Here is a 224,505-nt window from a genome sequence, read left to right on the forward strand (position 1 = left end):
CGGTGGGATCAGATCCGCCAGGGACGGGATCAGCACTGGCAAGCCCTTGGCGGCTGTTGCGACAGCCCGGGAATATTTATCGCCACTGGTGTGATAAGCATGCAGACCGATCTGCTTGGAGCAGGTGGTGACGCCGATTAACGGCAGGCGAGACATGAAGCACCCCGGTATTATTGCTGTTATGGGTTTTAATCGAGCTTAGCCTTGTTCATTTTTTTACACAACACCCCCGTAAAAAATACAACACGGCCCGCTCAAGCCTGCGGGCGCCAAGCCCGCGAAAGGGGAAAAAACGCCCTAAATTGCCTCAAAAAAGCCCTGCAGGTGCTTTTTTAGGGCAAAAAAGGCCCTGCTTGACTTCGGCATGCCGTTCGGGTTGACTGGCTTTCGAAGAGATCAATGATTGATATTTTTAACAACAAAGGTGTTGCATCATGTCGGTACCCCCGCGTGCCGTTCAGCTTAACGAAGCGAACGCGTTCCTTAAGGAACATCCTGAGGTTCTGTACGTTGACCTTCTAATTGCGGATATGAATGGTGTGGTGCGCGGCAAGCGCATCGAACGCACCAGCCTCCACAAGGTTTACGAGAAAGGCATCAACCTGCCGGCCTCTCTATTTGCTCTGGATATCAATGGTTCGACGGTGGAAAGCACCGGCCTGGGCCTGGACATCGGCGACGCTGACCGAATCTGTTATCCAATCCCTGACACCCTGTGCAATGAACCTTGGCAGAAGCGCCCCACTGCGCAACTGTTGATGACCATGCACGAACTTGAAGGTGAACCTTTCTTCGCCGACCCTCGCGAAGTCCTGCGCCAAGTCGTGACCAAGTTCGATGAACTCGGCCTGACCATCTGCGCCGCATTCGAGCTTGAGTTCTACCTGATCGACCAGGAGAACGTGAATGGACGCCCACAACCGCCCCGCTCGCCGATCTCCGGCAAACGCCCGCACTCGACACAGGTCTACCTGATCGACGACCTCGACGAATATGTCGATTGCCTCCAGGACATTCTGGAAGGGGCCAAAGAGCAAGGCATTCCCGCCGACGCCATCGTCAAGGAAAGTGCCCCGGCGCAGTTCGAAGTGAACCTGCACCACGTGGCCGACCCGATCAAGGCCTGCGACTACGCGGTACTGCTCAAGCGTCTGATCAAGAACATCGCCTACGACCATGAAATGGACACGACCTTCATGGCCAAGCCCTATCCGGGCCAGGCGGGCAACGGTCTGCACGTTCATATTTCGATTCTGGACAAGGATGGCAAGAATATTTTTGCCAGCGAGGATCCCGAGCAGAACGCCGCACTGCGTCACGCGATCGGCGGTGTGCTCGAGACCCTACCGGCGCAGATGGCTTTCCTCTGCCCGAACGTCAACTCCTACCGTCGTTTCGGTGCTCAGTTCTACGTGCCGAACTCGCCGACCTGGGGCTTGGACAACCGCACCGTGGCCCTGCGCGTACCCACCGGCTCCGCCGATGCCGTGCGCCTGGAACACCGCGTCGCGGGCGCCGACGCCAACCCGTATCTGTTGATGGCGGCCGTGCTGGCAGGCGTGCACCATGGCCTGACCAACAAGATCGAGCCCGGTGCGCCGGTGGAAGGCAACAGTTACGAGCAGAACGAGCAAAGCCTGCCGAACAACTTGCGCGATGCCCTGCGCGAATTGGACGACAGCGAAGTCATGGCCAAGTACATCGATCCGAAATACATCGATATCTTCGTGGCCTGCAAGGAAAGCGAGCTGGAGGAGTTCGAACACTCCATCTCCGACCTTGAGTACAACTGGTACCTGCATACCGTGTAAGCGGTTGCTGTAAAGAAAAACGCCGCGACCCTTCTTAAGGGCCGCGGCGTTTTTTATGGCTGCTCACAACACTCTGTGGCGAGGGAGCTTGCTCCCGCTGGGCTGCGCAGCAGCCCCAAAAAAGCTAAACCGGTCAACCTGAAGCACCGCAGTGACTGACTTCGGGGCTGCTTCGCAGCCCAGCGGGAGCAAGCTCCCTCGCCACAGGGATTTCTTTCCTCACAAGCACCGCTATGGACCCACCGCCCGCTCTGCGTACAATGCCCGCCAGCCCCGCAGGAGACCGCCATGACGCGCATCGCCACCCCTCGCAAACCCCGCGCACGCAGCCAGGCCCGGATCGACTCGATTCTCGACGCCGCCCGTACGCTGCTTGCTGCCGAAGGCGTGGCCAGCCTGTCGATCTACAGCGTCGCCGAACGCGCCGAGATCCCGCCCTCCTCCGTGTATCACTTCTTCGCCAGCGTTCCGGCCCTGCTCGAAGCCCTGACCGCCGACGTGCACGCGGCCTTTCGTGCCTGTCTGCAGGCCCCGATCGATCACGACGCACTGAACCACTGGCACGACCTGTCACGGTTAGTGGAGCAACGCATGCTCACCATCTACAGCCAGGACGCCGCCGCCCGCCAACTGATCCTGGCCCAGCACGGCCTGACCGAAGTCACCCAGGCCGACCGTCAGCATGACCTCGAGTTGAGCGACCTGATGCATAAACTGTTCGACCGCCATTTCAAGTTGCCGACCTTGCCCTCCGATGTCGATGTGTTCGCCCTGGCCATGGAACTGGGTGACCGCGTCTACGCCCGCTCGGTGCACCAACACAACCAGATCACCCCGCGCATGGCCGAGGAAGGCATGCGGGTGTTCGATGCCTACCTGGGGTTGTACCTGCCGCCGTATTTGCCCAAGCGTGAAGCCGTCTGATGAGCTGATCAGTTCCTCATGCGAGAGGCACCCATGGCGGCAACGGCTAACTCCAACTCGACGCCTCCCAGCAGTCTCGCGTAATGCTCGACGAGCTCAGCCTCCCAACTGATCACTTCATCCAAAGCGTCGGCCGCCTGCTCAAGCGTCAAGGCGAAGTGTGCGCAGTGACTCAACAGGTTCTCTCGCGTGATCATTCGCCCATGCCTGCCGACCGCCATTGAGAGATTAGGCGGTGACGACCCGTCGAGGCCCGGCACTACGTCGTACATCGGCGCCAGTTGCCAACGACCTTTGAGCCAGAGGATGGCGTGATTTTTGGGATGATCATCGTCATTACCCACCAAGGCGTTAAAACACATGCGCTTGAACAGCTCATGCAGGTCTTCGTCCGGAACCCCGCGTCGTTTCATTTCGTTGGCGAACCCGGCATAAACCCACGCGCTGTGATCGTTGGATCGCCAATCGGCATCCAGTAAGGTCAGGGCGCTCAGCATCGGTATGCGACGAGCGGCCTCGGCCAACGGAAACCGGTCGAAGCGTTTGACCAGCAGTGTTGACGGTGTGTCGACATATAGCGCTGTTTTCGCAACGCTCAGCCCTTTGAGCGCTGCAAATGTCATGCATGCATGCTCCAACGCCGGAATATCGCAACTGTCATAGCGGTCACGCGGCTTGGCGAGAATCAACGCGCCTTCATCCTGCAACGTCCGCTTGGGCCTGGCCCCACCAAGGGAGGACCGTTGCCTGCGCAACTTGAGGGTTCTGATCGCCTCATCATCGAGTTGGTTATCGAAAATGGCTTCAGTGGCTTCAATAAATGCAGCCAGACCTTTCAGGGACGGCAATGCTTCCTGGCCGATGCCTGGGGGCGGATGCCGGGTCGCTCCCGCCATCAGGTTACCAGCGCGATCATTGTTAGGTGATTTGAGCAAATAATCGACAGCGCTCAGATCCGTACGATGAAGATCTTGCAGAACCCGCTCGCCCCAACCATCGGGCATTGCGTCGTGGATGAAGCCCGGCACCCCACGATTAGTGGTGATACCCGTAAAGGGTTGCACACGCAGTGGATAGCGGATGGGGTCAGGTACCCATTTGCGGTTGGCAACATAGTCGGGATCGTAGACAAACTCACCTCGACCGTTGTCGATACTTAATCGGCCTAATGTGAGTATCTCCGTACTTTCGGGATCTTCCATATAGATGTAGGCGCGAGACATCAGAAGTCCCCTTTGGCGTTGACCAATCGCACACGAGCGTTGCGTGATACTTGAGCCGAAGCGAGGGACGACGCTTCAATCTGCTGGCGGCTCTGGAAAACTTCTTGGGTCAGCCCTAATTGCCATAGAACCAGCATGAACGAACGCAGTTCCACGGAAGGATCTCCAGCCTCGATCTTGCGCACGGTTCTTTCGGAAATGGCCAACGAGGCCGCCAGATCCTTTTGTCGTTGCCGATTTTGCAGGCGCCGGCTTTTGACGAGAGAGCCAATCGTCAGGAGGTTGTCGGAACAGTCGATAGGAAAAAAATCGTTCATAAGAGGCGCCCTGAGGCTGCTAAGACTTAGATAAGACGCACTATAGCACCCCTTAATATGATAATCCGGCTAAAAACATCGAACATAAAGAGCTTTATAGAGCACTTTAAATCAAATAAAGCGCATTTAAATGCCGCTTAAAATACAAAGAGCCCCGAAAGACTCACGCCATCCGGGGCTGCAGGTGATGAAGCATCGCTCACAACTTGGCGATAGACACCTCGGTGGATTTGACGAAAGCAATCACTTCGCTGCCAATCACCAGTTCCAACTCCTTGACCGAGCGGGTGGTGATGACCGAGGTGACGATGCCGGAGGCGGTTTGCACGTCGATTTCCGACAGCACGTCGCCTTCGACGATTTCCTTGATGGTGCCTTTGAACTGGTTGCGTACGTTGATGGCTTTGATAGTCATGGTGTCGATTCCTGTCTGGATGAATTATTGAGCCCAACGCAATTGCGTGGGCAAGGGTGAAACGGGTTCGGGTTCCGGCGGTTGGCCAGGTAAGGACAGCACGCGGTTGAGGACTTCGGCTTCCAAAGTTGCCAGACGGTGAGAGCCGCGAATCCTTGGACGTGGCAGGTCAATGAGCAAATCGAGGCCGATCTGGCCGTCCTCGATCAGGATCACCCTATCGGCGATTGCCACGGCTTCACTGACGTCATGGGTCACCAGCAGCACGGTAAATCCGTGTTGCTGCCACAAGCGCTCGATCAGTTGCTGCATCTCGATGCGGGTCAGGGCGTCCAACGCGCCCAAGGGTTCGTCGAGCAACAGCAGGCGCGGTTGATGAATCAGCGCGCGGGCCAGGGCCACCCGTTGCTTCTGTCCGCCGGACAGCGCCGCCGGCCACTCATGGGTGCGATCAGCCAGGCCCACCGCGTCCAGTGCCTGCAACGCTTGCGGCCGCCAGTTGCCTTTGAGGCCGAGGCCGACGTTATCGATGTTTTTTTTCCAGGGCAGCAAACGTGCCTCCTGGAACATCAGTCGGGTGTCTTCCCGTGCGTCACTTAAAGACGCCGAGCCGGCCAACAGCTCGCCGCCCGTGGGCTGATCGAGGCCAGCCAACAAGCGCAGCAAGGTACTTTTGCCGCAACCGCTGCGACCCACCACGGCGACGAACTGCCCGGCAGGGATATGCAGATCGATCTCCCGCAGCACCTGGCGCGAGCCGAAGGTTTTTTGCAGCTTGCGCACCGCCAGCGGGATGCCTCGCAGCAGGCGCGGAGGTTGTTGGGCGGTCATGCGACACCTCCCTTGTTCACTTGATACGCCGGATGCCAGCGCAGCCAGACCCGCTCAAGCCCACGGGCTGCAAGGTCGGCCAATTTGCCGAGTACGGCGTAGAGAAGAATCGACAGCACCACCACATCGGTCTGCAAAAATTCCCGGGCATTCATTGCCAGGTAACCAATGCCGGAGCTGGCGGAAATGGTTTCCGCCACGATCAGCGTCAGCCACATGAAGCCCAACGCAAACCGCACACCCACCAGGATCGAAGGCAAGGCCCCCGGCAGGATCACTTGGCGAAACAGGCTGAAACCGGACAAGCCATAGCTGCGGGACATTTCCACCAGTGCCGGATCGACGTTGCGGATCCCGTGGTAGGTGTTGAGGTAGATCGGAAACAGCGTGCCCAGGGCCACCAGGAAAATCTTCGCCGACTCGTCGATGCCGAACCACAGGATCACCAGCGGAATCAGCGCCAGGTGCGGGATGTTCCGGACCATTTGCACCGAACTGTCCAGCAGACGCTCACCCCATTTCGACAGGCCAGTGATGAAACCCAGGGCCAGGCCGATGCCGCCACCGATCAAGAAGCCGACCGCTGCCCGCCAACTGCTGATGGCCAGATGTGTCCAGATCTCGCCGCTGCGTACCAGGCTCACCCCGGCTTCGATCACAGCCACGGGTGCCGGCAGGATCCGTGTGGATAACCAGCCCGCCGACACCGACAGTTGCCAGACCGCCAGCAGCAACAGCGGCACCGCCCACGGGGCCAGGTTGTGGATAACTTTTTTCATGGCCGCCTCAGCTCTGGGACGCGGCTTTAGGAAGGATGTCGTTGGCGACCATTTCACCGAAGGGGCTCACATAACCCTGGCTTTTCGGCAGTTCCGGACGCTCCACGTCCAGGTGCGGAAACAGCAGCTCCGCCACACGGTAAGACTCTTCCAGGTGTGGATAACCGGAGAAGATGAACGTGTCGATCCCCAGCTCAGCGTATTCCTTGACCCGCGCCGCCACGGTCGGGCCATCGCCCACCAGCGCCGTACCGGCACCGCCGCGAACCAGGCCGACACCGGCCCAGAGGTTGGGGCTGACTTCCAGCTTGTCGCGGCTGCCACCGTGCAAGGCGGCCATGCGTTGCTGGCCCACCGAATCGAATCGCGCCAGGGAGGCCTGGGCCCGGGTGATGGTTTCGTCGTCCAGGTGGGAAATCAGCCGGTTGGCCGCTTGCCAAGCTTCGGCATTGGTTTCCCGCACGATCACATGCAGGCGGATACCGAAACGTACGGTACGCCCGAGCTTCGCCGCCTTGGCGCGCACCTGGGCGATTTTTTCCGCAACGGCTGCGGGCGGCTCGCCCCAAGTCAGCACCATTTCCACTTGCTCAGCCGCCAAGTCCTGGGCAGCTTCCGACGAGCCTCCGAAATACAGCGGCGGACGCGGTTGCTGGATCGGCGGATAGAGCAGTTTGGCGCCCTTCACACTGATGTGTTCGCCGTCGTAATCCACAGTCTCGCCTTCCAACACCCGGCGCCAGATGCGGGTGAATTCCACCGACGCCTGATAGCGCTGCTCATGGTCCAGGAACAGGCCGTCGCCGGCCAGTTCGTCGGGGTCGCCACCGGTCACCAGATTGAACAGCGCACGCCCACCGGACAACCGGTCCAGGGTCGCCGCCTGACGCGCCGCCACCGTCGGGGAAATGATCCCGGGGCGCAGGGCAACAAGAAACTTCAGGCGCTGGGTCACCGGAATCAGCGAAGCAGCCACCAGCCAGGAGTCCTCGCAGGAACGCCCGGTGGGAATCAGCACGCCCCCAAAACCCAGTCGATCCGCCGCCTGGGCGATCTGTTGCAAGTAGCCGTGATCGACGGCGCGGGCGCCTTCGGCGGTGCCAAGGTAATGGCCGTCACCATGGGTAGGCAGGAACCAGAAAATATTGAGGCTCATGGAGTGGTCTCCTAAGGAATCGAATTATTGCGCGGTCGCAACGGCTGCCGGCGGCGTCCAGATCACGTCCTTGATGCTCAAGGGCTTGGGAATCAATTTGAGCTGGTAGAAGCTGTCGGCGATTTTCTGCTGCGCCGCCACCACTTCCGGCGTGAGGAACAACGCCCCGTAGCCTTGGCGCTTCACCGACGTGAGGGTGATGTCGGCAGGCAGGCCGAGCAGCGGCGATACCTGTTTGGTCACGTCTTCAGGGTTGGCCCTGGACCACTCGCCCACCGCGCGTACTTCTTCCACCAAGGCGGTGATGACCTGGGGATTTTTTTGCGCATAAGGTTGGGTGGCGAGGTAGAACTGATGGTTGTCGACGATGCCCTTGCCATCACGCAGGGTGCGCGCCTGCAGCTGTTGTTCGGCAGCAGCCTGGTACGGATCCCAGATCACCCAGGCGTCGACGCTGCCACGCTCGAACGCGGCGCGGGCGTCGGCCGGCGGCAGGAAAACGGTCTGGATATCGGAATACTTGAGGCCGGCATCTTCCAGCGCCCGCACCAGCAGATAGTGAACGTTGGAGCCCTTGTTCAGCACAACTTTCTTGCCCTTGAGGTCTTGCACCGACTGGATAGGAGACCCCTTGGGCACCAGGATGGCCTCGCTGGCGGGCGCTGGCGGCTCGTAGGCGACGTAGAGCAGATCGGCGCCCGCCGCCTGGGCGAACACCGGCGGAGTTTCACCGGTCACGCCGAAGTCGATGGAGCCGACGTTCAAGCCTTCAAGCAGTTGCGGACCGCCGGGGAATTCGGTCCATTGCACGTCTACGCCTTGGGCGGCGAGGCGTTTCTCCAAAGAACCCTTGGCCTTGAGCAGCACCAGGGTGCCGTATTTCTGATAACCGATCCGCAAAGTCTCGGCTTGAGCCTGGGTAACGACGCCGAAGGACACAGCCGCAGCAAACAGAGCGACCAGCCCGCGACGCAAAATGACAGTGCGCATGGCGCCTCTCCTTTTTGCTGTGGGGTTTTGGCTGCACCTGCTGGGCCGTTGACGGCTGAGTAAGGTGAGTTGAATCAGGGATTACAGGGTTCAGATGCTCCAGCGAGCACTCAACAAACGTTCGTTCAACACGCCGGGGTCCAATGGCCTTGGGCGACGGGCCATGGCGCTGAAAAACTGCTCAAGGGCTTCGTCCAGGCGTTGTTGCAGGGCCGGCGCCAATTGCGCCTGGGCGCTGCCTTCGCCATAAGCGATCTGGCTGTCTTCGGCAAAAATCCCATGGAGCATTTCCTGGGCCTTGAGCGCCGACAGCACCGGCTTGAGGGCGTAATCCACCGCCAGCATGTGGGCGATGCTGCCGCCGGTGGCCATGGGCAACACCACCTTATGGGCCAGGGCCCGTTCGGGCAGAAGGTCCAGCACGGTCTTCAGCGCACCGGAAAAAGACGCCTTGTAGACCGGCGTAGCGATCAGCAGGCCGTCGGCATTTTCAATCTGCTGGAGCAGGTCGACCACCTTCGGGCTGTCGAAGCGGGCATGAAGCAGGTCTTCGGCCGGGAAATCGCGCACCTGATAGCTGACGACCTCCACACCTTGTTGCTGCAACCAGCGCTGCGAACGCTCCAGTAGCACTCCGGAACGGGAGCGTTGACTGGGACTGCCACCGAGTGAGACGACCAACATGCCGAGCATTCCTTAATGTCACGTGCGATTCGCGGCGGGCGATCTCGCTGTATGGGCAAACCATAACAGGGGATTTATATATCTTTAAATCATATTTATTCATTTACTTATACGATATAGAGATATGCGATTGGCGTTTTTCAAGGCAAAAAAAAGGCCGTCGAAACGGCCAAAACCCTTGGTGCACAGAGCCCCCCCCTGTGGGAGCGAGCTTGCTCGCGATAGCGTCGGATCTGCCAGCGTCGATGGCGACTGATACACCGCTATCGCGAGCAAGCTCGCTCCCACAGGTTCAGGTTCAGGTTTTGCCTCAGCGGTTGGGCTGCGGGGTGAGGCGCAGGTAGGGCTTCACGGCGCGATAACCTTTGGGGAAGCGCTGTTTGAGCTCCTCTTCATCCTTGAGCGACGGCACGATCACCACTTCATCACCGTCCTGCCAGTTGGCCGGGGTGGCGACTTTGTAGTTGTCGGTCAGTTGCAAGGAATCGATCACCCGCAGGATTTCGTTGAAATTGCGCCCAGTGCTGGCCGGATAGGTAATGGTCAGGCGAACCTTCTTGTTCGGGTCAATCACGAACAACGAGCGCACGGTCAAGGTATCGCTGGCGTTAGGGTGGATCAGGTCGTACAGGTCAGAAACCTTGCGGTCGGCGTCGGCCAGGATCGGGAAATTGACGACGGTGCCCTGGGTTTCGTTGATGTCCTCGATCCATTTCTGGTGCGAATCCACCGGGTCCACCGAAAGAGCAATGGCCTTGACCCCGCGCTTGGCGAACTCATCCTTGAGCTTGGCGGTGAAACCCAGCTCGGTGGTGCACACCGGCGTGAAGTCCGCCGGGTGGGAAAACAGCACGCCCCAACTGTCACCGAGCCATTCATGGAAGCGGATCTTGCCAGCGCTGGAATCCTGTTCGAAGTCGGGGGCGATGTCGCCGAGTCTGAGGCTCATGGTGCGGCTCCTGGGATGAGGTGATTGTGAGCCCAACTTTGCACCGGTTTCGATTGCTTTAAAAAGAATGAATACCCATTTATTTATATCTTTACGGAATATAAAAAACTGTTCACTGGCGCCATTTCGCATACCGCCCCAAGATCTTCAGCGAGGTTCGAGATGGCCTCGAGTTGCTGAAAAGAGGAGAAGGTTCGGGAAAGGCTACAGGGGTGGGCCTGACCCGAAAACGCAAAAGCCCCGCCCGGCGTGTTGCCGGGCGGGGCTTTTTTTTGTTTTGTACCCACACTACGGAAATTGTTGACGCGATTTCAGGACGAGCGGCTAGGATAGGCAACATGAACGCTCAAGCCTTGTTGACTCATCTGCAAAACCATCTCCCCGGTCTGCTTGCGGTTTACCTGTTCGGTAGCCATGCACAGGGCACCGCCGGGCCTGACAGTGATGTCGATTTGGCTGTGCTCTTGTCCGGCGAGGTTGACCCTGTGTCGTTATGGCAGCTTTCAGGGGATTTGGCGGATATCGCTGGCAGTCCGGTGGATCTGATTGACCTACGTGCGGCGACCACCGTCATGCAATATCAGGTCGTGACCCGAGGCCAGAGACTCTGGGCCAGAGACGTACAGGCGGGGTTGTTCGAGTGTTTTATTCTCAGCGAAAAGACCGCTCTCGACGAGGCTCGGGCAGGCCTGCTCAAGGATATTCAGGAAGAAGGCAGCGTGTATGGCCGATGACGTACTGATCAATAAAGCAGCGAGTATCGAGCGTTGCGTCGCCCGGGTGCGGGAGGAATACGAGAAGGATCCCACTACCTTCGCCACTGATTTCACTCGCCAGGATTCGGCTGTTCTGAATATCCAGCGTGCATGTGAAGCGGCGCTGGATATGGGGCAGCATTTGATTCGACGTGAGCGATTGGGTGTCCCGCAAAGCTCCCGGGATGTGTTCGAGTTGCTTTTCCAAAGTGGCTGGGTGGAAGAAGGTTTGGTGAAAATTCTGAAGAACATGGTGGGCTTCAGGAACATCGCCGTGCATGACTATCAAGCTCTGCAACTGCCGATCATGGTTGCGATCATTACCCAGCACTTGGGGGATTTCCTGGCGTTCAGCGCGTTCATCCTGCGTAAGGACGCGTCGGAGTCCGCGCGATAACGGTGGGAGCACGGAGCGGAACCTGCTACGTGCCCAAAAACGCAAAAGCCCCGCCCGGCGTGCTGCCGGGCGGGGCTTTTTTTGCTTCGCTACGTCTTACATGAAGTTGTAAGTGTAGTTGAAGATCAGGCGGGTCTGATCACGGTCGGCGCCGGAACCGCTACCGGTACCGCGATAAGAGCCGTGACGCAGGGTGGTACCAAAACCTTTCAGAGCACCTTGCTGGACGACGTAATCCAAGCGCATGTCGCGTTCCCACTCGGACGAATCGCTACCACCAGCGGTCGTGGCCTTGATGCTTTCACCATGCAAGTAGGCCACGGCGGCTTTCAGGCCAGGAACGCCCAGACCGGTGAAGTCATAGGAGTATTGACCGAAGGTAGTGTTTTCACCGGCACGGACGAATGCGTTGATCATGCTATCGGTGAACAGGTAGAAGCTCGAACCACCGGCACCTTCATTTCGGCCGTTGCCGTCAAGCACGCTGCCCTGGTTCAGGTAAACGAAACCACCGTCATCACCGACTTGCTGATGACCCAACATGAAGGCACTGCCACCCAGGGTGTAGGTGAACATGGCGCTCCAGGTTTTGTTATCGACCTCCCCTGGGTTCTTGGCATAGCCACCGTTGTTATCGAACCTATAGCCCGCATCGCCGTTGCGGCCATCCGAACTGCTGTCGAAGTAACGCAGGTCGGTCTTGAACGACTGGCCTTCAGTGATTGGGAAAACATGTACAGCACCCAGGAAGTGCTGCTTGTAGTAGTCCTGCAGGTTGGCATAGTAGTACTGCAGGGTCAGGTCTTTGGTGACCTTCCAGTCAGCACCAGCGTAGCGGAACTGATTGCTTTCCTCGCTACCACCAGATACCGCCAAACCGGTCCTGTTGCTAGACGCACGGCCAACAGCATGTTCCAACTGACCGGCGTTGATAGTCACATTGTCGATTTCTTTGGAGGTGATGGTGCCGCCATCAAAGGTTTGCGGCAGCAGACGACCATCACTGGCAACCAGAATCGGCAGGTTTGGCGCCAAGGCGCCACCCAGATGGGCTTCGGTCTTGGAGAAAAGCGCCTTTACGTTACCCGACAGACGACTCCAGTTATGTACAGCCGAACCGTCTGTGTCACTCGGAACGAAGGTGTTGCTATTCGGATGCTGGCCTTTACCACCATCGAGATGGATACCAACTAAGGCCTGGGCATCGATACCAAAACCAACAACGCCTTGAGTAAAGCCGGACTTGTAGTCGAACTTCAGGCCAGTAGCCGTCTCACGCTGGTCTGCAGCGCCTTCACGGTTATCGTTATCAAAGTACAGGGTGCGGGAACTGACAGACGCCTTGCTGTCTTCAATAAAACCAGCGGCGCTTGCCTGCTGGGCCAAAACCCCAACGGCCACGGCCAGTGCCAAGGTGGACTTGTTCATGCTTCGCTCCTCTCGTTTTCTAATTCTTGTGTATCTGTGGCTCCGGATCGAACGCCCGGAATCCGCGGATGCGCGATTAGCGCCAGACCGTGACTTGCAAGTCAATCGTAACCATTTGTGACTACGACTATGGTCTAACCCTGCTACACCGGCCCGCAGGATAATGGATTCTTTATAATTCCAAAAAGAATTGTTTCAGTAGTTTTCAGCTCATTTCGACATATGGGTGCCATCACAGCACCATCAGGCCGTGACATGACTTATCGGCAACGCAGGGAATTTACTGAACGATGATTCGTCGGGAATTTACGAGGCCCGCGAATACTTGGCGACGAGATAGGTTACCGCGCCTCCTGCGCCTTCGATCCTGTCACGACAGCTCCCGCATGCCGCGATCTTGACGTGTTCCAGACTAGCTGCTCATTGTCTGAAATCAAGAAGATCGCGGCTGCGCAAGTTTTCTTAAGGCCGCCTACAAGGTTTTTTCGAAGATCTTCGAGTTGCGCTGATAGTTGTAGAGCGACGCCCGCGCGGCCGGTAACCGGTCGACGCTGCTCGGCTCGAAGCCCCGCTCACGGAACCAGTGGGCGGTGCGGGTGGTGAGCACGAACAGGGTCTTGAGCCCCTTGGCACGAGCCCGGGTTTCGATCCGTTCCAGCAGTTCATCACCCCGTCCACCGTGGCGGTACTCCGGATTCACCGCCAGGCAGGCCAGCTCCCCGGCGTCCGAATCGGCGATCTGGTACAGCGCCGCGCAGGCGATGATCATGCCTTCGCGCTCGACCACGCTGAACTGTTCGATCTCGCGTTCCAGCACTTCGCGGGAGCGACGCACCAGAATCCCCTGCTCTTCCAGCGGGCTGATCAGGTCCAGCAAACCGCCGACATCTTCGATGGCCGCTTCGCGCACCACCTCGAATTGTTCCTGGGCCACCAGCGTACCGCTGCCATCGCGGGTGAACAGCTCGGCCAGCAGTGCACCGTTTTCGACGTAACTGACAATATGGCTGCGGGCCACACCGCCACGGCAGGCCTGGGCCGCGGCATCCAGTAGCTCCGCCTGGTAGTCGCTGCCCAGGCGCTGTATATGGCCCGCCACCTGCTGCGGACGCAACTCGCGCACTAACCTGCCGTCTTCGCCGATCAACCCCTGCTCGCTGCCGAACAACAGCAATTTGTCGGCCGCCAGGTCAATGGCTGCCCGGGTCGCGACGTCTTCACAGGCGAGGTTGAAAATTTCCCCGGTGGGCGAATAGCCCAACGGTGACAGCAGCACGATGGAGCGCTCGTCCAGCAGCCGGTTGATGCCCTTGCGATCAACCCGGCGCACTTCGCCGGTGTGGTGATAATCCACGCCCTCCAGCACGCCAATGGGCCGCGCGGTGACCAGGTTGCCACTGGCGACGCGCAGCCGCGAACCCTGCATCGGAGAGGACGCCATGTCCATGGACAGGCGGGCCTCGATGGCGATGCGCAACTGGCCGACGGCATCGATCACGCATTCCAGGGTCGCGGCATCAGTGATGCGCATGCCGTGATGATAGTGGGGCGTCAGGCCCCGCGCCGCGAGGCGGGTTTCGATCTGCGGACGCGAGCCATGGACCAGCACCAGGCGCACGCCAAGGCTGTGCAGCAACACCAGGTCATGGACGATGTTGCCGAAATTAGGGTGTTCCACCCCATCGCCGGGCAGCATGACGATGAAGGTGCAATCGCGGTGGGCGTTGATGTAGGGCGAAGCGTGACGAAGCCAATTGACGTATTCGGGCATGAACCTGGACCTGTAATAAATAACAGCCGAAATAAAGACGACACAGAACGCACAGCAGGCTGGTGGTTATCGTCGGAACAGGCTTGGCGACACGCGCGCTCTCCTCATCAATACGGGCCCGGACGGGGGCAATTTAATCGGCCGTGGCCGGCGTCAGGCAATAATGTCCGATCAACTGCCGCAGCAATTGCACGGTAGGTTGTAAACGTGACATTTCAAGGTACTCGCCCGGTTGGTGGGCGCAGGCGATATCGCCAGGGCCAAGTACCAGGGTTTCGCAGCCAAGGCGCTGAAGATAAGGCGCTTCGGTGCCGAACGCCACTGCTTCGGCACGATAGCCGGTGAGTCGTTCGGCCACGCGCACCAGTTCGCAATCCTCGGCCTGCTCGAACGGCGGCACCTCGGGGAACAGCGGCGCATAGTCGATCTTGACCTGGTGCCGCTCGGCGATGGGGTTGAGCTTCTGCTGGATCGCCGCCCGCAGCACTTGCGGGTCCATGCCCGGCAAGGGCCGCAGGTCGAATTCCATGGAGCACTGGCCGCAGATCCGGTTGGGATTGTCGCCACCGTGGATACAGCCGAAGTTCAGGGTCGGCTGCGGCACCGTAAACTGCGGGTTCCGGTATTCACGCTGCCATTGCAGACGCAAGCCGCGCAGTTCGCCCATGGCATCGTGCATGGCTTCGAGGGCGCTGTGGCCCAGGCTCGGATCGGAAGAGTGGCCGCTGCGCCCGAGAATATCGATGCGTTCCATCATCACGCCTTTGTGCAGGCGAATCGGCCTGAGGCCGGTCGGCTCGCCAATGACGGCGGCGCGCCCCAATGGACGCCCGGCATCGGCCAAGGCCCGGGCGCCGGCCATGGAGCTCTCTTCGTCACAGGTGGCGAGGATCAGCAGCGGCTGTTTAAACGGTTGGTCCAGCAAGGGCTTGACCGCTTCGATGGCCAAGGCGAAAAAACCTTTCATGTCGCAGCTGCCCAAGCCCACCCAGCGGCCATCGACCTCGGTGAGTTTCAGCGGATCGGTCTGCCACAACGCGCCGTCGAACGGCACCGTGTCGCTGTGCCCGGCCAAAACCAGGCCACCGGGGCCGCTGCCGAAACTGGCCAGCAGGTTGAATTTTCCGGGGCTGACCTGTTGGATATCGCAGGAGAATCCAAGGTCGCCGAGCCAACCCGCCAACAGTTCGATCACGGCACTGTTGGACTGGTCCAGCCCAGGCTGGGTACAGCTGACCGATGGCGCGGCGATCAGGGCAGCGAACTGATCTTTCATGGACGGCAAAGGCATCGCTGACTCCGGGCTTACAAATTGACGTCCATCATAGAACCATCCGGCGCAAGGAAGAAACCGCCGCGGGGCGCAGGATGAACGAGTCCTGTACACTGCACGGCCTTGGCAGCCACACCTTCCCCCGGCTGCACACCCGATCCCTGGATTTTCCGGCCATGCAGAAAGAAACCGAAATCAAACTCCGCGTCAGCCGCGAGACCCTGGCAGCCCTGCGTGAGCACCCGCTGCTGAAAAAACGCAACAAAAGTGGCTGGGAACGCCATGAGCTGATGAACCAGTATTTCGACACGCCGGAGCGTGACCTGGCCCGGGCCAAGGTCGCCCTGCGCCTGCGCCGCGACGGCGAGGAAGTGATCCAGACCCTCAAGACCCGCGGCCAGAGCATCGCCGGCCTGTCCGAGCGCAACGAGTACGACTGGCACCTGCCCAAAGCCAAGCTTGACCTGAAAAAACTCGACGGCGAATGCTGGCCCGAGGCGTTGGTCGAACTGGACAAGAAAACCCTCAAGGCCATCTTCACCACCGATTTTGTCCGCGAACGCGCCGAAATCGCCTGGGGCCGCGGCAAAAGCAAAGTAGTGATCGAAGCCGCGCTGGACCTGGGTTATGTCGTGGTCGGCAAACAGAAGGAAGAGATCTGCGAGCTGGAGCTGGAGCTGCGCGAAGGCGAGCCCGCCGCCCTGCTGGAGTTGGCCGCCGAGCTGGCCGCCACCCTGCCCTTGATGCCTTGCGACATCAGCAAGGCCGAGCGCGGCTATCGCCTGCACGACGCGAACAGCTACGCCCTGAGCCTGCCGGCCCCGCAACTGACCGCCGAAATGCCGCTGGACGACGCCTTCGCCGCGCTGAGCTGGCACTTGCTGGGCAGCAGCCAGCGCCTGGCCGAACAATATCGCTTCAACGGTCACTGGCGCCTGTTGCAGGACTGGGTGGAAAACCTTGCCGAACTGCGCGCCCTGCTCAGTAGCCTCGGCCAGGCCGCACCGCGCCAATCGACCCACGACTTGCGCGTTGCCCTGGACGCATTGCTGGAAGACTGGCGCCCGCTGGTCCAGGCTGGCCTGGACGACGAAGACGTCCGCAAGGCTGCGCCGGAGCAATTCCTTGAGGAGCTGCAAGACCCACGCTGGGGCCTGTTCTCCCTCAACACTTCGCGCTGGCTGCTGGCCCGCAGCTGGACCGCCGAGCGCAACACCCGTGGCAACCGCCAAGGGGCGGCGCAACTGGGCAGCTGGCTGCCGCGTCTGCTGGGCGAGGAGTCCACGTCCCTGCAATTGCAGCGCTATCAGCAACAGCCGGAAGACCTGGCCGAGCAACTGCCGCGCATCGAACGCATCCAGGCCTGGCTGCACCATGCCCGCCATGTGCTGGAGATCCCGGAAATGGATCGTCTCTATGGCGAGCTGAACAAACTGGCGCACCTGGCGAACGCACCGATCACCGACGAAACACTGGATGCGCGCAAGCAGCAGGCGATTGCGGTGTATCAAAATCGGGCCTGGAAGACGCTGTTGCGGCTGTAACCTGGGCCTGTCATATCGCCATCGCGAGCAAGCTCGCTCCCACATCGGATCTTCGCCGTACACGCATGTGCGTTCGCTGAAGATCCCTGTGGGAGCGAGCTTGCTCGCGAAGGGGCCAGCACATCCTCCACAGAACTCAGCGCACCACCGACAAATTCGTTGTAGACCGGCTGAGCTGGCACCGTACCCAGGCCATCGCTGAAAAATTGCGTAACCTGATCAGCGTGCGTTCGGTGGACCTGCAAGACCCTGATATTGCGCGGATTGAGCCGGTCCAGGCGGCGGGCTGAGCGCCGCAAGGCAAGAATTCGAAACGCATTGGTCGGGTAGTGGCCCAACGATCCATGTGGTCGGGACTATTCTTTTGCAGACCGAGCCAGGACGCCCAAGCGTCTGTATCGCGGCTTTGCTGCAATTGTCCAATAGGAAACCCGCATGTCCACCAAACACGCCACTCAGGACCGCTGGCTGGACCTCAACGATCTGCTGCGCCAACTGGTTGCCCAGGGCTTCATCAGCCAGGACTGCGCCGAAACCGCGCTCAACGCCCGCCGGCGCCACAGCGCCCATGCCCAGCTGCATCCATTGGAGTTCATCGCCAACCAGCATCTGGACGATCTCAGCCGCCCCGGCAAACGCCTGGACCTGGAAAGCCTGACCCTGTGGCTGTCCCAACAGGCCGGCCAGCCGTACATGCGCATCGACCCGCTGAAAATCAACGTCGCGGCCATCACGCCACTGATGTCCTATGCCTTTGCACAGCGGCACAAGATTCTCGCGGTGGCCGTCGACCGCGACGCCGTCACCGTCGCCAGCGCCCAACCCTATGTCAGCAGTTGGGAAGCGGACCTGACCCACGTGCTCAAGCTGCCCATCCAGCGGGTGGTCGCCAACCCGGTGGATATCCAGCGCCTGAGCGTGGAGTTCTATCGCCTGGCCAAATCGGTCAGCGGCGCCACCACGGCCGACCAGCAACCCAGCAACCTGAGCAATTTCGAACAGTTGCTCAACCTGGGCGCCAGTGACCAGGAGCCGGACGCCAACGATGCGCATATCGTCAATATCGTCGACTGGTTGTTCCAGTACGCCTTCCAGCAGCGCGCCAGCGATATCCACATCGAACCGCGCCGCGAACAGGGCACGGTTCGGTTTCGCATCGACGGGGTGCTGCACACCGTTTACCAGTTCCCACCCCAGGTGACGATGGCGATCATCAGCCGCCTCAAGAGCCTGGGGCGGATGAACGTTGCGGAAAAACGCAAACCCCAGGACGGCAGGGTCAAGACCAAGACCCCGGACGGCGGCGAAGTGGAATTGCGCTTGTCGACCTTGCCCACGGCGTTCGGCGAAAAAATGGTCATGCGGATCTTCGACCCGGAAGTGCTGCTCAAGGACTTCGACCAGCTCGGTTTCTCCGCCGACGACCTGCGCCGCTGGCAGGACATGACCCGCCAGCCCAACGGCATCATCCTGGTGACCGGGCCGACCGGTTCCGGCAAGACCACCACGCTCTATACCACCCTCAAGAAACTGGCGACGCCGGAGGTGAACCTCTGCACCATCGAAGACCCGATTGAAATGGTCGAAAGCTCCTTCAACCAGATGCAGGTCCAGCACAACATCGACCTGACCTTCGCCGCTGGCGTACGCGCGCTGATGCGACAAGACCCGGACATCATCATGATCGGTGAGATCCGCGACCTGGAAACCGCCGAAATGGCGATCCAGGCAGCCCTCACCGGACACCTTGTGCTCTCGACCCTGCACACCAACGACGCGCCGAGCGCCATCAGTCGCCTGCTGGAACTCGGCGTGCCCCATTACCTGATCAAGGCCACGGTGCTCGGGGTCATGGCCCAGCGTCTGGTGCGCACGCTGTGCCCGCATTGCAAGGCGCCCCTGACCCTGGACGAAGACGACTGGCAAACCCTGACCCGGCCCTGGCAGGCCCCGTTGCCAGGCAATGCCCAACAGGCCGTCGGCTGCCTGGAGTGCCGCGACACCGGCTATCGCGGCCGTGCCGGGGTCTACGAAATCATGCAATTGACCGACAGCGTCAAGGCATTGATCCATCCCGACACCGACCTGCTGGCGGTGCGCCGCCAGGCGTTCAAGGAAGGCATGCGCAGCCTGCGGCTTTCGGGGGCACAAAAGGTGGCGGCAGGGTTGACCACCGTTGAGGAAGTCCTGCGCGTGACACCGCAGAGCGAACAGAAGTAGTTGTGGCGAGGGTATTTATCCTCGCTGGGCTGCGAAGCACCCCAAGCAAACAATGAGATAAACCCTGACACAATTAGATGCCAAATAGGGGCTGCTTCGCAGCCCAACGGGGATAAATCCCCTCGCCACAAGGACCATAGAGAAGATAATGGCCGCTTGCCCTACACTCTGGGCTCGCCAGTCACTTCAATTCGAACAGGGAACAGTCATGCAGATCGGTAGCGTACTTTTACTTTTTGTCGGCCTCGTGGTCGCCATTCTGTTCATGGGTTTCAAGGTCGTGCCCCAGGGCTACCAGTGGACCGTCGAACGGTTCGGCCGCTACACCAACACGCTCAAGCCCGGGCTGAACATCATCATCCCGGTGATGGATCGTATCGGTCGCAAGATCAATGTCATGGAAAGCGTGCTGGACATCCCGCCCCAGGAAGTCATCACCGCCGACAACGCCACGGTGCAAATCGACGCCGTGTGCTTCTTCCAAGTGGTCAATACGGCCCAGGCGGCCTACGAGGTCAACAACCTCGAACACGCCATCCGCAACCTGCTGCAAACCAACATCCGCACCGTACTGGGGTCCATGGAGCTGGATGCGATGCTGAGCCAGCGCGATGGTATCAATGAAAAACTGCTGCGCACGGTCGATGAAGCCACAGCGCCGTGGGGCATCAAGATCACCCGGATCGAGATCAAGGACATCAGCCCACCGGCCGACCTGATGGCTGCCATGTCGGGACAGATGAAAGCCGAACGTATCAAGCGCGCCCAGATCCTGGAAGCCGAGGGCCTGCGAGCGTCGGCGATTCTCACCGCCGAAGGCAAGAAACAGGCGCAAATCCTTGAGGCCGAGGGCAGCCGCCAGGCCGCATTCCTCGAGTCCGAGGCCCGTGAGCGCCAAGCCGAGGCCGAAGCGCTGGCCACCAAGGTGGTGTCCCAGGCGATTGCCGACGGTAACGTCCAGGCGGTGAACTACTTCGTCGCGCAAAAATACATCGACGCCCTGGGCCGCCTGGCCTCGGCCAACAACAGCAAGGTGATCCTGATGCCGCTGGAAGCCAGCCAGGTGATCGGTGCCGTCGGCGGCATCGGAGAAATCGTCAAGGCCACTTTCGACAGCAAGAAAGCCTGAGGCGCATGTATGTGGGTGTTCCTGCAACAAATGTCGTACTGGGACTGGCTGGCGTTGGGGGTCATCCTGCTGATCCTGGAAGTCTTCGGCGCTGGCGGGTACTTGCTGTGGATCGGCATGGCCGCCGCAGCGGTGGGTGTCCTGACCTTCATCCTGCCGCAACTGTCGTGGGAGATGCAGTTCCTGCTGTTCGGTCTGTTCGCCATCGCAACAGCGCTGTACTGGTGGCGACGCCAGCGCAGCGCTGTGCGTGAAAGCGATCAGCCACACCTGAACCTGCGTGGGCAGGAGCTGATCGGCAAGGTATTCCAGGTTCATGAAGCGATTGTCGATGGACGGGGCAAGATCAAGGTGGCCGACAGTGTCTGGCTGGCCAAAGGCCCCGAGTCGGCCGTTGGCACGCGGGTCAGGGTGGTGGCGCAGGAAGGCGCGGTGCTGCAGGTGGAGCGGGCTGACTGAGAAGTCATGGAACTGAATCGAGGCGCAGGGAATCCAACGTCATAGTTAACCCAGTGGAGTCACCTATCATGCGTCTCAAACTTGCTGTCGCTACCCTAGCCTTGCTGTCTCTTCCTGTTGGCTCGGCAATGGCCGACACGTTTTGGCGTAACGTCATCTCGTCCGGTGCGACCACCGGTTCCACCTACCTGACCTTCAAGGATCACAAACTGATCGTCGCCGCCCAGGACGATGCCGGCAGCTTTGTTGCCAGTGACGGCGGTATCCGTGGCCCCTACCTGGAAGCAGCGATGCAGAAAGTCCGCGCCGACAATCCAGGCCTGCAGGCCAGCGACATGGAACTGGCCAACGCGATCCTGGCGAAAAACGCCGTCGCCCAGGACTGATTCCAGCCCCATGAAAAATGCCGCTCGATTGAGCGGCATTTTTTTGCCCGGTGAAAAACCCAAGGCTGTCCCAACCCCCTGTGGGAGCGAGCTTGCTCGCGATAGCGGAGTGTCAGCCCACATCAATGCCGCTGATCCACCGCTATCGCGAGCAAGCTCGCTCCCACAGGTGCAGTCGTCCTTATTCGCCGATAGCAGCCTTGTAGCCTGCCGCATCGAGCAGTTTGTCCAGCTCGGACTTGTCGCTTGGCTTGAGCTTGAAGATCCAGGCACCGTAAGGATCGGTATTGAGCAGCTCGGGCGAGCCGCCAAGGTCTTCGTTGACCGCGATCACTTCACCCGCAATCGGGGAGTAGATGTCGGAAGCGGCCTTGACCGACTCCACCACACCGGCTTGGTCACCTGCGGCAAAACGCTTACCGACCTCAGTCAGTTCGACAAACACCACATCACCCAAAGCTTCCTGAGCGTGGTCACTGATGCCCACGGTAACGGTACCGTCGGCTTCCAGACGCGCCCACTCATGGCTTTCGGCAAAACGCAGTTCGGCAGGGATATCACTCATATTCTGTGTCCTCAAGAGAAAGTGTCAGCGGCCAGCGGCCCGCCGCGAAGGGTTAGATCAGGGTTTTGCCATGGCGGACGAAGGTCGGCTTGACCACCCGTACCGGGTACCACTTGCCACGAATCTCTACCTCGGCGCGGTCCGCAGTCGCCATCGGAACACGTGCCAAGGCAATCGACTTGCTAAGCGTAGGAGAAAAACTACCACTGGTGATCTCACCTTCGCCAACATCAGCGATGCGAACCACCTGATGGGCACGCAAGACGCCGCGCTCCTCGAGCACCAGGCCGACCAGTTTATGCTGTACACCACCCGCGAGCTCGGCTTCCAGCGCACTGCGGCCGATGAACTGGCGGTTCGCCGGCTCCCAGGCGATGCTCCAGGCCATGTTCGAGGCCAGCGGGGAAACGTCCTGGTGGATGTCCTGGCCATAAAGGTTCATGCCGGCCTCCAGGCGCAAGGTATCGCGGGCGCCGAGACCGATGGGAGAAATGCCGGCCCCCACCAGGTCGTTGAAAAAACTCGGGGCTTCGTGGGCGGGCAGGACAATTTCCAGCCCGTCTTCACCGGTGTAGCCGGTACGGGCGATGAACCAGTCACCGTCGGCACGACCTTCAAAGGGTTTGAGTTGCTGAATCAATTGGCCACGCGCTTGCGTGACCAGCTCGGCAATCTTGTGCCGGGCCTGGGGGCCCTGGATCGCCAGCATCGCCAGTTCGGGACGCTCATGCAGTTGCACATCGTACTCACCGAGCTGCGCCTGCATCCAGGCCAGGTCCTGATCGCGGGTCGAGGCGTTGAAGACCAGCCGATAACCGTCCTCGACACGGTAGATGATCATGTCGTCGACGATGCCGCCGCGCTCGTTGAGCATGGTGCTGTACAAGGCACTTCCTGTGTCCTGCAAGCGGTCGACGTCATTGGCCAGCAAGCGCTGCAGCCAAGCCTTGGCCTGCGGGCCGGCGACATCGATCACGGTCATGTGGGATACATCGAAGACTCCGCAGTCGCGACGCACCTGATGGTGCTCCTCGACCTGCGAGCCGTAATGCAAAGGCATATCCCAACCGCCAAAATCGACCATCTTCGCGCCAAGGGCGAGATGAAGGTCATACAAAGGCGTGCGCTGTCCCATGGGTTTCTCCTTCCGGGCTTGGCGGAGGTGCGGGCGGGCACTGCACAGCGCGAACACCAGGAAAAGGCATTGCCAGCCGCTCTCAGTTACCCGGTCCGACAGACGGACCGCACCGAATGCCGCGCATTGTAGCCGCATGACGTAGGACTGACACCTAGCTGTTTCGATGGGCCGAACGTCGTATCAATCCGATGACCGGCAGTAGCCCCACCAGCACCAGGGTCAGCGCCGGCAAGGCAGCCCGGGCCCACTCCCCTTCACTGGTCATTTCGAAAATCCGAACCGCCAGCGTGTCCCAGCCGAACGGGCGCATCAGCAGGGTCGCGGGCATTTCCTTGAGCACATCGACGAACACCAGCAACGCCGCACTCAAAGTGCCGGGCAACAGCAGCGGCAGATACACTTTGAAAAACAGTCGTGGCCCACTGACACCAAGACTGCGGGCGGCTTCCGGCAACGACGGGCGAATTCGCGCCAGGCTGCTCTCCAGCGGGCCGTAGGCCACGGCCAGGAATCGCACCAGATACGCCAGCAACAACGCCGCCAGACTGCCCAGCAATAGTGGTTTACCCGCACCACCGAGCAAGGTCGACAGCGGAATGACCAGCTCGCGGTCCAGATAACTGAAAGCAAGCATGATCGACACCGCCAGCACCGAACCGGGCAAGGCATAACCCAGGTTCGCCAGGCCGACACCGGCGCGAATCGGACGAGTCGGTGCCAGGCGCCGGGCAAACGCCAGCAGCAAAGCGACGCAAACGGTGATCAGCGCTGCCAGCCCGCCCAAGTAGAGGGTGTGGACAATCAGCCCGGCGTACCGCTCGTCCAGATCGAAACGCCCACGCTGCCAGAACCATACCAGCAACTGCAGCATCGGGATGACAAACGCACAGGCAAATACCAAAAGGCACCAGCCGCTGGCTGCCACCGCCTTGAAGCCGCGTAGCGTGTACAACGCCTTGACCCGGGGCCGCTCATTGCCGGTCCGCTGGGCGCCCCGGGCGCGCCGTTCGCCGTAAAGCACTACCATCACCGCCAGCAAGAGCAGGCTGGCCAGTTGAGCCGCACTGGAGAGGCTGAAGAAGCCGTACCAAGTCTTGTAGATGGCCGTGGTGAACGTGTCGAAGTTGAACACCGACACCGCGCCGAAATCCGCCAGGGTTTCCATCAACGCCAGCGCCACGCCCGCACCGATGGCTGGCCGGGCCATCGGCAGCGCCACTCGCCAGAATGCCTGCCACGGCGATTGCCCGAGCACCCGGGCCGCCTCCATCAAGCCCTTGCCCTGGGCCAGGAAAGCACTTCGCGCCAGCAGATAAACGTAAGGGTAAAAGACCAGGACCAGCACCAGGATTACCCCACCGGTGGAACGGACCCGGGGCAGGCGCAGGCCGCTGCCGAACCATTCGCGCATCAACGTTTGCACCGGGCCAGCGAAATCCAGCAGGCCAACGAAGACAAACGCCAATACGTAAGCGGGGATCGCAAATGGCAGCATCAACGCCCAATCGAGCCAACGTCGACCGGGGAACTCACAAAGACTGGTGAGCCAAGCCAGGCTGACCCCCAGCAACGTCACACCCACCCCCACACCGAGGATCAGCGTCAGGGTGTTACCCAACAGGCGCGGCATTTGGGTGTCCCACAGGTGGGACCATATCTGTAGGTCGATGCTCTGCCAGGACAACAGCAGGACACTCAAGGGTAACAAGACCAGCGCTGCGACGGCGAAGACCACGGGGTACCAGCGGCGTTGGACGGGGTGGGTCAAGGAGAACGCTCGTTCAAGTGATGATGCCCACGCTACATGTGCACAGATGTCATCGCTGACAAATTACCCATGTGGCGAGGGAGCTTGCTCCCGCTGGGCTACGAAGTAGCCCCAGATTCTGGATCATGGCCTTTCAGGTAGATCCTCGGGGGGAGGGCTTCGCCCTCCAGCGGGAGCAAGCTCCCTCGCCACAAAAGCCTTGGCCAACGCTTAGTTCCAGCCAGCCCGATCCATCAACCGAATCGCTTCAGCCTGGCGTTTACCCGCCACTTCCACCGGCAAGGTGTCAGCCTTGAACTTGCCCCATGCAGCCACTTCCTTGGAAGGTTCCACTTTCGGGTTGGCCGGGAACTCCTGGTTCACGTCAGCGAAAATGTTCTGGGCCTCGGGCGTGGTCATCCACTCCACCAGCTTCTTCGCAGCTTCCGGATGCGGCGCGTGCTTGGTCAGGCCGATGCCCGAGAGATTGATGTGCACACCACGGTCGGCCTGGTTCGGCCAGAACAGTTTGACCTTCAGGTCCGGCTTCTGCTGGTGCAGGCGGCCGTAGTAGTAAGTGTTGACGATGCCAACGTCGCATTGCCCGGCGTTGATCGCCTCAATCAGCGCGGTGTCGTCGGAGAACACATCAGTGGACAGGTTCTTGACCCAGCCCTTGATGATTTGCTCGGTTTTTTCCGCACCGTGGGTTTCGATCAGGGTGGCAGTCAGGGACTGGTTGTAGACCTTTTTCGAGGTGCGCAGGCACAGACGGCCTTCCCATTCCTTGCCGGCCAGGGCTTCGTAAGTCGTCAGCTCTGTCGGCTTGACTCGGTCGGTGGAGTAGACAATGGTCCGCGCCCGCAGGCTCAGGCCGGTCCAGGCGTGGGAAGAGGCGCGGTATTGAGCCGGGATGTTGGCGTCGATCACCGGGGAGGTGAATGGCTGGAGAATGCCCATCTGCTCAGCCTGCCAGAGGTTGCCGGCGTCGACGGTAAGCAGCAGGTCGGCGGTGGCGTTTTCGCCTTCGGCCTTGATCCGCTGCATCAGCGGCGCTTCCTTGTCGGTGATGAACTTCACCGATACCCCGGTTTTCTTCGTGTAGGCATCGAAGACCGGTTTGATCAACTCATCGATGCGTGAAGAGTAGACCACCACCTCATCGGCGGCCTGGGCGGCAGTGGTGCCGATCAGGGTCAAGGCAAGGGCGGACAGCAAGCGCTTGGAAGCCAACATGGGAGCGGTCTCTCAATGGTGAACGAGCGCAAATGATAAGGACTCACATTTGCCTTCTCAATCGAACAGTTGCCCGACACGTTTCCAAATGTTGCACAAATAGAAACCAGACAACTGCTCCTGACTCATCGCCCGGCCATTAAATCTCAGGCCTTGGCCAACGCCGGCAAATCTCCAATCAACCCCAGCGCCTCGCGCACGAACAGCGCCTTGACCTCGGGCAGGCTGTCCACCAGTTTCAGCCCGGTGTTACGCAACCAGCGCACCGGCAATGGATCGGCCTGGAACAACCGCTCGAAACCTTCCATCGCCGCCATCAACGCCAGGTTGTGGGGCATGCGTCGCCGCTCATAGCGGCTCAACACCTTCACGTCCGCCAGGCGCTCGCCGCGCCCGACCGCCTGCAATAGCACCTCGGCCAGCACGGCGGCGTCGAGGAAACCCAGGTTGACCCCCTGCCCGGCCAACGGATGAATGGTATGGGCCGCATCGCCGATCAGCGCCAGCCCTTCAGCCACATAGCGCTTGGCGTGACGTTGGCGCAGCGGTACGCACAGGCGTGGATCGACGCTGAGCACCGTACCCAGTTGGCCTTCGAATGCCCGTTCCAATTCGCTGCAGAATTCACTGTCATCGAGGGCCATCAAGCGCTGCGCCTCGCCCGGGGTGGTGGACCAGACGATCGAGCACCAGTCGTGCTGACCGTCGCGTTCCAGCGGCAGGAACGCCAGCGGACCGTTGTCGGTGAAGCGCTGCCATGCCGTCATTCGGTGCGGCCGGGCACTGCGCACGCTGGTGACGATGGCATGGTGCAGGTAATCCCACTCTCGCGTGGCGACGCCCGTCAGGCGACGCACGGCGGAATTCGCGCCATCGGCGGCGATGACCAAAGGCGCCCGCAACGTGCGGCCGTCGGCCAGGGTCAGCAGCCAGTCATCGCCGGAGCGGCGCATCTGCTCCAATCGCGAGTTGGCCAGCAAACCGAGGTCGCAGTCATGCAGTCGGTCCAGCAAAGCGTCCTGCACGACGCGGTTCTCGACGATGTGCCCGAGCACCTCGGCATGCAGGCTGGCGGCCGAGAAATGGATCTGCCCGGTGCCGCTGCCGTCCCAGACGTGCATGTCGGCATAAGGGCTGGCGCGCCGGGCGGTGATGCCGTCCCAGACACCCAGGCGATCGAGGATCCGCTGGCTGGCCGTCGACAAGGCACTGACCCGCGGCTCGAACGCGGCCTGGGGATCGAAGGGTTTGACGCTCATCGGGCTGCCGTCGAGCAACAGCACTTGCAGGCCACTGCCCTGTAAAGCCAGGGCCAGGGCACTGCCGACCATACCGGCACCGACAATCAGCAGATCTGCACGCAATTCCATGCTTCAAGCCTGTTTTGCTGGCGACGTGAGCCGCCCATGAAAAGAATGATCAACTTCACACCGCCGGCATCACACATCTGGACGCGTCCCCAGACCCATTGCCTGGCGGGCGAACCAGCGCTTGGCCGGCGGCAGCAAGTCGAGACCCAGCAGGCCAAGGTTGCGGCCCAGGGATACCAGTGGCAGGCTGCTGCCGAACAGGCGCGTGACTTGGTCGGAGAAGCCCACGGTCAAGGCCTGGTCCATTCGCTGGTGCTCACGATAGGCCTGCAATACGGCAAAGTCGCCAGGCTCGCTGTCACTGTCAAGCAAGGCGTCGGCCAGGGCCTGGGCATCACGCAGAGAGAGGTTGAACCCTTGCCCGGCAATCGGATGCAGGCTGTGGGCGGCATTGCCAAGGATCGCCAGATGGGGACGAACCTGTTCTTCGGCCTCCACCAGCGCCAACGGATACAGATGCCGCGCACCCACCTGCTTCAGCGTGCCCAGGCGGTAACCGAATACGCCCTGCAACTCGCTGAGGAAGCTGCGCTCGTCAAGGGCTGCCAACCGTTGTGCATCCATGCCCGGGCGGGTCCAGACAAGCGCGCAACGATTATCCGGCAACGGCAACAATGCCATCGGACCGTCATCGGTGAAACGTTCGAAGGCCACGCCATTGTGGGCTTCGCTGGGTGTGATATTGGCGATCAACGCGCTCTGGTCATAGGGCCGATTGCGCACGCCGACGCCCAACTGCTCGCGCAGGCCGGAACGACCGCCGTCAGCCAGCACGGCAAGATCGCATTCCAGGGTGGTTTCATCGTCAAGGGTCAGGCGATAGCCGCCCACCAGTGGCTCCATGCGGGTGACCTGCGCCGGGCAGCGCCAGCTGACCACTTCCCTGTCCAGGCCTTGCCACAGGCAATGGCCAAGCCAGGCGTTCTCCACCACGTAGCCCAGGGCCGGCACGCCTTCTTCCATGGCCGACAAGCGCGCCGTGGAAAACCGCCCGCGATCAGACACGTGGATCTGCTTGATCGGCTCGGCACGACGGGAAATTTCCTGCCAGACACCCAGGCGCTGGTAAATCTGCCGGGCACCGTAGGACAACGCCGAGGATCGCGCATCGTAGCTTGGCTGCCAGGCGTCGCCGGGGGCGAAGGGCTCGATCAGCATGATCGTCCAGCCCCGGGCCTTGGCGCCAGCCTGCAAGGCCAGGGCCAGGCTTGCACCGACCAGGCCGCCGCCGATGATCGCCAGGTTGACCCGGCTCATGCCGCGTGAGTCCGTGCGGCGGCCATCAGGGCCTCGATGTCGGCGACCGTTTTCGGCACGCCGTGGCTCAGGATTTCACAACCGGTTTTGGTCACTACCACGTCATCCTCGATGCGCACGCCAATGCCGCGCCATTTTTTCGCTACGCTGCGGTTATTCGGACTGACGTAGATGCCCGGCTCCACGGTCAGCGTCATGCCAACCTCCAGGACCCGCCATTCGCCGCCGACCCGGTATTCGCCCACGTCATGCACGTCCATGCCCAGCCAGTGGCCGGCGCGGTGCATGTAAAAGGCCCGGTAGGCTTCGCTGGCGATCAGCTCGTCCACCTCGCCTTGCAGCAAGCCCAAGCGTACCAGGCCCTCGGTAATGACCCGGACCGTCGCTTCATGAGCCTGGTTCCAATGTTTGTCCGGCGCAATCTCGGCAAAAGCAGCTTCCTGGGCCGCCAGGACCACTTCGTAGATCGCCTTCTGTTCTGGCGAATACTTGCCGCTGACCGGCCAGGTACGGGTGATGTCACTGGCGTAGCAGTCGATTTCACAACCGGCGTCGATCAATACCAGGTCGCCATCCTTGAGCAGTGCGTCGTTCTGCTGGTAGTGCAGGATGCAGCTGTTGCGCCCCGCCGCGACGATTGAACCATACGCCGGCATTTTCGCTCCGCCCTTGCGGAACTCATAATCGAGCTCGGCTTCCAGGCTGTACTCATACAACCCCGGGCGCGCCGCCTGCATCGCCCGGATATGGGCCTGGGCGGAAATTCGTGCCGCTTCGCGCATCACTTTCACCTCTGCCGCCGATTTATACAGGCGCATGTCGTGCAGCAAATGATCCAGGGCAACGAATTCGTTCGGCGGCTGGGCGCCGAGGTGGGCCTTGGAGCGAATCACGTTGATCCACTCCATCAGGTGCCGATCGAACTCAGGGTTGCTGCCCATGGCCGAATACACTCGGTCACGGCCCTCGATCAGGCCCGGCAGGATGTCGTCGATGTCGGTGATGGGAAACGCGTCGTCGGCGCCGTAGTCACGGATCGCCCCTTCCTGGCCGGCCCGCAGGCCGTCCCACAATTCGCGCTCGGCGTTGCGCTCGCGACAGAACAGGATGTACTCGCCGTGGGCCCGGCCGGGCATCAGCACCAGCACCGCCTGCGGCTCGGGGAAGCCGCTGAGGTATTGGAAGTCGCTGTCTTGACGGTACACATGCTCGACGTCGCGGTTGCGGATCGCAACGGCGGCGGCGGGCAGGATTGCGATGCTGTTGGGTTCCATCTGCGCCATCAGGGCCTTGCGGCGACGGCTGTATTCCGATTTCGGGATATGAATCATGGGCAGACGGTGTTCCCTCTAAAAATTAATGCAAGGATGGCTTGGCGGCCGCTGCATCGGTTTTCTTGGTCTCGGTGAACAGCAGCAATGGTGCGACCCGCAGGTACTCCATCACTTCCATGTAGTCGCTTTCGCCGTCATCGGACTCTTCCAGGGCATCCTGGACCTGAGAGATCGCAGCCAAGTCTTGCAACACTTCCTTGGCCTCGTCGCTCAACGCGTATTCGCGACGGGTCAGACCGAAGCCGGCAAGGAAACCCTGGCACCACTGGCCCAGCGCAGCGGCGCGGTCGGCCAACGGTGCGTCATCCGTGGGCAACAGCAGAACGACGGTCATGTCGTCGCTGGTCAACTCGCCCTTGACCATTTCCTGCAGCCCGATCAGGGCATTGCGAACGTTGTCCGCCGGCTCGCCTTCAAGCAGCTCGGCGGCGTCGGCCAACCAGCCGTCGGCCTCGAAACCGGCACCGGCGCAACTGCGGCCGAGCAACAGGCCATGGAGTTCGGCAGGCGAGACGGGATGGCCACTGGTGCTCAGCAGGGTGGAGAAAGCTTGATACGGGGAATTCTGAATGGGCATGGGCAGCTAGGCGCCAGACGGCGCTATGTCTAGAATGGAGGCCTTGTATCCTACATCGACAGACTCGCCAAGACTATCAGAGGCTGTGCGACCTACATCCCCCATCAGACACAATCTTCAGTGGACACAATGGAAGACAACGACCTGCAAGCGCTGATGGCCAGACTCGAGTTGCTAATTGACCGGGTCGAGCAACTTAAGAGCCAAAACGGACTCCTATTAGCTCAGGAAAAGACCTGGCGCGAGGAACGCGCGCACCTCATTGAAAAAAACGAAATCGCCCGGCGTAAGGTCGAATCGATGATTTCGCGCCTCAAGGCCCTGGAGCAAGACTCATGAGTTCAAGCAATAGCGTTACCGTGCAGATCCTCGATAAAGAATATTCGATCATCTGTCCCCAGGAAGAGCGTAGCAATCTGGTGAGCGCCGCCCGCTACCTGGACGGCAAGATGCGCGAGATCCGCAGCAGCGGCAAAGTCATCGGCGCCGACCGCATCGCCGTGATGGCTGCCTTGAACATTACCCACGACCTGCTTCATCGCCAGGATACGCCGGACCTGCAGGTCAGCGGCTCGACTCGTGAACAGGTGCGCGACCTGCTCGACCGGGTGGATCTGGTGCTGGCCACCGATCCGGACGTCAGCAAGGGCTGATTCGCGAGGCTGCCTGGGGTATACTCGCGTCACTCCCTGGGGTGCTTGCCAGTTGGTGATGTCCCTGAGCCGATACGCACAACCATGGAGGTTGCACGTTGGGCCGGTGTGCATGTCCGCTTGACGGAAAGCCTTAACGCCCCCTGCAACTTCCACCTTGAACTTTCGGGTTCAAGGGCTAAGCCGACAGCGGTTCATCCGGGGAGCCTGATTTAAAACAATGCCAGTCCAGGTGGACTGGCATTGTTATTTGCGCCGCCGGCATTTCTGAGCGTCCGGTTTTGCGGTTACGCTGTGCTGCCATCGCCACTGCGTGAAGCCTGGACATGACCGAACCCGCGCTGCTGCCCCGCCCGCAACTTCGACGCCTGCTGCGCCAGGCCCGTCGCGCCCTGACGCCCGCCCAGCAACGGCAAGCCGCCCGCGGGCTCTACAAGCAATTGGCCCAGCACCCGCTGTTTCGCCGCGCCCGACACATCGCCCTGTACCTGCCCAACGATGGCGAGATTGACCCGCGCCTGCTGCTGCGCGCCGCCCAGCGTCGAGGCAAGGTCACTTATCTGCCGGTGCTCAGTCCGTGGCCGCAAACCAAGATGGTTTTTCAACGCATTCACCCAGGCGAAAAAATGCAGCCCAACCGTTTTCGCATCCCTGAGCCACGCAAGAACATCGCCCGTCAACGCAAGGTCTGGACATTGGATCTGGTGTTGTTGCCGCTGGTGGGGTTCGATGATGCCGGAGGCCGGCTGGGCATGGGCGGCGGCTTCTATGACCGCAGCCTGGCGTACCTTGGACGACGCAAGCAGTGGCGCAAGCCAACGCTGCTGGGGCTGGCCCATGAATGTCAGAAGGTCGAACGATTGGCACAGGCAAGCTGGGACGTGCCGCTGCAGGGAACGGTCAGCGACAGGCGTTGGTATCTGGCACAGTAGACGCCGCGAGAATCAGCGGCGCCTGGAAGACAGGTTCAGCGTTTGAGCGATGGCGCGGGCTGGATGACATCCACCGGCGCGTCGGTCTTGTTGGCCCACAAGCTTTGGGCGTAACCCGTGGTCACGACGCCGAGGCCGAACAGAATGACTAAGATCCACAACAAATCCGGTTTGCGTTTCATCGATTGCCCCCCTCAAGGCATATCACACACGATGACAGCAGCGGTTTTCTTATTGGCCGTGCAGCAGCGTCAAGCTTGGAAGGCCGGCATTTTGCGGCAACCTGCTCCGACACGCAAACGCTGGCGTCAACCGACTGTCGGTTTGTCATAAAATCGCTGAACTTTTTTATCGATATCGCCCAGGAGTAGAAGTCATGGCCTATTGGCTGATGAAATCCGAGCCCGACGAATTGTCCATCCAAGGCCTGGAAAAGCTCGGCCAAGCGCGCTGGGACGGGGTTCGCAACTACCAGGCGCGCAATTTCCTGCGGGCCATGGCGGTGGGCGACGGGTTCTTTTTCTACCATTCCAGTTGCCCGGAGCCAGGCATTGCCGGAATCGGCAAAATCATCAAGGCCGCTTACCCCGATCCAACGGCGCTGGAGCCTGGCAGCCATTACTTCGATGCCAAGGCCAGCCCGGATAAAAACCCCTGGACTGCAATCGATGTGGCCCATGTCGAAACCTTTCCCCGAGTGCTGAAGCTTGACTATCTCAAGCAACAGGCCGCCCTGGCCGACATGCCGCTGGTGCAGAAAGGCTCGCGACTGTCGGTGATGCCAGTGACGGCCGAGCAATGGGCGGCGGTGATTGCCTTGCGCTGATCATCCATGTGTTGATGGATATCAAACTGGGGTGCTCGTGGGGCCGGCAAACTGCAATGCTATAGCCGCAGGATGCCGGACATGTCGACCAACCCTCGTACCTCTCGTTTTTTTGTCTTCGCCTTGATGGCTGTGTTGCTCGCCGCCGGTGGGTTCGGCTATTGGAAGTCGCGGCATGATCGCCTGCCAGAAGGCCTGAGCATGGGCAACGGTCGCCTTGAAGCCACCGAAGTCCAGATCGCCAGCAAGACACCCGGACGCCTGGCCGAGGTGCATGTCGATGAAGGCGACAACGTCCTCAAGGGTCAATTGCTGGCGCGCATGGACACCCGCACCCTGGAGGCCCAGCGCAACCAGGCCGAGGCCGAGGTGGTGCGCGCCCGGGAAAATCTCGCCGCCACCGAGGCCAATGTGCAGTTGCGCCAGAGCGAGCAATTACTCGCCCACCAGGAACTCAAACGGACCCAGGAACTGTTCAAGCGCGGTTACGCCAGCGCCCAGGTCATCGACCAGCAGCAGGCCCGCGTCGACACCGCCAACGCCGCCGTCACCGCTGCCCGGGCCCAGGTGTCGGCGGCGACTGCGGCCATCGGCGCGACCCAGGCCCAGGTGGCCCAGCTGACTAGCGAAATAGACGACAGCAGCTTGCGTGCACCCATCGACGGCGTGATCCAGCTACGCCTGGCCGAGCCGGGCGAAGTGCTGGGCGCTGGTGGACGGGTGCTGTTGATGATCGATCCGAACGACCAGTACATGAACCTCTATCTATCGGCTTCCGTGGCCGGGAAACTGGCGGTGGGCGATGAAGCGCGACTGCTGCTCGACGCCCTGCCCGAGCGACCGTTGCCGGCAAAAGTCAGCTTCGTCGCGGCCAAATCCCAATTCACCCCCAAGGAGGTCGAAACCCGTGATGAGCGCCAGAAGCTGGTGTTCCGCGTCAAACTGCGCCTGACTTCACCCGGGGAAGTCCCCCAGGCCAAACCCGGCATGCCCGGCGCCGGTTACGTGCGCACCAACCCCATCGACTGGCCGGCCAACTTGCAATGAGCGCCAGCGTCGACCCACCGGCACTGCATGCCTCGGGCCTTGAGCACCGCTACGGCCAGCATGTCGCCCTGAGCGATATCGCCTTCAGCTTGCCGGTCGGCACCCGCTGCGGCCTGATCGGCCCGGACGGTGCTGGCAAGTCGAGCCTGCTGGGGCTGATTGCCGGGGTCAAGAAGCTCCAGCACGGCCAACTGGAGGTACTGGGCGCCTCGATCGAGGATCGACGCCATCGCAACACCCTCTATCGACGTATTGCCTTCATGCCTCAAGGACTGGGAGGCAACCTTTATCCTGACTTGTCGATACGCGAGAACATCCGGTTTTTCGGCACGCTGTTCGGGTTATCGCGCTCAGAATGTGAACAACGCATGGGCCAATTGCTGCTGGCGACCGATCTGCAGCGTTTTGCCGAGCGTCCGGCAGGCAAATTGTCCGGTGGCATGAAACAAAAGCTCGGCCTGTGTTGCGCGCTGATCCACGAGCCGGACCTGCTGATTCTCGACGAACCCACCACCGGCGTAGACCCGTTGTCCCGGCGACGCTTTTGGGAGTTGATAGCGGACGTACGCCGACAACGGCCGCAACTGACCCTGCTGGTTGCCACGGCTTATATGGAAGAGGCCGAACAATTCGAGCATTGCCTGATGCTCGATAACGGTCGCTTGATCGCCCAAGGTTTAAGCGCTGAACTGGCCGCAGCCACGCCCGACGGCAAGCTCGACGCGGCGTTCACCCATTTCCAGGGTGACAGCGGCCGCAACACCGAGCCACTGAAGATCCCGCCCAGGACCGACGACACCACCGACATCGCCATCGAAGCTCACGACCTGACCCTGCGCTTTGGTGACTTCACCGCCGTCGACAAGGTCAGCTTTGCCATTGGTCGCGGTGAGATCTTCGGTTTCCTGGGTTCCAACGGTTGCGGCAAGACCACCACGATGAAAGTGCTGACCGGACTGATGCCCGCCAGCGAAGGCAGCGCCCGACTGCTGGGCAATCCAGTCAACGCCAAGGACCTCGCCACCCGCAAACGCGTAGGGTTCATGTCCCAGAGCTTTTCACTGTATGGCGAATTGAGCGTGCGCCAGAACCTGGCCCTGCACGCGAAACTGTTCGACCTGCCAAAGTCCGAAAGCAGCAGCCGTATCGAAGAACTGATCCAGCGCTTCAACCTCCAGGACCTCGCCGACCAACCTTGCGGCGCATTACCCCTGGGCCTGCGCCAGCGCTTGTCCCTCGCGGTGGCGGTGCTGCATCGCCCGGAAGTGCTGATTCTCGATGAACCGACTTCAGGGGTTGATCCGGCAGCGCGGGATGACTTCTGGCGGTTGCTGATCGAGCTGTCTCGCGAACAAGGCGTGACGATTTTTCTCTCCACCCACTTCATGAACGAAGCCCAACGTTGCGACCGCATTTCACTGATGCATGCCGGCAAGGTCCTGGCCTGCGACACTCCTGCGGCGTTGCAGAAGCAGTTCAACGGCCCGACTCTGGAAGCAGCCTTCGTCACCTGCCTGGAACACGCCCAAGGCGAGGCGCAGCAGGACAGCGCCCCCGTGACCCTCGACCACGCCGACGTCCCGCAGGACCGCCACGGCCTCAGCCTCGGCCGCCTGTTGGCTGTTGCCAGTCGGGAAGGCAAGGAACTGCTGCGCGACAAGGTGCGCATGGCCTTCGCCCTGCTCGGCGCCCTGTTCATGATGGTGATTTTCGGCTACGGCATCTCCCTGGATGTGGAAAAACTCGCGTTCGCCGTGTTTGACCAGGATCAGAGCCCGCAAAGTCGCGCTTACCTGGAAGCTTTCCGCAGCTCGCGCTATTTCGACGAACAGCCGGTTATCCAAAATGCGAACGAGCTGCATCGGCGCCTGCAGCACTCGGACATCAAGCTGGCCCTGGAAATACCACCCGGCTTCGGTCGTGACCTGTACGCCGGTCGACAGCCCACCGTCGGCGCCTGGCTGGACGGCGGCATGCCGTTCCGCGCCGAGACCAGTCGCAACTACGTCCAGGCCGTGCATCAGGCCAATCTCGAGCAATGGGTCGAACAGAGCAGTCCGGCGCGAATCCCGCAAACCGCGGTCAAGTTGGAAACCCGGTTTCGCTACAACCAGGACGTGGTCAGCGTGAACGCCATCGGCCCGGGGGTGATGGCGCTGATCCTGGCGTTCATTCCGGCGATGTTGACCGCCCTGGGCATCGTGCGGGAAAAGGAACTGGGTTCGATCACCAATTTCTACGCCACGCCGTTGACCCGCCTGGAGTTCCTGCTGGGTAAACAAGTGCCCTACCTGGCCGTCAGCCTGATCAACCTGGCCCTGCTGACGGCGATGAACCGCTGGCTGTTCGGCGTGCCGTTCAAGGGCAGCGGCCTGACGCTGGCACTGGGCGGCCTGCTCTACGTGCTGGCGACCACCAGCATGGGCCTGCTGATCTCGGCGTTCACCCGCACCCAGATCGCGGCGATCCTCGGCACCATGATCATTACCAGCCTACCGACTATCCAGTTCTCGGGGCTGATCGTGCCACGTTCCTCCCTGGAAGGCGCCGCATCGGTGATGGGCCAGCTGTTTCCCGCCGGTTATTTCCTGGACATCGCCGTCGGCACTTTCACCAAGGCCCTGGACCTGCGCCAGTTATGGCCGCAATGCCTGGCGCTGTTCGGGTTCTTCCTGGGGTTCACCGGGCTCAGCCTGGTCATGCTGAAGAAGCAGGAGGCCTGATGCATACGCTTTCACATATCTGGCGTCTTGGGCTCAAGGAGCTGACCAGCCTGCGGTACGACTCCGTCCTGCTGCTGTTTCTGGGCTACGCCTTCACCGTGGCGATCTATATGCCGGCGGCGGGTTCGGTGATCGGCGTCCACAACGCCAGCGTAGCGATCGTGGATGAAGACCAGAGCCACCTCTCACGCGAGCTGGCCCAGGTCCTGCGACCGCCGGAATTTCAAACCCCGGTAGCACTGCCCTATGCCGAACTGGACAAAGTCATGGACAGTGGCCGCTACACCTTTGTCATCAACGTGCCCGCCAACTTCCAGGCCGACCTGCTCGCCGGACGCGAACCGGCGCTGCAACTAAACGTCGATGCCACAGCAATGAGCCAGGCGTTCATGGGCGCCGGTTACATCGGGCGGATTTTCCAGCAGGAACTGCTGACCTACAGCGGCCAGACGCAAACGAGCGAACAAACGCCCGTGAGGCTGACCACCCGCGCACTGTTCAACACCAACCTTGAGGGCGGATGGTTTCTGGCGGTGATCCAGATCGTCAACAACATTACGATCCTGGCCATCATCCTGACGGGGACCGCATTGCTGCGCGAGCGTGAGCACGGCACCCTCGATCACTTGTTGGTGCTACCGCTGACAGCGCTGGAAATCATGCTGGCAAAGATCTGGAGCAACATGCTGGTGGTGGTGGTGTGCACCTGGGCATCGCTGGAAATCATCGTCAAGTTCGCATTGGGAGTCCCGCTTGCCGGCTCCATGTTGCTGTTCCTGCTGGTGACCGCGCTCTACCTGTTCGCCAGTACCGCCCTGGGTATCTTCCTTGCCACCCTGGCCCGTTCGACGCCGCAGTTCGGTTTACTGTCGATCCCGGTCATCATCCCGATGCTGCTGTTGTCGGGCGGCAGCACGCCGCTGGACAGCATGCCGCAATGGCTGCAATGGGTGATGCAGGGCTCGCCATCGACCCATTTCGTCAGCCTCAGCGCGGCGATTCTGTTCCGTGACGCAGGGGTTGAGGTGGTCTGGCCGGACATGCTGGCGCTGGCGGTCATCGGGCTTTTGTTCTTTGCCATCGCCCTGGGGCGGTTTCGCAAAAGCCTGGCGTCTTGATGAAAAAACGCCGCCTTCAGCAACGCCTGCGCAATCGTGGCATTGAACAAAGGCGGCGTTCCTGACGGCTTATTGAATGATCAGGTTGTTGAACAACAGATCATCCACCATCGGCTTGCCGGTTTCGTCGTTCATGACCTGCTGGGTCTGCTTCAACGCTTCCTGGCGCAGCTTTTCCTTGGCCTCCAGATTATTCATGCCCTCAGTGGTCTGCTGGGCGAACAGCGCCACCAACTGGTTACGAATCAGCGGCTCGTTGGCCTTCACCGCTGCGGCGGCGGCATCGCCGGTCACGCGCAGGGCCACGTCGGCCTTGTAGACCTTCAGCTTCGCTGTACCGTCCAAGCCATAATTGCCCACGAACGGAGGGCTGAGGGTGATGTAACTGACCTTCGGTGCCTCGCCTTCCTTCGCTTCCTTGGCCTCTTCGGCCATCGCTACCACAGGCAACGACAGGGCCAGCATCAACATGATCCGCGCTTTCACAATTGACTCCTCATCCGGTTTGCGGCCCAGCATACCGCCCCGCCGTTCAAGCACAAGCTTATAGCCGGCTATCAGGACAGGGCATGCTCGTTGACCCATTGACTCTCACACCTACACTATCGGCCATCACTCCCAAAGGAATAGCCCTGATGAAAGCCGTGCTGTGCAAAGAATTCGGCCCCGCCGAATCGCTGGTGCTGGAAGACGTCGCCAGCCCTGTCGCAAAGAAGAACGAAGTGCTGCTGGATGTGCACGCCGCCGGGGTGAATTTCCCTGACACGCTGATCATCGAGGGCAAGTATCAATTCAAACCACCTTTCCCGTTTTCCCCCGGTGGCGAAGCAGCGGGCGTTGTCAGCGCGGTGGGCGAAAAAGTCAGCCACCTGAAGGTCGGTGACCGGGTCATGGCATTGACCGGCTGGGGCAGCTTTGCCGAACAGGTGGCAGTACCGGGCTACAACGTGCTGCCGATCCCGGCGTCCATGGACTTCAACACCGCTGCTGCCTTCAGCATGACCTACGGCACCTCGATGCATGCCCTCAAGCAACGGGCCAATCTGCAACCTGGCGAAACCCTGCTGGTGCTCGGCGCATCTGGCGGGGTCGGCCTCGCGGCGGTGGAAATCGGCAAGGCCATGGGCGCCCGGGTGATCGCGGCCGCCAGCAGCGCGGAAAAGCTCGCCGTGGCCAAGGCGGCGGGCGCCGATGAATTGATCAACTACAGCGAAACCAGCCTCAAGGACGAAATCAAGCGCCTCACCGATGGCCAAGGCGCCGATGTGATCTACGACCCAGTGGGCGGCGACCTGTTCGACCAAGCCATCCGCGCCATCGCCTGGAATGGCCGGCTGTTGGTAGTCGGCTTCGCCAGCGGGCGCATACCCGAACTGCCGGTGAACCTGGCCCTGCTCAAGGGTGCCGCCGTAGTGGGCGTGTTCTGGGGCTCCTTCGCCCAGCGCCAGCCCCAGGACAATGCCGCCAACTTCCAGCAATTGTTCGGTTGGTTCGCCGAGGGCAAGCTCAAGCCTTTGGTTTCGCAGCTGTACCCACTGAGCAACGCGGCCCAAGCGATCAATGACCTGGGGCAGCGCAAGGCCGTGGGGAAGGTGGTTGTGCAGGTGCGTTGACGTTGTCACAGCGGTCCAGGCGCCAGAGGCTCCGGACCGCTCCAGGCAAGCACTAAAGCAACTCACGCACCTCCTTTGGCAACATTCGCACATACCGCGACGCCGGGTAGCTCCCGCAACGCTGTACGATCCAGGGCACGTGCCGATTGAATTTGGCGATCAGGGCCAACCGTTCGGCATCCGGAAGCTGTTTCACAAAAAACACATTGGACAGGTAACGACGCGTGTAATCGAAAGGCAGCAGGTCCAGCAGAAACAGCTGGTCCCTGGCATGCGCATTGATCTCCGAACATCGCCAGGTCTTGATCCATTTATTAGCGTCAAGGGGCACGTCATCCAGGCGGAACTCCATCGGCGCCACGGCTTGCGCCTGCGCAGGATGGTCGTTGTCCACTGTCCAGGGCTTGAAGCGCCACTGGTCCACGGCCTTTCGTGCGGCGTCGGCAAAGTCGGGATGATCGCTCTGCAGAATCGCAATCTCATCGACATGGCCGTCGGCATGCACCGTGAAGCCAACCCTCACCCCCCCCATGACGCCTGTTCGGGCGAGGGCCGTCGGGTAGACCGGCTTGGGATTGTTCTCGGGCACCAACAGCACATCAGCCGCCCAACTCGCACCGCACAAACACAGCAACAGCATCACAACACACCCTCGCATCCCCATTCCCTCCCCTGAATGCCAAGACCTGGCAAGAACGTAAAGGGTAAAGGGCGAGGCTTATGGGCTAAATGGCGAGACTTCCCATTGGGTTGAAGGATGTTTCCCACTGTCTTGTCCCGCATCCAACGATGTGACGCATGAAAGAGCATCGGGCGACATTTCCCACAACGCCACCTACTTATTCCTGAGCGACATGTTCACTTAAGAACATTCGATAAGGAAAATTTCCCCTGTTTAACCGATAAGAAGCAATGCTATTTTCGGTAACGAAACTGTAACATTCGCATCCGCAGTCATAACAAGAACCTGGAGCCCTTGAATGTTTGCTTTCTTTCGTCCTGCCGCTCATCAGGCGTCCCTGCCTGAAGAAGAAATAGACAGCACCTACCGACGCCTTCGCTGGCAGATCTTCGCCGGCATTTTCATTGGCTACGCAGGGTATTACCTGCTGCGCAAGAACTTTTCCCTGGCCATGCCGTACCTGATCGATGAGGGTTATACCCGGGGTCAGTTGGGCCTGGCCATGTCGGCCATCGCCATCGCCTATGGGCTTTCGAAGTTTCTGATGGGCCTGGTGTCCGACCGCTCCAATCCGCGCTACTTCCTGCCGTTCGGCTTGCTGGTCTCGGCAGGGGTGATGTTCGTGTTCGGTTTCGCGCCTTGGGCGACGTCCAGCGTGACCATGATGTTCATCCTGCTGTTCATCAACGGCTGGGCCCAAGGCATGGGCTGGCCGCCAAGTGGGCGAACCATGGTGCACTGGTGGTCACAGAAAGAACGCGGCGGCGTGGTCTCGGTGTGGAACGTGGCGCACAACGTCGGCGGCGGCCTGATTGGCCCGCTGTTCCTGCTGGGGATGGGCTGGTTCAATGACTGGCACGCGGCATTCTATGTGCCCGCTACCGTAGCGCTGGCCGTGGCCGTATTTGCCTTCATGACCATGCGCGATACCCCGCAATCGGTGGGGCTGCCGCCGATCGAGAAATACAAGAACGACTATCCGGAAGGCTACGACGCCAGTCACGAGGACGAATTCAGCGCCAAAGAAATCTTCGTCAAGTATGTGCTGCGCAATAAAATGCTCTGGTACATCGCCATGGCCAACGTGTTTGTTTATCTGCTGCGCTACGGCGTGCTCGACTGGGCGCCGACCTACCTCAAGGAAGCGAAAGGCTTCACGGTGGATAAAAGCTCCTGGGCCTACTTCTTCTACGAGTGGGCAGGCATTCCCGGCACGCTGCTGTGCGGCTGGATGTCGGACAAGATCTTCCGCGGCAACCGTGGCCTGACGGGCATGGTGTTCATGGCACTGGTGACCGTGGCAACGCTGGTGTACTGGCTCAACCCGGCCGGTAACCCGACCGTCGACATGATCGCCCTGGTTTCCATCGGCTTCCTGATCTACGGCCCGGTGATGTTGATCGGTCTGCAAGCATTGGAACTGGCACCGAAGAAAGCCGCCGGTACTGCTGCGGGCTTCACGGGTCTGTTTGGATACCTGGGGGGCTCGGTCGCGGCCAGCGCCGCCATGGGCTACACCGTGGACCATTTCGGCTGGGACGGTGGTTTTGTGCTGTTGATCGGTGCCTGTCTGCTGGCGATGGTGTTCCTCGCGCCAACCCTATGGCACAAGCAAATCGCCAGTCAGAGCCGCGAAGCGGTCGCCTGATCCAGGGCTGACTTGCAGCGCTTGAGCCGCGCCTCCAGATTCCGGTCTGGCATGGCGTGGCTGCGCAGGGCGTGGATGGTCTGCTCGACATAATCGCGGGTGGTGCCGTAGCGCCCACAGGCGCTTTCGAACACCTGGCTCAGTACATGGTCCGGCAAGTTGCCGGCGTAGCTGGGCAGGTGTCGCTCCAGGACAAATCCCAAGGCTTGTACCCGACTGCCATCCTCAAGACGGCAACTGAGCCAATGTGGCCGATAGGACGGGAACGGCATCTCGCGTTGCCACAAGGCAAACAGCGAGTCCTCGAGATTCTCTTGCGGCAAGCGATAAGCGAAACCGCTGCAAGAGCCGCCGCGATCCAGCCCGAATACCAATCCCGGCAACTCCGGGGTGCCACGGTGTTCATGGGACCACAAATACAACCCGCGATGATAACCATGGACCCGGCCGCGCATTCGCTCCACCGCCGTGCATTCCGGCCGCCAGATCAAAGAGCCGTAAGCGAACAGCCAGACCGGACCGCCCAAGTGAAGGCCCATGGTCGATTGCATCGAGGCGAGCAATTGTTCACGGGTCAGCTGTGGCCCCAAGTCGAGTCGTGGCGGGTACGGTGCACAGGTGATGGCGGATTCGATAACGGTCATGGCCGGTAGCGTTTGGCTCCTCGCGGTTCAGAAAGTGGGATAGCGCGCCGTCATGGCGCTGACGCTTGGCAAAACCAAAGGCAAATTGGATGCCATGAAGGCTGGGGGGCGCTGGCATATACCTTAACGGCATCTAGCTTAGAGACTAAATACCGAATCGGTATATTGGCTGATATATGCCCTGTGGCGAGGGAGCTTGCTCCCGCTCGGTTGCGCAGCGACCGCAAGTTTTTGGGGCCGCTTCGCAGCCCAGCGGGAGCAAGCTCCCTCGCCACAAAAGCCTATGAACCCAGATTTCAGGTCAGCCGCTAAGCCCGCGGCGCATACGCAAACACATCGGCGCGCATTTGGTGAGCGTCCATTCCGGCTTCGACCAGTGCATCGAGCGTGGCATAGATCATGGCCGGCGAACCGCTGGCGTAGACATGCACACCGGAAAGATCGTCGATGTCCTGGCACACCGCTTCGTGGAGCATCCCGCAGCGTCCTTCCCAGCCACACACGTCACTGACGACTTTGTGCAGGTACAGATTCGGCAGCTTTTTCCACTCGTCCCAATGCTCGATTTCATAGAAATCTTCCGGACGGCGCACGCCCCAATACAGATGTACCGGGTGCTTGAACCCCGCAGCGCGACAATGCTCGATCAGGCTGTGCATCTGGGCCATGCCGGTTCCGGCGGCGATTAGCACCAATGGGCCGTCCGGCAGCTCGGACAGGTGGGTGTCGCCGAAAGGCATTTCGACGCGCACGCTGGGGTTGCGCTGCAGTTGCTCCAGCAGCGCCTGCGCACTGCTTTCGCGCACTAACACGTGCAATTGCAGGTCGCGCCCCGAATGTGGCGCGGAAGCCAGGGAGAACGCCGATTTTTCGCCATTCTCCCGCTCGATCATCAGGTACTGCCCCGCGTGATAGCGCGGCGGCTTGCCCGCCGGCGCACGCAGGCGCACTCGCCAGACGTCCCCGCCCACGTCGGCGCAGTCGACGACTTGGCAGGCCAGGCTACGGACCGGCAACTCACCCGGCGACAGCACGCCATCCCACAGCACCACGCAGTCCTCCAGGGGTTCGGCGATGCAGGTGAAAATCTCACCGTGATCGCGCACTTCGCCAGCCTGCTCGACACGGCCTTCCACCAACAACGCACCACACACATGGCAGTTGCCGTTGCGGCAGCTTTGCGGGCATTCATAGCCCAGGCGCCGCGCACCATCGAGAATCCGCTCGGCGGGCCGGATCTCCAGCACCGCCCCGGAAGGCTGCAAGGTTACACGCATCAATCTATTCCTAACTGATTCCAGATGGCATCGATCCGTTGGGTAACGGCCTCATCCTTGACGATAACCCGGCCCCACTCACGCGTGGTTTCACCGGGCCATTTATGCGTGGCATCGAGTCCCATCTTCGACCCCAGGCCGGACACCGGCGAGGCGAAGTCGAGGTAGTCGATCGGCGTATTCTCGATCATCACCGTGTCGCGCTTGGGGTCCATGCGCGTGGTGATGGCCCAGATCACGTCGTTCCAGTCCCGTGCGTTGATATCGTCATCAGTGACGATAACGAACTTGGTGTACATGAACTGTCGCAAAAACGACCAGACCCCAAGCATGACCCGCTTGGCGTGCCCCGGATACGACTTCTTCATGGTCACCACGGCCATTCGATACGAACAGCCTTCCGGCGGCAGGTAGAAGTCGGTGATTTCCGGAAACTGCTTCTGCAGGATCGGCACGAACACTTCGTTCAGCGCCACCCCGAGAATGGCTGGCTCGTCCGGTGGCCGGCCGGTGTAGGTGCTGTGGTAGATCGGCTTGATCCGATGGGTAATGCGCTCGACGGTGAACACCGGGAAGCTGTCGACTTCGTTGTAGTAACCCGTGTGGTCGCCATATGGCCCTTCATCGGCCATTTCACCGGGATGGATCACGCCTTCAAGGATGATCTCGGCGGTGGCCGGCACTTGCAGGTCATTGCCACGGCATTTCACCAGCTCGGTACGGTTGCCACGCAACAGGCCGGCGAAGGCATATTCGGAAAGGCTGTCGGGCACGGGCGTAACCGCACCGAGGATGGTCGCCGGGTCTGCGCCCAGGGCAACCGACACCGGGAACGGTTGACCGGGGTGTTTTTCACACCACTCGCGGTAGTCCAGCGCCCCGCCTCGGTGACTTAGCCAGCGCATGATCACCTTGTTGCGGCCAATCACCTGCTGACGATAGATGCCGAGGTTCTGGCGATCCTTGTTCGGGCCTTTGGTGACGGTCAGGCCCCAGGTAATCAGCGGCCCCACGTCGCCCGGCCAGCAGGTTTGCACGGGCAGCATCGCCAGGTCGACGTCGTCACCCTCGATCACCACTTCCTGGCAAATAGCGTCCTTGACGACTTTCGGCGCCATGGAAATGATCTTGCGGAAAATCGGCAGCTTGGACCACGCGTCCTTCAGACCTTTCGGCGGCTCGGGCTCCTTGAGAAACGCCAACAGCTTGCCGATCTCGCGCAGTTCGCTAACCGCTTCGGCGCCCATGCCCAGGGCCACGCGCTCAGGCGTGCCGAACAGGTTCCCCAAGACTGGAATGTCGTAGCCCGTGGGATTCTCGAACAATAACGCCGGGCCTTTGGCCCGAAGCGTGCGGTCGCAGACTTCCGTCATCTCCAGCACCGGAGAGATGGGAATCTGGATACGTTTCAACTCGCCGCGCTGCTCAAGTTGCTGCACGAAATCCCGAAGATCCTTGAATTTCATTGAGATGCCACCCCGAAAATAGGCGTACATCCTACCTGCTCTAACGCCCAAACAGCAGCCCGTACGTTCGCGGCAGCGATCAATTGTCGGTTGTACCCAACAGCACCGGAGCAAACAACGGACTTAGCCGGGCGCTGCCAATGTCAGACAGATGATCTTCGTCTTTGTACTGCGAATGACCATTGACCTCTATGCTGCAGACCTGGCCCGCACACATCAGCGGGGTCGGGTCGATGATATGCACGCCGGGGTCGGCGGCGCTCATCGAGTCGAACAATCCACTCAGGAAACGCTGGCGGGCCAAGTGCTCCTGGAGCGGGCGACCCAATCCCTCGGCCGAACGCCCGACCCGGGCCAGGCTCACCAATCGGTTGATAGCACCCTTGCGCTGCAGTGGCACCTCCTTGAACAACCAGACTTGCGCGCCCGTTGCCCTTATCGCCGCCACCTGTGTCTTGAGCGCCGCGGCCATACGTGCCTCGGCCTCGGCGGTATTGTCGCGGGGGTTGAGTAACAACTTCTTATCGCCGTCCTCACGACCGTAGACGTAAAGGCTCCAGTTAGACGCCAGCACCACGTCCCTGATCTGCAGGTGGCGAACCTGCTCCATGGTCCGTTCGTTAAAGTCCCTGCACCGCTGGCGAGGTCCGTCGCTCAGGGTCGACGGGCAACCGCTCATACTGTAAAGCCATACCGGACGCCCCTCGCGGGAGGCCCCCTCTTCAATCGCCGGCAACAATGCGGCGGCATGACTGTCGCCCCAAACCAGTCGAGTCGCCGGCGCCTCTTTGTTCCTGCCAATCAGGCAGGCCTTGTCCAGATTCTTATCCGAAGGCACCAACAGGCATTTCATCTGCCCTGCCCGCCACTCTCGCGCCTGAGCATACTCCAGAGCCTTGCCCGTAATGCGCTGGGGGAAACCATCGGCCGAGCGCACCACTGACCCCGTCACCGCCAGGGCAACCATGGCCAGTAAACCTGCGGCCAGCACCGGCTTGCGTGCGGCCAGCAAGCGCTTTTCACGAAACGGAAGCTCGACGAAACGCCAGCTCAACCAGGCAAGGCCCAGCGCCAGCAGAATCCAGCCCACAGCTTCCCAAGCCTGGATACCGTCGATCGAGATGACATTGGCATAGACGTAGACCGGCCAATGCCACAGATAAAAGGAATAGGACAGCAGGCCGATCCAGACGAGTGCCTTGGCACTCAGCACCTGAGCAACCCAGGTCGAACTCTGGGCACCGGACCAGATCAGCGCAGTGGTGCCAAGCACCGGCAGCAAGGCGGCCCACCCCGGAAAGCGCGAGGACTCGTCAAAAGTGAAAACCGCCACCAGGACAGCAGCCAACCCGACCGCGCCGGCGAGCTGATAGAGCCATGGCCTCACAACCTGTTTCGACGCGGGCAACACCGCGAGCATTGCACCGCATAACAGTTCCCAGGCGCGTGTCGGCAGCGAAAAGAAGACGAAGTCAGGCTTGCGGTCGATGTAAGCGACATTCAGTCCAAAAGAAACCAACAGCACGGCAAACAACATCCAGCGCCAATGGCGAACATAGCGCATCAATACCACCATCAGCAGTGGAAAGAAGATGTAGTACTGCTCTTCAACCGCCAAGGACCAGGTATGAAGCAACGGCTTCATGTCCGACGCGGGCTCGAAATAGCCGTCTTCACGCATGAACAAGATGTTAGAAATGAACAGTGCCTGATAACGAACCGTCCTGCCCAGCTCCGAAAAATCCTTGGCTGTCAGCAGTAACCAGCCAAGGGCCAGCGCGGCCACCAATACCACGCTCAAGGCTGGAATGATGCGCCGCGCACGGCGCGCCCAGAAATCGACGAAGCTGAAGCGCTGCGCACCGATCTCGCGGAACAGGATGCTGGTTATCAAAAAACCGGAGATGACGAAAAAAACATCAACACCGACAAAGCCACCGCTGAACGCGCTGAAGCCGAAGTGGAACAACACAACTGGAATAACGGCCAGCGCCCTCAAACCGTCGATGTCACGGCGATTGCCAAACGTATGCATAACTGTCCTTGTCGACCTTGATACAAATGCGATCAAACAAGGACATCAGCGATTAGCGAAAATCACCCCGGATCTGAAAAATGCACGAAAAAAAAGAGCGCCCTGTGGGGCGCCCTTTGCTTGGTACTGACTTCGTATTACTTGCGTTTCATCGACAAGAAGAACTCATCGTTGGTCTTGGTCTGTTTCAGTTTGTCGATCAGGAACTCGATGGCAGCGACTTCGTCCATTGGATGCAGCAGCTTGCGCAGGATCCACATGCGCTGCAACTCGTCGTCGGCGGTCAGCAACTCTTCGCGGCGGGTGCCGGAACGGTTGATGTTGATGGCCGGGAAGACGCGTTTTTCGGCGATCTTGCGATCCAGAGGCAGCTCCATGTTGCCGGTGCCTTTGAATTCCTCGTAGATCACTTCATCCATCTTCGAACCGGTTTCAACCAGCGCGGTGGCGATGATGGTCAGCGAGCCGCCTTCTTCGATGTTGCGCGCGGCACCGAAGAAACGCTTCGGTTTCTCCAGGGCGTGGGCATCGACACCACCGGTCAGCACCTTGCCGGAGCTTGGGATCACGGTGTTGTAGGCACGGGCCAGACGGGTGATGGAGTCCAGCAGGATCACTACGTCTTTCTTGTGCTCGACCAGGCGCTTGGCCTTCTCGATCACCATTTCGGCAACCTGCACGTGACGGGTCGGCGGCTCGTCGAATGTCGAGGCGACCACTTCGCCGCGCACGGTGCGCTGCATCTCGGTCACTTCTTCCGGACGCTCGTCGATCAGCAGCACGATCAGATGAACTTCAGGATTGTTACGGGCGATGTTGGCCGCGATGTTCTGCAGCATGATCGTCTTGCCCGCCTTCGGCGGCGCCACGATCAGACCGCGCTGGCCTTTGCCGATGGGTGCGCACAGGTCGATGACACGACCGGTGAGGTCTTCGGTGGAACCGTTGCCGGCTTCCATCTTCATGCGCACGGTCGGGAACAGCGGGGTCAGGTTCTCGAAGAGAATCTTGTTTTTCGCGTTTTCCGGACGGTCGAAGTTGATGGTGTCGACCTTGAGCAGCGCGAAGTAACGCTCGCCTTCCTTCGGAGGACGGATCTTGCCAACGATGGTGTCACCGGTGCGCAAGTTGAAGCGACGGATCTGGCTCGGCGAGACGTAGATATCGTCTGGGCCGGCGAGATAGGAAGCGTCTGCGGAGCGAAGAAAGCCGAAGCCGTCCTGGAGAATCTCCAACACGCCATCACCGGAGATTTCCTCGCCGCTTTTCGCGTGCTTTTTGAGCAGGGAGAAAATCACGTCCTGCTTGCGCGAACGGGCCATATTTTCTATGCCCATCTGTTCGGCCAATTCGAGCAGTTCGGTAATCGGCTTTTGCTTGAGTTCAGTCAGATTCATATAGGAATGACGTAATCATTTATGGAGGGGGGGAAATTAAGCTTTTGGCTTAATGAGGCCGCGCCGCGGAGAAGGCGACAGGATCGCGTACTTATTCGAAAGGAGAGCGTCGGCGACGGCTTGCAGGGGGCAATGGAGAAACCAGTGCGGGGCCGAATGTAACACCTGAATTTGCAAGCGTCTAGCCCCGAATAACGAAAAAGCCCCGCGATTTGCGGGGCTTTTCCAATGGCATTCGGCGCTTAGATGTTGGCGTCGAGGAAAGCCGCCAGCTGCGACTTCGAGAGCGCTCCCACCTTGGTGGCTTCGACGTTGCCGTTCTTGAACAGCATCAGGGTCGGGATACCACGCACCCCGTGCTTGGCCGGAGTCTCCTGGTTTTCGTCGATGTTCAGCTTGGCAATGGTCAGCTTGCCCTTGTAGGTCTCGGCAATTTCGTCCAGGACTGGCGCGATCATTTTGCACGGACCGCACCACTCAGCCCAATAGTCGACCAGTACCGCGCCTTCGGCCTTGAGTACGTCAGCCTCGAAGCTAGCGTCGCTAACGTGTTTGATCAGATCGCTGCTCATGGAAATCTCCGGGGTTGTCAGCAAAAAAACGTGGCCCATCATAGCGGCCCTTCCCGGGTTCAGGAAGCCGCAGTTGATTGAGTCTCCCTATGACGCAAGACGTATTTGGGTATAGCCCAACTTACGAAGCGGCGGGGGCGACAAAGGAAATCCCGGTACGCAACGCTGCGTTACGTACATGTTCCTGCATGGCTTTTTGCGCAGCCCCCGAAGCGCGGCGAGCCAAGGCGCGAAGGATCTTGCGATGTTCCTGCCACGTTTCCATCGCCCGTTCCGCCCTGATGAACGGTAGTTTCTGGCTTTCCAGGAAGATGTCGGCGCTGGCGGTGAGGATGCTCAGCATGGCCTGGTTACCGCTGGCCAGCAGGATGCGCCGATGGAATTCGAAATCCAGCCGCGCCGCGGCGTCGAAATCCCCGAGCTTCAACTCCCGGCGCATGGCCTCGACGTTGTCTTGCAATGTGTCCAGTTCATCGGCGCTCAGCGTCACCGCCGCCAACCCGGCGGCGAAGCCTTCCAGGGCATAACGCAATTGGAAGATATCCACCGGCGAGGCCTGGGCCGCGAACGGCCAGCGCGGGGGTGACTCGTGGTGTAGAACCTCCACCGCGGATTGCACGAACACCCCTTTGCCGGGCTGCACGCTGATCATCCCCAACGCGCTCAACGATGAAAGCGCCTCGCGCAACGACGCCCGGCTCACCCCCAGTTGCAGCGCCAGGTCCCGTTGCGACGGCAGCGCATCGCCGGGACCGAAGCCTTCATCGGCGATCAGTTTGCGGATGGCTTGCAGGGCCACTTCGGGAACGGCGCGAGCGATGGAATTCATGATTTTTCAGACGAACCGGGCCAGTGAGCGGCTAGTTGTAAAGCTATTTACCGCGCCCGGCAAGTCGTGCCCCAGCAGGGTTCGGCGACAAATGCCGACGCCCGATAACAGTGCGAAATGACGCACAACTGTTCAGACCAGTAAGACCACGCCACACCAGTAAAACCGTGGGCTTGGCAGATGAAAACCCGCCTTGGCATGGCCTGTGCTCTGTCCGAACGCAGAAATCACATCACCGACTGCGGAGATTCGCCATGATTCAGCGTTGCAGCGCCCTGCTCACTGCCCTGTTTGCCAGCCTGATGCTCTGTCAGCTGCCCGCCCACGCCGATGGCCTGGATGACGTGGTCAAGCGTGGCACGCTCAAGGTCGCAGTGCCCCAGGACTTCCCGCCGTTCGGTTCGGTAGGCCCGGACATGAAGCCCCGTGGCCTGGACATCGATACCGCGAAACTGCTGGCCGACCAGCTCAAGGTCAAACTTGAACTGACGCCGGTCAACAGCACCAACCGCATCCCATTCCTGACCACCGGCAAGGTCGACCTGGTGATTTCCAGCCTGGGCAAAAACCCGGAGCGGGAAAAAGTCATCGACTTCTCCAGTGCCTACGCGCCGTTCTACCTGGCGGTGTTCGGCCCGCCTGACGCTGCCATCAATAGCCTGGACGACCTCAAGGGCAAGACCATCAGCGTCACCCGTGGCGCCATTGAAGACATCGAGTTGACCAAGGTTGCGCCCGAAGGCGTCACCATCAAGCGCTTCGAAGACAACAATTCGACCATCGCCGCCTATCTGGCCGGCCAGGTGGACCTGATCGCCAGCGGCAACGTGGTGATGGTCGCCATCAGTGAGCGCAACCCCAAGCGCGTCCCGGCCCTGAAAGTAAAACTCAAGGATTCGCCGGTGTACGTGGGTGTGAACAAGAACGAGCCAGCGTTGCTGGAGAAGGTCAACCAGATCCTGGCGACCGCCAAGACCGATGGCAGCCTGGAGAAAAACTCCCAGACCTGGCTCAAGCAGCCGCTGCCGGCCGACCTCTGACCGTCGCTTGAGAGGCTGAGCATGGCTTATCAGTTCGATTTTCTGCCGGTGGTGCAAAACACCGAGCTGCTGTTGCGCGGCGCCTTGTTCACCTTGGAACTCACCGCCATCGGCGCGTTGCTCGGGGTCAGCCTGGGCATCGTCGGGGCCGTGGTGCGGGCGTGGAACATTCGCCCGTTCGCGGCGATCTTCGGTGTGTACGTGGAGCTGATCCGCAACACGCCGTTCCTGGTGCAGCTGTTTTTCATCTTCTTCGGCCTGCCGTCCCTGGGCCTGCAGATTTCCGAATGGCAGGCGGCGGTGCTGGCGGTGGTGATCAACCTCGGTGCCTATTCCACCGAGATCATTCGCGCAGGCATCCAGGCCATCCCGCGCGGGCAACTGGAGGCGGCCGCAGCCCTGGCGATGAGCCGCTTCGAAGCCTTCCGCCACGTGGTGCTGCTGCCGGCGCTGGGCAAGGTCTGGCCGGCCCTGAGCAGCCAGATCATCATCGTGATGCTCGGTTCGGCGGTCTGTTCGCAGATCGCCACCGAGGAGTTGAGCTTCGCCGCCAACTTCATTCAGTCGCGCAACTTCCGCGCCTTTGAAACCTACGCGCTGACCACGCTGATCTATTTGTGCATGGCGCTGTTGATCCGTCAGTTCTTGAACTGGGTGGGTCGCCGCTACATCGCCAGGAGCAGCCAATGAGCGATTTCACTTTCTGGGACGTGGTGCGCAACTTGCTCACGGGCTTGCAATGGACCCTGGCGTTGTCGCTGGTGGCGTTTATCGGTGGCGGCGTGATCGGCTTGCTGGTCATGGTGTTGCGCATTTCCAAAAACGCCCTGCCCCGCAACGTCGCCCGCACCTACATTGAGCTGTTCCAAGGCACGCCGCTGTTGATGCAGCTGTTCCTGGTGTTCTTCGGCGTGGCCCTGGCCGGGGTGGAGATTTCGCCGTGGATGGCGGCGGCAATTGCCCTGACGTTGTTTACCAGTGCCTATCTGGCGGAGATCTGGCGCGGTTGCGTCGAGGCGATTCCCAACGGCCAGTGGGAAGCCTCTTCGAGCCTGGCCCTCAACCCGCTGGAACAGTTGCGCTACGTGATCCTGCCCCAAGCCCTGCGCATCGCCGTGGCACCCACCGTGGGCTTTTCCGTGCAGGTGGTCAAAGGCACGGCGGTGACCTCGATCATTGGTTTTACTGAACTGACCAAGACCGGCGGCATGCTCGCCAACGCCACATTCGAGCCGTTCATGGTGTATGGCCTGGTGGCCCTCGGTTACTTCCTGCTCTGCTACCCCTTGTCCCTCAGTGCGCGCTACCTGGAAAGGAGACTGCATGCCTCTGCTTAGAATTTCCGCCCTGCATAAATACTACGGCGATCACCACGTGCTCAAAGGCATCGACCTGACTGTCGAGGAGGGCCAGGTGGTGGCGATCATCGGCCGCAGCGGCTCGGGCAAATCCACGTTGCTGCGCACCCTCAATGGCCTGGAGTCGATCAACGACGGCGTGATCGAAGTGGATGGCGAATACCTCGACGCCGCCCGCGCCGACCTGCGCAGCCTGCGGCAGAAAGTCGGGATGGTGTTCCAGCAGTTCAACCTGTTCCCGCACCTGACCGTCGGCGAGAACGTAATGCTCGCGCCGCAGGTTGTACAGAAAGTGCCCAAGGCCAAGGCGGCCGAGCTGGCGCGGCAGATGCTGGAACGGGTCGGCCTCGGCGAAAAGTTCGATGCGTTTCCCGACCGTTTGTCCGGTGGCCAGCAACAACGGGTCGCCATCGCCCGGGCCTTGGCGATGTCGCCGAAAGTGTTGCTGTGCGATGAAATCACCTCGGCCCTGGACCCGGAACTGGTCAATGAAGTGCTCAGCGTGGTGCGGCAACTGGCCAAGGAAGGCATGACCCTGATCATGGTCACCCACGAAATGCGCTTCGCCCGGGAAGTCGGGGACAAACTGGTGTTCATGCATCAGGGCAAAGTGCATGAGGTCGGCGATCCCAAGATATTGTTTGCCAATCCGCAGACGGCGGAGCTGGCAAACTTTATCGGGACCGTCGAGCCCGCCTGATCCTCGCTGCCAAAGAGGTTCCTGTGGCGAGGGAGCTTGCTCCCGCTGGGCTGCGCAGCAGCCCCATGAGCATTCGACCCGGTCCATCAGGAAAACTCGGTGGCCGGTTTACGACTGCTGCGCAGCCGAGCGGGAGCAAGCTCCCTCGCCACAGTGAACTGCTCTGGCTCAAGGGTTTGGATCAGGTGCGTTGGCGTAAACGATTGATCGTGGCAGGATGTCGAGGTTATCGACCGAGACTTTTTGACCATGCCGCCATCCCAAGCCAAGAATCTGTCCCTGATCGCCGCCATAGACCTGGGCTCCAACAGCTTCCACATGGTGGTCGCCAAGGCCCAGAACGGGGAAATCCGCATTCTTGAGCGGCTCGGGGAGAAGGTCCAACTGGCCGCCGGGATCGACGAAGAGCGCAAGCTCAGCGAAGAGTCCATCCAACGCGGGCTCGATTGCCTCAAGCGCTTTGCCCAACTGATCAACGGCATGCCCCTGGGCGCGGTGCGGATCGTGGGCACCAACGCCCTGCGCGAGGCGCGTAACCGTGGTGAATTCATCCGCCGCGCCGAGGAGATCCTCGGCCATCCCGTGGAAGTCATCTCCGGCCGTGAAGAAGCCCGCCTGATCTACCTCGGCGTCTCCCACACCCTGGCCGACACGCCGGGCAAGCGCCTGGTGGCGGACATCGGCGGCGGCAGTACCGAATTCATCATTGGCCAGCGTTTTGAGCCGCTGCTGCGCGAAAGCCTGCAGATGGGTTGCGTCAGCTACACCCAGCGCTATTTCCGCGACGGCAAGATTACCCCGGCCCGCTACGCCCAGGCCTATACGGCGGCGCGCCTGGAAATCATGAGCATCGAACACGCCTTGCATCGCCTGACCTGGGATGAAGCCATCGGCTCCTCGGGCACCATTCGCGCCATTGGCCTGGCACTCAAGGCTGGCGGGCATGGCACCGGCGAAGTCAACGCCGAGGGCCTGGCCTGGCTCAAGCGCCGGGTGTTCAAGCTCGGCGACGCCGACAAACTCGATTTCGAAGGCATCAAGCCCGACCGCCGGGCGATTTTCCCGGCGGGCCTGGCGATTCTGGAAGCCATTTTCGACGCCCTTGAATTGCAGCGCATGGACCACTGTGAGGGCGCCCTGCGCGAAGGCGTGCTGTATGACCTACTGGGGCGTCATCACCACGAAGACGTCCGTGAACGCACCCTGGGCTCGCTCATGGAGCGTTACCACGTCGATCAGGAACAGGCCGCACGGGTCGAGCGCAAGGCGCTGCACGCCTTCGACCAGGTAGCCGATGACTGGGACCTGAACGACGGCGTCTGGCGTGAACTGCTGGGTTGGGCGGCCAAGGTGCATGAGGTGGGCTTGGACATCGCCCACTATCATTACCACAAGCACGGCGCCTACCTGATCGAGCACTCGGACCTGGCGGGTTTCTCCCGGGAGGACCAGCAGATGCTCGCACTGCTGGTGCGCGGCCACCGCCGCAACATTCCCAAGGATAAATTTGCCGAGTTCGGCGATGACGGCATCAAGCTGATTCGCCTGTGCGTGCTGCTGCGCTTTGCGATTCTGTTCCACCACATCCGCGGTACCCAGGAAATGCCCCAGGTAGTCCTACGCGCCGATGGCGATCATCTGGATGTGCTGTTTCCTGAAAATTGGCTGGACGAGAACCAATTGACCCAGGCCGACTTCGCCCAGGAAGCCGACTGGCTGACCCGGGTCGGGATTGTGCTGAACATTCACTGAGCCCTCCCACAACACAATCTCTGTGGCGAGGGAGCTTGCTCCCGCTGGAGGGCGAAGCCCTCCCAAGAGTGGCTGCGATGATCTGACTGACAGATCACGACCTCAGATTTGGGGGCTGCTTCGCAGCCCAGCGGGAGCAAGCTCCCTCGCCACAAAAGCTAAGCCTGCCTCCCCCACCGATTTTTTAACGAACCGCCAACACCGGACTGCTCAAGCGCTCCAGCAACGTCGCCTGGGCACTACGCGGGTTCTGGTTGCCGGTCGGCGTATTCCGGATGTAACGGCCATCCGGTTGCAGGCTCCAGCTGTGGGTGTTGTCGGTGAGGTAGCTTTCCAGCTCTTTCTTGACCCGCAGAATCAACTTCTTGCCTTCCACCGGGAAGCAAGTCTCGACCCGTTTGTCGAGGTTGCGCTCCATCCAGTCGGCACTGGACAGGAACATCTGCTCCTCGCCGCCATTGAGGAAGTAGAACACCCGGGTATGTTCCAGGAAGCGTCCGATGATCGAGCGCACGTGGATGTTGTGGGAAACCCCCGGAATGCCCGGCCGCAGGCAGCACATGCCGCGTACCACCAGGTCGATGCGCACGCCCGACTGGCTGGCCTTGTACAACGCGCGGATGACTTTCGGATCGGTCAGCGAGTTGAATTTGGCGATGATGTGCGCCGGCTTGCCTTCCAGGGCGAACTGGGTTTCCCGGGCGATCATGTCGAGCATGCCCTTTTTCAGGGTGAAAGGCGCATGCAGCAGTTTTTTCATGCGCAGGGTCTTGCCCATGCCGATCAACTGGCTGAACAACTTGCCGACGTCCTCGCACAAGGCATCGTCAGAGGTCAGCAGGCTGTAGTCGGTGTAGAGACGGGCGTTCGCAGCGTGATAGTTGCCCGTGCCCAAGTGAGCGTAACGCACAATCTCACCGGCTTCGCGCCGCAGGATGAGCATCATCTTGGCGTGGGTCTTGAAGCCGACCACGCCGTAGATCACCACCGCACCGGCCGCTTGCAGACGGCTGGCCAGTTGCAGGTTGGACTCCTCATCGAAGCGCGCGCGCAATTCGATCACCACAGTGACTTCCTTGCCGTTTCGCGCCGCGTCCACCAGGGCGTCGACGATTTCCGAGTTGGCGCCGCTGCGATACAGGGTCTGGCGCACCGCCAATACGTGGGGATCCTTCGCCGCTTGGCGCAGCAGGTCGACCACGGGGGTGAACGACTCGAACGGGTGCAACAGCAGGATGTCTTGCTTACTGACCACGCTGAAAATGTTCTCACTGTTCTGCAGCAGTTTCGGGATCTGCGGCGTGAACGGCAAATATTGCAGTTCCGGGTGACTGTCCAGGCCAGTGATGCTGAACAACCGGGTCAAGTTGACCGGTCCGTTGACCTGATACAGCTCGGTCTCATGCAGGTTGAACTGCTTGAGCAGGTAATCGGACAAGTGTTTCGGGCAGGTGTCGGCCACTTCCAGACGCACCGCATCGCCGTAACGACGGGAGAACAGCTCGCCGCGCAGGGCGCGGGCCAGGTCTTCGACATCTTCGGTGTCTACCGACAGGTCGGCGTTACGCGTCAGACGGAACTGGTAGCAGCCCTTGACCTTCATGCCCTGGAACAGGTCATCGGCGTGGGCGTGGATCATCGACGACAGGAACACATAGTTGTCGCCAGCGCCGCCGACATCTTCCGGCACGCGGATGATGCGCGGCAGCAGGCGCGGTGCGGGGATGATCGCCAGGCCGGAATCGCGACCGAAGGCGTCGATGCCTTCCAGTTCGACGATGAAGTTCAAGCTTTTGTTGACCAGCAGTGGGAACGGGTGTGTCGGGTCGAGGCCGATCGGAGTAATGATCGGTGCGATCTCGTCGCGGAAATAGCGGCGCACCCAGGTCTTGATCTTGGTGTTCCAGTTGCGACGACGGATGAAGCGGACCTGATGTTTTTCCAGTTCCGGCAGCAGGATGTCGTTGAGGATCGCGTACTGGCGGTCAACGTGACCGTGGACCAGCTCGCTGATGCGCGCCAGGGCCTGGTGCGGTTGCAGGCCGTCGGCACCGGCCTGTTCACGGGCGAAGGTGATCTGTTTCTTTAGCCCGGCGACGCGGATTTCGAAAAACTCATCCAGGTTGCTGGAAAAGATCAGCAGGAACTTCAAGCGCTCGAGCAACGGATAGGACTCGTCCAGCGCCTGCTCCAGCACGCGGATGTTGAACTGCAGTTGCGACAGCTCCCGATGGATGTACAGGCTGCTGTCATCCAGGTTGGGAACGGCAATCGCCGGGGCCGGGGCAGGCTCGATGACAGCCGGGGGAGCGGGCTCCACCTCCGGCGGCGTTTCGGCGACTTGCTCGACCACGGGTTGAGCATCTTTTACGGCAACTTCAGAGAGTCCTTCGGTATTCATCGCAAGTTCCTGGGAGGCTATTTCTGCTCTCGTAACAATTGGGCAGCGCGCACGGCAAAGTAAGTCAGGATGCCATCGGCTCCTGCACGTTTAAAAGCGGTCAAGGACTCGAGGATCACTGCTTCGCTCAACCAGCCGTTCTGGATCGCCGCCATGTGCATGGCGTACTCGCCGCTGACCTGATAAACAAAGGTCGGCACTTTGAATTCTTCTTTGACCCGACAAAGAATGTCGAGGTAAGGCATGCCCGGCTTGACCATGACCATGTCTGCCCCTTCTGACAAGTCAGCCGCCACTTCGTGCAAGGCTTCATGGCTATTGGCCGGGTCCATCTGATAAGAGGCCTTGTTGGCCTTGCCCAGGTTCAGGGCCGAGCCGACTGCGTCGCGGAACGGGCCGTAATAGGCGCTGGCATACTTGGCCGAGTAGGCCATGATCCGCACGTTGACGTGGCCGGCCACTTCGAGGGCTTCGCGGATCGCCTGGATGCGCCCGTCCATCATGTCCGACGGTGCCACCACCTGGGCGCCGGCCTCGGCGTGGGACAGGGCCTGCCTCACCAGCGCATCGACAGTAATGTCGTTCTGCACATAGCCTTCTTCATCAAGAATGCCGTCCTGGCCATGGGTGGTAAACGGGTCCAGCGCCACGTCGGTGATCACACCCAATTCCGGGAAGCGCTCGCGCAGGGCACGAGTCGCACGCTGGGCGATGCCTTCCGGGTTCCAGGCTTCGGCGGCGTCCAGGGACTTGAGGGACGGCGGCGTGACCGGGAACAGCGCCAGCGCCGGAATGCCCAGCTCGACCCATTGGGCGGCTTCTTCAAGCAAAAGATCGATGGTCAGGCGTTCCACACCAGGCATCGACGCCACCGCTTCGCGACGGTTCTCACCGTCCAGCACGAACACCGGCAGGATCAGGTCGTTGGTGGTCAGTACGTTTTCACGCACCAGCCGACGCGAGAACTCATCACGGCGATTGCGACGCAGGCGGGTAGCAGGGAACAGACGATTGGCGGGGGTAAAGCTCACGGCAGACTCCTGAGCCCGTGCTGACGGGCGAGCGTGACAGTTATAAGCGGCCATTATGACCAAAGCATTACAGTTATGTGCACCCCGTGACCTGTCGTCGCAGTTATTGTCATTGTAGGAATTGTTCACGTCGAGACACATTTCGATACTTTCATGAATGTGCTCGAAGGGTTAGGCTGCGCGTTCATTTCGCCAGCACCCAGACAATGCTCCAACAATTTCTGCATGACTTCGGCTACTTGGCCCTGTTTATCGGCACGTTCTTCGAAGGCGAAACCATCCTCGTGCTCGCAGGCTTCCTGGCGTTCCGTGGCTATATGGATATCAATCTCGTAGTGGTCGTGGCCTTCTGCGGCAGCTATGCGGGCGATCAGCTGTGGTATTTCCTGGGACGCAAGCACGGACGCAAGCTGCTGGCGCGCAAGCCCCGCTGGCAATTGATGGGGGATCGCGCGCTGGAGCATATCCGCAGGCATCCGGACATCTGGGTCCTGAGCTTTCGCTTCGTCTATGGCCTGCGTACCGTGATGCCGGTGGCTATCGGCCTGTCAGGCTACCCGCCGGGCCGCTACCTGTTGCTCAACGGCATCGGTGCAGCTATCTGGGCCACGGCACTGGCCGCCGCCGCCTACCACTTCGGCGCGGTGCTCGAAGGCATGTTGGGCAGCATCAAGAAATACGAGTTGTGGGTACTCGGCGCCCTGTTGGTGCTGGGCCTGTGCCTATGGCTGCGTCGGCGTCTCAAGAACGCGCGGCTGGCCAGGAAAATCCTCGAAACCGAGCGCCTGGAACAAGCCAAGGCCGGCGAACCTACGACGCCAACCGAGTAAACCGGTTACGGCAGCAATACAGACCGATTCCACTGAGCAAGCTGTAGCTGAGCAACCCGGCCCAAGCCACTGGGCTGGCCGGCCACAGGCCGACCAGCGGCGCCAGCCACACCAGCGGCAGGTTGGTGGCCAGCCGCAACAATTCCAGCCTCAGCGCCCACGGGCGATTCTCCAGGGCCACGCCCAGCACGAACAAACCCAATGCCACCGCCCCCCACCCGAGTACCAGGGCGGCGACCGGCAGGCTGTTCTCCAGGTTCATCAAGTAGCTGCCCAGCGCAATGTAGGCGCAGAACTGCAGCGCCACATACCCCTGCTGGCGCCCCTCCAACGGCACCTCGAACTTGCGGAACTGACTCAACTGCGGCTTGTTCAGCGGATACCTGGCAGCAACGTCCGCCGGCCGCCAACCGGTGGGCATGAACCAGATCCGCAGCTTGTCCCGCCAGCGCTCGGCCCGACGGGCATCCCCCCACAGTTGTGCATAGAACTGCAGATTGGCCCACAACGGATTCCAGCTGGCCAGTGGCGTGGTCACACCAAAAATCACCGGTTCGTTGTCGTCTTCTTCCTGGAAGGTGCCAAACAGACGGTCCCAAATAATGAACACTCCGCCGTAGTTGCGATCCATGTAGAGAGGGTTCTGTGCATGGTGGGCACGATGATTGGACGGCGTAACGAAGCACCACTCCAGCCAGCCAAGCTTGGGAATGTGCTGGGTGTGGACCCAGAACTGGTACAGCAGATTCAACGCCGCAACGCTGACGAACACCACCAGCGGCACGCCCAGCACCGCCAGCGGCAGGTAGAAGATCCAGCTCAGCAGAAACCCGGTGCTGGTCTGGCGCAACGCCGTGGAAAGGTTGTAGTCCTCGCTCTGGTGATGCACCGAATGGGCCGCCCAGAGGATATTGCGTTCATGGCCCATGCGGTGCAGCCAGTAATAGCAGAAGTCGTAGAACACAAAGGCAAACACCCAGACCCAGGCCCGGTCAACGGGCAATTCAATCACGGCCAAGTGTTCGAGTGCGAAGGCGTAGGTCACCAGCCCCACGCCCTTGGTCAACAAACCGGTGGTGGTCGACAGCACACCAGTGCTCAAGCTGTTGATCGCGTCCGCCACACGGTAGTGACTCACACCACGCCAGCGATCAGCCAGCAACTCGACGGCGATCAACACGAAGAAGAACGGTACGGCATACAGAATGAAATTCATGACGCGACCCGAGCTTGTAGGTAACCGGCAGATTAGGTGTAGCCGCTGGAGAACCCTATGGCAACGAGTGACAAATTAGTGGACATTTAACGCCATGAATCTGGAGAAAAAACCATGAGCAAAAAAATTGCAGTGATCCTTTCCGGCTGTGGCGTGTATGACGGCGCCGAGATCCACGAAAGCGTGATCACCTTGCTGCGTCTCGACCAGCGTGGAGCACAGGTGCAATGTTTCGCCCCCAACATTGCCCAGCTGCATGTGATCAATCACCTGACCGGTGAAGAAATGTCCGAGAGCCGCAACGTGCTGGTGGAGTCAGCGCGGATCGCCCGGGGCAACGTGAAGGACTTGCGCGAAGCCAAGGCCGAGGACTTCGATGCCTTGATCGTGCCGGGCGGTTTCGGCTCGGCGAAAAATCTCTCCAACTTTGCTGTCGAAGGCGCAGGTTGCAGCATCCAGCCGGAAGTCCTGGCACTGGCCGAAGCCTTTGCCGAGGCTGGAAAACCAGTGGGGCTGATCTGCATTTCCCCGGCCCTGGCCGCCAAGATCTACGGGCCTGGGGTGGTCTGCACCATCGGCAACGACGTCGACACCGCCGCCGCCGTGGTCAAGATGGGCGGTACTCACGAGGAATGTGCCGTCACCGACATTGTCGAAGACACTGCACGCAAACTGGTCAGTACCCCGGCCTACATGCTGGCGCAGAACATCAGCGAAGCAGCCTCGGGCATCAACAAGCTGGTGGACCGGGTGTTGGAATTGACGCACGAGAACGACGTCTAGCAACACGCCTAGCCCCTGTGGGAGCGAGCTTGCTCGCGAAGACGGGGTGTCAGCCGATAGAAATGCCAGCTGATCCGACGCTATCGCGAGCAAGCTCGCTCCCACAGGGGGGTTACACAGAACTCAAGCCATTCGGGCCAAGCGCGTCAGTATCCGGTCCAGAGCATTGGCAAACCCCTGCTTGTCCCGCTCGCTGTACGCTGCCGGGCCACCGCCCATGTGGCCCTGTTCACGCAAATCGGTGAACAGGTTGCGCACCGCCAGCCGATCCCCCATGTTTTGGGCATCGAACTCCTTGCCCCGGGGGTCCAGGGCGGCGACACCCTTCTTCACCAACCGGTCGGCCAAGGGCACATCGCTGCAGATCACCAGCTCACCCGGCACGGCGTGCTCCACCAGGTAATCGTCCGCCGCGTCGGGACCGCTGGGCACCACGATCAGCTTCACACAGGTCAGGCCAGGCTTGATCTGCGGTTGGCCGGCCACCAGCACCACTTCGAACTGGCGCTTCAAGGCGAACTTGACCACCAGTTCCTTCGCGGCCTTGGGACAGGCATCGGCGTCGATCCATACGCGCATGGGTTGTTCCTCGTTAAAAGCACTGCGCGATTGTGAGCACAGCGAATGCTTTTAGGAAACCTGAACCTTGCGCTTCTCCGCCACCCAACTACGTCCATACAGCACCACGATCGCCAGGATCGCCACCACTTGAGCGCTCAGCGAATAAGCATCGGCATGAATGCCCAACCAATCGAAGTCGAAGAACGCCACCGGATGAGTGCCGAAGATCCCGGCTTCCTGCAACGCCTTCACGCCATGACCGGCGAACACCACCGACAGCGCGCACAGCAACGCGGCGTTGATGCTGAAGAACAGTGTCAGCGGCAGTTTCGCCGAACCACGCAGAATCACCCAGGCCAGGCCCACCAGCAGCACCAGCGCCGTCGCGCCGCCTGCCAGCACCGCGTTGTGTCCAGCGGGGCCGGCTTGCAACCACAAGGTTTCGTAGAACAGGATCACTTCGAACAGCTCGCGATACACCGAGAAGAACGCCAGGATCGCGAAACCGAAACGGCCACCGCCGCCCACCAGACTGCTCTTGATGTAATCCTGCCAGGCCGCTGCGTGGCGGCGGTCGTGCATCCACACACCCAGCCACAACACCATCACACTGGCAAACAACGCCGTCGCACCTTCGAGCAATTCGCGCTGGGCACCGCTGACGTCAATCACATACGCGGCCAGCCCCCAGGTCGCCAGGCCAGCCAACAGCGCCAGGCCCCAACCAACGTTGACGCTGCGCACCGCTGACTGCTGGCCAGTGTTGCGCAGGAACGCCAGGATCGCCGCGAGCACCAGGATCGCCTCCAGCCCTTCACGCAGCAGAATCAGCAACCCAGAGATATAGCTCAGCGACCAGCTCAAGCCGTCGCCGCCCAGCAGGCCGGCGGACTCCTTCAATTTAGCCTTGGCCGCGTCCAGACGCTGCGCGGCCTGCTCGACCGGTAAACCGTCCTGCAGCGATTGACGGTAGGCCATCAAGGTCTTTTCCGTGTCTTTGCGCACGTTGGCATCGACGTTATCCAGCGAGCTTTCCACCAGCTCGAAGCCTTCCAGATAAGCCGCTACCGACAAATCATAGGCCTGGTCGTGATCACCGGAGCGGTACGCCGCGATGCTTTTATCCAGGGTAGCGGCGGTGTAGTCGAGCAACTGCGCCGGGCCGCGTTGCACTTGCGGCGGTTGGGCACGCTGGGCGCGGAAGGTGGCGGCCGCCTCTGGGCCTTGCGCAGCGAGGACTTCGGCCGGTGTCTGACGCGCGAGGTCCGCAAGGTTGTAGGTCTGCGCACTTTTGGCGGCCGCCGGGTCGGCGCTGAAGCTGGCGATGTAGGTCGCCAGGTCCCAGCGTTGACGATCATCGAGCTGGTCGGCGAAGGCCGGCATGTCGGTGCCTTCGACCCCCATGCCGAGGGTGTTGTAGATCGCGTAGAGGCTCAGGCGATCCAGCCGCTGACCGTCGCGCAGATTGGCAGGTGGTGGCTCCAGGCCTACGCCGGCGGGGCCGTCGCCGGCGCCGCTGTCGCCGTGACACACAGAACAGTTCTGGGCGTACAGCGGTGCACCGCGCGTGGGGTCCGGGGTGATGATGGGCGCTTGGCTGACTTCATAAGCCACCGCCAGTCTGGCCCCCAGTTGTCGGGCCAGGCGGGCCACCTCGCCGCCGTCTTGATGCTGGCTGATCGCGCTGCGCAGGGCGCCGATACCTTGGGTCAGCTCAGCCTTTTCCGGCTTGGCTGGCAGCCCAGCGATCAACCCTTCCAGCACCTGGGTGAATTCAAGTTGTTCGCGGTATTCGGCATCATCGATGACGTTGCCCGCGTCGACCGTCTCCGGATAATCCGCCCCGATGTAATCCAGTAGATGCAGTGCCTGGGGGGCTCCCTCAACGGTATCGGCCAGCAAAGGGAGGCTGCACAGTGCAAGCAACGGCAGTGCAAGCCAGGCCAGAAAACGGAACGGCGCAGTCATGAATGACTCTCGGTTGGAAATAAGAAGTAACACATTGTTCACTTCCAATGACTTTGGCTCAAGGGCTGATGTGCATTGGCAGCCTATTTTCATCGGACTTTCATGCTTTGGAGGTGATGTCACAAAAACACCATTTAGACATTGAAAAGCCATTACATAACCGAAGGCCGCGTTTATAATCGCGCCGCCCTCTTATAGTCAGACGGCATAAAAGCTCCTCTACTTATGAGGAACTGACGGCGTCGCGACGCTTGTCCGTGGGATCGCTCCAGCCCGACCCGCATACCCCGGCTGATACCTCAGGGAAGATGTAGCCATGGCCTCCCGTGCCGCTTTTTCGCTCGCCCTCGGTGCGATCACTTTGTTGTCCGGCTGTTCGGCCTTTCGCAACTACGACAGTGAGTTGGCCCAGACCAACCAGCAGCTGGCTTCCGGCAATGTCGACGCGGCGTTGACCCTGCTGGAAAAGAACAACAGCAGCCAGGACAAGGACCTGCTGTATTTCTTCGAGAAAGGCGAGCTGCTGCGCGCCAAGGGCGATCTGTCCGGCAGCCAGACGGCCTGGACCAGCGCTGACCAGCGGGTAGGCCAGTGGGAAGACGCCGTCAAGCTCGACACAGCCAAGTACCTGGCGCAGTTCGGTAGTTTCCTGGTCAACGATAAAGTCCGGCGCTACGAGGGCTACGACTACGAAAAGGTCATGCTGACCACGCAGATGGCCCTGAATCTGCTGGCGGTGAACGACTTCGACGGTGCGCGGACCCAGATCAAGAAAACCCACGAACGCGAAGCGGTGATTGCCGACCTGCGGGACAAGGAATACCTCAAGCGCGAGGAAGAGGCCGAGCAGCAAGGGGTCAAGACCGAGTACAAGGACCTCCAGGGCTACCCGGTCGCCAGCCTCGACGCCCCGGAAGTGGTCGGTCTCAAGAACAGTTACCAAAGCGCGTTCAGCCATTACCTGGCCGGTTTCGTCTACGAGGCCCTGGGGGAAAAGGACCTGGCCGCGCCGGGCTATCGCAAGGCCGCCGAACTGCGCCCGAACACCCCGTTGCTGGAACAGGCGCTGCGCAACCTCGACAAGCCTGCCGCCAAGAACGACGACAGCGACATCCTGATCGTCGTCCAGAGCGGCCTGGCGCCGTCCCGGGATTCGATCCGCATTCCCCTGCCCTTGCCCATCAGCGGCAACCTGGTCATCACGCCACTGTCGTTCCCGCTGATCAAGCCTGACACCTCCACCGCCACCTTTGCCCAGATCGGCGTCGACGGCCGTCAGCTCGACCTGACCCAGCTCAACAGCACCACCGCCATGTCCCGCCGGGCCCTGCGCGACGACATGCCGGGCATCATCCTGCGCACCACCGTACGGGCGATCACCCGTGGTGTGGCCCAAAAGCAGATCAATGAAACCAATCCCCTGGCCGGTCTCGCCGTGGGGCTTACCTCGGCCGTGCTCGAAGGCGCCGACACCCGGACCTGGCGCACCTTGCCGGACTACACCCAAGTGGTGCGCCTGCGCCTGAAGAAAGGCGAACACCAGGTCACCTTGCCAAGCGCCGTGGGCGGCTCGGTGGTCAAGGTCACTGTCGATCAGCGTTACCAGGTCATCAGCCTGCGGGCGGTGGGCAATCAGGTGTTCGCCGGTGGCTTGGCCGCCCAGGTGATGCCCAACGCCAACCCGACCGCCATTGCCCTTAAGCAACCTTAAGAACGGAGTCTTGTTCACATGCGTTTAAAACTGATTGCCGTCGGCGCCCTGGCCTTGCTGGCCGGTTGCGCCACCCCGCCGCCACCGGAGCCGGGCAGCGCCGCCAGCAAGGTCGTGGCGATGGGCAAGACGAAAAACATCGTGGTGGGCGCCATGCGCGTCGCCCGGGAAAACGGCTACATGACGGTCAACGTGCAGCTGAGCAACACCAGCTTCAACAACAAGACCCTGTATTACCGCTTTGCCTGGCTGGGGCCGGAAGGCTTTCCGATCGCTGAGGAAGAAACCTGGAAAAGCCTGACGCTGTACGGCGAACAAACCAGCTTCCTGCCGGCCATTGCGCCGACGCCCAAGGCTGTGGACTTCCGTTTGGAAATCAATACGCCTTGAGCCTCGTTCCGGTCGGTCAAGCCAACACCGGCCCCGTGGCGAGGGAGCTTGCTCCCGCTCGGTTGCGCAGCGACCGCAAGATTTTGGGGCTGCTTCGCAGCCCAGCGGGAGCAAGCTCCCTCGCCACGGGGATCGTCGGCACAAGTTCCTGTACTGACCGGCATTACGCCTTAGCCCCATTTCATTCAGCTTTCGAGAGCATCCCCATGTTTGTACGCATTTCGTCCATCGCCCTCGCCGCCCTGCTGGTCAGCGGCTGCGCCAACAACTCCCCGGTCCTGGGCAACAAGAACATTAGCTACGGCGACACCAAGGCCGTGGAAACCGTAACCAACGAGTTCGGCTCCACCGACCTGCAAATGATCGCCGAATCCATGACCCGCTCCCTGGCCCAGTCCGGCGTCTTGCAGGGCCGTCCGGTGGTTCAGGTCTATGACGTGAAGAACAAGACCAGCGAATACATCGACACCCGCGAAATCACCACCAGCATCAAGACTCAACTGATGAAGACCGGTGCCGCACGCTTTGCCAGCGACAACACCGCCATGGACAGCCAGGTCGAGCAGCTCAAGCTGCAGAACCAGAGCGGCTTGTACAAGAAAAGCACCGTGGCCAAGACCGGCAACATGATCGCTGCCAAATACCGCATCGAGGGCTCCATCAGCTCGATCGTCAAGCGCAGCAGCGACTACAAGGACGTCTTCTATAAATTCAGCCTGCAGTTGATCGACGTCGAAAGCGGTCTGGCCGAGTGGATGGACGAGAAAGAAATCCGCAAGACCACGGAGCGTTAAGCCATGCGCACATGGATCGGCATCATGGCCCTGGCCTGCGCGTTTGGTGCGCAGGCGGCCCCAAAAGTCGCGGTCACTGACCTCGCGTACCAGGAGCGGGTGGAAGAGTACATCCACACCGTTTCCGCCCAGAGTAACTTCCATGCGAATGGCTACAGCGCCAGCGCGTCGTCGAGCTACGACGAAATGGAAGCCACCAGCAGCTATATCGAGCAAGGTGAACTGCGCAAGTTCACCGGTGACATCAAGGGCGAGATCCTGCGCAGCGGGATGTTCCAGCTGGTGCAGGGAACACCGCATACCGCGTCGTCCACCGGCGACGTCTATGACGTCATCAAGCGCATCAAGGGCGGGCAGTTCAAAGGTGCCGATTACGTGCTGTTCGGCACCGTTTCCGACATCGACTTCACCCGCGACATCAACGAACTGGCCAACACCAACAGCTACTCGGCAGTGCTCGCGCTGACGCTGGTGGCGGACTTCAGCCTGATCAACACCAAGACCTTCGAAATCACCTCGGCCTTCACCGCCATGGGTGAAGGCCAGGACACCAAGCTGTTGAACCACCGGGATGTCCGCATCAGCCTCAACCGTCCGCGGGTGGTGCGCGATGTGTCCAAGGCCCTGGGTGAGGACGTGGCCCGGCAAATGAGCGAACAACTCGGTGGCCCGCGTTACGAACAGCCTGGCGAGCCGGTGCCGCGCAACAATCTGCCACGGGATACCGCGCCGGTGATCTTGCGCTGAGTCGCACCGCTGGATAGATGCTTTTGTGGCGAGGGAGCTTGCTCCCGCTCGGTTGCGCAGCGATCGCAAGATTTTGGGGCTGCTTCGCAGCCCAGCGGGAGCAAGCTCCCTCGCCACAGGGTAGTGTGAAAGTCGGTTACACCGCAGCCTTGCGAATCGTCGCCAGAAAACCCGCCGCCCCAATGAACAAACCAGCAAACGTGCGATTCATCCGCCGCTGCTGCTTCGGTGTGCGCAACAGGCGCAGGACTTTGGCGGCCAGCCCGGTGTACCCGGCCATGACGATGAGGTCGACGCAGATCATGGTCACGCCCAGGATCAGGTACTGCTTGACCAAGGGTGCATGGGGGTCGATGAACTGCGGCAGCACCGCCAGCATGAACACCAGCGCCTTGGGGTTGCTGATGTTGACCAGAAAGCCGCGAAACACCAGTGCCAAAGGGTTGCCGATAGGCCGCACGACGGACTCATCACTGATATCGCCGGGGATGGCTCGCCACTGTTTGATACCCAGGTAAACCAGATAGGCCACACCGAACCATTTGATCGCGTAGAACGCGGTGGCTGATGCGGTGAGGATCGCGCCAACACCGGCGGCGACGATCACGATTTGCAACGCCAGGCCCAGCTGCAGGCCCAGGGCATTCCAATAACCGCGCCAAAAACCGTAGCGCAAGCCACTGGACATCGATGCAATGGCACCGGCGCCTGGGGAAAGACTGATCACCCAACAGGCGGCGAAAAACGCCAGCCATGTTTCCAGCACCATTGCACACCTCGGCTCAGATTCGTCGAAAACGACTAAGCTAATGCGCCGCCAGACGCTTGACCACCGCTTTTTGCAAAGACAGCCGATCCACCAGGCCAGATTACTCGACGAAACCGCCGACCGGGAACGCCTCGCTGCCACGCCAGCGCCGAACCGAACGCTGGAAGAACAGGCTGTTGGGCACTTGCACCATGGCGCTACCGGTGCCGAGTTCCTCGGGTTCGATCAGCGTGGTGTACAGCAGGTTGATCGCCACGACGCGCCCCTTGATGCCGGGTTTGTCGGTGGTGTCCACCAGCTCGACCACATCGCCCAGGCGAAACGGTCCGACGGTGTAGATCAACACGGCGCACAGCAGGTTCGACAGCACACTCCAGATGGCGAAGAACGCCACTGCGGCCACCGCGACGAAACCCGACAACGCAGTCCACAGCACCGTGGCCGAGACGCCCAAGCGTTCGAGCACCACCAGCACGGCGCTGCCCATGATCAACCAGCGCAGCACGCCTCGCAGGATGATCACCAGTTGCGGCGGAAACGGGTAACGCTCACCCAGGCCTGTAAGCGTCCGCGCCACGACACGCTGCGCGACATAACCGGCCAACAGGATCAGCAGGACTTGCACACCAAGCCAGATCGGCTCGATCCACATGACAGGGATAGGCAACGCCAACGCTTCCATCAGGACAAAGCCTCCAGCTCCGCTTGCAAGTTTTCCAGCAGCTCCAAGGCCTCCATCCACGCCTCCTCAAGCTCCGCTTCCCGAACCTTCAGCCTGGCCTGTTCGGCCAGCAGATCACGCAGCTCATCCTTGCGCGCCGCTTCGTAGACACTGCTGTCGCCGAGGCTGGTTTCGATTTTCTGCAGCTTTTCATGGAGCTTGCCCAGTTCGACTTCAAGCTTATCGGCTTCGCGCTTGTGGGGTGCCAACTGCTGGCGCAGGGCCGCTGCGGCCTGGCGCTGGGCCTTCTTGTCGGTCTTGTCCGGGTTGACGGGCGTGGTGCTGACCGGGGCGTTGCGCTGACGGTACTCCACCAGCCAGCGCGCGTAGTCTTCCAGATCGCCGTCGAACTCTTCGACCTTGCCGTCGGCCACCAGGAAGAAATTATCCGTGGTGCTCTTGAGCAAATGCCGATCGTGGGACACCACCAGCACGGCCCCGCTGAACTCCTGCAAGGCCATGGTCAGGGCCAGGCGCATTTCCAGATCGAGGTGGTTGGTCGGTTCGTCGAGCAGCAACAGGTTCGGCCGGCCCCAGGCGATCAACGCCAGCGCCAGGCGCGCCTTTTCGCCGCCGGAAAAATTCAGCACCGGCTCGTCAATGCGCGCGCCACGGAAGTCGAAACCACCGAGAAAATCCCGCAGGACCTGCTCGCGCTCGGTCGGCGCCAGACGCTGCAAATGCAGGAGCGGGCTGGCCTTGGAGTCCAGGGAATCGAGTTGATGCTGGGCGAAGTAGCCAACCACGGTGTTCTCGCCACGGGTCAGGCGCCCGGCCAAAGGTTCGAGTTCACCGGAAAGGTTTTTGATCAGGGTCGACTTGCCGGCACCGTTGGGGCCCAGCAGACCAATCCGCGCGCCAGGGGTCAGTTGCAGCTTGACCTTCTCCAGCACGGTCTTGTCGCCATAGCCCAGGCGCGCGTCGGACAGGTCGATCAGCGGGCTGGAAATCTTGGTCGATTCACGGAAGACAAAATCAAACGGCGAATCGACGTGGGCTGCGGACAGCTCCTCCATCCGCTCCAGCGCCTTGATCCGGCTCTGGGCCTGGCGGGCCTTGGTGGCCTGGGCCTTGAAGCGGGCGATGTAGCTTTCCATGTGCGCCCGCTGCGCCTGCTGCTTCTCGTACGCCTGCTGTTGCTGGGCCAGGCGTTCGGCACGGGCTCGTTCGAACGCGCTGTAGCCGCCACGGTACAAGGTGAGCTTGCGCTGGTCGACATGGGCCACGTGATCGACCACGGCGTCGAGAAAATCACGGTCATGGGAAATCAACAGCAGCGTGCCGGCGTAGTTCTTGAGCCAGTCTTCGAGCCAGATAATGGCGTCGAGGTCCAAGTGGTTGGTGGGCTCATCGAGCAGCAGCAAGTCCGAGGGGCACATCAAGGCCTGCGCCAGGTTCAGGCGCATCCGCCAGCCGCCGGAGAAATCCCCGACCTGACGGTCCATCTGCTCGTTGGTAAACCCCAGGCCGGCCAGCAATTTGCGCGCGCGGGCATCGGCGGTGTAACCGTCGGCGCTGTCGAGCTCCGAATGCAGACGGGCCTGGGCGGCGCCGTCATGGGCCGCCTCCGCCGCCGCCAGGTCGCGTTGAACCTGGCGCAGGCGCAGGTCGCCGTCGAGCACGTAGTCCACTGCCAGGCGCTCGAGGGTGTCGACCTCCTGACGCATGTGGGCGATACGCCAATCGGCCGGCAGCAAGCAATCGCCCGAGTCCGGGTGCAGCTCCCCCCTCAGCAAGGCGAACAGGCTCGATTTGCCGGCACCGTTGGCACCGATGAGGCCGGCTTTGTGGCCGGCGTGCAGGGTCAGCTCGGCGTCTTCTAGCAGACGTTGCGGGCCACGCTGTAAAGTCAGGTTCTGAAGTCGGATCATAATGGCGGCGGAGTCTACCAGCTTCGCTCACAACTGGCGCGAGTAGCACGATGTCCCCTGACCTGTGGAGCTTTTCCCTCGACCTCTACGCCAAGCCTGGCGTAGAGCCGGCCTGCCTGGCGCTACAGAACGCCGGCGCCAATGTGTGCCTGCTGCTTTGTGGGCTTTGGCTGGAGCGGCGCGGCGTGACCTGCAATGAACAAAGGCTGCAACAGCTTCGGCAATTGGCCGAGCCTTGGGACGTCGAGGTGGTAAGGCCCTTGCGCGTGCTTCGCAACCAATGGAAAGCCAGTGCCCTGCAAGACACAGCACTCGATAGCCTGCGCGAACAGGTCAAGCGACTGGAGCTGGAGGCCGAGCGGCGATTGCTGGAGCGATTGCAGGCGGCGGCCGAGGATTGGCCTGAGGAACATCAGAACGATTCAGCGCAATGGCTGCAAGAGCTGGTGGCGAGTGCCCCAGCGAACCGCGACGCGCTGCATCAGCTGCGCGTCGCGGTGTCCGGCACTTAGGAAGCGCTGGTTGGGTTGCTGGTGCTCGGCGCTACGGTGGCGGATGGGCTGACTGCCGGGGCCGGAGTGCTGGCGGTTGGAGCAGGCGTTGCGGTCGAAGCCGGGGTCGATGTCGCAGGCTTGGCTGCTGGCGCCGTCGAGGCTTTTGCGGTGACTGGCTTTTTCACGGCAGGTTTCGCCGCTGGCTTGGCGGCAGGTTTAGCAGCAGCTGGCTTCGCGGCCGCTGGCTTGACCGCAGGTTTTGCAGCGGCTGGTTTAGCGGCAGCTGGCTTGGCCGCAGGTTTTGCCGCTGCGGGTTTAGCCGCCACCTTGGCAGGTGCTTTGGCAGCGACTGGCTTGGCAGCCGATTTCACAGCAGGTTTGGCCGCAGCAGTTTTTGTTGCCGCAGGCTTGGCAGCTGGTTTCGCAGCGGCTGGTTTGGTCGCAGGTTTTGCGGCCGCTTTAGCAGCAGGTTTGGCAGCGGCGGTTTTCGCTGCTGCGGGTTTGATGGCTGCGGTTTTCGCCGCTGGTTTAGCCGCAGGTTTAGCGACAGCTTTTGCAACAGGCTTGGCAGCGGCCGTTTTTGCAGCTGGCTTGGCAGCGGGTTTGGCGGCCGCTTTGACAGCTGGTTTTTTTGCCGCTGGTTTTGCAGCACTGGCAGCGACCGATTTGGCAGCCGGCTTGCTTGCTGCCTTGACCGGTGCTTTCGCGACTGGCTTGGCAGCCACTTTAGCGGGTGCTTTTGCCGCGACAGGTTTAGCCGCCGGCTTCTTGGCCGATACAGCAGCAGGCTTGGCAGCACGAAGCGACAGCGCCTTGCCCGCAGCCTCTTGCACGCGACCAACGCCCTGGGCCAGCTTCAGGCTTTCCTGGGCATCACGCTTGAGTTGCAGAATGTAGGTGCGGGTTTCGGACTGACGATCCTTCAAGGCATCGAGCAGGTCTTCGAGTTCTTTCACAACGTCCTTGGCCTTGGCTTGTGCCTTGGCCTTGCCAGCGGTGGCTGCGTCTTGCAATTTGGTGCGCGACTTGTGCAGTTTTTCCTGGGCTTTACCGCGTTGTTTTTCCAATTTGGCGAGCAGTTTTTCAGCATCAGCCAGGGCTTGGGAGCAGGCGTTTTCCAGATGCTCGAGCAAGCTGCCCGAAAGTTGTTGGAGCAGGTGCAACGGAGTGTTTACTGGCTTCTTGGTGGCCGACATGGTTTACCTCCTGACTGACGTGAGTGCGGCTCATACTAGACCTCTGCTGCAACCGCCGCTAGGGCATGTTGACAGTACACAAGACGTTGCGTTGCAAGGGACGAAAAAACTTCTGCACCTGCACCTGGGGCAATCCACCTCTACAGATATCGGCACTGGCATAATTCCTCGATTCGAGGCCGGAGAGCACACATGTCGCGTCACCTGTTTTTAATCCTGTGCATGGCTTGCTCCATGACTCAGGCCGTTGAAAAAACCAATGCCAACGAAGCTCGCGACTTGGCGTACAGCCTGGGCGCGAGCCTGGGTGAGCGCCTGCGCCAGGACGTGCCCGACCTGCAGATCCAGGCCTTGGTGGAAGGTCTGCAACAAGCCTATCTGGGCAAGCCGCTGGCCCTCAAGGATGAACGCATCGAACAGATCCTGGCCGAGCATCAGGCGCAACTGACGGCGCAATCCACGACACCGCAAATCGAAGTCGCACTGAAAACAGAGCAGAGGTTTCTCAATGAGGAAAGAAGCCGGCCCGGCGTCCAGCAACTGGCGGACGGGATCCTGCTGACCGAACTCAAGCCAGGCCACGGCGCGAAAGCCGGTCCTCACGGCAAGGTCCAGGTGCTGTACATCGGTCGATTGCCGGACGGCACCGTATTCGATTCCAACCGACAGGCCCAGTGGTTCAGCCTCGACAGCGTGATTGACGGTTGGCGCAGTGCATTGCCGCAAATGCCGGTAGGTGCGAAGTGGCGGCTGGTGATTCCTTCAACCCAGGCCTATGGCGCCGAAGGTGCCGGGGATGTGATCCCGCCATTCACGCCTCTGGTGTTTGAAATCGAGTTACTGGGCACGACAACCTGACACTGCCCCAAACGAAAAAACGGTGCGCAATGCGCACCGTTTTTTTATTACCGCGAGCCCTTCAGGCCTGGACCGCAGACTCTTCCTTGTGGGCGTTGTGCAGCACCTCGATCAGGCAGTCTTCCAATTCGAAGCGCTCGTGCAGCAGGCCGCCCAGCTCTTTGAATTTTTCCGCTACGCACTTGCCTTCATCACAAAGGTCGTTGAACGCCAGCAGTTTTTCGGTGATGACGTCGATGCGCGGATAGATCTGCTCGGCAAGCTCCAGACCACGCTTGTCGTTGAAGGCCTTGGCCTCGCCCGTCAGTTGTTCGTAGATCTCGAAATGACCGGCAGACACATAGTCCACCAGCACACCGCAGAACTCCTGCAACGGTTTGCGGCTCTCGCTCAGCGCTTCAGGCTTGTCGCCGAGAGCATCATAGGCCCGAACCAGTTCGTGACGCTCCTGCAACCAGCGGTCGATCAGCAGATGCACCCCACCCCAGCGTTCCTGAGCATTCTGACAACTTTCGAGCATGGTGATTTCTTCCCTTGTGAGTCATGCCCCTCGCAGCCTGCCCACGCCTGAATGATCAGGGTCAAGCCAGACATAACATGATCGAGCGGCACAATTCCAATACACGTGCGGGCCAGATTATGCCCGCACGACAACTGCTTCAAGGTACGCAGGAGATAAAGTTCATACAAGTGTTTAATCCAAGGCCCGGACCAGGTGCGACGTATCGCCGCTGAGCGGTCGTACCAGAGCTTTCCAGACAAGTCGCAGCAGCAGATAGGTCATCGCGCTGGACACCGCGAGAAAAAACAACAGGCTCCACTCGGGGATGCTCAGGTCGAACAGCGTCCAAGTGATGGTCGCGCAGTCGACCGCACCGTCGAGGACACGATGCAAGGCGCACCACCAGGACTCCGACCTTTGCATCTGCACCATACAATCGGGCAACTGCTCGAACGAAACGCTTTGCACCAGGACCTGACGCCATGCCAGGGTCATTCCCGCCGACGCAAAAACCCACCCCATCGCCCCATACAGAATGCTGCCCTTTTCACCCGGGCCATGTACGCAGGCCACGAGGCCGTTCACCAGAAACAGCATCAGACACAACCGCTGCAAGACGCACAGGCTGCAGGGCGTCAGGCCGACCGCATATTCCAGATAACTGGCGATGCCCAAAGCCAGGGCAGCGGCAATGGAAGCCATGAGAAACAAGAAGCGTGAGCTGGCCAAGGACATGGCGGTTCCGTAACAAAAGAGACAAGCAGTTACGGTAGAGGAAAGCCCTTGGGCCTTTCAAGGCAAGCCCGTGCAGACACTTCACCAGGGGTGTAGGGAATTCCCGACAGGCACAAGGGGATTCAGCGCAGTCCTCTGTAGGACTTTGCCGACGGCATGACTAAAGCCCTGTATTCGTGGCGAGGGCGCTTGCTCCCTCGCCACCGCGACTCAAACAGAATTCAAGTGGACAGGACCTGGGCCGGGACCGGCAAAGGCGCGGCCAGCAGACGTTCATCCAGCAGCCCCAGCCCTTCCTGGAACAACTGATTGCTACGCTCGGCATCCCCCAGTTGCGCCAACAACCGCGCCAGTTCAGCGCAGGCTTCTGGGTTGCGCTGAACCCGCAGACTACTTTCCAGATAATCCCGCGCCTTGCCCCACAAGCTGCCCTGCAAGCACAGGCGCCCCAGTGTCAGCAGCAAGCTTGGATCGGCTGGATGATCCTTGAGCCAGCCTTCGGCCGTTTGTAGCTGGCGGATCGGATCATTGCCCCGAACCAACCCGTACAAACGCGCCAGGTGGCTGTCATAGTGACGCTTGAGCGCGGTCCGCAACACTTCTTCGGCCTCGACCTGGGCCCCCAACTGCCGCAACTGCTCAGCATAGGCCAGCACCAGTGCCGGTTCCTGACGCTGCGCGGAGGTCAGCTGTTGCCAGGCGCGGTTGAGCGACTGCAAACCGACGCTGCCGTCCTCTTCACGATGGGCCGCCAAGGTGAGGTTTTCCCCCCACGCTCGGCGCTCAAGTTCAGTCAGTTCACTGGGCGGCAGGACTTTGTCCTTGCGCAGCTCCGGCAACAGCCGGATCACCGCCGACCAGTCACCCCGTTGCTGATGCAGTCGCTGCAACTGGCGCAAGGTCTGGGCGTTATGTGGATGACGTTCATGCATGGCTTGCAGCGTGCTCAGTGCACCGTCGGTGTCACCTCGGTCGGTCTGCAATTGCGCATGAGTCAACGCGATGGCCAGCTCCGCCTGGGGCTGACGTTCCAAGGCACGCTCCAGCAAACTGTCGCTCTGCTCGTAGAGCCCCTGCTCATTGGCGGCACGGGCGGCGCCGAGGTAATACAACAATGGCTGGCGCTCGGCCTCGGCGGCACGATGCAAGTGACGCTGGGCACTGGCCCAGCGCCCTTCGGCCAGATCCAGTTGGCCGTGCTCGATTGCCACCTGCACACGACGGCTGCGGTTGCGCCGCGACCACGGGTTGACCACCCCACTGGAGGTGGTCACCAGCCCGATCAAGGCGCTCACGCACCGCCACAACAGCCAGAGCGCCGCCACCAGCGCCAGGGTGACCCACAGGCCAGCTTCGTAACGGAAATTCTTGTACGCCACCAGCACGTAACCCGAGTGCTCGGCAATCGCCACGCCGAGTAAAGCGGCGGCAGCGATGACCACGAACAGAATCACGTAGAGACGCTTCATGGCGTGGTCTCCTGCTCGCCAGGTTTGGGCAGCGGCTTGACCGAGTCCTCGGCATTCAGGTTGCGACGCTCAAGGTACGCCTGAACGCTGCTCAGGGTGCCCGTCAGGTCCGGCGTGACCACCGTCACCGGCTGTTTGGACAGCTCGACCACACGCTCCAGCATGACTTTGCTTTGCGGATTGTCCTGGTTGAAGTTGTTCTTCAGCACGTCCCGTGCTTCGGTCAGCGCCTGGGTGTACACCGGCGCCTGACCGTTGAGGGCGGCCCATTGCGCCTGCTCCAGCGCCAGGCTCAGGGCCAGGCGCACCTGCACCAGGCTCTGCCCGGCCAGGAGCGGACGGACGTTCTCATCCGCGTTGAAATCGATGCGGATGTAGCGCGAAATCTGATCCCACCACTGTGCCCAGCGGCTGGCGCCATCGCCATCGGCGGTCAGGCCCAGCAGGGATTCGCCGCGGTCCTTGTATTCGGGCGCCAGCTCGGTGAGTTGCAACACCTGGTCACGCAGGGCTCCCAGTTGCAGGAAGAGCCCGGTGCGATCCGGTTGTTCGGTGCTGCGCAGCGCCGCAAGCGTCTTGGCCAGTTGCTCACGAGCGGCGAAAGAGCCAGGGTCATTCTGCTCGCGCAAGATCTCGTCAGCCCCCTGGACCAGTGCCTGGGCGCTGCTGATGTCTTGCAAGGCGGACAGACGCAAGCTGGCCAGGCGTAACAGATGCTCGGCCTCAGCCAGGCGCCAGTCCTTGCGGCTGGCACCGAGCACGGTTTCCAGGCGCTGGCTCAGGCGCTGCTGATCGCCTTGCAGTTGGGCAACCTGACGCCGACGCTCCTCCAGTTCTTCAGCCGGCGGCAATTGCGCCAGACGCTCACTGAGGCGCTGCTCATTGAGCTTGAGGGTCTGGGCCTGGTCATTCAACGCCTGGACCTGGGCGGACTGCTGCTGGTTATTGGCTTGCAGATGACGCACCTGCCACACGCCCCAGCCGCCAACGGCCACGCCGGCTGCCCCCAATAACAACGCGACAATGGCCAGTCCGTTACCGCGACGTGGCGCCATCGGGGCCGGGGTTTCAACCGGCGCATCGATCGCAGGCTGGTCTTGATCTTTTGGCAAGGCTGTTTCGCTCACGTATCCATCCTTTGCATTAGAAAACGGCACGGACTGTTCCCGTAACGCCGCCAGCAAAGCCGCGGCACTGGCGCCACGGCAATCCACAACTGTTCGGGCCCCGGCGGCACGCGCCATCTCGGCAACCCTCGGGCTTGGAACAAACAACGGTAACCGCGCCAGAGCGGGCCACGCGTCGCCAGCGAGCCGCTGCAGATGCTCGAAGCTCTGCCCACTGCTGACCACCAGGGCGTTCAAGCGTTCCGCTTCAACCCTCGCCGGCAACTCACCTTCGCGGTAGTGGGGCAGGCCGCGCCGGTACAATTCCAGATAATCGACCCTAGCACCTTGCTCGCGCAAACGCTCTGCCAGCAAACCGCGCCCGCCCTCGCCACGCACGATCAACACCTTGGGATCGGGCCGGCTGATAGCCTGGCGTAACACCAGGTGCTCCAGCAAGGCTTCGCTGTCGTCGCCGTTATCGGGGTAAAACACAGTGAGGCCGGCGTCGGTCAGGATCTGCCCGGTGGCCGCGCCCACGCTGAACCATGGCTGGTCTGGCGGCTGGGGCCAGTATTGACGCAGCAGCTCCATGCACAAGCGTGCTGCGGGCTTGCTGACCACAATCACGGCACAGTACTGGTCCAGCTTTTGAAGGGTCCCCTGCCCGGCATCGGAAACGGGGATCGGCTCGATATCCAGCAACGGCAGGCTGCTGCTGAATACACCCGCTTCGGCCAGGGCAGTCGCCAGCGCCGACGACTCGTCTGCCGGCCGGGTGAGCAGCAGTCGCCAGCCTGTCACGCGTGGCCTGCCTCGCCGTAGACCGCCTTGAGAATGTCATCAGCGCCCTGGCTGAGCAGGTCTTCGGCCACCCGCACACCCAACGCCTCGGCATCGCGGCGCGGCGCCCGGGCCTCGGCGCTGAGCAGCCGGCCACCTTTCGGATCACCCACGAGGCCACGCAACCAGACCTGTTCGCCTTCCAGCACGGCGTAACAGGCGATGGGTACTTGGCAACCGCCATTAAGGTGTTTGTTGAGGGCACGCTCGGCGAAAACCCGCGTGGCCGTGTCTTCGTGGTGCAGCGACGCCAGCAGGGCGTGAATGTCGCTATCGGCGTTGCGGCATTCGATGCCCACCGCCCCCTGGCCACCGGCTGGCAGGCTGTCGTCGACGCTGATGGCCGAGGTGATGCGATCTTCGAAGCCCAGGCGGATCAGGCCAGCGGCGGCGAGGATGATCGCGTCGTACTCACCGGCGTCGAGCTTGGCCAGGCGTGTGTTGACATTACCGCGCAGGAAACGGATTTGCAGATCAGGACGGCGCGTCAGCAACTGCGCCTGGCGACGCAGGCTGGACGTGCCAACCACGCTCCCGGCAGGCAGCGCCTCAAGGCTGGAGAAGGTATTGGAGACGAAGGCATCGCGCGGATCTTCCCGCTCGCAGATGCAAAACAGACCCAGGCCTTCGGGGAAGTCCATGGGCACGTCTTTCATCGAATGCACGGCGATGTCGGCTTCGTTGTCCAGCAGCGCGGTTTCCAGCTCCTTGACGAACAGGCCCTTGCCGCCGATTTTCGACAGCGGCGAGTCCAGCAGCTTGTCGCCGCGGCTGACCATGGGCACCAGCGTCACGTTAAGACCGGGATGGGCGGCTTCCAGACGGGCCTTAACGTATTCGGCCTGCCAGAGGGCCAAGGCACTTTTACGGGTGGCGATGCGAATCTCGCGAGGGGACATGGATCAATCCGTACTTAAAAGATACGGCGGATAATAACAGCTCAGCCAAAACCGCTTTGATTTGAATCACGACCCCAAGGCCTCCCTGGCCGTCAATGTCCTGGAAAATGGAATGCCTGGCCGCGCGACACTAAAGCTGTTGCATCATCTTGCGCACACCGGCCACGTGTCGTCGACTGACAATCAACGCATCGCCATTGAGGCCTTTGAGAAACAGCTGGAAGTGTCCCAGCGGGGTGCGTTGCAAACGCTCGATTCGCTCGCGGGCCACGAGGGCATTGCGGTGGATGCGCACAAAGCGCTCGCCGAACTCGTCTTCAAGGGCCTTGAGCGGCTCGTCCAGCAACACCTCGCCACTCTCATGGCGCAAGGTTACGTATTTATGGTCGGCAATGAAGTAGACCACCTGGTTCAACGGGATCAGCTCGATACCCTTGCGGGTGCGGGCACTGATATGGCTGCGAGGGCCGCTGCCACTTTCAGCGGCCGGCCGGGTCAGCGCCGCCAGTTGCACCCGGTTGGGCCGCTCAGCCTTGCGCAAGGCCTCAGCCAGCGACTCGGCGGAGATCGGTTTGATCAGATAGCCCACGGCGCCGGCCTGCAACACCTCCGGCGGGAAGTCGTCCCGGGTGGTACAAAACACCACCGAAGGCGGTGACTCGCGTTCGCACAGTTTCGCCGCGACCTGCAAGCCATCCAGGCCCGGCATGCGAATGTCGAGCAGCACGATATCCGGCTTGTGGCTTTCAATAAGGGCCAATGCCTCTTCGCCATTGGTGGCGCTCGGCTCCAGGACACTGTAACCCTCGAGTTCGCCAACCATTCGGCTCAGGCGCTCACGGGCCAGTGGTTCGTCATCAACGATCAGGACATTCATATTGCGCTGGATTCCTGCGTGAGTCTCGCACAAGGATAGCGTAGACAGGGGAAGTGACATCCGTCACCGCGATCCACGCTAAGACTCGCTCGAGGGCCAAAAAGTGCCGCGAGGCAGTTGCCTATCTTTACCAGCGCTTGCCGATAGAGGCTCGAGGCCTGTTGTCGCACGGCGTCGCCATAGGGATGGTTAACACTCGATCTGACCAATATGAGCTCCCCCTTTTTCTATTCGTCCGCTGCGCCATGGATGGAAAAAGCAAAAGTCCTACCGTCCACTGTAGACGGTTGCCGCGACGATATTGCTCAATCGGAAAATATCGTTGCGCAAAAAGCCTCATTAAATGCTTGGGTTGTGCACAAAAAAGCTGCCGACCAGTGCCAGCGCCAGCCCCGGCAACCCTGCTATCATCCGCCGCAGCCTTTAACCGCTATTTTTTCTTCAGCCGATCACGAGCGAATTCATGAGCACTGACAAGACCAATCAGTCCTGGGGCGGCCGCTTCAGTGAACCCGTCGACGCCTTCGTCGCCCGCTTCACCGCCTCCGTCAACTTCGACCAGCGCCTGTATCGCCACGACATCATGGGTTCGATCGCCCACGCCACCATGCTGGCCAAGGTCGGCGTGCTGACCGATGCCGAGCGCGACCGCATCATCGACGGCCTGAAGACCATCCAGGGTGAAATCGAGGCCGGCCAGTTCGATTGGCGCGTCGACCTTGAAGACGTGCACATGAACATCGAAGCGCGCCTGACCGATCGCATCGGCGTGACCGGCAAGAAGCTGCACACCGGTCGCAGCCGCAACGACCAGGTCGCCACTGACATCCGCCTGTGGCTTCGCGATGAAATCGACCTGATCCTGGCCGAGATCACCCGCTTGCAAAAAGGTCTGCTGGAACAAGCCGAGCGTGAGGCCGAGAGCATCATGCCCGGCTTCACCCACCTGCAAACCGCCCAACCTGTAACGTTCGGGCATCACATGCTGGCCTGGTTCGAAATGCTCAGCCGCGACTACGAACGCCTGGTCGATTGCCGCAAACGCACCAACCGCATGCCCCTGGGCAGCGCTGCCCTGGCCGGCACCACCTACCCGATCGATCGCGAATACACCGCGCAACTGCTGGGCTTCGACGCCGTCGGCGGCAACTCGCTGGATAACGTTTCTGACCGCGATTTCGCCATCGAATTCTGCGCCGCCGCGAGCATCGCGATGATGCACCTGTCGCGTTTCTCCGAAGAGCTGGTGCTGTGGACCAGCGCGCAATTCCAATTCATTGACCTGCCGGACCGCTTCTGCACCGGCAGCTCGATCATGCCGCAAAAGAAAAACCCCGACGTGCCGGAACTGGTGCGGGGCAAGAGCGGCCGGGTGTTCGGTGCGCTGATGGGCCTGTTGACCCTGATGAAAGGCCAGCCATTGGCCTACAACAAGGACAACCAGGAAGACAAGGAACCGCTGTTCGACGCCGCCGACACCCTGCGTGATTCACTGCGGGCCTTTGCCGACATGATCCCGGCCATCAAGCCCAAGCATGCCGTGATGCGCGAAGCGGCCCTGCGCGGCTTCTCCACTGCCACTGACCTGGCCGACTACCTGGTACGCCGTGGCCTGCCGTTCCGTGACTGCCACGAAATCGTCGGTCATGCCGTGAAATACGGGGTGGACAGCGGCAAGGACCTGGCGGAGATGAGCCTGGATGAACTGCGTCGGTTCAGCGACCAAATCGAGCAAGACGTGTTCGCGGTGCTGACTCTGGAAGGCTCGGTCAACGCCCGTGACCACATCGGCGGTACCGCTCCGGCGCAGGTCAAGGCTGCCGTGGTGCGCGGCCAGGCGTTGCTCGCCACCCGCTAGAAGCTGAAAAGCTTCGCGAGCAAGTTCGCTCCCACAGTGGATCTCCCGTGAACACACCTCTTGTGAACATCAGAGATTCAAATGTGGGGGCGAGCCTGCTCGCGATAGCTGACTTCAAATCACCGAAAATATCACTTCTTGGCAGCGATCATCGCCAAAAACGCTGGCATCGCCGCTTCCCTATCCACCGCGATCCGCTGCACATGCGGGTTCTGCCCCAAGCGCTCCATCAGCGCCTTGGCCGCCGGCATATCCGCCAGCAGGTCGATATCGAACAGCTTCCTGCCTACCTGTAAGGCCAGCGATACGCTGTAGAAGAAATACAGATCGGCAAGGCTCATGCTATCGCCCGCCACGTAGGGCGAGAATTTGCCGTGCCTGCCGAGTGAGGCGAACCCCAGTAGCAATTCGGCCTTGGTTTTTTCCTTGATGGCGTCGGGCACCGGCATGCCGAAAAACGCCTCGCCGTAGCTGGCCCGCCCTGGCAGCTCGATGTACAGCTCGATCTCCCTGCACAAGGCCAGTACCTGGGCACGCTCGAACGGGTCACTGGGCAACAGAGCCTTACCTGGCTGGGTTTGCTCGATGTATTCGAGGATCACGCTGGTTTCGTTGATAAACCCTTGTTCGGTTTTCAACACCGGGACCTTGCCGCGGGGGCTGACGGCCAGTGCTTCGGGGGTCTGGTTGGGGTAGAACGGCACTTCTTCGAAGGGCAAGCCCTTCTCCAGCAGCGCCAGCTTGACCATGTTGTAATAGTTACTGACAGAGAAACCATAAAGCTTGAGCATCACAAAGCCTCCAGGCCGTGCGGGGTTGGCAGCCTTGCGTTATAGACCCTCGAGGCGCTTCTCGCCAGGCGCATCACGCCGCTGAATGCAGGTAAACTGGCGACCTTTCTCCAAGGAGCCTGCCATGAGCGAGCCAACCGACATCGACAGCGACGAAGAAGAGTTCGTCGAGAACACGCTGATTGAAGCCATCGAAAACCAGATCGAAAGCGACAACCCGCCAGCGGCCAAGGCCACGTTCAACAAGCTGACCCTGGTGGGTTATGAGCGCGAAGAAATACTCAGTCTGATGGCCCATGTGCTGGCTCACGAGATCGACGCCATCCTCGAAGAAGACCGCCCGTTCGACACCCAATGGTACGAAACGGCGCTGCGCGCCCTTCCCGAGTTGCCGCCGGAAAAGAAATAACCTCCGGCAAACTCCGTGGCGAGGGAGCTTGCTCCCGCTCGGCTGCGCAGCAGTCGCAAAGCGATTGGGGCCGCTACGCGGCCCAGCGGGAGCAAGCTCCCTCGCCACAACAAATGGCTCCTCTGGCCCCCGAAACAAAAAAAGCATGACGCCGACACTGGACAGCCCGGCCGACTACGCTCACCTTAGTGACGCTGTCGTCCAAATTCCTAGAAAGTCTGGAGTCCTTATGTCGCTTACCCCTGAGCTGGTTGCCGAACTGGAAATCCTTGCACTCTTCAACCTGGACAGTTCCCAGGAAGGCCTGAAAATTCATCAGACCGCTGCCCCCAAGGCTATTGCTGCCGCCCAACGCTTGTTCGAGAAAGAACTGATCACCCAGCCCGATGGTGGTTATCTGACCAGCCTGGGGCGAGATGCTGCCCAAAATGTGCAAACCGTCCTGACGATACTCAGCGTTCAAGAAGCCGCCTGATCCTCCCTGTCGCCCACGGAAATCTCCTTCAACGGGATTTCCGCAGGCGCACTGGCGCCCCCTGTAAAAAATTTGACGTCAAAACCCTACTTTCAGCTTAAGAATTCCCAAGCTCGGGCGCTAAACTGCCATTAGCTGTGATCCCCCACGTTCGACGCCGCGAGCCGGTTGAGCTGACATGACCCGCAATCACGAAATACGCCCCGATCTGGACGAGGGAATCGACCGCAAGGTCCTGAGCCAGTTGCGCGCACGTTTTCTCAAGCTCAATACTGTCCGGATGGAGCGTGCCCTGGAAGGCCTGTCGACTCGCCAGCAAGGCGTGCTGACGCTGCTGCCGCTGTTTTTCCACGTCAACCATCCACTGCTGCCCGGCTACGTCTCGGGCAGTACGCCTGCCGGGCTGTCGAACTATGAGCCCGACGCCAGCGTCTTGGCCGAGGCCCAGCGGCTGACCCGTTCGTTCTCCTACAAGCCGCGCCACGGCAGCAACTCGCCGCGACCGATTCTTGGCCTGTTCTTGATGGGCAGCCTCGGCACGCTGGCCCAGGCCGATCAGAGCGACATGGATGTGTGGGTCTGCCACGGGCCGGACCTGAGCGACGACGAACTGGCCGAGCTGCGCAAGAAATGCCAGTTACTGGAGGCTTGGGCCGCGACCCAGGGCGCCGAAGCCCACTTTTTCCTGATCGACCCGGCGCGCTTCGTCCGGGGCGACCGGGACAATCAGCTCAGTTCCGACGATTGCGGCACAACCCAGCATTACCTGCTGCTGGACGAGTTCTACCGCACCGCCATCTGGCTGGCCGGGCGCACACCGATCTGGTGGCTGGTGCCGGTCTATGAAGAAGACAACTATGAGCAGTACACCCATACGCTGATTTCCAAGCGTTTCATTCGCGCGGATGAAACGCTGGACCTCGGGCATCTGGCCTACATCCCTGCTGGGGAATTCATCGGCGCCGGGCTCTGGCAATTGTTCAAGGGCATCGAGTCGCCGTACAAGTCCGTGCTCAAGCTGCTGCTGACCGAGGTCTACGCCAGCGAGCACCCGAACGTGCGCTGCCTGAGCCTGCGCTTCAAACAGGCCGTGTTTGCCAATCGCCTGGACCTGGAAGAGCTGGACCCGTACATGGTGGTTTACCGTCGCCTGGAGGAGTACCTCAATGCCCGTGGCGAACCCGAACGCCTGGAGCTGATCCGACGGGCGCTGTACCTGAAGGTCAATCGCAAGCTCACCGGCCAGGGGCGCAGCGGCGGCTGGCAACGGGTGCTGCTCGAACGACTGGCCCGCGAATGGGGCTGGGACCCGCGTCAACTGGCGCTGCTGGACAGCCGCAGCCAGTGGAAGGTGCGCCAGGTCAGCAACGAGCGGCGAGCGCTGGTCAACGAGCTCACCCACAGCTACCGCTTCCTGACCCAGTTCGCGCGCACCGAGAAAAGCGTCAGCCTGATCAACAGGCGCGACCTCAACGTCCTTGGCAGGCGGTTGTACGCAGCCTTCGAGCGCAAGGCCGACAAGGTCGAGTTCATCAACCCTGGCATTGCCCCGGACTTGGCCGAAGACACCCTGACGCTGGTGCAGTCACCCAACAAGAAAGAACCGGGTCAGAACCAGTGGGGCTTGTATAACGGCAGCCTCAACGCCCTGGAGTGGGAAAATTTCGCACCGATCAAACGCAGCCGCGAATTGCTGGAACTGCTGACCTGGTGCCATCGCAACGGCGTGATCGACAGCAGCACGCGCCTGGCGCTGCACCCCGGGGACAGCGACCTTAGCGAGTTCGAACTGTTCAACCTGCTGGGCAGCCTGCAACAGTCCATCGCCCTGCCCCTGACTAGCGTGGATGAAGAGCAATTACTGCGCGCCAGCGTACCCAGCGAAGTGCTGATCCTGGTGAACGTCGGCGTCGACCCGCTCAAACATCACCGCGACCTGAATATCCTGATGACCACCGAGCGCACCGACTCCCTGAGCTACGCCGGGGTGCGGGAGAACCTGGTACTGACCCTCGACCAGGTCACGCTCAATAGCTGGAATGAAGTGCTGGTCAACCGTTTCGACGGCGAGCACGCCCTGCTCGACTGCCTGCGCGACTACCTCAACGACCTGCCCGTCACGCAGCGCCAGCCGCGCTTGCAGGTACGGTGCTTCTGCCACAACCGCGCGCAGTTCATTGCACGACGGGTCGAGGACGTCATCGAAACGGCCCAGACCCTGCTGTTGAGCCGGCTCAACCACCGCTATCTGCTTCAGGTCCAGCAGCATTATCACGTGCTGGAGTTGGTACCTGGCCATGTCAACCACGTGGCGCTGGGCAGCCTGTCGGCACTGATGGATTACCTGGGCGAGGAACTGACAGCCTACAGCCCGCTGCATCTGGACCCGATGGCCCTGGAAGACCACGACCTGGCACTGGTCCTGCCCATGGGCCAGCCCGAGTGCATTCAGGTGTTCTACCGGGTCAACGAGGACGACGCCGAGCTGTATGTGCTCGATGAACTCAACGCCTTGTGGCAACAGCGCCTGCCGTATCACGACGAGCACAGCCTGCTGGTACCACTGCAACGCTTCTTGCAATCGGTGCTGTACCGCCGCGACGCCTTGCTGCCGATGGATGCTGCCCAACCGTTGACCCTGGAAACCCTGTACTACCAGCTCCTCCCCTCAGGCCCCGGACGGGCACGGCGGATCGAGGCGCGACAGACGCCGCAGACGCCGGAAAACAAGCCGTTCTATGACGTGCAGGCCATCATCGGCAAAGCCGCGCACGGCCAGGTGCACGTCACCCTATATTGTGATCAGCAGGAGTTTTCGGAGTTGGAACATGGCGACCAGCTGTTCAGCGTGGTCGCCAGGGAGATCGTCGAGCAACGCCGTGAGGCCAAGCGCTACCGTTGCTACATCACCGACCTGGACCTCTCGGGCCTGGTGGGCGATGGCGCCTGCTCAAGCAATTTGTACCTGCGCTACAAGGCCGACCTGGAACGCGCGCTGAACGAGGCACTGGCCTCGGTCTGACGCCGCTCAGAGGTGGAAGTCGCCGCCCGCTTCAGGCTGATATTCCACGGCCAGCAACGTCAGCTTCAGCGTCTTGCCGCCCGGGGCGGGCCAGTCGATGTGCTGGCCGACCTTCAGCCCCAGCAATGCGCTGCCCACCGGGGCGAGGATCGAAATCTTGCCTTCATCGGCATTCGCGTCCTGGGGGTAAACCAGGGTCAGGTGATAGTCCTTGCCACTGCTTTCTTCGCGGCAGTGCACGCGTGAGTTCATGGTCACGACATCGGCGGGCACTTCATCGTGGCCCACCAGGCTATCGGCGCGATCCAGTTCGGTTTGCAACGCAATCACGCCTGGCAGCGTTTCATCAAGGCTGTCGATCAGGCGTTCCAGACGCTGTACGTCCAGACGGGTAAGGGTGATGGAAGGTGCGGTCATGATCCGGGCAGACTCCTTTCTTCTGCACAAAAAAAGCAAAACCCCGCCACAAAAAGGCGGGGTTTTCACGGGCCTCGATGAGTTGAGGCGTAGCCGGACACTATCACAGCTCAATAAATAAACAACCCGGGCGGGGTACAGCGGTACCCATGGGTAGCTCACGACAACCGAATGGGCGACGCCGAACCCTTGTGGCGAGGGAGCTTGCTCCCGCTCGGCTGCGCAGCAGTCGCAAGATTTTGGAGTCGCTTCGCACCCCAGCGGGAGCAAGCTCCCTCGCCACAGAAGCTTCCAAGACCAACGGTTACCTTAGGGACTTGCGCTCAAGCGCCTCGGCACAGATCACCCGGCGGCGCTCATCGTCGGCCGAGCGCCATTCGCGGATATCCTCCACATGGCGGAAACAGCCGAGGCAGACCTTCTGTTCATCCAGCTTGCACACGCTGCTACACGGTGAAGGCACGGCGGAACTGACATTACTGTAGAGCGGCTTGGGCGGCCGCGCCGGGGCGGTCTGGCTCACGCGGTCACAGGCCTTCGAAATCAAGTTCTGCATCCGCCTGCTGCTTGACGATGCGCTCGAGCATCTCGCCCAGCTGCTCTTCGCTCTTGTCGCACATCCAGCGCTCGCTTTCCTCGTCGTAGTCGAAGTGGAACCCGCCGGACACCGCTGCCAGCCACAACTGCCGCAACGGCTCCTGGCGACTGAAGATCAACTGGGTGCCGTTCTCGAACTTGACGGTCAGCACACCGGCGGAGCTTTCCAGATCGATATCCAGGCCACTTTCGTCAAACACATCCTCCAGCATTTGCTGGGTGCTATCGACCAGATCGTGGAAACGGGCTTCAGTCAAACTCATTGCGGCAACCTCGAAAATGTCTGCTCATGCTCAAGCGCCGCAAGATACGGGCGCTTCCCGGCGATTGCAAAGGATATACCGACCGAAGACAGCCCGCGCCGGGAAATGCCCGGTGGCCGGTCGGACGGGAACCCCGTTGCATAGGCAAGCCGCCGGGTGGCCGGTATACTCCGGCGCAATTAACGCATTTTCAAGGATTTCGCCATGAAGCGCCTGATCTCTTCCCTTGCTGCGCTCGTCGCGGTTGCCTGCCTTGTGACGGCCTGTGGTCAAAAAGGTCCGTTGTACCTGCCTGATGACAGCAAGTCCCCTGAAGAGCAGGCCAAGTCGTCGCAAGCCAAACCCCACGCGCACGACACCAACCCCACTTACTAAGGGAACGCCATGGACGCTTTTAACTACCGTGGCGGGGAGCTGTTCGCGGAAGGGGTTGCCCTGTCCGCGATCGCCGAACGTTTCGGCACGCCGACCTACGTCTATTCCCGAGCTCACATCGAAGCCCAATACCTGGCCTTCGCCGATGCCCTCGCCGGCATGCCGCACCTGGTGTGTTTCGCCGTAAAAGCCAACTCCAACCTGGGTGTACTCAATGTCCTGGCGCGCATGGGCGCCGGTTTCGACATCGTTTCAGGTGGTGAGCTCGAACGCGTACTGGCCGCCGGCGGCAGCGCTGACAAGATCGTATTTTCCGGGGTCGGCAAGACCCGTGAAGACATGCGCCGCGCACTGGAAGTCGGCGTGCACTGCTTCAACATCGAATCCACCGACGAGCTGGAGCGCCTGCAAATCGTCGCCGCCGAGCTGGGTGTCCGCGCGCCGATCTCCCTGCGCGTGAACCCGGACGTCGACGCTGGCACCCACCCGTACATTTCCACCGGCCTCAAGGAAAACAAGTTCGGCATCGCCATTGCCGACGCCGAAGACGTGTATGTGCGTGCCGCCCAACTGCCAAACCTGGAAGTACTGGGCGTCGATTGCCACATCGGCTCACAGCTGACCACCCTTGAGCCCTTCATCGATGCCCTCGACCGCCTGTTGGCGCTGGTCGACCGCCTCGGCGACTGCGGCATCTACCTGCGTCACATCGACTTGGGTGGCGGTGTCGGCGTGCGCTATCGCGATGAAGAGCCGCCGCTGGTGGCCGACTACATCAAGGCTGTGCGTGAACGCCTCGAAGGGCGTGACCTGGCGCTGTTGTTCGAGCCGGGCCGCTACATCGTGGCCAACGCCGGCGTGCTGCTGACCCAGGTCGAATACCTCAAGCACACCGAGCACAAGGACTTCGCCATCGTCGATGCGGCCATGAACGACCTGATCCGCCCGGCGCTGTACCAGGCGTGGATGGACGTGACCGCAGTGCGCCCACGCGACAGCGCCGCCCGCAGCTATGACATCGTCGGACCGATCTGCGAAACCGGCGACTTCCTGGCCAAGGGCCGGGAGCTTGCGCTGGAAGAAGGCGATTTGCTGGCCGTGCATTCGGCCGGGGCCTACGGGTTTGTCATGAGTTCCAACTACAACACCCGCGGCCGTTGCGCCGAGGTGCTGGTGGACGGTGATCAGGCATTCGAAGTGCGTCGCCGCGAGACGGTAGCCGAGTTGTTTGCCGGCGAAAGCCTGCTGCCGGAGTAAAACCATGCTGCTGCGTTTTACCAAGATGCACGGCCTGGGCAATGACTTCATGGTCCTCGACCTGGTCAGCCAGCACGCGCACATCCTGCCCAAGCACGCCAAGCAATGGGGAGACCGACACACCGGTATCGGCTTCGACCAACTGTTGATCGTCGAAGCGCCCAACAATCCGGACGTGGATTTCCGTTATCGGATCTTCAACGCCGACGGTTCGGAAGTGGAGCAATGCGGCAACGGCGCGCGCTGCTTCGCCCGCTTCGTGCTGGACAAGCGGCTGACCGCCAAGCGGCAGATCCGCGTCGAGACCAAAAGCGGCATCATCGAACTGGATGTGCGCAGCGACGGCCAGATCGGCGTCAACATGGGCGCCCCGCGCCTGGTACCGGCGGATATTCCGTTCGAAGCGCCGGCCCAGGCCTTGAGCTATCAGATGGAAGTCGATGGCACAACGGTGGAACTGGCGGCGGTGTCCATGGGCAACCCCCATGCCGTGCTGCGAGTGGCGGATATCAATAGCGCACCGGTCCATGAGCTGGGGCCGAAAATCGAGCACCATCCGCGCTTCCCGGCACGGGTGAACGTCGGTTTCCTGCAAGTCATCGACCGTCACCGCGCGCAATTGCGCGTCTGGGAACGCGGCGCCGGGGAAACCCAGGCCTGCGGCACCGGCGCCTGTGCGGCGGCAGTCGCGGCGATCAGCCAGGGGTGGATGGATTCGCCATTGTTGATCGACCTGCCTGGCGGGCGCCTGTCCATCGAATGGGCAGGCCCTGGTCAACCGGTGATGATGACCGGCCCGGCAGTACGCGTATACGAAGGACAAGTTCGTCTTTGAGTGAGCCAAACCCATGACCGACCAGCCACAGGTTCCAGCCCCACAGTCCGACGAATCCCCGAGCCCGCTTCCGGAAACCGCGGCAGTGGCCGCGTACCTGGAAGCCCATCCGGACTTCTTCGTCGAACATGAAGAATTGCTTGCGACCCTGCGCATCCCCCACCGGCGCGGCGATACCGTGTCGCTGGTGGAGCATCAAATGAAGATCTTGCGCGAGCGCAACATCGAAATGCGCCACCGTCTTTCGCACTTGATGGACGTCGCCCGGGACAATGACCGGCTCTTCGACAAGACCCGCCGGTTGATCCTGGCCCTGATGGACGCCAGCACCCTCGAGGATGTGGTGATGAGCGTCGAAGACAGCCTGCGCCAGGATTTCCAGGTGCCTTTTGTCAGCCTGATCCTGTTTGGCGACAGCGCCATGCCGGTGGGCCGCTGGGTGACCCACGCCGATGCACAGACCGCCATCGGCGGCCTGCTCACGGAAAACAAAAGCGTCAGTGGCAGCCTGCGCGAACATGAGCTGGACTTCCTGTTCGGCGAAGAACAGCGCAAGCAGATCGGCTCCACTGCCGTCGTGGCCATCGCCCATCAGGGCGTGCATGGCGTGCTGGCCATCGCCAGTCGCGACCCGCAGCACTACAAGAGCTCAGTGGGCACGCTGTTCTTGAGCTACATCGCCGAAGTCACCGGCCGGGTGCTGCCACGGGTTGCCGGTTCGCTGCGCTCGGTACGCTGATAATGGAGCGACAACTGGACGCCTACTGCGAACACCTGCGCAGTGAGCGCCAGGTGTCGCCCCATACGTTGTCGGCCTATCGCCGCGACCTGGACAAAGTCCTGGGCTGGTGCCAGAAACAGAACATTGGCAGTTGGTCAGCGCTGGACATCCAGCGTCTGCGTAGCCTGATCGCCCGCCTGCACCAACAAGGGCAATCCTCCCGCAGCCTGGCGCGCCTGTTGTCGGCGGTGCGCGGTTTGTACCACTACCTCAACCGCGAAGGTCTCTGCGATCACGACCCGGCCACCGGCCTGGCGCCGCCCAAGGGCGAACGCCGGCTGCCGAAAACCCTCGACACCGATCGCGCCCTGCAACTGCTTGAAGGTGCCGTCGAGGATGACTTCCTGGCGCGGCGGGACCAGGCGATTCTCGAGCTGTTCTATTCTTCCGGCCTGCGGCTTTCGGAGCTGACAGGGTTGAATCTGGATCAATTGGACTTGGCCGACGGCATGGTCCAGGTACTCGGCAAAGGCAGCAAGACCCGCCTGCTACCCGTCGGACGCAAGGCTCGCGAAGCCCTGGCACTGTGGCTACCGCTGCGGGCGCTGACCAACCCCGCCGACGACGCGGTATTCGTCAGCCAACAGGGCCGACGCCTCGGTCCGCGAGCGATCCAGGTGCGCGTCAAGGCAGCCGGCGAGCGTGAGTTGGGACAGAACCTGCACCCGCACATGCTCAGGCATTCCTTCGCCAGCCATTTGCTGGAGTCGTCCCAGGACCTGCGCGCCGTCCAGGAGCTGCTCGGCCACTCGGACATCAAGACCACACAGATCTATACCCACCTGGATTTCCAGCATCTGGCGACGGTCTATGACAGTGCCCACCCCAGGGCCAAACGTATCAAGGGCGACGAATCATGACCATCGAGCTCATCACTTTCGACCTCGACGACACCCTGTGGGATACCGCTCCGGTGATCGCCAGCGCCGAAGCCGTATTACGCCAGTGGCTGACCGACAACGCTGCGAACCTGGGCGGCGTGCCAGTGGAGCACCTGTTCTCGATTCGCGAACAAGTGCTGCGCGAAGAGCCCGGCCTGAAGCACCGCATCAGTGCGTTGCGCCGACGGGTGCTGTTTCGGGCCTTGCAGGAAGCCGGCTACGACCAGTGGCAAGCGTCCGAGCTGGCAGACCAGGCATTCGAAACGTTCCTGCACGCCCGTCATCAACTGGAGGTTTTCCCCGAGGTCCAGCCCACCCTGGAAATCCTCGCCAACCATTTCGCCCTTGGCGTGGTCACCAATGGCAACGCCGATGTGCGTCGCCTGGGGCTGGCGGATTATTTCAAATTCGCCCTGTGCGCCGAAGACATCGGCATCGCCAAGCCGGACGCGCGGCTGTTCCACGAGGCCTTGCAGCGCGGTGGCGCCACGGCGCAGACCGCCGTGCACATTGGCGATCATCCGGGCGATGACATCGCCGGCGCCCAACAGGCCGGCCTGCGCGCGGTGTGGTTCAACCCGGCGGGCAAGGCCTGGGACGCCGATCATGCGCCGGATGCGGAGATTCGCAGCCTGACCGAATTGCCAGGGTTGTTGGCGGGCTGGCATAGCCAGCGCTGAACCCTCAAAGCCCCTTGTGGGAGCGAGCCTGCTCGCGAAGGCGGCGGCATATCCAGCATCAATGCCAACAGACCCACCGCTATCGCGAGCAAGCTCGCTCCACAGGGACGGTGCTTAGCCTGAGAACTTTATCCAGCCCATGAAAAAGCCCGCAGCGACGGCGGGCTTTTTCAGCAAGCAAGACGCAGAACTCAGATAGGGCGGCTGCCGTACTTGTTGTCAGGCTTCTTGGGCGGATCAGCGACCACGTTGGCCTCCACTTCCTGCACCTTCCCACCCCGGGCCAGGAATTCCTCCATGGCCTTGGCAAGCGCGTCACGCTCCTTGTTCTTGGCCTCGACGCTTGGCAACTCGTCGACCGATACTGCCGCCTTGGCCTTGCCTTTGGCGGTTGGGACCGGTACATCCGCCCCCTCGTCATCGGCAACGTCTTCAGCCGCTGCTTCCAAGCCTTCTTCAGCCTCGTCTTCGTCACCTACTTCGAGGTCGTCGTTTTCCAGATCATCGTCGCTCATGTTCTACCTCATGACTTGCGAAAAGCAGATTAGTTATAGCCCAGCTTCGCCATCTGTCGAAGGCTGCCAGAAAAAATTCAACATCCGCCAGCAAACAGCGGTTATGCCCCTTCACCGTACAAGGTGGCGAGGACTTTACGAGCACCGCCATGATCACGGTGCTCGCCCAGATAGATACCCTGCCAGGTACCTAGCGCCAACCGTCCTGCCGAGACCGGCAGACTGAGCTGGCAACCAAGCACGCTGGCCTTGAAGTGCGCCGGGAGGTCGTCCAGGCCTTCGTCGTTGTGCTCATAATCGGCGGTTCCTTGTGGGATCAGCCGATTGAAAAATCGTTCGAAGTCTCGACGTACCGCCGGATCGGCGTTCTCGTTGATGGTCAACGAGGCCGAGGTATGCTGCAGCCACAGATGCAACAGACCGACACGACACACCTGGAGTTCAGGCAGGCCGGCGAGCAACTCGTCTGTTACCAGATGAAAGCCCCGAGGCCTTGCCCGCAGGGTTATCAGCGTCTGTTGCCACATACAGATCTCCGCACGTTCGGCGCGCATTCTAGCGCGCTCTGGGAAAAAACAAAGGGCCTAATGCGCCTGCCTCCATGTAAGCCTTTGGCCGGAGAAAAACCCATGTCGCCTACACAACGAAAGGCGTCGGGAAAACCGGCACTCCGTGTGAGCACTGACAAATTCCAGACAAAAAAATGCCCGGCGAACCGGGCATTTTTTATTCTGCGTGCTTACAGGTTGTAACCACGCTCGTTGTGCTGGGCCAGGTCCAGGCCCACGGCTTCTTCTTCCTCGGAGACACGCAGCCCCATGACGGCGTCCAACACCTTGAGGATGATGAAGGTAACGATCGCGGTGTAGATCACCGTGAAACCCACACCTTTGAATTGAATCCACACTTGCGCACCGATATCGGTCACGGTGCCGAAGCCACCCAGGGCCGGTGCAGCGAACACACCGGTCAGGATCGCGCCGAGGATACCGCCAATGCCATGCACGCCGAATGCGTCCAGGGAATCGTCATAACCGAGTTTGCGCTTGAGGGTGGTGGCGCAGAAGAAGCACACCACGCCCGCTGACAGGCCGATGACCAGGGCGCCCATCGGGCCCACGGTACCAGCAGCCGGAGTAATCGCGACCAGACCCGCTACCACGCCCGAGGCAATGCCCAGCGCGCTTGGCTTGCCGTGGGTGATCCACTCGGCAAACATCCAGCCCAGCGCCGCAGCGGCAGTGGCAATCTGGGTAACCAGCATCGCCATGCCGGCGGTGCCGTTGGCGGCGACGGCGGAACCGGCGTTGAAACCGAACCAGCCGACCCACAGCATGGCAGCACCCATGAGGGTGTAACCCAGGTTATGCGGCGCCATTGGCGTGGTCGGGAAGCCTTTGCGCTTGCCCAGTACCAGGCACGCTACCAAGCCGGCGACACCGGCGTTGATGTGCACCACGGTACCGCCGGCGAAGTCCAGCACGCCCCAGTCCCACATCAAGCCGCCGTTACCGGACCAGACCATGTGTGCGATCGGCGCATACACCAGGGTGAACCACACGCCCATGAAGATCAGCATGGCGGAAAACTTCATCCGCTCGGCAAACGCACCGACGATCAGCGCTGGTGTGATGATAGCGAACGTCATCTGGAACGTGATGAACACCGCTTCAGGGAACAGCGCCGCCGGACCGGTCAGGCTGGACGGGGTGACGCCCGCCAGGAACGCCTTGCCCAGGCCACCCACGAAGGAATTGAAATTGACGACGCCCTGCTCCATGCCCGTGGTGTCGAACGCGATGCTGTAGCCATAAATGACCCACAGGACGCTGATCAGACCGGTAATGGCGAAGCACTGCATCATCACGGAAAGAATGTTTTTCGACCGAACCATGCCGCCGTAGAACAGCGCCAGGCCGGGGATGGTCATGAACAGTACAAGAATCGTGGCAGTCAGCATCCAGGCGGTGTCGCCGGAGTTCAGGACTGGGGCTGCCGCTTCTTCTGCCATGGCCAAGCCAGGCATTGCGAAGGACAACAGGGCTCCTAGCCCTGCGAATTTACGCAGAGTCATATTGTTTTCTCCTGGGGCGTTGGGTTTGGCGGCTTAGATAGCGTCGGTATCGGTTTCGCCGGTACGGATGCGAATGGCCTGTTCCAGATTGACCACAAAGATCTTTCCGTCACCAATCTTGCCGGTGTTGGCGGCCTTGGTGATTGCCTCGATCACCCGATCAAGATCCTTGTCGTCAATGGCGACATCGATCTTCACCTTCGGCAGGAAATCGACCACGTATTCCGCACCGCGATACAGCTCGGTGTGACCTTTTTGCCGACCGAAGCCTTTGACCTCAGTAACGGTAATGCCCTGCACGCCGATCTCGGACAGCGACTCGCGCACGTCGTCCAATTTGAACGGCTTGATGATGGCAGTGACTAGCTTCATGAAACTTTCTCCCGAATTGGTGGACTTGCCCCAGGAAAACAAACCCGACTCAAGTCTAAGCGCAGTGCCTGGCTTTGTAACGCATCGTCGGCCCAAGTTGCCCGACAGGTGCCAGTTAACCGATCCTGACGAAACTCCCCGCTCCGCCTGCTGCACTGCATTCGTCACAGCGACTGCATCAGTGCATGGGTCATCAGCCTCTAAGCAGAAAGCTTGCCATCTGTGCCCAAACCCCCTGATTTCAATCCTTTCAAGACTCTGCCGGCCTGCGCTGCGCGACGAACCGCAGCATTACGCACAACAACAGTGCGACGACACTCGACCTCATGCGCGAAAAGCGTGCACTCCTCGCTTGGAATGGACTATAGACACTGCGTGATACACTGCCCGCCATTGTTTTCAGGACACCTGCCATGCTTGCGCCCAAAGACCTCCTCGACGCCCTGAGCGGCCATGCCTCCCGCCTCTTGAGCGGCGACACTCCTCTGCCCAAAAGCGAAATCGAAAGCCAGTTCAAGGCCCTGCTGCAAAGCGGCTTCAGCAAGCTGGACCTGGTGAGCCGGGAAGAATTCGACAGCCAGATGGTCGTGCTTGCCCGAACCCGGGCACGGCTCGAGAGTTTGGAAACCAAGGTCGCGGAGCTGGAAGCGCGACTGGCTCCAGCACAGGAATAAGCCGCCCACCCGGCGACTCAACCACTCGCTGCCCCCATGGGTTGGCTCGGTGCCGACGTGCGCGGCAGCTCCAGGGTAAAGAGCGCCCCCTTACCCGGCCCCGCGCTCTGCGCCGTCAGATCGCCGCCCATCTCGTGCGCGGCCAAAATGCAGCTGTGCAGGCCGAAACCGTGGCCGTTGGCGCGCGTGGTGAAGCCGTGCTCGAACACCCGCGCAAGATTGTCCGGCGAAATCCCCTCGCCGTTATCCTCGACCTCAATCCGCACACGCTTATCGTCAATGGCTTTCAGGCGCAGGATAATTCGCGACGGTCGATCCGCGACCGAACCCAGCGCCTGCTTGGCGTTGTTGATCAGATTGACCAGGATCTGCAGCACTTTGTGCTTGTCCAGCGGCATCGTCGCAATATCGCTGAACTCCTTGACCAGCGTGACCTGGTGGCGCGCCAGGGACACGTCGCAGATGCGCACCACATCCTCGAGCAACTCTCGCAGCGAGCCCGGCTCCAGCACGCTGGAGTTGCCGGCATAGGACTGCTGGGTGGCGACGATTTCCTTGATATGGTCGATGCTCCTGGTCAACTTCGCCAACTCGCTGATCATGCTCTGCTGCTCGGCTGCCAGCGCCTCGGCCAGCTTGTCCAGATAGTCCGGCAGGACCCGGCCTTTCGGGTCGCTGCTGATGAAATCACCGAGGTCATCGGGGTGCTCCTTCATCAGCTGGACGACCTTGGCGACCCCAGGCCTTTTGGATGTGTGCACTTTCTCGTACAGAACCTGGGCTGAGACATTGACGCTATTGAGCACATTGCCCACGTTATGCAGCACGTTGGTGGCAATTTCCGCCATGCCCGCCCGGCGCGCGGTGGTGACCAGCTCGGCCTGCGCCTCTCGCAGCTCGTCGTTGACCTTGGCCAGTTGTTGCGGGCTGGGGATCTTCAAGGCCGCCGGCACCAGCCGGACCAGCAGGATGGCGGTAATCACCGACGCTATCGCCGTGATCACCTTGACCAGCGCCGACAGCCAGTAATAGGGCTGCCAGATGGTCAGGATCTCCATCACATGACTGGTTCCGCAGGCCAGGATAAACACGCCAAAAGCTGCCAGCATCCAGTCAAATGGCACGTCCTTGCGCCTGTGGATAAAGTAGATAAGCGTAAAGGGAATGGTGACGTAGGAGAGGGTGATCAAGCCATCGGCGATGACATTGGTCCACAGCAGATCAGGGCGCCACATGTAGCAATGCCCATGGGGCATAAAGCGTTTGTCGGCTAACAGAGCCAGCAGATCGTTCATGGCCACTTCCTCCCTGCGCCATTGATGCCGCCAAGTGCCGATGGGGCAAATCGCAGTCTAGCAGAGGGCCTGGCTCGTTCATTTTTGAGCGAGCAGATGGAGGCAAGCGGCCAAGCGCGTGCAATAGATCAGGGTGGAAACGAGCGTCACCCCGCAACATTCTGCCAAAATTTCCCCATCAATTACCGCACCACTGCATGCCCCCACGACTAACCTTCAAGAGCCGCAGGACGCGGCTCCCTATTCACTCAAGGAACGATTCATGTCGCTTGCCATTATCCATAGCCGCGCCCAGGTAGGGGTGGAGGCTCCTGCCGTTACTGTAGAAGTCCATCTGGCCAATGGCTTGCCGTCGCTGACGATGGTCGGCTTGCCGGAGGCGGCAGTGAAGGAAAGCAAGGACCGGGTGCGCAGCGCGATCATCAACTCAGGGCTGAATTTCCCGGCCAGGCGCATCACCTTGAACCTGGCGCCGGCGGATCTGCCCAAGGATGGCGGGCGGTTTGACCTGGCCATTGCGCTGGGGATCCTGGCCGCCAGCGTCCAAGTGCCCACCTTGACCCTGGACGATGTGGAATGCCTCGGCGAGTTGGCGTTATCCGGTGCAGTGCGACCGGTACGCGGGGTATTGCCCGCAGCGCTGGCAGCGCGCAAGGCCGGGCGCGCACTCGTGGTGCCATGGGAGAATGCCGAGGAAGCCTGCCTGGCGTCGGGACTGAAGGTGATAGCCGTGAGTCACCTGCTCGAAGCTGTGGCGCATTTTAATGGCCACACTCCGGTCGAAGCGTTTGTTTCCAACGGGCTGCTTTCCGCCAGCAAGCCCTACCCCGACCTGAGCGAAGTACAGGGCCAGGTCGGGGCCAAACGGGCGCTGCTGATCGCCGCCGCCGGGGCGCATAACCTGTTGTTCAGCGGGCCGCCGGGCACTGGCAAGACACTGCTGGCGAGCCGTTTGCCGGGGCTGTTGCCGCCGTTGGCGGAAAGTGAGGCGCTGGAGGTTGCGGCCATTCAGTCTGTCGCCAGTTGCGTGCCGTTGAGCCATTGGCCGCAGCGTCCGTTTCGCCAGCCACACCACTCGGCCTCCGGCCCGGCGCTGGTGGGAGGCGGGTCAAAACCGCAACCAGGGGAAATTACCCTAGCCCATCATGGCGTGCTGTTTCTGGATGAACTGCCGGAGTTCGACCGCAAGGTACTGGAGGTCCTGAGGGAGCCTCTGGAGTCGGGTCACATCGTGGTTTCTCGCGCCCGTGACCGTGTACGCTTTCCGGCACGCTTCCAATTGGTGGCGGCGATGAATCCCTGCCCCTGTGGATATCTTGGCGAGCCCAGCGGCCGTTGCTCGTGTACGCCGGACATGGTGCAGCGCTACCGCCATAAACTCTCCGGCCCCCTGCTGGATCGCATCGACCTGCACCTGACCGTCGCCCGGGAGGCCACGGCGCTGAATCCCAGGAGCGAACCCGGTGACGATACCGCCACCGTCGCCGAGCAAGTGGCCGAAGCCCGGGAGCGTCAGCAAAAACGCCAGGGCTGTGCCAACGCCTTCCTGGATCTGCCGGGGCTGCGCCGGCACTGCAAATTATCCACAACCGATGAAACGTGGCTGGAAACCGCTTGCGAGCGGCTGACCTTGTCGCTGAGAGCCGCCCACCGTCTGCTCAAGGTTGCCCGTACGCTGGCAGACCTTGAGCGGGCAGATCGAATCAGTCGGGAGCACCTGGCTGAAGCACTGCAGTATCGGCCCGCCACGTCTTGAAGTGCGTTATGGCTTGCTCAGGTCAACCAGCGGCGTTTCCCGTACCTCGGTTTTTTGACCGTTCTGGATGGCGTCGATGCGCTTGAGTGCTTTATCCACAGCGCCCTTGTCCGCCAACAGGCTGTAGTGAATCTGGAATTGCCTGTGCTCTTTCGGCCCAATAGTAGGCACCAAGCCCAGTGGCCGCTGGTACCGACGGTTATAGGAGAAACTGGTGCCAGGTTCCAGCCCGGTCACGTAGCCCTGGCCTTGTGTGTCGGTGTTTTTCCACAGGGAGAACACCGGAAGCGTACCGGTGTTGAAGCCTACCGACACACCAAGGCTACCGGCCTTGTTGTGCAGGACGGTGAGCGTATCGCCCTTGGCGTCAGCGTAGGGCACGACGTTATAAACGGTTTCGTCGTAATCCTTGGTGGGGGCCCGGTAAGTTTGCCAATCAGGCAAATCGCCCTTGGCCTTGTCGTTGAACGGCGAGACCTGCTTGACCGGCGCCACGAAACGCGCGCCCTGCTCCAGGAAAGGTGTGCTGAAGTTGCTGTGGTAGAGCGCCTGGTATTCCTTCGGATAATCGCCGTTATTGGTCAACGTGTCGCTGAGGGCGAAAGTCACGCTGCCGGGCTCGGTAACCAGCTCGGTCTGCACCGAGAAGTCGACCTTCTTGAAGGCCTGCTCCTTCAACTCGCCTTTCAGGGTGATGGCGTACGGAGGCTTTTCATCGATGTGCACGGTGACCTTGTTGGCCGGGATGTTGGCCGCACGACCATGCAGGGTCAGCAGTTCACCGTTGTCCATGCCGGGATGACCGACCCATTCGTAGCCACAGCGAGTCACCAGCTCATTGAAACCTTCGAGCCAGCCCAACCCACCGCGACCATTGAGCTCGATGAACGCCGGATTGACCACTTCCTTGACCGGCGAATCCCAACCCATGCGCACATTCCCGACCGACGCCTGCAGGACATTCATGCCGCGGGTCGGGACAACCGAAAGCTTCATGGTGCCGTTGTCGATATCAACGATGCTGACGCCCTCTTGCCGGCCACCGTGCAGGGTGCGCATCGTCACGGAAAAAGGTTTGTCGGTTTTCACGCCAAGCTGCTGGCTGGTGATTTGCCAGGGCTGAGCCGCTTTATCGGTATCGAGCAGGACATAGTCCCAAGCCATGGCATGGGAGGCAGCGCCCAGGGCGCTAAGGGCAACGAGGAGTTTGAGCGAAGTCATGGACACGGCCTTTTATTGGAGTTGTGCGGTTTTTATAGACTTGAAGAAACGTTTCAGCAAGCCTAAAAACAGCAATTTCCGTAAAAAAGGAAGAATCGTAGACAGGTACTTTGCGAGAGCGGACTCGTGAAACGGTGGGTCGGTGGGGTGAAGAAGTGGGCAGTGCCGGCGCCTTCGCGAGCAAGCTCGCTCCCACAGTGATCCCGGGCGGTCGCGAGAAGTGTGTCGCGGCAGTTTCCTAGTGGGAGCGAGCTTGCTCGCGATGCGGTGGTGCAGCTGGCGGGGATATTGGTTGTGCCGCCATCACCAGCCCGCCCCACAATGGGTTCGGGCGAGCTGGTTCGCGACGGGTTTCAGAATGCCTCAGCGGAACCGATCGACCTCTTGGCGCAAGTCCTGGGCCAGTTTTTCCAGTTCCTTGGCGGTGACCGCCAGGTTCGAGACCACCTGACGCTGTTCGCTGTTCGCCATGGCGATGCTTTGCAGGTTGCTGCTGAGCAAGGTCGCGGTACTGCTTTGCTCTTGGGTCGCGGTGGTGATTGCCGCGAATTGCTGGCCGGCGGAGCGGCTCTGTTCGTCGATACGCTCCAAGGCCGAGGCCACGTTGGCGTTGCGCGACAAACCTTCCTGCATCAAGAGCTTGCCTTGCTCCATTGTGCTGATGGCATTGCCGGTTTCCTGCTGGATGCTGCTGATCATGCCGGAAATTTCGTCAGTGGCCTGACGGGTGCGGGACGCCAGGCTGCGAACTTCGTCAGCCACCACCGCGAAACCACGCCCCTGCTCACCCGCACGCGCCGCTTCGATGGCGGCGTTCAAGGCCAGCAGGTTGGTCTGCTCGGCGATCGAGGTGATCACCCCGACGATTCCGCCGATCTCCTGGGAACGCTGGCCCAAGGTGTTGATGACCGTAGCGGTGCTATTCAGCGCGCCGGCAATTTGCTCCAGGGACGACGAGGCTTCGCCCATCGAGGTACGACCGATCTGAGTCTGCTGGGCGTTTTCCTGGGCCAGACGCTGGGTGTTGCCCATGTTATCGGCGATATCCAGCGAGGTAGCGCTGAACTCTTCCACCGCGCCAGCCATGCTGGTGATTTCCCCGGACTGCTGCTCCATCCCTTCGTACGCGCCGTTGGACAACCCGGATAGGGCCTGGGCACGGCTGTTGACCTCTTGCGAGGCCTTGCGGATGTGCTCGACCATGGTCGACAGGGCCTGGCTCATCTGATTGAAAGCACGAGCCAACTGGCCGATTTCATCATGGCTCGACACATTCAAGCGCACGCTCAGATCGCCGGCGCCCAACGCTTCGGCCTGACGCACCAGATCCCCCAACGGCGCCAGCTTGCTGCGCAGCAGCCACACCGCCGCGCCAACCGCCAGCAACATTGCCAACAGGCTGCCAATCGCCAGTTGCGTACCGACGCTCCAGGTCACGGCGCGAATTTCGGTTTTCGGCATGCTTGCCACCACCGCCCACGGCCCGTCGGCGAATGACACGGCGACGCTGTAGAAGTCTTCGGCGGTGTCACTCCAGAACGCACCCTTACCCGGCTTCTTGACCAGCCCAACCGTAGTCGTAGCGGCCTGATCCAGCGCTTGCACGCCCGCCGGCGGTACCAACCACTTGTTCTGCTCGTCCAGCAAGGCCAGCGAACCGGTCTGGCCGATGCGGAAGCGCTTGAGGTTCTCAAACTGCGCGTTTTGCGCATCGGTGTAATCGAACCCCACATACAACACGGCAATGATCTTACCGCTGCTGTCGCGTACGGGTGTGTACTGCGACATGTAGAAACGCCCGAAAAGCAGGGCCCGACCGATGTAGCTCTGCCCGCTGATCACCGGACCGTAGGCTGGTCCGGCACGGTCGAGCACGGTACCGATGGCCCGGGTACCGTCCTGTTTACTGACTGAGGTACTGACGCGGATGAAATCATCGCCGCTGCGCACGAATACCGTGGCAACCCCGGCGGTCATTGCTTTGAAGTCATCAACTTCCTTGAAGTTGTTGTTCAACACTTCGCCACCCAGGCTCAAGCCAGGCGTCTGTACACCCGCCACGGTTACCGGCTGGTCCGGATGCACGCTCAAGCCCGCGCTAAAGCGCTTTTCGAACAAACCAGCCAATCGCTGAGTGCTCTCGCGCAAGGTGCTGTGGAACGTATTGAGCTGATCGGCCATCAGGCGTGCTTCGCTGGCCAGGTGTTCTTCGCGGGTGGCAAGGTTGGCAGTATCCAGCGAGCGCAGGGCAAAGACAGTACTGCCGGAGATGACGATCGCCAATATCACGGCTAGGGCAAGGCCTAGCTGTGAGGCGATCCGGGCACGGGGTTGAGACATGACGGCTCCTGGCCGAGAGACCGGATCATTCTGATCACGTCGCGCACTCGGCATTCAATTCGGGTGGTGAATAGGTAGCCCTTTCTAATACGAAAGTACTACCTCTCACATTCGGCGGCAAAACCGAATACTTGAGCGGCGTGGAAGGAATAACATCATATAGCCATCATTTACGCTGCAACGTTTCAGCCAAGACGCTCTACATCAGGCAGTTGCATGGCCTTCACTTCGCCTTGGAGAAAATCGCTGAGCCGACGCAAACGTTCACCTCCGGGCCGGGTTTTCGGCCAGACGAGGTAATAGTGCTCACCGCTGGCTACGGCGGTCGGCCACGGCAGGCTCAAGCGGCCCTGGGCGACGTCCTCGGCCACCATCAGCAGGTCACCCATGGATACACCATAACCGCGGGCCGCCGCGATCATGCCCAGCTCCAACGTATCGAACACCTGCCCGCCCTTGAGCGAGACCTTGTCAGACAGCCCCATGCGTTGCAGCCAGTTGCGCCAGTCACGGCGATCCGGCGTGGGGTGCAGCAGCTCGGCGGCGGCCAAGCGCGCCACATCCCAGGGCTGGTCGTTCAACAGGTTCGGCGCGCCCACCGGGATCAGTTCCTCGGGGAACAGCAAACTGGCCTCCCAGTCTGCGGGAAAGTGCCCGTTGCCCAGCAGGACAGCGCAATCGAAGGGTTCGGTATTGAAGTCCACCGCATCAATATCCATCCAGGCGCTGGTCAATTGCACCTCGTTGCCGGGCTGCAGATGCCGGAACCGACTCAGGCGCGCCAGCAGCCAACGCATGGTCAGGGTCGAGGGCGCTTTCATGCGCAGGATGTCGTCTTCGCCATGCAATGTATGACAGGCCCGCTCCAGCGCCATGAACCCTTCACGCACGCCCGGCAGCAGCAACCGCGCCGCCTCGGTCAGTTGCAGATTGCGGCCGCTACGCTGGAATAGCCGACAGGCAAAGTGCTCTTCAAGCGTACGGATATGCCGGCTGACCGCACTTTGAGTAATCGACAGCTCTTCAGCAGCCCGGGTGAACGAGCTGTATCGCGCCGCCGCTTCAAAGGCTCGCAACGCATAAAGAGGAGGGAGACGACGAGACATCGGGAAAGCTCCTATAGCCTTTGGCGAACCCCACCAGAAAGTTTTTCAGTATGAGTTTTAATCATGTCAGCGATCTTTTTTATCCTTTTGTGCAAATCGTCGCAAGCGCCGAGAATCATCGCTTTACTGCCTTGTTTGGACATGGAGTGTGATGATCATGCGGCATCCGGTGCGTACCGAACTCTGGGCCATCCTGCGGCTGGCGGGGCCGTTGATTGCCTCACAGTTGGCACACATGCTGATGGTGCTCACTGACACCGTGATGATGGCGCGCCTGAGCCCTGAAGCCCTGGCCGGTGGAGGCCTCGGAGCGGCCACCTACTCGTTCGTGTCGATTTTCTGCATCGGCGTGATCGCAGCGGTGGGAACGCTGGTGGCGATCCGTCAGGGCGCCGGCGATATCGAGGGCGCCACTCGACTGACCCAGGCCGGGCTGTGGCTGGCGTGGCTGATGGCGTTGATGGCCGGGCTGCTGTTGTGGAACCTCAAGCCGGTGTTGCTGCTGTTTGGCCAGACCGAAACCAACGTGCTGTCCGCCGGCCAGTTCCTGCTGGCATTGCCGTTCGCCCTGCCCGGTTACCTGAGCTTCATGGCCCTGCGCGGCTTCACCAGCGCCATCGGCCGCGCCACACCGGTGATGGTGATCAGCCTCGGCGGCACCGTGGCCAACTTTCTGCTCAACTACGCCCTCATCACCGGCTTGTTCGGCCTGCCGAAACTCGGCTTGATGGGGATTGGGCTGGTCACCGCCATCGTCGCCAACTGCATGGCCCTGGCGCTGGCCTGGCATATCCATCGGCATCCGGCCTACCGGGCCTATCCGCTGCTTGAAGGGTTGTCGCGGCCGAATCGCCAATACCTCAAGGAACTGTGGCGCCTGGGCCTGCCGATTGGCGGCACTTACGCGGTAGAGGTCGGGCTGTTCGCATTCGCCGCGCTGTGCATAGGCACCATGGGCAGCACACCATTGGCGGCACACCAGATCGCCCTGCAAATCGTCTCGGTGGCGTTCATGGTGCCGGCGGGGATGTCGTACGCCATCACCATGCGCATCGGCCAGCACTACGGCGCCGGGCAACTGCTGATGGCGCGACTGGCCGGGCGGGTCGGAATCGGCTTTGGCGCGGCGGTGATGCTGGCGTTCGCCATGGTGTTCTGGCTGCTGCCGAACCAACTGATCGGCTTGTTCCTGGACCACAACGACCCGGCCTTCCGCCCGGTGATCGACCTGGCCGTGAGCCTGCTGGCCGTGGCGGCGTGGTTCGAACTCTTCGATGGCGCGCAAACCATCGCGATGGGGTGCATTCGCGGGCTCAAGGACGCCAAGACCACCTTCCTCGTCGGCCTGGGTTGCTATTGGCTGATCGGCGCACCGGCAGCATGGTGGATGGCCTTCCACTTCAACTGGGGGCCGACCGGCGTCTGGTGGGGCCTGGCCCTGGGGCTGGCCTGCGCAGCGGTGAGCCTGACGGCGGCGTTTGAGTGGAAGATGAAGCGGATGATCAGGCGTGAACCCGGGCAGCAGGGTTTCGAGTTCGTTCAGACTGAATGAGTTTCCCTTGTGGGAGCGAGCTTGCTCGCGATAGCGGTGTATCCGTTACAGATAGGGTGGCTGACACGCCGTCATCGCGAGCAAGCTCGCTCCCACAAGGTTTTGTGTCAGACCACGACTTCCTGCGTCGATCTGTTGCCATCAAACGTCAGGTACTCAACCAACTCGGCCAGCGGCAACGGCTTGCTGATCAAGAAGCCCTGCACCTGATCGCAACCAAAACCGCGCAGCAAGTCCAGTTGCTCCTGGGTTTCCACACCTTCGGCCACCACCTCCAGGTTGAGGTTGTGCGCGAGGTTGATCATCGCATGCACCAGCTTGCGGTTTTCTTCGCGTTGCTCCATGCCACCGACAAAGCTCTTGTCGATCTTGAGCAAGGCGATGGGCAGGCTGTTGAGGTGCACGAACGAGGAGAATCCGGTGCCGAAGTCATCCAGGGAGAAGCGCACCCCCAGGCGGCCCAAGGCATCCATGGTCTGCTTGACCAGTTCGCTGCGGCGCATGACTGCGGTTTCGGTGAGTTCGAATTCCAGCCACTGAGCCTCGACGCCCCGCTCGGCAATCAGCCGGCTAAGGGTCGGCAGTAACTGGCTGTCCTGGAACTGCCGGAACGACAGGTTGACCGCCATGTGCAACGGTGCCAGCCCTCGTTCGCGCAGGGCCTGCATGTCCCGCAGCGCCCGGGAAATCACCCAGTAGCCCAGCGGCACGATCAGGCCACTTTGTTCGGCCAGCGGCACGAATTCACTCGGCGGCAGCAGCCCGCGTTCGCCGTGACGCCAGCGCACCAGGGCTTCGAGCCCTACGATGTTGCCGTCCTCGAGGTTCAGCCGGGGCTGATAATGCAGCTCCAGTTCATCGCGACGCAGCGCCCGGCGCAGTTCGCTTTCCAGGTCGGCAAGGCTGCGGGCGTTGCGGTTGATGCGCTCATTGAAAATATGGAAAGTGCAGCCTTGAGTGCTCTTGGCCTGCTGCATGGCGATGTGGGCGTGCCACATCAATGGGTCCGCGCCGGCCTGGGCCCGGGCGTGAGCGATCCCCAGGCTGCAACCGATCAACAGGCTTTCGCCGTCCACCCAGTAAGGTTCGCCCATGGCTTCAGTGATGCGTTCGGCCATCCACTCGGCCCGCTGAGGCGCTCGACGAGTGTCGATCAGCAAGGCGAATTCATCGCTACCCAGCCGCGCCAATTGATCGCCGGCCTCAAGAGCCCCCTTGAGCCGCGACACCACTTGCAAAATCAAGCGGTCACCGGCCTGGTGGCCGAGGGCGTCGTTGGCGTGACGGAAGTTGTCCAGGTCCAGGTGACCGAGAGCCAGGCCGCGACCTTCGTTTTCAGCCAGGCGCGCCGCCAACAACGTCTGGAAACCCTGGCGATTGGCGATGCCGGTCAGCGGGTCCTGTTCAGCGAGGCGCTGCAGGGTGTTTTCCAGCACGCCGCGCTCGCGCACATGGCGCAGGCAGCGGCGCAGGGTCGCTCCGTCGAGGACATCACGCACCAGCCAGTCACTGACGCCATCGGGCGCAGTCGCGGGTTCATGCTCAAGCAGCAGGACCGTCGGCAAGCGGCAGCGGCCGGGCGCCGGTTGCAACGCCGCAATCGTCAGCAGCACCGCGTTACGGTTGTCTTCGAACAGGCTGCTGACCGAGTCCCAACTTGGGGCACTGATCAGCACGACCGACGGCCCCATGGGCGCCAGGCACTCGCGTAGAATCACTGACCACTCAGGCGTTTCGGCCAATAGCAGCAAACGCAAGGGTTCGACAGGCGTAGACAAGCTGACTCCCTAGACTCTGCAAGGTGGTAGGCGCTGGGCATTATGACCTGCCGATCAGCTATGACCAATGGAAACGCCTCTCAAACACTTGCTTTCGGCGGTTTTTTCCACGCGAAATCGACGTTTAGACGCGAGTCCGCCCGACATCCTGCGTGAAAGGAGCAAAAGCGGCAAATGACAATGATGTTTACGTCACAAGTCGGACAGGGCAGCACAATTCTCTGAGCCTGTTAAAATGCCGGCCCATTTCGCAAACGACTCCCTGACCCTGTCATGTCCCGACTCAATCCCCGGCAGCAAGAAGCCGTGAACTATGTCGGCGGCCCTCTTTTGGTGCTCGCCGGTGCAGGCTCCGGCAAGACCAGCGTGATCACCCGCAAGATCGCGCACCTGATCCAGAACTGCGGCATCCGCGCCCAGTACATCGTTGCCATGACCTTTACCAACAAAGCCGCCCGGGAAATGAAGGAACGGGTCGGCGGCCTGCTGCGCGCCGGTGAAGGTCGTGGCCTGACGGTCTGCACCTTCCATAACCTGGGCCTGAACATCATCCGCAAGGAACATGCGCGGCTGGGCTACAAGCCGGGTTTCTCGATCTTCGACGAGACCGACGTCAAGGCCTTGATGACCGACATCATGCAGAAGGAGTACGCGGGCGACGACGGCGTGGACGAGATCAAGAATATGATCGGCTCGTGGAAAAACGACCTGATCCTGCCCGCCGAAGCCTTGGAAAACGCCCGCAATCCCAAAGAGCAGACCGCCGCCATCGTCTACACCCACTACCAGCGCACCCTCAAGGCGTTCAATGCGGTGGATTTCGACGACCTGATCCTGCTGCCGGTCAAGCTGTTCCAGGACCACGCCGACATTCTCGAAAAATGGCAGAACAAGGTGCGCTACCTGCTGGTGGACGAATACCAGGACACCAACGCCAGCCAGTATCTGCTGGTGAAGCTGCTGATCGGCAAACGCAACCAATTCACCGTGGTGGGCGACGACGACCAGTCGATCTACGCCTGGCGCGGCGCGCGGCCGGAAAACCTGATGCTGCTCAAGGACGACTACCCATCGCTCAAAGTGGTGATGCTGGAGCAGAACTACCGCTCTACCAGTCGTATCCTGCGCTGCGCCAACGTGCTGATTTCCAACAACCCCCACGAGTTCGAAAAGCAGCTGTGGAGCGAGATGGGCCACGGCGACGAGATCCGCGTGATCCGTTGCCGCAACGAAGACGCCGAAGCCGAGCGCGTGGCCATGGAAATCCTCAGCCTGCACCTGCGCACCGACCGGCCGTACAGCGACTTTGCGATCCTGTATCGCGGCAACTACCAGGCCAAGCTGATCGAGCTGAAATTGCAGCATCACCAAATCCCCTATCGCCTGTCGGGGGGCAACAGCTTTTTCGGACGCCAGGAAGTAAAGGACTTGATGGCCTACTTCCGGCTGATCGTGAACCCGGACGACGACAACGCCTTTCTGCGGGTGATCAACGTCCCGCGCCGGGAAATCGGTTCGACCACCTTGGAAAAACTCGGTAACTACGCCACCGAACGCAAGATCTCGATGTACGCCGCCACGGACGAAATCGGCCTGGGCGAGCACCTGGACAGCCGCTTCACCGATCGCCTGGCGCGCTTCAAGCGGTTCATGGACAAGGTCCGCGAGCAGTGCGCTGGCGAAGATCCGATCTCGGCGTTGCGCAGCATGGTCATGGACATCGACTACGAAAACTGGCTGCGTACCAACAGTTCCAGCGACAAGGCCGCCGATTACCGCATGGGTAATGTCTGGTTCCTGATCGAGGCGTTGAAAAACACCCTGGAAAAGGACGAAGACGGCGACATGACCGTGGAGGACGCCATCGGCAAACTCGTGCTGCGGGACATGCTTGAACGCCAGCAGGAAGAGGAAGACGGCGCCGAAGGCGTGCAGATGATGACGCTTCACGCCTCCAAGGGCCTGGAGTTCCCTTACGTGTTCATCATGGGCATGGAAGAAGAAATCCTGCCCCACCGCTCCAGCATCGAGGCCGACACCATCGAGGAGGAGCGGCGCCTGGCCTACGTCGGTATTACCCGAGCCCGTCAGACCCTGGCCTTCACCTTCGCCGCCAAGCGCAAGCAATACGGCGAAGTGATCGACTGCGCGCCAAGTCGCTTTCTCGATGAGCTGCCGCCGGACGATCTGGCCTGGGAAGGCAACGACGACACACCGACGGAAGTCAAAGTCGTGCGGGGCAACAGCGCCCTGGCTGACATACGAGCAATGTTAAAGCGCTAGAATCGACTACTTTTTTTCACCGACTTCAGGCGCTGAAAGCGTCATTAGAGGAGGCTTCATGGAAGCCCTGCACCAGAAAATCCGCGAGCAAGGCATCGTGCTTTCCGATCAGGTTCTGAAAGTCGACGCGTTTCTCAATCACCAGATCGACCCACAGTTGATGAAACTGATTGGCGACGAATTTGCCGCGCTGTTCAAGGATTCGGGCATCACCAAGATCGTCACCATCGAGGCTTCGGGCATTGCCCCGGCGATCATGACTGGCCTGATCCTTGGCGTACCGGTGATTTTCGCCCGCAAGCAACAGTCCCTGACCCTGACGGAAAACTTGCTGTCGGCGACCGTGTATTCGTTCACCAAGAAGACCGAAAGCACCGTGGCCATCAGCCCGCGCCACCTGACCAGCAGTGACCGAGTGCTGATCATCGATGACTTCCTGGCTAACGGTAAAGCGTCCCAGGCGCTGATCTCGATCATCAAACAGGCTGGCGCCACCGTGGCCGGCTTGGGAATCGTGATCGAGAAGTCGTTTCAGGGTGGCCGCGCGGAACTGGATGCCCAGGGGTATCGCGTTGAATCGTTGGCCCGGGTGAAGTCGCTGGCCGGTGGGGTTGTGACCTTTATCGATTGACCAGCCAATTTCACCCTGTGGGAGCGAGCTTGCTCGCGATAGCGGACTATCAGCCGAGGTTGATGTTGGGTGTGCCGGCCTCATCGCGAGCAAGCTCGCTCCCACAGGGGTTCAGGTTGTTCGCTGTGGCGCCGTGGCCTTGAGGCCGGCCAGCAACAGCCGCTGGAACAACTCCTCCTTCAGCCCTTCAGGGCTGGTCAGCTGCATCCGCTCTAGATGCCCGGCAAACTCCCATGGCTCCGGGGCGTCAAGAGCAGCTTTGCCCAGTTCCAGAATCTCGGTGAGCTTGAACTTGCTCTTGAGCCAGTTCAGCGCGCGCAGCAGGTCTCGCTCCACGTCGTCAAAATCGCAGCCCAGCGGGTACTCCGGAAACAGGTTCGGATGCCGCGCCTGGATCGCCTGCAAACGCTCCGAGGTGTTGTCGGCGAATCGCGGATCAAGACGAAAATCCTTCGGCAACTTACCGGCTTTTTGCGCCTGCTCGATCAGCCCCGGCTGGAAGCGTGAATCGCTGATGTTCAGCAGCGCCTCGATCACCGCGGCATCGGTCTTGCCCCGCAGGTCGGCGATGCCGTACTCGGTCACCACGATGTCCCGCAGGTGCCGGGGAATCGTGCAATGGCCGTACTGCCAGACGATATTCGAACTGATATCGCCGCCTGCCTCGCGCCAACTGCGCAACAGCAAGATCGAGCGCGCGCCCTCCAGCGCATGGCCCTGGGCAACGAAGTTGTACTGCCCGCCCACGCCACTGAGTACCCGTCCATCTTCCAACTGGTCAGCCACGCCAGCCCCCATCAGGGTCATGATGAAGACCGTATTGATAAAACGGGCATCGAGTCGCTGCAACCGCTTGAGTTGTTCCTGGCCGTACAGCTCGTTGATGTAACTGATGCGGGTCATGTTGAATTCGAGGCGTCGGCTCTGCGGCAGCTCGCGCAGGCGCTCGTAAAAACTGCGTGGGCCGAGGAAAAAACCACCATGTACGCAGATGCCGTCGGGTTGCGCCGCCTCGTCGAGGGTTCCAGCGTTGGCCTGCTCCTGGGTCGGAACATCGGGGTAGACCTTGCGCCGGATGATCCCGGCATCCGCCAGCACCAGCAGGCCGTTGACGAACATCTCACTGCAACCGTACAGCCCTTTGGCAAACGGCTCGACGCCACCCTCGCGCTCGATCAATTGCGCCCACTGGCTGAGGTTCAGGTCCGCCAACAAGGCCTGGTAGCCGGCGTTATCCGCCTGGCGCGCGAGCAGCGCCGCCGTCAACGCGTCGCCCATGGCACCGATACCGATCTGCAGCGTCCCGCCATCACGCACCAGGGTACTGGCGTGCAGGCCGATCAGATGATCCTGGAACCCCACCGGCATGTTCGGCGTGGAAAACAGTGTGTGGCTGTCCTTCTCGTCGATCAACAAGTCAAAACCGTCGATGCCAATCTCCGCGTCCCCCGGCATGTAGGGCAAATCACTGTGAACCTGGCCCACCATCAGGATGGTCTCCCCGGCCGCACGCCGCTTGGCGATCATCGGCAGCAGGTCGAGGGTGATGTCCGGGTTGCAGCTCAGGCTCAGGCGATCCGGGTGTTCGGGGTCGCTCGCCACCAATTGCGCCACCAGGTTCAAGCCGGCCGCGTTGATGTCCCGGGCGGCGTGGCTGTAGTTGCTGCTGACATAGCTCTGCTGGGCCGATGCACTGTGCAGCAGACTGCCAGGCTGCATGAAGAACTGCTCGACCCGTATGTTGGCCGGCAGGCTGTCCTGATGCAGGTCGGTAAGGTAATCGAGTTCGGGATAGTCGCCGAAAACCCGTTCAACAAAGGGTTCGAGGAAGCGCTTCTGCAAACCATCGCCCAGCTTCGGCCGGCCCAGGCTCAGCGCCGTGTAAATGGTCAGTTGGCGTTCAGGCAATTGCGCGATGCGCCGGTACAGCGCGTTGGCAAACAAATTGGGTTTGCCCAACCCCAGGGGCATGCCGAGGTGAATATGCGCAGGCAGGCGCTCGAGCACCTCGTCCACCGCCTGTTCGATTGAACACAACTGCACCATCCGACCCTCCAGGGCATTCCATGAATGTGGGTTGGACCGAGCTTGCCGGGAGTTGGTTGCGCTGAACAGTCCTGAAAAACCCCAGGCGCAAAAAAGCCGCTCGTAAGCGGCTTTTTTGTGAAAGATGCTGGCCTATTACAGACCGGACATCTCTTTGATGGCGGCCTTGAGGTCGTCATCCGAGCAATCGGCGCAGGTGCCTTTAGGTGGCATGGCGTTGACGCCGGTAATGGCCTTGGCCAGGATACCGTCGAGGCCGCCCTGGTGATCGGCGCGTTCTTTCCAGGCAGCCTTGTCACCGATTTTCGGCGCGCCCAGCAGGCCGGTGCCGTGGCAAGCATTGCAATGTTTGGCAATGACATCTTTCGGCGTCTTGGCCGCACCGCCGCCAGCCGAGGCCACGACTTCCATGCCTTTGCATTCCTTCCCCTGAACGCAGACCTGGCCGACGGGTTCTAGGCGCTTGGCGATTTCGTCGTTGGGCGCTGCTTGGGCGCTCGCAGCCCATAGGGCCAATACGGTTGCTGGTGCAGCCAGCATTTTCATAATTAGGTTCACGCGTACACCCTCAATGGTGGCTAGTCACGCCTGCGGCCACGGTTTGCAGGCGGGCGCAAGTATAGCGGTAAGCCCGTCACACTGAAACAACCCCAAAGTCGCAAGGGTCTTGTTTGCAATGACAGCTCATTCCTTGGGCGCCTTTGCCGTAAGGCTCGACGCCTCGTTTTCTAGAAATTGGCCGGTGTAGCTGCGCTGATCAGTCGCGCCGGCACATCGAACGGATTACGGAAACGGTGTGGCTTGGTGCTCTCGAAATAGTAGCTGTCACCCGCTTCGAGCACGAAAGTTTCGACGCCGACCACCAGCTCCAGCCGCCCTTCCACCAAAATCCCGGTTTCCTCGCCTTCATGGGTGAGCATCTCTTCACCGGTGTCGGCGCCAGGCGGATAGATTTCGTTCAGGAAGGCGATCGCCCGGCTTGGGTGTGCCCTGCCCACCAACTTCATGGTCACGGCGCCGTCGGAGATGTCGATCAGTTCGTTGGCTTTGTAGACGATCTGAGTCGGTTTCTCCTGGAGGATTTCTTCGGAGAAAAACTCGACCATGGACATGGGAATCCCGCCAAGGACCTTACGCAGCGAGCTGATCGAGGGGCTGACGCTGTTTTTCTCGATCATCGAAATAGTGCTGTTGGTGACGCCCGCGCGCTTGGCGAGTTCGCGCTGGGAAAGGCCTTTGAGTTTACGAATGGATTGCAGTCGTTCACCGACGTCCAATGCTGGAGCCTCCAGGGAATCAGGTTGTGTGGAAAGTGACCGTTATCATGGCGACAGCGTTCAGTATTTACAACACTTTGCCCCGAATCCTGTGCGGTGAAGCGACTTTCGGTAGGTTGCGCGTGGTGTCAGTGCCCGGAATAGAGCCGTGGCACCCGCCGCAGGTTGCAGAAAATCTGATAAGGAATTGTGTCGGCAGCCTTCGCGACGTCGCTGGCGAGGATGTTCTTGCCCCACAACTCCACGGTCGAACCGAGCCCGGCCTGGGGGATATGGGTCAGGTCGACGCACAGCATGTCCATCGACACCCGCCCGACCAACTGGCTGCGCTGCCCCTCCACGTGTACCGGCGTGCCGTTCGGCGCCTGGCGCGGATAGCCGTCGGCATACCCCATGGCGACCACCCCGACCCGGCTCGGTTGCTCGGTCACAAAGCGAGCTCCGTAGCCCACCGGCTCGCCGGCGGGCAATTCACGCACGCAGATGATCTTTGATTCCAGGGTCATCACCGGTTGCAGGCGCGAGGCGATGGCATTGGGTTCATCAAAGGGTGTCGCGCCGTAGAGCATGATGCCTGGTCGGACCCAGTCGCTCGGCATCTGCGGCCAACCCAGCACGGCCGGGGAATTGCGCAGGCTGATCTCCGCTGCCAGCCCCTGGCGAGCCGCCTCGAAAACAGCCAGTTGTTGCGTGCTGCAGGGGTCGTGCAGTTCATCGGCGCGGGCGAAGTGGCTCATCAGCACAATCTTCGCCACTTTGCCGCTGGCCAGCAGTCGACGATAAGCGGCCTGATAATCCGTCGGATGCAACCCGACCCGGTGCATGCCCGAATCGAGCTTGAGCCAGACCGTGATGGGTTTGCTCAGGCTCGCGCTTTCAATCGCCTCAAGCTGCCATAACGAATGCACCACGCACCAGAAATCATGCTCGACGATCAACCGCAGCTCATCGGCCTCGAAGAAGCCTTCCAGCAACAGGACCGGTCCACGAATCCCGCCGGCCCGAAGCTCCAAGGCCTCTTCGATACACGCTACGGCGAACCCGTCGGCCGTGTCCTGTAACGCCTCGGCGCAGCGCACCGCGCCGTGCCCATAGGCATCGGCCTTGACCACCGCAAGGGCCTTGGCCCCTGTGACATCACGGGCCAATTGGTAGTTGTGACGCAGGGCTTGAAGGTCGATCAGGGCACGGGCAGGACGCATGGCGGCAGACTTCTAGGCGGTCAACGGATAAAAAACCGACGCTGGCTGATGGTCTTGACCACCAACAGCGCCGGGAAAGGGATCGTTTTGCCAGGTATTAAGGCAGCGCGGCCACAACGGACAGCTCCACCAGAATCTCCGGTTCGCATAACTTGGCTTGCACCGTGGCACGGGCCGGGGCGACGCCTTTGGGCAGCCACTGGTCCCAGACCGAATTCATGCCCTCGAAATGGGCCTCAATGTCTTTCAGGTAAATTGTCACCGACAGCAGACGGTTCTTGTCGGTCCCGGCCAGGTCCAGCAAACGCTCGATACTGGCCAGGGTTTCACGGGTCTGCTGCTCGATACCGGCGCTCATGTCGTCGCCGACCTGCCCCGCCAGGTAAACGGTGCCGTTGTGCACGACAACCTGGCTCATGCGGTCATTGGTGAGCTGGCGCTGGATTGACATGTTCTGCAGACTCCTGGTGTTTACTGCCATAACGGGAAATATCGAGGCCTTCGGCGCTGATCTGCGGCGTTTTCTTCGCCATCAGGTCCGCCAGCAAGCGACCGGAACCACAGGCCATGGTCCATCCGAGGGTGCCGTGGCCGGTGTTCAGGAATAGATTCTTGAAAGGTGTAGCCCCTACGATCGGCGTGCCGTCCGGGGTGGTCGGGCGCAAGCCGGTCCAGAAACTGGCTTCGGCCAGATTGCCCCCCTGAGGATAAAGGTCGTTGACGATCATCTCCAGGGTTTCGCGCCGACGTGGATTGAGAGACAGGTCAAAACCAGCAATTTCCGCCATCCCGCCCACGCGAATGCGGTTGTCGAACCGAGTGATCGCAACCTTGTAGGTTTCGTCGAGAATGGTCGAGGTCGGCGCCATCGCCGGGTTGGTAATCGGCACGGTCAGGGAATAGCCCTTGAGTGGATAAACCGGGGCGCGGATCCCAAGGGGCTTGAGCAACTGCGGTGAATAACTGCCCAAGGCCAGGACGTAGCGGTCGGCGGTTTCCAGCTTGCCGTCGATCCAGACGCCATTGATACGGTCGCCTGCGTAGTCCAGGCGCTGGATATCCTGGCCGAAGCGGAACTGCACCCCGAGCTTCACGGCCATTTCCGCCAGACGCGTGGTAAACATCTGACAATCACCGGTCTGGTCGTTGGGCAGGCGCAGAGCACCGGCCAGAATGTCGGTGACATTGGCAAGGGCCGGTTCGACCCGGGCAATGCCTGCGCGGTCGAGCACTTCGAACGGCACACCGGACTCTTTCAACACCGAGATATCCTTTGCCGCGCCATCAAGCTGTGCCTGGGTGCGGAACAGTTGGGTAGTCCCCAGACTGCGGCCTTCGTAGGCGATGCCGGTTTCAGCGCGCAGCTCGTCGAGGCAATCGCGGCTGTATTCAGACAGGCGGACCATGCGCTCCTTGTTGATGGCATAGCGGCTGGCGGTGCAGTTGCGCAGCATTTGCGCCATCCACAGGTACTGGTCGATGTCGGCGGTGGCCTTGATTGCCAGCGGCGCGTGACGTTGCAACAGCCACTTGATCGCTTTGAGCGGCACACCCGGCGCGGCCCACGGCGACGCGTAGCCCGGCGACACCTGGCCGGCGTTGGCGAAGCTGGTTTCCATGGCCGGCGCCGGTTGGCGGTCGACCACAACGACTTCAAACCCGGCTCGGGCCAGATAGTAAGCACTGACCGTACCGATGACGCCGCTACCCAAGACCAGAACGCGCATGTTGATGCCCTCATCGCGGATAACCGCTGACGTTTGTTATACAAAGCTTCGATGAGCGCAGTGTAAAAAAGATTAGCCAGTGCTTTTCACTATATAACTGCCTATATTTGGCGAGAATTCTCGGCAAAAACCCTTTTCATGGAGGCGCATCACCTGTGCGTACCAATACCCAGACCAAACGCGAGCTGGATAAGATCGACCGCAACATCCTGCGCATTCTCCAGGCGGACGGGCGGATTTCCTTTACCGAGTTGGGGGAGAAGGTCGGTCTTTCCACAACGCCCTGCACCGAGCGGGTACGGCGCCTAGAGCGCGAAGGGATCATCATGGGCTACAACGCCCGGCTCAACCCGCAGCACTTGAAGGGCAGCCTGCTGGTGTTCGTCGAAATCAGCCTCGACTACAAGTCCGGCGATACTTTCGAAGAGTTCCGACGCGCCGTGCTGAAATTGCCCCACGTCTTGGAATGCCACTTGGTGTCAGGGGATTTTGACTACCTGGTAAAGGCGCGGATTTCCGAGATGGCTTCGTACCGCAAGCTACTGGGCGACATCCTGCTCAAACTGCCCCATGTGCGCGAATCCAAGAGCTACATCGTGATGGAAGAGGTGAAGGAGAGCCTGAACCTGCCGATTCCCGATTGATCCCTAGACCAGGACTTGGCGATTAGCCGCCATGTACTCATGGATCTGCTGCTCGACCCGCGGATGGATCAGTTCCACCGGCCGCCGTTCGTTGGGGCACGGCAGCGTCGCGGTGGTACCGAACAACCGGCAGATCAGCGGCCGCTCGTCATAGACCGTGCAACCATTCGGCCCCAGGTGCACGCAATCAAGTGCCTCCATGGCTGCATCCTGCTCAGCGCGACTTTTACGCGGCAAGCGGGCCATCTCTTCCGGTGAGGTGGTCACCGGACCACAGCAGTCATGGCAACCCGGTACACACTCGAACGAGGGAATCTGTTGGCGCAGCGTGCGGATTTTTTGACTGTTGCAGCTCATCGGGACGATTACCGAGGTGGGACAATTCGCGATTCTGCCTGAAAAGCCATATTCCAGACAGCGCCAGCCGACCGGTGTTGCCCACCCATGAAGCCACGGCTTATGCTCCGTAAAATTTCTCAAACACAATAATCAGGATTACGCACATGAACGCCCGTGTTCAGCAACCTGTTCCGAACCACGCGCACGCCGCCTCTTACTACGCCGCCAGCAGTCTGCCGCAACCAGACCATCCAGTGCTGCAAGGCGAGTTGGTGGCGGATGTCTGCGTGGTCGGCGGCGGGTTTTCCGGGCTGAATACGGCGATTGAACTGGCCGAGCGCGGCATGAGCGTGGTGCTGCTCGAAGCGCACAAGATCGGCTGGGGCGCCAGCGGCCGTAACGGTGGCCAGTTGATTCGTGGCGTCGGCCATGGCCTCGATCAGTTCACCCCGGTCATCGGTGCCGACGGCGTACGTCAGATGAAACTCATGGGGCTGGAAGCCGTGGAAATCGTCCGACAACGCGTCGAGCGTTTTCAGATCCCCTGCGACCTCACCTGGGGTTACTGCGACCTCGCCAACAAATCCGGCGACCTGGAAGGCTTCGCGCAAGAAGCCGAAGAACTGCGCAGCCTGGGTTATCGCCATCAGACTCGGCTGCTGCAAGCCCATGAAATGCACAGCGTCGTGGGTTCGGATCGCTACGTTGGCGGCCTGATCGACATGGGTTCGGGCCATCTGCATCCGCTGAACCTGGCCTTGGGGGAAGCCGCCGCTGCGCAGCAACTGGGCGTCAGGCTGTTCGAGCAATCGGCAGTCACGCGCATCGATTATGGCCACGAAGTGCAGGTGCATACCCAACAGGGTTCTGTCCGTGCCAAGACCTTGGTGCTGGGTTGCAACGCCTACCTCAGTGGGCTCAATCCACAGCTCAGCGGCAAAGTGCTGCCCGCCGGCAGCTACATCATCGCCACCGAACCCTTGAGCCAGACCCAGGCTCAGGCCTTACTGCCGCAGAACATGGCGGTCTGCGATCAACGGGTGGCGCTGGATTACTACCGGCTCTCGGCGGATCGACGCTTGCTGTTTGGCGGGGCCTGTCATTATTCGGGCCGCGACCCGCAAGACATCGGCGCCTACATGCGTCCGAAGATGCTCAAGGTTTTCCCGCAACTGGCGGATGTGAAGATCGATTATCAATGGGGCGGGATGATCGGCATCGGTGCCAACCGTTTGCCGCAGATCGGCCGGCTCAAGGACCAGCCCAATGTGTATTACGCCCAGGCCTACTCCGGTCATGGGGTGAATGCCACACACCTGGCCGGCAAGCTATTGGCCGAGGCCATCAGCGGGCAACAAAGCGGTGGGTTCGATCTGTTCGACCGGGTGCCGCACATGACCTTCCCCGGCGGCAAGCATTTGCGTTCGCCGCTGTTGGCGCTGGGGATGTTGTGGCATAGGTTCAAAGAGTTGGTTTAATCCCCTGTGGCGAGGGAGCTTGCTCCCGCTGGGCTGCGCAGCGGCCCTTCTTTTTTTGCGGTTGCTGCGCAACCGAGCGGGAGCAAGCTCCCTCGCCACAGAGCTTCCTGTTGCTTCAAAGCCGCCAGAACGGCTTGAGCCCCTCTTCCCGCGCCAGCTCCGGGCTCAGTCCGATATCACGCAACTGTTCGGGTGTCAGCTCCAGCAAGACTTTGCGTGTATGCAGGCGATGCCAGTACAGCCCCCAGCGACCCAGGCAGGACGGCGCATTGCGCAACATCGCATCGCGCAGCTCCTTATCCCGCCCTGCCGCCAGTTCCTGACTGTGTAAAGTCAGCCGCACATCGCTCAAGCCGTTCATTTTGATCGCTCCTGTTTACTTGGGTAGCCAGAGGTTTCATGATGCGCGGACGACCAGAAGCAATACAGATTCAAACAATGTGTTTTGTTTACATACAGATTTAGCTTTTCCGGGACTGAATCGTCTTTTTTTGGCTAATCTGTATTGGTTACCGTTGTCCATCTCATTGGGAGCACACAATGACCCTGTACGTGAACCTCGCCGAGCTGCTCGGTACCCGCATCGAACAGGGCTTCTACCGCCCCGGCGACCGGCTGCCGTCGGTACGAGCCTTGAGTACGGAACACGGGGTCAGCCTCAGTACGGTGCAGCAGGCCTATCGCGTGCTGGAGGACAGCGGGCTGGCGATGCCCAAACCCAAATCCGGCTATTTCGTACCGGCCAGCCGCGAACTGCCAGACCTGCCAGCAGTAGGCCGTCCAGCCCAGCGACCGGTGGATATTTCCCAATGGGACCAAGTGCTGGAGTTGATTCGCGCCGTGCCGCGGGCGGACGTGGTGCAACTGGGGCGCGGCATGCCGGACATTCATTCGCCGACCATGAAACCGCTGCTGCGCAGCCTGGCGCAGATCAGCCGCCGGCAAGACATGCCCGGCCTGTATTACGACAACATCTACGGCAACCTCGCGCTGCGAGAACAGATTGCCCGCCTGTCACTGGACTCCGGCTGCCATCTGGACCCGGGCGACCTGATTGTCACCACAGGCTGTCACGAGGCGCTGTCCGTCAGCATCCGCGCCACCTGCGAACAAGGCGACATCGTCGCGGTGGACTCGCCCAGCTTTCACGGGGCCATGCAAACCCTCAAGGGCCTGGGCATGAAGGCCCTGGAAATCCCTACCGACCCGCTGACCGGCATCAGCCTGGACGCACTGGAACTGGCGTTGGAGCAATGGCCAATCAAGGCCATACAGTTAACCCCCAGTTGCAATAATCCGCTGGGCTACATCATGCCCGAGGCCAACAAGCGTGCCCTGCTGACCCTGGCGCAGCGCTTCGACGTGGCAATTATCGAAGACGATGTGTATGGGGAATTGGCCTACACCTACCCACGACCACGCACTATCAAGTCCTTCGATGAAGACGGCCGCGTCCTGCTCTGCAGTTCTTTTTCCAAGACCCTGGCACCGGGCCTGCGAGTTGGCTGGGTCGCACCGGGCCGATACCTGGAGCGGGTGCTGCACATGAAATACATCAGCACGGGCTCCACCGCGCCACAACCGCAGATCGCCATTGCCGAATTCCTGAAAGGCGGGCATTTCGAACCTCATTTGCGCCGGATGCGCACGCAATACCAGCGCAATCGCGACGTAATGATCGACTGGGTCAGCCGCTACTTTCCGTCGGGCACCCGTGCCAGCCGCCCGCGAGGCAGCTTCATGCTGTGGGTCGAATTGCCGGACGGCTTCGACACGCTGAAGCTCAATCGAGTCCTCCTCGACCAAGGCGTGCAGGTGGCCGTCGGCAGCATTTTTTCGGCCTCAGGCAAGTACCGCAATTGCCTGCGCATGAACTACGCTGCCAAGCCAACGGCACAGATCGAAGAAGCTGTGCGCAAAGTCGGCACCGCTGCCATCGCGCTGTTGAACGAAACCCGCCGCGACACCGTCTGAACTGTACGCTGAGAAGCAGCACCCAATAGCCGATCAACGCAAACAAGCGGAACGATCCTACGTGAGATCCAGCCCGATCCTGCATGTGCTTCTGTTTGTCGCCGCGCTACTGAGCGGCTGCGCCAGCCTTGATGTCACCCGCGAGCCCTCCCAGGCGTTGCCGGCCTCCGACTCCTCATTCGGCCGCTCGGTCCAGGCCCAGGCAGCGCCCCATGAAGGGCGATCGGGTTTTCGCCTGCTCTCGGACAGCACCGATGCCTTTACCGCCCGGGCGGAACTGATTCGCAACGCCCAAAGCAGCCTGGACTTGCAGTACTACATCGTTCACGACGGCATCAGCACGCGGATGCTGGTGGATGAACTGCTCAAGGCCGCCGACCGGGGCGTGCGCGTGCGGATCCTGCTGGACGACACCACCAGCGATGGCCAGGACCAGATCATCGCCACCCTCGCCGCCCATCCACAAATCCAGATCCGCCTGTTCAACCCGCTGCACCTGGGACGCGCCACTGGCGTGACTCGTGGTCTCGGGCGCCTGCTCAACCTGTCGCAGCAACATCGCCGAATGCACAACAAGCTATGGCTGGCGGACAACAGCATGGCGATCGTCGGCGGCCGCAACCTGGGGGACGAATATTTCGACGCCGAACCCAACCTGAACTTCACCGACATCGATCTGCTCAGCGTCGGGCCAGTGGCCGAACAACTGGGGCACGGCTTCGACCAGTACTGGAACAGCGCCCTGAGCAAACCCATCGAGCAATTCCTGTCCCACCGCCCAACCCCCAAGGACTTGGCCAACAGCCGCTTGCGCCTGCAAGAGTCCATGGAGCAGACGCACAAAGAAAACCACGCGCTGTACCAGCAGTTGACCCGCTACAAGACCCAGCCACGCCTGGACACCTGGCGCAATGAGTTGGTCTGGGCCTGGAACAAGGCCTTGTGGGACGCGCCCAGCAAGGTGCTGGCCAAGGGTGAGCCGGATCCACAGCTGTTGCTGACCACGCAACTGGCCCCTGAGCTGACGGGTGTCAGTAAAGAACTGATCATGATTTCGGCCTATTTCGTGCCTGGCCAGACAGGCCTGGTGTACCTGACCAGCCGAGCCGATGCCGGCGTGTCGGTGAGCCTTCTGACCAACGCCCTGGAAGCCACTGACGTGCCGGCGGTCCATGGCGGCTATGCGCCCTATCGCAAGGCGCTGCTGCAACATGGCGTACGCCTGTTCGAGCTGCGACGGCAACCGGGCGATACCGGCAGCAGTCCTCACCTGTTCTACAGCAAGTCCTACGGCGAATCGGACTCGAGCCTGCACAGCAAGGCGATCATTTTTGACCGCCAGAAATCCTTCATCGGCTCGTTCAATTTCGACCCGCGCTCGGTGCTGTGGAATACCGAAGTCGGCGTATTGGTGGACAGTCCGGAACTCGCCGGCCAAGTGCGGGAACTGGCCTTGCAAGGCATGGCGCCAGCCCTGAGTTATCAGGCCCGGCTGGAAGATGGAAGGTTGGTGTGGACGACCGAAGACAACGGCAAATTGCATGACCTGGACCGCGAGCCGGGCAGTTGGTGGCGCCGGTTCAATGCCTGGTTCAGTACGACCATCGGACTGGAACAGATGCTTTAGAGGCAGCCCGCTTTTGGTGGCGAGGGAGCTTGCTCCCGCTGGACTGCGAAGCAGTCCCGGCTTTTGCGGTTGCTGCGCAACCGAGCGGGAGCAAGCTCCCTCGCCACGGGATTTGGGTATGCTCAGGCTGTTTGGGTCGCTCCAAATGCCCCTTGGCGCAACAACAGGATCACCAACCCGAACGCCCCCGCTGCCATAAGCAACGGCAGCGCATGCCCACTGACCCACTGACTCCCCGCCCCCGCCGCCAACGGACCAACCAGGCAGCCGATCCCCCACAGCTGCGCTACATGGGCGTTGGCCCGCACCAGCGCATCGTCGCGGTAACGCTCGCCAATCAGGATCAGTGACAAGGTAAACAAACCGCCTGCGCTGGCGCCAAACAGCACCCACAGCGGCCAGATCAGCACCGTATCGATCAACAGCGGTACCGCCAGGCTCGACAACATCAGCGCCACTGCGCAGCCAGTGAACAACGACCGGCGAGACAGGCGATCGGCCAGGGCGCCGATGGGCAATTGCAGCAAGGCATCACCGACCACCACCGTACTGACCATCGCCAACGCAATGTCGGCGCTGAAGCCCTGGCGCAGGCAATAAACCGGCAACAGAGTCAGGATCATCGCCTCGAACGCCGCGAACAATGACACGGCCCAGGCGATTGCCGGCAAACCTCGGCAAAATGCCCACAAATCTGCGAACGTAACGCTGCCGGCCTCGCTGGTAGGCGCACCGCTGCGGCCGAGCAACAGCAATGGCGAGACCAGCAGCAAGCCGACACCCACCCAAAAGCCGTAATCGTGACCGGTCCCCAGCGCGCCGAGCAGCAACGGTCCAGACAGTTGGCTCAGGGCGTAGCTGCTGCCATACAGCGCCACCAGGCGACCACGCCACCGTTCGATGACCAGTTGATTGATCCAGCTTTCACCGAGGATGAAAACCAGGGTCAAGACCACGCCAATCACCAGCCGTAGCACCAGCCAGACCGGGTAACTGGGCAACACCGCCAACAATCCGATGGACGCCGCCCCGCCCCACAGGCACAAGCGCATCAACATCGCCGTGCCAAACCGCGCCGCCAGTCGACTCGAGACCTTGGCCCCGAGTAACACCCCAACCGCCGGCATGGCCGCCATCACCCCGATGGCGAACGAGCCATAGCCCCAGCTCTCCAGGCGAAGCGACACCAGCGGCATGCTCACGCCCAGGGCCAGGCCGACACTCAGGACAGACGCCAACACGGCGAAATAGGTCGCCCAACGCATTTCCACGCTCCTGTGGAGGGTTATCAATCTCAGCCATCACCCAAAGGACTGTGGGAGCGAGCTTGCTCGCGATGGCGGCGCAACATTCAACAAAGTCGTCGACTGTCGTACCGCTATCGCGAGCAACCTCGCTCCCACAGAGGGAATCAGCGCTGCATGACGCCCCGGACAAGGTCCGGGGCCGCCACTGTCAGAGCTTGATCCAGGTCGACTTCAGCTCGGTGTACTTGTCGAACGCATGCAGCGACTTGTCGCGACCGTTGCCCGATTGCTTGAAACCACCAAAAGGCGCGGTCATATCGCCGCCATCATACTGATTGACCCAAACGCTGCCGGCGCGCAGGGCCTTGGCGGTCAGGTGAGCCTTGGAGATGTCCTTGGTCCATACAGCGGCGGCCAGGCCGTACGGCGTATCGTTGGCAATCTGGATCGCTTCCTCAGCGGTGTCGAAGGCGATGACTGACAACACCGGGCCGAAAATCTCTTCCTGGGCGATTTTCATCGCGTTGCTCACACCGTCGAAAATCGTTGGCTCGACATAGGTGCCACCGGTTTCCTCGAGAATCCGCTTGCCACCGGCTACCAGTTTGGCGCCGTCATTGTGACCGGCCTCGATGTAGGACAACACAGTGTTCATCTGCTGGGTATCCACCAAGGCACCGACATTGGTCGCCGGGTCCAGCGGATTGCCAGGTTTCCAACCCTTGAGGGCTTCAATCACCAGTGGCAGGAACGTGTCCTTGATGGAGCGCTCCACCAACAGCCGCGAACCGGCGGTGCAAACTTCGCCCTGATTGAACGCGATGGCGCTGGCGGCAGATTCAGCGGCCGCTTGCAGATCCGGGGCATCGGCGAACACGATGTTCGGGCTCTTGCCGCCGGCCTCCAGCCAAATGCGCTTCATGTTGGATTCGCCGGAGTAAATCATCAGTTGCTTGGCGATCTTGGTGGAGCCGGTGAACACCAGCGTATCGACGTCCATGTGCAGGGCCAGGGCCTTGCCAACGGTATGGCCGTAGCCAGGCAGCACGTTCAGCACGCCTTTCGGAATGCCGGCCTCGATGGCCAGGGCAGCGATACGGATGGCGGTCAGCGGGGATTTTTCCGACGGCTTGAGCACCACCGAGTTACCGGTGGACAGCGCCGGGCCAAGCTTCCAGCAAGCCATCATCAGCGGAAAGTTCCACGGCACAACAGCGCCGACGACACCCACTGGCTCGCGGGTCACCAGGCCCAGCTGGTCGTGCGGGGTGGCCGCCACTTCATCGTAGATCTTGTCGATGGCTTCACCGCTCCAGCTCAACGCTTGCGCCGCGCCAGGAACGTCGATGTTCAGGGAATCGCTGATCGGCTTGCCCATGTCCAGGGTTTCGAGCAAGGCCAATTCTTCGGCGTTCTGCTTGAGCAGGCCGGCAAAACGGATCATGGTGGCTTTGCGTTTGCTCGGCGGCAGGCGCGACCAGACGCCGGAATTGAAGGTCGCACGGGCATTTTCGACAGCACGCTGGGCGTCGGCGACGTCGCAGCTGGCGATCTTGCCAAGCAGGCGGCCATCGACCGGGCTGAGGCAATCAAAGGTTTCGCCGGACACCGCATCGGTGTATTCACCATTGATGAAGGCACGGCCTTCGATTTTCAGGTCGCGGGCGCGTTGTTCCCAATCGGCACGAGTCAGGGTGGTCATGCGTGTGTCCTCCTCTTATTGAGTACGAACGCCGCGCAATGCGCAGCGCTCCAAGAATTTTGCCCAGCCAGTCTGTTTCCGGCGCTTTTTTTGGCATGGGGCACCCGCCACCCTAAACCAGCGGCCGGTCATGTTTCAATATATTTGACACAACACGGCCAAACGGCCTTGCGATGTTCGTTTTAATAAACATAGACTTTGGCTCTTCCAGCCATTCGAACCGTCATTACCGGGGTTTACCGTATGAGCATTCAGGACATCGTCGACTTCAGCCAAGCCAATACCACCGCCGAACGCTATCGCCCGGACCCGGCCAAGGTGTTCAAGGGCGATCCCGAACAAACGGTGTTCAACCACTACAGCAGCCCCTGCGGGCAAATGAACGCGGGCGTATGGGAAGGCGCCGTCGGCCAGTGGACGGTCAATTACACCGAGCATGAATACTGCGAAATCGTCCAGGGCGTTTCCGTACTGCGAGACGACGACGGCAATGCCAAGACCCTGCGGGCCGGCGACCGGTTTGTGATCCCGGCGGGTTTCCAGGGCACCTGGGAAGTGCTGGAGCCGTGCCGCAAGATTTATGTGGTGTTCGAACAGAAGGCTTGAGCCCCCGCCGAAAAAGAAGCTGACACTCTATCGCTGGTCAAGACCACCGCAGCAGATAAGACTGCTCACGGGCGTCACGCATTTTATCGTCGCAACGACAACGCACAGGACGTGCGGTCAACCCGACAGGTGAGCGCCCCGATCCTATAACTATTTGCAAGGAGGCAATATGCCCGTCTTACCCGACCAATGCGATCTCGCCATCGCCCAATACACCATCGGCCAAAAATGCACCCCTCAGTTGCTGGAAGAGGTTCGCGCCCTGGCCAACGGAGCTCCCGTACGCGCGACAGGCCCGAAGTACCCTTCGAGCTGGGACCTGCGTCCGCGACGCATCAACCTGCACACCAATGCCGACAGAATCATTGTCAGCATCAACTGCGGTTGACCCCTCTCGTCGCTGACCACAAAACCTGAGCAACAAAAAAGGCCCGTATCTCGCGATACGGGCCTTTTTCGTAAGAAGGAAAAATCAATTACTTGATTTTGCCTTCCTTGTAGATCACGTGCTTGCGAACAACCGGATCAAATTTCTTGATCTCGATTTTGTCCGGGGTAGTACGCTTGTTCTTGTCGGTAGTGTAGAAGTGACCAGTACCGGCGCTCGAGATCAAACGAATCAATTCACGCATGATTAGCTCCCTTAAACCTTGCCATCGCGACGAAGTTCGGCCAGCACGACACTGATGCCACGCTTGTCGATGATACGCATGCCCTTGGCAGATACGCGCAGACGCACAAAACGTTTCTCTTCTTCAACCCAGAAGCGGTGATGCTGCAGGTTCGGCAGGAAACGACGACGGGTTTTGTTGTTTGCGTGGGAAATGTTATTCCCAGTCACCGGACCCTTACCGGTAACTTGACAGACTCTCGACATGCCTCAGCCCTCTAAAACCACATGCCCAACCCGGCATGGGTTGGCCGCTTAATCTCTCAGTCATTTGGCGCCAGGCGCCGCGTTTCTTTAAGGGTCTTACCGGCTACACCTACAGTGAAGGAACCGGGCCCCTAGAAAAGAGCGCTGCTTTATACCAGAAAGACCACAGTGCAACAACAGCCGATGTGATTTGTCTTCATTGGAAACCCTCGTTCAACCGCCCCGGACGGCTGCGGCAAAGGCTGGCGCGGCCGGCGACCACTCGTCGCCACCTCAAGGTTTTTTTCAACCGAAGGCGAGTTTGGCCGTCAAGGCGACAATGCAGAGTGCCGGAAAATGTAAAAAGGGGATAGTCATTTGCCAGCGAGCCCACTAGGGTAAGCCTTTTCCAGACTGCACTCGCAGATGGGCCTTCGACTTGCACAGGAAACCGACCATGCGCCTCGCTGCCCTACCGTTGTTGCTCGCCCCTCTGCTGATCGCCCCGCAGGCCTTCGCCGCCGCCCTGAGCGTCTGCACCGAAGCCAGCCCGGAGGGGTTCGATGTCGTCCAATACAACTCACTGACCACCACCAACGCCTCCGCCGATGTGCTGATGAACCGCCTGGTGGATTTCGACACCGCCAGCGGCAAAGTGGTCCCCAGCCTGGCCGATCACTGGGAAGTCTCGGCCGATGGCCTGACCTACGTGTTCAAGCTGCACCCACGGGTCAAGTTCCACCACACCGAATACTTCACGCCGCGCCGCGACCTGACCGCAGAAGACGTGAAATTCAGCTTCGAGCGCATGCTCGATCCGGCGAACCCTTGGCACAAGGTGGCGCAGAGCGGCTTCCCACACGCCCAGTCGATGCAGCTACCGGCGCTGATCAAGAAAATCGACGCACTGGATCCGTTGACCGTGCGTTTCACCCTCGATCATGCCGACTCGACCTTCCTGGCAACGTTGAGCATGGGGTTTGCCTCCATCTATTCGGCCGAATACGCCGATCAGTTGATGAAGGCCGGCACGCCGGAAAAACTCAACAGTCAGCCGGTCGGTACCGGCCCGTTCATTTTCAACCGTTTCCAGAAAGACGCTTCGATTCGCTACAAGGCCAACGGCGATTATTTCGGTGGCAAGCCCCAAGTAGACCCCTTGATCTTCGCCATCACGCCGGACGCCAACGTGCGCTTGCAGAAATTGCGCCGCAACGAATGCCAGATCGCCCTGTCGCCCAAGCCTCTGGACGTACAAGCCGCCAAGCAAGAGCCTACGCTGAGCGTGGCCCAGACCGACGCTTTCATGACCGCGTTCGTGGCGATCAACAGCCAGCATCCGCCGCTGGACAAGCCCGAGGTGCGCCAGGCCATCAACCTAGCCTTCGACAAGCCCAGCTACCTCAAGACCGTCTTCGAAGGCACTGCCGAAGCGGCCAACGGCCCCTATCCACCGAACACCTGGAGCTACGCCAAGCACTTGCCCGGCTACGCCTATGACCCGGCCAAGGCCCGCGACCTGCTGGCCAAGGCCGGCTTGAAAGAAGGTTTCCAGACCACCATCTGGACCCGCCCTTCCGGCAGCCTGCTAAACCCCAATCCCAGCCTTGGCGCGCAACTGCTGCAGTCCGACCTGGCGGAAATCGGCATTCGAGCCGAAATCCGGGTGATCGAATGGGGCGAACTGATCCGTCGCGCCAAGGCCGGTGAACATGACCTGCTGTTCATGGGCTGGGCCGGTGACAACGGCGACCCTGACAACTTCCTCACGCCGCAGTTTTCCTGCGCGGCGGTCAAGGCTGGCACCAACTTCGCCCGCTACTGCAACCCGGACCTGGACAAACTGATCAGCGCCGGCAAGACCACCAGCGAGCAAGGCGTGCGCACCAAGCTTTACGAACAGGCCCAGGCGCACATCCAGCAACAGGCCCTCTGGCTGCCGTTGGCGCACCCGACTGCATTCGCCCTGACTCGCAAGGATGTCCAGGGTTATGCGGTCAGCCCGTTTGGCCGGCAGGACTATTCCAAGGTCAGCCTCAAGTAACCCAGCCCACAGCGCCCTCCTGTGGGAGCGAGCAGGCTCGCTCCCACAAAGGCCTCGCTCGTTAGATCGCGCCTACATCCACCCATACTCCGCCATCGACAACGGCTCCCCATCGCCGACGATGAAATGGTCGAGCACCCGCACATCGATCAGCTCCAGCGCCTCCTGAAGCCGCTCAGTGAGCATCCGGTCGGCCTGGCTGGGCTCGGGGTTGCCTGAGGGGTGGTTGTGGCACAGGATCAGTGCGGCGGCGTTGTGGGCCAGGGCCCTTTTGACCACCTGTCGAGGATGAACACTGGCGCTGTCGATAGAGCCGCGGAACAGCGCCTCGAACGTCAGCACCTGATGCTTGGAATTGAGAAACAGGCAACCGAACACCTCATGGGGTTCATGGCGCAGCATTGACTTCAGGTATTCACGAACCGCAAATGGACTTTCCAGCATTGTCTTAGCGCGTGCCCGCTCAGCCAAATGCCGACGGCTCATTTCTTGAGCCGCTTGCAACTGGGCAAATTTTGCGGGTCCGAGCCCCATGTGACCGCTGAACGTGACCTGGTCCGCTTCCAGCAGCGCGCGCAGGCTGCCAAATTGAATCAATAGTTGTCGCGCCAGATCCACCGCGCTTTTCCCCGACACGCCGGTGCGTAAAAAAATCGCCAGTAACTCGGCATCTGAAAGACTCCCCGCTCCCAACGCCAATAACCGCTCCCGTGGCCGCTCGGCGGCAGGCCAATCGCGAATACTCATAGCATCTCCCTGATTGTGGGCGCCGCTGTTCCGTAGCGGTCGCTGTGATATCGTAGCCCATCTTTTTTGCAGGCGATTTGCACCCTGGCAGCTGCTGCCAAGGGGTTCGCCTTGCACTGACCACTGAAATCGAAAGGCAGGCCTATGCAGCGGCTGTATCGGAAACGCATCGTTCTGGGCGTCGGCGGCGGCATTGCCGCCTACAAGAGCGCCGAGCTGGTTCGCCGACTCATCGACCAGGGCGCAGAAGTGCGGGTCGTCATGACCCGCGGCGGCAGTGAGTTCATCACCCCGCTGACCATGCAGGCCCTGTCCGGGCACCCGGTTCACCTGGATTTGCTCGATCCGGCGGCCGAAGCCGCCATGGGCCATATCGAGCTGGCCAAATGGGCCGACCTGGTGCTCATCGCCCCAGCCACGGCCGACCTGATCGCCCGCCTGGCCCAAGGCATCGCCGATGATTTGCTGACCACCCTGGTGCTCGCCACCGACGCCGTGGTCGCCGTCGCCCCGGCCATGAACCAGGCGATGTGGCGCGATCCGGCCACCCAGGCCAACCTGCAACTGCTCGAAAGCCGTGACCTGAAAGTCTTCGGCCCGGCCTCCGGCAGCCAGGCTTGCGGCGATGTCGGCATGGGCCGCATGCTTGAAGCCACTGACCTGGCTCAGTGCGCCGCCGACTGCTTCCAGCGCCAGGCCCTGACCGGCAAACACGTGCTGATCACCGCCGGACCGACCCAGGAAAACATCGACCCGGTGCGCTACATCACCAACCACAGCTCCGGGAAAATGGGTTTTGCCCTGGCCGAAGCCGCGGTGGAAGCTGGCGCCAGGGTGACGCTGATCACCGGCCCCGTGCACTTGCCGACCCCGGACCGGGTCACCCGCATCGACGTGGTCAGCGCCCGGGACATGCTCGCGGCCTGCGAAGCAGCCATCCCGTGCGATCTTTTCATCGCCTCGGCGGCGGTAGCGGATTACCGCCCCGAAGTCGTCGCCCCGCAAAAATTGAAGAAAGACCCTACAAGCGGCGACGGCCTGCTACTACAAATGGTGCGCAACCCGGATATCCTCGCCACCATCGCCACTCGCCCTGACCGGCCCTTCAGTGTCGGCTTCGCCGCCGAGACCGAACACCTGCTCGATTACGCCGCACGCAAACTCAAGGACAAGAATCTGGACTTGATCGTCGCCAACGACGTCGCCAACCCGAGCATCGGCTTCAACAGCGAAGAAAACGCCTGCAGCGTGATCGACCGCCAGTTGCACGCCACACTTTTCGCCCAGACCAGCAAGAGCAAGATTGCCCGCCAGCTGGTCACCTTTATCGCCGAACGTCTGAACCAGGTTTAATTTTCATGCACGCCTTACAAGCCAAGATTCTCGATCCACGCATCGGCAACGAATTCCCGCTGCCGCAATACGCCACCCCGGGCTCCGCCGGCCTCGACCTGCGGGCAATGCTCAAGCAGGACACGATCCTCGAACCGGGGCAGACCTTGCTGATCCCTACCGGCCTGTCGGTGTACATCGGCGACCCTGGCTTGGCCGCACTGATCCTGCCGCGCTCCGGACTGGGCCATAAGCACGGCATCGTGCTGGGCAACCTGGTAGGGCTGATCGACTCCGATTACCAGGGCGAGCTGATGGTTTCGTGCTGGAACCGCGGTCAAACCGCGTTCAACATCGCGGTGGGCGAGCGCATCGCCCAATTGGTATTGGTGCCGGTGGTCCAGGCTCACTTCGAACTGGTGGAAGAATTCGACGAAAGCCAGCGCGGCGCCGGCGGTTTCGGGCATTCGGGCAGCCACTGATCCTGCTGTTTCAAGCCGGGCGTTCTGCCCGGCTCGTTTGTTAAGCTTCTGTTTCAGGACGATAAATGCGAAAGGGCTCTGGGCAAGGTTTTCCCATCCGGAATCAACGTATTAGGCTAATGTGTTCAAGGTAACGCTGTCTCATGGCACTTTCCCACCGCGAACTCTCTGTCAAAAACGCCGTCATACCCTTCAGCTTGAGCCTGCCGACGCTCGCCGTCGGCCTGTCCAGTCACTTTCCTGATAGAGCGCCCCGCCCATGAACACCCCAGCTGCAATCGCCCCGATCTTCCCTGACAGCATCTTCCGCGCCTACGACATCCGTGGTGTGGTACCGGAAACCCTCACCGCCGAAACCGCCTACTGGATCGGCCGCGCCATCGGCTCCCAGAGCCTGGCCCAGGGCGAACCGAACGTGTCCGTCGGCCGCGATGGCCGCTTGTCGGGCCCGGAATTGGTCGAGCAGTTGATCAAAGGCGTTGCCGACAGTGGCTGCCACGTCAGCGACGTGGGCCTGGTGCCGACCCCGGCGCTGTACTACGCCGCCAACGTGCTGGCCGGTAAATCCGGCGTGATGCTCACCGGCAGCCACAACCCGTCGAACTACAACGGCTTCAAGATCGTCATCGCTGGCGACACCCTCGCCAACGAGCAGATCCAGGCCCTGCACACCCGCCTCAAGACCAACGATCTGAGCAGCGGCCAGGGCAGCGTGACCCAGGTCGATATCCTTGAGCGCTACAACGACGAAATCGTCAAAGACGTGAAACTCGCCCGTCGCCTGAAAGTAGTGGTCGACTGCGGCAACGGCGCGGCCGGTGTGATCGCCCCACAACTGATCGAAGCCCTGAACTGCGAAGTCATTCCGCTGTTCTGCGACGTGGACGGCAATTTCCCCAACCACCACCCGGACCCGGGCAAGCTGGAAAACCTGCAAGACCTGATCGCCAAGGTCAAGGAAACCAACGCCGACCTGGGCCTGGCCTTCGACGGTGACGGCGACCGCGTGGGCGTGGTGACCAATACCGGCAGTGTCGTATTCCCGGACCGCCTGCTGATGCTGTTCGCTCGCGACGTAGTGGCGCGCAATCCGAACGCGGAAATCATCTTCGACGTTAAGTGCACCCGTCGCCTGGTGCCGTTGATCAAGGAATACGGCGGCCGTCCGCTGATGTGGAAAACCGGTCATTCGCTGATCAAGAAAAAGATGAAGCAAAGCGGCGCCCTGCTGGCCGGCGAGATGAGCGGGCACATCTTCTTCAAGGAGCGCTGGTTCGGTTTCGACGACGGTATCTACAGCGCCGCGCGCCTGCTGGAAATCCTCAGCAAGGAAAAATCCAGCGCCGAAGAGCTGTTCGCGACCTTCCCGAACGATATTTCTACGCCAGAAATCAATATCCATGTGACCGAAGAGAGCAAATTCAGCATCATTGATGCACTGCACGACGCCCAGTGGGGCGAAGGGGCCGAACTGACCACCATCGACGGTGTGCGGGTCGACTACCCACAAGGCTGGGGCCTGGTCCGCGCGTCCAACACCACACCGGTGCTGGTCCTGCGTTTCGAGGCTGACAACGAAGCCGAACTGCAGCGCATCAAGGACGTGTTCCACACCCAACTCAAACGTGTTGCACCCGATCTCCAACTACCGTTTTGATTTTTGAATCACCGGAGCCCTGAATGACCCTCGAACGCGAAGCCGCAGCCAATACCGCCAAGGTCCTGTCCGAAGCGTTGCCTTATATCCGACGCTACGTCGGCAAGACCCTGGTGATCAAATACGGCGGCAACGCGATGGAAAGCGAGGAGCTGAAAACCGGCTTCGCCCGCGACATCGTGCTGATGAAGGCCGTGGGCATCAACCCGGTGGTGGTGCATGGCGGCGGCCCGCAGATCGGTGACCTGCTCAAGCGCCTGTCCATCGAGAGCCACTTCATCGACGGCATGCGTGTCACCGACGCGCAGACCATGGATGTGGTGGAGATGGTCCTCGGCGGCCAGGTCAACAAGGACATCGTCAACCTGATCAACCGCCATGGCGGCAGCGCCATTGGCCTGACAGGCAAGGATGCCGAGTTGATCCGGGCGAAGAAACTCACCGTCACCCGCCAGACGCCGGAGATGACCCAACCGGAAATCATCGACATCGGTCACGTGGGCGAAGTGGTTGGCATCAACACCGACCTGCTGAACCTGCTGGTCAAGGGCGACTTCATCCCGGTGATCGCGCCCATCGGCGTGGGCGCCAACGGTGAGTCGTACAACATCAACGCCGACCTGGTGGCCGGCAAGGTGGCCGAAGCACTGAAAGCCGAAAAGCTGATGCTGCTGACCAACATCGCCGGCCTGATGGACAAGTCGGGCAAGGTCCTGACCGGGCTGTCGACGCAACAGGTCGATGAGCTGATCGCCGACGGCACCATCTACGGCGGCATGCTGCCGAAGATTCGCTGCGCGCTGGAAGCGGTACAGGGCGGCGTCGGCAGCTCGCTGATCATCGACGGTCGGGTACCGAACGCGATCCTGCTGGAGATCTTCACCGATACCGGCGTGGGGACGTTGATCAGTAATCGCAAGCGTCCATAAGCGACACTCATAAAAAAGGCCCCGCTCAACCAAGTTGAGCGGGGCCTTTTTTTTACACCACTTATTCAGATGATGTTCTTGTGGCGAGGGAGCTTGCTCCCGCTGGGCCGCGCAGCGGCCCCAACATTCTTGCGGTCGCTACGCAACCGAGCGGGAGCAAGCTCCCTCGCCACAGGAATCAAAAGCCTTCAGACACCAAACTGCGCCCGATAAGCCTCAACCGCCGGCAAATGCTGCTTGAGCTGCGGATCGTCGGCCAAAAACTCCAGGACCTGGTTCAGCGACACGATGCTGATCACCGGAATGCCAAAGTCGCGCTCCACTTCCTGGATCGCCGACAACTCACCGTTGCCGCGCTCCTGACGGTTCAGGGCGATCAGCACGCCGGCCGCCTTGGCGCCTTCCTGGGAAGCGATGATCTGCATCACTTCGCGGATGGCAGTGCCGGCGGTGATCACGTCGTCGATGATCAGCACTTCACCGGTCAGCGGTGCGCCCACCAGGCTGCCGCCTTCGCCATGGGCCTTGGCTTCCTTGCGGTTGAAACACCAGGGCAGGTCGCGGCCGTGGTGTTCGGCCAAGGCGACGGCGGTGGTGGCGGCCAATGGGATGCCTTTGTAGGCTGGGCCAAACAACACATCAAACGCAATGCCGCTCTCGACGATGGCCGCCGCATAGAAACGGCCCAGCTGCGCCAGGGCGGAACCGCTGTTGAACAGGCCGGCATTGAAGAAGTACGGGCTGGTGCGACCGGACTTGAGGGTGAACTCACCGAAGCGCAAAACGCCGCGATCGATGGCAAAACGAATGAAATCGCGCTGATACGCTTGCATGAAAAAAGCCCCAAATACCACGGATTTAGCTAAATAGGTACACGCCGTGTATCATACACGCACGTGATTTTTGGGGCCATTTATGCGGATCATCAGTGTGAACGTCAATGGTATTCAGGCTGCAGTGGAGCGAGGTTTGCTCAGTTGGCTGCAAGCACAGAATGCCGACGTCATCTGCCTGCAGGACACCCGCGCCTCCGCCTTTGAACTGGACGATGCAGCCTTCCAACTGGATGGTTACTTCCTTTATGCATGCGATGCCGAAGTCCCCGCCCAGGGTGGCGTGGCTTTGTACTCGCGGCTGCAACCGAAGGCTGTCATCAACGGTCTCGGTTTCGAGACGGCGGACCGCTACGGGCGCTACCTGCAAGCCGATTTTGACAAGGTCAGCATCGCGACCTTACTGCTCCCTTCGGGGCAGAACGGCGATGAAGATTTGAATCAGAAATTCAAGCTAATGGACGACTTCGCCCGTTATCTGGATAAACAGCGGCGCAAACGTCGCGAGTACATTTATTGTGGCTCGCTGTACGTGGCGCAGCAGAAGCTGGATATCAAGAACTGGCGCGACAGCCAACAATCCCCGGGATTCCTGGCGCCGGAACGGGCCTGGATGGACGAGATCATTGGCAACATGGGTTATGTCGACGCCCTGCGGGAAGTCAGCCGTGAAGGCGATCAGTACAGCTGGTGGCCAGACAATGAACAGGCCGAGATGCTCAACCTCGGCTGGCGCTTCGACTATCAGTTGCTGACGCCCGGCTTGCGCCGCTTCGTACGCAGCGCCCGCTTGCCGCGCCAGCCACGGTTCTCGCAACACGCACCGCTGATCGTCGATTACGACTGGACGCTGACCATCTGAATGTCCTTCGTGGTATGGGTCGGGCTGCGAAAGCAGTCGAGTCGACCCGCTAAAGAAAATGCCCGTATCGAAAGATACGGGCATTTTCTTTTTAGACCGGTGTCACTCACACAAACGCTGAACCTCAAGCAGCAGCAAAAAACGGCAGGGCAAGGTACAACTTGATCACGATGACATTAATGATGTCGATGAAGAAGGCACCCACCATCGGCACCACCAGGAACGCCATTTGCGAAGGTCCGTAGCGCTGTGTCACCGCTTGCATGTTAGCGATGGCCGTTGGTGTGGCGCCCAGTCCAAAACCGCAATGACCTGCCGCCAGTACTGCCGCGTCGTAGTTACGCCCCATCATTCTGAATGTCACAAAAATCGCAAACAATGCCATACCGAGTGCTTGCACAGCCAAGATGATGAAGATCGGCAACGCCAGTGCAGCCAGGTCCCATAGCTTGAGCGACATCAGGGCAATTGCCAGGAACAGCGACAAACTGACATTCCCCAGCACGGAAACTTCACGCTCAAACACCTGATACAAGCCAAGCGCCGAAAGGCCATTGCGCAAAACAACACCTACAAACAAGACGCAAACGAAGGTCGGCAACTCAAAGGCTGTTTCATGGAGAATGCCATTCAGCAAAGTACCTGCCAGTAAGCTGACCGCGATCAGGGCGAGTGTTTCGATAAACGAAAATGGCGTGATCGAACGCTCTTTGTTCGGCTGCTCAAAACCCTTCGGCAGCCGCGGTCTTTCTTGCTCCAGCCCCGGTATCTGGACACGCTTGACGAGCAGACGAGCCACCGGCCCTCCAATCAGGCCGCCCAATACCAGGCCAAACGTCGCAGAGGCCATCGCAAGTTCGGAAGCGGAAGCCAGACCGAACTTCTCACTGAACATCGTTCCCCACGCGGCCCCCGTACCATGCCCGCCGGACAAGGTGATCGAGCCTGTCAACAGGCCCATCAGCGGATCGAGCCCCAACATCGTTGCAAGCCCGATGCCCAGGGCATTCTGGACCACCAAAAGCCCGACGACCGCCAGCAGGAAAACCCCCACTACACGCCCGCCTTTCTTCAAGCTGGCAAAGTCTGCACTCAAGCCAATGGTGGCAAAAAACGCCAACATCAAGGGTGTCTGCAGGGACGTATCGAATCGCACCTCAATATCAAGGAATCGCAAGGCGAGGAGAACCAAGGCAACTACCAAGCCGCCCGCTACGGGTTCGGGAATATTATAAGCGCGGAGGAAACCGACACGCGCGACAAGTCTGCGCCCCAACAAAAGTACTAAGGAAGCGGCTACCAGTGTTCCGTAAAAATCGAGTTGAACCATCGGGTTTATTCTTGCGGCCTATATTCAGAAGCGAACTGTTTACCTGGACACGCCTCTTGAACAGGTTGATTGTCTCAACGCTGATTGGTTGTGTGATTCAATGACCTTCACTGGTCTGAATATATCGAAATATTTCTAGATAAATATAACTTGGCGCAACCTTATCAATCGGCAAGTCTCATTGCCAAGAACATAGGCTGTATTGGGACTGTTTAGTTGTGACTGGACGTGTATGAGCGATACACACATAGTTCGAAACATTTATCCGACAAATAAAAAACAAATGCCCCGACAAGTCGGGGCATTTGTTTGAGTCGTGGCGCACGGGGGATTAGTTCAAACCGGGTTGCCAACCTCTTCCGTTACTTGACCAATCGCCAGGTAAACGGATACCGGTACGGCTGCCCTTCATTGGCCTTCACCCCACCGATAATGGTCAGCACCAACGCACCGATAGCCACCAGGCCGAACAGGAAGAAGCCAATCACCACGACCATCAGCAGCAGGCTGATCGCCGAGGCAATCGCCACGGTGATCTGGAAATTCAGCGCTTCCTTGCCCTGGGCATCGATGAACGGGTCGGATTCGCGCTTGAGCTGCCAGAGCACCAGCGGCCCGATCAGCGTGCCGAACGGAATCCAGATCCCCAGCAAGGCGGACAGGTGACAGAACATCGCCCATTGACGCGCCTCCTTGCTGGGCTGGGGCAGTAGGACTTGTTCATCACTCATGACATTCTCCTTGCCTGAAGCGCGAAACAATCAGTCAGCCAATGCGGCCTTTTGCAGTTCGAAAATCTCGTTCATGCCTTTCTTCGCCAACTCCAGCATAGCGTTCAATTCTTCCGGCTGGAACGGCGCGCCTTCAGCAGTGCCCTGGACTTCAATGAAGCCGCCAGCGCTGGTCATGACCACGTTCAAGTCGGTCTCCGCGGCGGAGTCTTCCAGGTAGTCCAGGTCCAGCACCGGCTCGCCCTGGTAAATGCCTACCGACACCGCGGCGATCATCTGCTTGAGCGGATCGCCGCCCTTGAGGCCGCCACGCTTCTTGATCACTTTCAAGGCATCGACCAGCGCGACCATGGCGCCGGTGATCGACGCGGTACGCGTGCCGCCATCGGCCTGGATCACGTCGCAATCGACATACAAGGTCACGTCGCCCAGCTTGGACATGTCCAGTGCGGCCCGCAGCGAACGGCCGATCAGGCGCTGGATCTCCAGGGTCCGGCCGCCCTGCTTGCCACGGCTGGCTTCGCGCTGGTTCCGCTCACCGGTGGCGCGCGGCAGCATGCCGTATTCGGCGGTCAACCAGCCTTGGCCCTGGCCCTTGAGGAAGCGTGGCACACCGTTTTCGACGCTGACTGTGCAGATGACTTTGGTATCACCGAATTCGACCAGTACAGATCCCTCGGCGTGTTTGGTGTAGTTGCGGGTAATGCGGATCGAGCGGAGCTGATCGGCAGCGCGACCACTTGGACGTTTCATAGGGAACACCTGTACGGAGGACGGAAAACTGTCGAGCATTATAGAGCCGTGAATCGTCATAGGGCAGTTAAACGTAGCGCAGTTCTAAAAAGCCGTTGCGAGCGAAGACGCTCAACGCCCCGGCCGACAGGCTGCAGCGCTTTGTCGCATGCGCGTTTGGGGCATGCGTCTCACTGCGCTACAATCCTGCGCCTTTGCTGCCCTTGGGCTTTTATTCACAGATATCAGGCTCCATGACCGCCGGTCATGGCCGCCTCATTGCGAGGAACCTCCATGGTGCACAGCATGACCGCCTTCGCCCGCGTCGAAAAAGCCGGGGCCCAAGGCACGCTGAGCTGGGAACTGCGCTCGGTCAACAGCCGCTACCTGGAGCCGCACCTGCGCCTGCCCGAATCCTTTCGCGACCTTGAGGGTGGCGTGCGCGAAGCCCTGCGCCAGGGGCTGTCCCGAGGCAAGCTGGAATGCACCCTGCGCTTCACCGAGGAAAGCGCCGGCAAGACACTCCAGGTGGACCGCGAGCGCGCCGCGCAACTGGTGGCCGCCGCCGAAACCGTCGCCAGCCTGATCAAAAACCCCGCCGCCCTGAATCCGCTGGAAGTCCTGGCCTGGCCGGGTGTGCTGGTGGGCGATGCCAGCGACCCGCAAGCGCTGAACGCCGAGGCAATGGCACTGTTCAACGAAGGGCTCAAGGAGCTCAAGGCCGGCCGCGAGCGTGAAGGCGCGGAATTGGCCCGGCTGATCAACGAGCGCCTGACCTCCATTGAAGAAGACGTCAGCACCCTGCGCGAGCTGGTCCCGCAGATGCTCGCCACCCAGCGCCAGAAAGTGCTCGACCGCTTCGCCGACATGAAGGCCGAACTGGACCCGCAGCGCCTGGAACAGGAAATGGTCATGCTCGCGCAAAAGAGCGACGTGGCCGAAGAACTGGATCGCCTGAGCACCCACATCATCGAAGTCCGCCGGGTGCTCAAGTCCGGCGGTGCGGCCGGTCGCCGCCTGGACTTCCTGATGCAGGAGCTCAACCGCGAAGCCAATACACTGGGCTCCAAAGCCTTCGATCCGCGCAGTACCCAGGCTGCGGTCAACCTCAAGGTGTTGATCGAGCAAATGCGCGAACAAGTGCAAAACATTGAGTAAGGCTAACGACATGACCCACAGCACCGGCACTCTCTACATCATTTCCGCACCCTCGGGCGCGGGCAAGACCAGCCTGGTCAAGGCGCTGATCGATGCCGAGCCGCAGATCCGCGTCTCGGTCTCGCACACCACCCGCGCCATGCGCCCGGGCGAAGTAAATGGCGTGAACTATCACTTCGTCGACCGCGAAGAGTTCGTGAGGATGGCCGAACACGGCGACTTCCTGGAGCGCGCCGAGGTCTTCGGCAACCTTTATGGCACTTCGCAAAGCTACCTGCAGCAGACCCTGGACGAAGGCCATGACCTGATCCTGGAAATCGACTGGCAAGGTGCCGAGCAGGTGCGCAAGCTGATGCCCCAGGCCCGCTCGATCTTTATTCTGCCGCCGAGCCAACAGGCCTTGCGCCAGCGCCTGACCAACCGAGGCCAGGACAGCGACGACATCATCGAAGGCCGGATGCGCGAAGCGGTCAGCGAAATGAGCCACTACGTCGACTACGATTACCTGATCATCAATGACGATTTCGCCCACGCACTGGACGATCTGAAGGCGATTTTCCGCGCCAGTCAGCTGCAGCAGAAACGCCAGCAGCAACGTTTCGGTAAATTATTGGCCGAATTGTTGGGCTGAACAGCCCTTCCCAAAACCGCTGCGACGGCTTTACATTGGTACTCGCAGCGCGCCGAGGGGTTTGGTTAAAAAATCAGCGCTTCCCTAAACGCTGGTGTTTTTTTAAACTGTCGAGTCCGCTCGCCCAACCGGGCAGCGCGCATATTGCATTCGCTCCGAGGAATACCATGGCCCGCGTAACCGTTGAAGACTGCCTAGAACACGTGGAAAACCGCTTTGAGCTGGTCATGCTCTCTACCAAGCGTGCCCGTCAACTGGCCACCGGCGGCAAAGAGCCATTGGTCCAGTGGGAAAACGACAAGCCTACCGTAGTAGCGCTGCGTGAAATCGCCGAAGGCCTGATGAGCTACGAGTTCATCGCCAACGCTGAAATCGTTGAAGACGAACCGCTGTTCGCAGCGTTCGAGGACGAGTCCAACGAGGCGGTCTAAGCCTATGCCTGGTCGACGTAGCACGGCGCGGGGTCACAGCAAACGGCAGGAGTCATTATCATGCCGAGCATAGACGCCCTCGCCGATCGCTTATCGGCCTACCTCGGCAAGGACCAGGTCAATCTGGTCCGCCGAGCCTATTTCTACGCCGAACAAGCCCACGACGGCCAACGCCGCCGCAGTGGCGAGGCGTACGTCACGCACCCGCTTGCGGTGGCGAACATTCTTGCCGACATGCACATGGACCATCAGAGCCTGATGGCGGCGATGCTGCATGACGTGATCGAAGACACCGGCATTGCCAAGGAAGCGCTGCAAGCGCAGTTCGGCGAAACCGTGGCCGAACTGGTCGACGGGGTCAGCAAACTGACCCAGATGAACTTCGAGACCAAGGCCGAGGCCCAGGCCGAAAACTTCCAGAAAATGGCCATGGCCATGGCGCGCGACATCCGCGTGATCCTGGTCAAGCTTGCCGACCGCCTGCACAACATGCGCACCCTGGAAGTACTCTCCGGCGAAAAGCGTCGGCGCATCGCCAAGGAAACCCTGGAGATCTACGCGCCCATCGCCAATCGCCTGGGCATGCACGCGATTCGTATCGAGTTCGAAGACCTCGGCTTCAAGGCCATGCACCCGATGCGTTCGGCGCGGATCAACCAGGCCGTCAAGCGCGCCCGGGGCAACCGCAAGGAAATCGTCAACAAGATCGAAGAGTCCCTGAGCCACTGCCTGGCTATCGACGGCATCGAAGGCGAAGTCAGCGGCCGGCAGAAACACCTCTACGGCATCTACAAGAAAATGCGCGGCAAGCGTCGAGCCTTCAACGAGATCATGGACGTCTATGCGTTCCGGATCATCGTCGACAAGGTCGATACCTGCTACCGCGTGCTGGGTGCTGTGCATAATTTGTACAAACCGTTGCCGGGGCGTTTCAAGGATTACATCGCGATTCCCAAGGCCAACGGCTATCAGTCGCTGCACACCACGCTGTTCGGCATGCACGGCGTACCGATCGAAATCCAGATCCGTACCCGTGAAATGGAAGAGATGGCCAACAACGGCATCGCCGCCCACTGGCTCTACAAATCCAGCGGCGACGAACAACCCAAGAACACCCACGCCCGGGCCCGACAATGGGTCAAGGGTGTGCTGGAAATGCAGCAGCGGGCCGGCAACTCCCTGGAATTCATCGAAAGCGTCAAGATCGACTTGTTCCCGGACGAGGTCTACGTCTTCACGCCCAAGGGCCGGATCATGGAGCTGCCCAAGGGCTCCACGGCCGTGGACTTTGCCTACGCCGTGCACACCGACGTCGGCAACAGTTGCATCGCGTGCCGGATCAACCGCCGCCTGGCGCCGTTGTCCGAACCGCTGCAAAGCGGCTCCACCGTGGAAATCGTCAGTGCCCCCGGCGCCCGACCGAATCCGGCGTGGCTTAATTTCGTGGTCACCGGCAAGGCCCGTACGCACATCCGTCACGCCTTGAAGCTGCAGCGCCGCTCCGAATCCATCAGCCTGGGCGAACGCCTGCTGAACAAGGTGCTGAACGGGTTCGACAGCTCCCTGGACAAGATTCCGGCCGAGCGTGTGCAACTGATGCTCAACGAGTACCGCCTCGAACTGATCGAGGATCTGCTCGAGGACATCGGCCTGGGCAACCGCATGGCCTACGTCGTCGCCCGTCGCCTGCTGGGTGAAGGCGAACAGCTGCCAAGTCCTGAAGGCCCTCTGGCGATTCGCGGTACCGAAGGCCTGGTGCTCAGCTATGCCAAGTGTTGCACACCTATCCCGGGCGACCCGATTGTCGGCCACCTGTCCGCCGGCAAGGGGATGGTGGTGCACCTGGACAACTGCCGCAACATCAGCGAAATCCGTCATAACCCGGAAAAATGCATCCAGCTCTCCTGGGCCAAGGATGTCACCGGCGAATTCAACGTCGAACTGCGGGTCGAGCTGGAACACCAGCGTGGCTTGATTGCCCTGCTGGCCAGCAGCGTCAACGCCGCCGACGGCAATATCGAGAAAATCAGCATGGACGAACGCGATGGCCGCATCAGCGTGGTCCAACTGGTGGTCAGCGTGCACGACCGCGTGCACCTGGCCCGCGTGATCAAGAAACTGCGTGCCCTGACTGGCGTTATCCGCATCACCCGGATGCGCGCATAGCTGCGCAAACAGGCCCACCCATTACAAGGAGTCATTCATGACCAAAACCGTTATCACCAGCGACAAGGCCCCAGCCGCCATCGGCACTTATTCCCAGGCCATCAAGGCGGGCAACACCGTGTACATGTCGGGCCAGATCCCGTTGGACCCGAAGACCATGGAGCTGGTGGAAGGCTTCGAAGCCCAGACCGTGCAGGTGTTCGAAAACCTCAAGGCCGTGGCCGAGGCTGCCGGCGGTTCGTTCAAGGACATCGTCAAGCTCAACATCTTCCTCACCGACCTGAGCCACTTCGCCAAGGTCAACGAGATCATGGGCAAGTACTTCGACCAGCCTTACCCTGCCCGCGCCGCCATTGGCGTAGCAGCCCTGCCAAAGGGCGCGCAGGTTGAGATGGACGCCATCCTGGTCATCGAGTAATAAGGCCGGCGCAGCCCCCTCCCGCTGCGCCGTTTTCGTTCTGAAAGGATTCCACCATGCGCAAAGCGCTTGCTTTCTCGCTGGTCGCCCTGCTTTTGGGCGGCTGCGCCAGCGACCCTGCCGACCGTGACATCAGCGGCACCTGGATCAACCAGGCAGCCATCGACGCTGCCGCCAAAGGCGGCCCGCTTCGCGAGGCGCTGCAGGGCTATGGCCCGAACCTGGAATGGGACGTCAACACCCGGGCTGGCCAGGCGCGCTATACCAACGGCTTTGAAAATGTCGAAGGCAAGTTGCTGGGCGAAGAAGATGGCGCGTGGAAAGTCGATTTCTACGGCAGCTCCGCCAGCGAACTCAAGCGCGACGGCAACCAACTGAGCCAGGCCGCCACCGAGAACGAACCGCAGCAGATGTTCGACCGCGCGTCAGGCCAGGTGCCCGAAGGCGCGCCCCTCGGCGCCAGTTTCGAGCGAGCGCTGTATGCCGCCTACCTAGGGGGCACCTGGAACATCGCCAGCGGCCCCGGCCAAGGCGCCAGCGTGCAATTCCAACCCGACGGCCAGGTCAGCGGCCTACCGGGCGCCGATCGGTACGCCTTGTGCCTGGCGGGCGACTGCGCCTCCATGAGCGGCGGCAACGACAACATCTGGCTGCAACAGAACGGCCAGGGCAACACCTGGATCTTTGCCCGCGACGGCAAGAAGCTGGAAATTTTCCAGACCGTCAACGCAGCGCTGGCCGATGAAATGCCATCGTTCACGCCGGGTACCCGGCAATGGCTGCTGGAAAAGCAATAACCCCCCTGTGGGAGCGAGCTTGCTCGCGAAATGCGGTGGACCTGTGCCGATGATGTTGGCTGGCCTGCCGTCATCGCGAGCAGGCTCGCTCCCACATTGGTATCCGGATAGGCCCAAGTTCCAGCTTCGCAACCATTCCCCTGTGGGAGCGAGCTTGCTCGCGATAGCGGTGGACCTGTGCCGATGATGTTGGCTGGCCTGCCGTCATCGCGAGCAGGCTCGCTCCCACATTGGTATCCGGATAGGCCCAAGTTCCAGCTTCGCAATCATTCCCCTGTGGGAGCGAGCTTGCTCGCGATAGCGGTGGACCTGTGCCGATGATGTTGGCTGGCCTGCCGTCATCGCGAGCAGGCTCGCTCCCACATTGGTATCCGGATAGGCCCAAGTTCCAGCTTCGCAACCATTCCCCTGTGGGAGCGAGCTTGCTCGCGAAATGCGGTGGACCTGTGCCGATGATGTTGGCTGGCCTGCCGTCATCGCGAGCAGGCTCGCTCCCACATTGGTATCCGGATAGGCACAAGTTTCAGCTTCGCAACCATTCCCCTGTGGGAGCGAGCTTTGAGGCGTCAGGAAGTCAGCAGCGCCCTTCCAGAATCGCCGCATACCCCTCGCGAAAACTCGGATAACGCGGCGTCCAGCCCAACGCCTTTGCCCGGGCATTGCTGCAGCGCTTGCTGCCGGCCCGGCGGACGCTGGCGTTTTCGGCCCATTGGGTGACACCCAGGTAGTCGCGAAGCCAGCCCACCACCTCGGCCAGCGCGGCGGGAGCGTCGTCGACGCCGATGTAGCAATCTTCCAAGGGCTTTCCCTGGCGATCGGCTTCCAGCAGGAAGGCCAGCAGGCCCGCCGCGTCGTCGGCGTGGATGCGGTTGGCGTACAGGGGCGGGTCTTCCACCACGCTATAACCCTGGCGCACCTGGCTCAGCAGCCATTCGCGGCCCGGGCCGTAGATGCCGGTCAGGCGCACGCGGCTGGCGGGGATGCCGCTGTCCAGCGCCACTTGCTCGGCTTCAAGCATCAGCCGGCCGGAGTAGCCACCGGCCACGGTGGGCGAGGTTTCATCGACCCATTCCCCCGCTTGCTGCCCATACACACTACTGCTGGACACAAACAGCAGGCGCTTGGGCCGCTGCCCATGCTGCTTCAACCAGCTCAACACATGCTGCAACCCTTCTATGTAAGCCGCTCGATAACCCGCTTCGTCATGCTCGGTGGCGGCCGCGCTGTACACCAGATAATCCAGCGACCCGGTGGGCCAATCGGCAGGACATTGCTCGCTGAACAAATCGCCCGCCACCCCAGCAACCCCGGCCGGCAGGTGCGAAACCGTGCGTCGCAAGCCATAGACTTGCCAATGTTCGGCCAATAACTGGCTGGCCAGGCGGCCGCCGATATCACCGCAGCCGGCGATCAAAACAGAAGGCGCGGACATTAAAATCTCCTCTGATAAAGGCGCAGACTAGCCCTCGGAAGGGACAAGCGGCTAGCAATGCAGGAAAAAAAGTTACTGTATTACTTTTGTTAACAAGAATTACTTGCAATAATGCTCGCCACTTTTGTTCTCGGCCCACGAGGCCTGGAAGAACATCAACCTTCTTTTTCTCTCAGGTCCGGCCAGCATGAAACGCTCTCTATCCTCCGCTTCGCCAACCAACCGACCTCGCGCCTGGAGCGCAGTGGCAGCCCTGCTGCTCAGCCTGCTGCTGGCGCCCGTCGTCGCGTTCGCCGATGCACAGACGCCCGCCACGACACCGGCCACCGCCCCTGCCGCAACGGCCCCGGCACCTGCCGACGCTGGCGCACCCGTTGCCACGCCGGTGGCCACCGACCCGGCCCAGCCCGTCGAAGCCAGCGCCGCAGACGCGCCGCAAGTGCTCGAGGCCGACAACTCCTTGGGCATGGCCCACGACCTGTCGCCATGGGGCATGTACCAGAACGCCGACATCATCGTGAAGATTGTCATGATCGGCCTGGCCATCGCCTCGATCATCACCTGGACCATCTGGATCGCCAAAGGCTTCGAGCTGCTGGGGGCCAAGCGTCGCTTGCGCGGTGAAATCGCCGCCCTGAAAAAAGCCACCACCCTCAAGGAAGCCAGCGCCAGCGCCGCGAAAGAAGGCACCCTCGCCAACCTGCTGGTGCACGACGCGCTCGAAGAGATGCGCCTGTCGGCCAACAGCCGTGAGAAGGAAGGCATCAAGGAGCGCGTGAGCTTCCGCCTCGAACGCCTGGTTGCCGCCTGTGGCCGCAACATGAGCAGCGGCACCGGCGTGCTCGCCACCATTGGTTCCACCGCGCCGTTCGTCGGCCTGTTCGGCACCGTGTGGGGCATCATGAACAGCTTCATCGGCATCGCCAAGACCCAGACTACCAACCTCGCCGTAGTGGCCCCCGGCATCGCCGAAGCCCTGCTGGCGACCGCACTCGGTCTGGTGGCAGCGATCCCGGCCGTGGTCATCTACAACGTCTTCGCCCGCTCCATTGCCGGCTACAAGGCCCAGGTCTCCGACGCCTCGGCTGAAGTCCTGCTGCTGGTCAGCCGCGACCTCGACCACCTGCCGCCCGAGCGCGGCTCGCAACCGCACATGGTGAAAGTGGGGTAATCGGCCATGGGCCTGCATTTGAAAGAAGGCGCAGACGACGATCTGGCCGAGAACCACGAAATCAACGTCACGCCGTTCATCGACGTGATGCTGGTGCTGCTGATCATCTTCATGGTGGCCGCCCCGCTCGCCACCGTGGACATCAAGGTTGATCTCCCGGCCTCGACGGCCAAGCCATCGCCACGGCCGGAGAAACCGGTGTTCCTGAGCGTCAAGGCCGACCAACGCCTGTTCCTGGGCGAAGACGAGGTCAAGACCGAAAGCCTCGGCGCGACCCTCGACGCCAAGACCCAAGGCAAGAAGGACACGACGATCTTCTTCCAGGCCGATAAAGGCGTGGACTACGGCGACCTGATGAACGTGATGGACGCCCTTCGCAGCGCCGGATACTTGAAGGTCGGCCTGGTCGGACTCGAGACGGCGCCCAAGAAATGATCACGACGCGCCAAAAGCTGACGCGTTACAGCGGTAGCCTGGCCGTGGTGCTGGGCGTGCATGCGCTCGCCATCGCGCTGGCGCTGAACTGGACGTCACGCCCACCCATCGAATTGCCACCCCAGGCCATGATGGTCGAGCTGGCGCCGGTTCCAGCCCCGCCACCGCCTGCACCGCCGAAAGTCGTCACACCGCCGCAGCCTCCTGAACCGGTGGAAGAACTGCCGTTGCCTAAACTCGCCGAAGCAGAGAAGCCGGAGATTTCCATACCCAAACCGGTCAAGCCCAAGCCAAAGCCACAACCGCCCAAACCCAAGCCTGTGGAGAAAAAGCCGGAGCCGCCGAAGGAAACCCCGTCGGAGAAAAAGCCCAGCGACACTCCGCCGACCCCGGCACCGACCGAGAAATCCGCGCAACCGGCCCCTGGCCCGTCCCCAGCGCAATCGGCGGCCAAGGCCAATTGGCAGGGCACGCTGCTGGCGCATCTGGGCAAGTACAAAAAGTACCCGCTCCGGGCCCAGCAGATGAACAAGGAAGGCATGAACCGCCTGCGCTTCGTGGTGGATGCCGAAGGCAACGTGTTGTCATTCGAACTGGTGGGCAGCTCCGGTACGGATTCGCTGGACCGGGCCACCTTGGAAATGATCCGCAAAGCCCAACCGCTGCCCAAGCCACCGGCGGAGCTGCTGACTAACGGCACTATCGAACTGACGGCGCCGTTTGTGTATTCCATCGAGAAGCGTCGGCGCTGACCGAACCTGGCAACTCGGTAGCAGGTGAATCCTGTGGCGAGGGAGCTTGCTCCCGCTGGACTGCGCAGCAGGCCCTGGCCCGATCAACACGATCTGCCTGATGCAGCGCATTCGCTGGTTTTGGGGCCGCTTCGCGGCCCAGCGGGAGCAAGCTCCCTCGCCACAATAAGTACAACCGACAGAAAGGCATCGAAAGATGCCTTTTTCATACCCGGCAACGACCCAGCAGACATTGGACAGTGTCACACCGCGCCTCCACTCTGATAACGTGCGTCTATCGATTGCAGCCGGTATGCTTGGCTCGCAACTTCATGGACGCTTGCTATGACCCTCACAGAATTACGCTACATCGTCACCCTCGCCCAAGAACAGCATTTCGGCCATGCGGCCGAGCGTTGTCATGTCAGCCAGCCGACGCTGTCGGTGGGTGTGAAAAAGCTTGAAGACGAGCTCGGTGTGCTGATTTTCGAGCGCAGCAAAAGCGCCGTGCGCCTGACCCCGGTCGGCGAAGGTATCGTTGCCCAGGCGCAAAAAGTCCTGGAACAAGCCCAAGGCATCCGCGAACTGGCTCAGGCCGGCAAGAACCAGCTGACCGCCCCGTTGAAAGTCGGTGCGATCTACACCGTCGGCCCGTACCTGTTCCCGCACCTGATTCCGCAATTGCACCGGGTTGCCCCGCAGATGCCGTTGTACATCGAAGAAAACTTCACCCATGTGCTGCGTGACAAACTGCGCAACGGCGAGCTGGACGCGATCATCATCGCCCTGCCGTTCAACGAAGCCGACGTCCTGACCCTGCCGCTCTACGACGAGCCGTTCTACGTCCTGATGCCGGCCCAGCACCCCTGGACCCAGAAAAAAACCATCGACGCCGCCCTGCTCAACGACAAGAGCCTGCTGCTGCTCGGCGAAGGCCATTGCTTCCGCGACCAGGTGCTCGAAGCCTGTCCGACCCTGACCAAGGGCAGCGAAGGCGCCAAGCACACCACGGTGGAATCCAGCTCCCTGGAGACCATCCGCCACATGGTCGCCTCAGGCCTGGGCATTTCGATCCTGCCGCTGTCGGCGGTGGACAGCCATCACTACGCCCCTGGCGTGATCGAAGTCCGCCCGCTGACGCCGCCCGTGCCGTTCCGCACCGTGGCCATCGCCTGGCGCGCCAGCTTCCCGCGGCCCAAGGCCATCGAGATCCTCGCTGACTCGATCCGCCTGTGTTCCGTGGCCAAGCCGCCCACTGCCAAGTAAGCCGATGTCATGACTGAGCTGTCGAAGGTGCCGGTCACGACACTCAAGGGTGTCGGTGAAGCCATGGCCGAGAAGCTGGCCAAGGTTGGCCTGGAGAACCTCCAGGACCTGCTGTTCCACCTGCCGCTGCGTTATCAGGATCGCACCCGCGTGGTGCCCATCGGCCATTTGCGTCCCGGGCAGGACGCGGTGATCGAAGGCACCGTCAGCGGCGCAGACGTAGTCATGGGCCGCCGTCGCAGCCTCGTGGTGCGCCTGCAGGACGGCACCGGCGGGCTCAGCCTGCGCTTCTATCACTTCAGCAATGCACAAAAGGAAAGCCTCAAGCGTGGCACCCGCGTGCGCTGCTACGGGGAAGCGCGGCCTGGGGCGTCCGGGCTGGAGATCTATCATCCGGAATACCGCGCCATCACCGGCGACGAGCCGCCGCCTGTGGATGAAACCCTGACCCCGGTCTATCCCCTCACCGAAGGCCTGACCCAACAACGCCTGCGCCAGCTCTGCCAGCAAACCCTGACCCTGCTGGGCCCCAGCAGCCTGCCCGACTGGCTGCCCACGGAACTGGCCCGGGATTACCACCTGGCGCCGCTGGCCGATGCGATCCGCTACCTGCACCATCCGCCGGCCGATGCCGATGTCGACGAACTTGCCCTCGGCCATCACTGGGCCCAGCACCGCCTGGCGTTCGAAGAACTGCTGACCCATCAGCTGTCGCAACAACGCCTGCGCGAAAGCCTGCGCTCCCTGCGCGCCCCGGCCATGCCCAAGGCCAAGGATCTGCCCGCCCGTTACCTGGCCAACCTGGGCTTCGCGCCCACCGGCGCCCAGCAGCGGGTCGGCAACGAAATTGCCTACGACCTGAGCCAGCCCGAGCCGATGCTGCGCCTGATCCAGGGCGACGTCGGCGCCGGCAAGACCGTGGTCGCCGCCCTCGCCGCGCTCCAGGCCCTGGAAGCGGGGTATCAAGTAGCGCTGATGGCGCCTACCGAGATCCTCGCCGAACAGCATTTCATCACCTTCAAGCGCTGGCTCGAACCCTTGGGCATCGAAGTTGCCTGGCTGGCCGGCAAGCTCAAGGGCAAGAACCGTATAGCTGCCCTGGCGCAGATCGCCGAAGGCGCACCGATGGTGGTCGGCACCCACGCGTTGTTCCAGGACGAAGTGCAATTCAAGAACCTGGCGCTGGCGATCATCGACGAACAGCACCGCTTCGGCGTGCAACAGCGCCTGGCCCTGCGGCAGAAAGGCGTGGGCGGACGGATGTGTCCTCATCAATTGATCATGACCGCCACGCCGATCCCGCGGACCCTGGCCATGAGCGCCTACGCCGACCTCGACACCTCGATCCTCGACGAGCTGCCCCCCGGCCGCACCCCGGTCAACACCGTGCTGGTCACCGACACCCGCCGAGTGGAAGTGATCGAGCGCGTGCGCAGCGCCTGTGCCGAAGGACGGCAGGCCTACTGGGTGTGCACGCTGATCGAAGAGTCGGAGGAGCTGACCTGCCAGGCCGCCGAAACCACCTATGAAGACCTCACCGCCGCCCTCGGCGAGTTGAAGGTCGGGCTGATCCACGGCCGCATGAAACCCGTCGAAAAAGCCGCGGTCATGGCCGAGTTCAAGGCCGGCGCCCTGCAGCTGCTGGTCGCCACCACGGTGATCGAGGTCGGGGTCGATGTACCTAATGCCAGCCTGATGATCATTGAGAACCCCGAGCGGCTGGGCCTGGCGCAGTTGCATCAGTTGCGCGGGCGCGTGGGTCGGGGCAGCGCCGCCAGCCATTGCGTCTTGCTGTATCACCCGCCGCTGTCGCAGATCGGCCGCCAGCGGCTGGGCATCATGCGCGAAACCAACGACGGCTTCGTCATCGCCGAAAAAGACCTCGAACTGCGCGGCCCCGGTGAAATGCTCGGCACACGCCAGACCGGTCTGCTTCAATTCAAGGTAGCCGACCTGATGCGCGACGCCGATCTGCTCCCCGCCGTACGCGACGCCGCCCAGGCTTTGCTGGAACGCTGGCCCGACCACGTTAGCCCGCTGCTGGATCGCTGGCTGCGTCATGGACAGCAATATGGCCAAGTGTGAGCATGCTCTCAGTTTCCGGGCACACCTGCCCGGCAAGCTGGTTATACTGCTGAACTTGTAGGAAAACGGATACAGACCATGACTGACGCTGCCCTCGTCCCAGAATCCCCGCACGCTCCGTCTGTTATTCGGCTGCTGCTCGAAAAACTGGGCATCGCCTTTGACGAAGTGCTTGATCGGTCGGGCTTGAACCCTGCTCGCAAAGTGCAAGCTGTCCTGCTGCACGACGCCGTTGGCGCGCTCATGGTGCTGTTTCCCCAAAGCCAGCTGCTGGACCTCAACCGCCTCGCCGAACTCACCGGGCGAAAACTCACGGCGGTGCCTACCGACCGCCTGGAGCGTATGCTCGGCAAACACAGTCTGAGTCTGCTGCCCGGCCTGCCCGCGCTGACCAGCTCCCCCTGCCTGTACGAAGAAAGCCTGCTGCGCGAGCCGAAACTGCTGATCAACTCCGGCGAGCCGGGGCTGCTGCTGGAAGTCACCAGCGAGGCCTTCAAGACCATGCTCACCAAGGCCAGCGCCGCGACGTTCGGCGAAGCCGTGAGCAACATCACCCCCAACCTGGACCGCCCGCACGACGACCGCGCGGAAATCACCCAGGCCGTCCAGGCGTTTACCGCCCGGCGCATCCAGCAACGGCTGGAAGAAACCATCGAGATTCCGCCCCTGGCCGAAACCGCCCAGAAAATCATCAAGCTGCGGGTCGACCCGGACGCGACCATCGATGACATCACCGGCGTCGTCGAAACCGACCCGGCCCTGGCCGCACAAGTGGTGAGCTGGGCGGCGTCGCCGTACTACGCCTCGCCGGGCAAGATTCGTTCGGTGGAAGACGCCATCGTGCGGGTGCTGGGCTTCGACCTGGTGATCAACCTGGCGCTGGGCCTGGCCCTGGGCAAGACCCTGAGCCTGCCCAAGGACCACCCGCAACACACCACCCCGTACTGGCACCAGTCGATCTATACCGCTGCTGTCATTGAAGGCCTGACCCGCGCCATGCCGCGCGCCCAGCGCCCTGAAGGCGGCCTGACCTACTTGTCCGGCCTGTTGCATAACTTCGGCTACCTACTACTGGCCCACGTGTTCCCACCGCACTTCTCGCTGATCTGCCGGCACCTGGAAGTCAACCCGCACCTGTGCCACAGCTACGTGGAACAGCACCTGCTCGGCATCAGTCGTGAGCAGATCGGCTCATGGTTGATGCGCTACTGGGACATGCCCGACGAACTGGCCACCGCCCTGCGCTTCCAGCACGACCCGCACTATGACGGCGAATACGCGGCTTACCCGAACCTGGTGTGCCTGGCCGTGCGCCTGCTGCGCTCGCGCGGGATCGGTTCCGGTCCGGACGAGGAGATTCCCGATGCTCTGCTCGAGCGCATAGGGCTGTCTCGGGACAAGGTCAATGACGTGGTCAGTAAAGTGCTCGAAGCCGAAGCGCTGCTGCGCGAACTGGCTTCGCAGTTCAGCCACTGACCACCGGCTGATCGATGAGCTTGTGGTGAGGGAGCCACCGCCACGTCTTCGACGCTGCGCTGTCGCGCAGGGAACTAGAACGACGTCCACGAGATATCTGTTTTTGATCGTTCCCACGCTCCGCGTCACGTTTCAGAAGCGGAGCGCTCCTGTTCCCCTAGCGGCATGCAGGGGAACAGGAGCGATAAGGATGTCATTCAAGCCCGTCTTTCTGACGGAGCATAGCCCGCGTCGCGTATAACTAACCCAGATAGCGAAGGACCCAATTGTTATTTCTGTCAAAGCCCGAACCGCTTATAACGATTCGTCTATCATCCATGTCTGCCATATCTGACGGGGGTCTAGACCCGTCAGGCCCAGCATAAACAACAAAGCCTTGCCCGTCGTTGAATTCCGAATCTAAAGTGCCATCATCACGATAACAAGCGGTCAGCGTACCACCGTCATGCAACTCATTGCTCCCAAATCCGACAGCGATTATTGAACCATCATTACGCGCATTGCAGTTGGACCACCAAAAACTCCCGTAAGAAAACTTAGAGTACAGCGGTTGTCCTTCGTTAAATAGCGGATCGTAATACCCATCACCGTCGAGCACCACCATAAAGCCGCTGTAATTCCCGCCACTAGCAACATAGCCCGCCAGTACTATTCTTTCAGTCCCATCTTGCCTCATATTCACTGCAACATGGCCGAGCCTGGAGTCGGCATTTGTGGGAATTACTACTGGCGCACCATTGTTGAAGCCCGCATCCGGACTACCTGAATTATCAAAGCGTACTATAAACGCCCCCCGATACGTATCATCGCCATATACGCCAGTTGCCACCACGCGTCCATCCGACTGAACGGCGAATCCTCCGCGCAAAAGCCACTGATATTCGACGCCAGGAAGTTCGACAATTGCTCTGCCCCCATTAAAATTTTCATCAAAAGAACCATCGGACTTCAGGCGATTCACCACAACCCTGGCTCGCCCAAAGAAATCAATCTCGTCGATTAAAACTATGTTGCCGACTGGATCTTCTAACGCAGAGTACCGCCTTCCTCCCTGCGCTCTTCCTAATGGTTCATCATTTACTTGCAGGCTTCCAGCCCCTTCGCTTTGTTGCGAACGATTCCAGCCTAAAATCCTAACCACACCGTTATTTCCGAAGGTGGTATTGAAAGTACCGTCCGAGCGCAACTTTATTATTATGCTATATACATTTCCATTTTCCGGGTATCTAAAGCGAACCAGAGCTCCTCCATCCGCAAGGGCATTAATACCACTCAAAGCCTCACCTGACATAAAAGGTAGCTCAGTGTAACCGGCTCCCGAATCACCGAAATTGGTATCGAGTGTCCCGTCTTCATTTAAACGAACAACCACCACCGGCGCCCTTACTCCTAATAACGGCATGATAGCAAGCAGCTTATTGTCCGGAAGAGCGCAAAGCGCCGGCACGTTGTTTGCGCTGATTTCCGGTATCGGAACGAGGAGTACTCCATCGGTGCCAAAAGATGGATCAAGGGTGCCTGGCTTTAAATTTTTGCTTGGAGTAATCATGGCATTGCTTCCACTAAAAATGATGTCCACATTGACATCAAACCAATGAAAACCTAAACCAAGCACTTACACACCTGTCAGAGTTAACAGTTCGATTTCTTTAATCGGAATAAAAATTCATTTAATGAGCGTAATTCCTCATTAAGGCTTCGGCTTGGCCTTCCTCGGCTTCAAATACTTGGTCAGCCCCTGGAACCAGATCACCAGCGCCGGGTTGCCCTTGATCTGAATCGACTGGTCCTGGATCCCCGTCATGAATGCCAATTGCTTGTTCTTGGCCTGCATCGTGGCGAAGCCATAGGCGGCGTCCTTGAAGGCGATGGAGAATGCCGGGGTCGGGTAGGTGCCGGACTGGCTGGTGATGCGCTGGTCTTTCACGGTGAAATGCCGGGCGACTTTGCCGTCCAGGGTTTGCAGTTGGAACACCAACTCTTTATCGCCCAACTGTTGCTGGAACGCCGGATTGCTTCGACTGGCCTTGCCCATCAACCACCCCAGCATCCACAGCAGAAAACGAAATTTCATGGGCACCGCCTCGTGAGAAAAAGATGAATGGCGGGCAGTTTAGCGATTCCTCGGCGGAACGCCATCATCGGATCGCTTTAGCGGAAGATGAATGTTTTTTCTTGCATGATGACTGCTAAGTCACGTTTTAGCGGCGGGTGATTGCGGCTTTCGTTGGCCTTCAGGATCCTCGGACATTTCCTTCAAAACGCTGGGCTGTTCATGAACTAGGCAGGCCTCTGAAGCGCGGCTAACCTCTGTTCGTCATCGCAAAAAACGGTGACACGGACGTGCAAGTCCGGTACATATCGGCGCGCAACTGCTATGGCGGCTGTGCGTGGGAGACTCTCAAGGTCTGCCGGGGTCCGATATGCCCGGTCTTGCACACCTACGCACGGCTGCCACCTTAATTCGGTGCAACGAACGGTGGCAGCTTTCTTTAAAATACATATCGGGATACATCTATGTTCAAGGTCACTCCTAATCCGCCACAAAGCGGCCACAAATCCCGCGTCCAAGCGCAGGAAGAAAAAAAGCTCGAAGACGCCGCCACCCGCGCCCTCGACTACTACCTCAACCCCCAACCCTCCCCGCCCGAACCCGACAAAAACCAGCTCTTCATCGTCTCGCCCCACATCGACACCGAAACCCTGCTGGCCAACGCCTCCGAAGACCTGCTCTCCATCAGCACCATCGCCGCCGACCTGGCCGACGACGTCGACGACTCACGCCGCTGCGTAGCCCTGGCGATCAGTCGCATGGCCGATGGGGTTCAGTTGCTGGTTGAGCGGGCGTTGGATGATCTCGAAAACAAGGGAATGGCGGCGCCTGACGCCAAGGGGTAGCGCTGGCATTGATGCAAGCTGAGCCGACGCCATCGCGAGCAAGCTCGCTCCCACAATTGGATTGGGTACAACCGCAGGAGATAGGCCGGCTACCAGGCCGTCTTCGCGAGCAAGCTCGCTCCCCACAATTGGATTGGGTACAACCGCAGGAGATAGGCCGGCTACCAGGCCGTCTTCGCGAGCAAGCTCGCTCCCCACAATTGGATTGGGTACAACCGCAAGAGATAGGCCGGCTACTAGGCCGCCTTCGCGAGCAGGCTCGCTCCCACAAGTGGATCGGAGTACGACCGGGAGAGCCAGGTCGGCTATAAGGCCGCCTCGCGGCGGACGTTGATCTCGGCGCCCCGTTAACCACGATGGCCGAACGTAGGTATTGCGCAGTGGGCATCCCGGCATGGATGCCGGGATAGCCGCGCTGGGCCAGGGATGGCCCTTCGCGGCGGCCCACGGAGCAATGCCTACGTTCGGGCATGCCGAGCCCTAGCGAGGCACCGAGTGGTGGGGCACAAGCGCTTTGGTTACTTTCGCGCTTTTCGAAAGTGACCCGCTGTAAGAGCGGAACCCTAAGCAGCCGTTACCGCAGCAACGGATATGTACCCCCCACAAAACAACCTCAATCAAACATTCGGGCAAGGAACCGGTGCCCAGTCGCCCAGGTCCGGGTTTTTGCACATGCTGTTGACCTGAGTGGTACCGGCACTGGCAACCTGCTTGCTTTCATCCTGCTTCACCTTGGCGGTCTGCAGGGTTTTCTCAGTGGTCACCGCCTCTTTCGGCACCACTGGCAGGTCTTTCTTCTTGGCCGGTTGTACGATCTTGTTCTTTTTCTTGGTGCTGGTCTGAGCCACGACCGGCGTGGTGTCAGCAGTGGCCACGGTCACCACATCAGTACGCTGCACACCCACCTGCTGCAGGTCTTTCTCATAGGCCTGGGTGTAGTTGTTCAGATCTTCCGAGGCCTTGCCGTTGACCGCGACAATCAGGTCGTTCGACTCTTTCAGGCCGGAGACGATTTCTGCCAGGCGCTTGCGGCCTTCAGTATCGTTGACGGTCTTGGCCTTGCGGTCGGCAACCAGTTTGCTGAACGCATTCTGGTAGCACTGCTGCGAAGTCTTCGCGTAGGCGGTGCTGCGGTCGATGTCGGAGACGCTTTTGTTGACGTCGGTAGCGTAGGAAGCGATGCGCTGGTTGTCATCGGCGATCTGCTTCTGGCGCTCGGTGTAGTAACCGGCGGCACCACCGGCCAGGGCGCCGCCCGCAGCACCGATGGCGGCGTTGCGACCACGGTCTTCCTTGTCGGCGGTCAGGGCGCCCAGCAGCGCACCGCCGACCGCGCCGACGGCCGCGCCGGTGACAACCGACTTGGTCATGTTGCCTTCGGTGGAGCGCAGGTGCTGCACCGGCTCGTAGCAGTTAGGGTAGTACTCGACCTTGGTGCTCGAGGCGACCTTGGAAGTCGGCGACGTGGCGCAGCCGGTCAGTACGGTGCTGAAGCCGACAGCGACCATCAGCAAGTGACGCTTGGAACCCGAAGCAAAAGGTTTACGGGAGAAAAGCATAGTTGTGTTCTCGTTTAAGTTTTGACCAGCTCAGCGCGGCGCCATCGCCGCCTGAGTCCCTTCCAAGCTCGCTGACAACGAATGCTCAAGACCGCTGAGCACTCGATGCGAGCAATTCCTTCAATATCGCCGCCGGGTCGGCTCGTTTTTGCTGACGATAGTCCCCGACGTGACGAACGAATAACGTTGCGCGCGCCACGAGGCTCTTGCCCAGTACCGGCTTGCGCTCCAATTCTTCCTTGATGCGTTGAAACTGCGCCTGGATCACGGCATCGGTGTAGCGCGTGCCGGTGGCCAGGTTGTCGATATAAATCGCCACCGCGCCATCGAGCGCACTGCGACCGTTGTCGATGGCCGTGGCAAACAGCTGGGCGCTGGCCTCGTCCTTGGCGTCCAGGGCCACCTGCCGACTGTTCTGCAGATTGGTCAGGCGAATGTTGTAGTTGTTGACGGTCTCGGCCACCAGGGCCGAGGACTGAATCAGGTTGCCCGCCGCTTCCTCGCGCTGCTGGGCGATGAGCGAGACGTTGCGCTTGAGCTCTTCGTTGACCAGCCCCAACTCAGCTTGCAGGCGCGGGTCGACGCTGGCGGCGATGATGCTGTCCAGGCGCTTGGTCGGGTCGTCGGCGTCGTCGATGGCATCGGTCAGGGACGCGAGGCGACCTTCTTTCTGCCATTGGGCGAACAGTTCCTTGTAGCGCGAACGCGGCGCCGACAAGGCCCCGACTGCCACGCGAAAACCGGTGGTTTCGTTGCTTTGTTCGGTGCCGTCGGCGGCGAACAACGGGTACTCGCGGCGCATCCCGGTGAACAGCGTGCCCTCGCCTTCCAGGTAGTTGCCGCCCTTGACCACGAAGCCGCCATAGGCGCCCTGACGGCGACCGGCGTGCACCAACTGGAAGGATTCCTGGACCATTTCAGCCGCATTGCCAACCACGTCGAACAGACCAATGGGGTTCGGCAGCTTGGTGCCGATGGGCATCAACCGCGCCGCCTGGCCGGTGCCGCCAGCGACTTGGTTGAACACCGCCCAATCGGCCAACGGCCCGTCACTTTCACTGCCTTCCAGGCGCCGGGGAAACAGGCGCCCTTCCAGGTCCTGACGGCTCACGGCCTGCCCGCCACGGGCGGCGAACTCCCACTCGACTTCCGTCGGCAAGCGCACGAAACCCAACCCGCCGTCTTCGGCAGAAGAGCCGCGGCCACTGACCGGCAACAGGTCCTTGTGGTGTTTCATCAGCCAGGCGCTGTACACCGCCGAGAAGCGCTCCGCCTCGAACTTCGACAGCTTCACCTTAGGCAAACGCCCGGCCACGCCTTGGGGCAGCTCGGCTTGCAGGGCCTCACAGGCCGGTGCCGGTTCGCCACTGGCCAGCGATTGCGCCTGGGCCATGACCTGGGCGTACTGGCGCGCGGTGACCTCATACTTGCCGATGAAGTACAGCATCGGCTTGAGCGGGGTCTTGGCGTCGGTCTTGGGCATCAACGGCGTGATGGTTTTGTTCCAATCCTTGGGCAAATCCTTGAGGGTGAACTGGCCGTTGATGAAGTCCCGTCGGTAACCGGAAATGAACGACTGCTGGTAACCAGCCTCACCTTCGCTGAACGGATAACCGAGGCTGATTTCGCGGTCGTCCAGGGTGCCTTGGGCGAGGATGTAGACGTACCGGAACACCATTTGCCCTTCGCACGGCAGCGGCAGGCTGACGTCATCAGGCAACGGCTTGGGGTTGTCCAGCTTGTCGCTGCCTTCATCAGCCCAGGCCAGACCGGCCAGGCTCAGCGCCACGGCGGCGCCCAATAACTTATACATCGCGAATTCCTTCACAGGCCTGGATGCGCGCCACTCGCCAGCCGCCACACGCTGCCGCCACGGCACTGACGCCGAGCACGGCCAGCAAGGCCAAGGTGTAGTGACGCACGAGCAGATGGCTGGCGTACTCGCCCGGCATCTGCGCAAATAAATGATTCAGGCCCGACTGCGCCAGGCCATACAGACCGGCACTGAGCAAGGCCGCAAAGGTGGCGCTGTAGAGCGCCTGCAACACCACGAACAACAACAGCGCCGCCGTGGAAACCCCCAGCAGGCGCAACACCGACAGCTCCCGGCGCTTGCGCTCGACCGCGGCCAGGGCGCCGGCAAAAATCGCCGCGAACGCTCCGGCCAAGGCCAGCCCAGCGATGATCCAGAACACAATCGACAGGTTGCGGCTCAACGATTGCACTTGTGCGATGGTCTGGGCTTGGGTCGACACCAACAAATTCTGCCCAGCGAAATACTGCCGCAGCGGCTCGACGTCACTGAGGCGGCGCGCGTACAAGCGAAACGCCGGATACACCCGCTGCCCACTCACGCCCACCGCATCACCCGGCCAACCGAACGCGGGCACGGCACGGCCGTCGCGGTAATCCTCCGCCGTCTCCAGCAAGGCCAGCGGCGCGAACAAACCGTCCCGGGCAAAGGCTTCCAGTGGCAGCACGTGCGACACCTGAACCCGCGTGCGCTGCGCCTCGCTGCGACCGGCCACCTGGCGGCCGAAGCTGGCCTGCAACCAATCGCCCGCCTTGGCGCCGAGCTTTTCAGCGGCGGTCTGGCTGAGCACCACTTGATCCAGGCCTTGGGGCACGGGCAGGCGGTCGAGCAAGGGATCGTTGGCTGCCGTGGGGATCATTTCCACGGTGACGGCCGCCGCGTCGCTGCTCAAATCGGCGGTCGCGGCGATTTGCCGGGTACGCGGCAAGGCGAAGGCCACGTCGCTGCGCTGGGCCAATTGCTCGATGAATTCGGCACTGAAGCGGCCACCGCCCAAGGGAATGATTTCCCGGGTGGCCGGATCGTTCTGCAGGCGTTCGGTGAGGCTGCTGACCAGGCCGAATTTCAGGCCGAACAACACCAGCAACGGCGCCACCACCGCCACCAGCGCCAGCACCGAGCAGGCCGACAGCCAGGCATCGTTGCGGTAATCCTGCCAGGCCAAGGAAGCCACCAGCGCGCGGCGCATCAGCAAGCCTCCCCGAGGGTGGCGGTGACACCGCCGTCGTCGTCACGACGGCAACTGATGCGCCGCACCTGCAAACCGCTGGCACGGGCCAGCGCTTCGTCGTGGGTGGCAACGACGCAGCACACACCGTGTTCACGGGCCTGGGCTACCAGCAATTGCATGACACGCTCGGCGTTCAGCGGGTCGAGGGCGGCGGTCGGTTCATCCGCCAGCAACAGTCGCGGACCATGAGCCAGGGCCCGGGCACAGCTGACCCGCTGGCGCTGGCCGACGGACAAGTCCGCTGGTTTCTTGTCCAGTTGATCGGCAATGTCCAGTTGCCCAGCCAAGCGCGTCACGCTGCCGTCATCCTTCAAACCCAACAGTTTTCGCGACAACTCGATGTTGCCGCGCACGTCCAGGAAGCCCAACAGGCCGCCGGTTTGCAGAACATAACCCAGGTGACGACTGCGCAGCTCGGCCAAGGTGCCCTGTTGCGACCCACGCCACAATTTGGCGATGTCCAGCGGCGCATTGGCAGGGCTGAAGTCGAAGCGCCCGGCCTGATCCGGCGCCAGCACCAGCGCGAGCAAATCGAGCAAGGTGCTTTTGCCGCAGCCGCTGGGCCCGACCACCGCCAGTTGTTCACCGGCACGCAGTTGCAGCCGTGGAATCACCAGGCTGTAGCGCTGGCTGCCGGCGCCCCGGCTTTTGTGCACTGCGCTCATGTCCAGCATCACGGCAGCGTCGACAACGGAACGCGGTACAAGGCATCACCCGGCTCGGCATCGCCGAAACGCACCCAGTTCGCCAGATCGTTGTGGAAGGTTTCGTAGAGGCGGATTTTCGAATCCAGCTCGTCGATGAAGTCTTCCTGCTCGGCCACGCTCAACGACAGCCACAAATCCTGGGTCATGTTCAGCGACTTGCTGCGGTACGGCAGCCCTTCCAGGTACTCACCGAGAATCCCGCCGTCGGCCAGGTTGCCACCCTTGCGCAGCGCCGACGGGTCGCGGCTCATGTAGGCACTGGCGCTGGCGATTTCCTGGAAGAAATCCTTGGGCGAGCTCTGGGTCTTGCGGGCCGCGTCGACGATCAGCTTCAGCGATTGCTGCAGGTCGTTGAGTTGCAGCTTGGTCAGCATCACGCACACCTGGAATGCCGGCAACGCCGGGTTGGTCAGGTCGCGGTCGGCGGTCCAGGCGCTGACCAGTTGCGGCGCCTGGCTGGCGGATTTACGCCCCAAAAAGTCCATGTGCATCGCATAGCCGACGGCCGCCGATTTATCGGCCAGGCTTGGCGCGGCGCTTAGCAGCGGCACGGCTTGCGGTTTGTTGCTGCGCACCTGGTGCACCAGGTCGGCGAACACCGAACCGATTTCGTCGACACGCTCGCCGAACTTACGCACGTCGGCGCCCGGCACCGGGATGTACAAGTCACCGATCTGCGGGTTGGCGTCGGCGGTGAGGATGCGGTACTGGCTCTGGGCACCGGCGTGGGTTTTCTTGCCGGCGTCGCTGAGCAGGTGCAGGGCATAGATCTTGATCTGTTTGCCCAGCGCCGCCTGGCGCACTTCGGCCTCGTTCATTTGCGTGGCGGCAAACGGGTCGTTCTTGCGTAGGGCGCCGGCATCGGTGACCAACAGGATCAAGCGTCCGCCGTAACCGGACCAGTCCATGCCTTCGACGGCTTCCATGACGCCGGCAAATGCATCTTCGTTGAACGAATGGCTCGACACCGTGGACGCCTTGACCTGCCGCGCCAGGTCCATGAAGCGTTGCGGGTCGCGGCCCTGTTCGAGGCTGATCAGGGTCTTGGCGACGTATTCCAGGCCCGGGGTTTTCTGGGTGCTGCTGCGGAAACCCACCATGCCGAAACTGACGCTGTCCAGCTCGCCCCGCTCGGCGATGCGGGTTTGCAGTTGGTGGACCACGTCGCGCACCTGGTCGATGTAGGGCTGCATGGACACGGTGGTGTCCACCACCAGCACCACGGCGGTGCGGAATGCGTCGGCGTTGGCGGTGGTAATCGGCGTGTTGGTCGTGGTCCGCGGAGTGGTGCCAGGGTCGATGGACGCCACGTTGAGCAACTGCACCGGCTGGCCGTTCTCATCGATGCTCTCGCGGGAATCGAAGATCGGCAGCAAGTAGAACTGGTTCTGCGGCACGGCGCTGGCGGCCGGCTCCAGGGCCAGCACTTGCTGGTCGCTGGTCGGGTTCTGCTGGGCCTTGAGCAGCACGTTCTTGGCCGCTGAAGGGTTGGCCAGCAGCTTCTCCACTTCGCCGGGCTGGCGCAGGAACATCACCGGCGCACGGCCGGAACGTTCGGTGAACTTGAGCACCAGGCTTTGCTTCCAGTCGCTGACCTGGGCGGCAGGCAACCAGCCGTCGCTGCGCCCATCGGTGGCCGCGCCGACCCGCACCCACGAACTGCCGTCGAGGTCTTTGCGCTGATACACGTACAGCACGGAAAACGCCGGCAGCGCCTTGCCGGGCGCGGCGCCCGGTTCATCGGCGAGTTTCGCCCCTGGTTTGCTGAGCACCCGCTGGAACAGGGTTTTCTTGCCGGCCATCAGCAGCGGACGCTGGCCGCCGTCAGCCTCGGTCGCCACGGGAGGCTTCACCGGCGGCGCGACCGGAGGTTTGGCGGGTACTTCAGGAGTCTTCGGCCCCGACACTGGAGGCGTTTTCACCGACGACGTCGAGGCAATCGGCGGTTTCGTCTCTGGTTCAGCATCACCAGACAACCACCAATAACCCGCGCCACCCAAGGCCAGCGCCACGGCCACCGCAACGGCGGCCAGCGCGAACACCGGTCCTTTGTGTTGCTCCGAGACGCTGGGCTGCCGCGTCGGCTTCACCTCCGGCGCAAGCGGCTTGGGCGGTGGCGAAGTCGGTGCGGGCCCGGTCGGGATGTCGATGGACATCGGCGTCAATCCCGCCAAATCATCGCTCGCCGGCTTCGAAACAGGCAGCGGCAATGGCCGGATCAGCGTCGCTTCCGATTCTTGAGGCAGGTTATCCAGCGCCCGCAGCAGCGCCGCCGCGTCCGGGAAGCGCTCCGCCGGATCCTTGGCCAACAGTTTGCGCAGCACGTCCTGATAACGACCATGGTGCACCGGCAATTCCGGCAGCGGTTCGGTCAGGTGGGCCAGGGCCGTGGACAGCGCGTCGTTGCCGGTATACGGCAGTTTGCCGACGAGGATTTCGTAGAGCACCACGCCCAGGGCGTACAAGTCGGCGCGGCCATCGATGTCCTGCCCACGAGCCTGTTCCGGACTCATGTAGCTGGGAGTGCCAACGGCAAAACCGGCCTGGGTGAACTGGGTGCGGTCGTCCAGGGACTTGGCGATGCCGAAGTCCGAGAGCACCGCCGTGCCGTCGGCCCGGAACAGAATGTTGGCCGGTTTGACGTCACGGTGCACCAGGCCCAGCCCATGGGCATACCCCAGGGCCGAGGCGATCTGGCGGATGTAGGTCAGGCCCTGCTCCGGCGTCAGGCCCGCGGCGATGCGTTCCTTGAGCGTGCCGTTGGGCAGGTATTCCATCGCCATGTAGTACAGCTCACCGACATTGCCGATGTCATGGATGGTGACGGTGTGCGGGTGCGACAAGCGCGCCAGGGTCTTGCCTTCGCGCAGGAAACGCTCGCAGAACGTCGGGTCGGCGGCCAGGGCGGCGGCCATGACTTTCAACGCCACCTTGCGCTCCAGGGAGCGCTGGGTCGCCAGGTAGACACTGGCCATCGCGCCTTCACCGATCGGCCCTTCAATGTCGTAGCCCGGGATGACAATGTTCAGGGTCAAGCTCATGACGGCACCTTCACGACAACCACGGTGATGTTGTCCGGCGCGCCGCGCATCAAGCCCAGGGACACCAGGCTGCTGGCGATTTCGCCGGGCTCGTCGTGGCTCAGCACTTCGCGGATTTCCTCGTCTTCAACGGTCTTGTTCAATCCGTCGCTGCACAATAGGTAGCTGTCGCCGGGAACCAACAACAGCTCGACCAAGGCCAGGTTCAACTGCGCCTCGACGCCGATGGCCCGGGTGACGATGTTGGCCCGTGGATGCACCCGGGCTTCGGCTTCGCTGAGCAAGCCGCTGTCCTGCAGATCCTGGACGTAGCTGTGATCGCGGGAGATGCCTTCGAGTACGCCATCGCGCAGGCGATACAGGCGACTGTCACCGGCCCACAGGCACATGCCGCGCAGGTCACGGGTGGCCAGTACCACCACGGTGCTGCCCATCATGGTCACGCCACGGTTGGCGGTTTCTTCACGCACGGCGGCGTTGACCCGCAGCAGGTCGCTTTGCAGCGCCGCGACGTACTCGTCCAGCGAGCGGCCCACGGCGATGCTGCGCAGGCTGTCGACGATCAGGCTGCTGACATAGTCGCCCGCCGCGTGCCCGCCCATGCCATCGGCCACGACCCACAGGCCGTTCTCCGGCAGGTCCAGGCAAGCGTCTTCGTTGACCTGGCGGACCATGCCGACGTGGCTTTTGCTTGCAGACTTGAATGCTTTTCCGGCACTTGGACGCATCTACACAACACCCTCTTGGCCGAGCAAAAATTGGGCAAAATCGGCAGCGGCCGGCAGCCCCTGGCAGCGCATCAAACCGGGGGCGATGCGTTCCGAACCCAGCCCCCACCACAGACTCGCGCCCTCGCAGGCCGACTCGGCCAGGGCGCTCATGCGCCGCTGCGGGTCGGTGGCATCGAAGCGGTGCAGGCTGGCAAAACGGCTGCTTGGGGTGCGCGGCAGCGTCAGCGGGCTGTCCAAGGTTTCCAGCTGCGCGCTGAACGCCTCGAAGCTGGCCTCCACGTTCAATGTGCTAAGCAACAGGTTCTCCACCCGCTCAAACCATTCGTCCGCGCCGCCCACCACGGACGCAGGGTCCGCGTCGGGCTCCAGCAGCGCCGCGACGGTCAGCGGAAAATAGCGGCCGACCCGGTCGATACTCGGCATCACCACCCCAACCGCGGCGTCCGGCCCACACACGCCGGGCGCGACCATGAAGCGCCACAGCGGGCTGACCAGATAAGCATCCAGCCAACGCTCGCCAAGGCTGGTCTGGCTGGCGAGCAAACCCGCCGCCAGCCACGAGTCCCACGGGCTGATGAAGCTCTGGGGCAAGCCACGGCTGACGAAATCGCCGCGGCTGGCCAACTTTCCATAAAAGCCCGGCGTACTCATAGCCGCTCCGGCAGGCTGAAGCCGCTGAGCACCCGGCTCCTGAACGGGTTGAAGGCGCTGTTGGCCCGCAGCTCGTAAGAAGCGCTGGCGCCATCGACCCGCAGCCGCAGGTTGAAGCGATCTGGCGAGTTGCCGGCGGTCAGGTCCGATTGCTCCAGCAGCCGGAACCAGGCCCATGGCCCATCCAGGGTGATACCGGAGCGACCACTGGCGGACGGCGGCATGATCGAGATCCGCACCACGCCGATGCTGCCCGGGTTCGGCCATTGCATGGCGGTCGGGCGGCTCGGGCCGTGGTCGTAGCTCAATTGCTGGCCGTCCAGATCCAGCAGGAACTGGGTGATGGTCGAGTCCATCGCCACCGGCTTGAGTTCGAAACGCACCATGGGTTGGGTGCCACCGGAACGGAAGAACGCATCGCGGATGGTCGCCGCGCGCTGGAAGGTTTGCAGCACACCGGGGGCGATGCCGAGCTTCTGCGCAGCGCCCGGCTGCCAGCGCCAGGTCGGGGTGGAGGTGTCGACGTAGGGTTGCAGGTACTTGCGGAAGTAGTTGTCCATCACCCCGCCGACGCCGAAGAACTGACCGAAGTCATCCAGGGTCGCGTCCCGCGCACTGCCCGGCGACATCGGATAACGCCCGGCCAGGGACTGGCGGTAGATATTCACCACTTCGCTGGTCCAGGCGGCGTTCAGTTGATTGCGCACCCCGCCCATCATGCTGTTGGTGGTGGAGTTGACCACCGACTTGACCAGGCCCTGCACCAGCGGCGGCTGGCGTTCAGCGTTGAGGCTGACCCGGGTGGCAGCGGCGGTGGCCTGGTTCTTGGCTTCGCCGAGCAAGGCGTCGCCGCTGGCACCGACCATGGCGCTGACCTGCACGTACAGGGCGTTCATGTCCGCCAAGAGGCCGTCAATGGCCGCCGGTTCGCCTTCGTTTTTATTGACGATGCTGTTGAGTTCGGCGAAGTGCGCGGTGATCGGGTCATCGCTGGCCTGCGGTGCGTTTTGCGTCGCCTGCTCCTGGCCGAGCAAGCTGCCCAGGCGTTCCTTGAGCTTGTCCACACCGCCCCCCTCCGGCGCGGCTTGGGCGGCCAGCAGGCGTTCGTCCTGTTGCAGGTCGGTTTCCTTCGCCACCGCCACCAGCAGTTTTTTCAACGGCGAGGTCGGCCCGGAAATCACCCGCAGCACATCGGCGGCCTGGGCCACGCTGGTGATCGGCACGAAGTCGATATCGGCCAGCAAGGCGTCCCATTGGCGCAGATAATCCTGGAAGTACAGGCGGCGAACATCGGCGGCCAGGCTGGCAACGTTCTGCTGATCGGCCTGTTCGTGGCCCAGCACCCATTGTTCTTCAGCCAGGGTGCCGGTCTGGCTCAGGCTGGTGAGCAGGAAGCCTTGGCGGTAGCCCTTGACGGTGAAGAAGCCACTCAGGGGTTCGCCCAACGGCTTGCCGCTCTTGCGGCTGAACACCAGCGCGGCGTCACGCCCAGCGGCTTCGTTGATGCGAAAGTCCGGTACGCCCTCGGGCAGTTTCTGGCGCTTGATCCGGTCATAAACCCGCTGGGCCACGGGTAATTGTTGCAGTTGCCGGCGCAGGTCTTCGATCAGTCGCGGATCCAGGCGCGCGGTCGGCGGACGCCGCTCGAACAACGCCTGCAAATGCTCACTCAAGGCCAGGCGTTGCTCGGCCGGCAGGTCACGGGGCAGGCTGCGGTCCCAATCGAGGGCGATCCAGGCCTTGATGAAGTCGGCATCGTAGTGCTCGGTGTCGGCGAGCATCAGGTAGGCCTTCAGGCCTTCGTAGAGGAAGTCCGAATTGCCACCGCCGTGCAGTTGTTCTTCGACGCGCGTCAGCAAGCGTGGCGCGAACACGGCGATCAGCAACTTGCGGTAGACGCTACCGGACTCGGCTTCGAGCATGTCGCCCTGGTACAGGCCCAGGCCTTCGGCCCAGTCGGGGGCGTCATCGGCCAGGTGTTTCACGGCGTTGAGCAGCGGCAAGACGGCGAGTACATCCCGTTGGGCCGGGCTGAGGTTCTGCACGGTCTGGCCCAGTGGTGCGACCTTTTGATCGACCTGGGTGATGTACGCCTGGTTGGCGCGGTAGCTGATCCACCACAACGTCCCGACCACCAGCACCACGGCCACGGTGGAGGCCAGTACGCCCCGGGCGATCCACTTGCGCCGCCGCTCGACCTTGGGGTCTACGCCCACCAGCCCACGCTCGGCAAAGGCCACGGCGGTGAAGAGTTTTTCGATGAAGTAGCTGCGTCCGGTGCCGGTCTGGCGCGCCAGGTGCTGACGGTCCAGGTTCATGCTCTGGGCCATGGAGCCGATCAAGCGATCAATCGGGCTGCCTTCCTGAGTGCCGCTGGTGAAATACACGCCACGCAGCAACACGCGCTCTTCGAAGGCGTTGGGTTTGAACACGCCCTCGAGGAAACTTTGCAGGCAATCTTTCAGCGCGCCGAACTGCTGCGGGAAGCCATAGATCAGATCGCGCCGCGCCGGGTCGCGCTCTTGCTGCAAGCGTTCCACCAGGCGGTCATTGAGGCGTTGCTCAAGGCCGGTGAATTCGCTTTGCAGGTGCGCCAGCGGGCTGTCGTTGCCCTTGCCATCGTCCAGGGTGAAGGTCATGCCCCAGACCTGGGCGCGTTCTTCCTTGCTCAGGGTGTCGAAAAACTCCATGAACCCGGGCACCAAGTCGAGCTTGGTGAGCATCAGGTAGATCGGAAAGCGCACGCCCAACTGGGTGTACAACTCCTGGATCCGCAACCGGATCGCCGCGGCATGGGCGGCGCGCTCGGCGTCGCTGCCCAGCAGCAGGTCGGACAGGCTGATGGCGATGAAGGCACCGTCAATCGGGCGACGGGCCCGCTGTTTTTTCAGCAGACCAAGGAAGCCCAGCCACGCGGCCTTGTCGACGGTCGCGTCGCTGTCCTGGGTGGTGTAGCGCCCGGCGGTGTCGAGCAGGACGGCCTGATCGGTGAACCACCAATCGCAATTGCGCGTGCCGCCCACGCCGCGTACCGCACCGGCGCCCAGTTGCGCGGCCAGGGGAAAATGCAGCCCGGAGTTGACCAGCGCGGTGGTCTTGCCCGAACCCGGCGGGCCGATGATCACGTACCACGGCAGTTCATAGAGATTGCGCCGCTCGTCACCGCCCAGCTTGGCTTTCTTGAGCAGGGCCAGGGCTTCGTCCATGCGCTGGCGCAGAGTTTCGAGTTCCTCGGCGGTGGCGATGCTGGTCGGGTCAGGCGGCGTTTGCGCGGCCAGGCTGCGCATGACTTCGGCGGCCTGGCGACGGGCCTGGATGATGCGAAACACCCGGTAGGCGATCCACACCGCGAACACCAGGATGATCAACGCCCAGCGCCGGCCTTCGGGCACCAGCCACTCCAGCAGCGGGCCGACGAACCAGATGATTAGGCTCAGGGCGATCAGCCCCAGCAATGGGATGACCCAGCGGGTCATAAAACTGAAAAACGCCTTCACTCGACCCCCTCCGCCAATACTGTGATTTCAACCCGACGATTGCGCGCACGTCCCTCGGTCGTGGCGTTGGACGCCAGCGGCTCGGTGTCGCTGCGGCCTTCGGCACTGAAGCGCTCGGGCTGGCCGGTCTTGGCCGAGAGAATCTCCAGCACCGACCTGGCCCGCGCCTCGGACAACGCCCAGTTGGACGGAAACCGGAGGGTGGCAATCGGGCGGTTGTCGCTGTGGCCGGTCACCAGCACCTGGCCCTTGACCTTGCGCACCGCATCGGCAATGCGCAGCATCAACGGCTGGAAATCATCCTTGATGCTGGCGCTGCCGGAGGCGAACAGTTCATCGCCGCGAATGGTCACCACCGAGCGATCCACGGCGTCTTCCACGGCAATCCGACCGGCCCTGATTTCATCGGCCAGGAAACCGGCCAGGCGTGGGCGTTCGATCACCTTCGGCTGCACCACGGGACGGTCGATGGCCTGCACTGGGATTTCACCCAGGAAATGAATGTTCTTGAACACCGGTTCGGCGTCGGAAGCCAGTTTCATGCGCAGGCCGAACAGCAACGCCAGCAGCAAGGCGGCGCCGATGGCCACGGCGATCCACGGCGGCATGAATTGCGCCAGGCGATCCCGGGCTACGGTGACACCGCGCCAATGGGGCGACAGCTCACGCTCGTAGTCGCCACGGGCGCTGCGGATCACCGCGCTGGTGCGCTCGCGCAACGCTTCCAATTGGCTGCGGCCGTCGTTCATCACCCGGTAGCGCCCCTCGAAACCGAGGCACATGCACAGGTACAAAAGCTCCAGCAGGTACAGGCGTTCCCGCGGACTTTGCAGGCAATGCTCCAGCAACTGGAACACCTTCTCGCCGCCCCAGGCTTCGTTGTGCACGGTGATCAACAGGCTCTGCTTGCCCCAATCGCTGGTGCCGCCCCATGGGGTGCTCAGCACGGCTTCGTCCAACGCAGTGCACAAGGCGTAGCGAGCCAGCAGCACTTCATTGCGAGCCACGCCGGCGGCCTCGGCGCGCTCTTCGAACTGGCGCAGGTAGGCCAGCAGTTGCGCGCGCAAACTGGCGGGTGCCGGGTGGGCGATGGTGCTGCGCAGGCGCGTCAGCAAGGCCAGCAGCGGGCCGGCAGCGCTCTCCAACGGGTTGAGGCCTTGGGCTTTACCGGTCAGGACCGGTGCGGCCGGCATTGACAGCGGCGCAGGCGCCGGTGACGGCTGTGGACGGCCAGCGTCCGGGCGGAAAGGATCCCCGCCACGGCCGCCGGGTGTCGGCATGAATTGGGTACGATCGTCGTTGCTCATCGCGGTTTATCCTCGGATCGCCCAGAAAGCCAGGTTCAGCCCTGGGAACTGGCCGGCGATGTGGAATGCAAAGCCGCCAGAGTTGCTCAGTTGCTGCCAGTGCTCGCTGCCCCGGTCGAGTTCGTAATAGGTGGAACCGGCGTGGTAGGGAAGCTGCCGTGGCGCCACCGGCAACGGCAACAGGCCGATGCCGGGCAGTTGCAGGTTGACCAGGTCGCGGATGTGCTCCACCGAACCGACCTTGCTCTGCTGGCCGAAGCGGCTGCGCAGGGTTTCGGCCGGTACATCGGCGCGCACCACCAGGATGAAACTGGCGCTGTCGAGCAGGGTCTTGTCGGCCAGCATCGCCACGTGGACGCCGTAGGCTTTCTCGACAATCGGAATCGGCGTGGCGCGGCTGTCGATCAACATCGACAAGGCTTCGCGCAGGGCTTGCATCACCGGCGCGTAACTCAGCGCCAGGTCATCGTGTTGGTATTGCGGGTATTCCTGCGGTCGTCGCCCGGAAGCGGTGAAGGTGGAGAACTCGCCGGCCAGGCTCACCAGCTCGCTGTAGAAACGCTCGGGGTGCAAGGGGCTCAACTGGCTCAGGTGCTGGATCAGCGGCTGGGCGCGGTTGACCAGTTGCAGCAGCATGAAATCGGCGATCTCCGAAGCGCCACCGGCGCCGGAAGCCACCACCCGCCCGGCGAGGGCTTCGCCGCGTTGATGGAGCAAGCCCAGCAGTTCGCTGCGAAACGCCGCCAACGGTTTGGAGGCGAGCACATCCAGCAGCGGCGGGATGTAGCTGTCGTCGAGCACCAACGCACGGTCAGCGCGTTTTTCCTTGATGCGTACCACACCGACGGCGGCGTAATCGCCGATACCATCCTGTGCAGTCAGCAAGCGCAACGCCCGGGACCCCAGGGCGACCGGCGCACGGTTTTCGAAGGGTGCGTTGTCGTCGCGCACTTCGCTCACCTGGCTCACGTAGCGCGCAGCGCCCAGGTCTTCGCCTTCATCCACCGTGTCACGGGCACCGGCGCGCTTGAGTGGCAAGGCCAGGTACACCAGGCCATCGCGCAGGTTGTCATCGACGTTCAGCGGTGTGGGCGCCAGGTCATCCTGGGGAATGTTGAAGGGCGTGCCGTCGGGCAACAGGCCGCGCGCCGAGATGATCGCCAGTTTGCCCTGGGCCAGCAGGCCCTGATCGATCAGCAATTCGGAAAAACCCCAGGCGCCGGCCGACAATGGGCGGCTGCGGGCGTCGATGAGGTTTTCCAGGTAACGGTCATGCTGCTGGAAGTGCTGCGTTCCAATGAACATGCCTTCCGACCAGACCACGCGATTGTTCCAGGACATGGGGGCTCCGATTGCTTATTGGGCAGGGCTGGATGGGGGAACGACGACGGCGCTGCGCACGGCGCGCACATCGAGGCTGATCTGGTATTCGGTGTATTCGCGGGCCGGGACATTGATCACCGAGCGCCACAGCGACTGGTCCAGCTCGCGATAACCCACCAATAGGCCGATATGCCGCGTGGCCGGGTCGAGGTCGCGTTGCAGGCTCAACTGCTGGCCGGGTTGGATCAGCACTTCGTCTTGATCGATCAGGTCGGCGCCCAGCGTGGCCTGGGCCCGTTCGGCCAGGGCGAAATAATCCGAGCGGCCGAAGGTGGCGGCATTTTTCAGTTCGAAAATACGCACCCGCACCGGGGCCGGCTGGCCGGTGGCGCCGGGGTTGAGCCCGGAGATGGCGTGAAAGTGCAGCTCGACGGCGGCGGTGTCGGCCTCAGCTTCTTCGGGCTGGAGGTTGGCCGCATCCTTGGCGCACGCCGTCAGCAGAAGCGCGGCGGCAACTGCGAGTAAAAACCTGGGAATCATCCTGCGTCCTCAATGACGTTTGAGCTATCCGTTGTTGGCTTATCGGTATTGTTATAGGACGGCGACGCTCAACGGCGTCGCTGTCGTGTGCTGTGTTCTTCGTAGGCGCGGCTGAATTCACGACCGAACAGGTCTTGGAAATCCTCCTGGGCCTCCCGGGAAATGTTGCTGTAGAGCTCGGTAAATTGTTGCCAGTACTGGGCCTGTCGCGAACCACTGAAAATACCCGACAGCCCGCCGGGCTTGGCCATGCGCTCTTCCAGTTGCGCCGGCTCGAAGCGCGCCAGCAAATGCTTGATCGCCGCTTCCACGCCGGCCATCACCGCCAGTTGGTGGGCCCGCAGATCGTCAAAGCTGTCACGCACCGCCGCATCCGGCGCCATGAACGCCTGATTGCCATGGCGCAATAGCAACAGCAAGGCTTCATCGACGTTAGGCGCGAATTTCAGCGGGTTGTTTTCCACTGGCTGGATCATCGTCTGCTGGATGCGGAACTCACCCTTGAGGCTGCTGCGGGCGCGCAAGACATCGATCAGGCCTTCGACCATCAGTCGATAACTGCGCCCGATGCTCTCCATCTGCGCTTCGGCCTGGGCCTTGTCCAGGCGCAACTGATCCAGCCCGGCACCGCGCAGGAAGGCTTGCAGCAGGTCGGGTTGTGAGGCGTCGACTGGAACAACCGGTGGCTCAACGCGGGTGACCGGCGCTTCACGCAAGGGCGCAGGCTCGGTCGGTACGCTGATTTCAGCGACCGGAACTTGAGGGATGGGCGCTGGTACCGGCTCGATCACCGGCGGCGGCGCAACAGGCAGCGGCGCGACGGGCACGGGGGCAACCGCCACGGGCGCAGGCTTGTCGCTGAACAGGTCCCAATCGTCCGGAATCAACGGGGCAGACGTCATCGCCACAGGCTCGACCACGGGCGGCGGGTTTGGACGGGGGATCGGCGCGGGCGGACGGAAATCATGCTGTTCGGCCGGGACATGGTCAGGCTGGGTGGCCGGCGGGACGCTGGTCGGGCTCAGGAAATCGAACAGGTCCGGCAAGGTGTCCATGGCCGACACACCCTGGAAATGCGCAGGCGAGGCCACTTGCATCGACGATGGCGTATTCACAGCGGCGCTCTGCTGACCCATCAGCGCTTCGAAACTGCTGGGCGATTCGGCGAACGGATTGCTGTCGGTGACCGGCAGGTTGAAATCGACACGGGCCTGGATTTCATAATCGCCGATGCGGATCACTTCGCCATCTTGCAAGGGTTCGCTGTTGCCCTTGCGCAGACGAATACCGGCCTTGACCAATTCCACACCATTAGTGCTGTTATCCGTTAAATAATAGCGCCCGTCTTTGTATTGGATAACACAATGTTTGCCGGAAACCAGACGCTCGGGGTCCGGCAATACCCAGTCATTATCGGAATTGCGGCCAATTGCCATCACCCCCTGATCCATGGACTTTTCAGAACACTGGCCTGGGGTAATCTTGTGATAACTAGTGATAGTCAAACACAGCGGCATCTCGCCTCCTTGCTGAATACTTCTGTCGCGTCGGCGCACGCAGGCGGTGATAGGGTCTATGCCCCGTGACTCGCCAACAAACCCTAAAAAACAACCTAAAAACGGCTTTTTGCCAGCATGAATGCTGATCTTAACCGGCTTGCGTGACAAAAAACCTGCATCGGTGCGCGCTTCGACCTACCGGTCGCGCGGGTTGTTAAGCACCTCACAACTGTAACAACGCCGAAATAGCTTACCTTGACAAGCGATAAGTACTACACCAAAAATGCACAACTTCTTGAATATAGATGATGGCACTTTAAAATCACGTAGCGATTAAAGCGCCATTACCATCAAGGGACATGCGAAGTTTCATCCGAAACTTGCGTGTGAACTGCCCGACTTCTTCAGCGGGTGATAGGGAGATCGATCCAAGTGGATGTGCCTTTGCTGCTCGCCGCCGTTTCCGCGACTTCGCCATGTGGTGAAGATCTGGAATATGACGCGGATTTCTTGCGCCTTGAACGTGATTCCCGAGGCCAGCCCGAGCGCAGCATGGGCGACTCGATTTTGCCTGCCGAACCGCCTGAGTGGCGCAGCATCCAGCAGCAGAGCCTGGACTTGCTGCAACGCAGCAAAGACCTGCGCATCACCCATTTCCTGTTGCAAAGCGCCCTGGCCCTCGAAGGCATCCCGGGCATGGCCCGTGTCCTGACCCTGATCAGCGAATTGCTCAAGCAGTACTGGGCCGAACTGCATCCGCGCCTGGACGCTGATGACGACAACGACCCCACCGTGCGCATCAATGCCCTCACCGGCCTGACGTCCGACATCACCATTCGCCTGCTGCGCGAAAGCATCCTGGCCCGTTCGCGGACCTTCGGCGCCGTCAGCCTGCGCGCCGCCGCCAACGCCAGCGGCCTGCAAAGTTTCCCGGATGAAAACCTTGGCGCCGAACAGCTCGCCGGGGCCTTGCTCGACAGCGATCCCGAGCAGTTGGAGATCACTCGCGCCGCCCTGCTGGAAGCCCGCAGCGCCGCCGAAGCCATCGAACAACACGTCAACGATCAAGTCGGTTCCGCCCAAGGCGTGGACCTCGGTCCGTTGAAGCAACCGCTCAAGATGGCTTTGCAGATTCTCGGTCAGTTCGCCCCGCAGAGCGGCGACAACGAACTGCCCGATGCCAGCGGCGACGACAGCGCCGCGCCAGTTGAATACGCCAGTGCGCCGAGCGCGCCGCGCAACACCGGCACGAACACCGGCAGCGGCGAGATCAACAACCGCGACGACGTGCTGCGCAGCCTGGACCGAATTCTTGCCTACTACACCCGTCACGAGCCCTCCAGCCCCCTGCCAGTGCTGTTGAACCGGGCCAAGCTTCTGGTTAACGCCGATTTCGCAACCATCGTGCGCAACCTGATTCCCGACGGCATGAGTCAATTCGAAAACCTGCGCGGCCCAGACAGCGAATAAAAAGCGAGCGGATCACGCAGTCACGTCACCGGCACCCCCGATGACGCCAACACCGTCGCTCAAGCGACCAGGAGCAGCAACGTGGCGAAGCAAAGTTCTCAGAAGTTCATCGCGCGCAACCGCGCGCCTCGAGTGCAGATCGAGTACGACGTCGAGCTCTACGGCGCCGAGAAAAAGGTCCAGTTGCCCTTCGTCATGGGGGTAATGGCCGACCTCGCCGGCAAGCCCGCCGAGCCTCTGGCCCCTGTGGCTGATCGCAAGTTCCTCGAGATCGATGTCGACAATTTCGACTCGCGCCTCAAGGCCATGCAGCCTCGCGTGGCGTTCCATGTGCCCAATGAACTGACCGGCGAAGGCAACCTGAGCCTGGACCTGACCTTCGAAAGCATGGACGACTTCAGCCCGGCAGCCGTGGCCCGCAAGGTCGACTCGCTGAACAAATTGCTCGAAGCGCGCACCCAACTGGCGAACCTGCTGACCTACATGGATGGCAAGACCGGCGCCGAAGAAATCATCATGAAAGCGATCAAGGACCCTGCCCTGTTGCAGGCCCTGGCCAGTGCGCCAAAGCCCGCCGATGCAGAGCCTAAGGCTTAATCAGGACCCCGATCATGACCGAATCAGTACGTGAAAATCAGTCCCAGCCCCAGGGCACTGCCGAAGTACCCAGTGAGTTCGCCTCGCTGCTGATGCAAGAATTCAAACCCAAGACCGAGCGTGCTCGCGAAGCCGTCGAGACCGCCGTGCGTACCCTGGCCGAGCAGGCCCTGGCGCAGACTGACCTGGTGTCCAACGACGCCATCAAGTCGATCGAATCGATCATCGCCGCCATTGACGCCAAGCTCACCGCCCAGGTCAATCAGGTCATCCACCACCCTGACTTCCAGCAACTGGAAAGCGCCTGGCGTGGCCTGCACTATCTGGTCAACAACACCGAGAGCGACGAGCAGCTCAAGATCCGCGTGCTCAACATCTCCAAGACCGACCTGCACAAGACCCTGAAGAAATTCAAGGGCACTGCGTGGGACCAAAGCCCGCTCTTCAAGAAGATGTACGAAGAAGAGTACGGCCAGTTCGGCGGCGAACCTTACGGTTGCCTGGTGGGCGACTACTACTTCGACCAGTCGCCACCGGATGTCGAGTTGCTGGGCGAGCTGTCGAAAGTCTGCGCGGCCATGCACTCCCCGTTCATCGCCGCGGCATCGCCGACCGTGATGGGCATGGGCTCGTGGCAGGAACTGTCGAACCCGCGCGACCTGACCAAGATCTTCACCACGCCGGAATACGCCGGCTGGCGTTCGCTGCGTGAATCGGAAGACTCGCGCTACATCGGCCTGACCATGCCGCGCTTCCTGGCGCGCCTGCCGTACGGCGCCAAGACCGACCCGGTGGAAGCCTTCGCCTTCGAAGAAAACACCGACGGCGCCGACAGCTCCAAGTACACCTGGGCCAACGCCGCCTACGCGATGGCGGTGAACATCAACCGTTCGTTCAAACACTTCGGCTGGTGCTCGCGCATCCGTGGCGTTGAATCTGGCGGCGAAGTGGAAAACCTGCCGGCCCACACGTTCCCTACCGATGACGGTGGCGTGGACATGAAGTGCCCGACCGAAATCGCCATTTCGGACCGCCGTGAAGCGGAGCTGGCGAAGAACGGTTTCATGCCGCTGCTGCACAAGAAAAACACCGACTTCGCGGCCTTCATCGGCGCCCAGTCGTTGCAGAAACCGGCCGAATACGATGACCCGGACGCCACCGCCAACGCCAACCTGGCCGCGCGTCTGCCGTACCTGTTCGCCACCTGCCGTTTCGCCCATTACCTGAAGTGCATCGTGCGCGACAAAATCGGCTCCTTCAAAGAGCGGGACGAGATGCAGCGCTGGTTGCAGGACTGGATCCTCAACTACGTCGACGGTGATCCGGCGCACTCCACCGAGACCACCAAGGCCCAGCACCCATTGGCAGCGGCCGAAGTGATCGTCGAAGAAGTCGAAGGCAACCCGGGGTACTACAACTCCAAGTTCTACCTGCGTCCGCACTACCAGCTCGAAGGGCTGACCGTGTCGCTGCGCCTGGTATCGAAACTGCCGTCGGCCAAGGGCGCGTAAGGATTTACTGAAACGGGTGGCCGGTAACCCTGTGGGAGCGAGCTTGCTCGCGATAGCGGTGGATCAGCTTGCATTGATGTCGGATGTGACGCCGCCATCGCGAGCAAGCTCGCTCCCACAGGGGATCTCCAGCAAGCTGGAGATCGTCTTCAACCCCGTTCAGCACCCGTAATTTCGCAAGGTCAGCGTCAACCAAACAATGTGGTTAGAAACCACACAGGGAGAAAACATGGCTGTTGATATTTTCATCAAGATCGGCGACATCAAGGGCGAGTCCATGGACAAGGCCCACAAGGACGAGATCGACGTCCTGAACTGGAGCTGGGGCATGTCCCAGTCCGGCAACATGCACGTGGGCAGCGGCGGTGGTGCCGGCAAGGTCAACGTCCAGGACCTGTCGCTGACCAAGTTCGTCGACAAGGCTTCGCCAAACCTGATGATGCACTGCGCCAGCGGCAAGCACATCGACAAGGTCAAGCTGACCGTGCGCAAGGCCGGCGGTGAAAGCCAGGTCGAGTACATGATCATCAACCTGGAAGAAGTGCTGGTCACGTCCCTGAGCACCGGCGGCTCGGGTGGCGATGATCGCCTGACTGAAAACGTCACCCTGAACTTCGCCAAGGTGCTGGTGGACTATCAGCCACAGAAAGCCGACGGTTCCAAGGAAGGCGGCCCGGTCAAGTTCGGCTGGAACATCCGTCAGAACGTCAAGGTGTGATCGAACGCGCCCCCGGTGCCCAGCGCCGGGGGTGTTTGGTGCTTGCTCGAATCCAATCTTTTCCCTTTCGGTGTCTGAGTCATGGCCAAGCCTTCGTTTATCAATTTGTGGAAAGCCTATTCCGATCTGCTGGTGACCTACCCCGACGCGAAACCCTGTGATGGTCCGTGGGCCAACCAGTGCGCGATTCGCATGAGCATCACACTCAATACCGAGTTGACCATCAAGGTCAACAAGTCCACCTACACCGAACCCAAGTGTGCCCATGGCCATGCGCGGGGGGCTGAATCACTGGCAAACTGGTTGTGGAAGCATCATCTAGGTCGTCCGACGATTCTCGGAGGTGGCGCAGAAGAGCGTCGCAAGCTGATGGACAAAAGAGGCCTAATCTTCTTCAAGGACTGTTTCCAGCAACTGGGGGAATCTTTAGACGGTCGCACCGGTGACCATATCGATCTATGGAACCGCGGCTTTACCGCCAGCCGGTATGACGATCCTTCCTATCGATCCAGAGCGATCTGGTTCTGGGAGCTTTTATGAACAAGGCTCGTTGCGCTGTATTGATTGGCTGCCTGTTTTCGAGCCTGACAGCCTGTGCTGGGCAGCAAGCCTCATCGGCGACTTCAACCACAGCGGTGAATCAAGTCGTCGTGATGGGCGGGCAACAGTTGACGCTGGTCGATGACCAACAACGCTGCGCGCTACGCAAACCAGACCAGACGCTAATGCCACTCGACATGCCATGGCCCTGCCAGTTCACGGTAGACAGACAAGGCAAATCGCATGTCGAGACCTTTGGCAAGGTGCCTATTGTCATTGTTCTTCATTTCTCGACCGCACCTCAGAACAGTCCGCAATGTCACTCCGAGTACCGCGCCATACGCCTGATCAATGGGCAACTCGAACCCTCGATAATCGCTCGCCACGCCAGCTGCATGGGTGGCACAGGTGACCAGAAGAATTACACAGGCCTCTTCACTTGGTAACCGAAATCGCCGCCCGCGATCGCCTGCAACCGTCCCTGCTGGACCGGTTGACCGACGACGACCCGACCAACCCCAAGGAAAGCGCCGACAAACGCGTGCTGTCCCTGACCCAATTGAAAGCCTCGGTGCTGCGGGACCTGGCGTGGCTGCTCAACACCACCTCGTTGCTGGACGCTGATGCCACCTTGCATACCCCGGCGGGCACCTCAGTGGTGAACTTCGGACTACCGGCGCTGGCCGGCAACAGCGCCTCGAACGTCGACATCGCGGCCCTGGAAACGCTGATCCACCAGGCCATCGCCACGTTCGAACCGCGGATCCTGCGCCACACCTTGCGCGTGCGCGCCCGGGCGACCGCCGAGATGAACCACAACGCCTTGAGTTTCGAGATCGAAGGCGATCTCTGGGCCCAGCCCGTGCCGCTGCGCCTGATGCTGCAAACCGATCTGGACCTGGAGTCCGGGCATGTGCGCGTGGTCAACGCCGATCAGCGGAGACGCCCATGAACCCGCGCCTGCTCGAGCTGTACAACCAGGAACTGCACCACGTGCGCGAAAGCGCGGCGGAGTTCGCCAAGGAATACCCCAAGATCGCCAGTCGGCTGTCGTTGTCCGGCATGGACTGCGCCGACCCCTACGTCGAACGCTTGCTGGAAGGGTTCGCCTACCTGACGGCGCGGGTGCAGCTCAAGCTCGATGCCGAATACCCGACCTTCACCCATAACCTGCTGGAAATCGCCTACCCCCATTACCTGGCGCCCACGCCGTCGATGACCGTGGTGCAAATGCAGGCCGATCCCGATGAGGGCTCGTTGAGCAGCGGTTTCCCGCTGCCTCGGGACACGGTCCTGCGCGCCGCCCTGGGGCGTGAAACCCAGACCTGTTGCGAGTACCGCACCGCCCACGAGGTGACGCTGTGGCCGCTGCAGGTCAGTCAGGCCGAGTACTTCGGCAACCCCTCTGCCGTGCTCGGACGCCTGGCCGCCAGTGAACCGAAGGCCAAGGCCGGCCTGCGCCTGACCCTGCGCACCGGCGCCGAACTGCCGTTCAAGAGCCTGGCCCTGGACAATCTGCCGCTGTACCTCAGCGGTGCCGACGAGCAACCCTTCCGCCTCTACGAACAATTGCTGGGCAACGCTTGCGCAATATTCGCCCGCCAACCCGGCGGCAATTGGGTGGAACGCCTGCCACAAGACGCACTGCGTTCGCGCGGTTTCGATGATGCCGACGCCGCGCTGCCAGTGGTGCCGCGGGCCTTCCAGGGTTATCGCCTGTTGCAGGAATACTTCGCCCTGCCCCACCGTTTCCTGTTTGTCGACTTCACTCAACTGAGCCGGGCAGTCAAGCGCTGCGATGGCCAGGAGCTGGAGTTGATCGTGCTGTTCGACCGTCACGATCCAAGCCTGGAAGGCAGTGTCGGTGCTGCGCAATTCCTGCCGTTCTGCACCCCGGCCATCAACCTGTTCCCCAAGCGCCTGGATCGCATTCACTTGTCGGAACGGGTCAATGAACACCACGTGATCGCCGACCGCACCCGGCCGATGGATTTCGAAGTGCACTCGCTGACCGGCCTCACCGGCCACGGCACCGGGCCGGAACAGCCGTTCCTGCCGTTCTATGCGGTGCGTGATCCCTCCCGCTACGGGCGCGACCTGGCGTTCTACACGGTCCGCCGTGAACCGCGGGTATTGTCCAGCGACCAGCGACGCAACGGCCCGCGCTCGACCTACATCGGCAGCGAAACCTTCGTCAGCATGGTGGACAGCCAACAGGCGCCCTACCGTCATGACCTGCGCCAACTGGGCGTGACAGCGTTGTGCACCAACCGCGACCTGCCGCTGTTCATGAGCGTGGGCAACGGCAAGACCGATTTCACCCTGGCCGACAGTGCGCCGGTTGGCGCGGTACGCTGCGTAGCCGGGCCGAGTCGTCCACGGGCCAGTCATGCCCACGACGCCAAGGCCTGGCGCTTGATCAGCCAGCTCTCGCTGAATTACTTGTCCCTCAGCGAGCAAGGCCAGGGCGCCGCTGCCCTGCGTGAACTGCTGCGCCTGTATGGCGACAGCAACGACGCGGCGCTGCAGTTGCAGATCGAAGGCCTGCGGGAAGTCAGCAGCAAGGCCTGCACCCGGCGCTTGCCGATGCCCGGCCCGATCGTATTTGGCCGGGGCCTGGAAATCACCCTGGAATTCGATGAAAACGCGTTTCGCGGCACCGGCGTGTTCCTGCTCGGCGCCGTGTTCGAGCGCTTCCTGGCACGTTACGTGTCGATCAACAGTTTTACCGAGACGGTGATCCGTACCACCGAACGCGGCGAGATCATGCGATGGAAAGCCAAGCCCGGACGTCGTCCGACCCTGTGAGTACCCTGGACGCGATGCACCAGGAGCCCTGGGAATACGACTTCTTCCAGGCGCTACGGCGCATCGAGTGCGAATCCCCCGAGCTGCCGCGCCTGGGTCATTCCCTGCGCCTGGCCGATGACCCGCTGCGCCTCGGCCAACAGGCCGATTGCACCTTCGCCCCGGCGACCTTGGCCTCGGTGCAACCGGGCAGCGACGGTGCACCGGCACGCCTGGAGCAGTTCTTCTTCGGCCTCGGCGGCCCCAACGGGCCGATGCCGCTGCACATCACCGAATACGTGCGCGAACGCCAGCGCAACAACGGCGACAGCACCAGCAAACGTTTTCTCGATGTGTTTCACCACCGCTTGCTCAGCCTGTTTTACCGGGCCTGGGCCGAAGCGCGGCCGACGATCAGCCATGACCGCCCGGACGATGACTACTGGTCCGCACGCCTGGCCGCCCTCAGCGGCCGGGGCATGCCGAGCCTGCTCAAACAAGGGCTGATTCCCGACACGGCGAAGCTGCATTACAGCGGCCACTTGTCAGCGCAAACCCGCTACCCGGACGGCTTGAAGGCCATCCTCAGCGAATACTTCGGCCTGCCGGTGGAGATCGAAGAATACGTCGGCCAATGGCTGGAATTGCCGGAACGCAGCCGCCTTGGCGTCAACGCCCAACTGGGTGTGGACTTCTGCCTGGGCCGCTACGTGTGGGATCGCCAGCACAAATTCCGCATTCGCCTGGGGCCGCTCAAGCTCGTCGACTACATGGGCATGCTGCCTGGCAGCCAACCGTTCAACGAGCTGGTGGCCTGGGTCGCCGAATACCTGGGCCACGAACTGGACTGGGACTTGAACCTGGTCCTGGAGCAGCCGGAAGTCCCGGCGCTACAACTCAATGGGCGTTTCCGCCTGGGTTTCAATACCTGGCTGGGGCGCCCCGAAACAGATGCCAACGATCTAATACTGGCCCGGCATTACGCCGAACAGGCCAACACCTCACAGACCTCAAGGAGCCATGAGCATGGGTGAAATCAGTCGCGCCGCGTTGTTCGGCAAACTCAACAGCGTGGCCTACAAAGCCATCGAAGCCGCCACCGTGTTCTGCAAGCTGCGGGGTAACCCCTATGTGGAACTCGCCCACTGGTTTCATCAGCTGCTGCAACTGCAGGACTCGGACCTGCACCGCATCATCCGCCAGTTCAATATCGAGCCGGCACGCCTGGCCCGCGACCTGACCGAAGCCCTGGACCGCCTGCCACGGGGTTCGACGTCGATCACCGACCTGTCTTCCCACGTGGAAGAAGCCGTGGAACGCGGCTGGGTCTACGGCAGCCTGATGTTCGGCGAAAGCCAGGTGCGCACCGGTTACCTGGTGCTGGGCATCCTCAAAACCCCAAGCCTGCGCCACGCCCTGCTGGGCCTGTCGTCGGAGTTCGACAAGGTCAAGGTCGAGGCCCTGAGCGAGCGCTTTGACGAATACGTCGGCGATTCGCCGGAAAACGCCCTGACCGCCAGCGACGGTTTCAATGCCGGTGCCGTGCCCGGCGAAGCCAGCGGCGCCATGGCCCCCAGCGCCATGGGCAAGCAGGAAGCCCTCAAGCGTTTTACCGTCGACCTCACCGAGCAAGCCCGCAGCGGCAAGCTCGACCCGATCGTCGGGCGCGACGAAGAGATCCGCCAACTGGTGGACATCCTCATGCGTCGCCGGCAGAACAACCCGATCCTCACCGGTGAAGCCGGCGTGGGCAAGACCGCCGTGGTCGAAGGCTTCGCCCTGCGCATCGTCGCCGGCGACGTGCCGCCGGCCCTCAAGGACGTGGAATTGCGCAGCCTCGACGTGGGCCTGTTGCAGGCCGGCGCGAGCATGAAAGGCGAATTCGAACAACGCCTGCGCCAGGTCATCGAAGACGTCCAGGCCTCGCCCAAGCCGATCATCCTGTTCATCGACGAAGCCCACACCCTGGTGGGTGCCGGTGGCGCCGCCGGCACGGGCGATGCGGCCAACCTGCTCAAGCCAGCCCTGGCTCGCGGCACCTTGCGCACCGTGGCCGCCACAACCTGGGCCGAGTACAAGAAGCACATCGAAAAAGACCCGGCCCTGACCCGGCGTTTCCAAGTGGTGCAAGTGGCCGAGCCGTCGGAAGACAAGGCACTGCTGATGATGCGCGGCGTGGCCTCGACCATGGAAAAACACCACCAGGTGCAGATCCTCGATGAAGCCCTGGAAGCTTCGGTCAAGTTGTCTCACCGCTACATCCCGGCGCGCCAGTTGCCGGACAAATCCGTGAGCCTGCTGGACACCGCCTGCGCCCGCGTCGCCATCAGCCTGCACGCCGTGCCGGCCGAAGTGGACGACAGCCGCCGACGCATTGAAGCGCTGGAAACCGAGCTGCAAATCATCGCCCGTGAGCATGCCATCGGCATCGCGATTGGCACTCGCCAGACCCAGAGCGAAACCCTGCTGAGCGCCGAGCGCGAGCGCCTGGCCGAGCTGGAAAGTCGCTGGGCCGAAGAGAAAACCCTGGTGGACGAACTGCTCGCCACCCGCGCCACCCTGCGCGAGCGCGTCGGCGTGGTGGACAGCGAAGACGCCAGCGAAGCTTCCGACAACGAAAGCCACGCCCTGCGCGAGAAACTGGTGGACCTGCAACAGCGCCTGACGGCCCTGCAAGGCGAAACCCCGCTGATCCTGCCGACCGTGGATTACCAGGCCGTGGCCTCGGTGGTCGCCGACTGGACCGGTATCCCGGTGGGCCGCATGGCCCGCAACGAACTGGAAACCGTGCTCAACCTCGACCAGCACCTGAAGAAACGCATCATCGGCCAGGACCACGCCCTGCAGATGATCGCCAAGCGGATCCAGACCTCCCGCGCCGGCCTCGACAACCCGAGCAAGCCGATTGGTGTGTTCATGCTCGCCGGCACCTCCGGCGTGGGCAAGACCGAAACCGCCCTGGCCCTGGCCGAAGCCATGTACGGCGGCGAGCAGAACGTCATCACCATCAACATGAGCGAGTTCCAGGAAGCCCACACCGTGTCCACCCTCAAGGGCGCGCCACCGGGTTACATCGGCTACGGCGAAGGCGGCGTGTTGACCGAAGCCGTGCGGCGCAAACCGTACAGCGTGGTGCTGCTGGACGAGGTGGAAAAAGCCCACCCGGACGTGCATGAAATCTTCTTCCAGGTGTTCGACAAAGGCGTGATGGAGGACGGCGAAGGCCGGGTGATCGACTTCAAGAACACCTTGATCCTGCTGACCACCAACGCCGGCACCGAGCTGATTGCCCAGGTCTGCAAAGACCCGCAGAACGTGCCGGAGCCGGAAGAAATCGCCAAGGCCCTGCGCCAGCCGCTGCTGGAAATTTTCCCGCCGGCCCTGCTGGGTCGCCTGGTGACGATTCCGTACTATCCGCTCAGCGACGAGATGCTCAAGGCCATCACCCGCCTGCAACTCAACCGCATCAAGAAGCGCGTGGAGAGCACCCACAAAGTGGCTTTCGACTACGACGACGCGGTGATCGACCTGATCGTCTCGCGCTGCACCGAAACCGAAAGCGGCGGCCGCATGATCGACACCATCCTGACCAACAGCCTGCTGCCGGACATGAGCCGCGAGTTCCTGACCCGCATGCTCGAAGGCAAGGCATTGGCGGGTGTGCGGATCAGCGCTGTGGATAACGAATTGCAGTACGATTTCAGCGACGCGGCCTGATCTGACAGGAACATCGATAACCCTGTGGGAGAGAACCCTGTGGGAGCGAGCTTGCTCGCGATAGCGGCATAACATTCAACCTCGATGTTGACTGACACACCGCCATCGCGAGCAAGCTCGCTCCCACAGTGGATCCGGTTTCTTCAGGGAATCAGCGGCGCAGCCATTACAACGATGAGATAACCGATGTTATTCAACCAAGCCTCACGCCTGGCAAAGATCACCAGCCCCCTGGGCCCCGAGGTGCTGTTGCTCAAGGACATGGGCGGCGGCGAAGAGCTGGGGCGGCTGTTCAACTATGAGTTGCAGCTGCACTCGCTGGACAACGCCATAGACCTCAACCAGCTGCTCGGCAAACCCATGTGCGTGAGCCTGCAGTTGGATGGCGGTGGTGAGCGGTATTTCCATGGCATCGTGGCCCGCTGCAGCCAGAACGTCGACCAGGGCCAGTTCGCCAGTTACCAGGCCACGTTGCGTCCATGGTTCTGGCTGCTGACGCGCACCTCCGATTGCCGGATTTTCCAGAACCTGACCATCCCGCAGATCATCAAGCAGGTGTTCCGCGACCTGGGTTTTTCCGATTTCGAAGACGCCTTGAGCCACGCCTACCGCGAGTGGGAATACTGCGTGCAGTATCGCGAAACCAGCTTCGATTTCGTCAGCCGGCTGATGGAGCAGGAAGGGATCTACTACTTCTTCCGCCATGAGCAGGGCCGTCATGTGCTGGTGCTGGCCGACGCCTACGGCGCCCACACCACGGCACCCGGCTACGGTTCGGTGCCTTACTACCCGAAGAACGAACAGCAGCGCGAGCGTGACCACATTCACGATTGGCACCTGGCCCAGGAAGTCCAGCCCGGTTCGCTGGAGCTTAACGACTACGATTTCCAGCGCCCCAGCGCCCGCATTGATGTGCGCTCGGCCATGCCGCGCCCACACACCGCTGGCGACTATCCGCTGTACGACTACCCCGGCGCCTACGTGCAAAGCCAAGACGGCGAACACTATGCCCGCACCCGCATCGAAGCCTTGCAGACCCAGCACGAACAGGTCGAGCTGGCCGGCAACGCCCGCGGCCTCGGTTCGGGGCATCTGTTCAGCCTCACCGGTTTCAGCCGCCAGGACCAGAACCGCGAGTACCTGATCGTCGGCGCGCGCTATTACATTTCCCAGGAAAGCGGCGAAACCAGCGGCGGCGCGCCGTCGGCCCAGTTCGAAAGCAGCCTGACTTGCATCGACGCCCAGCAAAGCTATCGCCCGCTGCCCATCACCCATCGGCCCATCGTCAAAGGCCCGCAGACTGCGCTGGTGGTCGGCCCGAAAGGCGAGGAAATCTGGACCGATCAGTTTGGCCGGGTGAAGGTGCATTTCTATTGGGACCGTCACGACCAGTCCAACGAAAACAGCTCGTGCTGGATTCGCGTGTCGCAAGCTTGGGCAGGTAAGAATTGGGGCTCGGTGCAGATCCCGCGCATTGGCCAGGAAGTGATCGTCAGCTTCCTTGAGGGCGATCCCGATAGACCCATCGTCACCGGCCGCGTCTACAACGCCGAGCAAACCGTACCGTACGCATTGCCGGCCAATGCGACCCAAAGCGGCACCAAAAGCCGCTCCAGCAAGGGCGGCACGCCAGCGAATTTCAACGAAATCCGCATGGAAGACAAGAAGGGTGCCGAGCAGCTGTACATCCATGCCGAGCGCAACCAGGACATCGTGGTCGAGGTGGATGAAAGCCATTCGGTGGGCCACGATCGCAACAAGAGCATCGGCCACAACGAGACGGTACGCATTGGCGAAGACCGCCTGCGCGCCGTGAAGCGCAACGACACATTGCTTGTCGGTGGCGCCAAGAGCGACAGCATCAGCACCCAATACCTCGTGGAGGCGGGAGCGCAAATTCGACTGGTCTGCGGCAAAAGCGTGCTGGAGTTCAATGCCAGCGGCGAGATCAACATCTCGGGCACGGCGTTCAACATCTACGCCAGTGGCAATGGCAACATCGATACCGGCGGCCGCCTGGACCTCAACTCCGGCGGCGCAAGCGAAGTGGACCCTAAAGGCAAAGGCCTCAAGGGTGTGATCGATGCGGCGGTGAAGGCGTTTTTTCCGGCAAAAGCCAAGGGCTGAGGTTCACGGCAGGAACAGCCGTGGCCTCACCGTAACGCTGTTCACTAAAGCCAGTCGAAAATCACTTAAGGCAGTCGAAAACCCGTGGCGAGGGAGCCTGCTCCCGCTTGAGTGCGAAGCGCTCATCGCTTATTGGGGCTGCTTCGCAGCCCAGCGGGAGCAAGCTCCCTCGCCACGGGGTCATCGTTACCACCCACGGAGAACATGTCTTCGCGGTGGACCAAGGCATCTTGAAATTTCACTCGTTCGTAAGCCGGTATTGACCGGGCTGCGTCCACGCGACTCGCAAGTACTTGCCGCTCAGCAATTGCTCATCACGAAGATACTCAAAAACTTCGGCGGGACACCATTCCTTGCCCGCCGAAAAGGCCACGCCCAGTGAGCGGAGTGCGTCGAATACCTTAGCCTTCTGCGTGTTGTCCGCGACTTGCAGAACGTAGATATCTTTCTCCGTCCCAGCCGAAAAACCGATAGCGCGCAGGGACGAATCCAACGCGTTATCGATGATTCGAACATGGATCAAATCACCGTCCGCTGTTGCCACATAGGCCGTCAGCACATCATTAACCACTCAGAGATTGGCCGGGACGAAATCAGGGCCGCCCAGCTTATCCCGGACAACAAGGGCGGTCCGCATCAACGAACTGGGGGGCGCGAGTCTGTTGCCCGTAACGCAGCACCAGCAAATCGAAAGCCGCAACGATGTTCTGCGGTTCCTCATTGTCGTTCTTGGCTTCTTGAAAGTAGAACGGCTCGCCTACAAGGAATTTATCCAGCTCGTCATTGGCCAGGGCCAGCAGCAATACGTTGTCCAGAGGGGTGCTCATTGGACTCTCACTACATCCGGGCTTGTGAGCACGGCCTCGCCTCCTTGCCCTTCGACTGTCAGATAGCCGTTCCGCGGTTCGTTCCTGGTTGGACAATCAACAACTCGTCCAGCTCGCGCTTTCTGCAACGCGCCACAAACGGTACCGCTGCATCCGGGTCGCGCCTGAACAACTCAAAGGTCGCACGGTCGATTTCATAGTATTCCTCGTAGTCGGCCAGGCCGTTGCTGACCGGTATGGACACGTAGAAGCGACCCGAATCCTGTTCGATGCCCACGGAGAACATGTGTTCGCGACTGACCAGAACATCTTGAAATTTCATGACTTGCCTACCTCTACCGTCATAATGGCGTCCAACTGAAGTCTTTGGGCAAAATGCCCCCGGCATCGATGACCGCCTCGCTGGCACCCGTCGGCAACTTACCGCCAGGAATCCAGAATTCGTTGGCGCCGGCCTCGTTACCTGAAGGAATCCGCAGGTTCATGTCTTTAGGCGCGGGGATATCGACCCGCACAAGGGTACTACTTTCCAGGGTATTTTCTGGAAGCCCAAGCGCCTTCTCCAATGCCCTCTTATCGCCCTTGGCATTGGCGACCAATTGATCGGCTTCAGCTTTGGGCATCAGGAACGTCGTGCCGTCGCGCTGGGCGATGCCGTACTTGTCCAGGTTGTTCTTTGTGGTGAAGCGTGAGGCACCGTTCTCGAATTGAGCCAGGTGTTCTTTCACATATTGGGGTGACAAGTATGTGTCGGCATCGGGTCGAGATCCCTTCGGCATGGCCAGGATATCGGCCTCGGTCACGCCAGGCTTGTACTTGGGGGGCGGCAGTTCGGCAGGCTTGGCCGCCTTCGCCATTTTCGGGCTCAGCCCCAGCATTGCCATGCCGGCTACACCTTGCAGCAGGTCCCGGTAGCCTGGCCCCAGACGATCGCCCAAATCGCCCAGAAGCTCCATGGCCCCAAAAATCAGACCGCCCACCACCACGAACTCGACGAGAACGGCGATACCCGCCATGGCGGCCATCACCAATGCCGCACCCGCCGCCAACAACCCCAGCGCTTGCAAGCCGGTGTGCATCCACCCTTCAAGGTCCAGGACAAACGCCACCGCAACCGTCGGCCCACCAATAAACGTATTGGGGCTGCCGGTCTTGATGTGCGCGCCGCAGACCATTTTGCTGTGCAAGCGCGCCGCGGGTTTGCCGTTGATGAAGACCGTGGCGCTGCCTTCGGCGATCAGCACTGGAAAGGGCCAGATCGGATGGTTCATCGGCAGCCCAGTGCAGGAAGATGAAGTGTCTTCACCCGCCCTCATGGCATTGCGGCTGTTGATGTATACGTTGAAGCTGCCCATGATCAACGCCCCCGTGGTGGGCTCGGGCAGGTTGAAAATGGTGGAGAGGCCCTTGACGATCTGGAACATCGACAAGCCGCCGGCGGCAATCGAGCCCGCCATGATGGCCAGCGCCACGCCGCCCGTGGCGACCGTCGCGGCGACGACCGCAGCGCCGATCAAGGCCCCGGCCACGGCACCGGCGACCATCGCGGCCAACCCGAACCCGTGGGCTATTTCGTCACCCAAACGTGCTGCTGCCTGTGCATCCATTGCGCGCATCTACCTGACTGAAGTGTATGACTGCTCAGTGGGACGTATGGATGCTCAGATGACGGGAGGCTGTGGCTTGAACGAATGCATCGCCACCTTCCAGGCCGGCTCGTGATAGGCGAAATCGTTCGGTGTGGTGGTCAAGGTGGTGATCAGCACGGCCGGCTTACACTCGATGAATACTTGGCGCAGCATCAGGTCGCGCCCCTCGCGTTGCCAGGTGTAGTCCAGCAACGTGGCGGTGTGCCCGTGCAGTACGGTGTCCCAGCGCTGAACCAGTTTGAAGCCCGGCAGTTGCTGCTCCGCACTCTTGAGTTGGCGGTCCACGTACTCTGCAAAGGGAGCGCCGCCCTGGGAGGCATCGCGACTGATCACGAAACTGGCTTCTTTAGCAGAGCCCACTGCCGGCAGCTTGAAAATATTGATGCTCTGGTCCTGCCAGGTATCGGGGATGTCGAGATCGGCTTCTTGAATACGGTAGGAGGTCACAGTAATCGCTTTCCATAGACGTGGGGTGGCGCTCGAAGGAACGAATATTCAAGTAATGCTGGGGAACAATCAAGAACCAGGCTTCTCTCTCTCAAGTAACAAACCAGATTATGAGGACCGCGTCACCACTCTAGCGTCCTGTATGAGGTGGCGAAGCGTTAGGGAGGCTGGTGGCTGGGACAGTCCGTGCCGACCCTGGGTAACAAACGCCCGGCCGATTGCCTCAAGACCCCGAAATTGATCAAGCGCCTGAGAATGGCCTTGATGAGCATGCCGCAACCCATCAGCAGAAGAACGAATGCTGGATAACGCTGAGCCCCCTGTGGCGAGGGAGCTTGCTCCCGCTGGGCTGCGCAGCAGCCCCAAAAAGGCCGACAAAATCCTACAGAAAAAACGCTGCACCACCGGGCGAGAGCACGCTTGCTCGCCACGAATCCCGGGCATCACGAAGCCTTGTTTATTCTTCCTCCGCCACGCTTCCACCAAGCTACGAATCCTTGCGCCATTGCCTACAACTACGCCAGAATCCGCCCGCTTGTGCGCCTTGTCCCCGGCCTCTATCGTTTCCCTGCCACTGCCCATCAGTGGTCGGGTTTAGTAGCCCGGTTAGTCATCTACGGTTGCATGAGTGTCATTCAGTCAGGCTTTCGCCTGCACTTGATGGTGGCTGTGCGCAAGGCGCCTTCGGGCGCGCCGGGTTTGGTGACTTCACCGGTCTACTAACTTGCGCACAGCTGCCTCCTTTCGTTTAGTAGCGAGACGGTTGCGGCCCTACTAACAGGAAGTCCCAAATGTTCAAAGTTACTCCAAACCCTCCGGAAACGGAGCAAGCTTCCCCGCAAACAAAATCCAAATCCAGAATCAAAAAACTCGACGAAGCTGCCGAGCGTGCTCTCGATTTCTATCTGTCGCCAAAACCGGCAAATCCCGAAGACACAACCAAACCAGGCCAGCTATTCACCGTCGTAAAAGATATCGACAATGAAAGCCTCCTCGCCAACCTCAGCGAAACCCTGGCTTCAGCCGATGCGATGGTCGGCGACCTGGCCTTCGAGTTGGAGGGCTCACGCCGCCACATCGCCCTCGGCGTCCAGCAACTGATCGAACTGAGCTCACTGCTGGCAAACCGAGCACTGGATAACGTCGACCCACGCTAGCCGCTACACCACCAACCCCGTGGCGAGGGAGCTTGCTCCCGCTGGGCTGCGCAGCAGCCCCAAAAAAGGCCGGCGCATTCAACCAGGCAGACCGCATCAACCGGTCTACGACGGCTGCGCCGCCGAGCGGGAGCAAGCTCCCTCGCCACGGACCGCGTACACCTTGAGGTCGAGTATGTATGCACTGGCGCCTTCGCGAGCAGGCTCGCTGACAGAGGATTGTTTGTCAGAGCATAGAGCCGTCGCCTCACCCCGTTTTACACGTCAACCAAGCACTCCAGAACAGGCTGCTGAAAAACCGCGTGGCATCGCCGAACCCAGCCTCATGCAACAACTGTTGAACCGCCGCCTCGGAGTGTGGCGGGTCAGCGCCCTGCAGGATTTTCCCAAGCTTGGCCTTCACTTCATCCGCACTCGCGCCATGCTGCCGCCAGCGTTGCCCCCAGGCGGCGAGCAATAACGGTTGGCTGCTATAAGCGTATTGATTGCCTGCCACGATCAGCGGCGCACCGGGTTTGAGATGGGCCCCAATGGCTCGAAAAATCTGTCGCTTGGCCTCGTCGCCTTCAAGGTGATGGAAGACACCGATCAACGTCGCCGCGTCGTATGACGCGTCTGCCGCCAAGTCCTCAACAGTCCCAAGGTGCAGGCGCGTTCTTTCGAGCAAATGGTGGGCCTCCAACTGCTGCTTCGCGGCCTCCAGCATCGGCTCGGAGGGGTCAACCGCCGTGAAACGCCAACCGGGCTCCAGCGAGGCCATCGCAATGATCTCCTGCGCCGTACCGCCAGCGCCCACCACCAGGATGTTCGCCGAGCGTGCCGGGCCGAGGCTTGCCGCCAACATGCACGCCGCCAAGTCCTGGCAGGCGTCATACCCGGCCAGGGCGATTCGGCTCTGGCGTGCGTACTCGTTGGCTCGTGACGTATCAAATTTTTCAGCTGAAGTGCGAGGGGATGATTTCAAGGCGGTTCTCCGTGTCCTTGAATCAAGCTACGTCAGCCGTTTCGATAAGAAAAATTCATTAATTTTATGTGCTGTATTCCCATCAGGAATGTGGGATTGAAGCTCAAGCGGTGTTTGCTGCCTGCAACGCCTGGGCTGGATAACCGTGGACCCGCAATCACCGCCACGCCTCCAACCTTTGGCGAGGGAGCCCCCGCTTGTTATAAAAACGCGAGGGGATGGCCACCTCAAAAAATCTTCTGCGCGGCTCGGTCGCAGACAGTGATTCTATGAGCTATACCACAGTGCCATCAGCCCCATGCAAAGGAGCCACGCGCCATGAAGGAGACTTTATTAGCTTTAATAATTATGTCTATCGCCGGATGCGCCAACCTGAACAGTATCTATCGAACATTCAATGTTTCTGATGGGGAAAGCACCATGGTTGATATTCGGCAGAGAGCCATACTCGTGGCCCCCAACGAAACCATCACCAAACAATACAACACGAACGGAGCGGTCATTGGGGAGGAGCACAAAAAGAATGGGGTGTTTGTATGTGCAGAACCCAGCCCCGATGCAATGGCCTCCTTGGCATATGAATTGGCAGCCAAAGGGGGTTATCCAGGTAAGGCAAGCGGAGAGCTAGCTTTCGCCATGCAAGATGGAGCCGCGTTTACGGGCATTCGCACACAAAGCATCCAGTTACTACGTGACTTTGGGTATCGGTTGTGTGAGAGCTACATGTCTGGCGCTATAAGCGCCCCTCAATATGATCTACTCATGAGGCGATTCCAAAAAAACACGGTGGCGCTATTGGCGATTGAGCAGCTTACCGGAACGATAAAAGCTCCTCCGATAGCCTTGACTACGAGTGGACGGGCTGAAGCTACAAAATCACTTTCCGAGCAAAGGGCCGAAAGAGAGAAGGTCAGCGATAGGGTTACTGCACTGGAAGCTGAGAAGAAGGCTCTGGAGAAGAAAATCAGTGATGCAAAAAAAGCAGATGCCAACGCTGATACTTCGGAAATGGATCAGGAGGTGTCTGGTTTAGCGGAAAAAATTACAAACCTGAAGGACGATAGAAACATTATCGACAAGGCCATTGCCGAAACGAAAGGCGTGCTTGTTGATGGAGAAACAAAGGTAAAAATAGAAACCACTGGAGTGGGCGGCCAACGATCAGATGCCCACCTGCAACAAATAGCAACAACGGTCGAGGGCATTGTTAACAACATTGTGCTTGCCGATGATGAGCAGCAATTGTGTATGTCCGCCCTTTTATTGCCAAACCCGAATGAAGGCCAGAAAAAATTCTCGGCTTGGTGCGTCAAGGTAATGGACACGCAGGCTGCAGCCCGGGAGGCCTTAATGAAAAATGTAACAGTCCGAACTGACCAGGCACTGGAGGTTTTGAAGGGCACAGCCAGCGCGGCAAAAAAAGAACAAGCAAACAAGGAGCTTAGCGAGCTTCAAAAGGCGTCAGAAGGACTTAGGAGAGGGCCTGGGCTATACAGCACAGCCTTTGAGAAAATGTAGTTATTGTGTGCCTGTCGATATATTCCGGCGGGCGCGGGTAGAGGAAGGACCATACATCTGTAAGTCTTTACCACCAGGACGATACGCCGCCCAATGCATCACGCAACTGAGTCGCACTGATGCGACGCCGTTCCGGATCAAACGCCAGCGCCATGCGCAGCGCTGCCCAGCAACGTTTGGGCAGATTGCCCGGCGCCTTGAGTGGGCGCGCCAACCGGGCATTGCGCGCCTGGTTTGCAGGCAAACGACCGAACGGATGCTTGCCGCTCGCCAGTTCATACAACACGCAAGCCACGCCATAGACATCGGCAGCCGCTGACAACGGCGCGCCTTCGAGCAACTCCGGGGCAGCGTAGCCAGGGGTCCAGGCGTTGAGGTGTTTGCGGTCGAGGTTTGGCAGGCGCTTCAAAGGACCTTCCAGCGCCAGGCCCAAACCAAAATCGAACAGACGTACACCGTCTTCGCTGAGCATGACATTGCTGGGCTTCACGTCGCCGTGCAGCACGCCCCGGCCATGGACATACGCCAGGGCATCGAGCAGCGGCACGGCGATAGCCTTCAGTTCGCGCCAAGGCAACCCGAGGGGCCGCTCGCAGAGCAGTTTGTCCAGGGTCAGGCCGCGCATCAGCTCCATGGTGATGAAGGTCCGTCGGTGGGCGGCGTCCACTTCAAAGGAGTACGGCCGCAGCACATTCGGATGATGCAATCGCCGCATGAGAGCGAACTCACTGTAGAGCAGCGCACTGGCGTCGGGAGACTCGTCGAATGCCTCGCTGAGCATTTTCAAGGCAACGTACGGATCGGGATCGCCGTATTGTTCGTGCAGCAGATCCCGTGCGCGGTAGACAACGCCCATGCCGCCCGCTCCGAGCAGGCGTTCGAGGTGGTAGCGGCCGGCGAGTAGTTCCGGGATTTCGTTGGTGCAGTGCGGGTTCTGTGTCGCGGCGGGCAATGCGCTGGCGAAGGTGGAATAGGTCGAGTGGCTACCGTCCTCACTCACAGGCGAATGACCACCGCCGTCAGGTTATCTCCTGCCGTGCCTCGCAAAACACCCTCGAAAAGACGTTCTAGCACCAGGCGTGGTGAAGCCCGGCTCAATGCATCACCAAGATGCTTCGCCACTAAGGTCCTGATACAAACCGTCACTGCACAACAAAAAGGTGTCGCCGGGATGAACGTCCAGCTCCAGTACTTCCAGCGTCAGCTCTTGCGCGGCGCCCACCGCACGGGTCAGTGCCCTGGCCGCAGGATGGGCACGGGCCTGGTCGATGTTCATGTTTTGCTGGTCGATCAGTCGCTGTTGCAGTGAGTGATCCCTGGACAACTGATACAACCGCCGACCGCGCCACAAGTAGCAGCGACTGTCGCCTGCCCAGATGCAGGCTCCGCGATTGCCCTCCAACAACAGCGCCACCACAGTGCTGCCCATGATCCCGGAGTCGCGTCCGGCATTGACGGTCAGTTCCTGGCTCAGCCGTCGATTGGTCCAGCGCAGACACTGGCGCACCGCTTTCGATCGCTCGACAAGGCCTGGGTAGAGCGGCAACTCTGCCAAGTTGGCTACGACCAGCTGACTGGCGATATCACCCCCAGCATGTCCGCCCATTCCGTCGGCGACCACCCACAGTCCCTGTTGCGGACATTCGAGAAACGCGTCCTCGTTCCGTGATCGAACCTTGCCTGGGTCCGTACGTGCCGCACTGCGCCAGGGGACAGCGTCGCGCATCAGAGCTGCACTGGCATTCGGAAGGTGCGTAGCACACTCATGTCGAAAGGATTCGGCGTGCGCTGACTCATCAACAGATAGTTGGCTCGCAGGCCCCCAAGGTCTGCCTTGAGTACACGCACATCGCGTCCGGTCAGGTATTCGGTTTGCATCAGGTCAAACAAGCGAAACAGCGACCACGGCCCGGTGTTCTTCTCGATACCCACGCCTCGCCCGACCATTTTGTCCAGCACCAGGGCGGTTCGACCGTCCTGTGCATCGCTTGGCCAGGTGAACGCCATGGGCAGGATCGGACCGTGACGGTATTCAAGTATCTTGTCGCCAAAGCGGAATTCAGAACGGCTCACCGTTGGATCAAGCGTGTAAGGCTCAAGCGTGAACTGCACCTGGGGCTCAGCCGGGTTTTGTGCGAAAAAGCTCCGGCGAATGGTGTGCGCTGCCGCCATTTGATCAAGAGAGGCCTTGGATACCGGCAAACTTTGGCCGTCGACGCTGCGCAGACGATAGTGCCCCGCAGGACCGCTGATGAAGGGCCGCAGGTAGCTCTCGAAGAATCGATCGACGATGCCCTGACCCTTGAAAAACTCCCGGAAGTCGTTGAGCGCGACGTCGCTGGCGCTGTGAGCGCTGAACGGGTAGCGCTTGTTGATCGCCTTGCCATAAAAACTGTACAGCTCGCTCTGATAGCGCTGGTTCAGGTAACGATACGAATCGTTCAGCACCACACGCCAACTGTCCTCGGCAAGCACGTTGAACCACCCACTGACCGGACGCGGTAAACGAGCAGACGCACTGCGCAGGTTGCTCAACGCATCCCGTTGGCCGTCCATGCGGTTCCTGGCCAGTTCGAACGCGGCGTGCTCCGGTGTACTGGCTCGGGCCAGGCTCGTCAGTTGCAATTGCACATCGTCGAGGGCGCGTAGGGCCTGGATCAGATCAGCAGTCGGGCCATTGTCCGGGCCTAGCAGCCGATGCAGCGGCTCGAAACGCCGCTGCAAGGATTTCTGTGCAGTGTCCGGCAAATTTTCGATCAGGGAGCCCGAGGCTTTCCCAGCCACGGCGGCGAGCTTCGTAACGGCACTTCCACCCGCTTGCGTCACGTCATCGATTCGCTCCGCAACGGCTTGGATTCGAGTGTTCTCGCGCACCTGCACCAGCATCTGCAAAATCGGCGAATGGGCCGAGGTCAGTCCTGCAAGTTGTTCGGCGCCCTCACCCGCGCTGTTGATCGACTGCAAGGCGACTTGGCCAACCGCGTCACTCCAATGGTTGGCGTAGTCACGAAAGTACAACTGCTCCAACTCAACCATCAGGCGACGCATGTCCATGCCGCTAAGGCCCTCACCTACACCGAGTACCCAGTTGTCCCGCAGCAACTCGGTGACAAGCGTCGCCCCCTGGACCGAAAAGTACCTTTCATAACCCTGACGGGTATAGAAGCCGGGGATCACACGGTCGGCACCGACCAGCAACGCCCCCTGCGAGCCCAGATGTTGGCTGAGCTGGTATTGCGGCAGATGGCTGGCCTGTTCGCGCAGCATTCTGTATACGACGGCGGCCAGAGATTCACTGCGTAGGGCTTCCCGGGCTTGGGCCACCAACGGCTCGTTGAGCCCATGGATAAACGTCTGCTCCAACAAACGCCCGAAGTGGGCATTCAAACCGTTCTGTACCGTCGTGTTGCCGGCGTAACGCAACGACCAGTCGGTGGCGACCCGATCCTTTAGCCACGCGGTTTCACGACGCTCCTGCAGGTTCAGCATCAAGTACGCGCGCAGGCTGTTGATCAACTGTTCGCGATTATTCAAATTGCCGCGGATATGCTCCTCAAGCATCTGCGCGACCCGAGGCAAGAGTTGCGTCCGTAATTCACGCTCGTAAGCATCGGTTACCGACGGGCCGATTGCGTCTCCCTGATACAGGCCCACGCGTTCATACAGCGGCACCTCCCGCGTGGGTGGGAAAACCCGAGTGGCGTTGAATCGGATATCAAGTGATTCGAGCATCGCAATCGAATCATCACCGGTTATCTGGACCAGGCGTTGGAGATCCCAGCGTTGCGCCAGCGCACGCAGGTTTTCCAGGCGCTCATGGTTGGCCGAGAAGCCGCTCGCCCACAACACCCCGAACAGACTCAGGGCTGTCAGTGCCCCGAGGTACAGTGCACGCTGGCCCCAATGAATACGTCGGTGCTCGCGCTGATTAAGACCGGCAAGGTCAGCCTCCGGGAAAATCACCCGCCTGAGCAACTGATGGACAAACCGCGAGCGTCGGCCGAGCGTGACATCGCTGGTGCGGGGCATCGCATTGCCGTGGGTGACGGTCGATGCGCAGGTCAAGTAGAAGCCGCGCAGCGGGCAAACACTGCCGCTGAAAGCCAGCTCGACCAGCAGGCACAGGTTGGTGCCGATTTGCGCCAGTTGATGGGGAAAATCGAGAATGCGGCTACGACGCAGAGGGTCGCGTTCCTGATGCATGCGCATGATCACCTGGCTATTGAGCCGATGCAGCAGCGCCTCGAACTCGCCCCGCAACACGGCCACATCTGTACCACGCTGGCCCCGGCTGAAACTCGCACCCAGTACCTGGTCGCTTTCCTCGCGCGTCAGCGAATCGAAGAATTCATTGAACCCTGGCACGCTATCCGCTTTGCTCAGCACGAGGTAGATCGGCACATCGACGTGCAGTCGTTGTTGCACCTCCTGCAAGCGGCCACGAATCTGGCAGGCCAGCGTGACAACCGCCTCCTCGCTGGTTTGCAGCAGGACCTCGGTCGGAACAGTCACCAGCACACCGCTCAAGGGTCGACCCCGACGACGCTTGCGTAACAGCTCGAGCAAGGCGGCCCAGGCGCTGGCATCGACCTCAACATCCAGCTGGGTCAGGTAACGTCCGGCGGTATCAACCAGTACGGCGTGTTCGGCAAAATACCAGTCGCAATACCGGGTTCCCGACGTCTCGCCCACCGGCTTTCGCTCAAGCCGGTCAAAGGGAAACTCCAAGCCCGAGCAGTCCAGCAGACTGGTCTTTCCGCTGGCGGGCGGGCCCATCAGCAAGTACCACGGCAAATCCTTGCGCCAGCGTTCGCCACGGCCGGGATAAAGACCTGAGGTCCTTAATGTCTTCAAGGCCCTCTTGAAGCCCGAACGCAGTTCGCGTTGCTCATGATCCATTCTGGCCTGGCGCAGAATGAGTGGTTGGTCGGTGTCGTTCCCCTTGGTTTTCGTGTTCGCGCCGACGCGCCCATTGAAGAAAACCATGCCAAGGCCCCAACCCAGGAGTAACCCGCTGACGCTCAGCAGTCGCGCCTCAGGGCTCGCCCAGAATTTGTAGTCATTGACTGCCAGCAGCGGCCCGACGAACCACACCAGCAGTACCATGGAAAACACCAGCAACAACGTCCAGACCCAAGTCTGGCGCAGCCAGGCGCCGACTTTCCTTAAAAGCAATTTCATGACACGTCCTTGTTTACGGCAGCTGAGCGGTGATCGACTCGAGCGGTTGATAAGGTTGCAGTACGCTTTGCCGTTGCTCGCCCAGGACCCAGACGAAACCCGTGTACATCACACCCAGGCAGATCAGCGTGAAGAGCACCACCGTCCAGGCCGGAACAATGCGTGTCGGACTGCGATGCGTGTCATCGAGGCCTTCCCAATGGGGCGACAGTTCACGAGGAATGTCACCGCGTACCTGCTGGATGAGCCGGTAAAGGGCGTCGCGGGTACTTTCGAGTTCGAGCATTCCGCGAGCCTGAACCCGGTATTTGCCCTCGAAGCCCAGAGAGAGACACAGATACAACAACTCGAGGATCAGCAGGTGCTTGCTGGGTTTTTTCGACATGCGATCAAGCAACTGGAAAACTTTCTCACCACCGAAGGTTTCGTTATGGAAGGTACTGAGCAGACTGATTTGTGACCAACCCTGCCCCCAGGACGTGGTGACGATCGCCTCATCAATCACCGTACACAACACGTACCGGGCAGCGATCAACTGACTGTTTTCGACGCCCCCATGCAGGGCACGGGCTTCAAATTGTTCCAAGTCAAAGGTCAGCTCCCGCTTGAGGTCTTGCAGCCCCCCACGCTCGCGACCGTGCATGATGGACACCACTTGCGACAACAAGCCGGACGCTGCCTCCACCAGCGGATTCAGGGTGAAGTTGAATACCTGGGATGGCGGCCGGCGTGCGGCGTAAATCATGCGTTCTTGCAGCTGTTCGATTCGCGGCGGCGCAGCCGCATCGGTCAATGGCCCCGAAGCAGGACGCTGTCCGTGATGATCGAGCAGGACGGTTGTTTCGTCATGAGGATATTCCTTATCCATTGCAGTCAATTCCTGATGGCCCAAAAATTCAGTTCAAGCTCGGCGAACGCCTCGGAGACATGGAATGCAAAGCCGGCGGAGCGCTTCAGCTGCGCCATGTCTTCGGAACTGGGCTCGAGGATGAAATAGGTTTTGTTGGCATGAAACGCAATCTGTCGCGGCGCTACGGGCAAAGGCCTGAGTTTGATGCCAGGCAAATGCAGATTGACCAACTGACGAATGCGCTCCACCGGCCCCACCTTGAGGTGCGACGGCAAACGATGGCGCAGCTCTTCGCCGTCGCAGTTGGCACTTGCGGCCAGTACGAACGAAGCCGAGTCCAGCAACGAGAGGTCTTGCAGCGGCGAAACGGTGATTCCGTATTGGCGCACCTGCAATTGCAGTTCGATAGCGTGCTGCTCAAGCACCATTGACAGTACCTGACGGATCGCTTGCATCAGGCTACGAAAACACGCGCCCTGGTCGCTGTGCTGGTAACGGTTGTTGAGCGGTGGGCGTTTGCTGTCACCGGAGAACGCCGCCAAGTCACCCAGCAAGGCCAGAAGCGAGCGGTACAGCGTTTCGGGATGCACCTGCTCCAAGTCCAAATAATGACGCAGCAACAGCTCGGAGCGATTGATCAGCTGCAGCATCATGAAATCACCGACTTGTGCACCGCCCGCCTTGCCGGTGGAGCGAACCCGCTCCGCCAGGCTGTCGCCACGGTGACCTAGCATGCCGATGACTTCTTTGAGACACGACAGCAGATAGCTGGATGATCTGGCCTGGATAAAGGTCGGCACAAAGTTCGGATCGAGCCTGATCACACCATCAGGCGTGGTGTCGAGTACCTCACAGAGCTTGAGCTTCACGAACACCTGGTCGCTCTGCTGCTCACCCAGCAGCAGACGTAAGTCCGGACGGCCACAGCTGATCTGGCTGCTGCTGGCGTCTGCGGCATTGGAGTCGGCCACCTGTGCTTCGTAGGTGGTGTAGCGCGCCAGCACGTCAGACTGTTCCGGACGACGGGATTCGATATGGTTGCCCGTCACCAGTGGCAGAGCGAGGTAGATTGGCGTGCTGCTGCTATTGGACGGTACTTCCAGGACCAGCGGTTCGGCGTTGCCATCCAACTCGAACAGGCTGCCATCCGGCAGGACACCGCGTGCCTGGCTGACCACCAGCTGGCCCATGGCGAGAAATTGCGAATCAATCTCCAGCGCCAGGAAACCCCAGGCGTAACTGGCCAACAACCGCGTACGGACCTTCAACTGGTGATCGAAGTAGCGATCGTTGTGCTGCAAATGTTGCGGACGCAACAGCATGCCCTCTTGCCAGATGACTTTGTCGTGATTCATCGGTCGTCTACCTTGGCCAAGCCTTCAAGGATGCTGCCGATTCCATCCTGATCGAGGGTCAGGTTCGCCTCGGTCACCCGCGCCGTAGCGACCGGCAGCGTGTATCGCCATCGGGTTTGCGGCAGATCACGGTACGCCGCGAGCACGCCGACGTAACGACCGCCACCGGCAATGTCGAGCCTGAACTCGACGGTTTCACCCGGGCGTAACTCCAGCTCTTCGCTGGCAACCAGGTCGGGTTTCAGGCTTTCCCTGGGCCGCTCATAAAGGCTGAAGAAATCCGCGTTTTCAAAAGCCACTGGATGCTTGAGCTCAAACAACCGCACCACCACTGGCGATGGCCGTCCGTTGAGGTCTGGGTTGAGCTGGTCGCTGGCCGTCAGCGTGAGGTTGAGCTTGGTCATCGTCGAAAAGGGCGACAGCGTGGCGCAACCGACCAACAACTGCGTCGTGACAAGCGCCGTCAAAGTCCTGAATAAAAGCATCGTGCGGTAAGGCATGTACGTCATCCATGGTGATCGGTGTGCAGGGTGGAAATAAGGCGAACCTGCTCTTCATAAGCCTGGGCGAACTCGCGAGCCAGCAGCGCGGTATTGATCGCCAAAGCCTCCCGGGCCTCGCCATCCAAGCTATCGAGGTCCATCCCCAGCGCGCTACCGAAGCGCTCCCAGAAACCTTCGCGGGGCTGTTCAACCGCGTCGGACGACGAGACCGGCCCGCGCGTGGCTTCGATCGGGGCGTCTATCAGTTCCGGCAACAGCAGGCTCTCCATGTCGACGCGTGCGTAGTTCGAGCGATCAAGGGCATCCGGCGGTACGGCGGTAGGGTTTATCAGCTCATCTATTTCCGGGTAAATGCGCTCCCGTTGATCCAAGGCTTTCAGCGGGTCGAGAGCCAGGAATGCGTCGTCCGGAATGAGGCCACCGATTGGCGTCGGACGGCCGGCTCCGGCAGCGCTGTTGGACGGGCAAGCAAGCAACCGTGCCAGAATTTCGAAATCGCCCATGATGTAGGCATCTCCGTCCTTGATGCGTACCGGCTCGCCATTGGGCAGGCGTTCGCCACTTTCACGGTGTGTCGTACCGTTACCACTGGTGTCGGTCAGGAAGAATGAGCCCTCATGGAAGCTGACCTGTGCATGACGCTTGGACAGCAGACGCTGACGATCTGGGAGGGCCCAGTCACAACCTTCGCCTCGCCCGATCACGCCGCCGGCCGGTCCGAAAGTTTGCTGGCACAGATGTGCAGCGATGAACTGCCTGGCGTTCAGCATTTCGAAAACGAGTTCCATCGTTGAGACTCCTTGTGGTCACTTGCCGCGATTGACCGCTTGCGGATCACCCAATGGGCGATAAACGCTGTCATTGAATTTGTAATTAGCACTACAGCCGCCGAGGCCGAATAACACGACAAGGGTCAGCAGGACGGCTTGCCAGGAATAGACAGGCATCGAAGGGTCTCCACGAATGAAAGGGCCGGGCTGGCATCGGTATGGATGAGTGTGGGCGCGGGTCAGTCATCGTAATCCTTGCGATGAATCCTCAAGCGCGCGAGGCGGTAAAGCAGCGTGCGGCGTGCAAGGCCGAGTTCCCGCGCGGTAAGTGTCTGGTTGCCGGCGTTCTTGCGCAGGCAGTCGATCAGCAAACCACGTTCGATTTGCCCCAACCGTTTGCGAAGGTTCATACAGCCAAGGGCAGGTGGGGTTTCGATGGGCAACTCAAAATGCTCGACCAGCAGTTCGCCGTCCTCGCACAACAACACGGCCCTTTCGACGATGCCTTTGAGTTCACGTATGTTTCCGGGGAAGCCGTAGACCGCCAGATGATCGAGTGCTGCGTCGGACCAGCGCACCGGATCGCGCCGCAATAACGTGCAGGCCTTGTCGGCAAAATGTCGCGCCAGCTCGATGACGTCGCCTTCGCGCTGACGCAGGGCCGGCAATTGGATCGGAAACTGGGCGAGGCGGTAATACAGGTCTTCGCGAAACTTGCCTTCCGTGACCAACAGCTTCAGGTCGCGGTGGGTGGCGGCAATGATGCGTACGTCGATCATATGGGTATCGTTCGACCCCAGCGGACGGACTTCGCCCTCCTGCAGCACGCGCAGCAGCTTGGCTTGGAGGGACAATGGCATATCGCCGATTTCATCAAGCAGTAGTGTGCCTCCATTGGCCGCATCGAACAGCCCGGCACGGTCCCGGTCAGCACCGGTGAACGCGCCTTTGCGATAGCCGAACAACTCGCTTTCCAGCAAATTCTCGGGCACCGCTGCGCAGTTCTGCACAATAAATGCCTTGGACCGACGCGGGCCCCAGTCATGGATGGCCCGAGCCACTACCTCCTTGCCAGTACCAGTCTCGCCACGCAGCAAAATGGTGTAGGGGCTGTGTAGCACTTTGCTGATCAATGAACAGGTCTGGCGCATAGCCGCACTCCTGCCAATCAGGCCGTACCCGGTGACACTCGGCAGGCTTGTGGCGATGGACTGAATTTCGCTGACAGGGCGGCTCAGACGTTGCAACAGGTGCGCCTGGCTGAGCGCGAATACCCCAAGACGCCCCAGGGATTCGGCGAACCCTTGCAGGTCGAGGTGCTGATCACTGGCGCACAGCAACAAACCCTCGACGCCCTCTTGCGAGTTGGCAAGCGGCACACACAGCATTGATTGCCATGGTGTGGCCCGGACCGGCAGGAAGCGAGTGTCGTGCAGGCTGTCGCTCAACGCACCGAGGCACACCACACGATTCTGGCACAGGGAAAATTGCAACAGTTGCTCACCGATATAGTCGGAAGGCAGGCTGCGGCCGTCACGAAACTGCAGCTGGCCTTCCAGGCATTCGGTACTCACCTCCAGGCGAGTGTGGGTGGCATCGGGCACGTATAACTGCACCAGATCGCAGCCACTGAGCTGCGCTATGCCCAGAATGAACTCATCCAACAACGCCGCGCCGTCCTCCGCGCGCGAAAGACTGGAAAACAGCGTCAGGAGGTCTTCGGCGTAGACCATCGGTTGCGCAATCTGCTTAAACATCGCGCCCATCTCAACTGAACTCGCAAGCTACGCTGGCATCGCCGGCGAGGGTAGCGTGTACATGCCGCAGTGGGTCGCCGGTCGCCATGGTCGCGAGCAAGCGGTCTGCCACCAGCGGTGTCAGGTGCAGGTCGAGCAGATGGTCAATCAGCCGAGCACCATCGTCGCTGCGAGTGCAGCGCTCGACCAAGTGGTCCACAAGATGTCCGCAGTAACTGAAGCCCAGTTGACGACGATGCAGCCACCCGCCCAGGCGATCGAGTTTGATTTCCACCAGCTCGCGCAGGACCGGGCCGCTTACCGGGTAGTACGGCACCACGCACATGCGTGCCAGCAACGCGGGTTTGAAATGCTTGCTGAGTATCGGGCGAATGGCCTCCTCGAGGCGTTCGGCAGTCGGTTGCGCGCCGTTTTCGCATATCTCGCCGATGCGCTCACTGCCCAGGTTCGACGTCATCAGAATCAGGGTATTGCGAAAGTCGATCTCGCGCCCTTCTCCATCATTGGCCAGACCTTTGTCGAATATCTGGTAGAACAGGTTCAGCACATCCGGACCGGCCTTTTCGACCTCGTCAAGCAACACCACTGAATAGGGTTTTTGCCGCACAGCTTCGGTGAGCATGCCACCCTCGCCAAAACCGACATAACCAGGCGGTGCCCCGATCAGTCGGGAAATGCTATGTTTCTCCTGAAACTCGGCCATATTGAGGGTCGTGATAAACCGGTCTCCTCCGTACAGCAGATCAGCCAGGGCCAGCGCCGTTTCGGTCTTGCCGACGCCGCTCGGCCCCACCAGCAGAAATACACCCACTGGGGCGTCAGGCTTGTTCAGGCCTGCGGCGGCGGCGCGCATGGCACGGTCAAGCGCCTGCACGGCCTGGTCCTGTCCGCGAATGCGAGTACGCAGGTCAGTCGCGAAGCTCGCGATTTTAGCGTTGTGCTCCCGTGCCAGTTGCGCCAATGGCACACCGGTCCAGGCACTGATCACTTCGGCCACCAACCGCGGGCACACTTCAAAACTGACCAGACGCTCTTGACCCTGCGCCGCCATCAACGCGCCGTGGGTTTCGTTCAGCGCAGCTTCCAGGGTTTCGACGCACAGGGTTTGATCTACCGCGTCTACTCGTGCCCTGGCCAATTGCTGACGCAACGACAGTAGGCGTTCAGCAAGAATTCGTTGTTCGGTCCATTGGATTTCCAGTGCCCGACACTCGTCTTCGATGGTATCCAGGCGCACCTCCAACGCTTCCAGCTCCAGGACATCAATCGACAGGCCGGCCTCCGCGTCACGACGCAACGCCAGGCGCTGGTGCTCGCCTTCGGCCCACTCCCCTCGCAATCGCTCAAGACTTTGCGGCGCAGCAGCCAAGCTGATGCGCACACGAGCGCAGGCGGTGTCGAGTACATCGACGGCTTTGTCCGGCAGTTGACGACCGGCCAGATAGCGGGCGGACAATTGCGCCGCCGCGACCACAGCATCATCACGCAGATAAATACCGTGGCTGCTCTCGTAGACCCGGGCCAGGCCGCGCAGGATGGTCACCGCTTCACTGACAGTCGGCTCGTGCAGTTGCACTGGCTGGAAACGACGAGCCAGGGCCGGGTCTTTCTCAAAGTATTTTTTGTACTCAGTCCAGGTGGTGGCCGCGATAGTGCGCAGTTCGCCTCGGGCCAGGGCCGGCTTGAGCAGATTGGCGGCGTCGAAACCGCCGGCATTGCCACCCGCGCCGATCAGGGTATGGGCCTCGTCGATGAACAGGATGATGGACTTGGGCGAAGCCTGGACACCGTCGATCACCCCCTTGAGGCGTCGCTCGAATTCGCCCTTGATGCTGGCTCCGGCCTGCAGCAATCCCATATCCAGCGACAACAGTTCAACACCTTCGAGCGCTGAAGGTATTTCCCCAGCAGCAATGCGCAAGGCCAGGCCCTCGACGATAGCCGTCTTGCCTACCCCCGCCTCACCGACAACGATTGGATTGTTCTTGCGCCGACGAACGAGAATATCAATCATCTGCCTGATTTCGCCGTCCCGACAAAGCACCGGGTCGAGTTGGCCATCGCGAGCCTGCTGAGTCAGGTTATGAGTGAAGCGCTCCAGCAGTGAGCCGTCTGACGCGACAGATTGGCCAGCAACCGATTGTGCCTGTTGTGACAAGGCGAACTCTTTCAGCCGGTCGATGTTCAGCTTGCCAAGCAGCGCCTGGTAGTGACTCCCCGCGTGGCGGATAGGATTACGCAGCAGCGCCAGAATCAAGGCAGCTTGCCCGACCTGGCTCTGTCCCAGTTCAAGATTGGCCACCAGCAGCGCATCTTGCAGCCATTGCACCAACTCAGGAGCGAATATCGGGTTGCGTGAGGCGCTATGTTCAATACACGGTTGCAAGGCAGCGCTCAGCTCGCTCGCGCTTATTTGCGCATCCTGCAAGGCACGAGTGAGCAAACCTCGCGGTCGCTCCAGCAGACACTTCAACAAGTCTTCCACCAGGACTTTGTTTGCGCCACGGGCCACGCACTGCTCGGCCGCCCCCTCCAAGTCCCTCTTGGTGCTGGCGTCCAGCACCTGAATGAGGTGCTGAAGGTCTACGTTAATCATGTCATCCATCCCTAGTGAGTTTTACTGCCGAGGATCACCACGCCGTCAGCGCGTTCGTGTCCCAGCCAACTGGTCCATCCCAGGCGGCAGGTGTTCTGTTTTCCAATGCGCAGTTCGCGTATTTCCTCCTGACGCAAGACCAGGCGAATGTCATATTCGAGAGGATCGCGCAGGGTGAAACGCACCAGCATGCACAACGGCTGGTGACCAACACCGATCGGCAAGAATTCGTGGAAACGTTGCCAGTCCAGTTCACAGATATGAATCCGGAACTTGCCACTGCGATCACGCACCCGTTCGCCCAGCACCAAGTCTTCGCTCAGCAAGCTGTTAGCGCGCCCCAAACGATTGAGTTGCTCATCAAGAACGTCCACGCGGCGCTCGATGCACTGCTCAAGGTTCAGTTCGGCGTGCTTGAAGTAATAACGCAGTACCGCTTCGATCAATGCCGCCGAATGCGCCCGAAGACTTAACAGACCCAGGTACGGCAACAGACGCTTCCAGTTCAATTGAGTGGCCTGGCGGATCCGCTCGCCACCCAAGCCGATCAACGCAAACAACTGCTTGGAGAACGGATCGCGGGCACCACCCTGGAAACTGGCGCAATAGCGGTATTTACGCCAGATCGGCAGCATCAATCGTTGAAGACGATGATGGAACAGGTCGAGGAAGTCGCGAGTTGGATTGCCTTCTTCGCCGTCCCCCAAGGCCTGCTCACCATAGAACGCCGGTAAGGGCGACCCAGCACCTACCAAGCCGATCAGGTTCAAGCGCAGACGAGCTCGCATCTGCCCGTGCTCCTCAAAAAACTCCAATCGATCGATGTCGCTGCCCGGGAATCCCAGGCTCGGATTGGCCCGAAACTCCAACCGGTCGTACAGTTCCTCGTCGTCCAAAAACGGGTGCGCCTCACGCAATCGGTCCATGACCAACAACACGGCCTGGAACAGCGAGTACTCACGTATCCGTCGTGTCAACACGCTTATAGAAGCGGCTGCTGGCCCATTCTGGGTGTCCATTGGTACACATCTCCCTGTGTGCTGTTGACCCGCAGTTCGTGGTACGAATTGAGGCTGGCATAAAGCGCAAAAAACTCGTTAAGAACCGAAGCGAAGACGAACAGGTCACCTTCACCGATGTATCCCTGGGGATCGATAGTCAGTTCAGTGCGCAAGCCGCGAACCGGCAACCCACGGTGCAGCCGGTCAACATGCTGGTGCTTGATCGACTTGAGCCCGCCCAATAAACGCTGGCTGACTTTCTCCGTCTGCTCGTCGTAGTAGCGCGGAAAGTCATAGGTTTCGAGAATGACCTTGAGAGCGTTCACATCCGCCAGCGACAGGTAGTTAAGTGACATGTTGCTGATCACCTTCCAGAGGAAATCCTGATTGAGTGGCGGTGCAAAGCACGGAGTGACCGGACCTATGTTGCGAAAGCTCAACGACTCGGGGCTTTTTTCAGCGGGCTGGTCGATATCACCGGGCTTGAGTTGACGCGGCAGGTTCTGGTTGGTGCACATCAGTTCGATCGACAGGGTTTCATAGGTCTGATTGTGGCGGCCTCCAAAGCCCAGGCAGGTGTCGAGGCCGCCATGGAGCAGCGACGGACGTTGGCGGACACTGTAATAGGGGCGGTTGTGGGACACATCGAAGCTTGAGTCGTGCTCAAAGGATTCAAACGGCACATACGCCTGATTACCCTGGCCGCCCGGATTCCAGCCAGTGACGCTCTCGACGCAAAACACGCCGCAGTGCTCCGGGTCGTAAATAGCCGGTAGCAGCAGGTACTCATCCTGCTTGCCATCCAACCGGATCGGCTGTGCATCATGCTTGAACAGATTGGCGATAGGCGTGCAGTAAAGCTTCACGTTATCCAATGTTGGACGCAGGCGCTGGATACCGCTCTTGCCAATATCGAAGCGCAGGTCCAGTCCGCGCATCTGTATGAGGGCGTCCTGCGGCAAAGCGTTGAGCAGGTCCAGGCCATTGACGTCAACGAACAGGAACTTGTCCTGAAAGGCGAAATACTCCTGCAAGTAGCGATAGCCGCGAAAGGTATTCAGCGGAGACGGGACTAGCGCTTCTTCTTCAGCAAATCCTACTGGCTGGACATGCTCGGCAGGGAGTCTGAACATCATTGGAGCGCCGTCCATAGTGCTTATGGGGTTGCCTGCACCGTCCAGCGGAACCAACTCAATACCTTCCAGGTTTCGCAACAGGCTGAGATAAAGCATCTGGCTAATGTATCGTTCGCCGGCAAAGTGCAGACGCAAACGGCTCAGCCGCAATTCACCCAAGTGACCGTCACAATGCATCTCCAAGCGCAGGCTCAACAGCGAACCGTCGCCTTTAACCGAATAACTCAACCCCGTCAGATGGAGCGCCAGGACTTCGGTAGGGTAACAAGTCAGAAAGCGACAACGGACCCCTTGGACAGGCTTGCTCTCGACCGGCGTATCGCGCTCCACCCGCAATGCGGGGCCTGATTGCTGTAGGGGGTCGAACTGCAAAATACTAAAGGCCGGCAGTGGACGCATGTAGTTCGGCCACAATAGGTGCATTAGCGAATGGCTCAACTCCGGCAATTCGTCGTCGAGCTTTTGGCGCAAACGTCCTGTCAGAAATGCTACCCCTTCCAGTAAACGCTCCACATCCGGGTCTCGCCCAGCCTGCCCCAGAAACGGCGCCAAGGCAGGGTTACGCTCGGCGAAACGCTGGCCCAACTGGCGAAGCGCAGTCAACTCGCTCTGGTAGTAGTGGTTGAACGACATGGGGGCTATCCTTGGCTGACCTTGACTTGGCCGCTACCGTCCAGGCACGCGGAAAAACTTACCTGCCGCTTGACCCCCTCGACATCCAGCAAAGCGTCGATGCTGAAAAACAGGTGAAGCGGATCGGCATTGTTCGGCATCGAAGCGACACAGACATTCCTGAGGCGTGGCTCGTAAGCCTCGATGAATGTCTCGATTGCCGCGCGGGCCTGGCTTCTTGCGTCATGAAGGCTCAGGCGCATGTCATTGAGATCCGGTAACCCGTAATCGGATAACGTCTGCACGCTGCCCGCGCGGGTGCTGAGCATTTTGGCTAGATGAGCAGCCACGGATGCCATAGCGCAAACCTCGCGACTCAAACCCGCACGTTTTACGCCATCGCCATTCAGGCGCTCGAAAAGGCTGCCATAAGTCATCACTGCACTTATGCCTTGTCCAGCTTGCCAACCAACGACAGGGTGAAATCAGCACCCATGTATTTGAAGTGAGGTCGTACATTCAGGCCAACACGGTACCAACCTGGCTCACCTTCCACATCACTGACGACGACTCTGGCCTCGCGCAGGGGGCGTCGGCCACGGACTTCGGCACTCGGATTTTCCTGGTCGGCCACATACTTGCGAATCCAGTTGTTGAGCTCACGCTCCAAGTCCGTACGCTCTTTCCACGACCCCAGTTGCTCGCGCTGCAGAACCTTCAAGTAATGAGCCAGGCGATTGACGATCATCATGTACGGCAACTGGGTGCCAAGCTTGTAGTTCAGCTCTGCTCGCTTGTCCTCCGCGCTGATACCGAAGAATTTGGGCTTCTGCACAGAGCTGGCAGAGAAGAACGCGGCGTTGTCGCCACCTTTGCGCATGGTCAGGGAAATGAAGCCTTCCTCGGCCAGTTCATATTCGCGACGATCGGAAACCAATACTTCGGTAGGGATCTTGGTTTCGATTTCACCCATGCTTTTGAAGTGGTGCAACGGCAGGTCTTCAACCGCGCCACCGCTTTGGGGACCGACGATGTTCGGGCACCAGCGGAATTTGGCAAAACTGTCGGTCAGGCGGGTACCGAACGCGTACGCAGTGTTGCCCCACAGATAATGTTCGTGGTTGTTGGCAACGGTTTCTTTGTACACGAACGACTTGACTGGGTTCTCTTCAGGATCGTATGGGTTGCGCAACAGGAAGCGCGGTACGGTCAGACCGATGTAGCGAGCGTCTTCCGACTGACGAAAGCTCTGCCATTTGGAAAATTGCGGGCCTTCGAAGTGGTCTTTCAGATCCTTGAGATCCGGCAGGCCAGTGAAGCTTTCCAGGCCAAAGAATTTCGGGCCGGCGGCGGCGATGAACGGCGCGTGGGACATGCAGGCGACACTGGCCACGTACTGCATCAGTTTCACGTCCGGCGAGCTCGGAGACATGAAGTAGTTAGCGATAATCGCACCCACCGGCTGCCCGCCGAACTGACCGTATTCAGCCGTGTAGATATGCTTGTACAGACCAGATTGCGTGACTTCCGGCGAATCCTCGAAGTCGTCCAGTAGATCGCTCTTGGAGACGTTGAGCATTTCAATCTTGATATTTTCACGGAAGTTGGTGCGCTCAACCAACAACTGCAAACCGCGCCAGGCCGACTCCAGAGCCTGAAACTCCAAGTGATGGAGGATCTCATCCACCTGGCGACTGAGCTTGGCATCGATCTCAGCAATCATGCGATCAACCATGGCTTTCTTGACCGGTTCGCCGCTGTTCTGCGGCTTGAGCAGCTCCTCGATGAACGCCGACACACCACGCGTGGCAATGTCGTAGGCTTCATCGTCCGGGGTCAGGCGGGTTTGGGCGATGATGCTTTCCAGAATGCTGTGATCATTGCCTTGACTCTGTTTCTGTACTGCATGGGTACTCATGTTTCGGCTTCCTTGGCTGAGAGAGTCAAACGTCCGGGGCTGAGGCGTCCAGGCCTAGCTCACCCAGTACGCGGCTACGGGATTCGTCATCGGCGAGTACCCCTTCAATGGCTTTGCGAAATGCCGGTGCGTTACCCAGCGGCCCCTTGAGGGCTACCAATGCTTCACGCAGTTCCATCAGTTTCTTGAGCTCTGGCACTTGACCGACCAGGCTCGCAGGATTGAAATCCTTCATCGACTTCAAGCGCAGCTGTACGGACAGTTCCTCGGTGTCGCGTTCTTCTTGAAGGCGATTCGGTACGCTCAGGGTCAGACTCAGCTCTTGCTTGGCCAATACGTCATCGAACGTCATCTTGTCGATACTGATGGGCTTACGTTCCTCGATCTTGCGTTCGTCCTTTCGGTGGATGTAATCACCGATAGCTAACAGTTTCAGCGGCAGTTCAATCTCCTCCTGAGCGCCACCAGTGGCGGGTTTGAAAGTGACGTTGATTCGCTCCTTCGGAGCGACCGAGCCTTCTTTGGCCATGATATTTCTCCTTACGATTGGGACCTGCGGGCCTATTCGATTACCCGCTCTAGGTCGAGGTGACACAACCTGCGGTAGACCTCTTCCTTGCAATCACGCACGGCGTGGTTCTGGGGCAACAATTCGTAGCAGTTGTGCAACAAATGCAGCACCTGTAACGCAAGATCGGGCTCCCAGACATTCAAGTCCGGGTGTTGTAGCGTCTGATCAAGGGCTTCGAGCTGGACCTTGGCGAGCTCGTATTTCTTGGCTGAGAAGCACAAGCGAGCCATAGCGAACCGCCAGAGGAAACGCTCGCGCGCACCATGAATATTTTGCATCCCGAGCCTGAGCAATCTGACGGCAGGTTTGAGGCCATCCTTGCGCAGGATTGAGTGGGCCTCTTCCAGTGCCAGCTCCCACGATGCATGGTTGTCAGAGACATCGGCCTTGGGTGGGGCGCAGGGGGTTTGCAGGTGGGGCAAGACTTGGGCCGCGATCCAGGCCCGGGTGGCCGGATCGGCAAACGGTACACCGTCATGCCAGCGCAATTCGATAACACCCGGCAGGCGTTGAATGAACAACGCGAGCTGGATTTCCACCTCCCGCATGGCCGGCTCAGCATTCAGCCCTTGCAGGCACTCCCAGGCGAACCTCTGGCCGTCAAGCCAGAAGGGAGCCTTCGCCAGGCTGGCCTCGAGATCCACCAGCAGATCCGCGTAGTTGCCCTGTTGGAGGCTGTCCCGATAAGCCTTGAGTCTGTCCGTCGGTATCCCGCGCAGAAGGGTGATCTGTTCAGCGCTGCGTTCGGGCATGATGTCGATAGCAAGCCAGAGCAAAGTGCGATTGAGGCGCAGGGCGCGAACATCTGTAACCTTTTGTTTGAGCCACCAAGTACATAACGGACGGGCACCCTCTTGCTGGGCGCGTAGAGCCTTGTGGGCCTCTTTTTCGTTTTCGATCGGAGCGCCGGGAGTGAACAACTGGGTAGCTGCTTGCTTCACCTGGGCCATTACCGCCCCAACGGCACCGGTTTGTGGCTGGTTGTCGGTGACACGCTGGACCATATTTTTGAGTCGTCGGCACACCGGCAACAGCAGAGGCGCATCATCAGCCAAGTGAACAGTGCAGGCGGCATCGAGACGTTCAAGCTGCTCCGCCAGATGGCGGAACAACGGCAATTGCTCCTTGACCGCAACATCATCGTTCAACACCTGCTCCAGGCGTGGTATCAGCCAACTGATGCAGGCGGCACGGGTTCGGGCCTTGGTTGGGTGTATCTCGGACCAGTGGTTTTTACACAAGTACTGCAGTAGGCCAAGACCGGCTAACAGCCCCTGGAAGGATTCGCGTTGGTACAACGCCCACGTCAACCAGGTTGCCACTCGCAAATCTTTCGACTGGGTGCGTAACAGCGCTTCACTTTGTTCCACGACCTTCAGCCAGTCGACCTGACCGCCTTCATGCATCGACTGGGCTTTGCTCAGCTCGCTTTCCAAGGCTTCGTATTCATTTGAAAAACGCACGTCCGCCCCTCCGAAACTTCCATTGAAAACAGGAGTTTTGGCGAGAGCAAGATAATGGGCGGACAGCTTTTCAGAATACGACATTCACGATCCGGTTAAGAATGATTCGGTTATTACATAGATAGTTGTGGGCATTACTACTCAAGGAATAAAGTTCGACCCGACTTGTAGGAGATTTCTCCCCAATACATATTCCCACATGAAAACATCGCATCGATGTGCAACCATCCGAACGCCACCAAGAATGCCAAACCTTGAACAATAAAAAAGTAGGAAACTTCGCTTTTTTTCGAGGACAAAAAACAGGTCTCACCTTCAAAACCCCTGAAGCCTATGCCTCTCTAGTCGAATTGGGGTACCCGCTACTCCACGACAAAACACTTCAAATTATTTCCTTATCAATTGCCGCTTTACTCCAGAGAAAATTCTTACATCCTTTTCTTTTTTTGCAGGTGCAGACGCTCTTGCCCATCAGGGCTGCTTCAATAATGTGACCAGGAGCCAAAGCCACATTCCAAGGACGAAAAATGCCCCCCGCCATAGCCCCCTCGAATTTTCACCTCACAATCCCTGACCTTGACCATGATCTCCAGGTCTTGGCCTTTAAAGGTTACGAAGCCATCAGTAGGCCGTATTCGTTCGACGTTGAACTCGTCAGCGAGCAAAAGGACATGAACCTTGAGCACCTGTTAAACAAGCAAGCGTTTCTCGCATTCAATAAACAGGAAACCGGTGTTCACGGGTTAATACATCGCGTTGTACAAGGTGACTCCGGCAAGCGTTTGGTTCATTACAAGATAAAATTGGTTCCACGACTGGCTTACTTGGAGCACCGCACCAACCAGCGCATTTTTCAACACCTCAGCGTCCCACAGATAATCGCTTTGATCCTCAAGGAGCATGGCGTTCTCAGCGACACTCATCGCTTTCAGCTGAGTGCAAAATATCCGCCGCGTGATTATTGCGTTCAGTACCAAGAGTCTGACTTGCACTTCATTGAGCGGCTGTGTCACGAAGAAGGCTTGCACTATCACTTCCAACACAGTGCTTCAGGCCATCACCTGATATTTGGTGATGATCAGACCGTGTTTCCCCGACTTGACCACCCACTGTTTATAAACATGACAGCGGCATGGTTTACGACGAACCGGTGATTCAGCGTTTTGGTCTGAGGCTGGAGACCCGAACAAGCCGGGTCACTCGCCGTGACTATGATTTCAAGAAAGCCACGTTCCTCCCGGAGAGCGCCTGCCAACCAAACATCGACAAAATCCGGCCAGATCTGGAGGCTTATGACTATCCGGGTGGGTTTACCCAGGAAGAGCGCGGCAAGTTACTGAGTCGGCGGGCCTTGGAACGCCATCGCGCCGACTACCGCCAGGCCGAAGGCAAGAGTAACCAACCGACCTTGGCGACTGGGCATTTCCTGACATTGTGTGAGCATCCCCGCCAGGAGTGGAATGATCTATGGTTGCTGACCGAAGTGCATCACCAAGGCAAACAGCCGCAGGTGCTGGAAGAAAGCATCACCAGCAACATCGATACAAATAAAGGTCACTTCAATCAAGGCTACTGCAATCGCTTTGTTGCCACGCCTTGGGATGCGATCTTCCGTTCGCGATGGGCTTATCAAAAACCACGCGTGTCGGGCAGTCAGACGGCAATCGTCACCGGCCCTGAAGGTGAAGACATCCACTGCGACACACATGGCCGGGTCAAGGTCAGGTTTTTCTGGGACCGCGCGGGACACTTCGATGACGGCAGCAGCTGCTGGCTGCGTGTTGCATCCAGCTGGGCAGGCAACAGCTACGGTGGTGTCACGATCCCAAGGGTAGGCATGGAAGTGCTGGTGACCTTCATGGAGGGCGACCCCGACCAACCCTTGATCAGCGGATGCCTGACCAATAGCGCCAACCCTTTGCCTTACCCATTGCCCGCGCACAAAAGCCGCACGGTGTTTCGTTCTCGCAGCTCGCCGAACGGTCAGGGCTTCAACGAATTGCATCTGGAAGATCGAGAAGGGCGGGAGCTGATCTACCTGCGCGCCCAACGTGACATGGAGCAGAAGATAGAACACGACAGTCGGCTGGAGGTGGGCAACGAGCGTCGGGAGACCATTAAGGGCAACAGCATCACCGTACTCCAAGCCGAAGAACATCGGAGCACGGCTGCCAACCGCACAATCCAGGTCGACGGCAACGATTACCTGCACGTCGCCAACCGGCACACCAACGTCGAGCACACGCTGGTCGTCGAAGCCGGGCAGCAAGTGCATATCAAGGCAGGCGCCCATCTGGTCCTGCAAGCAGGCGCGATCCTCAGTTTAAGTGCCGGGGGCCAGCACCTTGTGATCGACCACAGCGGCATCCACAGCAGCAGTGAAATCCAGTTCGGCGGAGCACCACTGCCAGGCGCCACCGCCTCGGCACTCAAATCTGGATTGACGGTCCCCTTTGCTTCGCTGCTGAACCAACCTCCGGTGCTTGCCTCCACCCAACGCGCCCTGATGACGGCGAGTAAAGCAGTGGGGTTGAACTTTTGTCCGATCTGCGAGGCTTGCCGCGAGGGTATCTGCCCTACCGGAGCCACCGCATGAATCATTCACTCCCTCATCAATGGTTGATCGAACACCATCGCCTCGGCCACGCCCTGTGCCTTGTGCTGGACTCTGAGAACGAACACCCGATGCGCCAGGCATTGCTAAAGAACAGCCGACCTGACCAGTACCTGAGTGTCTACGGCCAGACCACAGTCGCAGACCTCAGTGAGGTCGGCCCCTTTATCTTCGCTTTCGATCACCCCGGCAATGCAAATATCAACGAATTGCTCAAGCGGCCGGACTCTCACTGGGGGTGGCTTGCCAGTTGCCCCAAAGGGCACCTGTCCCTGGTGGTGGAACACTGGCGTGAGCGGTTGATACTCGGAGAGCGTCCTCATCAGGCCTTGTATCGCTTTCACGACAATCGCGTATTGGCCCGGGCGCTCAGGCACCTACCCATTGAAGCCTATCCAACCTATCTCGGGCCGGCGATCAGTGTGTGCTACTGGCAAGGCACGAGCTGGGAAAGCACCAATAACCCATCCCCGGGCCAGCATCCGGTACCTGACACGCCACTTTGGCTGCAGGTACCTGTTGCCCCACGGCAAGCAATGCAGACTCGCCTGATTAATGCACGACGTTTCCTGTTGGCCGAGCATGTCCAGGCCTACGCCAAACTGGCCGAACAACAGGATCCGGACGCCTGGCTGCGCGCCACGCTCAAGCAAGCCGGGGCCTGGTACTGGCAGACGTCTGAACAACTGGAGTTTTTGCTGACTCAGAGCCTGCAAACGCCCGTCCAGATGCTGTTGCCACACTGGCAAGCGTACCCATCTGAAAGCCCCGGCGAGCATTTTGAACGGGTGCGTCTGATGACGGTGTTTGGGCAAGGAGAGGCCCCACGATGAAACAGACACTACGAGTTGCAAGTTTGAGCTGCTTGGTGATGACAGCAAGTTGCGCGAGCAAACAGCCGCACACTTTCACTTTTACAGCTGAGCTTCCGCCCGACTTTGCCTATCAGGCTATCGCAGTGTACGTGCCTGCCAAAGGACAAACCTGCACCGTACCCGGGGGCAGAAATACAGAAGTTGGGTACAACCTGCAGTGGCGCAAACACTACCAGCCGAATTCAGAGATAGCGCTGTACAGAAAAGTCAGCGGCTGCCCACTGGTGATCTACCGAATCAAGCTCGAAATCAATTCGGCCTATGGCAAGGATTGGAGTGATATCAGTGGAGACTCAGCCAGCGTTGCAATACGCGATGAGTTAGAAGCGCAGTACAAGGGGACTTTCAGCGAAGCGGGTGAAAGCGTCTTTTACGGTCAATGCCAGTGGTTATTCCGTACTTCTGGCAAGCCTCGCATTCTCAGAAAAATCCTCGACTGCAAAAAAACCAATCCACAAAAAGAGCTCGGTCGCGGTCGCCCTTTCTCGGCATATACCCTCGATCAGCTACCGGGGAAAACCATAAGGATGAAGATCGCCCTGGCAGATGAAGAAAGACCCTACATGGGCGATACCTGGGTGAAAGTACCTAATGGTTGGAAGCGCTGCATGGGCGAGAACTTCGAAGATCAACGTGCATTTTGCTTCGGCAATTACAAAGACTTCAGTGGCTTTCAGATGCCTGACGGACGGAAATGCACCATTTACCCAGGTTGTACGGAATAAGGAGCTCTGCGTATGACGTCATTGCAAATGGAACTGGAGTCAAGGCTGAGCAGCGACATTCTGACCTGCCCTGTGGGAGGCAAATGGACCAGTTTTCAGCTCGTCGATGAGTTTGGCTGTGGCAAACCTTATGCAGGACTGGCTTATGTCGCTACCGATTCAGAAGGACAAAAATACCGTGGAAATCTGGATGCCATGGGTCTTGGCAAGGTTACAAATCACTGCGCTGGACCGATTGCCCTTGTCTTTGACCAAAGGTATCAAGAGCAGGAAAAACCCTATGTAGAACTTCAGCGTCGGGATCACTACCCCCTCGAAATCACCGAACTCCAGGTCCGAGCCGAGCAAACACACTATCTGAACCCTAACGCCAAACGTACCCGCGAAAACCCAGCCCAAGCCTGTGCGGGCGATTTTTTCCAAGTGGAAGTACGTCATCTGGTCAAGCACGTCGCGCATCTGCCTCCCGAGGTCTATCGCCATTACCCTCACCCTGTCGGGCCGGCACGCCTGATGAGCGAACATGGCAAGTACGGCGTAGCCTTGATGCCACAAAAACACACGGTGCTGGAAGTGCGTCCATTGCGGGCCTTGCGGCCCATGTTGTCCACTGCCCCAGAATTCTGTGCGCTCAATTTGTACCAACTGGCGCTTCTCTCAACCTTGACCTACTGCCCTTTCGGCCAGATGCCTGACCAACTTCCGATCAACACACCGGTGAGCTTCATCCAACAACCGAGCGTGGGGAACTGGTTCGCGAATGCGCTGGCCAAGTTCGAAGAACTTTGGAGGCTCGATCCAGAGCAAACAAAACCCTACTACCCGCTGTACGAGGATGTGCCCTATTCCAAACGTTTGGAGATCGTGCCATTCGATCCCGTCCTTTACGCCGTCAACAACCCAGAACTGGGTGAAGATCAGGAACATCCCGCCAAGATCCATTTTCTCGACGACCGCAAACTCGGAGTGCGGGGCACTGATACGCAGGCCTTTATCACTCACAACGACGAATTGATTCTGATTGCAGTCCGCGGTACTTCGGAAATGATCCCCGACAGCCTGCGCGACGCCGATGCACTCCAAGTGCCGTTTGAGGAAGGTGCCGGCCAGGTGCATCGAGGGTTTTATGGTGCTGCAAAAAAAGCAGTAGCCTTCGCAACGGGCTATTTGGACAAGTTCTACACAGGGCAAAAACTGCTGATCTGCGGCCACAGCCTAGGCGGAGCAGTGGCGTTGTTACTTTCCGAGATGCTGCGTCGCAGACCGGAGGGCTACGTCATCCAGCTCTACACGTACGGCGCGCCCCGGGCCGCTGATGCCACCTTCATAGAAAACGCCAAGCCCTTGGTCCACTACCGCATGGTCAACCACAATGACCCAATACCCAGCGTGCCCGGCAGCTGGATGAACACCAAGGCAGGTGTTTATGGCACAGGAGCGGCGCTGATGTTCGCCAATGTGCCGGTCGGCCTTTCAGTCTTCGTCGCGGGTATCACCAACTGGACAGGTGAGGACTACGAACACCACGGCATATTGCGGCACTTCCTGCCGGTGGAGTTCGGTGGTAAGGAGAAATCATCAATCCTGTGGACCCCTACCTGCGACACCATCACTCAACACGTCGCCTGCGAGATAGCCCTTCAGCATAGAAACGGTTTGCCGGATCGCCCTTCTTTCGTCTCTCAACTGCTCCATACCGGTAATCACTTTATGGTTCCCAGCTATATCCCCGCTTGCTGGGCGACGTTACGCCGCTGGCAAGAAGCGCAGGCGTCCGGGGATACCTTGGTGACAAGGCGTGAATATGAGTGGATAACAAATGCATTGGAACAAATCACCCAGCAGTTACGCGACGAAAACCGTTACCTAGCAGCACTGGGCGCTCCCAATGGGCGTAGCGAAAGATCCGTCCGCATTGCGCTCACCCACGAAATCGACAGAATGCGAACCACCCGGGCTCGTCTGGCCACTCTACGTACCGCGTCAGTCAGCGAAAAAGACGTTTATGGAAGCATGTCGGAACAACCCGACCGATTGGCTCGGAGCTTGGCCCGCTGGCGGGTACATCCGGAGAATAGGATCGCCGAACAACTGGCAATGGCGCCGACTGTGGATAACGATATCGAATTGATCAGTGGTACTCACGGGTACGCCATCGGCAAACCCTATACGCTGGATGTTAATTCAATTATCTAACTCAAGGGTGCTGCCGAAGCGGTGGCAGCGGTTGCGTCGCAGGCAAACCGGGCGCTGGATAACGTCGAACCACCAGAGGAATAGGCGTGATAAAAAAAGCCCGGCCTGTACACAATGCACGGGCCGGGCTTGGGTGTTACTTGAGCCGTTACTGAATGGCGACGCCGCCGCCAAGCTTGCTCATGACGAACGCCGTGAACTGTTCAACGGTCATTTTCTGGCCATTGAAATCAACTTGATTGTTGGCGTAGTGCAGCTTGGTCACCACATCGCTGCCTTCAAGTTTCGCCAGTTCCGTGCCGACTGCCATGGCGCCGAACATATCGCTGGTGGCGGTGGCCTGATCGGCGATCAGTTTGGCGTCGGTTTGACCTTCCATTTGCGCCTGCACGGTCATCAGGTCCACCAGCATCGGCTTGGACACTTTCAGGTTGAAGTCCAGCAGGGCGAGCAACTGACGGCCCAGTTCATCGGGTGGCAGGTCCATGGATTGCGGCTTGGCGAAATCGACGACCAGGCTCGCCCGGCTTTCACCGTTGGTGGTGGTGAACGACAGGTTTTCCAGCGCGACTTGTGGGCCGCCAGCCAGGAGTTTTTCCAGATCAGCTTTGACCTGCGCTTCTTCAGCTTCGGTCAGGTTCAACTCTGGAGCCGGCTCACCCGCTTCAGCGGCTTCGGCAGCCGCTCTTTCGTAGGGCTGAAGCTTGGTCTGGTAAACCTGCATCAGCGACATGGTGGCCGGAATGTCCAGGTTCTTCAGACTGACTGCCATTTGTGCCGAGCCAATGGACTTATCGTTGTACGACAATTCACCGATCTTGTAATCAGCACGCCCCGAAGCACTGGTGCCGGTCTCGGTGCTGTTGTTCTTCATCTCGAAGTTCTTCATGCCCACCACCGACTTCGGCTCACCAAAGGTGGCCTTGGTGCTGGTCAGCAGCAGGGTGTTATCACCCATGTAGTAGCCGTAAGGGCTTTTGCTCAGGTTGCTGGCCAGCGTCAGGCCGTTCACCTCAACCTGTACCGGCGTCTGGTCTTCGGCGACGGTGGTCAGCTTGAAGCTGTCCATGTAACCGTCTGCCTTGATCTTCTGCGCCTGGGCGCTGGCGGCCACGTCGATTTTCAGACCGGAAAAGATGAGCTGGGTCTGTTCATCCAGCTTGGTGTCCAGGGGCAGCAGCTCGAACGTGCCGTTGGTGGACTGGTCGTAACCCAGGTTGACCACACCTTTGAGCGGCGATTGGTCCTTGGCGGCGACAAACCATTTTTCGGTCAGAGGCGTTCTTTCAAGGGAGGTATGGCTGGTGGCCATGACCGGCAGCCATTTGAGCGTCATCAGGCGCGAAAACGGCAGTGGACCATGTTCGATGTTGTCGACAAACAGCAGCTCAACCGGCTCTGCGCCAAATATCTCGCCTTCGCCCTTGAGGCGATAATGGGCGGTGCTGCTGAAAGTCCCACGGTCGAGGGAAACCAGTTCGATCGAAGCGGTGCTATTGGAGCCGGCCAAGGCCGTTTGCATCTGCTTGTTACTGTCGACGATAGCGGTGTTCAGCACTCCTTCGAGCTTCGTGCCGGTGTACCAGGCGCCGCCCGCGCTGATTGCACCGATAACCACAACGATGCCTAGAAGTACGCTTGCTGATTTATTCATGAGTGACCCGATCGATATCCATGGTTGAAGAAAGCCGTCGTCTTCCCTGACCCGCAAAGGGGGGTGGCTCGACGCCGTAAAGTGGAGGGAGATTACCATCAGGCGCCCTAGCGGGCCCAATGTTTAAAGGGGGAAAAGAATATTCTTGCGAGGCGGTCTACGAATATTGGACTTCAATCTCGTCGAGTTGATGGTCAAATGTCTTGAGCCGTGCCGTCCAGGTGTACACCAGCACTTCAAAATCGCGATTGATCACAGGCGCGCCTGATGACTCTGTGCGCGAATCGCAGAAGTCCAGTTGGTAACGCTCACGGGCCATGGCGTTAGCGACGTCACAGAGCTCACGGGCGTTGTTGAGCCAATGCCAGCCATCTTGTGTGACTTGCTTGTCCAAAGCGGCGCATTGGGTCTTGAGCGCCTCGAGGCTTTTTTCCAGCGGGGTGCCAGTAAGCTCCCCCATGACCTCCTGGAACGTGCGGCCAGGCTGCCAGTAGCTCCCCCAGAAATAACGATCGAACACCGTTTCGACCCTCCGGAGCGCGACCTTGGTGTCCCAGATCAGGACCAGCGTCTTGCCCTGCTCAAGGTGTTTTTTCTTGATGCGCTGACCCTGAAGCGATGCCCAGGCCACAATTGCAATGGATATCACAGCGATCAACGCCGCCGCGCTATCCAGGAAGAGCAACGCCTTATCGATCTGGTGAGTGAGCATGACGCCATAGAAATAAGTGGCCGAAAGCAGCATCAACGCCGCAATAGCGCACCAGAAGCCGGGAGCATAAGGGTTTTTCATTATTGGAATCCCCATGACCAGTGACGTCGCAGGCCCCTTTTCGCCAGTGCCCCGACTCTCTCAGCATAGCAACGACCCCGGGGTTTGCCGGGCGTCGACAGCAATCAGAGGGCACGATCCGATTACCGGCCCAAAACGACAAAACCCCTGTCTGCGTTAGCAGACAGGGGTTCTGGGAATTCAATCTTGACGATGACCTACTCTCACATGGGGAAACCCCACACTACCATCGGCGATGCATCGTTTCACTGCTGAGTTCGGGATGGGATCAGGTGGTTCCAATGCTCTATGGTCGTCAAGAAATTCTGTGACCAGCCCGTTCAACAGCAACGAGCCAGTGAAAATCGATGACTTCTACTTAAAACAAAACCCCTACCTGCGTCAGCAGATAGGGGTTTCGGAATTTAATCTTGACGATGACCTACTCTCACATGGGGAAACCCCACACTACCATCGGCGATGCATCGTTTCACTGCTGAGTTCGGGATGGGATCAGGTGGTTCCAATGCTCTATGGTCGTCAAGAAATTCGGTAGCCGGCGCGTGCCTTGCGGTCACGTTCCAGCAAATGGGTATGCGATAGTTTGTGTGTTGCTTTGTGAACAGCCTCGAACTTTCGGTTCGTGTCGTCTTCACACACCGCAATCTGGCCTCTTTCGAGTTCACAAATTGCTTGGGTGTTATATGGTCAAGCCTCACGGGCAATTAGTACAGGTTAGCTCAACGCCTCACAGCGCTTACACACCCTGCCTATCAACGTCGTAGTCTTCGACGGCCCTTCAGGGGACTCAAGGTCCCAGTGAGATCTCATCTTGAGGCAAGTTTCCCGCTTAGATGCTTTCAGCGGTTATCTTTCCCGAACATAGCTACCCGGCAATGCCACTGGCGTGACAACCGGAACACCAGAGGTTCGTCCACTCCGGTCCTCTCGTACTAGGAGCAGCCCCTCTCAAATCTCAAACGTCCACGGCAGATAGGGACCGAACTGTCTCACGACGTTCTAAACCCAGCTCGCGTACCACTTTAAATGGCGAACAGCCATACCCTTGGGACCGGCTTCAGCCCCAGGATGTGATGAGCCGACATCGAGGTGCCAAACACCGCCGTCGATATGAACTCTTGGGCGGTATCAGCCTGTTATCCCCGGAGTACCTTTTATCCGTTGAGCGATGGCCCTTCCATACAGAACCACCGGATCACTAAGACCTACTTTCGTACCTGCTCGACGTGTCTGTCTCGCAGTCAAGCGCGCTTTTGCCTTTATACTCTACGACCGATTTCCGACCGGTCTGAGCGCACCTTCGTACTCCTCCGTTACTCTTTAGGAGGAGACCGCCCCAGTCAAACTACCCACCATACACTGTCCTCGATCCGGATAACGGACCTGAGTTAGAACCTCAAAGTTGCCAGGGTGGTATTTCAAGGTTGGCTCCACGCGAACTGGCGTCCACGCTTCAAAGCCTCCCACCTATCCTACACAAGCAAATTCAAAGTCCAGTGCAAAGCTATAGTAAAGGTTCACGGGGTCTTTCCGTCTAGCCGCGGATACACTGCATCTTCACAGCGATTTCAATTTCACTGAGTCTCGGGTGGAGACAGCGCCGCCATCGTTACGCCATTCGTGCAGGTCGGAACTTACCCGACAAGGAATTTCGCTACCTTAGGACCGTTATAGTTACGGCCGCCGTTTACCGGGGCTTCGATCAAGAGCTTCGCGTTAGCTAACCCCATCAATTAACCTTCCGGCACCGGGCAGGCGTCACACCCTATACGTCCACTTTCGTGTTTGCAGAGTGCTGTGTTTTTAATAAACAGTCGCAGCGGCCTGGTATCTTCGACCGGCATGAGCTTACGGAGCAAGTCCTTCACCCTCACCGGCGCACCTTCTCCCGAAGTTACGGTGCCATTTTGCCTAGTTCCTTCACCCGAGTTCTCTCAAGCGCCTTGGTATTCTCTACCCAACCACCTGTGTCGGTTTGGGGTACGGTTCCTGGTTACCTGAAGCTTAGAAGCTTTTCTTGGAAGCATGGCATCAACCACTTCGTCACCCAAAGGGTAACTCGTCATCAGCTCTCGGCCTTGAAATCCCGGATTTACCTAAGATTTCAGCCTACCACCTTAAACTTGGACAACCAACGCCAAGCTGGCCTAGCCTTCTCCGTCCCTCCATCGCAATAACCAGAAGTACAGGAATATTAACCTGTTTTCCATCGACTACGCTTTTCAGCCTCGCCTTAGGGACCGACTAACCCTGCGTCGATTAACGTTGCGCAGGAAACCTTGGTCTTTCGGCGTGGGTGTTTTTCACACCCATTGTCGTTACTCATGTCAGCATTCGCACTTCTGATACCTCCAGCAAGCTTCTCAACTCACCTTCACAGGCTTACAGAACGCTCCTCTACCGCATCACCTAAGTGATACCCGTAGCTTCGGTGTATGGTTTGAGCCCCGTTACATCTTCCGCGCAGGCCGACTCGACTAGTGAGCTATTACGCTTTCTTTAAAGGGTGGCTGCTTCTAAG

201 protein-coding genes, 3 rRNA genes, 1 other RNA gene and 6 pseudogenes (2 of these 211 running past the window's edge) are annotated in these 224,505 nt (G+C 60.6%); 92 read left to right on the forward strand and 119 right to left on the reverse strand.

What is annotated here, in order from left to right; all coding sequences use genetic code 11:
* Positions 1 to 156 carry the 5' end (the start) of a gamma-glutamyl-gamma-aminobutyrate hydrolase family protein gene (locus tag QNH97_RS27285; RefSeq protein ID WP_283554710.1) on the reverse strand. Its footprint begins 621 nt before the window's first position, so 156 of the gene's 777 nt are visible here — the first part of the coding sequence; the start codon lies at positions 154 to 156; its stop codon lies beyond the left edge, outside the window.
* A gap of 278 nt (positions 157 to 434) precedes the next feature.
* On the opposite strand from QNH97_RS27285, the gene QNH97_RS27290 reads away from it, so the two are divergent.
* Together QNH97_RS27290 and QNH97_RS27295 are read left to right on the forward strand one after the other, a co-directional pair.
* On the forward strand, positions 435 to 1,811 hold the full coding sequence (locus tag QNH97_RS27290) for a glutamine synthetase family protein (protein ID WP_003177396.1): 1,377 nt from the start codon (positions 435 to 437) through the stop codon (positions 1,809 to 1,811).
* Between the two features lie 288 nt (positions 1,812 to 2,099).
* Positions 2,100 to 2,735 carry a TetR/AcrR family transcriptional regulator gene (locus tag QNH97_RS27295; protein WP_283554711.1) on the forward strand — a complete coding sequence of 212 codons (636 nt, stop codon included), beginning with the start codon at positions 2,100 to 2,102 and terminating at the stop codon, positions 2,733 to 2,735.
* A gap of 8 nt (positions 2,736 to 2,743) precedes the next feature.
* On the opposite strand, the gene QNH97_RS27300 is transcribed toward QNH97_RS27295, so the two are convergent.
* The 9 genes from QNH97_RS27300 to QNH97_RS27340 all read right to left on the reverse strand — a co-directional run bounded on the left by QNH97_RS27300 (position 2,744) and on the right by QNH97_RS27340 (position 10,079).
* Positions 2,744 to 3,958: a type II toxin-antitoxin system HipA family toxin gene (locus tag QNH97_RS27300; protein ID WP_283554712.1), complete on the reverse strand. Its 1,215-nt coding sequence runs from the start codon at positions 3,956 to 3,958 to the stop codon at positions 2,744 to 2,746.
* Positions 3,958 to 4,275 carry a helix-turn-helix domain-containing protein gene (locus QNH97_RS27305; protein WP_283554713.1) on the reverse strand — a complete coding sequence of 106 codons (318 nt, stop codon included), beginning with the start codon at positions 4,273 to 4,275 and terminating at the stop codon, positions 3,958 to 3,960. The genes QNH97_RS27300 and QNH97_RS27305 overlap by 1 nt, the downstream gene beginning before the upstream one ends.
* A gap of 199 nt (positions 4,276 to 4,474) precedes the next feature.
* The gene (locus tag QNH97_RS27310) at positions 4,475 to 4,690 is read right to left on the reverse strand and encodes a TOBE domain-containing protein (RefSeq protein ID WP_003213899.1); all 216 of its coding nucleotides are present in this window, start codon (positions 4,688 to 4,690) and stop codon (positions 4,475 to 4,477) included.
* Between the two features lie 24 nt (positions 4,691 to 4,714).
* Entirely contained in the window at positions 4,715 to 5,521 is an 807-nt protein-coding gene (ssuB, locus tag QNH97_RS27315) for an aliphatic sulfonates ABC transporter ATP-binding protein (protein ID WP_283554714.1), read from the reverse strand.
* Positions 5,518 to 6,300: an aliphatic sulfonate ABC transporter permease SsuC gene (gene ssuC, locus QNH97_RS27320; RefSeq protein ID WP_283554715.1), complete on the reverse strand. Its 783-nt coding sequence runs from the start codon at positions 6,298 to 6,300 to the stop codon at positions 5,518 to 5,520. Before ssuC ends, ssuB begins: the two co-directional genes overlap by 4 nt.
* A 7-nt stretch (positions 6,301 to 6,307) precedes the next feature.
* Complete coding sequence (gene ssuD / locus QNH97_RS27325; RefSeq protein WP_283554716.1) at positions 6,308 to 7,456, reverse strand: FMNH2-dependent alkanesulfonate monooxygenase; 1,149 nt, start codon at positions 7,454 to 7,456, stop codon at positions 6,308 to 6,310.
* A gap of 24 nt (positions 7,457 to 7,480) precedes the next feature.
* On the reverse strand, positions 7,481 to 8,446 hold the full coding sequence (locus QNH97_RS27330; RefSeq protein ID WP_283554717.1) for a sulfonate ABC transporter substrate-binding protein: 966 nt from the start codon (positions 8,444 to 8,446) through the stop codon (positions 7,481 to 7,483).
* Between the two features lie 90 nt (positions 8,447 to 8,536).
* Positions 8,537 to 9,130, reverse strand: a complete 594-nt coding sequence (gene ssuE, locus QNH97_RS27335; protein WP_283554718.1) for an NADPH-dependent FMN reductase — start codon at positions 9,128 to 9,130, stop codon at positions 8,537 to 8,539.
* A 310-nt stretch (positions 9,131 to 9,440) separates the two neighbouring features.
* Positions 9,441 to 10,079: a peroxiredoxin gene (locus QNH97_RS27340; RefSeq protein ID WP_283554719.1), complete on the reverse strand. Its 639-nt coding sequence runs from the start codon at positions 10,077 to 10,079 to the stop codon at positions 9,441 to 9,443.
* A gap of 338 nt (positions 10,080 to 10,417) precedes the next feature.
* Between QNH97_RS27340 and mntA the strand changes: the two genes are divergently transcribed.
* Positions 10,418 to 10,813, forward strand: a complete 396-nt coding sequence (gene mntA / locus QNH97_RS27345; RefSeq protein ID WP_283554720.1) for a type VII toxin-antitoxin system MntA family adenylyltransferase antitoxin — start codon at positions 10,418 to 10,420, stop codon at positions 10,811 to 10,813.
* A complete protein-coding gene (gene hepT, locus QNH97_RS27350; RefSeq protein WP_283554721.1) occupies positions 10,803 to 11,231 on the forward strand; it encodes a type VII toxin-antitoxin system HepT family RNase toxin in 429 nt (142 codons plus the stop codon). The genes mntA and hepT overlap by 11 nt, the downstream gene beginning before the upstream one ends.
* A gap of 96 nt (positions 11,232 to 11,327) precedes the next feature.
* Here the strand turns inward: hepT and QNH97_RS27355 are convergent, their stop codons facing one another.
* The 3 genes from QNH97_RS27355 to argE form a co-directional block, all read right to left on the reverse strand.
* Positions 11,328 to 12,659: an OprD family porin gene (locus QNH97_RS27355; RefSeq protein WP_283554722.1), complete on the reverse strand. Its 1,332-nt coding sequence runs from the start codon at positions 12,657 to 12,659 to the stop codon at positions 11,328 to 11,330.
* A 472-nt stretch (positions 12,660 to 13,131) separates the two neighbouring features.
* Positions 13,132 to 14,430, reverse strand: coding sequence for an amino-acid N-acetyltransferase (gene argA / locus QNH97_RS27360; RefSeq protein ID WP_283554723.1), 1,299 nt, complete (start codon positions 14,428 to 14,430; stop codon positions 13,132 to 13,134).
* A 133-nt stretch (positions 14,431 to 14,563) separates the two neighbouring features.
* Positions 14,564 to 15,721: an acetylornithine deacetylase gene (argE, locus tag QNH97_RS27365; RefSeq protein ID WP_283554724.1), complete on the reverse strand. Its 1,158-nt coding sequence runs from the start codon at positions 15,719 to 15,721 to the stop codon at positions 14,564 to 14,566.
* 158 nt (positions 15,722 to 15,879) lie between these two features.
* On the opposite strand from argE, the gene QNH97_RS27370 reads away from it, so the two are divergent.
* From QNH97_RS27370 to QNH97_RS27390, 6 genes and pseudogenes are all read left to right on the forward strand, one after another.
* The gene (locus QNH97_RS27370) at positions 15,880 to 17,247 is read left to right on the forward strand and encodes a CYTH domain-containing protein (protein WP_283557561.1); all 1,368 of its coding nucleotides are present in this window, start codon (positions 15,880 to 15,882) and stop codon (positions 17,245 to 17,247) included.
* Between the two features lie 158 nt (positions 17,248 to 17,405).
* Positions 17,406 to 17,537 (forward strand): annotated as a pseudogene (locus QNH97_RS29670) (ACT-like domain-containing protein); the annotation flags it as partial.
* A 145-nt stretch (positions 17,538 to 17,682) separates the two neighbouring features.
* The gene (gene tfpB, locus QNH97_RS27375) at positions 17,683 to 19,467 is read left to right on the forward strand and encodes a type IV pilus assembly ATPase TfpB (protein ID WP_283554725.1); all 1,785 of its coding nucleotides are present in this window, start codon (positions 17,683 to 17,685) and stop codon (positions 19,465 to 19,467) included.
* 208 nt (positions 19,468 to 19,675) lie between these two features.
* Positions 19,676 to 20,596, forward strand: a complete 921-nt coding sequence (locus tag QNH97_RS27380; protein WP_025216038.1) for an SPFH domain-containing protein — start codon at positions 19,676 to 19,678, stop codon at positions 20,594 to 20,596.
* Between the two features lie 9 nt (positions 20,597 to 20,605).
* A complete protein-coding gene (locus tag QNH97_RS27385) occupies positions 20,606 to 21,055 on the forward strand; it encodes an NfeD family protein (RefSeq protein ID WP_283554726.1) in 450 nt (149 codons plus the stop codon).
* A 65-nt stretch (positions 21,056 to 21,120) separates the two neighbouring features.
* Positions 21,121 to 21,441: a DUF2388 domain-containing protein gene (locus QNH97_RS27390; protein WP_283557562.1), complete on the forward strand. Its 321-nt coding sequence runs from the start codon at positions 21,121 to 21,123 to the stop codon at positions 21,439 to 21,441.
* A gap of 181 nt (positions 21,442 to 21,622) precedes the next feature.
* Here QNH97_RS27390 and gcvH read toward each other — a convergent pair whose 3' ends face one another.
* The 8 genes from gcvH to QNH97_RS27430 all read right to left on the reverse strand — a co-directional run bounded on the left by gcvH (position 21,623) and on the right by QNH97_RS27430 (position 30,665).
* Positions 21,623 to 22,006, reverse strand: a complete 384-nt coding sequence (gene gcvH, locus QNH97_RS27395; protein ID WP_283554727.1) for a glycine cleavage system protein GcvH — start codon at positions 22,004 to 22,006, stop codon at positions 21,623 to 21,625.
* 52 nt (positions 22,007 to 22,058) lie between these two features.
* Entirely contained in the window at positions 22,059 to 23,141 is a 1,083-nt protein-coding gene (gene gcvT / locus QNH97_RS27400; protein WP_283554728.1) for a glycine cleavage system aminomethyltransferase GcvT, read from the reverse strand.
* A 154-nt stretch (positions 23,142 to 23,295) separates the two neighbouring features.
* Positions 23,296 to 24,912, reverse strand: coding sequence for an ABC transporter permease (locus QNH97_RS27405; protein ID WP_283554729.1), 1,617 nt, complete (start codon positions 24,910 to 24,912; stop codon positions 23,296 to 23,298).
* A 210-nt stretch (positions 24,913 to 25,122) separates the two neighbouring features.
* Positions 25,123 to 26,127, reverse strand: coding sequence for an extracellular solute-binding protein (locus QNH97_RS27410; RefSeq protein WP_283554730.1), 1,005 nt, complete (start codon positions 26,125 to 26,127; stop codon positions 25,123 to 25,125).
* 146 nt (positions 26,128 to 26,273) lie between these two features.
* Positions 26,274 to 27,491, reverse strand: coding sequence for a 2-octaprenyl-3-methyl-6-methoxy-1,4-benzoquinol hydroxylase (locus QNH97_RS27415; RefSeq protein ID WP_283557563.1), 1,218 nt, complete (start codon positions 27,489 to 27,491; stop codon positions 26,274 to 26,276).
* 75 nt (positions 27,492 to 27,566) lie between these two features.
* Positions 27,567 to 28,754 (reverse strand): 2-octaprenyl-6-methoxyphenyl hydroxylase, encoded by a 1,188-nt coding sequence (gene ubiH, locus QNH97_RS27420; RefSeq protein WP_283554731.1) that lies wholly within the window; start codon positions 28,752 to 28,754, stop codon positions 27,567 to 27,569.
* Positions 28,751 to 30,085, reverse strand: a complete 1,335-nt coding sequence (gene pepP, locus QNH97_RS27425) for a Xaa-Pro aminopeptidase (RefSeq protein WP_283554732.1) — start codon at positions 30,083 to 30,085, stop codon at positions 28,751 to 28,753. The genes ubiH and pepP overlap by 4 nt, the downstream gene beginning before the upstream one ends.
* Positions 30,086 to 30,110: 25 nt before the next feature.
* On the reverse strand, positions 30,111 to 30,665 hold the full coding sequence (locus tag QNH97_RS27430; RefSeq protein WP_283554733.1) for a YecA/YgfB family protein: 555 nt from the start codon (positions 30,663 to 30,665) through the stop codon (positions 30,111 to 30,113).
* Between the two features lie 129 nt (positions 30,666 to 30,794).
* Here QNH97_RS27430 and QNH97_RS27435 point away from each other — a divergent pair, with 129 nt between their 5' ends.
* From QNH97_RS27435 to QNH97_RS27450, 4 genes are all read left to right on the forward strand, one after another.
* Positions 30,795 to 31,004 carry a TIGR02449 family protein gene (locus QNH97_RS27435; protein WP_025216048.1) on the forward strand — a complete coding sequence of 70 codons (210 nt, stop codon included), beginning with the start codon at positions 30,795 to 30,797 and terminating at the stop codon, positions 31,002 to 31,004.
* Positions 31,001 to 31,318 carry a cell division protein ZapA gene (locus QNH97_RS27440; protein WP_003177364.1) on the forward strand — a complete coding sequence of 106 codons (318 nt, stop codon included), beginning with the start codon at positions 31,001 to 31,003 and terminating at the stop codon, positions 31,316 to 31,318. The genes QNH97_RS27435 and QNH97_RS27440 overlap by 4 nt, the downstream gene beginning before the upstream one ends.
* Before the next feature lie 30 nt (positions 31,319 to 31,348).
* Positions 31,349 to 31,527, forward strand: a non-coding RNA gene (gene ssrS, locus QNH97_RS27445) — 6S RNA.
* A gap of 117 nt (positions 31,528 to 31,644) precedes the next feature.
* Positions 31,645 to 32,250, forward strand: coding sequence for a 5-formyltetrahydrofolate cyclo-ligase (locus QNH97_RS27450; RefSeq protein ID WP_283554734.1), 606 nt, complete (start codon positions 31,645 to 31,647; stop codon positions 32,248 to 32,250).
* 35 nt (positions 32,251 to 32,285) lie between these two features.
* Here QNH97_RS27450 and QNH97_RS27455 read toward each other — a convergent pair whose 3' ends face one another.
* Positions 32,286 to 32,432 carry a hypothetical protein gene (locus QNH97_RS27455; protein ID WP_283554735.1) on the reverse strand — a complete coding sequence of 49 codons (147 nt, stop codon included), beginning with the start codon at positions 32,430 to 32,432 and terminating at the stop codon, positions 32,286 to 32,288.
* Between the two features lie 194 nt (positions 32,433 to 32,626).
* On the opposite strand from QNH97_RS27455, the gene QNH97_RS27460 reads away from it, so the two are divergent.
* The 4 genes from QNH97_RS27460 to QNH97_RS27475 all read left to right on the forward strand — a co-directional run bounded on the left by QNH97_RS27460 (position 32,627) and on the right by QNH97_RS27475 (position 37,964).
* A complete protein-coding gene (locus QNH97_RS27460; protein WP_283554736.1) occupies positions 32,627 to 33,076 on the forward strand; it encodes an EVE domain-containing protein in 450 nt (149 codons plus the stop codon).
* Positions 33,077 to 33,157: 81 nt separating this feature from the next.
* Positions 33,158 to 34,123, forward strand: coding sequence for an HlyD family secretion protein (locus QNH97_RS27465; RefSeq protein WP_283554737.1), 966 nt, complete (start codon positions 33,158 to 33,160; stop codon positions 34,121 to 34,123).
* Complete coding sequence (rbbA, locus tag QNH97_RS27470; RefSeq protein ID WP_283554738.1) at positions 34,120 to 36,846, forward strand: ribosome-associated ATPase/putative transporter RbbA; 2,727 nt, start codon at positions 34,120 to 34,122, stop codon at positions 36,844 to 36,846. Before QNH97_RS27465 ends, rbbA begins: the two co-directional genes overlap by 4 nt.
* The gene (locus tag QNH97_RS27475) at positions 36,846 to 37,964 is read left to right on the forward strand and encodes an ABC transporter permease (protein ID WP_283554739.1); all 1,119 of its coding nucleotides are present in this window, start codon (positions 36,846 to 36,848) and stop codon (positions 37,962 to 37,964) included. The genes rbbA and QNH97_RS27475 overlap by 1 nt, the downstream gene beginning before the upstream one ends.
* 69 nt (positions 37,965 to 38,033) lie before the next feature.
* Here QNH97_RS27475 and QNH97_RS27480 read toward each other — a convergent pair whose 3' ends face one another.
* Positions 38,034 to 38,450 carry a flagellar basal body-associated protein FliL gene (locus QNH97_RS27480; protein WP_283554740.1) on the reverse strand — a complete coding sequence of 139 codons (417 nt, stop codon included), beginning with the start codon at positions 38,448 to 38,450 and terminating at the stop codon, positions 38,034 to 38,036.
* A 149-nt stretch (positions 38,451 to 38,599) separates the two neighbouring features.
* Between QNH97_RS27480 and QNH97_RS27485 the strand changes: the two genes are divergently transcribed.
* Entirely contained in the window at positions 38,600 to 39,577 is a 978-nt protein-coding gene (locus QNH97_RS27485; protein WP_283554741.1) for an NADPH:quinone oxidoreductase family protein, read from the forward strand.
* Positions 39,578 to 39,629: 52 nt separating this feature from the next.
* On the opposite strand, the gene QNH97_RS27490 is transcribed toward QNH97_RS27485, so the two are convergent.
* The gene (locus QNH97_RS27490; protein WP_283554742.1) at positions 39,630 to 40,217 is read right to left on the reverse strand and encodes an energy transducer TonB; all 588 of its coding nucleotides are present in this window, start codon (positions 40,215 to 40,217) and stop codon (positions 39,630 to 39,632) included.
* 340 nt (positions 40,218 to 40,557) lie between these two features.
* Here QNH97_RS27490 and glpT point away from each other — a divergent pair, with 340 nt between their 5' ends.
* Positions 40,558 to 41,907 (forward strand): glycerol-3-phosphate transporter, encoded by a 1,350-nt coding sequence (gene glpT / locus QNH97_RS27495; protein WP_283554743.1) that lies wholly within the window; start codon positions 40,558 to 40,560, stop codon positions 41,905 to 41,907.
* Here glpT and QNH97_RS27500 read toward each other — a convergent pair.
* The 7 genes from QNH97_RS27500 to QNH97_RS27530 form a co-directional block, all read right to left on the reverse strand.
* A complete protein-coding gene (locus tag QNH97_RS27500) occupies positions 41,883 to 42,551 on the reverse strand; it encodes a gamma-glutamylcyclotransferase (RefSeq protein ID WP_283554744.1) in 669 nt (222 codons plus the stop codon). The genes glpT and QNH97_RS27500 overlap by 25 nt on opposite strands.
* Positions 42,552 to 42,859: 308 nt before the next feature.
* Positions 42,860 to 43,828, reverse strand: coding sequence for a CDP-6-deoxy-delta-3,4-glucoseen reductase (locus QNH97_RS27505; RefSeq protein ID WP_283554745.1), 969 nt, complete (start codon positions 43,826 to 43,828; stop codon positions 42,860 to 42,862).
* Positions 43,828 to 45,294 (reverse strand): 4-hydroxy-3-polyprenylbenzoate decarboxylase, encoded by a 1,467-nt coding sequence (ubiD, locus tag QNH97_RS27510; RefSeq protein ID WP_063325203.1) that lies wholly within the window; start codon positions 45,292 to 45,294, stop codon positions 43,828 to 43,830. Before ubiD ends, QNH97_RS27505 begins: the two co-directional genes overlap by 1 nt.
* 79 nt (positions 45,295 to 45,373) lie before the next feature.
* A complete protein-coding gene (locus QNH97_RS27515; RefSeq protein WP_283554746.1) occupies positions 45,374 to 47,329 on the reverse strand; it encodes an acyltransferase family protein in 1,956 nt (651 codons plus the stop codon).
* Positions 47,330 to 47,466: 137 nt separating this feature from the next.
* The gene (gene rho, locus QNH97_RS27520; protein ID WP_095108697.1) at positions 47,467 to 48,726 is read right to left on the reverse strand and encodes a transcription termination factor Rho; all 1,260 of its coding nucleotides are present in this window, start codon (positions 48,724 to 48,726) and stop codon (positions 47,467 to 47,469) included.
* Between the two features lie 242 nt (positions 48,727 to 48,968).
* Entirely contained in the window at positions 48,969 to 49,298 is a 330-nt protein-coding gene (gene trxA, locus QNH97_RS27525) for a thioredoxin TrxA (RefSeq protein ID WP_003177349.1), read from the reverse strand.
* A 121-nt stretch (positions 49,299 to 49,419) separates the two neighbouring features.
* Positions 49,420 to 50,127 (reverse strand): FadR/GntR family transcriptional regulator, encoded by a 708-nt coding sequence (locus QNH97_RS27530; RefSeq protein WP_283554747.1) that lies wholly within the window; start codon positions 50,125 to 50,127, stop codon positions 49,420 to 49,422.
* Positions 50,128 to 50,381: 254 nt separating this feature from the next.
* Here QNH97_RS27530 and QNH97_RS27535 point away from each other — a divergent pair, with 254 nt between their 5' ends.
* The 5 genes from QNH97_RS27535 (at position 50,382) to ppx (ending at position 54,977) form a co-directional block, all read left to right on the forward strand.
* The gene (locus QNH97_RS27535; protein WP_283554748.1) at positions 50,382 to 51,167 is read left to right on the forward strand and encodes a transporter substrate-binding domain-containing protein; all 786 of its coding nucleotides are present in this window, start codon (positions 50,382 to 50,384) and stop codon (positions 51,165 to 51,167) included.
* Positions 51,168 to 51,188: 21 nt separating this feature from the next.
* On the forward strand, positions 51,189 to 51,857 hold the full coding sequence (locus QNH97_RS27540; RefSeq protein ID WP_283554749.1) for an amino acid ABC transporter permease: 669 nt from the start codon (positions 51,189 to 51,191) through the stop codon (positions 51,855 to 51,857).
* Positions 51,854 to 52,504, forward strand: a complete 651-nt coding sequence (locus tag QNH97_RS27545) for an amino acid ABC transporter permease (RefSeq protein WP_283554750.1) — start codon at positions 51,854 to 51,856, stop codon at positions 52,502 to 52,504. The genes QNH97_RS27540 and QNH97_RS27545 overlap by 4 nt, the downstream gene beginning before the upstream one ends.
* Positions 52,491 to 53,225 carry an amino acid ABC transporter ATP-binding protein gene (locus QNH97_RS27550; protein WP_283554751.1) on the forward strand — a complete coding sequence of 245 codons (735 nt, stop codon included), beginning with the start codon at positions 52,491 to 52,493 and terminating at the stop codon, positions 53,223 to 53,225. Before QNH97_RS27545 ends, QNH97_RS27550 begins: the two co-directional genes overlap by 14 nt.
* Before the next feature lie 249 nt (positions 53,226 to 53,474).
* Positions 53,475 to 54,977 carry an exopolyphosphatase gene (gene ppx / locus QNH97_RS27555; protein WP_283554752.1) on the forward strand — a complete coding sequence of 501 codons (1,503 nt, stop codon included), beginning with the start codon at positions 53,475 to 53,477 and terminating at the stop codon, positions 54,975 to 54,977.
* A 184-nt stretch (positions 54,978 to 55,161) separates the two neighbouring features.
* Here the strand turns inward: ppx and ppk1 are convergent, their stop codons facing one another.
* Positions 55,162 to 57,378, reverse strand: coding sequence for a polyphosphate kinase 1 (ppk1, locus tag QNH97_RS27560; RefSeq protein ID WP_283554753.1), 2,217 nt, complete (start codon positions 57,376 to 57,378; stop codon positions 55,162 to 55,164).
* 17 nt (positions 57,379 to 57,395) lie between these two features.
* The gene (gene hemB, locus QNH97_RS27565; protein WP_283554754.1) at positions 57,396 to 58,409 is read right to left on the reverse strand and encodes a porphobilinogen synthase; all 1,014 of its coding nucleotides are present in this window, start codon (positions 58,407 to 58,409) and stop codon (positions 57,396 to 57,398) included.
* 206 nt (positions 58,410 to 58,615) lie between these two features.
* On the opposite strand from hemB, the gene QNH97_RS27570 reads away from it, so the two are divergent.
* Positions 58,616 to 59,239, forward strand: a complete 624-nt coding sequence (locus QNH97_RS27570; protein WP_283554755.1) for a DedA family protein — start codon at positions 58,616 to 58,618, stop codon at positions 59,237 to 59,239.
* On the opposite strand, the gene QNH97_RS27575 is transcribed toward QNH97_RS27570, so the two are convergent.
* The gene (locus QNH97_RS27575) at positions 59,220 to 60,455 is read right to left on the reverse strand and encodes a sterol desaturase family protein (RefSeq protein WP_283554756.1); all 1,236 of its coding nucleotides are present in this window, start codon (positions 60,453 to 60,455) and stop codon (positions 59,220 to 59,222) included. The genes QNH97_RS27570 and QNH97_RS27575 overlap by 20 nt on opposite strands.
* Positions 60,456 to 60,569: 114 nt before the next feature.
* Here QNH97_RS27575 and elbB point away from each other — a divergent pair, with 114 nt between their 5' ends.
* The gene (gene elbB, locus QNH97_RS27580; protein ID WP_283554757.1) at positions 60,570 to 61,238 is read left to right on the forward strand and encodes an isoprenoid biosynthesis glyoxalase ElbB; all 669 of its coding nucleotides are present in this window, start codon (positions 60,570 to 60,572) and stop codon (positions 61,236 to 61,238) included.
* Between the two features lie 123 nt (positions 61,239 to 61,361).
* Here elbB and QNH97_RS27585 read toward each other — a convergent pair whose 3' ends face one another.
* Complete coding sequence (locus QNH97_RS27585) at positions 61,362 to 61,817, reverse strand: YaiI/YqxD family protein (protein ID WP_283554758.1); 456 nt, start codon at positions 61,815 to 61,817, stop codon at positions 61,362 to 61,364.
* 51 nt (positions 61,818 to 61,868) lie between these two features.
* Entirely contained in the window at positions 61,869 to 63,767 is a 1,899-nt protein-coding gene (locus tag QNH97_RS27590) for an FTR1 family protein (protein ID WP_283554759.1), read from the reverse strand.
* Positions 63,768 to 64,083: 316 nt separating this feature from the next.
* Here QNH97_RS27590 and QNH97_RS27595 point away from each other — a divergent pair, with 316 nt between their 5' ends.
* From QNH97_RS27595 to QNH97_RS27610, 4 genes are all read left to right on the forward strand, one after another.
* Entirely contained in the window at positions 64,084 to 65,478 is a 1,395-nt protein-coding gene (locus QNH97_RS27595; protein ID WP_283554760.1) for a COG3014 family protein, read from the forward strand.
* A gap of 18 nt (positions 65,479 to 65,496) precedes the next feature.
* Entirely contained in the window at positions 65,497 to 65,868 is a 372-nt protein-coding gene (locus QNH97_RS27600; protein WP_283554761.1) for a YcfL family putative periplasmic lipoprotein, read from the forward strand.
* Between the two features lie 206 nt (positions 65,869 to 66,074).
* Positions 66,075 to 66,662 carry a penicillin-binding protein activator LpoB gene (lpoB, locus tag QNH97_RS27605; RefSeq protein WP_283554762.1) on the forward strand — a complete coding sequence of 196 codons (588 nt, stop codon included), beginning with the start codon at positions 66,075 to 66,077 and terminating at the stop codon, positions 66,660 to 66,662.
* Positions 66,663 to 66,665: 3 nt separating this feature from the next.
* Positions 66,666 to 67,409 carry a penicillin-binding protein activator LpoB gene (locus QNH97_RS27610; protein WP_283554763.1) on the forward strand — a complete coding sequence of 248 codons (744 nt, stop codon included), beginning with the start codon at positions 66,666 to 66,668 and terminating at the stop codon, positions 67,407 to 67,409.
* Between the two features lie 136 nt (positions 67,410 to 67,545).
* Here QNH97_RS27610 and rhtB read toward each other — a convergent pair whose 3' ends face one another.
* The 3 genes from rhtB to QNH97_RS27625 all read right to left on the reverse strand — a co-directional run bounded on the left by rhtB (position 67,546) and on the right by QNH97_RS27625 (position 70,770).
* On the reverse strand, positions 67,546 to 68,178 hold the full coding sequence (gene rhtB / locus QNH97_RS27615; protein ID WP_283554764.1) for a homoserine/homoserine lactone efflux protein: 633 nt from the start codon (positions 68,176 to 68,178) through the stop codon (positions 67,546 to 67,548).
* 100 nt (positions 68,179 to 68,278) lie between these two features.
* Positions 68,279 to 68,860: a mechanosensitive ion channel family protein gene (locus QNH97_RS27620; protein WP_283554765.1), complete on the reverse strand. Its 582-nt coding sequence runs from the start codon at positions 68,858 to 68,860 to the stop codon at positions 68,279 to 68,281.
* Positions 68,860 to 70,770 carry an ATP-binding cassette domain-containing protein gene (locus QNH97_RS27625; RefSeq protein WP_283554766.1) on the reverse strand — a complete coding sequence of 637 codons (1,911 nt, stop codon included), beginning with the start codon at positions 70,768 to 70,770 and terminating at the stop codon, positions 68,860 to 68,862. Before QNH97_RS27625 ends, QNH97_RS27620 begins: the two co-directional genes overlap by 1 nt.
* Positions 70,771 to 70,820: 50 nt before the next feature.
* Here QNH97_RS27625 and QNH97_RS27630 point away from each other — a divergent pair, with 50 nt between their 5' ends.
* Entirely contained in the window at positions 70,821 to 71,282 is a 462-nt protein-coding gene (locus tag QNH97_RS27630) for a TIGR02444 family protein (protein WP_283554767.1), read from the forward strand.
* Here the strand turns inward: QNH97_RS27630 and QNH97_RS27635 are convergent.
* Positions 71,279 to 72,460, reverse strand: a complete 1,182-nt coding sequence (locus QNH97_RS27635; protein ID WP_283554768.1) for an AlgP family protein — start codon at positions 72,458 to 72,460, stop codon at positions 71,279 to 71,281. The two genes, QNH97_RS27630 and QNH97_RS27635, sit on opposite strands and share 4 nt — an antisense overlap.
* Positions 72,461 to 72,652: 192 nt before the next feature.
* Here QNH97_RS27635 and QNH97_RS27640 point away from each other — a divergent pair, with 192 nt between their 5' ends.
* Positions 72,653 to 73,318, forward strand: a complete 666-nt coding sequence (locus tag QNH97_RS27640; protein WP_283554769.1) for an FKBP-type peptidyl-prolyl cis-trans isomerase — start codon at positions 72,653 to 72,655, stop codon at positions 73,316 to 73,318.
* 61 nt (positions 73,319 to 73,379) lie between these two features.
* Here QNH97_RS27640 and rsd read toward each other — a convergent pair whose 3' ends face one another.
* From rsd to QNH97_RS27675, 7 genes and pseudogenes are all read right to left on the reverse strand, one after another.
* Entirely contained in the window at positions 73,380 to 73,838 is a 459-nt protein-coding gene (gene rsd / locus QNH97_RS27645; RefSeq protein ID WP_283554770.1) for a sigma D regulator, read from the reverse strand.
* 174 nt (positions 73,839 to 74,012) lie between these two features.
* Positions 74,013 to 74,555, reverse strand: a complete 543-nt coding sequence (locus QNH97_RS27650; RefSeq protein WP_283554771.1) for a disulfide bond formation protein B — start codon at positions 74,553 to 74,555, stop codon at positions 74,013 to 74,015.
* A 221-nt stretch (positions 74,556 to 74,776) separates the two neighbouring features.
* Positions 74,777 to 76,024 (reverse strand): heme biosynthesis protein HemY, encoded by a 1,248-nt coding sequence (locus QNH97_RS27655; RefSeq protein WP_283554772.1) that lies wholly within the window; start codon positions 76,022 to 76,024, stop codon positions 74,777 to 74,779.
* The gene (locus QNH97_RS27660; protein WP_283557564.1) at positions 76,021 to 77,151 is read right to left on the reverse strand and encodes a uroporphyrinogen-III C-methyltransferase; all 1,131 of its coding nucleotides are present in this window, start codon (positions 77,149 to 77,151) and stop codon (positions 76,021 to 76,023) included. Before QNH97_RS27660 ends, QNH97_RS27655 begins: the two co-directional genes overlap by 4 nt.
* Positions 77,152 to 77,235: 84 nt before the next feature.
* A pseudogene (locus QNH97_RS27665) lies at positions 77,236 to 77,934 on the reverse strand (uroporphyrinogen-III synthase); the annotation flags it as partial.
* A complete protein-coding gene (gene hemC / locus QNH97_RS27670; protein ID WP_283554773.1) occupies positions 77,931 to 78,872 on the reverse strand; it encodes a hydroxymethylbilane synthase in 942 nt (313 codons plus the stop codon). The pseudogene QNH97_RS27665 and the gene hemC, both read right to left, overlap by 4 nt.
* Before the next feature lie 130 nt (positions 78,873 to 79,002).
* A complete protein-coding gene (locus QNH97_RS27675) occupies positions 79,003 to 79,749 on the reverse strand; it encodes a LytR/AlgR family response regulator transcription factor (RefSeq protein WP_283554774.1) in 747 nt (248 codons plus the stop codon).
* Between the two features lie 210 nt (positions 79,750 to 79,959).
* Between QNH97_RS27675 and QNH97_RS27680 the strand changes: the two genes are divergently transcribed.
* Positions 79,960 to 80,223: a hypothetical protein gene (locus QNH97_RS27680; protein WP_283554775.1), complete on the forward strand. Its 264-nt coding sequence runs from the start codon at positions 79,960 to 79,962 to the stop codon at positions 80,221 to 80,223.
* On the forward strand, positions 80,213 to 81,607 hold the full coding sequence (gene argH / locus QNH97_RS27685; RefSeq protein ID WP_283554776.1) for an argininosuccinate lyase: 1,395 nt from the start codon (positions 80,213 to 80,215) through the stop codon (positions 81,605 to 81,607). Before QNH97_RS27680 ends, argH begins: the two co-directional genes overlap by 11 nt.
* A 131-nt stretch (positions 81,608 to 81,738) precedes the next feature.
* Here argH and QNH97_RS27690 read toward each other — a convergent pair whose 3' ends face one another.
* Positions 81,739 to 82,398 (reverse strand): glutathione S-transferase family protein, encoded by a 660-nt coding sequence (locus QNH97_RS27690; protein ID WP_283554777.1) that lies wholly within the window; start codon positions 82,396 to 82,398, stop codon positions 81,739 to 81,741.
* A 124-nt stretch (positions 82,399 to 82,522) separates the two neighbouring features.
* On the opposite strand from QNH97_RS27690, the gene QNH97_RS27695 reads away from it, so the two are divergent.
* The 3 genes from QNH97_RS27695 to QNH97_RS27705 all read left to right on the forward strand — a co-directional run bounded on the left by QNH97_RS27695 (position 82,523) and on the right by QNH97_RS27705 (position 86,304).
* Positions 82,523 to 82,807, forward strand: a complete 285-nt coding sequence (locus QNH97_RS27695) for a hypothetical protein (protein WP_123343561.1) — start codon at positions 82,523 to 82,525, stop codon at positions 82,805 to 82,807.
* 229 nt (positions 82,808 to 83,036) lie between these two features.
* Positions 83,037 to 83,282 carry a TIGR02647 family protein gene (locus QNH97_RS27700; protein WP_003206789.1) on the forward strand — a complete coding sequence of 82 codons (246 nt, stop codon included), beginning with the start codon at positions 83,037 to 83,039 and terminating at the stop codon, positions 83,280 to 83,282.
* A 178-nt stretch (positions 83,283 to 83,460) separates the two neighbouring features.
* Positions 83,461 to 86,304 carry a class I adenylate cyclase gene (locus QNH97_RS27705; RefSeq protein WP_283554778.1) on the forward strand — a complete coding sequence of 948 codons (2,844 nt, stop codon included), beginning with the start codon at positions 83,461 to 83,463 and terminating at the stop codon, positions 86,302 to 86,304.
* 6 nt (positions 86,305 to 86,310) lie between these two features.
* On the opposite strand, the gene rnk is transcribed toward QNH97_RS27705, so the two are convergent.
* The 3 genes from rnk to cyaY form a co-directional block, all read right to left on the reverse strand.
* Positions 86,311 to 86,721 carry a nucleoside diphosphate kinase regulator gene (gene rnk / locus QNH97_RS27710; protein ID WP_283554779.1) on the reverse strand — a complete coding sequence of 137 codons (411 nt, stop codon included), beginning with the start codon at positions 86,719 to 86,721 and terminating at the stop codon, positions 86,311 to 86,313.
* A gap of 304 nt (positions 86,722 to 87,025) precedes the next feature.
* Positions 87,026 to 87,244, reverse strand: a complete 219-nt coding sequence (locus QNH97_RS27715) for a DUF1289 domain-containing protein (protein ID WP_283557565.1) — start codon at positions 87,242 to 87,244, stop codon at positions 87,026 to 87,028.
* A 4-nt stretch (positions 87,245 to 87,248) separates the two neighbouring features.
* Positions 87,249 to 87,581 carry an iron donor protein CyaY gene (gene cyaY, locus QNH97_RS27720; protein WP_283554780.1) on the reverse strand — a complete coding sequence of 111 codons (333 nt, stop codon included), beginning with the start codon at positions 87,579 to 87,581 and terminating at the stop codon, positions 87,249 to 87,251.
* 204 nt (positions 87,582 to 87,785) lie between these two features.
* Here cyaY and lptM point away from each other — a divergent pair, with 204 nt between their 5' ends.
* The 6 genes from lptM to QNH97_RS27750 are packed head-to-tail and all read left to right on the forward strand — an operon-like array spanning position 87,786 to position 92,390.
* Entirely contained in the window at positions 87,786 to 87,956 is a 171-nt protein-coding gene (gene lptM / locus QNH97_RS27725) for an LPS translocon maturation chaperone LptM (protein WP_283554781.1), read from the forward strand.
* Positions 87,957 to 87,965: 9 nt separating this feature from the next.
* A complete protein-coding gene (gene lysA, locus QNH97_RS27730) occupies positions 87,966 to 89,213 on the forward strand; it encodes a diaminopimelate decarboxylase (protein ID WP_283554782.1) in 1,248 nt (415 codons plus the stop codon).
* Positions 89,214 to 89,217: 4 nt separating this feature from the next.
* A complete protein-coding gene (gene dapF / locus QNH97_RS27735) occupies positions 89,218 to 90,048 on the forward strand; it encodes a diaminopimelate epimerase (RefSeq protein ID WP_283554783.1) in 831 nt (276 codons plus the stop codon).
* 13 nt (positions 90,049 to 90,061) lie between these two features.
* Positions 90,062 to 90,787, forward strand: coding sequence for a DUF484 family protein (locus QNH97_RS27740; protein ID WP_283554784.1), 726 nt, complete (start codon positions 90,062 to 90,064; stop codon positions 90,785 to 90,787).
* Positions 90,788 to 90,789: 2 nt separating this feature from the next.
* Positions 90,790 to 91,689, forward strand: coding sequence for a tyrosine recombinase XerC (xerC, locus tag QNH97_RS27745; RefSeq protein ID WP_283554785.1), 900 nt, complete (start codon positions 90,790 to 90,792; stop codon positions 91,687 to 91,689).
* Complete coding sequence (locus QNH97_RS27750; RefSeq protein ID WP_283554786.1) at positions 91,686 to 92,390, forward strand: HAD family hydrolase; 705 nt, start codon at positions 91,686 to 91,688, stop codon at positions 92,388 to 92,390. The genes xerC and QNH97_RS27750 overlap by 4 nt, the downstream gene beginning before the upstream one ends.
* Positions 92,391 to 92,581: 191 nt before the next feature.
* Here QNH97_RS27750 and sutA read toward each other — a convergent pair whose 3' ends face one another.
* The 4 genes from sutA to glnK all read right to left on the reverse strand — a co-directional run bounded on the left by sutA (position 92,582) and on the right by glnK (position 95,351).
* Positions 92,582 to 92,905, reverse strand: coding sequence for a dormancy-specific transcriptional regulator SutA (gene sutA / locus QNH97_RS27755; RefSeq protein WP_135847744.1), 324 nt, complete (start codon positions 92,903 to 92,905; stop codon positions 92,582 to 92,584).
* A 101-nt stretch (positions 92,906 to 93,006) separates the two neighbouring features.
* Positions 93,007 to 93,432, reverse strand: a complete 426-nt coding sequence (locus tag QNH97_RS27760; RefSeq protein ID WP_283557566.1) for a secondary thiamine-phosphate synthase enzyme YjbQ — start codon at positions 93,430 to 93,432, stop codon at positions 93,007 to 93,009.
* Between the two features lie 212 nt (positions 93,433 to 93,644).
* Entirely contained in the window at positions 93,645 to 94,979 is a 1,335-nt protein-coding gene (locus tag QNH97_RS27765) for an ammonium transporter (protein WP_283554787.1), read from the reverse strand.
* Between the two features lie 33 nt (positions 94,980 to 95,012).
* The gene (gene glnK / locus QNH97_RS27770) at positions 95,013 to 95,351 is read right to left on the reverse strand and encodes a P-II family nitrogen regulator (protein ID WP_002555808.1); all 339 of its coding nucleotides are present in this window, start codon (positions 95,349 to 95,351) and stop codon (positions 95,013 to 95,015) included.
* Positions 95,352 to 95,764: 413 nt separating this feature from the next.
* Here glnK and QNH97_RS27775 point away from each other — a divergent pair, with 413 nt between their 5' ends.
* Positions 95,765 to 96,025 (forward strand): accessory factor UbiK family protein, encoded by a 261-nt coding sequence (locus QNH97_RS27775; protein ID WP_025216106.1) that lies wholly within the window; start codon positions 95,765 to 95,767, stop codon positions 96,023 to 96,025.
* Positions 96,026 to 96,042: 17 nt separating this feature from the next.
* On the opposite strand, the gene QNH97_RS27780 is transcribed toward QNH97_RS27775, so the two are convergent.
* On the reverse strand, positions 96,043 to 97,320 hold the full coding sequence (locus QNH97_RS27780) for a sensor histidine kinase (RefSeq protein ID WP_283554788.1): 1,278 nt from the start codon (positions 97,318 to 97,320) through the stop codon (positions 96,043 to 96,045).
* A gap of 262 nt (positions 97,321 to 97,582) precedes the next feature.
* Between QNH97_RS27780 and QNH97_RS27785 the strand changes: the two genes are divergently transcribed.
* Positions 97,583 to 99,076: a YifB family Mg chelatase-like AAA ATPase gene (locus tag QNH97_RS27785; RefSeq protein WP_283554789.1), complete on the forward strand. Its 1,494-nt coding sequence runs from the start codon at positions 97,583 to 97,585 to the stop codon at positions 99,074 to 99,076.
* A 6-nt stretch (positions 99,077 to 99,082) separates the two neighbouring features.
* Here the strand turns inward: QNH97_RS27785 and QNH97_RS27790 are convergent, their stop codons facing one another.
* The 3 genes from QNH97_RS27790 to QNH97_RS27800 form a co-directional block, all read right to left on the reverse strand.
* The gene (locus tag QNH97_RS27790; protein WP_283554790.1) at positions 99,083 to 100,297 is read right to left on the reverse strand and encodes an aldose 1-epimerase family protein; all 1,215 of its coding nucleotides are present in this window, start codon (positions 100,295 to 100,297) and stop codon (positions 99,083 to 99,085) included.
* 363 nt (positions 100,298 to 100,660) lie between these two features.
* A complete protein-coding gene (locus QNH97_RS27795) occupies positions 100,661 to 102,637 on the reverse strand; it encodes a methyl-accepting chemotaxis protein (RefSeq protein WP_283554791.1) in 1,977 nt (658 codons plus the stop codon).
* A 185-nt stretch (positions 102,638 to 102,822) separates the two neighbouring features.
* Positions 102,823 to 103,743 carry a LysR substrate-binding domain-containing protein gene (locus QNH97_RS27800; protein ID WP_283554792.1) on the reverse strand — a complete coding sequence of 307 codons (921 nt, stop codon included), beginning with the start codon at positions 103,741 to 103,743 and terminating at the stop codon, positions 102,823 to 102,825.
* A gap of 151 nt (positions 103,744 to 103,894) precedes the next feature.
* Here QNH97_RS27800 and QNH97_RS27805 point away from each other — a divergent pair, with 151 nt between their 5' ends.
* Complete coding sequence (locus tag QNH97_RS27805; protein WP_283554793.1) at positions 103,895 to 105,295, forward strand: NorM family multidrug efflux MATE transporter; 1,401 nt, start codon at positions 103,895 to 103,897, stop codon at positions 105,293 to 105,295.
* Positions 105,296 to 105,402: 107 nt separating this feature from the next.
* On the opposite strand, the gene QNH97_RS27810 is transcribed toward QNH97_RS27805, so the two are convergent.
* Positions 105,403 to 107,073 (reverse strand): putative bifunctional diguanylate cyclase/phosphodiesterase, encoded by a 1,671-nt coding sequence (locus tag QNH97_RS27810; protein ID WP_283554794.1) that lies wholly within the window; start codon positions 107,071 to 107,073, stop codon positions 105,403 to 105,405.
* A gap of 273 nt (positions 107,074 to 107,346) precedes the next feature.
* Between QNH97_RS27810 and rep the strand changes: the two genes are divergently transcribed.
* Both rep and QNH97_RS27820 read left to right on the forward strand, forming a co-directional pair.
* On the forward strand, positions 107,347 to 109,356 hold the full coding sequence (rep, locus tag QNH97_RS27815) for a DNA helicase Rep (RefSeq protein WP_283554795.1): 2,010 nt from the start codon (positions 107,347 to 107,349) through the stop codon (positions 109,354 to 109,356).
* 58 nt (positions 109,357 to 109,414) lie between these two features.
* Positions 109,415 to 109,987 (forward strand): xanthine phosphoribosyltransferase, encoded by a 573-nt coding sequence (locus QNH97_RS27820; RefSeq protein ID WP_025216115.1) that lies wholly within the window; start codon positions 109,415 to 109,417, stop codon positions 109,985 to 109,987.
* 111 nt (positions 109,988 to 110,098) lie between these two features.
* Here the strand turns inward: QNH97_RS27820 and QNH97_RS27825 are convergent, their stop codons facing one another.
* The 6 genes from QNH97_RS27825 to dadA form a co-directional block, all read right to left on the reverse strand.
* Complete coding sequence (locus QNH97_RS27825; protein WP_283554796.1) at positions 110,099 to 112,033, reverse strand: acetyl-CoA hydrolase/transferase C-terminal domain-containing protein; 1,935 nt, start codon at positions 112,031 to 112,033, stop codon at positions 110,099 to 110,101.
* A gap of 135 nt (positions 112,034 to 112,168) precedes the next feature.
* Positions 112,169 to 112,579 carry a c-type cytochrome gene (locus tag QNH97_RS27830; protein WP_283557567.1) on the reverse strand — a complete coding sequence of 137 codons (411 nt, stop codon included), beginning with the start codon at positions 112,577 to 112,579 and terminating at the stop codon, positions 112,169 to 112,171.
* Positions 112,580 to 112,761: 182 nt separating this feature from the next.
* Positions 112,762 to 113,310, reverse strand: a complete 549-nt coding sequence (locus tag QNH97_RS27835) for a cupin domain-containing protein (RefSeq protein WP_003206841.1) — start codon at positions 113,308 to 113,310, stop codon at positions 112,762 to 112,764.
* A 128-nt stretch (positions 113,311 to 113,438) separates the two neighbouring features.
* Complete coding sequence (gene alr / locus QNH97_RS27840; RefSeq protein WP_283554797.1) at positions 113,439 to 114,512, reverse strand: alanine racemase; 1,074 nt, start codon at positions 114,510 to 114,512, stop codon at positions 113,439 to 113,441.
* Between the two features lie 97 nt (positions 114,513 to 114,609).
* Positions 114,610 to 114,963, reverse strand: coding sequence for a RidA family protein (locus QNH97_RS27845; protein ID WP_283554798.1), 354 nt, complete (start codon positions 114,961 to 114,963; stop codon positions 114,610 to 114,612).
* Positions 114,935 to 116,239 (reverse strand): D-amino acid dehydrogenase, encoded by a 1,305-nt coding sequence (gene dadA, locus QNH97_RS27850; protein WP_283554799.1) that lies wholly within the window; start codon positions 116,237 to 116,239, stop codon positions 114,935 to 114,937. Before dadA ends, QNH97_RS27845 begins: the two co-directional genes overlap by 29 nt.
* A gap of 155 nt (positions 116,240 to 116,394) precedes the next feature.
* Between dadA and QNH97_RS27855 the strand changes: the two genes are divergently transcribed.
* Complete coding sequence (locus tag QNH97_RS27855; RefSeq protein ID WP_003206849.1) at positions 116,395 to 116,883, forward strand: Lrp/AsnC ligand binding domain-containing protein; 489 nt, start codon at positions 116,395 to 116,397, stop codon at positions 116,881 to 116,883.
* A 3-nt stretch (positions 116,884 to 116,886) separates the two neighbouring features.
* Here QNH97_RS27855 and QNH97_RS27860 read toward each other — a convergent pair whose 3' ends face one another.
* A complete protein-coding gene (locus tag QNH97_RS27860) occupies positions 116,887 to 117,240 on the reverse strand; it encodes a YkgJ family cysteine cluster protein (protein WP_283554800.1) in 354 nt (117 codons plus the stop codon).
* Positions 117,241 to 117,386: 146 nt separating this feature from the next.
* Here QNH97_RS27860 and QNH97_RS27865 point away from each other — a divergent pair, with 146 nt between their 5' ends.
* Complete coding sequence (locus tag QNH97_RS27865) at positions 117,387 to 118,700, forward strand: NAD(P)/FAD-dependent oxidoreductase (RefSeq protein WP_283554801.1); 1,314 nt, start codon at positions 117,387 to 117,389, stop codon at positions 118,698 to 118,700.
* 115 nt (positions 118,701 to 118,815) lie between these two features.
* On the opposite strand, the gene QNH97_RS27870 is transcribed toward QNH97_RS27865, so the two are convergent.
* On the reverse strand, positions 118,816 to 119,061 hold the full coding sequence (locus QNH97_RS27870; protein ID WP_283554802.1) for a DUF1127 domain-containing protein: 246 nt from the start codon (positions 119,059 to 119,061) through the stop codon (positions 118,816 to 118,818).
* A 179-nt stretch (positions 119,062 to 119,240) separates the two neighbouring features.
* Here QNH97_RS27870 and QNH97_RS27875 point away from each other — a divergent pair, with 179 nt between their 5' ends.
* A complete protein-coding gene (locus tag QNH97_RS27875) occupies positions 119,241 to 120,674 on the forward strand; it encodes an aminotransferase-like domain-containing protein (RefSeq protein WP_283554803.1) in 1,434 nt (477 codons plus the stop codon).
* Between the two features lie 61 nt (positions 120,675 to 120,735).
* The gene (locus QNH97_RS27880) at positions 120,736 to 122,301 is read left to right on the forward strand and encodes a phospholipase D family protein (RefSeq protein ID WP_283554804.1); all 1,566 of its coding nucleotides are present in this window, start codon (positions 120,736 to 120,738) and stop codon (positions 122,299 to 122,301) included.
* A 122-nt stretch (positions 122,302 to 122,423) separates the two neighbouring features.
* Here the strand turns inward: QNH97_RS27880 and QNH97_RS27885 are convergent, their stop codons facing one another.
* Complete coding sequence (locus tag QNH97_RS27885) at positions 122,424 to 123,566, reverse strand: MFS transporter (RefSeq protein WP_283554805.1); 1,143 nt, start codon at positions 123,564 to 123,566, stop codon at positions 122,424 to 122,426.
* A 190-nt stretch (positions 123,567 to 123,756) separates the two neighbouring features.
* The gene (locus tag QNH97_RS27890; RefSeq protein WP_283554806.1) at positions 123,757 to 125,250 is read right to left on the reverse strand and encodes an aldehyde dehydrogenase; all 1,494 of its coding nucleotides are present in this window, start codon (positions 125,248 to 125,250) and stop codon (positions 123,757 to 123,759) included.
* Between the two features lie 243 nt (positions 125,251 to 125,493).
* Here QNH97_RS27890 and QNH97_RS27895 point away from each other — a divergent pair, with 243 nt between their 5' ends.
* Both QNH97_RS27895 and QNH97_RS27900 read left to right on the forward strand, forming a co-directional pair.
* Positions 125,494 to 125,856 (forward strand): cupin domain-containing protein, encoded by a 363-nt coding sequence (locus tag QNH97_RS27895; protein ID WP_063323807.1) that lies wholly within the window; start codon positions 125,494 to 125,496, stop codon positions 125,854 to 125,856.
* 169 nt (positions 125,857 to 126,025) lie between these two features.
* Positions 126,026 to 126,244, forward strand: coding sequence for a peptidase inhibitor (locus QNH97_RS27900; protein WP_150753847.1), 219 nt, complete (start codon positions 126,026 to 126,028; stop codon positions 126,242 to 126,244).
* Positions 126,245 to 126,332: 88 nt separating this feature from the next.
* Here QNH97_RS27900 and rpmG read toward each other — a convergent pair whose 3' ends face one another.
* Both rpmG and rpmB read right to left on the reverse strand, forming a co-directional pair.
* Complete coding sequence (gene rpmG, locus QNH97_RS27905) at positions 126,333 to 126,488, reverse strand: 50S ribosomal protein L33 (RefSeq protein WP_007894709.1); 156 nt, start codon at positions 126,486 to 126,488, stop codon at positions 126,333 to 126,335.
* Between the two features lie 11 nt (positions 126,489 to 126,499).
* A complete protein-coding gene (rpmB, locus tag QNH97_RS27910; RefSeq protein WP_003177273.1) occupies positions 126,500 to 126,733 on the reverse strand; it encodes a 50S ribosomal protein L28 in 234 nt (77 codons plus the stop codon).
* A 436-nt stretch (positions 126,734 to 127,169) separates the two neighbouring features.
* On the opposite strand from rpmB, the gene QNH97_RS27915 reads away from it, so the two are divergent.
* Complete coding sequence (locus QNH97_RS27915) at positions 127,170 to 128,756, forward strand: ABC transporter substrate-binding protein (RefSeq protein WP_283554807.1); 1,587 nt, start codon at positions 127,170 to 127,172, stop codon at positions 128,754 to 128,756.
* 72 nt (positions 128,757 to 128,828) lie between these two features.
* On the opposite strand, the gene radC is transcribed toward QNH97_RS27915, so the two are convergent.
* Positions 128,829 to 129,503 carry a RadC family protein gene (gene radC / locus QNH97_RS27920; protein ID WP_283554808.1) on the reverse strand — a complete coding sequence of 225 codons (675 nt, stop codon included), beginning with the start codon at positions 129,501 to 129,503 and terminating at the stop codon, positions 128,829 to 128,831.
* Between the two features lie 144 nt (positions 129,504 to 129,647).
* Here radC and coaBC point away from each other — a divergent pair, with 144 nt between their 5' ends.
* From coaBC to argB, 4 genes and pseudogenes are all read left to right on the forward strand, one after another.
* Positions 129,648 to 130,856 (forward strand): bifunctional phosphopantothenoylcysteine decarboxylase/phosphopantothenate--cysteine ligase CoaBC, encoded by a 1,209-nt coding sequence (gene coaBC, locus QNH97_RS27925; protein WP_025216131.1) that lies wholly within the window; start codon positions 129,648 to 129,650, stop codon positions 130,854 to 130,856.
* A gap of 5 nt (positions 130,857 to 130,861) precedes the next feature.
* Positions 130,862 to 131,317, forward strand: a complete 456-nt coding sequence (dut, locus tag QNH97_RS27930; protein ID WP_003206867.1) for a dUTP diphosphatase — start codon at positions 130,862 to 130,864, stop codon at positions 131,315 to 131,317.
* 253 nt (positions 131,318 to 131,570) lie between these two features.
* Positions 131,571 to 132,974, forward strand: a pseudogene (locus QNH97_RS27935) (phosphomannomutase/phosphoglucomutase); the annotation flags it as partial.
* Between the two features lie 23 nt (positions 132,975 to 132,997).
* Positions 132,998 to 133,903: an acetylglutamate kinase gene (argB, locus tag QNH97_RS27940; RefSeq protein WP_230152175.1), complete on the forward strand. Its 906-nt coding sequence runs from the start codon at positions 132,998 to 133,000 to the stop codon at positions 133,901 to 133,903.
* A gap of 188 nt (positions 133,904 to 134,091) precedes the next feature.
* Here argB and pyrE read toward each other — a convergent pair whose 3' ends face one another.
* The gene (gene pyrE, locus QNH97_RS27945; RefSeq protein WP_283554809.1) at positions 134,092 to 134,736 is read right to left on the reverse strand and encodes an orotate phosphoribosyltransferase; all 645 of its coding nucleotides are present in this window, start codon (positions 134,734 to 134,736) and stop codon (positions 134,092 to 134,094) included.
* An 82-nt stretch (positions 134,737 to 134,818) separates the two neighbouring features.
* Between pyrE and crc the strand changes: the two genes are divergently transcribed.
* Positions 134,819 to 135,598 carry a catabolite repression control protein Crc gene (crc, locus tag QNH97_RS27950; RefSeq protein WP_013694557.1) on the forward strand — a complete coding sequence of 260 codons (780 nt, stop codon included), beginning with the start codon at positions 134,819 to 134,821 and terminating at the stop codon, positions 135,596 to 135,598.
* Between the two features lie 124 nt (positions 135,599 to 135,722).
* On the opposite strand, the gene gltS is transcribed toward crc, so the two are convergent.
* From gltS to rph, 3 genes are all read right to left on the reverse strand, one after another.
* The gene (gene gltS, locus QNH97_RS27955) at positions 135,723 to 136,928 is read right to left on the reverse strand and encodes a sodium/glutamate symporter (protein ID WP_283554810.1); all 1,206 of its coding nucleotides are present in this window, start codon (positions 136,926 to 136,928) and stop codon (positions 135,723 to 135,725) included.
* A 362-nt stretch (positions 136,929 to 137,290) separates the two neighbouring features.
* A complete protein-coding gene (locus tag QNH97_RS27960) occupies positions 137,291 to 137,659 on the reverse strand; it encodes a DUF4870 domain-containing protein (protein WP_025216135.1) in 369 nt (122 codons plus the stop codon).
* 30 nt (positions 137,660 to 137,689) lie between these two features.
* Positions 137,690 to 138,412, reverse strand: a complete 723-nt coding sequence (rph, locus tag QNH97_RS27965) for a ribonuclease PH (protein ID WP_283554811.1) — start codon at positions 138,410 to 138,412, stop codon at positions 137,690 to 137,692.
* Between the two features lie 273 nt (positions 138,413 to 138,685).
* On the opposite strand from rph, the gene QNH97_RS27970 reads away from it, so the two are divergent.
* The 6 genes from QNH97_RS27970 (at position 138,686) to QNH97_RS27995 (ending at position 143,992) form a co-directional block, all read left to right on the forward strand.
* Positions 138,686 to 139,549, forward strand: coding sequence for a YicC/YloC family endoribonuclease (locus QNH97_RS27970; RefSeq protein ID WP_283554812.1), 864 nt, complete (start codon positions 138,686 to 138,688; stop codon positions 139,547 to 139,549).
* 10 nt (positions 139,550 to 139,559) lie between these two features.
* Positions 139,560 to 140,180, forward strand: a complete 621-nt coding sequence (gene gmk / locus QNH97_RS27975) for a guanylate kinase (RefSeq protein ID WP_123343525.1) — start codon at positions 139,560 to 139,562, stop codon at positions 140,178 to 140,180.
* A 167-nt stretch (positions 140,181 to 140,347) separates the two neighbouring features.
* A complete protein-coding gene (rpoZ, locus tag QNH97_RS27980; RefSeq protein WP_003177259.1) occupies positions 140,348 to 140,611 on the forward strand; it encodes a DNA-directed RNA polymerase subunit omega in 264 nt (87 codons plus the stop codon).
* A gap of 60 nt (positions 140,612 to 140,671) precedes the next feature.
* Positions 140,672 to 142,777, forward strand: coding sequence for a bifunctional GTP diphosphokinase/guanosine-3',5'-bis pyrophosphate 3'-pyrophosphohydrolase (spoT, locus tag QNH97_RS27985; protein ID WP_283554813.1), 2,106 nt, complete (start codon positions 140,672 to 140,674; stop codon positions 142,775 to 142,777).
* Positions 142,778 to 142,814: 37 nt separating this feature from the next.
* Complete coding sequence (gene ridA, locus QNH97_RS27990) at positions 142,815 to 143,195, forward strand: deaminase RidA (RefSeq protein ID WP_014340863.1); 381 nt, start codon at positions 142,815 to 142,817, stop codon at positions 143,193 to 143,195.
* 56 nt (positions 143,196 to 143,251) lie between these two features.
* Entirely contained in the window at positions 143,252 to 143,992 is a 741-nt protein-coding gene (locus QNH97_RS27995) for a hypothetical protein (RefSeq protein ID WP_283554814.1), read from the forward strand.
* Between the two features lie 574 nt (positions 143,993 to 144,566).
* Here the strand turns inward: QNH97_RS27995 and QNH97_RS28000 are convergent.
* A complete protein-coding gene (locus tag QNH97_RS28000; RefSeq protein WP_283554815.1) occupies positions 144,567 to 145,424 on the reverse strand; it encodes an SDR family oxidoreductase in 858 nt (285 codons plus the stop codon).
* A gap of 187 nt (positions 145,425 to 145,611) precedes the next feature.
* Here QNH97_RS28000 and exbB point away from each other — a divergent pair, with 187 nt between their 5' ends.
* The 6 genes from exbB to QNH97_RS28030 all read left to right on the forward strand — a co-directional run bounded on the left by exbB (position 145,612) and on the right by QNH97_RS28030 (position 152,588).
* Positions 145,612 to 146,595, forward strand: a complete 984-nt coding sequence (gene exbB, locus QNH97_RS28005; protein WP_283554816.1) for a tonB-system energizer ExbB — start codon at positions 145,612 to 145,614, stop codon at positions 146,593 to 146,595.
* A 6-nt stretch (positions 146,596 to 146,601) separates the two neighbouring features.
* A complete protein-coding gene (exbD, locus tag QNH97_RS28010) occupies positions 146,602 to 147,030 on the forward strand; it encodes a TonB system transport protein ExbD (RefSeq protein WP_283554817.1) in 429 nt (142 codons plus the stop codon).
* Positions 147,027 to 147,782 carry an energy transducer TonB family protein gene (locus QNH97_RS28015; RefSeq protein ID WP_283554818.1) on the forward strand — a complete coding sequence of 252 codons (756 nt, stop codon included), beginning with the start codon at positions 147,027 to 147,029 and terminating at the stop codon, positions 147,780 to 147,782. The genes exbD and QNH97_RS28015 overlap by 4 nt, the downstream gene beginning before the upstream one ends.
* Before the next feature lie 324 nt (positions 147,783 to 148,106).
* Complete coding sequence (locus QNH97_RS28020; protein ID WP_053213108.1) at positions 148,107 to 149,027, forward strand: hydrogen peroxide-inducible genes activator; 921 nt, start codon at positions 148,107 to 148,109, stop codon at positions 149,025 to 149,027.
* 9 nt (positions 149,028 to 149,036) lie between these two features.
* Complete coding sequence (gene recG / locus QNH97_RS28025; protein WP_283554819.1) at positions 149,037 to 151,112, forward strand: ATP-dependent DNA helicase RecG; 2,076 nt, start codon at positions 149,037 to 149,039, stop codon at positions 151,110 to 151,112.
* 78 nt (positions 151,113 to 151,190) lie between these two features.
* Positions 151,191 to 152,588 (forward strand): aminoacyl-tRNA deacylase and HDOD domain-containing protein, encoded by a 1,398-nt coding sequence (locus QNH97_RS28030; protein ID WP_283554820.1) that lies wholly within the window; start codon positions 151,191 to 151,193, stop codon positions 152,586 to 152,588.
* Between the two features lie 241 nt (positions 152,589 to 152,829).
* On the opposite strand, the gene QNH97_RS28035 is transcribed toward QNH97_RS28030, so the two are convergent.
* Positions 152,830 to 154,203, reverse strand: a complete 1,374-nt coding sequence (locus QNH97_RS28035) for an NHL repeat-containing protein (RefSeq protein ID WP_283554821.1) — start codon at positions 154,201 to 154,203, stop codon at positions 152,830 to 152,832.
* Positions 154,204 to 154,278: 75 nt separating this feature from the next.
* A complete protein-coding gene (locus tag QNH97_RS28040; RefSeq protein ID WP_283554822.1) occupies positions 154,279 to 154,662 on the reverse strand; it encodes a helicase in 384 nt (127 codons plus the stop codon).
* Positions 154,663 to 155,105: 443 nt separating this feature from the next.
* Between QNH97_RS28040 and QNH97_RS28045 the strand changes: the two genes are divergently transcribed.
* A complete protein-coding gene (locus QNH97_RS28045) occupies positions 155,106 to 155,486 on the forward strand; it encodes a DUF6124 family protein (protein WP_283554823.1) in 381 nt (126 codons plus the stop codon).
* Between the two features lie 617 nt (positions 155,487 to 156,103).
* Here QNH97_RS28045 and tagQ read toward each other — a convergent pair.
* From tagQ to tagH (QNH97_RS28105), 12 genes are all read right to left on the reverse strand, one after another.
* Positions 156,104 to 157,045, reverse strand: coding sequence for a type VI secretion system-associated lipoprotein TagQ (tagQ, locus tag QNH97_RS28050; protein WP_283554824.1), 942 nt, complete (start codon positions 157,043 to 157,045; stop codon positions 156,104 to 156,106).
* 85 nt (positions 157,046 to 157,130) lie between these two features.
* The gene (locus QNH97_RS28055; RefSeq protein ID WP_502944474.1) at positions 157,131 to 158,858 is read right to left on the reverse strand and encodes a formylglycine-generating enzyme family protein; all 1,728 of its coding nucleotides are present in this window, start codon (positions 158,856 to 158,858) and stop codon (positions 157,131 to 157,133) included.
* On the reverse strand, positions 158,851 to 160,047 hold the full coding sequence (locus QNH97_RS28060; RefSeq protein ID WP_283554826.1) for an ABC transporter permease: 1,197 nt from the start codon (positions 160,045 to 160,047) through the stop codon (positions 158,851 to 158,853). The genes QNH97_RS28055 and QNH97_RS28060 overlap by 8 nt, the downstream gene beginning before the upstream one ends.
* Positions 160,047 to 160,763 carry an ABC transporter ATP-binding protein gene (locus tag QNH97_RS28065; RefSeq protein ID WP_283554827.1) on the reverse strand — a complete coding sequence of 239 codons (717 nt, stop codon included), beginning with the start codon at positions 160,761 to 160,763 and terminating at the stop codon, positions 160,047 to 160,049. The genes QNH97_RS28060 and QNH97_RS28065 overlap by 1 nt, the downstream gene beginning before the upstream one ends.
* The gene (locus tag QNH97_RS28070) at positions 160,763 to 163,837 is read right to left on the reverse strand and encodes a serine/threonine-protein kinase (RefSeq protein ID WP_283554828.1); all 3,075 of its coding nucleotides are present in this window, start codon (positions 163,835 to 163,837) and stop codon (positions 160,763 to 160,765) included. The genes QNH97_RS28065 and QNH97_RS28070 overlap by 1 nt, the downstream gene beginning before the upstream one ends.
* Positions 163,834 to 164,565, reverse strand: coding sequence for a PP2C family protein-serine/threonine phosphatase (locus QNH97_RS28075; RefSeq protein ID WP_123343511.1), 732 nt, complete (start codon positions 164,563 to 164,565; stop codon positions 163,834 to 163,836). Before QNH97_RS28075 ends, QNH97_RS28070 begins: the two co-directional genes overlap by 4 nt.
* On the reverse strand, positions 164,566 to 165,219 hold the full coding sequence (tagF, locus tag QNH97_RS28080) for a type VI secretion system-associated protein TagF (protein ID WP_283554829.1): 654 nt from the start codon (positions 165,217 to 165,219) through the stop codon (positions 164,566 to 164,568).
* A complete protein-coding gene (gene tssM, locus QNH97_RS28085) occupies positions 165,216 to 168,716 on the reverse strand; it encodes a type VI secretion system membrane subunit TssM (protein WP_283554830.1) in 3,501 nt (1,166 codons plus the stop codon). The genes tagF and tssM (QNH97_RS28085) overlap by 4 nt, the downstream gene beginning before the upstream one ends.
* Positions 168,713 to 170,023 (reverse strand): DotU family type VI secretion system protein, encoded by a 1,311-nt coding sequence (locus QNH97_RS28090; protein ID WP_283554831.1) that lies wholly within the window; start codon positions 170,021 to 170,023, stop codon positions 168,713 to 168,715. The genes tssM (QNH97_RS28085) and QNH97_RS28090 overlap by 4 nt, the downstream gene beginning before the upstream one ends.
* Positions 170,024 to 170,029: 6 nt before the next feature.
* On the reverse strand, positions 170,030 to 171,364 hold the full coding sequence (tssK, locus tag QNH97_RS28095; protein WP_283554832.1) for a type VI secretion system baseplate subunit TssK: 1,335 nt from the start codon (positions 171,362 to 171,364) through the stop codon (positions 170,030 to 170,032).
* Positions 171,365 to 171,379: 15 nt separating this feature from the next.
* Complete coding sequence (tssJ, locus tag QNH97_RS28100) at positions 171,380 to 171,886, reverse strand: type VI secretion system lipoprotein TssJ (RefSeq protein WP_283554833.1); 507 nt, start codon at positions 171,884 to 171,886, stop codon at positions 171,380 to 171,382.
* 68 nt (positions 171,887 to 171,954) lie between these two features.
* Complete coding sequence (gene tagH, locus QNH97_RS28105; RefSeq protein WP_283554834.1) at positions 171,955 to 173,403, reverse strand: type VI secretion system-associated FHA domain protein TagH; 1,449 nt, start codon at positions 173,401 to 173,403, stop codon at positions 171,955 to 171,957.
* Positions 173,404 to 173,817: 414 nt separating this feature from the next.
* Here tagH (QNH97_RS28105) and tssA (QNH97_RS28110) point away from each other — a divergent pair, with 414 nt between their 5' ends.
* The 11 genes from tssA (QNH97_RS28110) to QNH97_RS28160 all read left to right on the forward strand — a co-directional run bounded on the left by tssA (QNH97_RS28110) (position 173,818) and on the right by QNH97_RS28160 (position 186,852).
* Positions 173,818 to 174,855 (forward strand): type VI secretion system protein TssA, encoded by a 1,038-nt coding sequence (gene tssA / locus QNH97_RS28110; RefSeq protein WP_283554835.1) that lies wholly within the window; start codon positions 173,818 to 173,820, stop codon positions 174,853 to 174,855.
* Between the two features lie 81 nt (positions 174,856 to 174,936).
* On the forward strand, positions 174,937 to 175,452 hold the full coding sequence (gene tssB / locus QNH97_RS28115; RefSeq protein WP_025216163.1) for a type VI secretion system contractile sheath small subunit: 516 nt from the start codon (positions 174,937 to 174,939) through the stop codon (positions 175,450 to 175,452).
* Between the two features lie 14 nt (positions 175,453 to 175,466).
* On the forward strand, positions 175,467 to 176,963 hold the full coding sequence (tssC, locus tag QNH97_RS28120) for a type VI secretion system contractile sheath large subunit (protein ID WP_283554836.1): 1,497 nt from the start codon (positions 175,467 to 175,469) through the stop codon (positions 176,961 to 176,963).
* A 229-nt stretch (positions 176,964 to 177,192) separates the two neighbouring features.
* Positions 177,193 to 177,681, forward strand: coding sequence for an Hcp family type VI secretion system effector (locus QNH97_RS28125; RefSeq protein ID WP_283554837.1), 489 nt, complete (start codon positions 177,193 to 177,195; stop codon positions 177,679 to 177,681).
* Between the two features lie 81 nt (positions 177,682 to 177,762).
* Complete coding sequence (locus QNH97_RS28130) at positions 177,763 to 178,221, forward strand: T6SS effector amidase Tae4 family protein (protein WP_092473965.1); 459 nt, start codon at positions 177,763 to 177,765, stop codon at positions 178,219 to 178,221.
* Positions 178,218 to 178,667, forward strand: a complete 450-nt coding sequence (locus QNH97_RS28135) for a hypothetical protein (protein ID WP_283554838.1) — start codon at positions 178,218 to 178,220, stop codon at positions 178,665 to 178,667. Before QNH97_RS28130 ends, QNH97_RS28135 begins: the two co-directional genes overlap by 4 nt.
* A complete protein-coding gene (gene tssE / locus QNH97_RS28140; RefSeq protein ID WP_283554839.1) occupies positions 178,661 to 179,173 on the forward strand; it encodes a type VI secretion system baseplate subunit TssE in 513 nt (170 codons plus the stop codon). The genes QNH97_RS28135 and tssE (QNH97_RS28140) overlap by 7 nt, the downstream gene beginning before the upstream one ends.
* On the forward strand, positions 179,170 to 181,029 hold the full coding sequence (gene tssF / locus QNH97_RS28145; RefSeq protein ID WP_283554840.1) for a type VI secretion system baseplate subunit TssF: 1,860 nt from the start codon (positions 179,170 to 179,172) through the stop codon (positions 181,027 to 181,029). The genes tssE (QNH97_RS28140) and tssF (QNH97_RS28145) overlap by 4 nt, the downstream gene beginning before the upstream one ends.
* Positions 180,993 to 182,042 carry a type VI secretion system baseplate subunit TssG gene (tssG, locus tag QNH97_RS28150; protein WP_283554841.1) on the forward strand — a complete coding sequence of 350 codons (1,050 nt, stop codon included), beginning with the start codon at positions 180,993 to 180,995 and terminating at the stop codon, positions 182,040 to 182,042. Before tssF (QNH97_RS28145) ends, tssG (QNH97_RS28150) begins: the two co-directional genes overlap by 37 nt.
* A complete protein-coding gene (gene tssH / locus QNH97_RS28155) occupies positions 182,035 to 184,725 on the forward strand; it encodes a type VI secretion system ATPase TssH (protein ID WP_265032088.1) in 2,691 nt (896 codons plus the stop codon). Before tssG (QNH97_RS28150) ends, tssH (QNH97_RS28155) begins: the two co-directional genes overlap by 8 nt.
* 186 nt (positions 184,726 to 184,911) lie before the next feature.
* On the forward strand, positions 184,912 to 186,852 hold the full coding sequence (locus QNH97_RS28160) for a type VI secretion system Vgr family protein (RefSeq protein WP_283554842.1): 1,941 nt from the start codon (positions 184,912 to 184,914) through the stop codon (positions 186,850 to 186,852).
* Between the two features lie 238 nt (positions 186,853 to 187,090).
* Here QNH97_RS28160 and QNH97_RS28165 read toward each other — a convergent pair whose 3' ends face one another.
* From QNH97_RS28165 to QNH97_RS28185, 5 genes and pseudogenes are all read right to left on the reverse strand, one after another.
* Positions 187,091 to 187,411, reverse strand: a complete 321-nt coding sequence (locus tag QNH97_RS28165; RefSeq protein ID WP_283554843.1) for a hypothetical protein — start codon at positions 187,409 to 187,411, stop codon at positions 187,091 to 187,093.
* Positions 187,412 to 187,493: 82 nt separating this feature from the next.
* Positions 187,494 to 187,679 (reverse strand): annotated as a pseudogene (locus QNH97_RS28170) (hypothetical protein); the annotation flags it as partial.
* Positions 187,680 to 187,737: 58 nt separating this feature from the next.
* Positions 187,738 to 188,001 (reverse strand): hypothetical protein, encoded by a 264-nt coding sequence (locus QNH97_RS28175; RefSeq protein WP_283554845.1) that lies wholly within the window; start codon positions 187,999 to 188,001, stop codon positions 187,738 to 187,740.
* A gap of 19 nt (positions 188,002 to 188,020) precedes the next feature.
* On the reverse strand, positions 188,021 to 189,286 hold the full coding sequence (locus QNH97_RS28180; protein ID WP_283554846.1) for a PAAR domain-containing protein: 1,266 nt from the start codon (positions 189,284 to 189,286) through the stop codon (positions 188,021 to 188,023).
* Between the two features lie 54 nt (positions 189,287 to 189,340).
* On the reverse strand, positions 189,341 to 189,775 hold the full coding sequence (locus QNH97_RS28185) for a DUF1795 domain-containing protein (protein ID WP_283554847.1): 435 nt from the start codon (positions 189,773 to 189,775) through the stop codon (positions 189,341 to 189,343).
* A 791-nt stretch (positions 189,776 to 190,566) separates the two neighbouring features.
* Here QNH97_RS28185 and QNH97_RS28190 point away from each other — a divergent pair.
* Positions 190,567 to 190,932 carry a DUF6124 family protein gene (locus QNH97_RS28190; RefSeq protein ID WP_283554848.1) on the forward strand — a complete coding sequence of 122 codons (366 nt, stop codon included), beginning with the start codon at positions 190,567 to 190,569 and terminating at the stop codon, positions 190,930 to 190,932.
* A 247-nt stretch (positions 190,933 to 191,179) separates the two neighbouring features.
* On the opposite strand, the gene QNH97_RS28195 is transcribed toward QNH97_RS28190, so the two are convergent.
* The gene (locus QNH97_RS28195; RefSeq protein ID WP_283554849.1) at positions 191,180 to 191,896 is read right to left on the reverse strand and encodes a class I SAM-dependent methyltransferase; all 717 of its coding nucleotides are present in this window, start codon (positions 191,894 to 191,896) and stop codon (positions 191,180 to 191,182) included.
* 318 nt (positions 191,897 to 192,214) lie between these two features.
* Here QNH97_RS28195 and QNH97_RS28200 point away from each other — a divergent pair, with 318 nt between their 5' ends.
* Positions 192,215 to 193,414 (forward strand): hypothetical protein, encoded by a 1,200-nt coding sequence (locus tag QNH97_RS28200; RefSeq protein ID WP_283554850.1) that lies wholly within the window; start codon positions 192,215 to 192,217, stop codon positions 193,412 to 193,414.
* A 67-nt stretch (positions 193,415 to 193,481) separates the two neighbouring features.
* Here the strand turns inward: QNH97_RS28200 and QNH97_RS28205 are convergent, their stop codons facing one another.
* The 16 genes and pseudogenes from QNH97_RS28205 to tssA (QNH97_RS28280) all read right to left on the reverse strand — a co-directional run bounded on the left by QNH97_RS28205 (position 193,482) and on the right by tssA (QNH97_RS28280) (position 213,211).
* Positions 193,482 to 194,366: a serine/threonine-protein kinase gene (locus QNH97_RS28205; protein WP_283557568.1), complete on the reverse strand. Its 885-nt coding sequence runs from the start codon at positions 194,364 to 194,366 to the stop codon at positions 193,482 to 193,484.
* 44 nt (positions 194,367 to 194,410) lie between these two features.
* Positions 194,411 to 195,140 (reverse strand): annotated as a pseudogene (locus QNH97_RS28210) (PP2C family protein-serine/threonine phosphatase).
* Complete coding sequence (gene tssM, locus QNH97_RS28215; protein WP_283554851.1) at positions 195,140 to 198,595, reverse strand: type VI secretion system membrane subunit TssM; 3,456 nt, start codon at positions 198,593 to 198,595, stop codon at positions 195,140 to 195,142. Before tssM (QNH97_RS28215) ends, QNH97_RS28210 begins: the two are co-directional and overlap by 1 nt.
* Positions 198,596 to 198,608: 13 nt before the next feature.
* Positions 198,609 to 199,463 (reverse strand): type IVB secretion system protein IcmH/DotU, encoded by an 855-nt coding sequence (gene icmH, locus QNH97_RS28220; protein ID WP_283554852.1) that lies wholly within the window; start codon positions 199,461 to 199,463, stop codon positions 198,609 to 198,611.
* A 5-nt stretch (positions 199,464 to 199,468) separates the two neighbouring features.
* Positions 199,469 to 200,800, reverse strand: coding sequence for a type VI secretion system baseplate subunit TssK (tssK, locus tag QNH97_RS28225; protein ID WP_283554853.1), 1,332 nt, complete (start codon positions 200,798 to 200,800; stop codon positions 199,469 to 199,471).
* Positions 200,797 to 201,300: a type VI secretion system lipoprotein TssJ gene (gene tssJ / locus QNH97_RS28230; RefSeq protein ID WP_283554854.1), complete on the reverse strand. Its 504-nt coding sequence runs from the start codon at positions 201,298 to 201,300 to the stop codon at positions 200,797 to 200,799. Before tssJ (QNH97_RS28230) ends, tssK (QNH97_RS28225) begins: the two co-directional genes overlap by 4 nt.
* A 5-nt stretch (positions 201,301 to 201,305) precedes the next feature.
* Positions 201,306 to 202,091, reverse strand: coding sequence for a type VI secretion system-associated FHA domain protein TagH (gene tagH, locus QNH97_RS28235; protein ID WP_283554855.1), 786 nt, complete (start codon positions 202,089 to 202,091; stop codon positions 201,306 to 201,308).
* Between the two features lie 18 nt (positions 202,092 to 202,109).
* Complete coding sequence (locus tag QNH97_RS28240; protein ID WP_283554856.1) at positions 202,110 to 202,250, reverse strand: type VI secretion protein; 141 nt, start codon at positions 202,248 to 202,250, stop codon at positions 202,110 to 202,112.
* Positions 202,251 to 202,312: 62 nt separating this feature from the next.
* Positions 202,313 to 203,830 carry a sigma 54-interacting transcriptional regulator gene (locus QNH97_RS28245; protein ID WP_283554857.1) on the reverse strand — a complete coding sequence of 506 codons (1,518 nt, stop codon included), beginning with the start codon at positions 203,828 to 203,830 and terminating at the stop codon, positions 202,313 to 202,315.
* 10 nt (positions 203,831 to 203,840) lie between these two features.
* A complete protein-coding gene (tssH, locus tag QNH97_RS28250; protein ID WP_283554858.1) occupies positions 203,841 to 206,426 on the reverse strand; it encodes a type VI secretion system ATPase TssH in 2,586 nt (861 codons plus the stop codon).
* Between the two features lie 11 nt (positions 206,427 to 206,437).
* Positions 206,438 to 207,445 carry a type VI secretion system baseplate subunit TssG gene (gene tssG / locus QNH97_RS28255; protein ID WP_283554859.1) on the reverse strand — a complete coding sequence of 336 codons (1,008 nt, stop codon included), beginning with the start codon at positions 207,443 to 207,445 and terminating at the stop codon, positions 206,438 to 206,440.
* A complete protein-coding gene (gene tssF, locus QNH97_RS28260; protein WP_283554860.1) occupies positions 207,409 to 209,196 on the reverse strand; it encodes a type VI secretion system baseplate subunit TssF in 1,788 nt (595 codons plus the stop codon). The genes tssG (QNH97_RS28255) and tssF (QNH97_RS28260) overlap by 37 nt, the downstream gene beginning before the upstream one ends.
* A gap of 5 nt (positions 209,197 to 209,201) precedes the next feature.
* The gene (gene tssE / locus QNH97_RS28265; protein ID WP_283554861.1) at positions 209,202 to 209,612 is read right to left on the reverse strand and encodes a type VI secretion system baseplate subunit TssE; all 411 of its coding nucleotides are present in this window, start codon (positions 209,610 to 209,612) and stop codon (positions 209,202 to 209,204) included.
* An 8-nt stretch (positions 209,613 to 209,620) separates the two neighbouring features.
* Positions 209,621 to 211,093, reverse strand: a complete 1,473-nt coding sequence (gene tssC / locus QNH97_RS28270) for a type VI secretion system contractile sheath large subunit (protein WP_283554862.1) — start codon at positions 211,091 to 211,093, stop codon at positions 209,621 to 209,623.
* A gap of 25 nt (positions 211,094 to 211,118) precedes the next feature.
* Positions 211,119 to 211,622 (reverse strand): type VI secretion system contractile sheath small subunit, encoded by a 504-nt coding sequence (gene tssB / locus QNH97_RS28275; RefSeq protein ID WP_283554863.1) that lies wholly within the window; start codon positions 211,620 to 211,622, stop codon positions 211,119 to 211,121.
* 32 nt (positions 211,623 to 211,654) lie between these two features.
* On the reverse strand, positions 211,655 to 213,211 hold the full coding sequence (tssA, locus tag QNH97_RS28280) for a type VI secretion system protein TssA (RefSeq protein ID WP_283554864.1): 1,557 nt from the start codon (positions 213,209 to 213,211) through the stop codon (positions 211,655 to 211,657).
* A 170-nt stretch (positions 213,212 to 213,381) separates the two neighbouring features.
* Between tssA (QNH97_RS28280) and QNH97_RS28285 the strand changes: the two genes are divergently transcribed.
* The 5 genes and pseudogenes from QNH97_RS28285 (at position 213,382) to QNH97_RS28305 (ending at position 219,537) form a co-directional block, all read left to right on the forward strand.
* A complete protein-coding gene (locus tag QNH97_RS28285) occupies positions 213,382 to 213,621 on the forward strand; it encodes a hypothetical protein (protein WP_283554865.1) in 240 nt (79 codons plus the stop codon).
* Between the two features lie 33 nt (positions 213,622 to 213,654).
* A pseudogene (locus tag QNH97_RS28290) lies at positions 213,655 to 215,723 on the forward strand (type VI secretion system Vgr family protein).
* Positions 215,720 to 216,574 (forward strand): DUF4123 domain-containing protein, encoded by an 855-nt coding sequence (locus QNH97_RS28295; RefSeq protein WP_283554866.1) that lies wholly within the window; start codon positions 215,720 to 215,722, stop codon positions 216,572 to 216,574. Before QNH97_RS28290 ends, QNH97_RS28295 begins: the two are co-directional and overlap by 4 nt.
* Positions 216,571 to 217,341 carry a hypothetical protein gene (locus QNH97_RS28300; RefSeq protein WP_283554867.1) on the forward strand — a complete coding sequence of 257 codons (771 nt, stop codon included), beginning with the start codon at positions 216,571 to 216,573 and terminating at the stop codon, positions 217,339 to 217,341. The genes QNH97_RS28295 and QNH97_RS28300 overlap by 4 nt, the downstream gene beginning before the upstream one ends.
* A gap of 12 nt (positions 217,342 to 217,353) precedes the next feature.
* Positions 217,354 to 219,537 (forward strand): lipase family protein, encoded by a 2,184-nt coding sequence (locus QNH97_RS28305; RefSeq protein ID WP_283554868.1) that lies wholly within the window; start codon positions 217,354 to 217,356, stop codon positions 219,535 to 219,537.
* A gap of 148 nt (positions 219,538 to 219,685) precedes the next feature.
* Here the strand turns inward: QNH97_RS28305 and QNH97_RS28310 are convergent, their stop codons facing one another.
* The 5 genes from QNH97_RS28310 to QNH97_RS28330 form a co-directional block, all read right to left on the reverse strand.
* The gene (locus tag QNH97_RS28310) at positions 219,686 to 221,191 is read right to left on the reverse strand and encodes a YdgA family protein (protein ID WP_283554869.1); all 1,506 of its coding nucleotides are present in this window, start codon (positions 221,189 to 221,191) and stop codon (positions 219,686 to 219,688) included.
* A gap of 157 nt (positions 221,192 to 221,348) precedes the next feature.
* Entirely contained in the window at positions 221,349 to 221,984 is a 636-nt protein-coding gene (locus QNH97_RS28315; protein ID WP_283554870.1) for an NADH:ubiquinone oxidoreductase subunit N, read from the reverse strand.
* Positions 221,985 to 222,168: 184 nt separating this feature from the next.
* Positions 222,169 to 222,284 (reverse strand): 5S ribosomal RNA (rrf, locus tag QNH97_RS28320).
* A gap of 108 nt (positions 222,285 to 222,392) precedes the next feature.
* Positions 222,393 to 222,508: ribosomal RNA gene (rrf, locus tag QNH97_RS28325) — 5S ribosomal RNA — on the reverse strand.
* 159 nt (positions 222,509 to 222,667) lie between these two features.
* Positions 222,668 to 224,505, reverse strand: a 23S ribosomal RNA gene (locus QNH97_RS28330) (it continues 1,054 nt past the right edge of the window).

The organism is Pseudomonas sp. G2-4, from assembly GCF_030064125.1.
Lineage (GTDB): Bacteria > Pseudomonadota > Gammaproteobacteria > Pseudomonadales > Pseudomonadaceae > Aquipseudomonas.

Bases quoted from the DNA above. Each gene is read 5' to 3' on its own strand.
- QNH97_RS27290 (WP_003177396.1), top strand. From the start codon at position 435: ATGTCGGTACCCCCGCGTGCCGTTCAGCTTAACGAAGCGAACGCGTTC.
- QNH97_RS27295 (WP_283554711.1), top strand. From the start codon at position 2,100: ATGACGCGCATCGCCACCCCTCGCAAACCCCGCGCACGCAGCCAGGCC.
- QNH97_RS27300 (WP_283554712.1), bottom strand. From the start codon at position 3,958: ATGTCTCGCGCCTACATCTATATGGAAGATCCCGAAAGTACGGAGATA.
- QNH97_RS27305 (WP_283554713.1), bottom strand. From the start codon at position 4,275: ATGAACGATTTTTTTCCTATCGACTGTTCCGACAACCTCCTGACGATT.
- QNH97_RS27310 (WP_003213899.1), bottom strand. From the start codon at position 4,690: ATGACTATCAAAGCCATCAACGTACGCAACCAGTTCAAAGGCACCATC.
- ssuB (WP_283554714.1), bottom strand. From the start codon at position 5,521: ATGACCGCCCAACAACCTCCGCGCCTGCTGCGAGGCATCCCGCTGGCG.
- ssuC (WP_283554715.1), bottom strand. From the start codon at position 6,300: ATGAAAAAAGTTATCCACAACCTGGCCCCGTGGGCGGTGCCGCTGTTG.
- ssuD (WP_283554716.1), bottom strand. From the start codon at position 7,456: ATGAGCCTCAATATTTTCTGGTTCCTGCCTACCCATGGTGACGGCCAT.
- QNH97_RS27330 (WP_283554717.1), bottom strand. From the start codon at position 8,446: ATGCGCACTGTCATTTTGCGTCGCGGGCTGGTCGCTCTGTTTGCTGCG.
- ssuE (WP_283554718.1), bottom strand. From the start codon at position 9,130: ATGTTGGTCGTCTCACTCGGTGGCAGTCCCAGTCAACGCTCCCGTTCC.
- QNH97_RS27340 (WP_283554719.1), bottom strand. From the start codon at position 10,079: ATGAGCCTCAGACTCGGCGACATCGCCCCCGACTTCGAACAGGATTCC.
- mntA (WP_283554720.1), top strand. From the start codon at position 10,418: ATGAACGCTCAAGCCTTGTTGACTCATCTGCAAAACCATCTCCCCGGT.
- hepT (WP_283554721.1), top strand. From the start codon at position 10,803: ATGGCCGATGACGTACTGATCAATAAAGCAGCGAGTATCGAGCGTTGC.
- QNH97_RS27355 (WP_283554722.1), bottom strand. From the start codon at position 12,659: ATGAACAAGTCCACCTTGGCACTGGCCGTGGCCGTTGGGGTTTTGGCC.
- argA (WP_283554723.1), bottom strand. From the start codon at position 14,430: ATGCCCGAATACGTCAATTGGCTTCGTCACGCTTCGCCCTACATCAAC.
- argE (WP_283554724.1), bottom strand. From the start codon at position 15,721: ATGCCTTTGCCGTCCATGAAAGATCAGTTCGCTGCCCTGATCGCCGCG.
- QNH97_RS27370 (WP_283557561.1), top strand. From the start codon at position 15,880: ATGCAGAAAGAAACCGAAATCAAACTCCGCGTCAGCCGCGAGACCCTG.
- tfpB (WP_283554725.1), top strand. From the start codon at position 17,683: ATGTCCACCAAACACGCCACTCAGGACCGCTGGCTGGACCTCAACGAT.
- QNH97_RS27380 (WP_025216038.1), top strand. From the start codon at position 19,676: ATGCAGATCGGTAGCGTACTTTTACTTTTTGTCGGCCTCGTGGTCGCC.
- QNH97_RS27385 (WP_283554726.1), top strand. From the start codon at position 20,606: ATGTGGGTGTTCCTGCAACAAATGTCGTACTGGGACTGGCTGGCGTTG.
- gcvH (WP_283554727.1), bottom strand. From the start codon at position 22,006: ATGAGTGATATCCCTGCCGAACTGCGTTTTGCCGAAAGCCATGAGTGG.
- gcvT (WP_283554728.1), bottom strand. From the start codon at position 23,141: ATGGGACAGCGCACGCCTTTGTATGACCTTCATCTCGCCCTTGGCGCG.
- QNH97_RS27410 (WP_283554730.1), bottom strand. From the start codon at position 26,127: ATGTTGGCTTCCAAGCGCTTGCTGTCCGCCCTTGCCTTGACCCTGATC.
- ubiH (WP_283554731.1), bottom strand. From the start codon at position 28,754: ATGAGCCGGGTCAACCTGGCGATCATCGGCGGCGGCCTGGTCGGTGCA.
- pepP (WP_283554732.1), bottom strand. From the start codon at position 30,085: ATGATTCATATCCCGAAATCGGAATACAGCCGTCGCCGCAAGGCCCTG.
- QNH97_RS27430 (WP_283554733.1), bottom strand. From the start codon at position 30,665: ATGCCCATTCAGAATTCCCCGTATCAAGCTTTCTCCACCCTGCTGAGC.
- QNH97_RS27435 (WP_025216048.1), top strand. From the start codon at position 30,795: ATGGAAGACAACGACCTGCAAGCGCTGATGGCCAGACTCGAGTTGCTA.
- QNH97_RS27440 (WP_003177364.1), top strand. From the start codon at position 31,001: ATGAGTTCAAGCAATAGCGTTACCGTGCAGATCCTCGATAAAGAATAT.
- QNH97_RS27450 (WP_283554734.1), top strand. From the start codon at position 31,645: ATGACCGAACCCGCGCTGCTGCCCCGCCCGCAACTTCGACGCCTGCTG.
- QNH97_RS27455 (WP_283554735.1), bottom strand. From the start codon at position 32,432: ATGAAACGCAAACCGGATTTGTTGTGGATCTTAGTCATTCTGTTCGGC.
- QNH97_RS27460 (WP_283554736.1), top strand. From the start codon at position 32,627: ATGGCCTATTGGCTGATGAAATCCGAGCCCGACGAATTGTCCATCCAA.
- QNH97_RS27465 (WP_283554737.1), top strand. From the start codon at position 33,158: ATGTCGACCAACCCTCGTACCTCTCGTTTTTTTGTCTTCGCCTTGATG.
- rbbA (WP_283554738.1), top strand. From the start codon at position 34,120: ATGAGCGCCAGCGTCGACCCACCGGCACTGCATGCCTCGGGCCTTGAG.
- QNH97_RS27475 (WP_283554739.1), top strand. From the start codon at position 36,846: ATGCATACGCTTTCACATATCTGGCGTCTTGGGCTCAAGGAGCTGACC.
- QNH97_RS27485 (WP_283554741.1), top strand. From the start codon at position 38,600: ATGAAAGCCGTGCTGTGCAAAGAATTCGGCCCCGCCGAATCGCTGGTG.
- QNH97_RS27490 (WP_283554742.1), bottom strand. From the start codon at position 40,217: ATGCTGTTGCTGTGTTTGTGCGGTGCGAGTTGGGCGGCTGATGTGCTG.
- glpT (WP_283554743.1), top strand. From the start codon at position 40,558: ATGTTTGCTTTCTTTCGTCCTGCCGCTCATCAGGCGTCCCTGCCTGAA.
- QNH97_RS27500 (WP_283554744.1), bottom strand. From the start codon at position 42,551: ATGACCGTTATCGAATCCGCCATCACCTGTGCACCGTACCCGCCACGA.
- QNH97_RS27505 (WP_283554745.1), bottom strand. From the start codon at position 43,828: ATGCGTGTAACCTTGCAGCCTTCCGGGGCGGTGCTGGAGATCCGGCCC.
- ubiD (WP_063325203.1), bottom strand. From the start codon at position 45,294: ATGAAATTCAAGGATCTTCGGGATTTCGTGCAGCAACTTGAGCAGCGC.
- QNH97_RS27515 (WP_283554746.1), bottom strand. From the start codon at position 47,329: ATGCATACGTTTGGCAATCGCCGTGACATCGACGGTTTGAGGGCGCTG.
- rho (WP_095108697.1), bottom strand. From the start codon at position 48,726: ATGAATCTGACTGAACTCAAGCAAAAGCCGATTACCGAACTGCTCGAA.
- trxA (WP_003177349.1), bottom strand. From the start codon at position 49,298: ATGAGCAGCGATCTGATCAAACACGTTAGCGACGCTAGCTTCGAGGCT.
- QNH97_RS27530 (WP_283554747.1), bottom strand. From the start codon at position 50,127: ATGAATTCCATCGCTCGCGCCGTTCCCGAAGTGGCCCTGCAAGCCATC.
- QNH97_RS27535 (WP_283554748.1), top strand. From the start codon at position 50,382: ATGATTCAGCGTTGCAGCGCCCTGCTCACTGCCCTGTTTGCCAGCCTG.
- QNH97_RS27540 (WP_283554749.1), top strand. From the start codon at position 51,189: ATGGCTTATCAGTTCGATTTTCTGCCGGTGGTGCAAAACACCGAGCTG.
- QNH97_RS27545 (WP_283554750.1), top strand. From the start codon at position 51,854: ATGAGCGATTTCACTTTCTGGGACGTGGTGCGCAACTTGCTCACGGGC.
- QNH97_RS27550 (WP_283554751.1), top strand. From the start codon at position 52,491: ATGCCTCTGCTTAGAATTTCCGCCCTGCATAAATACTACGGCGATCAC.
- ppx (WP_283554752.1), top strand. From the start codon at position 53,475: ATGCCGCCATCCCAAGCCAAGAATCTGTCCCTGATCGCCGCCATAGAC.
- ppk1 (WP_283554753.1), bottom strand. From the start codon at position 57,378: ATGAATACCGAAGGACTCTCTGAAGTTGCCGTAAAAGATGCTCAACCC.
- QNH97_RS27570 (WP_283554755.1), top strand. From the start codon at position 58,616: ATGCTCCAACAATTTCTGCATGACTTCGGCTACTTGGCCCTGTTTATC.
- QNH97_RS27575 (WP_283554756.1), bottom strand. From the start codon at position 60,455: ATGAATTTCATTCTGTATGCCGTACCGTTCTTCTTCGTGTTGATCGCC.
- elbB (WP_283554757.1), top strand. From the start codon at position 60,570: ATGAGCAAAAAAATTGCAGTGATCCTTTCCGGCTGTGGCGTGTATGAC.
- QNH97_RS27585 (WP_283554758.1), bottom strand. From the start codon at position 61,817: ATGCGCGTATGGATCGACGCCGATGCCTGTCCCAAGGCCGCGAAGGAA.
- QNH97_RS27590 (WP_283554759.1), bottom strand. From the start codon at position 63,767: ATGACTGCGCCGTTCCGTTTTCTGGCCTGGCTTGCACTGCCGTTGCTT.
- QNH97_RS27595 (WP_283554760.1), top strand. From the start codon at position 64,084: ATGGCCTCCCGTGCCGCTTTTTCGCTCGCCCTCGGTGCGATCACTTTG.
- QNH97_RS27600 (WP_283554761.1), top strand. From the start codon at position 65,497: ATGCGTTTAAAACTGATTGCCGTCGGCGCCCTGGCCTTGCTGGCCGGT.
- lpoB (WP_283554762.1), top strand. From the start codon at position 66,075: ATGTTTGTACGCATTTCGTCCATCGCCCTCGCCGCCCTGCTGGTCAGC.
- QNH97_RS27610 (WP_283554763.1), top strand. From the start codon at position 66,666: ATGCGCACATGGATCGGCATCATGGCCCTGGCCTGCGCGTTTGGTGCG.
- rhtB (WP_283554764.1), bottom strand. From the start codon at position 68,178: ATGGTGCTGGAAACATGGCTGGCGTTTTTCGCCGCCTGTTGGGTGATC.
- QNH97_RS27620 (WP_283554765.1), bottom strand. From the start codon at position 68,860: ATGGAAGCGTTGGCGTTGCCTATCCCTGTCATGTGGATCGAGCCGATC.
- QNH97_RS27625 (WP_283554766.1), bottom strand. From the start codon at position 70,770: ATGATCCGACTTCAGAACCTGACTTTACAGCGTGGCCCGCAACGTCTG.
- QNH97_RS27630 (WP_283554767.1), top strand. From the start codon at position 70,821: ATGTCCCCTGACCTGTGGAGCTTTTCCCTCGACCTCTACGCCAAGCCT.
- QNH97_RS27635 (WP_283554768.1), bottom strand. From the start codon at position 72,460: ATGTCGGCCACCAAGAAGCCAGTAAACACTCCGTTGCACCTGCTCCAA.
- QNH97_RS27640 (WP_283554769.1), top strand. From the start codon at position 72,653: ATGTCGCGTCACCTGTTTTTAATCCTGTGCATGGCTTGCTCCATGACT.
- rsd (WP_283554770.1), bottom strand. From the start codon at position 73,838: ATGCTCGAAAGTTGTCAGAATGCTCAGGAACGCTGGGGTGGGGTGCAT.
- QNH97_RS27650 (WP_283554771.1), bottom strand. From the start codon at position 74,555: ATGTCCTTGGCCAGCTCACGCTTCTTGTTTCTCATGGCTTCCATTGCC.
- QNH97_RS27655 (WP_283554772.1), bottom strand. From the start codon at position 76,024: ATGAAGCGTCTCTACGTGATTCTGTTCGTGGTCATCGCTGCCGCCGCT.
- hemC (WP_283554773.1), bottom strand. From the start codon at position 78,872: ATGTCCCCTCGCGAGATTCGCATCGCCACCCGTAAAAGTGCCTTGGCC.
- QNH97_RS27675 (WP_283554774.1), bottom strand. From the start codon at position 79,749: ATGAATGTCCTGATCGTTGATGACGAACCACTGGCCCGTGAGCGCCTG.
- QNH97_RS27680 (WP_283554775.1), top strand. From the start codon at position 79,960: ATGAGCTCCCCCTTTTTCTATTCGTCCGCTGCGCCATGGATGGAAAAA.
- argH (WP_283554776.1), top strand. From the start codon at position 80,213: ATGAGCACTGACAAGACCAATCAGTCCTGGGGCGGCCGCTTCAGTGAA.
- QNH97_RS27690 (WP_283554777.1), bottom strand. From the start codon at position 82,398: ATGCTCAAGCTTTATGGTTTCTCTGTCAGTAACTATTACAACATGGTC.
- QNH97_RS27695 (WP_123343561.1), top strand. From the start codon at position 82,523: ATGAGCGAGCCAACCGACATCGACAGCGACGAAGAAGAGTTCGTCGAG.
- QNH97_RS27700 (WP_003206789.1), top strand. From the start codon at position 83,037: ATGTCGCTTACCCCTGAGCTGGTTGCCGAACTGGAAATCCTTGCACTC.
- QNH97_RS27705 (WP_283554778.1), top strand. From the start codon at position 83,461: ATGACCCGCAATCACGAAATACGCCCCGATCTGGACGAGGGAATCGAC.
- rnk (WP_283554779.1), bottom strand. From the start codon at position 86,721: ATGACCGCACCTTCCATCACCCTTACCCGTCTGGACGTACAGCGTCTG.
- cyaY (WP_283554780.1), bottom strand. From the start codon at position 87,581: ATGAGTTTGACTGAAGCCCGTTTCCACGATCTGGTCGATAGCACCCAG.
- lptM (WP_283554781.1), top strand. From the start codon at position 87,786: ATGAAGCGCCTGATCTCTTCCCTTGCTGCGCTCGTCGCGGTTGCCTGC.
- lysA (WP_283554782.1), top strand. From the start codon at position 87,966: ATGGACGCTTTTAACTACCGTGGCGGGGAGCTGTTCGCGGAAGGGGTT.
- dapF (WP_283554783.1), top strand. From the start codon at position 89,218: ATGCTGCTGCGTTTTACCAAGATGCACGGCCTGGGCAATGACTTCATG.
- QNH97_RS27740 (WP_283554784.1), top strand. From the start codon at position 90,062: ATGACCGACCAGCCACAGGTTCCAGCCCCACAGTCCGACGAATCCCCG.
- xerC (WP_283554785.1), top strand. From the start codon at position 90,790: ATGGAGCGACAACTGGACGCCTACTGCGAACACCTGCGCAGTGAGCGC.
- QNH97_RS27750 (WP_283554786.1), top strand. From the start codon at position 91,686: ATGACCATCGAGCTCATCACTTTCGACCTCGACGACACCCTGTGGGAT.
- sutA (WP_135847744.1), bottom strand. From the start codon at position 92,905: ATGAGCGACGATGATCTGGAAAACGACGACCTCGAAGTAGGTGACGAA.
- QNH97_RS27760 (WP_283557566.1), bottom strand. From the start codon at position 93,432: ATGTGGCAACAGACGCTGATAACCCTGCGGGCAAGGCCTCGGGGCTTT.
- QNH97_RS27765 (WP_283554787.1), bottom strand. From the start codon at position 94,979: ATGACTCTGCGTAAATTCGCAGGGCTAGGAGCCCTGTTGTCCTTCGCA.
- glnK (WP_002555808.1), bottom strand. From the start codon at position 95,351: ATGAAGCTAGTCACTGCCATCATCAAGCCGTTCAAATTGGACGACGTG.
- QNH97_RS27775 (WP_025216106.1), top strand. From the start codon at position 95,765: ATGCTTGCGCCCAAAGACCTCCTCGACGCCCTGAGCGGCCATGCCTCC.
- QNH97_RS27780 (WP_283554788.1), bottom strand. From the start codon at position 97,320: ATGAACGATCTGCTGGCTCTGTTAGCCGACAAACGCTTTATGCCCCAT.
- QNH97_RS27785 (WP_283554789.1), top strand. From the start codon at position 97,583: ATGTCGCTTGCCATTATCCATAGCCGCGCCCAGGTAGGGGTGGAGGCT.
- QNH97_RS27790 (WP_283554790.1), bottom strand. From the start codon at position 100,297: ATGACTTCGCTCAAACTCCTCGTTGCCCTTAGCGCCCTGGGCGCTGCC.
- QNH97_RS27795 (WP_283554791.1), bottom strand. From the start codon at position 102,637: ATGTCTCAACCCCGTGCCCGGATCGCCTCACAGCTAGGCCTTGCCCTA.
- QNH97_RS27800 (WP_283554792.1), bottom strand. From the start codon at position 103,743: ATGTCTCGTCGTCTCCCTCCTCTTTATGCGTTGCGAGCCTTTGAAGCG.
- QNH97_RS27805 (WP_283554793.1), top strand. From the start codon at position 103,895: ATGATCATGCGGCATCCGGTGCGTACCGAACTCTGGGCCATCCTGCGG.
- rep (WP_283554795.1), top strand. From the start codon at position 107,347: ATGTCCCGACTCAATCCCCGGCAGCAAGAAGCCGTGAACTATGTCGGC.
- QNH97_RS27820 (WP_025216115.1), top strand. From the start codon at position 109,415: ATGGAAGCCCTGCACCAGAAAATCCGCGAGCAAGGCATCGTGCTTTCC.
- QNH97_RS27825 (WP_283554796.1), bottom strand. From the start codon at position 112,033: ATGGTGCAGTTGTGTTCAATCGAACAGGCGGTGGACGAGGTGCTCGAG.
- QNH97_RS27830 (WP_283557567.1), bottom strand. From the start codon at position 112,579: ATGAAAATGCTGGCTGCACCAGCAACCGTATTGGCCCTATGGGCTGCG.
- alr (WP_283554797.1), bottom strand. From the start codon at position 114,512: ATGCGTCCTGCCCGTGCCCTGATCGACCTTCAAGCCCTGCGTCACAAC.
- QNH97_RS27845 (WP_283554798.1), bottom strand. From the start codon at position 114,963: ATGTCAATCCAGCGCCAGCTCACCAATGACCGCATGAGCCAGGTTGTC.
- dadA (WP_283554799.1), bottom strand. From the start codon at position 116,239: ATGCGCGTTCTGGTCTTGGGTAGCGGCGTCATCGGTACGGTCAGTGCT.
- QNH97_RS27860 (WP_283554800.1), bottom strand. From the start codon at position 117,240: ATGAGCTGCAACAGTCAAAAAATCCGCACGCTGCGCCAACAGATTCCC.
- QNH97_RS27865 (WP_283554801.1), top strand. From the start codon at position 117,387: ATGAACGCCCGTGTTCAGCAACCTGTTCCGAACCACGCGCACGCCGCC.
- QNH97_RS27870 (WP_283554802.1), bottom strand. From the start codon at position 119,061: ATGAACGGCTTGAGCGATGTGCGGCTGACTTTACACAGTCAGGAACTG.
- QNH97_RS27875 (WP_283554803.1), top strand. From the start codon at position 119,241: ATGACCCTGTACGTGAACCTCGCCGAGCTGCTCGGTACCCGCATCGAA.
- QNH97_RS27885 (WP_283554805.1), bottom strand. From the start codon at position 123,566: ATGCGTTGGGCGACCTATTTCGCCGTGTTGGCGTCTGTCCTGAGTGTC.
- QNH97_RS27890 (WP_283554806.1), bottom strand. From the start codon at position 125,250: ATGACCACCCTGACTCGTGCCGATTGGGAACAACGCGCCCGCGACCTG.
- QNH97_RS27895 (WP_063323807.1), top strand. From the start codon at position 125,494: ATGAGCATTCAGGACATCGTCGACTTCAGCCAAGCCAATACCACCGCC.
- QNH97_RS27900 (WP_150753847.1), top strand. From the start codon at position 126,026: ATGCCCGTCTTACCCGACCAATGCGATCTCGCCATCGCCCAATACACC.
- rpmG (WP_007894709.1), bottom strand. From the start codon at position 126,488: ATGCGTGAATTGATTCGTTTGATCTCGAGCGCCGGTACTGGTCACTTC.
- rpmB (WP_003177273.1), bottom strand. From the start codon at position 126,733: ATGTCGAGAGTCTGTCAAGTTACCGGTAAGGGTCCGGTGACTGGGAAT.
- QNH97_RS27915 (WP_283554807.1), top strand. From the start codon at position 127,170: ATGCGCCTCGCTGCCCTACCGTTGTTGCTCGCCCCTCTGCTGATCGCC.
- radC (WP_283554808.1), bottom strand. From the start codon at position 129,503: ATGAGTATTCGCGATTGGCCTGCCGCCGAGCGGCCACGGGAGCGGTTA.
- coaBC (WP_025216131.1), top strand. From the start codon at position 129,648: ATGCAGCGGCTGTATCGGAAACGCATCGTTCTGGGCGTCGGCGGCGGC.
- dut (WP_003206867.1), top strand. From the start codon at position 130,862: ATGCACGCCTTACAAGCCAAGATTCTCGATCCACGCATCGGCAACGAA.
- argB (WP_230152175.1), top strand. From the start codon at position 132,998: ATGACCCTCGAACGCGAAGCCGCAGCCAATACCGCCAAGGTCCTGTCC.
- pyrE (WP_283554809.1), bottom strand. From the start codon at position 134,736: ATGCAAGCGTATCAGCGCGATTTCATTCGTTTTGCCATCGATCGCGGC.
- crc (WP_013694557.1), top strand. From the start codon at position 134,819: ATGCGGATCATCAGTGTGAACGTCAATGGTATTCAGGCTGCAGTGGAG.
- gltS (WP_283554810.1), bottom strand. From the start codon at position 136,928: ATGGTTCAACTCGATTTTTACGGAACACTGGTAGCCGCTTCCTTAGTA.
- QNH97_RS27960 (WP_025216135.1), bottom strand. From the start codon at position 137,659: ATGAGTGATGAACAAGTCCTACTGCCCCAGCCCAGCAAGGAGGCGCGT.
- rph (WP_283554811.1), bottom strand. From the start codon at position 138,412: ATGAAACGTCCAAGTGGTCGCGCTGCCGATCAGCTCCGCTCGATCCGC.
- QNH97_RS27970 (WP_283554812.1), top strand. From the start codon at position 138,686: ATGGTGCACAGCATGACCGCCTTCGCCCGCGTCGAAAAAGCCGGGGCC.
- gmk (WP_123343525.1), top strand. From the start codon at position 139,560: ATGACCCACAGCACCGGCACTCTCTACATCATTTCCGCACCCTCGGGC.
- rpoZ (WP_003177259.1), top strand. From the start codon at position 140,348: ATGGCCCGCGTAACCGTTGAAGACTGCCTAGAACACGTGGAAAACCGC.
- spoT (WP_283554813.1), top strand. From the start codon at position 140,672: ATGCCGAGCATAGACGCCCTCGCCGATCGCTTATCGGCCTACCTCGGC.
- ridA (WP_014340863.1), top strand. From the start codon at position 142,815: ATGACCAAAACCGTTATCACCAGCGACAAGGCCCCAGCCGCCATCGGC.
- QNH97_RS27995 (WP_283554814.1), top strand. From the start codon at position 143,252: ATGCGCAAAGCGCTTGCTTTCTCGCTGGTCGCCCTGCTTTTGGGCGGC.
- QNH97_RS28000 (WP_283554815.1), bottom strand. From the start codon at position 145,424: ATGTCCGCGCCTTCTGTTTTGATCGCCGGCTGCGGTGATATCGGCGGC.
- exbB (WP_283554816.1), top strand. From the start codon at position 145,612: ATGAAACGCTCTCTATCCTCCGCTTCGCCAACCAACCGACCTCGCGCC.
- exbD (WP_283554817.1), top strand. From the start codon at position 146,602: ATGGGCCTGCATTTGAAAGAAGGCGCAGACGACGATCTGGCCGAGAAC.
- QNH97_RS28015 (WP_283554818.1), top strand. From the start codon at position 147,027: ATGATCACGACGCGCCAAAAGCTGACGCGTTACAGCGGTAGCCTGGCC.
- QNH97_RS28020 (WP_053213108.1), top strand. From the start codon at position 148,107: ATGACCCTCACAGAATTACGCTACATCGTCACCCTCGCCCAAGAACAG.
- recG (WP_283554819.1), top strand. From the start codon at position 149,037: ATGACTGAGCTGTCGAAGGTGCCGGTCACGACACTCAAGGGTGTCGGT.
- QNH97_RS28030 (WP_283554820.1), top strand. From the start codon at position 151,191: ATGACTGACGCTGCCCTCGTCCCAGAATCCCCGCACGCTCCGTCTGTT.
- QNH97_RS28040 (WP_283554822.1), bottom strand. From the start codon at position 154,662: ATGAAATTTCGTTTTCTGCTGTGGATGCTGGGGTGGTTGATGGGCAAG.
- QNH97_RS28045 (WP_283554823.1), top strand. From the start codon at position 155,106: ATGTTCAAGGTCACTCCTAATCCGCCACAAAGCGGCCACAAATCCCGC.
- tagQ (WP_283554824.1), bottom strand. From the start codon at position 157,045: ATGCTTTTCTCCCGTAAACCTTTTGCTTCGGGTTCCAAGCGTCACTTG.
- QNH97_RS28055 (WP_502944474.1), bottom strand. From the start codon at position 158,858: ATGTATAAGTTATTGGGCGCCGCCGTGGCGCTGAGCCTGGCCGGTCTG.
- QNH97_RS28060 (WP_283554826.1), bottom strand. From the start codon at position 160,047: ATGCGCCGCGCGCTGGTGGCTTCCTTGGCCTGGCAGGATTACCGCAAC.
- QNH97_RS28065 (WP_283554827.1), bottom strand. From the start codon at position 160,763: ATGCTGGACATGAGCGCAGTGCACAAAAGCCGGGGCGCCGGCAGCCAG.
- QNH97_RS28070 (WP_283554828.1), bottom strand. From the start codon at position 163,837: ATGAGCTTGACCCTGAACATTGTCATCCCGGGCTACGACATTGAAGGG.
- QNH97_RS28075 (WP_123343511.1), bottom strand. From the start codon at position 164,565: ATGCGTCCAAGTGCCGGAAAAGCATTCAAGTCTGCAAGCAAAAGCCAC.
- tagF (WP_283554829.1), bottom strand. From the start codon at position 165,219: ATGAGTACGCCGGGCTTTTATGGAAAGTTGGCCAGCCGCGGCGATTTC.
- QNH97_RS28090 (WP_283554831.1), bottom strand. From the start codon at position 170,023: ATGAGCAACGACGATCGTACCCAATTCATGCCGACACCCGGCGGCCGT.
- tssK (WP_283554832.1), bottom strand. From the start codon at position 171,364: ATGTCCTGGAACAATCGCGTGGTCTGGTCGGAAGGCATGTTCATTGGA.
- tssJ (WP_283554833.1), bottom strand. From the start codon at position 171,886: ATGATTCCCAGGTTTTTACTCGCAGTTGCCGCCGCGCTTCTGCTGACG.
- tagH (WP_283554834.1), bottom strand. From the start codon at position 173,403: ATGCCGCTGTGTTTGACTATCACTAGTTATCACAAGATTACCCCAGGC.
- tssC (WP_283554836.1), top strand. From the start codon at position 175,467: ATGACCGAATCAGTACGTGAAAATCAGTCCCAGCCCCAGGGCACTGCC.
- QNH97_RS28125 (WP_283554837.1), top strand. From the start codon at position 177,193: ATGGCTGTTGATATTTTCATCAAGATCGGCGACATCAAGGGCGAGTCC.
- QNH97_RS28130 (WP_092473965.1), top strand. From the start codon at position 177,763: ATGGCCAAGCCTTCGTTTATCAATTTGTGGAAAGCCTATTCCGATCTG.
- QNH97_RS28135 (WP_283554838.1), top strand. From the start codon at position 178,218: ATGAACAAGGCTCGTTGCGCTGTATTGATTGGCTGCCTGTTTTCGAGC.
- tssF (WP_283554840.1), top strand. From the start codon at position 179,170: ATGAACCCGCGCCTGCTCGAGCTGTACAACCAGGAACTGCACCACGTG.
- tssG (WP_283554841.1), top strand. From the start codon at position 180,993: ATGGAAAGCCAAGCCCGGACGTCGTCCGACCCTGTGAGTACCCTGGAC.
- tssH (WP_265032088.1), top strand. From the start codon at position 182,035: ATGGGTGAAATCAGTCGCGCCGCGTTGTTCGGCAAACTCAACAGCGTG.
- QNH97_RS28160 (WP_283554842.1), top strand. From the start codon at position 184,912: ATGTTATTCAACCAAGCCTCACGCCTGGCAAAGATCACCAGCCCCCTG.
- QNH97_RS28175 (WP_283554845.1), bottom strand. From the start codon at position 188,001: ATGAAATTTCAAGATGTTCTGGTCAGTCGCGAACACATGTTCTCCGTG.
- QNH97_RS28180 (WP_283554846.1), bottom strand. From the start codon at position 189,286: ATGGATGCACAGGCAGCAGCACGTTTGGGTGACGAAATAGCCCACGGG.
- QNH97_RS28190 (WP_283554848.1), top strand. From the start codon at position 190,567: ATGTTCAAAGTTACTCCAAACCCTCCGGAAACGGAGCAAGCTTCCCCG.
- QNH97_RS28200 (WP_283554850.1), top strand. From the start codon at position 192,215: ATGAAGGAGACTTTATTAGCTTTAATAATTATGTCTATCGCCGGATGC.
- tssM (WP_283554851.1), bottom strand. From the start codon at position 198,595: ATGAAATTGCTTTTAAGGAAAGTCGGCGCCTGGCTGCGCCAGACTTGG.
- icmH (WP_283554852.1), bottom strand. From the start codon at position 199,463: ATGGATAAGGAATATCCTCATGACGAAACAACCGTCCTGCTCGATCAT.
- tssK (WP_283554853.1), bottom strand. From the start codon at position 200,800: ATGAATCACGACAAAGTCATCTGGCAAGAGGGCATGCTGTTGCGTCCG.
- tssJ (WP_283554854.1), bottom strand. From the start codon at position 201,300: ATGCCTTACCGCACGATGCTTTTATTCAGGACTTTGACGGCGCTTGTC.
- tagH (WP_283554855.1), bottom strand. From the start codon at position 202,091: ATGGAACTCGTTTTCGAAATGCTGAACGCCAGGCAGTTCATCGCTGCA.
- QNH97_RS28240 (WP_283554856.1), bottom strand. From the start codon at position 202,250: ATGCCTGTCTATTCCTGGCAAGCCGTCCTGCTGACCCTTGTCGTGTTA.
- QNH97_RS28245 (WP_283554857.1), bottom strand. From the start codon at position 203,830: ATGTTTAAGCAGATTGCGCAACCGATGGTCTACGCCGAAGACCTCCTG.
- tssH (WP_283554858.1), bottom strand. From the start codon at position 206,426: ATGATTAACGTAGACCTTCAGCACCTCATTCAGGTGCTGGACGCCAGC.
- tssG (WP_283554859.1), bottom strand. From the start codon at position 207,445: ATGGACACCCAGAATGGGCCAGCAGCCGCTTCTATAAGCGTGTTGACA.
- tssF (WP_283554860.1), bottom strand. From the start codon at position 209,196: ATGTCGTTCAACCACTACTACCAGAGCGAGTTGACTGCGCTTCGCCAG.
- tssE (WP_283554861.1), bottom strand. From the start codon at position 209,612: ATGACTTATGGCAGCCTTTTCGAGCGCCTGAATGGCGATGGCGTAAAA.
- tssC (WP_283554862.1), bottom strand. From the start codon at position 211,093: ATGAGTACCCATGCAGTACAGAAACAGAGTCAAGGCAATGATCACAGC.
- tssB (WP_283554863.1), bottom strand. From the start codon at position 211,622: ATGGCCAAAGAAGGCTCGGTCGCTCCGAAGGAGCGAATCAACGTCACT.
- tssA (WP_283554864.1), bottom strand. From the start codon at position 213,211: ATGTCGTATTCTGAAAAGCTGTCCGCCCATTATCTTGCTCTCGCCAAA.
- QNH97_RS28295 (WP_283554866.1), top strand. From the start codon at position 215,720: ATGAATCATTCACTCCCTCATCAATGGTTGATCGAACACCATCGCCTC.
- QNH97_RS28300 (WP_283554867.1), top strand. From the start codon at position 216,571: ATGAAACAGACACTACGAGTTGCAAGTTTGAGCTGCTTGGTGATGACA.
- QNH97_RS28305 (WP_283554868.1), top strand. From the start codon at position 217,354: ATGACGTCATTGCAAATGGAACTGGAGTCAAGGCTGAGCAGCGACATT.
- QNH97_RS28310 (WP_283554869.1), bottom strand. From the start codon at position 221,191: ATGAATAAATCAGCAAGCGTACTTCTAGGCATCGTTGTGGTTATCGGT.
- QNH97_RS28315 (WP_283554870.1), bottom strand. From the start codon at position 221,984: ATGAAAAACCCTTATGCTCCCGGCTTCTGGTGCGCTATTGCGGCGTTG.